Annotated in this window: 204 protein-coding genes and 4 pseudogenes (1 of these 208 running past the window's edge); 107 read left to right on the top strand and 101 right to left on the bottom strand. The window is 58.2% G+C overall.

What is annotated here, in order from left to right; all coding sequences use genetic code 11:
• Both GSQ77_RS06895 and GSQ77_RS06890 read left to right on the top strand, forming a co-directional pair.
• Nucleotides 1–358 carry the 3' portion of an HPF/RaiA family ribosome-associated protein gene (locus GSQ77_RS06895; RefSeq protein WP_216854861.1) on the top strand. 74 nt of this gene lie to the left of the window's left edge, so 358 of the gene's 432 nt are visible here — the last part of the coding sequence; its start codon lies off the left edge, out of view; its stop codon occupies nucleotides 356–358.
• A gap of 312 nt (nucleotides 359–670) precedes the next feature.
• Nucleotides 671–1,099, top strand: a complete 429-nt coding sequence (locus GSQ77_RS06890) for a DUF4148 domain-containing protein (protein ID WP_158900356.1) — start codon at nucleotides 671–673, stop codon at nucleotides 1,097–1,099.
• A gap of 287 nt (nucleotides 1,100–1,386) precedes the next feature.
• Here GSQ77_RS06890 and GSQ77_RS06885 read toward each other — a convergent pair whose 3' ends face one another.
• Complete coding sequence (locus GSQ77_RS06885) at nucleotides 1,387–2,082, bottom strand: LuxR family transcriptional regulator (RefSeq protein WP_158900354.1); 696 nt, start codon at nucleotides 2,080–2,082, stop codon at nucleotides 1,387–1,389.
• A gap of 234 nt (nucleotides 2,083–2,316) precedes the next feature.
• On the opposite strand from GSQ77_RS06885, the pseudogene GSQ77_RS06880 reads away from it, so the two are divergent.
• Both GSQ77_RS06880 and GSQ77_RS06875 read left to right on the top strand, forming a co-directional pair.
• Nucleotides 2,317–2,451, top strand: a pseudogene (locus tag GSQ77_RS06880) (IS3 family transposase); the annotation flags it as partial.
• A gap of 648 nt (nucleotides 2,452–3,099) precedes the next feature.
• On the top strand, nucleotides 3,100–3,483 hold the full coding sequence (locus GSQ77_RS06875) for a hypothetical protein (RefSeq protein WP_158900350.1): 384 nt from the start codon (nucleotides 3,100–3,102) through the stop codon (nucleotides 3,481–3,483).
• A gap of 189 nt (nucleotides 3,484–3,672) precedes the next feature.
• Here the strand turns inward: GSQ77_RS06875 and GSQ77_RS06870 are convergent, their stop codons facing one another.
• The 4 genes from GSQ77_RS06870 to GSQ77_RS06855 form a co-directional block, all read right to left on the bottom strand.
• Nucleotides 3,673–4,149 carry a copper chaperone PCu(A)C gene (locus tag GSQ77_RS06870; protein ID WP_254067487.1) on the bottom strand — a complete coding sequence of 159 codons (477 nt, stop codon included), beginning with the start codon at nucleotides 4,147–4,149 and terminating at the stop codon, nucleotides 3,673–3,675.
• 93 nt (nucleotides 4,150–4,242) lie between these two features.
• Entirely contained in the window at nucleotides 4,243–4,608 is a 366-nt protein-coding gene (locus tag GSQ77_RS06865) for a copper resistance protein CopC (RefSeq protein WP_158900346.1), read from the bottom strand.
• 93 nt (nucleotides 4,609–4,701) lie between these two features.
• Nucleotides 4,702–7,218, bottom strand: coding sequence for a TonB-dependent receptor (locus GSQ77_RS06860; RefSeq protein WP_254067486.1), 2,517 nt, complete (start codon nucleotides 7,216–7,218; stop codon nucleotides 4,702–4,704).
• An 82-nt stretch (nucleotides 7,219–7,300) separates the two neighbouring features.
• On the bottom strand, nucleotides 7,301–7,687 hold the full coding sequence (locus GSQ77_RS06855) for a DUF2946 domain-containing protein (RefSeq protein WP_158900344.1): 387 nt from the start codon (nucleotides 7,685–7,687) through the stop codon (nucleotides 7,301–7,303).
• A gap of 235 nt (nucleotides 7,688–7,922) precedes the next feature.
• Between GSQ77_RS06855 and GSQ77_RS06850 the strand changes: the two genes are divergently transcribed.
• From GSQ77_RS06850 to hutG, 8 genes are all read left to right on the top strand, one after another.
• On the top strand, nucleotides 7,923–8,636 hold the full coding sequence (locus GSQ77_RS06850) for a lytic transglycosylase domain-containing protein (protein WP_158900342.1): 714 nt from the start codon (nucleotides 7,923–7,925) through the stop codon (nucleotides 8,634–8,636).
• Between the two features lie 156 nt (nucleotides 8,637–8,792).
• Nucleotides 8,793–9,533: an IclR family transcriptional regulator gene (locus GSQ77_RS06845; protein WP_158900340.1), complete on the top strand. Its 741-nt coding sequence runs from the start codon at nucleotides 8,793–8,795 to the stop codon at nucleotides 9,531–9,533.
• A gap of 106 nt (nucleotides 9,534–9,639) precedes the next feature.
• Nucleotides 9,640–10,392: a transporter substrate-binding domain-containing protein gene (locus tag GSQ77_RS06840; RefSeq protein WP_158900338.1), complete on the top strand. Its 753-nt coding sequence runs from the start codon at nucleotides 9,640–9,642 to the stop codon at nucleotides 10,390–10,392.
• A gap of 39 nt (nucleotides 10,393–10,431) precedes the next feature.
• Nucleotides 10,432–11,097, top strand: a complete 666-nt coding sequence (locus GSQ77_RS06835) for an amino acid ABC transporter permease (protein WP_158900336.1) — start codon at nucleotides 10,432–10,434, stop codon at nucleotides 11,095–11,097.
• The gene (locus tag GSQ77_RS06830; protein WP_301951140.1) at nucleotides 11,097–11,891 is read left to right on the top strand and encodes an amino acid ABC transporter ATP-binding protein; all 795 of its coding nucleotides are present in this window, start codon (nucleotides 11,097–11,099) and stop codon (nucleotides 11,889–11,891) included. The genes GSQ77_RS06835 and GSQ77_RS06830 overlap by 1 nt, the downstream gene beginning before the upstream one ends.
• Entirely contained in the window at nucleotides 11,888–12,619 is a 732-nt protein-coding gene (locus tag GSQ77_RS06825) for a HutD family protein (RefSeq protein WP_254067485.1), read from the top strand. The genes GSQ77_RS06830 and GSQ77_RS06825 overlap by 4 nt, the downstream gene beginning before the upstream one ends.
• Nucleotides 12,612–14,021 (top strand): formimidoylglutamate deiminase, encoded by a 1,410-nt coding sequence (locus GSQ77_RS06820; RefSeq protein ID WP_158900334.1) that lies wholly within the window; start codon nucleotides 12,612–12,614, stop codon nucleotides 14,019–14,021. Before GSQ77_RS06825 ends, GSQ77_RS06820 begins: the two co-directional genes overlap by 8 nt.
• Nucleotides 14,022–14,032: 11 nt before the next feature.
• On the top strand, nucleotides 14,033–14,830 hold the full coding sequence (gene hutG, locus GSQ77_RS06815) for an N-formylglutamate deformylase (protein WP_158900332.1): 798 nt from the start codon (nucleotides 14,033–14,035) through the stop codon (nucleotides 14,828–14,830).
• 136 nt (nucleotides 14,831–14,966) lie between these two features.
• Here the strand turns inward: hutG and GSQ77_RS06810 are convergent, their stop codons facing one another.
• Both GSQ77_RS06810 and GSQ77_RS06805 read right to left on the bottom strand, forming a co-directional pair.
• Nucleotides 14,967–15,659, bottom strand: coding sequence for an aspartate/glutamate racemase family protein (locus GSQ77_RS06810; RefSeq protein ID WP_158900330.1), 693 nt, complete (start codon nucleotides 15,657–15,659; stop codon nucleotides 14,967–14,969).
• Nucleotides 15,660–15,724: 65 nt separating this feature from the next.
• Nucleotides 15,725–17,323, bottom strand: coding sequence for a diguanylate cyclase (locus GSQ77_RS06805; RefSeq protein ID WP_367889651.1), 1,599 nt, complete (start codon nucleotides 17,321–17,323; stop codon nucleotides 15,725–15,727).
• A gap of 253 nt (nucleotides 17,324–17,576) precedes the next feature.
• Here GSQ77_RS06805 and GSQ77_RS06800 point away from each other — a divergent pair, with 253 nt between their 5' ends.
• The 3 genes from GSQ77_RS06800 to opgC all read left to right on the top strand — a co-directional run bounded on the left by GSQ77_RS06800 (nucleotide 17,577) and on the right by opgC (nucleotide 20,014).
• Nucleotides 17,577–18,284 carry an MgtC/SapB family protein gene (locus GSQ77_RS06800; RefSeq protein ID WP_158900328.1) on the top strand — a complete coding sequence of 236 codons (708 nt, stop codon included), beginning with the start codon at nucleotides 17,577–17,579 and terminating at the stop codon, nucleotides 18,282–18,284.
• Between the two features lie 150 nt (nucleotides 18,285–18,434).
• Complete coding sequence (locus GSQ77_RS06795) at nucleotides 18,435–18,776, top strand: hypothetical protein (RefSeq protein ID WP_158900326.1); 342 nt, start codon at nucleotides 18,435–18,437, stop codon at nucleotides 18,774–18,776.
• Between the two features lie 80 nt (nucleotides 18,777–18,856).
• Complete coding sequence (gene opgC / locus GSQ77_RS06790) at nucleotides 18,857–20,014, top strand: OpgC domain-containing protein (protein ID WP_158900324.1); 1,158 nt, start codon at nucleotides 18,857–18,859, stop codon at nucleotides 20,012–20,014.
• Between the two features lie 117 nt (nucleotides 20,015–20,131).
• On the opposite strand, the gene GSQ77_RS06785 is transcribed toward opgC, so the two are convergent.
• Complete coding sequence (locus tag GSQ77_RS06785) at nucleotides 20,132–20,404, bottom strand: XRE family transcriptional regulator (RefSeq protein ID WP_158900322.1); 273 nt, start codon at nucleotides 20,402–20,404, stop codon at nucleotides 20,132–20,134.
• A gap of 459 nt (nucleotides 20,405–20,863) precedes the next feature.
• Here GSQ77_RS06785 and GSQ77_RS06780 point away from each other — a divergent pair, with 459 nt between their 5' ends.
• Both GSQ77_RS06780 and GSQ77_RS06775 read left to right on the top strand, forming a co-directional pair.
• Nucleotides 20,864–22,678 carry an ATP-binding protein gene (locus GSQ77_RS06780; protein ID WP_158900320.1) on the top strand — a complete coding sequence of 605 codons (1,815 nt, stop codon included), beginning with the start codon at nucleotides 20,864–20,866 and terminating at the stop codon, nucleotides 22,676–22,678.
• A 234-nt stretch (nucleotides 22,679–22,912) separates the two neighbouring features.
• Nucleotides 22,913–23,263 carry a PleD family two-component system response regulator gene (locus GSQ77_RS06775; protein WP_158900318.1) on the top strand — a complete coding sequence of 117 codons (351 nt, stop codon included), beginning with the start codon at nucleotides 22,913–22,915 and terminating at the stop codon, nucleotides 23,261–23,263.
• 27 nt (nucleotides 23,264–23,290) lie between these two features.
• On the opposite strand, the gene GSQ77_RS06770 is transcribed toward GSQ77_RS06775, so the two are convergent.
• Both GSQ77_RS06770 and GSQ77_RS06765 read right to left on the bottom strand, forming a co-directional pair.
• The gene (locus GSQ77_RS06770) at nucleotides 23,291–24,643 is read right to left on the bottom strand and encodes an MFS transporter (protein ID WP_158900316.1); all 1,353 of its coding nucleotides are present in this window, start codon (nucleotides 24,641–24,643) and stop codon (nucleotides 23,291–23,293) included.
• A gap of 150 nt (nucleotides 24,644–24,793) precedes the next feature.
• Complete coding sequence (locus GSQ77_RS06765; RefSeq protein ID WP_158900314.1) at nucleotides 24,794–25,186, bottom strand: hypothetical protein; 393 nt, start codon at nucleotides 25,184–25,186, stop codon at nucleotides 24,794–24,796.
• 205 nt (nucleotides 25,187–25,391) lie between these two features.
• Between GSQ77_RS06765 and GSQ77_RS06760 the strand changes: the two genes are divergently transcribed.
• Nucleotides 25,392–26,174: an IclR family transcriptional regulator C-terminal domain-containing protein gene (locus GSQ77_RS06760; protein WP_254067483.1), complete on the top strand. Its 783-nt coding sequence runs from the start codon at nucleotides 25,392–25,394 to the stop codon at nucleotides 26,172–26,174.
• A gap of 77 nt (nucleotides 26,175–26,251) precedes the next feature.
• Here the strand turns inward: GSQ77_RS06760 and GSQ77_RS06755 are convergent, their stop codons facing one another.
• Nucleotides 26,252–26,560, bottom strand: coding sequence for a putative quinol monooxygenase (locus tag GSQ77_RS06755; RefSeq protein ID WP_158900310.1), 309 nt, complete (start codon nucleotides 26,558–26,560; stop codon nucleotides 26,252–26,254).
• A gap of 215 nt (nucleotides 26,561–26,775) precedes the next feature.
• Here GSQ77_RS06755 and GSQ77_RS06750 point away from each other — a divergent pair, with 215 nt between their 5' ends.
• Nucleotides 26,776–27,174, top strand: coding sequence for a DUF302 domain-containing protein (locus GSQ77_RS06750; RefSeq protein ID WP_158900308.1), 399 nt, complete (start codon nucleotides 26,776–26,778; stop codon nucleotides 27,172–27,174).
• Between the two features lie 17 nt (nucleotides 27,175–27,191).
• Here the strand turns inward: GSQ77_RS06750 and GSQ77_RS06745 are convergent, their stop codons facing one another.
• Nucleotides 27,192–28,430: a dienelactone hydrolase family protein gene (locus GSQ77_RS06745; RefSeq protein WP_158900306.1), complete on the bottom strand. Its 1,239-nt coding sequence runs from the start codon at nucleotides 28,428–28,430 to the stop codon at nucleotides 27,192–27,194.
• Nucleotides 28,431–29,054: 624 nt separating this feature from the next.
• Here GSQ77_RS06745 and GSQ77_RS06740 point away from each other — a divergent pair.
• The 3 genes from GSQ77_RS06740 to GSQ77_RS06730 all read left to right on the top strand — a co-directional run bounded on the left by GSQ77_RS06740 (nucleotide 29,055) and on the right by GSQ77_RS06730 (nucleotide 32,502).
• Nucleotides 29,055–30,170, top strand: coding sequence for an LLM class flavin-dependent oxidoreductase (locus tag GSQ77_RS06740; protein ID WP_158900304.1), 1,116 nt, complete (start codon nucleotides 29,055–29,057; stop codon nucleotides 30,168–30,170).
• On the top strand, nucleotides 30,167–30,742 hold the full coding sequence (locus tag GSQ77_RS06735; RefSeq protein WP_158900302.1) for a flavin reductase family protein: 576 nt from the start codon (nucleotides 30,167–30,169) through the stop codon (nucleotides 30,740–30,742). Before GSQ77_RS06740 ends, GSQ77_RS06735 begins: the two co-directional genes overlap by 4 nt.
• A 74-nt stretch (nucleotides 30,743–30,816) precedes the next feature.
• Complete coding sequence (locus tag GSQ77_RS06730) at nucleotides 30,817–32,502, top strand: AMP-binding protein (protein WP_158900300.1); 1,686 nt, start codon at nucleotides 30,817–30,819, stop codon at nucleotides 32,500–32,502.
• Between the two features lie 10 nt (nucleotides 32,503–32,512).
• Here the strand turns inward: GSQ77_RS06730 and GSQ77_RS06725 are convergent, their stop codons facing one another.
• The 11 genes from GSQ77_RS06725 to GSQ77_RS06675 all read right to left on the bottom strand — a co-directional run bounded on the left by GSQ77_RS06725 (nucleotide 32,513) and on the right by GSQ77_RS06675 (nucleotide 46,063).
• Nucleotides 32,513–32,833 (bottom strand): Zn-ribbon domain-containing OB-fold protein, encoded by a 321-nt coding sequence (locus GSQ77_RS06725; protein ID WP_174246396.1) that lies wholly within the window; start codon nucleotides 32,831–32,833, stop codon nucleotides 32,513–32,515.
• Nucleotides 32,830–33,990, bottom strand: coding sequence for a thiolase family protein (locus GSQ77_RS06720; RefSeq protein WP_158900507.1), 1,161 nt, complete (start codon nucleotides 33,988–33,990; stop codon nucleotides 32,830–32,832). The genes GSQ77_RS06725 and GSQ77_RS06720 overlap by 4 nt, the downstream gene beginning before the upstream one ends.
• An 85-nt stretch (nucleotides 33,991–34,075) precedes the next feature.
• Entirely contained in the window at nucleotides 34,076–34,771 is a 696-nt protein-coding gene (locus tag GSQ77_RS06715) for a GntR family transcriptional regulator (RefSeq protein WP_158900298.1), read from the bottom strand.
• Nucleotides 34,772–34,978: 207 nt separating this feature from the next.
• On the bottom strand, nucleotides 34,979–36,952 hold the full coding sequence (locus GSQ77_RS06710; protein WP_254067481.1) for an ABC transporter ATP-binding protein: 1,974 nt from the start codon (nucleotides 36,950–36,952) through the stop codon (nucleotides 34,979–34,981).
• Nucleotides 36,952–37,893: an ABC transporter permease gene (locus GSQ77_RS06705; RefSeq protein ID WP_158900296.1), complete on the bottom strand. Its 942-nt coding sequence runs from the start codon at nucleotides 37,891–37,893 to the stop codon at nucleotides 36,952–36,954. Before GSQ77_RS06705 ends, GSQ77_RS06710 begins: the two co-directional genes overlap by 1 nt.
• A 20-nt stretch (nucleotides 37,894–37,913) precedes the next feature.
• Nucleotides 37,914–38,933 carry an ABC transporter permease gene (locus GSQ77_RS06700; RefSeq protein WP_158900294.1) on the bottom strand — a complete coding sequence of 340 codons (1,020 nt, stop codon included), beginning with the start codon at nucleotides 38,931–38,933 and terminating at the stop codon, nucleotides 37,914–37,916.
• Nucleotides 38,934–39,047: 114 nt separating this feature from the next.
• Complete coding sequence (locus GSQ77_RS06695; RefSeq protein WP_254067479.1) at nucleotides 39,048–40,454, bottom strand: FAD-binding oxidoreductase; 1,407 nt, start codon at nucleotides 40,452–40,454, stop codon at nucleotides 39,048–39,050.
• 16 nt (nucleotides 40,455–40,470) lie between these two features.
• Nucleotides 40,471–41,259, bottom strand: coding sequence for an HpcH/HpaI aldolase/citrate lyase family protein (locus GSQ77_RS06690; RefSeq protein ID WP_158900290.1), 789 nt, complete (start codon nucleotides 41,257–41,259; stop codon nucleotides 40,471–40,473).
• Nucleotides 41,260–41,560: 301 nt separating this feature from the next.
• The gene (locus GSQ77_RS06685; protein ID WP_174246395.1) at nucleotides 41,561–43,048 is read right to left on the bottom strand and encodes a DHA2 family efflux MFS transporter permease subunit; all 1,488 of its coding nucleotides are present in this window, start codon (nucleotides 43,046–43,048) and stop codon (nucleotides 41,561–41,563) included.
• Nucleotides 43,049–43,326: 278 nt separating this feature from the next.
• The gene (locus GSQ77_RS06680; RefSeq protein ID WP_158900286.1) at nucleotides 43,327–45,117 is read right to left on the bottom strand and encodes a methyl-accepting chemotaxis protein; all 1,791 of its coding nucleotides are present in this window, start codon (nucleotides 45,115–45,117) and stop codon (nucleotides 43,327–43,329) included.
• A 370-nt stretch (nucleotides 45,118–45,487) separates the two neighbouring features.
• Nucleotides 45,488–46,063, bottom strand: a complete 576-nt coding sequence (locus tag GSQ77_RS06675) for a TetR/AcrR family transcriptional regulator (RefSeq protein ID WP_158900284.1) — start codon at nucleotides 46,061–46,063, stop codon at nucleotides 45,488–45,490.
• Nucleotides 46,064–46,289: 226 nt separating this feature from the next.
• On the opposite strand from GSQ77_RS06675, the gene GSQ77_RS06670 reads away from it, so the two are divergent.
• Complete coding sequence (locus tag GSQ77_RS06670; RefSeq protein ID WP_158900282.1) at nucleotides 46,290–47,729, top strand: MATE family efflux transporter; 1,440 nt, start codon at nucleotides 46,290–46,292, stop codon at nucleotides 47,727–47,729.
• 90 nt (nucleotides 47,730–47,819) lie between these two features.
• Here GSQ77_RS06670 and GSQ77_RS06665 read toward each other — a convergent pair whose 3' ends face one another.
• A complete protein-coding gene (locus GSQ77_RS06665; protein WP_254067478.1) occupies nucleotides 47,820–49,055 on the bottom strand; it encodes a GAF domain-containing sensor histidine kinase in 1,236 nt (411 codons plus the stop codon).
• Nucleotides 49,056–49,296: 241 nt separating this feature from the next.
• The gene (locus GSQ77_RS06660; RefSeq protein ID WP_254067476.1) at nucleotides 49,297–49,824 is read right to left on the bottom strand and encodes a hypothetical protein; all 528 of its coding nucleotides are present in this window, start codon (nucleotides 49,822–49,824) and stop codon (nucleotides 49,297–49,299) included.
• A 325-nt stretch (nucleotides 49,825–50,149) separates the two neighbouring features.
• Between GSQ77_RS06660 and GSQ77_RS06655 the strand changes: the two genes are divergently transcribed.
• The 5 genes from GSQ77_RS06655 to GSQ77_RS06635 all read left to right on the top strand — a co-directional run bounded on the left by GSQ77_RS06655 (nucleotide 50,150) and on the right by GSQ77_RS06635 (nucleotide 55,789).
• Nucleotides 50,150–51,130 (top strand): SGNH/GDSL hydrolase family protein, encoded by a 981-nt coding sequence (locus tag GSQ77_RS06655; protein WP_254067501.1) that lies wholly within the window; start codon nucleotides 50,150–50,152, stop codon nucleotides 51,128–51,130.
• Between the two features lie 105 nt (nucleotides 51,131–51,235).
• Nucleotides 51,236–52,396, top strand: a complete 1,161-nt coding sequence (locus tag GSQ77_RS06650) for a hypothetical protein (RefSeq protein WP_158900276.1) — start codon at nucleotides 51,236–51,238, stop codon at nucleotides 52,394–52,396.
• Between the two features lie 306 nt (nucleotides 52,397–52,702).
• Nucleotides 52,703–53,668 carry an SGNH/GDSL hydrolase family protein gene (locus GSQ77_RS06645; RefSeq protein WP_158900274.1) on the top strand — a complete coding sequence of 322 codons (966 nt, stop codon included), beginning with the start codon at nucleotides 52,703–52,705 and terminating at the stop codon, nucleotides 53,666–53,668.
• On the top strand, nucleotides 53,668–55,494 hold the full coding sequence (locus GSQ77_RS06640) for a carbamoyltransferase (protein WP_158900272.1): 1,827 nt from the start codon (nucleotides 53,668–53,670) through the stop codon (nucleotides 55,492–55,494). The genes GSQ77_RS06645 and GSQ77_RS06640 overlap by 1 nt, the downstream gene beginning before the upstream one ends.
• Nucleotides 55,487–55,789 carry a hypothetical protein gene (locus GSQ77_RS06635; RefSeq protein ID WP_158900270.1) on the top strand — a complete coding sequence of 101 codons (303 nt, stop codon included), beginning with the start codon at nucleotides 55,487–55,489 and terminating at the stop codon, nucleotides 55,787–55,789. The genes GSQ77_RS06640 and GSQ77_RS06635 overlap by 8 nt, the downstream gene beginning before the upstream one ends.
• Before the next feature lie 111 nt (nucleotides 55,790–55,900).
• Here the strand turns inward: GSQ77_RS06635 and GSQ77_RS06630 are convergent, their stop codons facing one another.
• The gene (locus GSQ77_RS06630) at nucleotides 55,901–56,374 is read right to left on the bottom strand and encodes a class I SAM-dependent methyltransferase (RefSeq protein ID WP_254067475.1); all 474 of its coding nucleotides are present in this window, start codon (nucleotides 56,372–56,374) and stop codon (nucleotides 55,901–55,903) included.
• Nucleotides 56,375–56,971: 597 nt separating this feature from the next.
• On the bottom strand, nucleotides 56,972–57,199 hold the full coding sequence (locus GSQ77_RS06625; protein WP_158900266.1) for a DUF4148 domain-containing protein: 228 nt from the start codon (nucleotides 57,197–57,199) through the stop codon (nucleotides 56,972–56,974).
• Between the two features lie 293 nt (nucleotides 57,200–57,492).
• On the opposite strand from GSQ77_RS06625, the gene GSQ77_RS06620 reads away from it, so the two are divergent.
• Both GSQ77_RS06620 and GSQ77_RS06615 read left to right on the top strand, forming a co-directional pair.
• Nucleotides 57,493–58,707, top strand: coding sequence for an AGE family epimerase/isomerase (locus tag GSQ77_RS06620; protein ID WP_158900264.1), 1,215 nt, complete (start codon nucleotides 57,493–57,495; stop codon nucleotides 58,705–58,707).
• Nucleotides 58,708–58,751: 44 nt separating this feature from the next.
• Nucleotides 58,752–59,627, top strand: coding sequence for a carbohydrate kinase (locus tag GSQ77_RS06615; RefSeq protein WP_254067500.1), 876 nt, complete (start codon nucleotides 58,752–58,754; stop codon nucleotides 59,625–59,627).
• A gap of 20 nt (nucleotides 59,628–59,647) precedes the next feature.
• Here the strand turns inward: GSQ77_RS06615 and GSQ77_RS06610 are convergent, their stop codons facing one another.
• The 3 genes from GSQ77_RS06610 to GSQ77_RS06600 all read right to left on the bottom strand — a co-directional run bounded on the left by GSQ77_RS06610 (nucleotide 59,648) and on the right by GSQ77_RS06600 (nucleotide 62,903).
• Nucleotides 59,648–60,694 (bottom strand): oxidoreductase, encoded by a 1,047-nt coding sequence (locus tag GSQ77_RS06610; protein ID WP_158900260.1) that lies wholly within the window; start codon nucleotides 60,692–60,694, stop codon nucleotides 59,648–59,650.
• 65 nt (nucleotides 60,695–60,759) lie between these two features.
• Nucleotides 60,760–62,721: a bifunctional transcriptional regulator/glucokinase gene (locus tag GSQ77_RS06605; protein ID WP_158900258.1), complete on the bottom strand. Its 1,962-nt coding sequence runs from the start codon at nucleotides 62,719–62,721 to the stop codon at nucleotides 60,760–60,762.
• Nucleotides 62,703–62,903: a hypothetical protein gene (locus GSQ77_RS06600; RefSeq protein ID WP_158900256.1), complete on the bottom strand. Its 201-nt coding sequence runs from the start codon at nucleotides 62,901–62,903 to the stop codon at nucleotides 62,703–62,705. The genes GSQ77_RS06605 and GSQ77_RS06600 overlap by 19 nt, the downstream gene beginning before the upstream one ends.
• Nucleotides 62,904–63,161: 258 nt before the next feature.
• Here GSQ77_RS06600 and GSQ77_RS06595 point away from each other — a divergent pair, with 258 nt between their 5' ends.
• The 5 genes from GSQ77_RS06595 to GSQ77_RS06575 all read left to right on the top strand — a co-directional run bounded on the left by GSQ77_RS06595 (nucleotide 63,162) and on the right by GSQ77_RS06575 (nucleotide 69,153).
• Nucleotides 63,162–64,241 carry a porin gene (locus GSQ77_RS06595; protein WP_158900254.1) on the top strand — a complete coding sequence of 360 codons (1,080 nt, stop codon included), beginning with the start codon at nucleotides 63,162–63,164 and terminating at the stop codon, nucleotides 64,239–64,241.
• 563 nt (nucleotides 64,242–64,804) lie between these two features.
• Nucleotides 64,805–66,055: an ABC transporter substrate-binding protein gene (locus GSQ77_RS06590; RefSeq protein WP_158900252.1), complete on the top strand. Its 1,251-nt coding sequence runs from the start codon at nucleotides 64,805–64,807 to the stop codon at nucleotides 66,053–66,055.
• Nucleotides 66,056–66,110: 55 nt separating this feature from the next.
• On the top strand, nucleotides 66,111–67,064 hold the full coding sequence (locus tag GSQ77_RS06585; protein ID WP_158900250.1) for a carbohydrate ABC transporter permease: 954 nt from the start codon (nucleotides 66,111–66,113) through the stop codon (nucleotides 67,062–67,064).
• Between the two features lie 13 nt (nucleotides 67,065–67,077).
• Entirely contained in the window at nucleotides 67,078–67,932 is an 855-nt protein-coding gene (locus tag GSQ77_RS06580) for a carbohydrate ABC transporter permease (RefSeq protein ID WP_158900505.1), read from the top strand.
• Nucleotides 67,933–68,034: 102 nt separating this feature from the next.
• On the top strand, nucleotides 68,035–69,153 hold the full coding sequence (locus tag GSQ77_RS06575) for an ABC transporter ATP-binding protein (protein ID WP_158900248.1): 1,119 nt from the start codon (nucleotides 68,035–68,037) through the stop codon (nucleotides 69,151–69,153).
• 52 nt (nucleotides 69,154–69,205) lie between these two features.
• Here the strand turns inward: GSQ77_RS06575 and GSQ77_RS06570 are convergent, their stop codons facing one another.
• Entirely contained in the window at nucleotides 69,206–70,372 is a 1,167-nt protein-coding gene (locus GSQ77_RS06570) for an alkene reductase (protein WP_158900246.1), read from the bottom strand.
• A 78-nt stretch (nucleotides 70,373–70,450) separates the two neighbouring features.
• Between GSQ77_RS06570 and GSQ77_RS06565 the strand changes: the two genes are divergently transcribed.
• Nucleotides 70,451–70,852 (top strand): helix-turn-helix domain-containing protein, encoded by a 402-nt coding sequence (locus GSQ77_RS06565; protein WP_158900244.1) that lies wholly within the window; start codon nucleotides 70,451–70,453, stop codon nucleotides 70,850–70,852.
• Nucleotides 70,853–70,869: 17 nt separating this feature from the next.
• Here GSQ77_RS06565 and GSQ77_RS06560 read toward each other — a convergent pair whose 3' ends face one another.
• Nucleotides 70,870–71,610 carry an SDR family oxidoreductase gene (locus tag GSQ77_RS06560; protein WP_158900242.1) on the bottom strand — a complete coding sequence of 247 codons (741 nt, stop codon included), beginning with the start codon at nucleotides 71,608–71,610 and terminating at the stop codon, nucleotides 70,870–70,872.
• 239 nt (nucleotides 71,611–71,849) lie between these two features.
• Here GSQ77_RS06560 and GSQ77_RS06555 point away from each other — a divergent pair, with 239 nt between their 5' ends.
• Together GSQ77_RS06555 and GSQ77_RS06550 are read left to right on the top strand one after the other, a co-directional pair.
• Nucleotides 71,850–72,119 (top strand): FimD/PapC C-terminal domain-containing protein, encoded by a 270-nt coding sequence (locus GSQ77_RS06555; RefSeq protein ID WP_158900240.1) that lies wholly within the window; start codon nucleotides 71,850–71,852, stop codon nucleotides 72,117–72,119.
• A 131-nt stretch (nucleotides 72,120–72,250) separates the two neighbouring features.
• Nucleotides 72,251–72,763: a hypothetical protein gene (locus tag GSQ77_RS06550; protein WP_158900238.1), complete on the top strand. Its 513-nt coding sequence runs from the start codon at nucleotides 72,251–72,253 to the stop codon at nucleotides 72,761–72,763.
• Between the two features lie 86 nt (nucleotides 72,764–72,849).
• Here GSQ77_RS06550 and GSQ77_RS06545 read toward each other — a convergent pair whose 3' ends face one another.
• From GSQ77_RS06545 to GSQ77_RS06535, 3 genes are all read right to left on the bottom strand, one after another.
• Nucleotides 72,850–75,087 carry an NADP-dependent isocitrate dehydrogenase gene (locus GSQ77_RS06545; protein ID WP_158900236.1) on the bottom strand — a complete coding sequence of 746 codons (2,238 nt, stop codon included), beginning with the start codon at nucleotides 75,085–75,087 and terminating at the stop codon, nucleotides 72,850–72,852.
• Nucleotides 75,088–75,523: 436 nt separating this feature from the next.
• Nucleotides 75,524–76,840: an MFS transporter gene (locus GSQ77_RS06540; RefSeq protein WP_254067473.1), complete on the bottom strand. Its 1,317-nt coding sequence runs from the start codon at nucleotides 76,838–76,840 to the stop codon at nucleotides 75,524–75,526.
• A gap of 86 nt (nucleotides 76,841–76,926) precedes the next feature.
• Nucleotides 76,927–78,015 (bottom strand): Ldh family oxidoreductase, encoded by a 1,089-nt coding sequence (locus GSQ77_RS06535; protein WP_254067472.1) that lies wholly within the window; start codon nucleotides 78,013–78,015, stop codon nucleotides 76,927–76,929.
• Between the two features lie 149 nt (nucleotides 78,016–78,164).
• Here GSQ77_RS06535 and GSQ77_RS06530 point away from each other — a divergent pair, with 149 nt between their 5' ends.
• Nucleotides 78,165–79,070: a LysR family transcriptional regulator gene (locus tag GSQ77_RS06530; RefSeq protein WP_158900234.1), complete on the top strand. Its 906-nt coding sequence runs from the start codon at nucleotides 78,165–78,167 to the stop codon at nucleotides 79,068–79,070.
• A 97-nt stretch (nucleotides 79,071–79,167) separates the two neighbouring features.
• Here the strand turns inward: GSQ77_RS06530 and GSQ77_RS06525 are convergent, their stop codons facing one another.
• The 3 genes from GSQ77_RS06525 to GSQ77_RS06515 form a co-directional block, all read right to left on the bottom strand.
• The gene (locus tag GSQ77_RS06525) at nucleotides 79,168–79,689 is read right to left on the bottom strand and encodes a heme-binding protein (RefSeq protein ID WP_158900232.1); all 522 of its coding nucleotides are present in this window, start codon (nucleotides 79,687–79,689) and stop codon (nucleotides 79,168–79,170) included.
• 136 nt (nucleotides 79,690–79,825) lie between these two features.
• Entirely contained in the window at nucleotides 79,826–80,470 is a 645-nt protein-coding gene (locus GSQ77_RS06520; protein ID WP_158900230.1) for a DsbA family protein, read from the bottom strand.
• A gap of 337 nt (nucleotides 80,471–80,807) precedes the next feature.
• Entirely contained in the window at nucleotides 80,808–80,996 is a 189-nt protein-coding gene (locus GSQ77_RS06515) for a hypothetical protein (RefSeq protein ID WP_158900228.1), read from the bottom strand.
• A gap of 411 nt (nucleotides 80,997–81,407) precedes the next feature.
• Between GSQ77_RS06515 and GSQ77_RS06510 the strand changes: the two genes are divergently transcribed.
• The 3 genes from GSQ77_RS06510 (at nucleotide 81,408) to GSQ77_RS06500 (ending at nucleotide 84,942) form a co-directional block, all read left to right on the top strand.
• Nucleotides 81,408–82,937, top strand: a complete 1,530-nt coding sequence (locus tag GSQ77_RS06510; RefSeq protein ID WP_254067471.1) for a sensor domain-containing diguanylate cyclase — start codon at nucleotides 81,408–81,410, stop codon at nucleotides 82,935–82,937.
• 201 nt (nucleotides 82,938–83,138) lie between these two features.
• Nucleotides 83,139–84,245 (top strand): flavin reductase family protein, encoded by a 1,107-nt coding sequence (locus GSQ77_RS06505; protein ID WP_158900224.1) that lies wholly within the window; start codon nucleotides 83,139–83,141, stop codon nucleotides 84,243–84,245.
• Between the two features lie 7 nt (nucleotides 84,246–84,252).
• Nucleotides 84,253–84,942, top strand: coding sequence for a M24 family metallopeptidase (locus GSQ77_RS06500; protein ID WP_158900222.1), 690 nt, complete (start codon nucleotides 84,253–84,255; stop codon nucleotides 84,940–84,942).
• Between the two features lie 40 nt (nucleotides 84,943–84,982).
• On the opposite strand, the gene GSQ77_RS06495 is transcribed toward GSQ77_RS06500, so the two are convergent.
• Nucleotides 84,983–86,485: a PLP-dependent aminotransferase family protein gene (locus GSQ77_RS06495; RefSeq protein WP_158900220.1), complete on the bottom strand. Its 1,503-nt coding sequence runs from the start codon at nucleotides 86,483–86,485 to the stop codon at nucleotides 84,983–84,985.
• A 112-nt stretch (nucleotides 86,486–86,597) separates the two neighbouring features.
• Between GSQ77_RS06495 and GSQ77_RS06490 the strand changes: the two genes are divergently transcribed.
• From GSQ77_RS06490 to GSQ77_RS06475, 4 genes are all read left to right on the top strand, one after another.
• Nucleotides 86,598–88,022, top strand: coding sequence for an APC family permease (locus GSQ77_RS06490; protein WP_158900218.1), 1,425 nt, complete (start codon nucleotides 86,598–86,600; stop codon nucleotides 88,020–88,022).
• 18 nt (nucleotides 88,023–88,040) lie between these two features.
• Nucleotides 88,041–88,772 carry a glutamine amidotransferase gene (locus GSQ77_RS06485; protein WP_158900216.1) on the top strand — a complete coding sequence of 244 codons (732 nt, stop codon included), beginning with the start codon at nucleotides 88,041–88,043 and terminating at the stop codon, nucleotides 88,770–88,772.
• A 245-nt stretch (nucleotides 88,773–89,017) separates the two neighbouring features.
• The gene (locus GSQ77_RS29405) at nucleotides 89,018–89,641 is read left to right on the top strand and encodes an EF-hand domain-containing protein (protein WP_254067470.1); all 624 of its coding nucleotides are present in this window, start codon (nucleotides 89,018–89,020) and stop codon (nucleotides 89,639–89,641) included.
• Nucleotides 89,642–90,141: 500 nt separating this feature from the next.
• The gene (locus GSQ77_RS06475) at nucleotides 90,142–92,439 is read left to right on the top strand and encodes a fused MFS/spermidine synthase (RefSeq protein WP_158900214.1); all 2,298 of its coding nucleotides are present in this window, start codon (nucleotides 90,142–90,144) and stop codon (nucleotides 92,437–92,439) included.
• Between the two features lie 22 nt (nucleotides 92,440–92,461).
• Here GSQ77_RS06475 and GSQ77_RS06470 read toward each other — a convergent pair whose 3' ends face one another.
• Nucleotides 92,462–93,385, bottom strand: coding sequence for a ketopantoate reductase family protein (locus tag GSQ77_RS06470; RefSeq protein WP_254067469.1), 924 nt, complete (start codon nucleotides 93,383–93,385; stop codon nucleotides 92,462–92,464).
• A gap of 106 nt (nucleotides 93,386–93,491) precedes the next feature.
• Nucleotides 93,492–94,184, bottom strand: a complete 693-nt coding sequence (locus GSQ77_RS06465) for a FadR/GntR family transcriptional regulator (protein WP_158900212.1) — start codon at nucleotides 94,182–94,184, stop codon at nucleotides 93,492–93,494.
• Nucleotides 94,185–94,362: 178 nt separating this feature from the next.
• On the opposite strand from GSQ77_RS06465, the gene GSQ77_RS06460 reads away from it, so the two are divergent.
• Both GSQ77_RS06460 and GSQ77_RS06455 read left to right on the top strand, forming a co-directional pair.
• On the top strand, nucleotides 94,363–95,478 hold the full coding sequence (locus GSQ77_RS06460) for an enolase C-terminal domain-like protein (protein ID WP_254067468.1): 1,116 nt from the start codon (nucleotides 94,363–94,365) through the stop codon (nucleotides 95,476–95,478).
• 45 nt (nucleotides 95,479–95,523) lie between these two features.
• Entirely contained in the window at nucleotides 95,524–96,021 is a 498-nt protein-coding gene (locus GSQ77_RS06455; protein ID WP_158900210.1) for a CinA family protein, read from the top strand.
• 48 nt (nucleotides 96,022–96,069) lie between these two features.
• Here the strand turns inward: GSQ77_RS06455 and GSQ77_RS06450 are convergent, their stop codons facing one another.
• Genes GSQ77_RS06450 through GSQ77_RS06430 form a run of 5 tightly spaced genes read right to left on the bottom strand, consistent with a single transcriptional unit; the run spans nucleotide 96,070 to nucleotide 100,719 of the window.
• The gene (locus GSQ77_RS06450) at nucleotides 96,070–96,783 is read right to left on the bottom strand and encodes an ABC transporter ATP-binding protein (RefSeq protein ID WP_158900208.1); all 714 of its coding nucleotides are present in this window, start codon (nucleotides 96,781–96,783) and stop codon (nucleotides 96,070–96,072) included.
• Nucleotides 96,773–97,558, bottom strand: coding sequence for an ABC transporter ATP-binding protein (locus GSQ77_RS06445; RefSeq protein WP_158900206.1), 786 nt, complete (start codon nucleotides 97,556–97,558; stop codon nucleotides 96,773–96,775). Before GSQ77_RS06445 ends, GSQ77_RS06450 begins: the two co-directional genes overlap by 11 nt.
• On the bottom strand, nucleotides 97,548–98,528 hold the full coding sequence (locus GSQ77_RS06440) for a branched-chain amino acid ABC transporter permease (protein WP_254067467.1): 981 nt from the start codon (nucleotides 98,526–98,528) through the stop codon (nucleotides 97,548–97,550). The genes GSQ77_RS06445 and GSQ77_RS06440 overlap by 11 nt, the downstream gene beginning before the upstream one ends.
• Complete coding sequence (locus GSQ77_RS06435) at nucleotides 98,521–99,396, bottom strand: branched-chain amino acid ABC transporter permease (RefSeq protein WP_158900203.1); 876 nt, start codon at nucleotides 99,394–99,396, stop codon at nucleotides 98,521–98,523. The genes GSQ77_RS06440 and GSQ77_RS06435 overlap by 8 nt, the downstream gene beginning before the upstream one ends.
• A 51-nt stretch (nucleotides 99,397–99,447) precedes the next feature.
• Nucleotides 99,448–100,719, bottom strand: coding sequence for an amino acid ABC transporter substrate-binding protein (locus tag GSQ77_RS06430; protein WP_158900201.1), 1,272 nt, complete (start codon nucleotides 100,717–100,719; stop codon nucleotides 99,448–99,450).
• 280 nt (nucleotides 100,720–100,999) lie between these two features.
• Here GSQ77_RS06430 and GSQ77_RS06425 point away from each other — a divergent pair, with 280 nt between their 5' ends.
• From GSQ77_RS06425 to GSQ77_RS06405, 5 genes are all read left to right on the top strand, one after another.
• A complete protein-coding gene (locus GSQ77_RS06425) occupies nucleotides 101,000–101,998 on the top strand; it encodes an MBL fold metallo-hydrolase (RefSeq protein WP_158900199.1) in 999 nt (332 codons plus the stop codon).
• A gap of 81 nt (nucleotides 101,999–102,079) precedes the next feature.
• Nucleotides 102,080–103,951, top strand: a complete 1,872-nt coding sequence (locus GSQ77_RS06420; protein ID WP_158900197.1) for an SPFH domain-containing protein — start codon at nucleotides 102,080–102,082, stop codon at nucleotides 103,949–103,951.
• A 53-nt stretch (nucleotides 103,952–104,004) separates the two neighbouring features.
• Nucleotides 104,005–105,072, top strand: a complete 1,068-nt coding sequence (gene hflC, locus GSQ77_RS06415) for a protease modulator HflC (RefSeq protein WP_158900195.1) — start codon at nucleotides 104,005–104,007, stop codon at nucleotides 105,070–105,072.
• On the top strand, nucleotides 105,069–106,205 hold the full coding sequence (locus tag GSQ77_RS06410; protein ID WP_158900193.1) for an SPFH domain-containing protein: 1,137 nt from the start codon (nucleotides 105,069–105,071) through the stop codon (nucleotides 106,203–106,205). Before hflC ends, GSQ77_RS06410 begins: the two co-directional genes overlap by 4 nt.
• Complete coding sequence (locus GSQ77_RS06405; protein WP_158900191.1) at nucleotides 106,202–108,229, top strand: heavy metal translocating P-type ATPase; 2,028 nt, start codon at nucleotides 106,202–106,204, stop codon at nucleotides 108,227–108,229. Before GSQ77_RS06410 ends, GSQ77_RS06405 begins: the two co-directional genes overlap by 4 nt.
• A gap of 38 nt (nucleotides 108,230–108,267) precedes the next feature.
• Here the strand turns inward: GSQ77_RS06405 and GSQ77_RS06400 are convergent, their stop codons facing one another.
• Nucleotides 108,268–108,648, bottom strand: a complete 381-nt coding sequence (locus GSQ77_RS06400; RefSeq protein ID WP_158900189.1) for a hypothetical protein — start codon at nucleotides 108,646–108,648, stop codon at nucleotides 108,268–108,270.
• 162 nt (nucleotides 108,649–108,810) lie between these two features.
• Here GSQ77_RS06400 and GSQ77_RS06395 point away from each other — a divergent pair, with 162 nt between their 5' ends.
• Nucleotides 108,811–109,176, top strand: coding sequence for a hypothetical protein (locus GSQ77_RS06395; RefSeq protein ID WP_158900496.1), 366 nt, complete (start codon nucleotides 108,811–108,813; stop codon nucleotides 109,174–109,176).
• 68 nt (nucleotides 109,177–109,244) lie between these two features.
• On the opposite strand, the gene GSQ77_RS06390 is transcribed toward GSQ77_RS06395, so the two are convergent.
• Nucleotides 109,245–110,252 (bottom strand): ferritin-like domain-containing protein, encoded by a 1,008-nt coding sequence (locus GSQ77_RS06390; RefSeq protein WP_174246394.1) that lies wholly within the window; start codon nucleotides 110,250–110,252, stop codon nucleotides 109,245–109,247.
• A gap of 368 nt (nucleotides 110,253–110,620) precedes the next feature.
• Here GSQ77_RS06390 and GSQ77_RS06385 point away from each other — a divergent pair, with 368 nt between their 5' ends.
• Both GSQ77_RS06385 and GSQ77_RS06380 read left to right on the top strand, forming a co-directional pair.
• Nucleotides 110,621–111,160 carry a carboxymuconolactone decarboxylase family protein gene (locus tag GSQ77_RS06385; protein WP_158900187.1) on the top strand — a complete coding sequence of 180 codons (540 nt, stop codon included), beginning with the start codon at nucleotides 110,621–110,623 and terminating at the stop codon, nucleotides 111,158–111,160.
• A gap of 144 nt (nucleotides 111,161–111,304) precedes the next feature.
• Nucleotides 111,305–111,784 (top strand): DUF417 family protein, encoded by a 480-nt coding sequence (locus GSQ77_RS06380; RefSeq protein WP_158900185.1) that lies wholly within the window; start codon nucleotides 111,305–111,307, stop codon nucleotides 111,782–111,784.
• Nucleotides 111,785–111,866: 82 nt separating this feature from the next.
• On the opposite strand, the gene GSQ77_RS06375 is transcribed toward GSQ77_RS06380, so the two are convergent.
• Nucleotides 111,867–112,928, bottom strand: coding sequence for an isocitrate/isopropylmalate dehydrogenase family protein (locus GSQ77_RS06375; protein WP_158900183.1), 1,062 nt, complete (start codon nucleotides 112,926–112,928; stop codon nucleotides 111,867–111,869).
• Nucleotides 112,929–113,066: 138 nt separating this feature from the next.
• Here GSQ77_RS06375 and GSQ77_RS06370 point away from each other — a divergent pair, with 138 nt between their 5' ends.
• Both GSQ77_RS06370 and GSQ77_RS06365 read left to right on the top strand, forming a co-directional pair.
• Entirely contained in the window at nucleotides 113,067–113,987 is a 921-nt protein-coding gene (locus tag GSQ77_RS06370) for a LysR family transcriptional regulator (protein ID WP_158900181.1), read from the top strand.
• A 170-nt stretch (nucleotides 113,988–114,157) separates the two neighbouring features.
• Complete coding sequence (locus GSQ77_RS06365) at nucleotides 114,158–114,952, top strand: metallophosphoesterase (protein WP_158900179.1); 795 nt, start codon at nucleotides 114,158–114,160, stop codon at nucleotides 114,950–114,952.
• Between the two features lie 92 nt (nucleotides 114,953–115,044).
• Here the strand turns inward: GSQ77_RS06365 and GSQ77_RS06360 are convergent, their stop codons facing one another.
• Complete coding sequence (locus tag GSQ77_RS06360; protein ID WP_158900177.1) at nucleotides 115,045–115,371, bottom strand: hypothetical protein; 327 nt, start codon at nucleotides 115,369–115,371, stop codon at nucleotides 115,045–115,047.
• 212 nt (nucleotides 115,372–115,583) lie between these two features.
• Here GSQ77_RS06360 and GSQ77_RS29920 point away from each other — a divergent pair, with 212 nt between their 5' ends.
• The 3 genes from GSQ77_RS29920 to GSQ77_RS06345 all read left to right on the top strand — a co-directional run bounded on the left by GSQ77_RS29920 (nucleotide 115,584) and on the right by GSQ77_RS06345 (nucleotide 118,623).
• Nucleotides 115,584–116,276, top strand: coding sequence for a M23 family metallopeptidase (locus GSQ77_RS29920; RefSeq protein ID WP_158900175.1), 693 nt, complete (start codon nucleotides 115,584–115,586; stop codon nucleotides 116,274–116,276).
• A 117-nt stretch (nucleotides 116,277–116,393) separates the two neighbouring features.
• Nucleotides 116,394–117,104 (top strand): SDR family NAD(P)-dependent oxidoreductase, encoded by a 711-nt coding sequence (locus tag GSQ77_RS06350; RefSeq protein WP_158900173.1) that lies wholly within the window; start codon nucleotides 116,394–116,396, stop codon nucleotides 117,102–117,104.
• A gap of 181 nt (nucleotides 117,105–117,285) precedes the next feature.
• Nucleotides 117,286–118,623, top strand: coding sequence for a chloride channel protein (locus GSQ77_RS06345; RefSeq protein WP_158900171.1), 1,338 nt, complete (start codon nucleotides 117,286–117,288; stop codon nucleotides 118,621–118,623).
• A 7-nt stretch (nucleotides 118,624–118,630) separates the two neighbouring features.
• On the opposite strand, the gene GSQ77_RS06340 is transcribed toward GSQ77_RS06345, so the two are convergent.
• The 3 genes from GSQ77_RS06340 to GSQ77_RS06330 form a co-directional block, all read right to left on the bottom strand.
• Entirely contained in the window at nucleotides 118,631–120,253 is a 1,623-nt protein-coding gene (locus tag GSQ77_RS06340; RefSeq protein WP_158900169.1) for an ATP-binding protein, read from the bottom strand.
• 63 nt (nucleotides 120,254–120,316) lie between these two features.
• Nucleotides 120,317–120,994 (bottom strand): alpha/beta hydrolase, encoded by a 678-nt coding sequence (locus GSQ77_RS06335; RefSeq protein WP_158900167.1) that lies wholly within the window; start codon nucleotides 120,992–120,994, stop codon nucleotides 120,317–120,319.
• Nucleotides 120,995–121,208: 214 nt separating this feature from the next.
• Nucleotides 121,209–121,745, bottom strand: coding sequence for a TetR/AcrR family transcriptional regulator (locus tag GSQ77_RS06330; RefSeq protein WP_254067466.1), 537 nt, complete (start codon nucleotides 121,743–121,745; stop codon nucleotides 121,209–121,211).
• Between the two features lie 222 nt (nucleotides 121,746–121,967).
• On the opposite strand from GSQ77_RS06330, the gene GSQ77_RS06325 reads away from it, so the two are divergent.
• Nucleotides 121,968–122,624, top strand: a complete 657-nt coding sequence (locus tag GSQ77_RS06325) for a glutathione S-transferase family protein (protein WP_158900163.1) — start codon at nucleotides 121,968–121,970, stop codon at nucleotides 122,622–122,624.
• Between the two features lie 7 nt (nucleotides 122,625–122,631).
• On the opposite strand, the gene GSQ77_RS06320 is transcribed toward GSQ77_RS06325, so the two are convergent.
• The 3 genes from GSQ77_RS06320 to GSQ77_RS29915 all read right to left on the bottom strand — a co-directional run bounded on the left by GSQ77_RS06320 (nucleotide 122,632) and on the right by GSQ77_RS29915 (nucleotide 125,123).
• On the bottom strand, nucleotides 122,632–123,639 hold the full coding sequence (locus tag GSQ77_RS06320) for a hypothetical protein (RefSeq protein WP_158900161.1): 1,008 nt from the start codon (nucleotides 123,637–123,639) through the stop codon (nucleotides 122,632–122,634).
• A gap of 213 nt (nucleotides 123,640–123,852) precedes the next feature.
• A complete protein-coding gene (gene waaC, locus GSQ77_RS06315; RefSeq protein ID WP_158900159.1) occupies nucleotides 123,853–124,830 on the bottom strand; it encodes a lipopolysaccharide heptosyltransferase I in 978 nt (325 codons plus the stop codon).
• 89 nt (nucleotides 124,831–124,919) lie between these two features.
• On the bottom strand, nucleotides 124,920–125,123 hold the full coding sequence (locus GSQ77_RS29915) for a DUF2946 family protein (protein WP_158900157.1): 204 nt from the start codon (nucleotides 125,121–125,123) through the stop codon (nucleotides 124,920–124,922).
• A 379-nt stretch (nucleotides 125,124–125,502) separates the two neighbouring features.
• Between GSQ77_RS29915 and GSQ77_RS06305 the strand changes: the two genes are divergently transcribed.
• On the top strand, nucleotides 125,503–126,360 hold the full coding sequence (locus tag GSQ77_RS06305; RefSeq protein ID WP_158900155.1) for a carotenoid biosynthesis protein: 858 nt from the start codon (nucleotides 125,503–125,505) through the stop codon (nucleotides 126,358–126,360).
• Nucleotides 126,361–126,498: 138 nt separating this feature from the next.
• On the opposite strand, the gene GSQ77_RS06300 is transcribed toward GSQ77_RS06305, so the two are convergent.
• On the bottom strand, nucleotides 126,499–127,206 hold the full coding sequence (locus tag GSQ77_RS06300; protein WP_158900153.1) for a type 1 glutamine amidotransferase domain-containing protein: 708 nt from the start codon (nucleotides 127,204–127,206) through the stop codon (nucleotides 126,499–126,501).
• A 48-nt stretch (nucleotides 127,207–127,254) separates the two neighbouring features.
• Between GSQ77_RS06300 and GSQ77_RS06295 the strand changes: the two genes are divergently transcribed.
• Entirely contained in the window at nucleotides 127,255–127,962 is a 708-nt protein-coding gene (locus GSQ77_RS06295; RefSeq protein WP_254067465.1) for a substrate binding domain-containing protein, read from the top strand.
• A 6-nt stretch (nucleotides 127,963–127,968) separates the two neighbouring features.
• Here GSQ77_RS06295 and GSQ77_RS06290 read toward each other — a convergent pair whose 3' ends face one another.
• The gene (locus GSQ77_RS06290) at nucleotides 127,969–128,865 is read right to left on the bottom strand and encodes a LysR family transcriptional regulator (protein WP_158900149.1); all 897 of its coding nucleotides are present in this window, start codon (nucleotides 128,863–128,865) and stop codon (nucleotides 127,969–127,971) included.
• Between the two features lie 188 nt (nucleotides 128,866–129,053).
• Between GSQ77_RS06290 and acnA the strand changes: the two genes are divergently transcribed.
• Nucleotides 129,054–131,723, top strand: a complete 2,670-nt coding sequence (gene acnA, locus GSQ77_RS06285; RefSeq protein ID WP_158900147.1) for an aconitate hydratase AcnA — start codon at nucleotides 129,054–129,056, stop codon at nucleotides 131,721–131,723.
• A gap of 131 nt (nucleotides 131,724–131,854) precedes the next feature.
• A complete protein-coding gene (locus GSQ77_RS06280) occupies nucleotides 131,855–133,219 on the top strand; it encodes an MFS transporter (protein ID WP_158900145.1) in 1,365 nt (454 codons plus the stop codon).
• Nucleotides 133,220–133,497: 278 nt separating this feature from the next.
• Here the strand turns inward: GSQ77_RS06280 and GSQ77_RS29395 are convergent.
• Nucleotides 133,498–133,629: pseudogene (locus tag GSQ77_RS29395) on the bottom strand (epoxide hydrolase); the annotation flags it as partial.
• A 64-nt stretch (nucleotides 133,630–133,693) separates the two neighbouring features.
• Here GSQ77_RS29395 and GSQ77_RS06275 point away from each other — a divergent pair.
• A complete protein-coding gene (locus tag GSQ77_RS06275) occupies nucleotides 133,694–137,224 on the top strand; it encodes a P-loop NTPase fold protein (RefSeq protein ID WP_158900143.1) in 3,531 nt (1,176 codons plus the stop codon).
• A 76-nt stretch (nucleotides 137,225–137,300) separates the two neighbouring features.
• On the opposite strand, the gene GSQ77_RS06270 is transcribed toward GSQ77_RS06275, so the two are convergent.
• The 3 genes from GSQ77_RS06270 to GSQ77_RS06260 all read right to left on the bottom strand — a co-directional run bounded on the left by GSQ77_RS06270 (nucleotide 137,301) and on the right by GSQ77_RS06260 (nucleotide 141,478).
• On the bottom strand, nucleotides 137,301–138,374 hold the full coding sequence (locus GSQ77_RS06270; RefSeq protein WP_158900141.1) for an AbiJ-NTD4 domain-containing protein: 1,074 nt from the start codon (nucleotides 138,372–138,374) through the stop codon (nucleotides 137,301–137,303).
• A 285-nt stretch (nucleotides 138,375–138,659) separates the two neighbouring features.
• On the bottom strand, nucleotides 138,660–140,771 hold the full coding sequence (locus GSQ77_RS06265) for an AIPR family protein (protein ID WP_158900139.1): 2,112 nt from the start codon (nucleotides 140,769–140,771) through the stop codon (nucleotides 138,660–138,662).
• A 461-nt stretch (nucleotides 140,772–141,232) separates the two neighbouring features.
• Nucleotides 141,233–141,478 carry a hypothetical protein gene (locus tag GSQ77_RS06260; RefSeq protein WP_158900137.1) on the bottom strand — a complete coding sequence of 82 codons (246 nt, stop codon included), beginning with the start codon at nucleotides 141,476–141,478 and terminating at the stop codon, nucleotides 141,233–141,235.
• A 240-nt stretch (nucleotides 141,479–141,718) separates the two neighbouring features.
• Between GSQ77_RS06260 and GSQ77_RS06255 the strand changes: the two genes are divergently transcribed.
• The 5 genes from GSQ77_RS06255 (at nucleotide 141,719) to GSQ77_RS06235 (ending at nucleotide 146,132) form a co-directional block, all read left to right on the top strand.
• Complete coding sequence (locus GSQ77_RS06255; protein WP_158900135.1) at nucleotides 141,719–142,327, top strand: GIY-YIG nuclease family protein; 609 nt, start codon at nucleotides 141,719–141,721, stop codon at nucleotides 142,325–142,327.
• Between the two features lie 131 nt (nucleotides 142,328–142,458).
• On the top strand, nucleotides 142,459–142,890 hold the full coding sequence (locus GSQ77_RS06250) for a hypothetical protein (RefSeq protein ID WP_158900133.1): 432 nt from the start codon (nucleotides 142,459–142,461) through the stop codon (nucleotides 142,888–142,890).
• Nucleotides 142,887–143,324: a hypothetical protein gene (locus GSQ77_RS06245; RefSeq protein ID WP_158900131.1), complete on the top strand. Its 438-nt coding sequence runs from the start codon at nucleotides 142,887–142,889 to the stop codon at nucleotides 143,322–143,324. The genes GSQ77_RS06250 and GSQ77_RS06245 overlap by 4 nt, the downstream gene beginning before the upstream one ends.
• A gap of 277 nt (nucleotides 143,325–143,601) precedes the next feature.
• Nucleotides 143,602–143,949 carry a hypothetical protein gene (locus GSQ77_RS06240; protein WP_158900129.1) on the top strand — a complete coding sequence of 116 codons (348 nt, stop codon included), beginning with the start codon at nucleotides 143,602–143,604 and terminating at the stop codon, nucleotides 143,947–143,949.
• Nucleotides 143,946–146,132 (top strand): hypothetical protein, encoded by a 2,187-nt coding sequence (locus tag GSQ77_RS06235; RefSeq protein ID WP_158900127.1) that lies wholly within the window; start codon nucleotides 143,946–143,948, stop codon nucleotides 146,130–146,132. Before GSQ77_RS06240 ends, GSQ77_RS06235 begins: the two co-directional genes overlap by 4 nt.
• 11 nt (nucleotides 146,133–146,143) lie before the next feature.
• Here GSQ77_RS06235 and GSQ77_RS06230 read toward each other — a convergent pair whose 3' ends face one another.
• Complete coding sequence (locus GSQ77_RS06230; RefSeq protein ID WP_158900125.1) at nucleotides 146,144–146,761, bottom strand: hypothetical protein; 618 nt, start codon at nucleotides 146,759–146,761, stop codon at nucleotides 146,144–146,146.
• A gap of 1,254 nt (nucleotides 146,762–148,015) precedes the next feature.
• On the opposite strand from GSQ77_RS06230, the gene GSQ77_RS06225 reads away from it, so the two are divergent.
• A complete protein-coding gene (locus tag GSQ77_RS06225; RefSeq protein WP_158900123.1) occupies nucleotides 148,016–148,795 on the top strand; it encodes a metallophosphoesterase in 780 nt (259 codons plus the stop codon).
• Nucleotides 148,796–148,973: 178 nt separating this feature from the next.
• On the opposite strand, the gene GSQ77_RS06220 is transcribed toward GSQ77_RS06225, so the two are convergent.
• Nucleotides 148,974–149,774, bottom strand: coding sequence for a hypothetical protein (locus tag GSQ77_RS06220; protein WP_158900121.1), 801 nt, complete (start codon nucleotides 149,772–149,774; stop codon nucleotides 148,974–148,976).
• Between the two features lie 636 nt (nucleotides 149,775–150,410).
• Between GSQ77_RS06220 and GSQ77_RS06215 the strand changes: the two genes are divergently transcribed.
• Together GSQ77_RS06215 and GSQ77_RS06210 are read left to right on the top strand one after the other, a co-directional pair.
• Nucleotides 150,411–151,973 (top strand): ATP-dependent endonuclease, encoded by a 1,563-nt coding sequence (locus GSQ77_RS06215; RefSeq protein ID WP_158900119.1) that lies wholly within the window; start codon nucleotides 150,411–150,413, stop codon nucleotides 151,971–151,973.
• A complete protein-coding gene (locus tag GSQ77_RS06210) occupies nucleotides 151,958–153,019 on the top strand; it encodes an AAA family ATPase (protein WP_158900117.1) in 1,062 nt (353 codons plus the stop codon). Before GSQ77_RS06215 ends, GSQ77_RS06210 begins: the two co-directional genes overlap by 16 nt.
• A gap of 170 nt (nucleotides 153,020–153,189) precedes the next feature.
• Here GSQ77_RS06210 and GSQ77_RS06205 read toward each other — a convergent pair whose 3' ends face one another.
• Together GSQ77_RS06205 and GSQ77_RS06200 are read right to left on the bottom strand one after the other, a co-directional pair.
• Nucleotides 153,190–153,636, bottom strand: coding sequence for a hypothetical protein (locus GSQ77_RS06205; protein ID WP_158900115.1), 447 nt, complete (start codon nucleotides 153,634–153,636; stop codon nucleotides 153,190–153,192).
• Nucleotides 153,637–153,648: 12 nt separating this feature from the next.
• Complete coding sequence (locus GSQ77_RS06200; protein ID WP_158900113.1) at nucleotides 153,649–154,893, bottom strand: hypothetical protein; 1,245 nt, start codon at nucleotides 154,891–154,893, stop codon at nucleotides 153,649–153,651.
• 298 nt (nucleotides 154,894–155,191) lie between these two features.
• On the opposite strand from GSQ77_RS06200, the gene GSQ77_RS06195 reads away from it, so the two are divergent.
• Complete coding sequence (locus GSQ77_RS06195) at nucleotides 155,192–155,971, top strand: hypothetical protein (RefSeq protein ID WP_158900111.1); 780 nt, start codon at nucleotides 155,192–155,194, stop codon at nucleotides 155,969–155,971.
• Nucleotides 155,972–156,290: 319 nt separating this feature from the next.
• Here GSQ77_RS06195 and GSQ77_RS06190 read toward each other — a convergent pair whose 3' ends face one another.
• The 6 genes from GSQ77_RS06190 to GSQ77_RS06165 all read right to left on the bottom strand — a co-directional run bounded on the left by GSQ77_RS06190 (nucleotide 156,291) and on the right by GSQ77_RS06165 (nucleotide 165,193).
• The gene (locus GSQ77_RS06190; protein WP_158900109.1) at nucleotides 156,291–156,935 is read right to left on the bottom strand and encodes a hypothetical protein; all 645 of its coding nucleotides are present in this window, start codon (nucleotides 156,933–156,935) and stop codon (nucleotides 156,291–156,293) included.
• 570 nt (nucleotides 156,936–157,505) lie between these two features.
• Nucleotides 157,506–159,758 (bottom strand): hypothetical protein, encoded by a 2,253-nt coding sequence (locus GSQ77_RS06185; protein WP_158900107.1) that lies wholly within the window; start codon nucleotides 159,756–159,758, stop codon nucleotides 157,506–157,508.
• Entirely contained in the window at nucleotides 159,751–160,587 is an 837-nt protein-coding gene (locus GSQ77_RS06180; RefSeq protein ID WP_158900105.1) for a hypothetical protein, read from the bottom strand. The genes GSQ77_RS06185 and GSQ77_RS06180 overlap by 8 nt, the downstream gene beginning before the upstream one ends.
• Nucleotides 160,584–162,086: a hypothetical protein gene (locus GSQ77_RS06175; protein ID WP_158900103.1), complete on the bottom strand. Its 1,503-nt coding sequence runs from the start codon at nucleotides 162,084–162,086 to the stop codon at nucleotides 160,584–160,586. Before GSQ77_RS06175 ends, GSQ77_RS06180 begins: the two co-directional genes overlap by 4 nt.
• 37 nt (nucleotides 162,087–162,123) lie before the next feature.
• Nucleotides 162,124–162,996, bottom strand: a complete 873-nt coding sequence (locus tag GSQ77_RS06170) for a TnsD family Tn7-like transposition protein (protein WP_254067497.1) — start codon at nucleotides 162,994–162,996, stop codon at nucleotides 162,124–162,126.
• 859 nt (nucleotides 162,997–163,855) lie between these two features.
• Entirely contained in the window at nucleotides 163,856–165,193 is a 1,338-nt protein-coding gene (locus GSQ77_RS06165) for a hypothetical protein (RefSeq protein ID WP_158900099.1), read from the bottom strand.
• An 853-nt stretch (nucleotides 165,194–166,046) separates the two neighbouring features.
• On the opposite strand from GSQ77_RS06165, the gene GSQ77_RS29910 reads away from it, so the two are divergent.
• The 6 genes from GSQ77_RS29910 to GSQ77_RS06145 all read left to right on the top strand — a co-directional run bounded on the left by GSQ77_RS29910 (nucleotide 166,047) and on the right by GSQ77_RS06145 (nucleotide 169,381).
• Nucleotides 166,047–166,640, top strand: a complete 594-nt coding sequence (locus GSQ77_RS29910) for a DUF6471 domain-containing protein (RefSeq protein ID WP_367889650.1) — start codon at nucleotides 166,047–166,049, stop codon at nucleotides 166,638–166,640.
• A gap of 128 nt (nucleotides 166,641–166,768) precedes the next feature.
• Nucleotides 166,769–167,440, top strand: coding sequence for an HAD domain-containing protein (locus tag GSQ77_RS06160; protein ID WP_254067464.1), 672 nt, complete (start codon nucleotides 166,769–166,771; stop codon nucleotides 167,438–167,440).
• Between the two features lie 47 nt (nucleotides 167,441–167,487).
• The gene (locus tag GSQ77_RS29750; protein WP_367889649.1) at nucleotides 167,488–167,691 is read left to right on the top strand and encodes a BPSL0761 family protein; all 204 of its coding nucleotides are present in this window, start codon (nucleotides 167,488–167,490) and stop codon (nucleotides 167,689–167,691) included.
• Nucleotides 167,692–167,776: 85 nt separating this feature from the next.
• A complete protein-coding gene (locus GSQ77_RS06155) occupies nucleotides 167,777–168,226 on the top strand; it encodes a hypothetical protein (RefSeq protein WP_158900097.1) in 450 nt (149 codons plus the stop codon).
• A gap of 159 nt (nucleotides 168,227–168,385) precedes the next feature.
• Nucleotides 168,386–168,760 (top strand): hypothetical protein, encoded by a 375-nt coding sequence (locus GSQ77_RS06150; RefSeq protein ID WP_158900095.1) that lies wholly within the window; start codon nucleotides 168,386–168,388, stop codon nucleotides 168,758–168,760.
• 243 nt (nucleotides 168,761–169,003) lie between these two features.
• Nucleotides 169,004–169,381, top strand: coding sequence for a hypothetical protein (locus tag GSQ77_RS06145; protein ID WP_158900093.1), 378 nt, complete (start codon nucleotides 169,004–169,006; stop codon nucleotides 169,379–169,381).
• A gap of 171 nt (nucleotides 169,382–169,552) precedes the next feature.
• Here the strand turns inward: GSQ77_RS06145 and GSQ77_RS06140 are convergent, their stop codons facing one another.
• On the bottom strand, nucleotides 169,553–169,927 hold the full coding sequence (locus GSQ77_RS06140) for a hypothetical protein (protein ID WP_158900091.1): 375 nt from the start codon (nucleotides 169,925–169,927) through the stop codon (nucleotides 169,553–169,555).
• Between the two features lie 190 nt (nucleotides 169,928–170,117).
• Here GSQ77_RS06140 and GSQ77_RS06135 point away from each other — a divergent pair, with 190 nt between their 5' ends.
• The 4 genes from GSQ77_RS06135 to GSQ77_RS06120 all read left to right on the top strand — a co-directional run bounded on the left by GSQ77_RS06135 (nucleotide 170,118) and on the right by GSQ77_RS06120 (nucleotide 174,581).
• Entirely contained in the window at nucleotides 170,118–171,029 is a 912-nt protein-coding gene (locus GSQ77_RS06135; RefSeq protein ID WP_158900089.1) for a hypothetical protein, read from the top strand.
• A 112-nt stretch (nucleotides 171,030–171,141) separates the two neighbouring features.
• The gene (locus tag GSQ77_RS06130) at nucleotides 171,142–171,597 is read left to right on the top strand and encodes a hypothetical protein (RefSeq protein WP_158900087.1); all 456 of its coding nucleotides are present in this window, start codon (nucleotides 171,142–171,144) and stop codon (nucleotides 171,595–171,597) included.
• Nucleotides 171,598–171,924: 327 nt separating this feature from the next.
• Nucleotides 171,925–172,230, top strand: a complete 306-nt coding sequence (locus GSQ77_RS06125; protein WP_158900085.1) for a DUF4148 domain-containing protein — start codon at nucleotides 171,925–171,927, stop codon at nucleotides 172,228–172,230.
• Between the two features lie 578 nt (nucleotides 172,231–172,808).
• On the top strand, nucleotides 172,809–174,581 hold the full coding sequence (locus GSQ77_RS06120; RefSeq protein WP_158900083.1) for an ATP-dependent endonuclease: 1,773 nt from the start codon (nucleotides 172,809–172,811) through the stop codon (nucleotides 174,579–174,581).
• 123 nt (nucleotides 174,582–174,704) lie between these two features.
• Here the strand turns inward: GSQ77_RS06120 and GSQ77_RS06115 are convergent, their stop codons facing one another.
• Complete coding sequence (locus tag GSQ77_RS06115) at nucleotides 174,705–175,616, bottom strand: DUF72 domain-containing protein (protein ID WP_158900081.1); 912 nt, start codon at nucleotides 175,614–175,616, stop codon at nucleotides 174,705–174,707.
• 259 nt (nucleotides 175,617–175,875) lie between these two features.
• Here GSQ77_RS06115 and GSQ77_RS06110 point away from each other — a divergent pair, with 259 nt between their 5' ends.
• On the top strand, nucleotides 175,876–176,742 hold the full coding sequence (locus GSQ77_RS06110) for an SDR family oxidoreductase (RefSeq protein ID WP_158900079.1): 867 nt from the start codon (nucleotides 175,876–175,878) through the stop codon (nucleotides 176,740–176,742).
• 273 nt (nucleotides 176,743–177,015) lie between these two features.
• Here GSQ77_RS06110 and GSQ77_RS06105 read toward each other — a convergent pair whose 3' ends face one another.
• Together GSQ77_RS06105 and GSQ77_RS06100 are read right to left on the bottom strand one after the other, a co-directional pair.
• On the bottom strand, nucleotides 177,016–177,387 hold the full coding sequence (locus GSQ77_RS06105) for a chemotaxis protein (protein ID WP_158900077.1): 372 nt from the start codon (nucleotides 177,385–177,387) through the stop codon (nucleotides 177,016–177,018).
• Nucleotides 177,388–177,526: 139 nt separating this feature from the next.
• Nucleotides 177,527–179,323, bottom strand: coding sequence for a thiamine pyrophosphate-requiring protein (locus GSQ77_RS06100; protein WP_158900075.1), 1,797 nt, complete (start codon nucleotides 179,321–179,323; stop codon nucleotides 177,527–177,529).
• 510 nt (nucleotides 179,324–179,833) lie between these two features.
• Here GSQ77_RS06100 and GSQ77_RS06095 point away from each other — a divergent pair.
• Together GSQ77_RS06095 and GSQ77_RS06090 are read left to right on the top strand one after the other, a co-directional pair.
• A complete protein-coding gene (locus GSQ77_RS06095) occupies nucleotides 179,834–180,184 on the top strand; it encodes a hypothetical protein (RefSeq protein ID WP_158900073.1) in 351 nt (116 codons plus the stop codon).
• Between the two features lie 350 nt (nucleotides 180,185–180,534).
• The gene (locus GSQ77_RS06090) at nucleotides 180,535–182,904 is read left to right on the top strand and encodes a PAS domain S-box protein (RefSeq protein ID WP_158900071.1); all 2,370 of its coding nucleotides are present in this window, start codon (nucleotides 180,535–180,537) and stop codon (nucleotides 182,902–182,904) included.
• Between the two features lie 128 nt (nucleotides 182,905–183,032).
• Here the strand turns inward: GSQ77_RS06090 and GSQ77_RS06085 are convergent, their stop codons facing one another.
• The 3 genes from GSQ77_RS06085 to GSQ77_RS06075 all read right to left on the bottom strand — a co-directional run bounded on the left by GSQ77_RS06085 (nucleotide 183,033) and on the right by GSQ77_RS06075 (nucleotide 185,044).
• On the bottom strand, nucleotides 183,033–183,413 hold the full coding sequence (locus GSQ77_RS06085; RefSeq protein ID WP_158900069.1) for a hypothetical protein: 381 nt from the start codon (nucleotides 183,411–183,413) through the stop codon (nucleotides 183,033–183,035).
• A 333-nt stretch (nucleotides 183,414–183,746) separates the two neighbouring features.
• Nucleotides 183,747–184,313: a hypothetical protein gene (locus GSQ77_RS06080; protein ID WP_158900067.1), complete on the bottom strand. Its 567-nt coding sequence runs from the start codon at nucleotides 184,311–184,313 to the stop codon at nucleotides 183,747–183,749.
• Between the two features lie 158 nt (nucleotides 184,314–184,471).
• A complete protein-coding gene (locus GSQ77_RS06075; protein ID WP_158900065.1) occupies nucleotides 184,472–185,044 on the bottom strand; it encodes a PD40 domain-containing protein in 573 nt (190 codons plus the stop codon).
• A 522-nt stretch (nucleotides 185,045–185,566) separates the two neighbouring features.
• Here GSQ77_RS06075 and GSQ77_RS06070 point away from each other — a divergent pair.
• From GSQ77_RS06070 to GSQ77_RS06045, 6 genes are all read left to right on the top strand, one after another.
• Entirely contained in the window at nucleotides 185,567–186,364 is a 798-nt protein-coding gene (locus tag GSQ77_RS06070) for a PDZ domain-containing protein (protein ID WP_158900063.1), read from the top strand.
• A gap of 141 nt (nucleotides 186,365–186,505) precedes the next feature.
• A complete protein-coding gene (locus GSQ77_RS06065; RefSeq protein ID WP_158900061.1) occupies nucleotides 186,506–188,233 on the top strand; it encodes an ATP-dependent endonuclease in 1,728 nt (575 codons plus the stop codon).
• Nucleotides 188,223–189,644: a UvrD-helicase domain-containing protein gene (locus GSQ77_RS06060; protein WP_158900059.1), complete on the top strand. Its 1,422-nt coding sequence runs from the start codon at nucleotides 188,223–188,225 to the stop codon at nucleotides 189,642–189,644. Before GSQ77_RS06065 ends, GSQ77_RS06060 begins: the two co-directional genes overlap by 11 nt.
• 259 nt (nucleotides 189,645–189,903) lie before the next feature.
• Nucleotides 189,904–190,905, top strand: coding sequence for a hypothetical protein (locus tag GSQ77_RS06055; protein ID WP_158900057.1), 1,002 nt, complete (start codon nucleotides 189,904–189,906; stop codon nucleotides 190,903–190,905).
• A 345-nt stretch (nucleotides 190,906–191,250) separates the two neighbouring features.
• A complete protein-coding gene (locus GSQ77_RS06050; RefSeq protein WP_158900055.1) occupies nucleotides 191,251–195,450 on the top strand; it encodes an NACHT domain-containing NTPase in 4,200 nt (1,399 codons plus the stop codon).
• Nucleotides 195,451–195,589: 139 nt separating this feature from the next.
• On the top strand, nucleotides 195,590–196,630 hold the full coding sequence (locus GSQ77_RS06045; protein ID WP_216854859.1) for a DUF2971 domain-containing protein: 1,041 nt from the start codon (nucleotides 195,590–195,592) through the stop codon (nucleotides 196,628–196,630).
• A gap of 630 nt (nucleotides 196,631–197,260) precedes the next feature.
• Here the strand turns inward: GSQ77_RS06045 and glmS are convergent.
• From glmS to GSQ77_RS06020, 5 genes and pseudogenes are all read right to left on the bottom strand, one after another.
• A complete protein-coding gene (gene glmS / locus GSQ77_RS06040; protein ID WP_158900051.1) occupies nucleotides 197,261–199,078 on the bottom strand; it encodes a glutamine--fructose-6-phosphate transaminase (isomerizing) in 1,818 nt (605 codons plus the stop codon).
• An 86-nt stretch (nucleotides 199,079–199,164) separates the two neighbouring features.
• Nucleotides 199,165–200,529, bottom strand: a complete 1,365-nt coding sequence (gene glmU / locus GSQ77_RS06035; protein ID WP_158900049.1) for a bifunctional UDP-N-acetylglucosamine diphosphorylase/glucosamine-1-phosphate N-acetyltransferase GlmU — start codon at nucleotides 200,527–200,529, stop codon at nucleotides 199,165–199,167.
• Between the two features lie 274 nt (nucleotides 200,530–200,803).
• Nucleotides 200,804–201,697 (bottom strand): annotated as a pseudogene (ttcA, locus tag GSQ77_RS06030) (tRNA 2-thiocytidine(32) synthetase TtcA); the annotation flags it as partial.
• A gap of 2 nt (nucleotides 201,698–201,699) precedes the next feature.
• Nucleotides 201,700–202,095: a dihydroneopterin aldolase gene (locus GSQ77_RS06025; protein WP_158900045.1), complete on the bottom strand. Its 396-nt coding sequence runs from the start codon at nucleotides 202,093–202,095 to the stop codon at nucleotides 201,700–201,702.
• A gap of 37 nt (nucleotides 202,096–202,132) precedes the next feature.
• Entirely contained in the window at nucleotides 202,133–202,951 is an 819-nt protein-coding gene (locus tag GSQ77_RS06020; protein ID WP_158900043.1) for an SDR family oxidoreductase, read from the bottom strand.
• Between the two features lie 13 nt (nucleotides 202,952–202,964).
• Between GSQ77_RS06020 and GSQ77_RS06015 the strand changes: the two genes are divergently transcribed.
• On the top strand, nucleotides 202,965–204,200 hold the full coding sequence (locus GSQ77_RS06015) for a class I SAM-dependent methyltransferase (protein ID WP_158900041.1): 1,236 nt from the start codon (nucleotides 202,965–202,967) through the stop codon (nucleotides 204,198–204,200).
• Nucleotides 204,201–204,246: 46 nt separating this feature from the next.
• Here GSQ77_RS06015 and GSQ77_RS06010 read toward each other — a convergent pair whose 3' ends face one another.
• The 7 genes from GSQ77_RS06010 to GSQ77_RS05980 all read right to left on the bottom strand — a co-directional run bounded on the left by GSQ77_RS06010 (nucleotide 204,247) and on the right by GSQ77_RS05980 (nucleotide 211,362).
• On the bottom strand, nucleotides 204,247–204,726 hold the full coding sequence (locus GSQ77_RS06010; protein WP_158900039.1) for a DUF4279 domain-containing protein: 480 nt from the start codon (nucleotides 204,724–204,726) through the stop codon (nucleotides 204,247–204,249).
• Nucleotides 204,727–205,074: 348 nt separating this feature from the next.
• Nucleotides 205,075–205,524 (bottom strand): DUF4279 domain-containing protein, encoded by a 450-nt coding sequence (locus GSQ77_RS06005; protein ID WP_158900037.1) that lies wholly within the window; start codon nucleotides 205,522–205,524, stop codon nucleotides 205,075–205,077.
• Nucleotides 205,514–206,314, bottom strand: a complete 801-nt coding sequence (locus GSQ77_RS06000) for a hypothetical protein (RefSeq protein WP_158900035.1) — start codon at nucleotides 206,312–206,314, stop codon at nucleotides 205,514–205,516. Before GSQ77_RS06000 ends, GSQ77_RS06005 begins: the two co-directional genes overlap by 11 nt.
• A 197-nt stretch (nucleotides 206,315–206,511) precedes the next feature.
• Entirely contained in the window at nucleotides 206,512–207,750 is a 1,239-nt protein-coding gene (locus GSQ77_RS05995; protein WP_158900033.1) for a multifunctional CCA addition/repair protein, read from the bottom strand.
• Between the two features lie 10 nt (nucleotides 207,751–207,760).
• On the bottom strand, nucleotides 207,761–208,417 hold the full coding sequence (locus tag GSQ77_RS05990; RefSeq protein ID WP_158900031.1) for a glutathione S-transferase family protein: 657 nt from the start codon (nucleotides 208,415–208,417) through the stop codon (nucleotides 207,761–207,763).
• A 5-nt stretch (nucleotides 208,418–208,422) separates the two neighbouring features.
• Nucleotides 208,423–209,379 (bottom strand): complex I NDUFA9 subunit family protein, encoded by a 957-nt coding sequence (locus GSQ77_RS05985; RefSeq protein ID WP_158900029.1) that lies wholly within the window; start codon nucleotides 209,377–209,379, stop codon nucleotides 208,423–208,425.
• A gap of 45 nt (nucleotides 209,380–209,424) precedes the next feature.
• A complete protein-coding gene (locus GSQ77_RS05980; protein ID WP_174246401.1) occupies nucleotides 209,425–211,362 on the bottom strand; it encodes a lytic transglycosylase domain-containing protein in 1,938 nt (645 codons plus the stop codon).
• A gap of 273 nt (nucleotides 211,363–211,635) precedes the next feature.
• Here GSQ77_RS05980 and GSQ77_RS05975 point away from each other — a divergent pair, with 273 nt between their 5' ends.
• Entirely contained in the window at nucleotides 211,636–212,223 is a 588-nt protein-coding gene (locus GSQ77_RS05975) for a 5-formyltetrahydrofolate cyclo-ligase (RefSeq protein ID WP_254067463.1), read from the top strand.
• Nucleotides 212,224–212,295: 72 nt separating this feature from the next.
• On the opposite strand, the gene GSQ77_RS05970 is transcribed toward GSQ77_RS05975, so the two are convergent.
• Entirely contained in the window at nucleotides 212,296–212,820 is a 525-nt protein-coding gene (locus GSQ77_RS05970; RefSeq protein WP_158900025.1) for a winged helix DNA-binding protein, read from the bottom strand.
• 256 nt (nucleotides 212,821–213,076) lie between these two features.
• Between GSQ77_RS05970 and pxpB the strand changes: the two genes are divergently transcribed.
• The 6 genes from pxpB to pcp all read left to right on the top strand — a co-directional run bounded on the left by pxpB (nucleotide 213,077) and on the right by pcp (nucleotide 218,220).
• Nucleotides 213,077–213,736: a 5-oxoprolinase subunit PxpB gene (pxpB, locus tag GSQ77_RS05965; protein ID WP_254067496.1), complete on the top strand. Its 660-nt coding sequence runs from the start codon at nucleotides 213,077–213,079 to the stop codon at nucleotides 213,734–213,736.
• Nucleotides 213,733–214,758, top strand: coding sequence for a biotin-dependent carboxyltransferase family protein (locus GSQ77_RS05960; RefSeq protein WP_158900023.1), 1,026 nt, complete (start codon nucleotides 213,733–213,735; stop codon nucleotides 214,756–214,758). Before pxpB ends, GSQ77_RS05960 begins: the two co-directional genes overlap by 4 nt.
• Before the next feature lie 114 nt (nucleotides 214,759–214,872).
• Entirely contained in the window at nucleotides 214,873–215,661 is a 789-nt protein-coding gene (gene pxpA, locus GSQ77_RS05955) for a 5-oxoprolinase subunit PxpA (RefSeq protein WP_158900021.1), read from the top strand.
• Between the two features lie 158 nt (nucleotides 215,662–215,819).
• Nucleotides 215,820–216,566 (top strand): DUF969 domain-containing protein, encoded by a 747-nt coding sequence (locus tag GSQ77_RS05950; RefSeq protein WP_158900019.1) that lies wholly within the window; start codon nucleotides 215,820–215,822, stop codon nucleotides 216,564–216,566.
• Nucleotides 216,563–217,513 carry a DUF979 domain-containing protein gene (locus GSQ77_RS05945; RefSeq protein ID WP_158900017.1) on the top strand — a complete coding sequence of 317 codons (951 nt, stop codon included), beginning with the start codon at nucleotides 216,563–216,565 and terminating at the stop codon, nucleotides 217,511–217,513. Before GSQ77_RS05950 ends, GSQ77_RS05945 begins: the two co-directional genes overlap by 4 nt.
• A 47-nt stretch (nucleotides 217,514–217,560) precedes the next feature.
• Nucleotides 217,561–218,220 carry a pyroglutamyl-peptidase I gene (gene pcp, locus GSQ77_RS05940; protein WP_158900486.1) on the top strand — a complete coding sequence of 220 codons (660 nt, stop codon included), beginning with the start codon at nucleotides 217,561–217,563 and terminating at the stop codon, nucleotides 218,218–218,220.
• Here the strand turns inward: pcp and GSQ77_RS05935 are convergent.
• Nucleotides 218,149–218,709 carry a hypothetical protein gene (locus tag GSQ77_RS05935; RefSeq protein ID WP_158900015.1) on the bottom strand — a complete coding sequence of 187 codons (561 nt, stop codon included), beginning with the start codon at nucleotides 218,707–218,709 and terminating at the stop codon, nucleotides 218,149–218,151. The genes pcp and GSQ77_RS05935 overlap by 72 nt on opposite strands.
• Before the next feature lie 301 nt (nucleotides 218,710–219,010).
• On the opposite strand from GSQ77_RS05935, the gene GSQ77_RS05930 reads away from it, so the two are divergent.
• From GSQ77_RS05930 to GSQ77_RS05915, 4 genes are read left to right on the top strand one after another with little or no spacing between them, the layout of a single operon-like run.
• Nucleotides 219,011–219,730 carry a PAS domain-containing protein gene (locus tag GSQ77_RS05930; protein ID WP_158900013.1) on the top strand — a complete coding sequence of 240 codons (720 nt, stop codon included), beginning with the start codon at nucleotides 219,011–219,013 and terminating at the stop codon, nucleotides 219,728–219,730.
• Between the two features lie 10 nt (nucleotides 219,731–219,740).
• Nucleotides 219,741–220,679, top strand: a complete 939-nt coding sequence (locus GSQ77_RS05925) for an EamA family transporter (protein WP_158900011.1) — start codon at nucleotides 219,741–219,743, stop codon at nucleotides 220,677–220,679.
• Nucleotides 220,676–221,638 (top strand): DMT family transporter, encoded by a 963-nt coding sequence (locus GSQ77_RS05920; RefSeq protein WP_158900009.1) that lies wholly within the window; start codon nucleotides 220,676–220,678, stop codon nucleotides 221,636–221,638. The genes GSQ77_RS05925 and GSQ77_RS05920 overlap by 4 nt, the downstream gene beginning before the upstream one ends.
• A 40-nt stretch (nucleotides 221,639–221,678) precedes the next feature.
• Complete coding sequence (locus tag GSQ77_RS05915; protein WP_158900007.1) at nucleotides 221,679–222,293, top strand: LysE family translocator; 615 nt, start codon at nucleotides 221,679–221,681, stop codon at nucleotides 222,291–222,293.
• 66 nt (nucleotides 222,294–222,359) lie between these two features.
• Here the strand turns inward: GSQ77_RS05915 and GSQ77_RS05910 are convergent, their stop codons facing one another.
• From GSQ77_RS05910 to GSQ77_RS05875, 8 genes and pseudogenes are all read right to left on the bottom strand, one after another.
• On the bottom strand, nucleotides 222,360–223,367 hold the full coding sequence (locus GSQ77_RS05910) for a TraB/GumN family protein (RefSeq protein ID WP_158900005.1): 1,008 nt from the start codon (nucleotides 223,365–223,367) through the stop codon (nucleotides 222,360–222,362).
• 52 nt (nucleotides 223,368–223,419) lie between these two features.
• Complete coding sequence (locus tag GSQ77_RS29905) at nucleotides 223,420–223,647, bottom strand: oligopeptide/dipeptide ABC transporter ATP-binding protein (RefSeq protein ID WP_367889648.1); 228 nt, start codon at nucleotides 223,645–223,647, stop codon at nucleotides 223,420–223,422.
• 21 nt (nucleotides 223,648–223,668) lie between these two features.
• Nucleotides 223,669–224,442 carry a 4'-phosphopantetheinyl transferase superfamily protein gene (locus GSQ77_RS05900; RefSeq protein WP_158900001.1) on the bottom strand — a complete coding sequence of 258 codons (774 nt, stop codon included), beginning with the start codon at nucleotides 224,440–224,442 and terminating at the stop codon, nucleotides 223,669–223,671.
• Nucleotides 224,443–224,470: 28 nt separating this feature from the next.
• Nucleotides 224,471–225,238, bottom strand: a complete 768-nt coding sequence (locus GSQ77_RS05895) for a thioesterase II family protein (protein ID WP_158899999.1) — start codon at nucleotides 225,236–225,238, stop codon at nucleotides 224,471–224,473.
• 94 nt (nucleotides 225,239–225,332) lie between these two features.
• Nucleotides 225,333–228,011: an amino acid adenylation domain-containing protein gene (locus GSQ77_RS05890; protein ID WP_158899997.1), complete on the bottom strand. Its 2,679-nt coding sequence runs from the start codon at nucleotides 228,009–228,011 to the stop codon at nucleotides 225,333–225,335.
• A gap of 378 nt (nucleotides 228,012–228,389) precedes the next feature.
• Nucleotides 228,390–229,505 carry a peptide ABC transporter ATP-binding protein gene (locus tag GSQ77_RS05885; RefSeq protein WP_158899995.1) on the bottom strand — a complete coding sequence of 372 codons (1,116 nt, stop codon included), beginning with the start codon at nucleotides 229,503–229,505 and terminating at the stop codon, nucleotides 228,390–228,392.
• A complete protein-coding gene (locus GSQ77_RS05880; protein ID WP_158899993.1) occupies nucleotides 229,502–230,494 on the bottom strand; it encodes an ABC transporter ATP-binding protein in 993 nt (330 codons plus the stop codon). The genes GSQ77_RS05885 and GSQ77_RS05880 overlap by 4 nt, the downstream gene beginning before the upstream one ends.
• A pseudogene (locus tag GSQ77_RS05875) lies at nucleotides 230,495–230,686 on the bottom strand (dipeptide ABC transporter permease DppC); the annotation flags it as partial.

Here is a 230,686-nt window from a genome sequence, read left to right as displayed (position 1 = left end):
CACTGCAGCGCTGGCGCATTTTCACGGCAGGATAACGAGGGTCGAAGTTCATTTAAACGACGAGAACGGCGAGAAAGCGGGGGCCGCCGACAAGCGCTGCATGATGGAGGCTCGTGTGGCCGGCCTCAACCCCGTTACCGTGACCGATCATGCCCAAACGCTCCATCAAGCCATTCAGCACGCTTGCAGCAAACTCTCCGCCGCGGTCGATCATGCCATCGGCAAATTCAACAAACAGCGCCCCCAGGGCGTAGCCCAAGCGACCCTTGCAGCCGCGGCGCCCGCAGCCTTGGACGGAGAAGAACCGCCCACGGCCCTCGACGGCGACGAATCCATAGCCGACACCGGTCACGCCTAACTGTCACGCGTAAGTGCAGAACTCAGTTCGGGCCGAACGGCCCACTCCGTTGAACTGCACTCGCGCAATAGACTATTACTAAAACTGGCATAATCACCTTCGATACTGCTCGCACTCGGTCGTAACGCCTTACGGCAAGGGGGTAACGGGCGTTACCTCTTCCGATTGAAACGGAATCCGCAATAATTCATTCCATCGTTCCCTCTTAATCTTCGGTCATCGAATCTCTACCATGGGTTCTGTCGACGCAGCAAACGGAAACCTCCCTCGCTGACGTCCCCATCTAAAAATAACGATGACTGGAGTATTAAAATGAACACGAAACTTTTGGCTGCCCTGTTGTTCTCGAGCGCTGTAATCGCTACCCCCGCATTCGCTGGTAACGCTCACGTCGGTGACGACGTCAATGCACTGGTTGGCACGAGCACGCCGAGTACGCTTACTCGCGCTCAAGTACGTGCGGACCTGATCCAATCGAACCAAGTCGCAAGCCGCAACACGAACGAAGACACCACGTACCCGGTACTGGCTCAAAGCGGCGCAGGCGAATCGCGTGCTCAAGTGCGTGCCGAGCTGATTCAATCGGAACAAGTCGCTGGCCGCACCGGCAACGAAGATACGACCTACCCGGAATTGGGCCAGAGCAACGTCAGCGTGTCGCGCGCCGCAGTCAAGCATGGCGTGAACGTCGCTTCGAACTCGAAGAACAACATTTTCGCGTTTGGCCACGACGCCAGCTAAGCGCTGCGGTAGATGCCGGCAAGGTTGCCACGGCGAGCTTGCTCAGACATAGAGACGCCTCCGCGAAACTGAACAGCACCCCAAAAGTTGGACACCCATCCAACCTTTGGGGTGGTCTTTTTGCTTCCCGGCACGTCAAAACAGATCGTCACTGAGGCGCTGGTGAAAATAGCCGGCCTGGCTGAGAATTCTTCCATTCAACAATCCCTTCCCAGAGCGAACTAATCGCCGCGAAGCGATAAGCGATAATTCGTACCGCTCGAAACGATTAGGCATGAGCGCAATCCTCAACAGTGGATCGAATCGGAAGCGCATGGGGTGTTCCATTTGACGAGGGATAGGACGGGGGAGAGATTACCGTCGACTGCTTTGTTGCGCAGAGTGGCCAAATGGCATTCGACTGTTCGATCTGACATGCCGAGAAACTTCCCGATTTCCTTATTAGCAAAGCGCTCTGCTTTTAAAAGAAAAACCCGAAACTGCGCATCGGTGGGTGGCGTCACAAAATATTGATCGACTTCGAGACAGACCAGCACGCGCTTGATCGCGCTCTTAGCATCGTAAAAACTCCTATATAGCCGATACAGACTATTAGGAGGAAGCGTTGGCGTAATGTCATTCCAATAGGTGACGATGGCCAGAATATTTTCTCGGGAACCCAGCACCGGAAATTTAACCATTTCTCCCAATTGAGCTTCACCGCTGTCATCAAGAAATTGATGCCTGCCAAGCACATGAGATTTCTTTTCACGCGCGTGAAAATCAAGCTTTTCAATCATGGTCGCATACTGCGTGCCCCATTCCTGTTGGCGGAAAGTCAGGTCGCGTACCGTTATTCCCACGAGATCCATTGGATTTTCGACACCAAATTGCCGCGAAAAATATGCATTATTAACAACGTATTTCCCAGTGTCGGCCTCTTTGAGGCTTGCCGAAACCGGGAAATTCTCTATGAGGCTGGTGAGTTCGCTATTGGATTTCATGACCTATCACCGTAGTGGTTTTTTCTTGAGTACGATTTTTATTTTTATGGAGCGACTCTAGGCGGCGTTGTTTCATAAATCCGGCTGCTATGCATCCGACCTACGCTTGTGCGCACCAGATGAAATAGCACCGCTGCTATCGCCTGAAAAATTAACACGTGATCCGCTGCCATTCATTTGTTCCAGTATTTTCGGACCCGCCGAAAGAATGGCGTCAGACCGAGAATGAAAGGCATGAAAAAGTGGTGGTTAACGGACGAGCAGATGGCTACGATCCTGCGCGAAGCGGACAAGGCGCCAGTCGTCGAGGTCCTGAAGAAGGACGGATTCAGCAAGGAGACGATCTACGACTTTCGGCAGTATTTCGGCGATTTTGATTGCTCACTTATGCCCCCCCCAAGGCGCACATAGATTCCGCGCTTATCACGGATGCGGGTCCGCTTTGCAAATGGACAATGACTTCATCTGCTTGGTCATTTTCTTGGCCAGGTGAGTCCCGAAATTCTGCTGACGCCCGCATGGGCGCCGATGTTTTCAGCTATAGATCTGCTCGGGGCGATTGCCTACCAACCTTCCAGGTTTGCTTTTTTAAAGAGAGCTCCGCAACCTCGGTTGCGAACCCTGCGGTTGGTAGCTAATTAATTTAGTCATACTAATTATCTGATTATGTATTTATCTGAAACGGATGGACGATTTAGCGCTATTCCGATGTGCCTTCATGAGGCGCCTGAAGATTGCCTACGCGTGGGTGTGCCCTCAGATGACGACGCTCGGCTGACGATGTTCATGTTGGCCGACGCTCGAAGGAACGGGCCCAAACGAGGGAATATGAGAAGGAAGCGGTTGATACCCGTACGCAACACCGATATTAACCTGACCACGTAAAAAACGGAGAGATACGATGGCTATAGTCATTATAAGAGAACGCGACCTTATTTCGCGAGGGCAGCGTCTTTGCGCGGCGGCACCACAACCTTTCATCGCGGCACCCGCCGTACTGCTGCTCAGGAGGACTGGATGATGGCCGACAAACTGAAAAAACCGCTCCATGAACTGATTGCCGAACAGCTCATCGAGCGGTTGCGGCAAGGTAGGGTCTCTAGCGAGCGCCTAACCCCGGTGCAAGCAATACACGAGCACCGGATGCAAGACTGGACCGGCTCGATGTGCATCAAGGGGGTTGTCCAAGATGGCGATGCAACGCAGTGGGCCGATGACTTAGGCGTTGAGCCGGTTTTCTACGGTTTATACGCACAGAAAATGGACAACACCTTGCAGTGGCTGTGCAACTATCGCACCGAGCAACAAGCAGAGGATATGGCCGAACGTCTAGCAGTGGTCTTCTCCATGCTGAAGAACAGCAAGCGTCATCCGAAAGGGACACAGCTTCGTTCCGAATAAGTGCCCGCTATTGTGAGTACCCATAGTGTTTAATTGCAAATTAGCCTCTCATCAAAAGGGCTGAGTCCTGTGCAATACAAGACCCAGCCCTAGCAGCCCTTGTCATTCACTGTCCACCTTCTTGGGTTCAGTTCATAAACGGAGGCGTCTTCGCATGGCACGGCTTGTGCCGCTACGTCGCTACGCAGATTACGGCCCGGTAGCGCCGGCATTCTTGACCTCGCACACGGCTGCGATTTTTTGCCCTCCGCTGAACATGAAGGTCATCGGCAACTTTGCGCCGATCTGCACCGGTTGCGTCGGTTGCTCCAACATCAGGTGATAGTCGCCTGGCGTGAACGCGAGTTTGCCATGCGCGGGCACGGTAACTTTATCGACCATCGTCATGCGTGACGTCCCCCCTTGCGTTTGCGACTGATGCAGCATCGCCATGCCGAACGCGGGCGTCGACACAGCCACCAGATCGACAGCTTGATCGCCGGAATTCGTCGCAACGAAATAGCCGCCCGAGGGAAGATTGCCGGGCAGCGCCCGAACCCAGCAATTCGACACCGCCAGCGTGTTGCTGGCAGCCGCATTGGCCGCGCCGCCACCACCCATCAGCGCGCCCGCCAATAACAGCCCCTTGAGTGCGCAATGCGCAGTACGTCGGGTCACTTTCATCATTTTCTCCTCATCGAATTCATCGGCACGCCGCCGACGTCAAGCTCACGAGCCGCACGCGGCGGCTGCACGAAAACAGGCATGGATCGCTCTCGCCTATTTGACGGTAAAGGTGTAGTCACCGTGAGTCCGATGGCTGTCTTCGGCCACCGCGACCCAGTGCACCGTGTACACACCGGGCTGCAGTTTCGGCACGGCCACCGTCAACGTTTTTTTATCGCCCGCATCGAGCAGCGACTTCTCTGTCGTGACAGTCTGACCGGCGGCATTGGTCACGCTCAGCGAACTGAACGCGCCTTCCAGCGCATCGTCAAAGACGATCTTGACCTGCGTGATGGAGCTATCCACCACGGCCTTGGGCGCTGGCATCTCCTGTTTCGGATATGCGTGGGCCTGGGCGAATTGAGCCACGGTCAGGGTACAAGCGGCGACCAGGAGACGAAGGCGAATTAGATTTTTCATCGGAAAGCTCCATAAGTGACGAAGTGCGTCACCAAAATGATTAGCGAAAGTTAACAGTGAAACTAAGCAACAACATTGAGCGACGAAGATCGGCTACAGGTTGTATTTCAACTCCGCGTACAAGGTACGCTGGGGAAACGGGTGAAACAAAAAGTACTGCCGGTTATTCAAGTTATCGACACCTGCCGCGATGGTCCAATGTCGGTCGTATTTATAGTCGGCGCGCACATCGACCACGAAATAGCTCTGGAAACCCTGGTACGTGGCCGCGTTGATATCGGTGTTATCGACCGTTGAAAATACTCGCGTGCTAAAGCGCCCCGCCACCGTATAAGCCCATTGATAGTCGGGCCTGTAAGTGGCGGCCAGCGTGGCGCGCCAAGTCGGTACCGATGGCACATGGCTGCCCACCGCGCTCGCATTCGGCGCCGTCAGCGGTGGCACATACCCGCTATCGGCGAGAATGCGCGCGTTCACGTAGGTCACGTTGCCGGAAAGCTGCAGCCCCTTGATCAACACGTTGTCTTGCTGCCCCACCAGCTCGATGCCGGTCTCGTGCGTCTTATCGACATTCTGCGTAAATGAAACCGGCGTGGCGAAACCCGCGATCGTCGAGGTCTGCGAAATCAGCGCATTCGAGACATACTCGTCGAACACCGAGACGCGTAACTTGCCGTCTTCGGTATGACGCTCAAGCGCCAGCTCGCCTGAGAGCACACTCTCCGGTTTGAGGAACGGGTTGGCTTGCAGAAAGGTGGTGCCGGTTTGCACGGTTTGATATAACTCGCCGACTGTCGGAAAGCGCAATGCTTTGCCGAACGAGCCGGTGAGCGACCAGAGATCGGTGGCGTCCCATGTCACCGAAGCTTTCGGCGAAAAACCCGACCGGCTCAAATTGGGCTGGTTCACGGCCACGCCGACGCCGTTCGTACCCGTGGCGAAATTGAAGCCGTTATACGCATGCCACAACTCATAACGGCCGCCCAAAGTGGCATGAACCGCCGGCGATACGCGCCATACGTCCTGCAGCCAGAGCGCACTCGTTTGCGTACTGCCTAGCGAATTGCTGAACACCGACCCGTCGCCGCCGGTTGCGAAATTATCGGTGTTGAAGGTCGGGCTGCTCAGCCTGAACTGATCGAAATGCGCGCCGAAGCTGACTGTGTTGGCCGCCCAGATACCCTTGGGCCGGAACGTGCCATTCAGGTCTGCCGTCGACCAGCCGGTACCGCTCATGTCCGTGGTGTGGCCGGGGCCACCGGTAAGTGCCAAAGGATAGACACCGGTCGACAAGCGGCTTAAATCCTGCAGATACTGAAAATTGCTCAGTACCAGTTCCCAATCGAACTCGCCGTCGGTATGTGTCTTCACGCGCAGGCTCTGCATCAAATGCTCCTGCTCGACGAAATTACTGGAGAACTGTCCGGCGATCGTGTTGGCGCTGTATTGAAAGCCGCCGATATTGACGTTGCCGCTCGCGGCGCCGAAATACGGCGTGCCGTCGGCCGAGGTCAAGTACGACTGCGAGGTCGCCTTCGAATTGTTTTGCCAGTAACCCACCGTATAGGTTGCGTTGAGGGTGGGCGTAAGGTCATACGATACCTTGAGCGTAAAGTCGTCCTGGATCGTATGGGTGAAGTTGCCCGCACCGACGATCTGGATCGGGCCGCCGGTGCGGTTCGCGTTGGCGAAGCCGCCGCCGATCACCGGCAATGAAGCGCTTGCCGCAGTGGTCGATTGCACGACCGTTCCAAATGTGATCGGCTGGCTGAAGCTGTCCAAGTGCTCGGCGCTGAAAAACCACGATAACTTGCCGACCTTGTCGCCCAGTGTCGCGCTGTATTGCTGCGACGGAAAGGTCTGATTGGTGCCGTATAACTTGAAGTCCTGCCAGGCTGCCGTGACGTCGGCACTCCCCTCGAATTGTTTGGGCATGCGCGTTGTGATTTCGGTCACGGCGCCATACGAGTTGCCTGGATACGCGGCCGCGAACGGTCCGTACATCACGTCGATATGATCGATTTCCTGCGGCGAAACCATGAACCACTGCGGCGAGCCATTGCCGTTGTTGTTGTTGATCAAGGTCGAAAGCAGCACGCCGTCGGCATAGATGAGGCTCTTGGCGCTGGAGTTGATGCCCGTGGTGCGGGTCGCCATCGGCGCCTGGGTGTCACCAATGTAGCGCTTGCGCACGAGTAGGTCGGGCAGGTATTTCAGCGCGTCCGAGGAGTCCGTCATGTTGATGCTCTGCGCGGCTTGGGCGGCGCTAATGCTCTCGGTGGTCACCGGTAGTTGACGGATCTCGGCGACCGAGCGCGCTGCTGTGACGTCGACGGGCGCCAGGGTCTGGGCCGCTCCGGTGGTTACGCTGGTAGCTGTGGTGGTTTCTGCCGTAATCGCAGGAGCCGTTGAGGTGTCCCCGTCTGCAGCGTCGCCGCCGGATTGGCCGGATTGGCCGAGTCGTTCGGGTTCGGCCGGTCGGCCAATCTCACCGGTGGCCTCAGCATGGGAACTCATCAGACCCAACGCGGCAAGCATCGCGGGCGCCGCGACGGAAAAAGGCGAGGCGGTACGTAAAACCGCCGCGCTTTGGAAAAGCGGGGTGCGCATGGTGTTTCATCTCGAATTGTCGTCGCAAAGCGGCACGCAAACACGCGCCGAAGCGCGAACGCACAGGGTGCGTCGCGAATCTTTAGACCAAAACGAGAGGAGTTGGAGGGCCACGCGGTTGCGCCCAGTTGCCGAGGTCAGCCGGTCTGAACGCAAAGTTAGGCAGTGCCGGTGGCAGCACCGGCGACGCAGCAAGCGGCGCGGCGGTGACTGCCGCGGTCGTGATAGTAGGAAAATGCGCGCAAAACCCGCAATAGACGCACGCGTCGCCGTGCAGCGAATGCGTAGCGGGATCGTCTTGCGTCGGACCATTTTGGGTCAGCCCATGCGACGAGCAGAACGAAGACAGCGCGATGTCGAGCGCGTCGTGCGAGCGCAGCGACTGCGAGATGAGCGGCACGAATACCGTCAGCAGGATTGCGCACAATCCAAGAATGCTGCCGATTTTCCGTAGGTATTTTGCGCGCACAGTGCTCAGATGAACAAACTCGAGTCGCCCCATAGCGGAGCGACTTGCGATCCGGGCCGATTATGCCACAGACACTTTTAGCTTAGTTCACACGAAGCCACCGCGTGCATTTTGCGAGAGTGGCGCCGCGCTTTCCACCATCGTTAGATCTTGTTTACACGATCACGCCCCCTTTTTTAGAATTTCCTTACGTTGACCCCGATATTCTGGGACGCTGGAAATCAGGGTTATGGCGATGACTGCTCACTCTAGTTTCAGCCGTCTGCGCCGCTTGGCCTGCGGCGCAACATTACGTATAGGCGCGGCTCTGGCCAGCGCGGTATTAGCCAGTTCGTGCGCCACGATCGGCGCCGAACCCGCGCGCAACGCGCCCGATGCCGGCAACGCCAATATCGCACTGGCGGCCCCAACAGCCGGCGCCACGCGCGTCGCCTCGGCTCCTGCGGCCGCTCATGGGGTGGGCCGCGAACCTGCGTTGAGCGCGATGCTGGTCGCGCGCTTTCGCATCAGGCGGGCCAGCGCGCAGCGCATCATCAGTGCTGTCTACCAAGCCTCGGGCGACTCGCACATCCCGGCATCGCTCATTTTGGCCGTGATCGCCACGGAATCCGGGTTTAATCCGCGGGCTCGCAGCACGGTGGGCGCGTCTGGCCTGATGCAGGTTCTGCCACGCTGTCACGCCGACTTGATCGCCCGCATGAAGCCCAATCAAGATCTGTTCGATCCTGAACCGAACATCGACATCGGCACGCGCATACTCAAGCGCTACCTTGACGATGCCGGCGGCGACGTCACGCTTGCGCTGCAACGCTATAGCGGCGGCACGCACGGCTATCAAGACCGGATCGACGGTTATTGGCGCAGCTTCGCCGCATGGCCCGGGCCCGCGGACTCGCCATTGCGCGCGCCCCCGTCGATGCCCCCGCCGACGTCCCCGTTTTCCGCCTGATCGATTTTCGCGGTTCCCTCCACTTTTCCCGCATCACCTCTGACGCGCCGCATCCGGCGCGTCACGTCCCAGCGCACCCCTCACTAAATTCAGAATTTTTCTCGCACGATGAGAAAGATATTTTTTTCCGTGAGAAAAAGTCCCAGACTTGCCCTCATGAAAGCGCCCCCTGAAATCGCCACGGTCGTCGATCGTGTGCTCCATGTCCTATCGTGCGTCGCGAGCGCAGGCCGCCCCATTGCCGCCAAGCAAATCGCGGCGGAAGTGGGTGCGCCGCTCAGTACTGTCTACCGCCACCTGGCGGCTCTGCGGCACTGGGGCCTGCTACAGGAACACGCGAATACCGGCTTTTTCGAGCCCGGACCGACCGGGGTGCAACTGGCTTGGGGATTCGACCAGAACTCACACCTGATCAGCCAGAGCCGCGACGAAATCGGCGAACTCGTGAGCCGCTCAGGCGAAAGCGTCGGCTTGATGATCTATTTAAATGGACAAGTGGTGTGTCTGGCCATGGTCGAAAGCGACCAGCCGCTACGCTGCTCATTTACGCGTGGGCGCGCCCATTCGATGGTGCGCGGCGCCTCGGCCAAGGCCTTGCTGGCGTTTTTGCCCACGCCCGTGCAAAGTGGCCTGATCGCCGATCAATTGGGCGGGGATGCTCCCGCCATCGCCAGCTTGCAAACCCAGCTCGAAGACATCAGGCACAAGCGGTATGCCATTAGCGAAAACGAAGTGGACATCGGCGTATGGGGCGTGAGCGCGCCGCTCATTTCCGATGCCGGCCGCCTGGAAGGCGCCATCACCTTGATGGCGCCCACCGTGCGAGTCGCGTCACGCGCCGCCGAATGGATCCGGCTGACCCGCAGCGCCGCCGACCGTATCAGCAATAAGTTGTAGTCGCGTCCCGCCTCACATCTCAAGCTCGAAACGCTTTTAATCGTTTTTTTAAGCCTCGCTGTCGAGGCCGAAGTTACCTTAGTTGCGCCACCCTCTTGGAGCCGTCATGAAACTGTTCAAAGTGCTGTCCGCCTTCGCCCTGGTTTTCGCGATGGCCACCTCGCCGGTGGCCCACGCCGCCGCGTCGACCGATAACGTCATTCGCGTGGCCACCGACGCAACCTTCCCGCCCCTGGAATTCGTCAAGGACGGCAAACGCACGGGCTTCGATATCGATCTGATGGATGCGATCGCCAAGGTGATGGGCAAGAAAATAGAATGGGTCGATATCGATTTCAAAGGGCTGATTCCCGGATTGATCGCCAACCGCTTCGACGTTGCTGCGTCCGGCATCTACATGACCGAAGACCGCCGCAAGGTGGTCGATTTTACCGACCCGTACTACCAAGGTGGCTTGGCCGTCCTGGTACGTAAAGACAATAAAACCATCAACACGCCGGCCGACTTGGGCGGTCACTCGGTATCGGTGCAGGTCGGCACTAAATCGGTCAACTTCCTGAAGGACAACTATCCGACCGTGCAACGCGTGGAAGTCGAAAAGAACCAGGCAATGTTCGACCTGCTCAACATCGGCCGCGTCGATGCCGCAGTGACCGGCCGTCCGGCTGCCGTCGAATACGCAAAGAGCAACCCGAACGTACGCGTGCTTGATAAAGGGTTGTCGATCGAACTGTACGGCTTTGCCCTGCGCAAGGACGAACCGGCGCTGACCGCCCAAATGAACAAGGCGCTGCAGACGGTACGCGAAAACGGCACCTACAATGCGCTGGTCGCCAAATGGTTCGGCGTCACGCACTAACTCGATCTACTGCATAACGCGAGCGGCAAGGAGTAGGTCATGACCCTGGATTTCACGCCCGTTTGGCAAAGCTGGCAGTCGCTGGCGACCGGCGCCCTGATCACCATCGAAGTGACCGCTTCGGCCCTCGGCCTGGGCTGTGTGCTGGGGCTACTGGTCGGCATCGGCCGGCTCAAACCGCAGCGGCGCGTGATCTTCGGAATCTGCACGGCCTATCTGACGTTTATCCGCGGCACGCCGCTGCTGGTCCAGCTATTCCTGCTGTTTTTCGGTTTGCCGCAATTCGGCATTTTGCTGCCGGCTTTTTTATGCGGCGTACTGGGCCTGGGGATCTATAGCGGCGCCTACATTTCGGAAATCGTGCGCGGCTCGATCCAGTCGATCGACGCCGGCCAGATGGAAGCGGCGCGCTCGCTGGGCATGCCGTACCAGCTCGCGATGCGCAAAGTCATCTTGCCGCAAGCGTTCGTGCGTATGATTCCGCCGCTGGGCAACGAATTTATTGCGCTGATCAAGAACTCGGCGCTGGTCTCGCTGCTGACCATCGACGATGTGATGCACGAAGGTGAGAAAATCATCAGCGTGTCGTACCGTTCGCTGGAAACCTATCTTGTGATTGCCTTTATCTATCTGATCCTGACCAGCGCGACCAGTTTTGTTCTGCGCCGCACCGAACGCTCGCTGCGTGCCAACGGGAGAGTCTGATGAGCGAACCTATGGTCGAGGGTATCGTCGCGGGCATTGTTGAAGTGCGGGGGCTGGCCAAATCATTCGGCGCCGTGCAGGTTTTGCACGGCATCGATTTCTCGGTACAGCCTTCGCAGGTCGTCGTGATCATCGGGCCGAGCGGCTCGGGCAAGAGCACGTTCCTGCGCTGCCTGAATGGCCTGGAGACGGCCGAAGCAGGTACCATTCGGATCTGTGGCCACAGTCTGGTCGAGCACGGCCGCATGATAGGCGACACGGAGCTCAACCAGTTGCGCACCGATGTCGGCATGGTGTTCCAGTCCTTCAACCTGTTTCCGCACTTGACCGTGCTCGACAACATCACGCTGGCGCCGCGCTCGCTGCTCAAGCTCACGGCACGCCAGGCCGAAGACGAAGCGCGCGCGCTGTTGCAAAAAGTGGGCTTGGAGCATAAGGCCGATGTCTACCCCGGCACCCTATCGGGCGGACAAAAGCAACGTGTGGCGATCGCTCGTGCGCTGGCGATGCACCCGCAACTGATGTTGTTCGACGAGCCGACCTCGGCGCTCGATCCGGAGTTGGTCGGCGAAGTGCTGCAAGTGATGCAGACGCTTGCCGCCGAAGGCATGACCATGTTGATCGTCACGCACGAAATGAATTTTGCCCAGGAGGTTGCCGATACGGTCGTCGTCATGGATCATGGCCGTATTATCGAAATGGGCCCGCCGTCGCAGATTTTCTCGGCGCCGCGCGAAACCCGTACCCGTAGTTTTCTACAAGCCGTGTTATCACGGCAGAGCGTTGTTTCATGATCGAGCTACCTTCTTCTCCTACCCCGGTGCGTATCCGACGCAGCGCGGACTTGCATGCGACGCCCTGGAAAAACGGCGGCGGCGTCACTCGCGAGCTGGCTGCGTTTCCACCGCATAGCAACTTCGCCGATTTCATTTGGCGTGTCAGTGTTGCCGACGTGCATGCCGATGGCGCGTTTTCGACCTTCCCCGGGATCGACCGGCAGATCGCGCTGCTCGACGGCGCTGGCCTGACCTTGCGTTTCGATGACCGTGCCGATGGCCATCCCGACGAACGTGCTCATGAACGTACTCATGAACGGGGCGGCGAACGCACCGGTGAACATGCCGGCGTATATACCAATGCATATGCCAGCGAGCATGCCCATGAAAGGCGTGAACAAGCGCTCGTCGAAATCGGCGTGCCGTTCGCGTTCCCGGGCGAGGCCCAAGTGCATGCCAAGCTCACCGACGGCCCCACGCGCGACTTCAATCTCATGGTCAGGCGCGACGACGCGAGCGGTTCAGTCACCACTTGCCGAGGCACCGCGTCGCAATGGTTGCCGCCCGATGCGACGTTGCTCTATGTCGTACGCGGCGCTACGGCGCTCTATGCCGGCGGCGAAATGCATATATTGAACACTGGCGATAGCGCTCAGTTGACGGAACCGGGCCCGTACCTGCGTTGCATAGGGCAGCAAGACGATGCGCTGGTTCTCCTGGTACGCATCCAACTAAAGTATGAGTGATCGCCACACAGACGCCAACGCCGATTCGCATGCCCTCTTCGCTCCCCGCGCCTTGCTACCGCAAGGCTGGTGCGACGACGTGGTGCTGCGCTGGGACGCCACAGGCGAACTAACCGAAGCCGTGGGTGGCCAAAGCGCGGGCACACTACGCCGGGCGCGCGGTCCGGTCATACCGGGCATGCCCAATCTGCACTCGCATGCATTCCAACGCGCCATGGCCGGGCGCACCGAAATCCTGGAAGATCCGAGCGATTCGTTCTGGAGCTGGCGCAAGCTGATGTATGGCTTTGCCGCGCGGCTACAGCCGCACCATCTGCAGGCAATCAGCCGCCATCTCTACATCGAGATGCTCAAGGCCGGCTATACGTCCGTGTGCGAATTCCATTATTTGCACCATGCGCTCGACGCTCAACCGTATGCCAATCCGGCCGAGCATGCCGAACGCATCATCGCCGGCGCCACTGAAAGCGGCATCGGTTTAACGCTGCTGCCGGTGCTTTACCAATTCAGCGGCTTCGGTGAACAGCCGCCACTCACGCGCCAGGCTCGCTTCATCAACTCACCGGACGCGATCCTCGCGATGCTGCAGCGCTTGCGCCACAGCCATCCGCAAAACGCCAACCTGCGCTACGGGGCCGCGCCGCACTCGCTGCGCGCGGTATCGCCCGATGCGTTGGACACGTTGCGGCTCGGCCTGCACCACGACGACCCACTCGCCCCGCTGCACATCCACATCGCCGAGCAAGTTCAGGAAGTCGACGAGTGCATTGCCGCTTGGGGTGCGCGCCCGGTCGATTGGCTGCTCGATCATCAACCGGTCGACTCGCGCTGGTGCCTCGTTCACGCCACCCATATGACGCCTGCCGAATACGATAGGCTCGCGGCGAGCGGCGCGATCGTCGGCTTATGTCCCACCACGGAAGCCAACCTGGGCGATGGCTTGTTCGACGCGCGTCGCTACCTCGCGGCTCAAGGCGCATGGGGCATCGGCTCGGATAGCCATGTCAGCGTGTGTCCGCGCACCGAATTACGCTTGCTCGAATACGGTCAGCGCTTGCTGCACCGCAGCCGCAATGCGCTGGCAACGCAAGCCGCACCGGCGGTGGCTGACCGCCTTTATCAAGCGGCGCTGACAGGCGGTGCCAGCGCAAGCGGTCGGCCGGTGGACGGGCTACGGCCAGGTCATCGCGCCGATTTCCTGGTGCTCGATGCCGATCACGCCGACCTGTTCGATCGAGCCAGCGCACAATTGCTATCGGGCCTAATCTTTTGCGAACACGGCGGCAACCCGGTTCGCGACGTTTTTGTCGGCGGCCGCCAGTGGGTTTCTGACGGCGTACACGCAGGCGAAGCCGACGCGCTGCGCGACTATCGCGCAGCGCTTGGCGAATTACTTTCCTAACGAGGGCAGTCATGCAACCGAGTTTTACTTTGCAGCGCGGCACCGCGCCGCTGCTCGTATCGATGCCGCATACCGGCACCGAATTGCCGGAATCCGTGAGAGGCACCATGACGGACGTGGCCTTGCAGGTCGACGATACGGACTGGCATATCGAACGGCTTTATGAATTTGCACGGCACCTCGGCGCGTCCATTTTGCAGCCACGCTATTCACGCTACCTGGTCGACCTGAACCGGCCGCCCGACAATACCAGCCTGTATCCAGGCCAGAACACCACAGGTTTGTGCCCGGACACCACGTTCGACGGCGTGCCGCTTTACCGCGAAGGCTTGCACCCCGACGCCGCCGAAGTGGCGCGCCGCCTGGAGCTTTACTGGCGGCCTTACCATGCGGCATTACAGGAGGAGCTCGCACGCTTGCAACAGACGCACGGCGTCGTGCGCCTGTGGGATGCGCATTCGATCCGCTCGCATGTGCCGCGTTTATTCGATGGGGAGTTGCCGGTATTTAATTTCGGCACGGCGAGCGGCGCCGCTTGCGATAGCGCAATTGCCGAAGCATTGCTTGCGCAGGTTGGCCGCTCGGCGCCCGGACAACCGGCGGTATTGAACGGACGGTTCAAAGGCGGTTACATCACACGCGCCTACGGCGCCCCGCAGCGCGGTGTGCATGCGATCCAACTCGAACTGGCGCAACGCAGCTATATGATGGAAACGGCGCCCTACACCTACGATGAGCAATTGGCCCGCCCGCTGCAGGCGACACTGGAAAATCTGCTGACGCAGTTTATTGCGTGGCAGCCGCATTAAGGCGCTGCTCGCCAGGGCGGCAGTCAAGCAGCCGACCTACCTGAGCTCGCTGCTTGAGGCCACTGCATGAGCCTGCTGCTTGAGGCCGCTGCATGAGCCTGCTGCTTGAGCCTGGTCGAGCCCAGCAAAGGTCTCTTCAAGCGAGCGCCAGATCGATCGCCGCCTGCGCATGCAAGGCAGTGGTATCGAACACCGGTAACGCCGTATCCGCCTGGCCGATCAACAGCATGATCTCGGTGCAGCCCAGTATGATGCCCTCGGCGCCCTGCTCGCGCAAACCGTCGATCACCTCGATATAGGTTTGTTTCGAGCGCGGCAGGATCACGCCATGACACAGTTCTTCGTAGATGATGCGATGCACTTCGTCACGCTGTGCCGGCGGCGGGATCACGACGTCGATGCCATGCCGTTGCGTCAGCCTGTGCCGATAAAAATCCTGCTCCATCGTGAACCGCGTACCCAACAGGCCCACGCGTGCGAGCTTGCGGCGCTTGATCGCGTCGCCGGTCGGATCGGCGATATGCAGAAAAGGCACCGCAACATCGCGCTCTATCGCATCGGCAACCTTATGCATCGTGTTGGTACACAGGACGATCAGCTCGGCTCCGCCTGCAGCGAGCTGCTGCGCGGCACGCAGCATGCGCTCGGCGAGCGCATCCCATTGGGCTTCGTGCTGCAGGTGCTCGATTTCGGCAAAATTGACGGTGACCATGAGGCTTATTGCATTGTTGTGACCGCCCAAACGCGCCTTCATGCCCTGGTTCAGCAATTTATAGTATTCGGCCGAGGACTCCCAGCTCATGCCGCCGATCAGGCCTATCGTTTTCATCGTAGAAGATCCAGTTAGGTAACGTGTCGGAGGTGTACGAGTATCGCCACGTCTAATCGACATATCTAATCAACGACCAGCGCGACACCGACTTCGAGATCGGGCCAGCGATAGATCGCCACGCGGTTGCGACCGGTCGCCTTGGCCTGGTATAGCGCTTCGTCCGCCGCGTTGATCAGCGATTTACAGCCCAGCGGCGAGCCGACCGGCCAGGTGGCAATGCCGATGCTGATCGTGACGCGGCCGAATTCGCTCAGTGCATGTTCGATCGCCCGCTCGCTCACCGCGCGCCGCATCGCCTCGGCCACGACCTGGGCGGCGGCCACCGAAGTATCGGGCAGCAGCACCACGAACTCTTCTCCGCCGTAGCGGGCCGCGCGATCGCCCGGACGTACCAGCGATTCGTTGATGCAGTTCGCGACCGCGACTAACGCGTCGTCGCCGGCTTGATGCCCGTACGTGTCGTTGTAGGCCTTGAATCGATCGATGTCGACGAAGATCACCGACAGATCGCGCTTCGAACGAACCGCTTCGCGCCATTCCAGCTCCAGGATGTCATCGAGCGTGCGCCGATTGTTCAGGCCGGTCAGGCCGTCGGTCTTGGCAAGCAGCTCGAGCGTTTGCTCGGCGAATAAGCGCCGCTTCATTTGGATCGCGAAAAATATCGACAGGATCACGAACACGATCGAGAACACGATGACCGGGATGCCGATCCACAGTGCACGTTTCCACCAGCTCGCGTACATATCCGCAAGTGAGACGCCCACGTCGATGTAAAGCGGCAGGCCCGGGATTTTTCTGAATACGTACAGGCGGTCAACGCCGTCCGAGACGGCGGTCACCTCGAAAGAACCGCTGTCGCTGGCTATGATCCGAGCATAGGGGTCCGTTCCTTTGAGCGTTCGTCCTAGGTCGTTGGCCCGCGAGGGCATACGCGACACCACGGCGCCGTCGAGGTTCATCAACGTGATGGTGCCGCGCTCGCCGAACGCAAGGCCGGCGAAGAGATCCTGGAAATACCGCAAGTTCACTGCGATGAAAACGATACCGGCAAAGGAACCGTCAGGCCCTGACAAGCGCTGGCTCAACGCGATGCTCGGCTCGCTGTCACGTAACCTGGAGCGGTACGGCCGACTCACGTAGAGACCCTGCTGCGGATTGTCGCGCTGAATGGTGAAGTAATCGCGGTCGGCAAAATTGCCATGCCGCGGCACGACACTGCCCGCATCCATAATCACATTGCCCGCTTTGTCGAGCACCAGCAGCGAACCGAGGTATTTTGCCGTGGCGACCCGGTCGAACAGTATCTGGCGTTGCACCGCGAGTGGGAGCGCCCGTACATCGGGTCGGCTCAGACCGTCCTTTACCGCATCGAGTGACAGCGCATACAGTTCGAAATTACGGCTGATGTCGCGCTCGATCAACGTACCTACATTGCGGGCAGCTTCCTGCCCCCGCTCGAAACTGTCGAGTCGACTTTGGTATAGGACGAACGCGCACAAGCCCGCCATGAATAGCGCCACGCACACGCCACCTCGGATAATCGCGCGCGGCGACAGTACGCCTCGGCGCTTCAAGGTCGGCTTCACAGCCGATTCTTCAGGAATGGGTGGCGCGGGATTGACCATGCGGGCGTGGGTATAGCGCTGTGGCTGTTGCCACAAAGGTTAGCTTAATAACGAGATAACAGGAAAGCGAAAAGTCCACGGCGCCTGTCAAGTTGTCATATAAAACAACTACGCTGTTCGGCGGCGGCCGAACCCGTCGAATTTTGGCGGCGGCCGAACCCGTCGAATTTTGGCGGCGGCCGAACCCGTCGAATTTTGGCGTCGGCCGAACCCGGCGAATTTCGGCACAGCCGAACAACGCCGACCGAAACCACAACAACGACCGAAAGAACATGCAACAGTCAGCGCCATGATTCCAGATTACGTCATTCGTCTAGCCATTGCCTTTGGCTTGGGCGTGGCCATAGGCATCGAACGGCAAGTGCGACAGCGCGCCGCGGGCTTGCGCACTGTCACGCTCGTGGCGGTGGGCGCGTGCCTGTTCGTCACACTGGGCGCGTTGTCCGACAACGCGACGCAAGGCATGACGCAGATCGCGGCCTATGTGGTGTCGGGTGTCGGTTTTTTGGGCGGCGGCGTCATCATGCGCGACCAGGGTTCGTTGCAAGGCATCAATACGGCCGCCACGCTGTGGTGCTCGGCTGCGGTCGGCGTACTGTGCGGCACGGGGCATTTCGGGCCGGCCATCATGGGCACGGCTATCGTGCTGGCTGCCAATACGGTGCTTAGGGATTTGAGCCGCTATCTGAACACCACGCCTGTCTCAACCGCCGAGATCGCGGTCGACTACACGATACGCGTGGTCTGTCGCGCCGAGGACGAAGTGCACGTACGTACGCTATTGACCAATTCGACGCATGCCTTCCCGCTCTCGTTTCGCTCGCTGAAAAGCGAGGATCTCGCCGGTACACCCGGCGCGCTGGAAGTCCTGGCCGAGCTGCGCCTACACCCGAAGGATCAGGCCAAGCTCGAACAACTGACCAGCCGCATCAGCCTGGAAAAAGGCGTGAGCGCGGTGAGTTGGGTGGCAAAGCCGCTGGAACTGGTAACCGATTGAGGCTCTCGGACGCCCTCCACTGCACCGCAAAATTTACGCCCGCCGCAGGCATTTTTACGCGATTCTTACACGCCGATATCTACACTCCACAGGTCGGGTCGTGGGCTATTGTCAGCCCACACAGCCCGAATACGAGTGTGGAAATCGGCAATGAATATCAAAACCTCTATGTGGCTGCGTGGCGTGACGAAAATCATCGTCGTCGCCGTGGTGACCAATCAAATCCTTACGGCCTTGTTTGGCTGGGGTGCACGCGCTATCGATCCTGACGTCAGCACGCACATCATCACGCTCTTCAGCTTCATCACCTCGATGGCCGCCGGCATCTGGATACAGGCCGATGCGCGCCGCGCTTACGCGCACGCCAAGCAAGAGGGCTTGATCAAAGCGGACACGGGCGGCAATGCCCCTTGGGCGCTTGCCCCCGAGTGCCCAAATAAATGGCTCGTCACCCTGCATCTCGAGATGAACCCCGCGCTCGCCGATCTTTGAGGCCACCGCTGGTACGGTGCGCAGCGCGCACACCGATGACTCTCTTCGCGCGCCGTCCAGGAATTCAAGCCGAGGTCGCTATGCACGCCAATGCCGGTCGTTCGGTGGAGGTCGATTTTTTACGCGGCGTGGTGCTGATCGTGATCGCGCTCGACCACATCCCCGCCAGCGTCATTTCCCACATCACGCTTCATGTCTATGCCTACTGCGATGCGGCCGAGGTGTTTGTCTTCCTCGGCGGCTACGCCAGTGCTGCGGCTTATTGCGCCATGACGGCGCGTGGCAGCGCCGCGCAAGCGACGCGCCGCTTTTTAAGGCGCGCGTTCGAAATTTACCGCGCCTATTTACTGACCGCAGCCGCGATGCTGCTGGCCGGCCTGGGAATGTTGGCGCTGCGCATACACCCCGCCTCGTTGCCGTACACCGATGCACCGGATCTGCTCGCAGCACCCCTGCACGCCTTATTCGATATCGTCACGCTGCGTCGCCAGCCTTATCTGGCCGCCGTGCTGCCGATGTACGTGGTGTTCGCGCTATGTACGCCGGCGGTGGCTCCCTTTGTCCGCAAGCATCCCCTCGCAGCGCTATTGGCAAGCGTCGCGCTATGGCTGTACGCGCCCGCGCTTGCGCACCTGCTGCCTAGCGCCGATCCGATCGGATGGTCGTTCAACCCCTGGGCCTGGCAATTGATGTTCGTGCTCGGCATGCTGTGCCGCCAACATCCCATTCCGGCGGCCTTCCAGGCCTCACGCACGGGACGGTGCCTGAGCGCCTTGGCGCTCGCGACGGCGCTGGCTTTCGCCGCGTTCAAACTGTGGGGGCAGGGGCATCCGGAGCCGGGCGAAATGAAACAGCATTTGGCGGCGATCCGCGTTGTCAGTTTTATTTCGATTGCGTGGCTGGTCGCGCAGCTCGTGCGGATCGGCTGGATCGGCGCGCTGGCTCGGGCACTGCCCCATGTGGTTACGGTAGGACGGCACGGACTCATCTGCTTCGTCTCGGGCACGGGGCTTTCGATCGCCGCCGATGTCGCGCTGCACGCGGCTGACCCGACTTTCCTCACGCATCAGCAGGCGCTTGCCGCAGCGCTGTCGGTCGATATATTGACGATCGCGGCGGTGCTCGGTATCGCCGTCGCGGCAGCTGCGTTCAAAGCGCAACGCCCGGTAGCGACACGGGCGTCGAATGCCGACGTCATGCTCGCAACGCCTACTGGGGAAGCACAACGCGGGCGTTGAGCGCCGAGGTTGAGCGCCCACATTGAGCGCAGTCTCGACTAGGGTCGCCTACTGCGCCATTGCGGGCCCGTCGTTATTCGACGTGGCCCACGAGCGGCCAAAGGCCGCGTTCAGACCTCAAGCGCCCTGAACTTGCCCACTACAGAGCCAGAGCGCATCGAGTTGCAGAAATTCCGCGATGCGCGTGAAGTAGTGAAATTGCGGCACCGTGATGCCGCGGCGCCAGAACAGCACCTCGTGTTCGCTCACGCCAAGGCGCCGGGCAAATTTTGCCGAACTGATGCTCGCTATGTTTAGCGCCCGATTCAGTCGCGCCGCAAATGCGCGCCTCAGGCTATTGTCTTCAATGTTGCGTTCAAGATGTTTCTGTATTTCGGTATCTGGATTCATCGTAATGTCAGGTAATTTCAACTGCAAAAGACGCATGATGCGCGCTGGCCGCCGCCGAAAACAGCCCCCCGAAAGGAGAAAACCACCCGAGCGCATCTCATTTTCGGTCTCATGATCGGTGCCGCGCGCGAGCCTGTCCAATAGGGAAAATAATTCGGATTCTCGCAGGGATAAAACTCTACCTAGCCTGTGAACTTTTTGATCCGGATGCTCTCGAACGCTGCCGCGGCTTGGTCACCCGCGTCGCTACACTTGCATATGGGTTTGCACGGGTTTTGCGAATCAGGTTTTGCGACTCTGCAGCGCTGATAAATGGATACACGAATCGACCCCACCCCCCGTGAAACTCCAGCCATGGCGACGTTCGGCGGTATTACCGCAACGTATATAATGGATGGCCATTATGCCCGGGCTGGCGAACGCCTGCGCAAGTCGCCCGATTACACTCCGGAGATCATTATGGATACGGATGCCGACGCGATCTTCAGCGCCATCCTACGTGCGAAAAGCACCCTCGTCCTGAGCACCGAGCAGTTGGATCTGCGCGCCGCGCGCCAACCCGATTACGCCACGGAAAACGCAGCGCTGGTGGCGCTCGCCAACGTGCTCGCAGGTCCCGATGACATCATGTTACAAGCGCTCGCCGAAACCGCGATGCGATTGTGCCGCGCCGATAGCGCCGGCATCAGCGTGATAGAAGCACCGCTGCAGGGTGAAACCATATTTCGCTGGGTCGCGGCAGCAGGTTTGTGCGAGCCTTATGTGAACACCACCCTACCCGCCGCGCACAGCCCTTGCGATATCACACTGGCGCTGGGCAGCCCGCAGTTGTTCGCCTCTCCGCCGCAGGACCGCCCTTGCCTGCACGGTCCGACGGCCGACATCGTCGAGGCCTTGGTGATCGCCATTCCGAGCGTAGGCAAACCCAATGGGGCGATCTGGGTCATGTCGCACCGCACCGAGCGCATCTTCGAGCGCGAAGACTGCCGTGTGCTCGCGAGCCTCGCCAGTTTTGCGGGCGCGGCGCTGAACCTGCGCTACGCACGCCGCAGCGCCCTAACCGAAACGAGCGAATCGCAACGCATACGCGCGGAGCTAGGGGAATCGGAAGCTCGCAAGGACGAATTCATCGCGATGCTGGGCCACGAGTTGCGTAACCCGATGGCGCCTATCGATAGCGCCATCGCCGTGGCGCGTCGGCTCTCGGACGGCAACCAGCAGGTTCTCGACGTGCTCGGCACGGCGCAACGGCAGATTCGGCATTTGCGCCGCTTGGTCGACGACTTGCTCGATGCCTCGCGGATCAAGCACGGCAAATTGTCGATTTCGCTGGATCATGCATCGCTCAATGAAATCGTTTACGACGCCGTCAGTGCGGTCAAACACCATCTCGATTCGCGCGGACATACGCTCTCGCTGGTCGGCCTGGATGCGCCGATCAATGTGCGCGCCGACCACATCCGTTTGAGCCAGATGCTGGGCAATCTGCTGTCCAATGCGGCCAAATACACGCCGCATGGCGGCAAGATCGGTATCGAGATACGCTGCCTGCCGTGCGCAGATGTGCTCGGCGATAACGACGCGTCACCTGGCGCGCAGCCGCCCGGCGGCGATGTCATCATTGCCATTCGCGACAACGGCATAGGCATCAGCGCCGAGCTGCTGCCGCGGGTCTTCGAGCTATTCACGCAAAATGCCTCCGACAGCGCGCGGTCGCAGGGTGGCTTGGGAATCGGTTTATCGGTCGTCAAGCGCATGGTCGAACTGCATCGTGGCACGGTCGATATCGCGAGTGATGGCCTGGGTCATGGCACATTGGTGACCTTGCGCTTACCGATACTGAGCCGATCCGATCATTACGCGCCGTTGCGGCCAGCCAACCCGCCGAGCTCGATGCGTATCCTGCTGGTCGATGACAATGCCGATGCCCTACAGGCGTTGGGCATGCTGCTCGAGCTGGAAGGGCATGAAGTCCAGATGGCCAATGGCGGCGAGGCAGCCCTGCAGTTGACGCAGCACTATATTCCGCAGGTGGCCCTGATCGACATCGGCATGCCGGGCATCGACGGCTTTCAGCTCGTGCAGATGTTGCGGGCGCGACCGCAACTGGGGCAGACCAAATTGGTGGCGCTGACCGGCTATGCATCGGAATCGGAGCGTTCGCGCGCGTTATCGGCAGGCTTCGATTTCCATCTCACCAAACCGCTCTCGCTCGACAAATTGTTCGACGTGCTCACGCAATTCGCCGACAACCGCACGTCGGACGCGCTGTAGTCCCAATCGCCTTGCCCATTTTTACTGCTTCGGCGCAAACCTTGTAAGGGCTCCCCGTTGCGGGGACCTTTCCTAGCCTTGGTTTAATTGGGGGGCATGTCCAGAACCACGGCCCCAACGCCTTCATGTCGCTCGCAGCCGTCGGGGCGACGGCCGGCTGCGCATGGGAGCGTTTCGTGCTGCATGAGTGTTACCTCATGATGACCCGCGTCGAACTCGTATATGAAGACACTGATGATAGTAGACGATGACGTGGCCACCGCGACGGCGCTGCAGACAGCCTTGCGCATGGCAGGCTACCGGGTTGTGTGCGCTGCGGACGGTCAAGTCGCACTGAGTATGGCCGCGGCGATACTGCCGGACCTGATCGTCACCGACTGGATGATGCCTGGAATGGACGGCGTCGAACTCTGCACGCGTGTGCGAGAGGATGAAACGCTCTGTGACGTCCCGCTTATTTTGATGTCGGCGGACACGCCACCCGCCACCGGATGTTGGCACGAATATTTCCCCAAACCGGTGGAGGTGCCGCAGTTGCTCAGATCGATCGATGCCTTGCTGGCAGCGGCAGAAAAACTCGTCTAGCCGCAGCCCGGTCACCGCCGCGCACGCTCAAGCGCTTTCGGTCCTGCTTGCCGTCGCCAATGGGCGCCCCGCAGAAACATCGGTACGCTTACGCGGAATCGTGAAATACAGCAGTATCAGGCTAAGCAGAAAGAACCCGCCCAGCGTGCCGAGCGCGTAGTAAAAACTGCCGGACAGCTCCTTCACCCAACCGATGAAGGCGGGGCTGACCGTGCCGCCGAACGCCCCCACCGAACTGATCAGCGCAATCCCGCCCGCCGCAGCCTGATCTTTGAAGTAGGCGCTAGGGATAGTCCAGAACAGCGAAAGAAAGCCAAACACCGCCGCACTGGATACCAGTAGCAGAACCACGGTTATCTGCACGCTATGTGCGCCCAGGGGCAGCAACAGAAAACTGATCGCCGAAACCACGCCGCACCCGAGCACATGCCAGCGACGCTCCGCAAAATGATCGGAGCTAAAGCTCACGGCCAGCATGCCTAATGTGGCCATCACGGAAATGCCGCCGCTCAACCAGCCGATGTTTATCAGGCTGCCAACTCCGACACTCTTGAGCAACGTCGGGATCCACAGTAACAGTGCGTTCTCTACACAATAGAAAGCGAAATAACAAATCGCCAAGCTATATAGCGTTTTATTCCTGAGCGCCTCGCGCAGTTTGCTGGGCCCCGCGTGCGACGCAGAACTTCCGGACGCGCCCAGCGTCGATGCCACCACGCGCTTTTCCTCGGCCGATAGCCACGCCGCATCGGCCGGCCGGTTCGACAGATAAAAGTAGGCGACGACGCCCAAGATCAAGGCCGGAATGCCTTCCAGCACGAACAGGCTCTGCCAGCCGCGCAAGCCGAAGACGCGGTCGAAATCGGTCATGATCCATGCAGCCATCGGGCCGCCCACTATGCCGGAAACAGGTAAAGCCATCACGAACAGGCTCGTCACGCGAGCGCGCATGCGGTCGGGAAACCAATAGGTGAAGTAGAGCAGCACACCCGGGAAGAAGCCCGCTTCGGCCGCGCCGACCATAAAACGCAACGCGTAAAATTCATAGCGATTCGACGCAAACGCCAGCGCCATCGTGAACACCCCCCACAGGAGCATGATGCGCAATAGCGTCTGCCTCACACCTCGGCGGTGCAACAACATATTGCTTGGCACTTCGAACAAAATATAGCCAAGATACAAAAATCCTGCGGCCATGCCATAGACGGCTTCGTTAAGATGCAGATCCGCGATGAACTGCAGCTTCGCAAAGCCGACATTGAGCCTATCCATCATGGCGACGACGTAGCACAGGAACAGGAAGGGCACGATGCGCACACCGATGCGCCAGAAGACCTGCTTTTCCTGCAATGAAATATTTTTATCGTCGAGTGATCGCATGATCGCTGTCCCCTCTATGGCCTGGCTGAACGGAATGATTTAATGGTTTGACGCTAGTGCGCTGCTGACTCGCAACGGCCATCGAGAGCGGCTATCGAGAGCCGCTCTCGAATTGTGCCGCGCGGTGAACGCGGGTGACCGCATGCGCGCTCAGGGCCCGAAGCTGGAACGCATCTGGATGCCCCAGGTATCGCCGACGCGGGTCAACACATACAAGGATTCGTACACGCCTATCACTGAATCGTCGTCGCGATAGCGGGTATAGCTGAGCGCGTAATGCGCCTTCTTGTCGTTGGACTGGATTAGCTCGCGGGTTTCCCACCGGCTATATTTCCAGCGGTCCTCGGTCTGCAAGCGCGTGAACAGGTCCATCGGATTCTTACCCGGCGCGTCGTAGGTCTTGATGCTGCCGCCCGCGAACCTGACGTGCGGAAAATGCATCGTCTGGTCCATTGCCGGCGCGTCGTAGGCGTTCAATGCCGCCATGAATTTATCCAGCGTGGCCATGCAGGCACGATGAATTTCTGCTGTTTTGTCCGTCATTACGAAACTCCGATGTTGCGTGAACTCAAGATCTCAATTAGAATTTGTTCGGTTAGCGAACGATTGTTCGTTTTAATAGATGCTACTGAGATTTCACGCGCCGGTCAACCCGGGTTGACCCCTCGTCGCCCTTATGCGCCTGACATGCTCGACACGCTTGGTGCCGCGACACGCAAGGCGCATGCGACCCGCCAATGAGGCTCATATGAATGCCAACCCCGTTACCCCTGACTCCGAGACATACGTCGAAGCGTTCGCTCGTGGCCTCACGGTCATCTGTGCATTCGACGCCAGCCATCCGGAACTGACGCTTTCGGAAGTCGCTGAAATAACGAGCATCAGCCGGGCGGCGGCGCGGCGATTGCTATCGACGCTGGTGCATTTGGGATATGTCCACGCGAGCGGCAGGACCTTCAGCCTGACGGCCAAGATCATGAAACTCGGATACGCCTATTTGTCGGGACAGGCGCTGCCCGATATCGTCGAACCTTACGTGGTGAAGGTGGCCGAACAAACCGGCGAGTCATGTTCGGTCTGTGTACTGGACGACACCGAGGTGGTCTACATTGCGCGAGCGTCCGTCAAGAAGATCATGTCCATCAATCTGTCCATCGGTACTCGGTTGCCGGCCTGGGCAACGGCAACCGGCCGGGTGCTACTGAGCAGCCTCGCGCAATCCGAGCTGGCGCAGGTACTGGGGAATAGTCAAATCATCCAGCATGCGGCGGGCACGGTAACGAGCGTTGCGGCGCTTGAGGCCAACATCGCAACCGTGCACGAGCACGGCTATTCCTTGGTGTCCCAAGAGCTGGAATTTGGTCTGACGGCGGTGGCCGTCCCGTTGCGGGACAAGTCGGGGCGCGTTGTTGCGGCGATGAATGTCGCGGGACATGTGCTACGCAATACGCGTGAGCAGATGCTCGAGCACCATTTGCCGATCCTGCAAAATGCGGCAGCGGAAATCAACGCGGCGTTGGCGTCGCGCTAGTGCGATGAAGGCTCGCGTGGTGCGTACGGCGCGGCCGGCCTGACGAAGGCAGACGCACCGGCCGCATAACCCAGACGCTAAACCGCGTGAAGTACGTTGATCACCCGCTTGGCAATCATCGGGCCAGCCGCGCGGCCATATTCCGCCATGTGCGGCGCAGCCCCATGCGCTTTCAACGCCTCAGGGCTTTCCCAGCGTTCCACCACGGCGAAGGTGTCGTCGCCTAGCGGTGTTTGTATCGCACCGAATGCCGGCACATCGATTACCGCTTCATAGCTGATGCAGCCGTTCTCGGCATGCACCGCCGGCACATTTTTCTTGAACAGCGCGAGCACCGCGTCACGCTTTCCGGGCAGCGTCGTAATCGTAGCGAAAACATGAATCATCTAGAACTCTCCTTTGGCCAAAGTTGGACACTACCGCGCTATTGTGCCTCGACTACGCTGAATGGGAGAACCAAGGCGGTGCAGCCTGGCGTTAGAATGGGAATCGACGCGACCCTCGCCGACCACCGAAGCCAACCACGCACTCGACTCCCATGGCCATGAAGCGCCTTTTCCTCCCGTTCGTACTCGCATTTATCCTCATGTTCACGGAAATCATGTCAACTCAAGCCGCCGATAACGGAATCATCAGCGTTCAGAGCCACCATCCCGTGGCGGAAACCGCCGACAAGCTCGAAGCGCTGCTCAAATCAAAAAGCATCATTGTGTTCGCGCGGCTAGACTTTGCCGCCGATGCGCAAAAAGCCGGGCTCACGATGCAACCGTCGCAATTGCTGATCTTCGGCAATCCGCGCGCCGGCACGCCCCTGATGCAGGCCATTCCCACTGCGGCACTCGATTTACCGCTCAAGGTGCTGATCTGGGAAGACGCGGACAAGAAGGTCTGGCTGTCGTACAACGCCGTCGATTATCTCCAGGCCCGGCATCACGCCAGCGACGCATTGATGAAACCGCTCGCAGGCGTCGCCGCACTGGTCGAGGCGGTGGCGCAATAGCGGGCCGCCTGCGTGCCTTAGATCGGCTTACCTTCGCTACTCGCCCAGTTCGGCATCAGCGTATTCGTCGGCTGCGTTTCGTCGATCATCTTCTTCGCAGTCTGGATGCCTGCAACCGGTAGCCCGGTCGGATCCAGCACACCGATCTGCACTAGCACCGACGCCTGGTCCCAATAGATATGCTCGTTGTACAGCTTGTCGCCGCGAAAGCAGATCACGGCCAGCATCGGTATTTCAAAATACTTGCCGGTCGGCGCGAGCCCCGGCAACAGCCAGTCGATCTCACGATCATGCGTGGCGCAAAACACGAATTCGTCGACGATGCGATCGGCGCCTATCGTGCGCGAAACCGGGATCAAGCGCGTGTCGGCCGGATTCGAATCCACGAAGTGATACTTGTAGAAGCGCTTCAACTGATCGTGGCCCACCCCGCCCGTCATCGTCGGCACATGGTTCACATAGGGCTGCGCCACCATCGTCGGCATCACCGCATCTACGTCGCGCGTGCCGAACTCGTAGTAGCAGTGCTGCTCCCACAGATGGTTGAGGTCGTACACAGGGCCCAGCACCTTGCGCAGCATCGCCATGGTGCGCGAGTACGCCATCATCGCAGCGGGCTTGTCGAAATGTTCGCGCTCGGGCGTAGCAAACGCATGATCGCAACCGGGGTAGACGTACTGCTCGATTTGCGGCTGAGTCGCCAAGGCCGCCTGGATTTTGCCGCGAACCTCGGGCGGGCAATACGCGTCGGCTTCGGCGAAATGAAACACCATCGGACACTGAATAGACGGCACTTCGTCAAGAAATGCGTCCAGCGCCACGCCGTAATAGCAGACCGCGCAATCGATATCGGTACGCGCCGCGGCCAGCATGGCGAGCTTGCCGCCCAGGCAATAACCGATCGTGCCGACCTTGCCCGCCTGCATCGGTAACGCGCGTAGAGCAACAACGGTCGCTGCGATATCCTCGACGGCCAGCGACAAATCGAGGCGCTCGTTGTAGCCGAGCGCCTCGGTGAAATCCGCTGCGGTGTAACCGAGCACCACGCCCGGTTTCATGCGCCAGAACAGGTCCGGCACCAGCACCACGTAACCTTCCTGCGCATAACGATCGGCCATCGACTTCATATAGTCGTTGATGCCGAAAATTTCCTGCAGCAACACAAGCCCCGGGCCCGAGCCCTGGGGCGGTGTGGCGAGATAGGCCGAAAAATGGCCGCCGTCGCGCGCCGTGACTTCAATGAATTGTCCGCTCATAGTGTCCTTCTCCAATCAAAGATAGCTGGCGAACTGCGCCTGCAATGCCGGACGATCGGCCGCCAGACCTGCAGGGATGCCTTGCGCCTACGTACACTTCGTCCCGGCCGCCGTCTGTATCGCGTCGTCTCCAGGACTTGACTGCGCTTATTTACGTTTGTACTCGACAGGCAGGATATAGCCGTTATCGAAAATGGGCACATTGAGATTGGACAGATAGTTGATCGTCGTGACCGCCCGCAAAAGTGGAATATTGAAGGTGGAGTTGGGCCGGCGCTGCTCAGACCTGCTATCGCAATTCTGAATTCAGATTATCCGAGTAAGATCCTAGCGTCAATACTTGCCAGAATTCGGCGGCAAATTAACGCTTCGAGGCTGCCGCGATTATTTTCGCGCTGCGGCGTCCGTCACTTGGCGTCGGTAGCACTGATAGGGCACGATTGCCATTTTTCGGAATTTATCGCGATGCGCTAATCTACCGATGGCGCCTACGGATCTGCGCGCAACGGAAGATCCTTCTCAGCCCCAGGCAGCCCAGCGCACCACAATGCAGAATTGACCACTTGACATCCCAATTTATAGAATTCAGTATTCTTTATAAATAACAGACGTGACGGAGCCGCGATGACCGGACAAGTAAATAACCCCATGCGCAGTGCCCATCCCTTCAAGCTGGGGGTGTTCTCGGCCAACGCCGACCGCGGCCTGTCCTTCACAACGGTGCCTGAACAGTGGCGGGCCGGCTGGGACGACGTGCAGCGCGCGGCCGTGCTGGCCGACGAAGGCGGATTCGATTTCTTTCTGCCGATCGCCCGCTGGCGTGGCTACGGCGGCACGACGCATGTGCGCGAATGGTCGTTCGAGACCTTTACGTTCGCGGCGGCGCTCGCGGCGGTGACGCGTCGCATCGCGCTGTTTTCCACCGTGCATGTGCCGCTCGTGCATCCGATTTATGCGGCCAAGGCGCTCGCCACCATCGATCATATAAGCCATGGCCGCGCCGGACTGAATATCGTATGCGGGTGGAACCCCGATGAATTCGACATGTTCGGCGTGCAGTTGAACGCCGAGGCCTATGTGCAGGCGGCCGAATGGTCCGAGATCCTGCTGCGGCTTTATACGTCGGATGAGCCGTTCGATTTCGAAGGCAAGTTCTACAACTTGAAGGGCGCGATTTCACGACCGGTTTCCGTGCAGTCGCCCAGGCCGGTCACGATGAATGCGGCATTCGGCCCACCGGGGCGCGACTTCGCTGCGAGTCATTGCGACTACTTGTTCACCACGTTCACCGATCTCGAAGTGGGGCGCCAGCACGTCACCGATGTTCGGCAGCGTGGCAGCGCGGTCGGACGCGATATCGGCGTCTATACCGTGGCCCACGTGGTGTGTCGTGAAACCGAAGAAGAAGCCAAGCGCTACTACGATCGCTACTCGATCGAATTCACGGACGAAGCGGCGCTCGATTACCACATGAAGCAAAAGAAGGGCTTCAGCAAGAGCCACGAAGACCGGGCATTCATCGAATATCGGCAACGCTTCGCCGCCGGCACCGGGAGTTTTCCGCTGGTGGGCACGCCCACGCATATCGTCGACCAGATGCTGAAGATGCAGGAAATCGGCTTTGGCGGCGCGGCGCTCTCGTTCGTGAACTATGTCGACGAATTGCCGTTCTTCTGCGAGAAGGTCATTCCGTTGATGCGTGAAGCCGGTTTGCGTGCTGATACGGACGACGCGCCATGACGACACAACTGCGCGAGGCCGAGGCCGAGGCTGAGGTCGAGGCCGGGGTCGAGATCAAAGCAGCACTGAGGGAGCACGACTCGCTGGCTGCAGAGAATGCGTTCAAACACGGCATGCGGCGCTTGGTCGGCGGCGTCGCGGCGATCGCCGTGGTCGACGATAACGGCGTGCGGCTCGGCGCGGCGGCCTCGGCCGTGTGCTCGCTCAGCGCCACGCCGCCCACGCTGATAGTCTGTCTGAACCTGCAGGGCTCGGTCGGGCGCGTATTGCGTCCGGGTCGGGCGTTCTCGGTGAATGTGCTGGGCGAGCGCCATGTGGAACTCGCCCGCGTGTTCGGCGGTATGACGAATACGCCGAGCAGCGCACGGTTCGCGCACGGTGCCTGGAATGACGGGGCGCAAGGTGCGCCGGTGCTCTCCGACGCACTGGTTACGTTCGAATGCGTCGTGGCTCGGGAATCCGTCGCTTATGCAACCCATATGATCGCGATCGGCAATGTCGTCGCGGTTACGCTGGGCGAATCGGGCGCGGCGCTCTCGTATCGGGAAGGTGCGTTCCTGAGCGTGGGTTGATCGTTTGACCCGCTGTATTTACCGCTGACAAGATGCGGGCCACCGCGATTTCTACACACTAGCCCAAGTTTTCAATGACCCCATCTTACGATTCGAATTCCCCTTACGACGCGTTCGTGCACAGTGCGCGACGCTATGCCGAAGCGCCGTTTCTGCATGTCCCCGCTTCCGCGCGCAAGCACTATGCGAGCGAATTGAACGGCACCTGCGCCGCGCTGACGCTAAGTTACACGGACATGCTCGCGGCCATCGAGGCGCAGCGTGAGCGGTATGCGGCAGCCGGTTACCGGGCCGGCATGCGCATCGCCTTGCTGCTCGAAAATCGTCCCGACTTTTTCGTGCATTTTTTCGCGCTTAATGCACTTGGCGTCAGCATCGTACCGATGAACAGCGAATCGCGCGCTCACGAGATCGCGTTCGCAGTACAGCATAGCGAAGCGGTCATGGCCGTGGGCGTCGATACGACGTTGCCGTTGTTGCGTGCCGCGCTCGGCGAAGACTTTGCTATCGTCGATGCCAAGCAAGAGGATCTACCTCGGGCACCGGCGGCTGCGGGTGCCACGTCCACGACCGGCGCCTATGTCAAACGCATCGCTACCCGCGACGACGAGTGCGCGATCCTTTATACCTCAGGCACCACAGGAAAGCCCAAAGGCTGCATCCTCGATAACCGCTATTTCCTGTCGATCGGCGAGCTGTACATTTCCGAAGGTGGTCTGTGCGAAGTGCGCCCTGGCATGGAACGGTTGATCACCCCGCTCCCGCTGTTTCACATGAACGCGCTCGCATGTTCGACGATGGCGATGGTGCTGTCCGGCGGCTGCGTCATCCAGCTCGATCGTTTCCATCCGCGCAGTTGGTGGCAGGACGTCGCCGATAGCGGCGCAACCATCGTCCACTATCTCGGCGTCATGCCCGCCATCCTGCTTGGCCTGACCGATCCGGCCAGCGCGGCAGCAGCACAACGTCATTCGGTTCGATTCGGCTACGGGGCCAACGTCGATCCACGTCATCAGCCCATGTTCGAGACGCGCTTCGGTTTCCCGTTGATCGAAGGCTGGGCCATGACTGAAACCGGAGGGGCGATCGTAATCTCGTCAAGCCGCGAGCCGCGCCATGTCGGCACCCGTTGCTTCGGCAAACCGCGCGCAGGCATGGCCGTGCGCCTGGTGGATCAGGACGATAACGATGTCGCCGATGGCGCACCCGGGCATCTGCTGGTCAGGCGCACCGGCGACGAGCCGCGCCGCGGCTTTTTCCGTGGCTATCTGAAAGACGAAGCCACGACCGAAGCGGCGTGGCAAGGCGGCTGGTTTCATACGGGCGACGTCGTGCGCCGCGGCGAGGATGGCAGCCTGCATTTTGTCGATCGACAGAAGAACATCATCCGACGCTCGGGAGAAAACATCGCGGCGTTGGAAGTGGAAGCGTGTCTGCTCGATCACGATGCGGTCCGTCAGACTGCGGTTATCGCCGCGCCCGATGAACTGCGTGACGAAGAAGTCATGGCTTGCGTCATCGTCGCGCCTGGCCATGCCACTGACGAAGCCACGGCGCGCGCTTTACAGCAATGGTGTCTGGATCGACTTTCGTATTTCAAGGCGCCCGGCTATATCGCATTCGTGGATTCGTTGCCGACCACGTCGACTAACAAGGTGCAGAAGACTCAGCTCGCGGCATTCGGTGCGGATCCGCTGAATGCGCCATTGTGCTTCGACTTGCGCGCGTTCAAGAAGCGCACCGCGGCAACGACGAGTTGAGATAGAGGTTTCAACCGGGCGGCAGCGCCTCGGCAATGATGGCGTCGTCGGCCTGCTGCTGCAACGACACCTGCGCGCCGCGAAGCAACGCGCCACCAAGCCGCGCTATGACACGCGGGCCGGCGTGCGTGCGTACAGTCGCAAGAAGAACCGGCGCTTCGCCATGAGCGCCCGCACGATGACGCACCACAGTCGTTTCCTCGATCGTGCCTGCGCCGGCCGCGACTTCATGCTGCTGCGCCGAACCGCATTGCGGACACAGCAAGCGCCGCGGAAATTCGACCGCGCCGCATGCCCCGCATGCAAACACCATCAACGCACGCGCCGTCATACGACCTCTCCCCGTTCCAACACAACGGCGTTCGCACACATGCCATAGCGATACTGAACCATGCCATATCCGGTCACCGCGGCAAATCGTGCGTGTGGCACCTGCCGCGCACCGGCCTCGTGACGCAGTTGCGTCACCGCTTCAACCAGACCATGCATGCCGGCCGCCGCCCCCGCCTGCCCCGCCGATAATTGCCCACCCGACGTGTTGACCGGCAGTTGCCGCGTCTTGATCCGCTCATGTATCAATGCACGCAGATCACCGTCGCCGGCAAAGCCCAAATCTTCGAGTTGAGCCAGCACCATCGCAGGGTAGTCGTCGTACACGCTGACCACATCCATATCTGCGGGCGACAGGCCCGAGTCCTGCCACAACTGATCGCGCACAGAACGAATGCCGGTGACGAGCCCGTCGCCATGCTGATGATCGAAATTGTACGAAGCGCGCAGCGCGCGGATCATGACGGGCGCCGCGCCCGTCGAGCGTCGCTGCGTCAAAGTCAGCACCAGCGCATTCGCCCCCGACACCACCGGCACGCAATCGAAGCGGCAAAGTGGATCGGCGACCGGCGGCGAGTCGAGATACGCCTGCAGTGTCAGCGGCTCGCGATAAACCGCCTGCGCATTGAGCGATGCCCACTCGCGCTGCGCAATGCACAGCGCCGCGTAGTCGGCGCGTTCGAGCCGCGCCGCCGCCATCTGCCGTTGCGTCAGCATCGCGAAGAGTGGGTTCGGTCCACCCGTGCGCAACGGGCGCAACAAGGTGCGCGTGTTCACGTTGTAGTTTTCGACCAGCGTCGTGAAATCGGCCGGCTCGAAATGGTCGCCGCTGACCAGCACGATCGTCGTCGCGTCGCCCGTTTGGATTGCACGCGCCGCATGCTGCAACAGATTGATGCCACTGGCGCCGCCGTGGCAATCGTCCATGCACCAGCGCACGGTCAGCCCCGCGCGCCACGCGAAATCGATGGCGTGATCAGGCGACAAGGTGAACGAAGCCACACCGAGGCCGTCGACTTCACGCGCCTCGATGCCTGCCTGCGCCAGCGCCAACGCGGTCGCCTGTGCCAATAGTTCGGCCGTGCTGGTCCGGGCATGCCGTTGGTACGGAACCTCGACGGCGGCGGCAATCGAGACACCGGCATACGTGTGACGCATTTCCCGGTGACTCGTGTCGCTGTGATGCAGGCCCGTGCGATCCATACCCGTCTGATTCATGCCCGTGCGTTCCATTCACATTGGACTACGCTTGCGCGTCGCCGCCTTCCAGGAAGTATTGTTGCTCGGCGTCGTCGAGAAAAGCCTGGGTCGCCGTGCGCACTGCTACCGGATCGCGCTCGACAAAGCCCTTCAACAGCATCTGCATGCCATCCGCGATGATTTCCATGGTCCCGCGCTTGCTCATCGTTTCATGCCTGACCTGGCGCGTGTGATCGGCAAAGCGCAGGATGGTGCCCTTGAGCCGCGAGTTCTGCACGGTTTCAAGCCAAATGCCGCGAAACTCGACGTTCGCCTCGGCCATCAGCACGATATCGTGCTTCTCAAGAGCACGCCGGCATTTGCGATAGGCGGCGCTCAGCCCCGCCAATTGCTCGTCGCTCAGCACAGCCACAGTGGCCGCCGCCGCGCTCGGTTCAAGCAAGCGGCGCACATCGAAAATTTCACGTACGTCCTGCGCCGTCAGCGCGGGCGTGACGAAACCGCGCGTGGTGCCGACCAGATAGCCCTCGTTGACCAAACGCAGCAGCGCCTGGCGCACCGGCATGCGCGTGCACTCGAATTCGCGCGCGATCTCGTAGTCGAGCACGCGGTCCTGGTGACTGATCTGGCCGCGCTGCAAACGCCCGAGAATTTCCTGGTACACCGACTCCATCAGCGTGGTCGGGCGCAGCGCTGTACGCCGCGGCTGCTTGATAACCGTCGTTTCGGCGGTTGTCATAGTCTTCTCCATCTTGTATTTAATTGAGGTCACAGCCGAGGCGCGAGACAGCATCACCGTACGTAGAGCTACGATTGTACTAGCTGCGGGCGCACCCATCGCGCGCCCGGCGCCTGGCGACGCCATTCGCGCGCAAGCGCCACCGCTGGACTTCGAGGCTACGTTCAAGGATGCCAAGGCTACAGGCGCACCTGCGAGCATAGCGCATTATGCCGCTCGTGCTTCCCCGGCAGCCACCGGCGGCCACGGTACGCGCGCATCGTCGCTGGGCACGGCCTCGATCAAGGTGCGTGTGTAGGGATGCTTCGGATTGGAAAAAACCTCTTCGGTCGGCCCCTGCTCCACCACTTCGCCGCGGCGCATGACCAATACGCGGCTGCACAGGTAACGCACCACCGAAAGATCGTGCGAAATCAGCAGCAGTGCGATCTGGTGTTCCCGGCCCAGTTCGAGCAGCAGGTTCAAGATCTGCGCTTGCACCGATACGTCCAGGCCCGACACGATCTCGTCGGCGACAATCAACGCGGGCGCCGCGCACAGCGCTCGGCCGATGTTGACGCGCTGCTTCTGGCCGCCCGAGAGTTGGGTCGGAAAACGCGTGAGGCAGTCGGCCGGCAAACCGACGTCGCTTTGCAAGGCCAGCGCACGCTTGCGCCGCTCGGCGGCATCGACCGCGGGCAATCCCGCGGCTTCCAGCGCCTGCGTGAGCAGCCGCTCGACCGAACGACGCGGATTGAGCGCCGATTGCGGATCCTGGAAAATGATCTGCACCTGTTCGCGCGCGCGCCGCACCTGCTTCGCAGTACCGTGCGTCACATCGGCGCCGGCGATCAACACACGACCTTCGGTGGGCTGCTCGATGCCCATCAGCAGGCGAGCCACGGAGGTCTTGCCGCTGCCGCTTTCGCCGACGATGCCGACAAATTCGCCAGGGTAGACTTTCAACGAAAAGGGCTTGACCGCGTCGAAGCCGGTTTTGTGTTGGCCGAAAAGACCGGTACGCGTGTAGTAGGTCAGCGACGCCTCGCGCAGCTCGGCCACCGGGTCGGCATCGACGACCGGCGTTGGCGGCGGTAACGCAATCTGCAGTTCGGCGGTATCGGCGCCGTGCTCGCATGCAGCACTACACGACACGCGATGCCCGTTCGGCGCGACACGGTGCTGCAACGCGTGGCTGCAGGCCGCGTCGGCGCTGGGGCAACGCGGCGCAAAGCGGCATCCAGGCAGGTCCGCGAGCGCCGAGAGCCCCGGCATTTGCTGCTTGAGCACCGGCAGACGCCTGCGTGGACCGGTCAAATCGGGCGTGGCGTATTTCAGTGCACGCGTGTACGGATGCCGTGGCCTGTCGAGCACATCGCGCGCCGGTCCGTATTCGACCAGATCGCCGGCATACATGACGGCGACGTCATCACACACGTGCGCGGCGAGCCGCAAATCGTGCGTAATCAGCACCACGGCCGTGGCGTGCTGGCGTTGTTGCTCGGCAAGCATGCTCATCACGCGCGTCTGGGTGACGACATCGAGCGCGGTGGTCGGCTCGTCGGCGATCAGCAGCGCAGGCTCGCTCGCGAACGCCATGGCGATCAACACGCGCTGGCACTGCCCGCCCGAAAGCTGATGCGGGTAGCGCCGCAGCATCTGGGCTGGGGTCGCCAGTTGCACCGATTCGAGAAAGCGCAGTGCGGTGTCGAAGCGCTGCGATGCCGGCACGCCCAGACGCGTGAGGTGCTCGTTGAACGTATCGGCGATGGTCCACAGCGGGTTCAGCGCCGTCAGTGGCTCTTGTGGGATGAACGCGATCTGTCGGCCCAGCAGCTCACGGCGCTGACGCGTCGACATCGCCAAGAGATCGCGGCCGACAAAACGCATCGCGCCGCTGCTCACGTCGAAACCGGGCGGCAGCAGCCCGGAGATCAAGCGCGCCAGCATGCTTTTGCCCGCGCCCGACTCGCCAACCACGCCCAGTACACGTCCCCGGGCCAGGCTGAAATTGAGGTCGCGCAGCGCGCTGACCGGCTGGGCACCCAGATGGGCCGTCAATGTAACGCCTTGGAGCGAGAGGACGGATTCGCTATCAGGCGTCGACTGCAACCCGACCGGCTGTGCCCCGATCGACGCCAACCCGACTGGCTGCAACTCATTGGGCTGCACCGTATTTGACGCAAACTCAGTCAGCATCATCAGTTCCCCTTGGTCCGCATGCGTGGATCCAACGCGACGCGCAAGCCATCGCCGAGCAGGTTACAACCGAGCACGGTGATGACAATCGCCAGCACCGGAAACAACAGTCCGGTCATCGATTCGTGCATGGAGATGCGCGCGTCGGCGATCATCACGCCCCATGCCGTGACATTGGCGGGCACGCTCAGGCCGATAAAGCTCAAGAGCGCCTCGACCGTGATTGCGACGCCCATTTCCAGCGAAAACAGCGTAATCATGAGCGGCAGCGCAGCGGGCAGAATCTCGCGCAACATGATGCGCAGATGACTGAAATTCATCAGTTGCGCGGCCAGTACATAATCGCGCTGGCGCACCACCATCACTTCGGCGCGCACCACGCGGCAAAAGCGAGTCCAGTCCACCAGCACAATCGAAAGGATCACGTTTTCGATGCCCACGCCCAAGCTGACCATCAGCACGAGCGAGAGCACCACGGGCGGAAACGACATCCACAGATCGACCAGATAGCTGATCGCGCGATCCACCCAGCCACCGAAATACCCGGCAATGATCGCAAGCAGGCTGCCGAACACGCCGGCGCCGAAGGCCGCAATCACCGCAACGGTCAGTGCGATCCGGCTGCCGTATAAAAGCCGCGACAGCACGTCGCGCCCCAAGCTGTCGGTGCCCAGCGGAAACGCGAGGTCGCCGCCGGCCATCCACGCGGGCGGCGAAAGCATGTGCAACAGATCCTGATCAAGCGGGTCGTGAGGCGCAAGCCACGGCGCAAAGATCGCACATAGCGCCACGCCCAGCACGATTGCAGCACCGAGCCATAGGTTCACCGAACGCAAACGCCGGCCGCGCTTGGGTGCCGGCCGCACGAGAGCGCCGGCTGGCGCGTTTGCCGCACTCGCCAACGTAGGTAAAGAAGCCGGTAAAGAACTGGATTTATCGACCATATCGGGTTCCGGGGGGTGCTTCACGATGGTTTGCGTAAGCGCGGATTCAGGATGACATACAAGGTATCGACGATTGCGTTGATCAGCAGCATCAGCACGCAAAACACGATCGCAATCCCCTGGATCAAGACCAGGTCGTTATTGCGCACCGCCTGGATCATCAGGTTGCCGACACCCGGGAACGAAAAGATCATCTCGACCAACAGTGCGCCGCCCAGCAGAAAACCGAACTGCACGCCTATCATCGTCAGCGCGGGCAGTGCCGCGTTCTTCAACATATGACGCCACAGGATGCGCGACTCCGACACCCCACGCAACCGCGCCACCGCGACATAAGCCTCGCCTCGCTGGTCGAGCAGGCTGGAGCGCAGCACGCGTATCACCAATGGCGCGAAACCGAAGGCCAGCGCAAGCGAGGGCAATACCAAGTGGCGCACGGCGCCGAGCCAGTTGCCCCACTCGCCCTTTAGAAGAAAATCGATCAGCAGGAAGCCGGTCAGATGCGGCATCGGTACCCCGTCGCCAACCCGTCCCGCAAACGGCAGAATCGGCAGATACACACCGAGCACGGCAATCAGCAACAAGGCCCACAGAAACGACGGCACCGACTGCATCAGCACGACGGTCAGTCCGACCGGGAACTCGCCGCGGCGATCGGTCACGGCGTAAGCGAGCACGCCGCCCGGCACGCTGATCAGCAGCGAGACGACCAACGCGGTCAGGCACAGTTCGAGCGTGGCTGGCAAGGTCGAGGCAATGAGGGCGGTCACCGGTTGCTGGAAACCGATCGACATACCGAGGTCGCCATGCAACGCGTTAAGCAGCCAGATGCCGAATTGGGTAAGGATCGGACGGTCGAAGCCAAGCTGATGGCGCAGCACGGCGGCATCGGCCGGGGTGGCGTTCGGCGGCAACATCATCGCGAGCGGATCGGCGGGGATCAGCCGCAACACGACGAATACCACCAGCGACAACATCAGCAAAGTCGGGATCGCGGACACCAGGCGCCGCGACAGGACGGTAACGATCAGCCGCAACATCACTCACTCCTACGCGGGTTCATTGATTCGGGCTCGTTGATTCCCGCTCATTGTCCGGCTCATTGTCCGGATGCGCGGCGGCTTGAACCTTGGATTGAACGGTAGATGGCTCATTCATGCAGCACCTCTGTCCTCAAAAATCTTGCCCGGATTCAAAAGATTGTTCGGATCGAGCGCGTGCTTGATCGCGCGCATCGCACCGAGCGCACCGGCGTCGCGCGTGTGGCCAAGATAGGCGCGCTTTTTCGCGCCGATCCCGTGCTCGGCCGACACCGCGCCGTGCCACTGACGCGTGAGTTCGTAGACGGCGTCGTCGACCGCCTCGACGGTGCCCGGCGGTGCATCTTCCACATGTACGATCACGTGCAGGTTGCCATCACCCAAATGTCCGTAGACCAGCGCCACGCAAGTCGGCCAACGTTCGCGCAACATCGTTTCGCACTGGTGTGCCACCAGGCCGATGTCGGCAATCGGAAAGCTGATGTCAAAGCCGATCAGCTCGGGCATCAGCAGCGGAAACTCGGACGGCGCATCGCGCACCGCCCAGAACGCCCGCGCATCGGACTCGGAACTCGCCAGCGCCGCATTTTCGACGACACCGGCTTCCAGCATTTCGCCCAGCATCGTCTCGAACTCTTCGGCCTGCCGTTGCGCGTTCGAGCCGACGCTTTCGAGCAGCACATAGTAGCCATGCTGCGATTCGAGCGGCGCGCGCAGGCCGCCGCAATTTTGGAGCACGTAGTCGTAGTAGCTGGGCCACATCACTTCGAACGCCGACACGCCGCCGCTTAACTGCGCCTGCGCCGTATTGAGCAGCCGCGTGACCGCCGCGAAATCGGGCAGGCCGCACCACGCCGTGGAGACGGCGGCCGGCCTCGGCGCCAGGCGCAACACGGCGCGCGTGATCACGGCCAACGTGCCTTCGCTGCCGATCAGCAAGTCCTTCAAGTCGTAGCCGCTGTTGTTCTTGATCATCTTGTGCAGATCGCCGATGACCGTGCCGTTGGCCAGCACCGCTTCGATGCCCAGCACCTGTTCGCGCGCCATGCCGTACTTGATCACGCGGTTGCCGCCCGCGTTAGTCGCGAGGTTTCCGCCTATGGTGCAACTGCCGCGTGCGCCGAGATCGAGCGGGAACATCAGCCCGGCCGCATCGGCCGCTTCCTGTATCACTTGCAGCAAGGCGCCCGCCTGCACTGTGAGCGTGCCGGACACGGCGTCGATTTCCTCGATCGCGGTCATGCGCTCCAGGCTCAACGCCACTTCGCCGCCGCGCAGGTTTGCGCCGCCGGCCAGGCCAGTCAGGCCGCCCTGCGTGACGACCGGCTGGCCGTGCGCGTGGCAGAACGCCAATGCACGCGAGACTTCTTCGGTGTTGCGCGGGCGCAGTATCGCGATGGGCTGCGCGCCCGGCGTACCGCTCCAGTCACACACGCGCCGCGTGCCGATATCTTTGCCGGCAATGACGCTATCGGCGCCCAGCGCCTCGATCAACTCATCTACAAAAGTGGCAGAACTCACGTCGCGCCCCGCCGTGTCAGAGGGATTTAGGAGCCGTACGCACGCGCTCGCGCAATGCGGTGTTGGCCGCTTCGAAACCCGATCGGGCGGTCTCGATGTCGTTGGCGCAGACCACCATGTCGAACCCATTGGCCAGTTGCTGCACGGCGTCGGCTGCGCTGACAGTGAAGATACCGCACGGCAAACCCTGTGCGTGCGCGGCGGCAAGCACGCGTGCGCAGTCGAGCCCGAGTTGCTGGGCCGCAGCGTCGCCGCGAGACAAGGCCAGGTCGCCAGTGCCGATGAATAGGTAATCGAGGCCCGGGGTGGCCGCGATCGATTCGACGTGTTCCACGCCGGCCACCGTTTCGATCATGACGCCGACCGCGATGCGCTCGGCGTCGTTTTTCATCGACTCGAAACCGCCGAGCAAGGGCCGCACGCCCCCGCCCGAACGTGTACCCACCGGCGGATAGCGGCCAGACGACACCGCGTTCGACGCCTGCTCCGCGCTTTCGACCAGCGGAATCAGCACCGATGCGGCGCCCGCGTCGAGCGCCTCCGAGATCGATTGCGCGGAATTGTCCACGCAACGTACGATGACCGGCACCTGATGGCGGGCTACCCCAATCACCGATTCGAGCGTCGAGCGCTCCCACAGGCCGTGCTGACGATCGATGACGACGACGTCCGGGTGGCTATGCAACGCTATTTCAACCAGTGCAGGGCTGCCGAGCGAAAACCAGATGCAGGAAAGTTGGCCTCGCGACGCCAGCGCGTCTTTCAGGGAAGCTGACGCGTTACGGATATCCGATTTTGAGTGCATCGTATTACCTTGATCGCGCCCCTGCGGGACGCTGGTGGAAAATCTCTTGGTGCATAATAACATTCTGAATTCAGAATATTTGGCTCAAAATTACCCGTCAAGTCATTTGTTTAGCATGTGGGGAAATCAGACGCGTCGAGCACGTTAGCGGTGCTCGATCGCGCCAGGTATGCAATGTCGCCGACGATCTCGTGCACTCGCGCGTCATCTCTCGCGTTTTCCCCGCGTTTTCTTTTTTATCACGTAACGAACACTTACGGAGTCCCCGACGCGTGCGCGGCTTGAGCGTAATCAGCTCGGCTCAATCCATTGCCGCATGGGCCACCGTGTCGGTCGGCACATGCTTGGGCGGCCGGATCAGCAACACGAGCGGAATGACCAGCAGCGTCCCGACGAACATCAGTTTGAAGTCGTTCAGATAGGAGATCATCGAAGCCTGCTGCGTAATCGACTGATCCAGTACGGCGAGGGCATAGTTGGAACCATTGTCCAACAGCGGCTGCACCACCGGATTGAACACGTTCACGTTGGCCGCGAGATCGGCGTGCGCCACCTGCGTGCCGCGCGTGAAATACGTCTGCACGATCGAAATTCCCATGCTGCTGCCCAGATTGCGCAGCAGGCTATAGATAGCAGTGCCGTCTGCACGCAACGTGGGCTTGAGCGTTGAAAATGACAAGGCGCTCAGCGGCACGAACACGAGCCCTAGCCCAAAGCCCTGGATCACGCCGGGCCATACGATGTCGGCCGGCGACAGTACGATCGTGTACTGCATCATCTGCCACAGCGAGAATGCGGAAATGAGGAAGCCGGACACCAGCATCAGCCGAGCGTCGGTGTACTTGAGCATGCGCCCGGCAAACAGCATCGCGACCATGGTTCCCACCCCGCTGGGCGCGGTGACCAGGCCGGTCGTGGCGACCGGATAGCCCATCAGGTTCTGCAGCATCGGTGGCAACAGCGCGCGGGTGGCGTACATCACCGCGCCGATCACGAAAATAAAACACACGCCGGTGGCGAAATTCGGATCCTTGAGCAACTCGTATTTGAAGAACGAGCGGGCGCCCGCCGTGGCCGTATGCACCAGGAAGAAGGCAAAGCTGATGGCGGCCAGCAAGGCTTCGATGCGAATTTCGATCGAGCCGAACCAATCCAATTGCTCGCCGCGATCGAGCAGGGCCTGGAACGCCCCGATCGCCAGACCCAGCGTGACAAACCCGAACAGGTCGAACTTCGCGCCGAGTTTGGCGGCCTTCGCGGGTAGAAATGTGAACACGCCAAACAGTGCGATGGCACCGATCGGCACGTTGATGAAAAATACCCACCGCCAGTTATAGCTATCTGTCAGCCAGCCGCCCAGCGTGGGCCCGAGTATGGGACCGACCATCACGCCCATGCCCCACACGGCCATGGCTTGCCCCTGCTTCTCGCGCGGATTGATGTCGAGCAGGATCGATTGGGACAAGGGCACGAGCGACGCGCCGAAAATGCCTTGCAGCAGCCGGGAGCCCACGATCTGCGCCAATGTCTCGGAGAGTCCGCAGAACGCCGATGCCACTGTGAATCCGGCAATCGAGATCACCAGCAAGCGTTTGACGCTGAGCCGCTCGGAGAGCCATCCGGTCAGCGGCGTCGCGATGGCTGCGGCGATGATGTACGACGTCAATACCCACGTGATCTCGTCCTGCGACGCCGACAAGCTGCCTTGCATGTGCGGCAGTGCGACGTTGGCGATGGTGCTGTCGAGCGTCTGGATGACCGTCGCCAGCATGATCGCGATCGTGAGCATGGGCCGATTGATTGGAGCGGCGGCGCTTGTTGAGCTGACCTTTGAGCTAGGTTCGGAGTTAACTTCGGCAGACATGAATCGGGGGGGCTCGGAATATAATAAGCATGTTTATTATACATAGTAGACATGCTTTTTCCGCTGCAGGCGCCTCAATATATTGCTTTGAGGCTGCATCCGCTCAACGAGATCGGTTCACGCTGGATCGGTTCATGCCAGGCCACGCGATCGTCTCGTCGACATCGCGTCGCGCAGCCTCAGGCTCCGATTTGGACTCCGATTTAGAACTGCTCCCAGTCGTCGTCCCCTGCTGCGACGGCGACGGGTCGCGGCGCTACTCGTGGGGCCGACTTGGGCGGCGTCGCTACGCTGCGGGTGATGCGCTTAGCCGGGGCTGTGGCTTTGCTCCGGCTGGCGCTCGGGCTTACCGTCCGGCCAGTGTCCGAGCTTGCCCGTATTGCGGGCGCCTTTACAAGCGACGGCTCCCTGGCAACCAAGGAAGTCCTCGCCATCGAAGACGCCTGGGTTTGCCTGTCCATCTTGAACACGCTGATCGCCTGACTCAGATGGGACGTCTGATCGCGCATACTCTCCGCTGCCGCGGCCGCCTGCTCGACCAGCGCCGCATTTTGCTGCGTGATCCCGTCCATCTGCATGACGGCGCGGTTGACCTCTTCGATCCCGACACTTTGTTCGTCGCTAGCGGACACGATTTCGCTCATGATGCCGGTTACGCGCTGCACCGAGTCGACCATCTGCGTCATCGCCGCACCCGCTTGATCCACGAGCTTGCCGCCCGCTTCGACTTTTTCCACCGAATCGCCAATCAGCGTCTTGATTTCCTTGGCCGCACTGGCCGAGCGTTGCGCCAAGCTGCGGACCTCGGCCGCGACGACCGCAAAGCCACGCCCCTGTTCGCCGGCGCGAGCTGCCTCCACCGCCGCATTCAGCGCCAGGATATTGGTCTGTAACGCAATGCCGTCGATGACACCGATGATATCGACGATCTTGCTCGAGCTTGCGTTGATCGAGCCCATCATCTCCATCACCTGATTCACCACCTGCCCGCCTTGCGCCGCGCGCTGCGAGGCCGTGATCACCAGTTCGTTGGCCTGGCGTGCGTTTTCCGCATTCTGTTTGACGGTTTGGGTCAGTTCTTCCATCGAGCTCGCCGTTTCCTCCAGCGAGCCCGCCTGCGCCTCGGTGCGCGACGACAAATCGGCATTGCCGTCGGCGATTTCGCCCGACGCCGTGGTGATCGCGCCTATCCCGACGCGCACCTGCTCCAAGGTCGTCGTCAAGCTCATACGCATCTCGTCGAGCGCGCGCGACAGGTCGCCGATTTCATCCTTGGCCCGTGACGCGGCGCTGACGGTCAAATCGCCTTGGGCGATGCTGTGTGCCAGATCAACCGCTTTATGTAGAGGCCGGGTAATGCTGTTCGAGAGCAGTGCCGCGCACGCGACGCCGCACACCAATGCCGCGCCCGCCAAGGCGAGCAGCAGCATGCGGCTCGTCTCGTAAATGTCGTCTATGCCTTTTGCGGTGTCGTCGATCTGCTTTTCCTGGAAATCGAGCAGTTGCTGCACGCTATCCTGCATAGCCTTCGTGGAAGGCACGAAGCGCTGGTCGAACTGTTGGTTCGCCTCCGCCGATAGGCCGTTTTTCTTGGCGTTCAACACCGCCGTACGTGCCGCGATGAATTCCACGCGGTTGCCGTTGACCTTTTCCAGCAGCGCTTTTTCATCCGGCGACTGCAAGGTCGCGTTCAATCGATCCAGGATCTCGTTAGTACGCTTGCTGGAGAGCTTTTGTTCGTCGCCGAAATACGCTTCGACGGCCGGATCGCTGCTTTTGATGATCGCCGCGGTACGCCGCACGCCGACCGCAGTGTTGCTCGCAAACTCGGCGATCAAGCGCTCCTTGTTCAACGGCTCATGCATCATAGTGTCGGTAGCGGTCGCGACCGAATGCAGGCGCCAGAGCGCCAGGCCCGTGGTCAGCAGCGACAAGACGATCACCAGCCCGAAGCACGCTTGCAATCGCGTCCTGATTCTCAAGTTACCCAGCATTGTGAAGCCCTTTTTTCTTGATCAGTCGTGTGGCACCGTCCGCGAAACGCAAACGGCGCTTTTATGCCTATCCATCCGGCATGCGGACAGCGGCTATGAGTGGGTGCACTTCGAATGAGCCGCGTAACGAGACCCCAATCTTGTTTACGGCAAAGCGCGAACAATATTTAACGCCCGGGACGCTTTTATGATGGTTCTGAGTGAGCGTTGACTGGCGTGTACGTTATTTTTCGGGCTTTGCTAAGCCGGCCGACCCGGATGGCGGGTCGCTTTTGTTGGCGTTGGGCACGTCCTTGGGAAACAGATGTTCCGCCAAAAAATCGACGAAGACGCGCGCCTTGGGAGATAAATAGCGGCGGGCCCCGTCTTGCTAAGCATCGCGCGCGATCAAAGCAAGAGCGGCCTGGATACCACTTTCGAGAATCTCGTCGGAAAATTGCCGGTCGCTCACGGCGCGCGCGAGCTGTAGCGTTCCGATCATCATTCCATATAACGCGATCGCGTCGCTGCGCTGCGATCGCGTCGAGTTGGGCGGTAATTGCGCCGCCATCAAGTCGATAATCGCGACTATTCTGGCGGTGAAAATCTCGCGCGTAGGCTTCGGGTGGCGCGCAACCTCAGCCGCGAGTGCCGCGGTCGCACAGCCCTTGCCCGGCGTATCTCGATGACGCGCACTCAGGTAAATTCCAACGGCCCCTTCCAATCCGCCCTTATCGATCGATGCCTGCAGCAATTCGACGCGCCTTTCCAGCAAGGTCTGCAAGACGTTGCAGAACAAATCTTCCTTGGATTCGAAGTGCGTGTAGAAGGCGCCATTGGTCAGACCCGCATCGGACATGACCGCTGCCACCCCCGCAGCCGCGACACCTTGCTCGCGAAAACGCCGCGCAGCTCCCTCGATGATGCGTTGACGCGTGGTGTCGTTATGGCCCTTTTCGTAACGCATGCTCTAGTCCCTTACTTCGAAAATATTGGTCGCGCCAAACACCCTCTGGCTGTACACGATTCCAGCACGGCGCCAGCCCGGCAGCCCGCCGCTCGCCCCCCGTTAAACAGCCCACCGCAGAGGTGAATTTCATTCTACAGAACAAAATATGGCGACCGGCCGGCACGAATTAGATTATGATCATACTGCAATATAGAATTACGATCATACTTTAATGGAATCACGCATGACCGAATTGGCGACTGCCGCCCAACCTACCGCGATCGAGGAGACGCCCAGCCTCGCGACGCCCTCTTCCATCGACAAGCCATCCAGCGTCGAGCGTAAATCGGCGATGCGCCAGGCGATGCTCGAAGGCCCGATCGTGCCGACGCTGCTCAAGTTGGCCTTGCCAACGTTGACCGTATTGCTGGCGCAAACCGCGGTCAACATAGTCGAAGCGTTCTATGTCGGCTTCCTCGGTACGCAAGCGCTCGCCGGCATCGCACTGGTCTTTCCCGTGTTCATGTTGATGATGACCATGTCCGGAGGCGGCCTGGGCAGCGGGGTGGCCTCGGCCGTCGCGCGGGCTGTGGGGCGTGGTCAGAAGGACGACGCCGATGCGCTGGTCTTGCACGCTATCGTGCTCGCGGTCGTCGTCGGGGCGGTGTTCACGGTAGGCGTGATCTGGGCTGGTCCCGCGATGTATCACCTGCTCGGCGGCAGGAGCGGCGCACTTGCCGCGGCGCTCACGTATTCGGACAACCTGTTCGCGGCCTCGATTGCGGTGTGGGTGGTCAACCTGCTCGCGGCGGCAATGCGCGGATCGGGCAATGTGAAGGTGCCCGCCACGGTAACGCTGATCGGCGCGCTCGTGATGATCCCCGCATCGCCGGCGCTGATTTTCGGTTTCGGCCCGATCCCGCGTATGGGAATAGCCGGAGCCGGGTTCGCATTCGCGATCTATTACGGTTTCGCGATGCTGGCGCTACTGGCCTACATGGCTACGGGCCGCTCTGGGCTGAAGTTGAAGTGGGCCCCGCTGGAGCGCAGGCTTTTCGCGGATATTTTGAAAGTCGGCTTGCCCACCGCGCTCAATACCATCCAGACCAATCTGACCGTGATCCTGCTGACCGGTGCGGCCGGACTTTTCGGCACCAGCGCACTTGCGGCTTACGGCATCGCATCGCGCTTCGACTATGTCATGACCCCGATCCTGTTCGGCTTGTCGTCCGCGGTCCTCACCATGGTCGGCGTCAACATCGGCGCGGGACACGTGGCACGCGCCAGGCAAATCACGTGGGTGTCCACCTTGGTCGGCGTTGGCATTACGGAAACCATAGGCTTGATCGTTGCGATTTTCCCCTCGTTGTGGCTGCACCTCTTCAGCCACGATCCCTCGGTGGTGGGGCCCGCGGCCACTTACCTGCATGTGGTAGCCCCGGCCTATGGGTTCCTGGCGGTTGGCTTTGTCATCTCCTTTGCGGCGCAAGGGGCTAGCCATGTGCTGTGGCCATTCCTCGGCGTAACGGCTCGCATGGTGGTGGCGGCCGGATTGGGTTGGATCGCAGTCAAGTTTTTCGGCGTCGGTATGTTCGGCTTGGCCGCGATCGTGGCCGGCTCGCTAGCGATATACGCATTGATTTGTTCGGTCGTGATGACGTCGCGCACGGTATGGCGACGATAGTGCAGGAAGACACCACTGTCGCACCGACATTCGCGCATGCGCTGAAGATGCGCGCGTTGGTCGATCAGATCGTCGTTTCGAATCGAACGCTCAGCCCAACGGCATGCGGAACGTGAAGCGCGTAAGTTCTGCAGTAGACGTTACGTCGAGCGCGCCGCCATGCGCGCGCGCGATTTCCGCAGCGATGTAGAGTCCCAACCCAAGGCCTTGCTGGCTGCTGCGCACACCCGAGCGGAAGAACGGCTGAAACAGGCTGGCCATCGCATCGCGTGGAATGGCGGGGCCGCTGTTTTCAACCGACAGCTCAAGGAAGCGCCGATCGTCGGACACCACGACGGCAACGGCAACAGGCTGATTCTGCGCACCGTGAGTCAAGGCGTTCGACACGAGATTCGACAAGAGTTGCGCGATACGAGCGCGATCGCAGCAAACCGGCTCGGTCACCTCTATTTTCGCGTCGATCACGCGTGCCGGCCAAGCCGCGCGAAGTTCGTCGACCACATGCTCGAGCTCGGGCCCGATCGGCTGGTCTGCATTGCGTTCCAGCACTATCCCATCGCCCAGCCGCCCCCGTGCCAGATCCAGCAGATACGCTATCAAATCTGACATGCGGGCGACGCTCTTTTCCATGATCGCCAGCATTGCCGGTACTTTTGGATGCCCCGGCGCCTTGCTGATGAACGAAACGCCTGCCGCGATCGACGACAGGGGGTTGCGCAGGTCATGCCCCAGAACGGCAATGAATTGTTCGCGTAGCTCCGAACTTTGACGTTCATCGAGCAGCGCGGCTTCGCTGCTCGCCAGTTGCGCCCGCTCCCCCTTCTGGCGTTCGCGCGCGTCGTAAAGCTCGCGCCCGCTCGCCTCGACAGCTTGTGCGGCGTCGAGATGGAAAGCGATCAGGTCCGCGAAAAGCCGAAACGTTTCGATCGTTTCCGGCGTATCGACCCGATTGGGGCGAGGGTCGATCGCGCACAGGGTGCCGAAGAATGAGCCGTCGCGCCGAAAGATGGGCATCGATATATAGCTTTGAAAGCCATACATCATTGGGGTGTGATGGTTGCAGTAAACCGGATCCTCGGCGACGTTGTCGATGACCACGGGCTGGCCGAGGTCGCGGATCGCATCGCAAATGGTCGTACTGACTTCGAGTTCGCCACCGGCTGCCAAGCCAAAATTGATTTTATCCAGGACACTGCAGGCGATCCACCGATCTTCGGTCACCCGTGCGACCGCGGCGAAGCCCATGCCGGTCGTGCGGCACACAACGTCCAAAATCCTGGGCACCGCGTCGATCCGAGCGATTGCCGCGATATCGTCTTGTAACACGGGCTCGGGCATCCTGTTGTGTGGTGCGACCCTTTCTTCTGGCCACCGGTCGTGGCCAACTCGCAGGGCATGCCAAGTTGGGCCGTGCGATTGCTTTTTGGCGGAGCTCAGTCTGCCCACGGCTTCAACGCGCACGTCGAGGTGACGATTATGCGCCCCGCACTTCGACCCCGCAAAGTGTCAAATCTCAAATCTATGTGACTCAGTATTTTTTCCCGCGAGCGCAATCGTTCTGGAACCACTACTGCGGCAGCCGGGCGCCGGGGGCAACGGGGTAAGGGTTTTTCGTATCGGTGACACCGACCATGGTCTGGTCGACAACCTGATCGACATCTGCAGTCTTGGCCAGCTCGAACAAGAACGTCTTCTTGTCGAAATCCGGCGACACGCAGCCTTGCAGGTAGATAAAGCGCCGCTGCAGCACCAGCCACAGGGAGGTCTGGTCTTTCCAATGAGTGGTCGCCGCGATGCTGGTCAGCCGACGTTGCACTGCCACGGCAATCTCCGCGTCGTAGTTGTAGGAGTTCGACAAGCGACAGCGCCCCTCGACCCAGCAACTGTTACCGCGTTCGACGCGGTAGTGCGACTCGCCCAACCATTGCTGCTCGGTAATTAGCGGTCCCAGCGGTACCGGGCATTCGGCCAGTGCATTCGATATTTGAAAGAACGGATCGTTACCTCGGTTCTTTAACGTGTCGTCGGCAAACACACTGTCGACACCGACGAGGAATAGCCCGCAATAAACGATCAACCTGATTGTCGACTTCATTGTCTATCCTCGCTTTAGTCGTACGGTGCTCGAGTCGTACCACAACTGATGCGTAGTTCCCACACTCGCCTCAACTGTGCGTCTCCGCACATCCCCCCCTGCCGCAGCTCTACAGAATTAATCCACAGATAAGCGTAGCGGCGCAATGCGTGTATGCGGGGGTAACGAGGCAACCCAGGCAACCCAGGCAACCCAGGCAACCCAGGCAACCCCGGGCAAGCCCAGGCGGTGGATGCCCGCGCGTTGAGCAATGCCACCCGCGCGAGAAAGAGGGAGCGAACCAATGAATGCGCGCACGGAGATCCGGCCGGTGTACTTGCCGCTGATGCAGCACGACGAGATCCTGGGCTACAGGTTTGTGCCCGGTTTGAACGTCAGAATCGCGCATGAAGGCGGTGGGTACCGGGTGAAGACCAACCGGGAAGGCTTTCGGTGCAATCGCGAAGTGATGTCCCCGAAGTCCAGGGCACACCGCGTTCTTGTCTTTGGCGATTCCTACACTGCAGGCGACGGCGTGAGCAACGGCCACCGCTATTCGGAAATCCTCGAACAGCAGCTCGAAGACACGGAAGTCCTGAACTTCGGGCTCAGCAATAGTGGCACCGATCAGCAATATCTGATTTTCCAGCAATACGCCCATAAGCTCGACTACGACGCGGTGGTCATCAGCGTGCTCGCCGAGAATATCAAGCGCAACGTCGCGAAATATAGGGAATCGGCCGACGAGGCCGGTGAGGCAATCTACATGCCCAAACCGTGGTTCGAGATATCGCCGGGCGGCGGGTTAAACCTGATGGGCGTGCCGGTTCCGCTTCAATATACCAATGAATCAGAGGAAGAAATCCCCGACAGCAAAGGCGAACTCCTTTCCAACGCACGGAAAATAATCAACAAGTTCGGCCCGGGTTTCAAGGACACCGTCCAGAAGCTGACGCGATATCAGCCGCTTCCCGAATACGATTCGGCCGATAGCCACGGCTGGCGCCTCATGCGGGCCATTCTTGCCCAATGGGTGTCCGAGTTGCACGTCCCCGTCGTGATTGCGGTGATACCCGTGTATCAGCATGTCGAACGCACCGCGAGCTACACGAATGTACGCAAACGTTTTGACGAACTGGCCACGGCCAGCGATGTCCCGGTTTATCACCTGGTCGACGATCTCTGGCCCCACGCCGCGAAGATCAGACGATCGTTCCGTTTTCGAAGCGACTGTCATTTGACGCCATTGGGACATAAAACGGTGGGCGAGTCGCTGGCCCGAGTCCTCGCCCCCTTACTGGAGCCACTGGAGCCACGACAGCGCTAAAGAGCACGATGGACTTCGCGTTGCCCTGCGACCTCAGACGCATCGGGCGCGCGACCAGACAAATTAGCTGAAAAATCGGCTAGACGAGCGGATACGGGTGGGTAAATGCGCATTTTCGATGAACTGTCTTCCAGAGCAACGCAATGGGTCATAACCGACACCCTGTACTTCAATTCGACGACGTATAGCTTTGTACGTGGCGACCTGGAAATCGACGGCTCCCGGATAAAACATATCCTGCCGCCAAAAACATCGCGGCGCACGAATATTCTCCCCGGCCACGAGATCGTGTGCGTACCGGGCTTGGTGAATCCCGATGTCGGCCTCGGCCCATGCGACTGGAATACGCATGCGCACGAACTGGCTCGCTGCGGAATCACGACAGCCGGGGCGTTTCATCAAGGTCTGCCCGATTTCGACACGTTCGCACACAGCGAAGGCGTAAGACGGCTGATTTACGTCGAATTGGGCGAAGCTGACGCGCAGCGCTCAGGCACCGGTGTCAACCGCCAGGCCGTGGAGGCATTCGAGCGCGCCGCCAATGCCAATGCGTACTACAACTACACAGTCTTTCCGGCGCTTGTTCCTGGAGAGATCTGGTCGGCGGCGTCTCTCTTGGCGGTCGACGCAATCGCGCAGCGTCTGGGCCGCAGGCTCTGCGTTCGCTTGTCGCGAACCAAAAGCGAAGCGGACAACTACAAGGAAACACGCTTTTTTACGGAAATTGGCTTGCTCTCGTACCTGGCGATCTTGCGCAGCGATACGACGGTTTTCGAGCTTTCCCAGCTTTCCCGGCGCGACGCCATCATGTTGCGCGACTCCGCCGCGAATCTCGTCTGCGCACCGGAAGCGATGAGCACGCCGTTGATCGAGCAGCACGGCACGATGCTCTGGTTGAAGGACCGCGCGGTGGGGCTCTCCATCAATAGGGATGCCATCGCCGATTTGAATCGGTATGCGTCGCTGCTCCTCTCATCGATGTCGCTCATGCATCGATCTGAAAACGTGACGCAGACATGCAACGCACTGGTCGATTCCCTGACCCATTCCGCGGCGCTGGCGTTGGGTATCGGCGACATCGGTGCAATCGCGCCGGAGATGCGAGCCGACCTGTGTTTATTCAGCCGGCCCGCCGATTTGCACGGCGGTCGTGACAGTCTGTATTTCATCAAACTGCTGGTCAGTGGGCGGCCGCGCCACGTATTGATCGATGGGCGGCCGGTCGTCGTGGATGGGGCTGTCGTGGGGGAGTTGGCTCAGGTGTGAGGGATTTTCCGACGCGAAAGAAGGATTTTCCGACGCGAAAAGACGTCGTTGCGGCGCAACACGCAAAGCGCCGGATTCCCCAAAGAATGGGCCTCGTAAATAGTGTGCTTCCGCACATTCTCTTGCCCCGATGCCCTACAGAATTCGTAGCAAAGCGCGTGCAGTAAGGGTGTTCAGTCATTCGGCAGTCGACGGCACGCGGTAACAGGACAAACGATGGCTTGTCGCGCAAGGCAAGCCCGTAAAAAAAAGGGGGGCCGAGCAATGGATGCGCAAGCAGGGATCCCGTCTTTGCACAGACAGCTCATGCAGCACGATGACGTCCTGGGCTACAAGTTTGTGCCGGACTTGAAGGTCAGGATCCCGCACGAGGGCGGTGGATATCTCGTGAAAACCAACGCGGCAGGATTTCGTTGCAATCACGAAGCGACGCCCAAAAAATCCAAGGCGCTCCGCGTGCTCGTTTTTGGCGACTCCTACACAGCCGGCGATGGCGTCAGCAACGGCAAGCGCTATTCGGAAATCCTCGAACAACAGCTTGAAGATACCGAAGTGCTGAACTTCGGCCTAAGCGGCAGCGGTACCGATCAGCAATATCTGATTTTCCAGCAATACGCGCCCAAGCTCGAATACGACGCGGTGGTGATCAGCGTGCTCGTCGAAAACATCAAGCGCAATGTCGCCAAATATCGCGAGTGGTCCGACCGCACGGGCGAATCGATCCATGTGCCCAAACCGTGGTTCGAAATTGCACCGGGTGGTCGATTGAACCTGATGGGCGTACCGGTTCCCCTTCCGTACAAAACCGAGGTCGCGAAAGAAACGCACGATGCCATGGGGGAGCTGGTTTCCACCGCACGCAGGATGGTCAACCTGCTCGGCCCCAGTTTCACGGATAAGGTACAGAAACTCACACGTTTCCAGCCGCTACCCGAATACGACTCCCCCGACAGCCCCGGCTGGCAACTCATGCGGGCCATTCTTGCGCAATGGGTTTCCGAGTTGCAGGTGCCGGTCGTGATCGCGGTCATCCCCGTGCATCAGCACGTCGAGCAAACGGCGAGCTACACGAATGTGCGCAAACGTTTCGACGAGCTGGCTGCCGCGAGCAACGTTCCGGTCTATCACGTGGTCGATGACCTCTGGACTCACGCGGCCGAGGTTCGGCGCTCGTTCCGTTTTCAAAACGATCGTCACATGACCCCGTTGGGACATAAGACGGTTGGCGAGTCGATGGCTCGATTTCTTGCACCCTTGCTAGGACAACGATAATGACACGTTACGTACTCGGCATCTCGGCCTACTATCACGACTCTGCCGCTGCAATCCTGAAGGATGGAGCGATCGTCGCGGCCGCCCAGGAAGAACGATTCAGCCGGCGCAAGCACGACCCGAGCTTTCCGCGCGGGGCGATCAATTATTGTCTCGAGGAGGCGGAGATCGACGCGAGCGATCTGGCCGCGATCGCCTTTTATGACGACCCGGCGTTGACCGCCGACCGGATCATCCGGTCTTCGATCGCCTTCGCGCCCGAATCCGAAAAGTTCTTTACCAAGGCCGTCAAATCGTTCTTCGGCGTAAAGCCGTACTTCAAGGAACAGATCGAGGAGATGCTCAATTGCGAGGTGCCGATCTATTTCGCGCGCCATCATTATTCGCATGCGGCATCGGCGTTTTTCCCCTCGCCGTTCGATAAAGCTGCCGTACTCTGCGTCGACGGCGTCGGCGAATGGGCTACCACGAGCCTGGGTTTGGGTGACGGCCGCGAGCTGAATATTCTCAAGGAAATTCGTTATCCGCATTCCCTGGGCCTGCTTTATAGCGCCTTTACTTACTACTGCGGGTTCAAGGTCAACAGCGGCGAATACAAGTTGATGGGGCTGGCGCCGTACGGCCAACCTATCTATGCCGACAAGATCAAGGATCATTTAATCGACATCAAACCCGATGGCTCATTCAGGCTGAACCTCGATTTCTTTGCGTTCCATAACGGCTTGACGCTGACAAACGAGCGCTTCCATGCGCTGTTCTCCGGTGCTCCGCGCCAGCCGGAGTCAAGAATCACCCGACGTGAAATGGATCTTGCGGCATCCATACAAAGCGTGACGGAAGAAATCATGCTCAAGATCTCGCGGTCCTTGCGCGATATGACCGGCGCCTCGAAGTTATGCCTGGCCGGTGGTGTGGCATTGAACTGCGTGGCAAACGGCAAGATACTGCGCGCCGGGATTTTCGACGAAATCTGGATACAACCGGCCGCCGGCGATGCGGGCGGTGCGCTCGGTGCCGCGTATCTTGCGGACTTCAATATGCTGGGTGGCAAACGGCCTGCCACGCAAGAGTCGGACTCGCAAAGCGGCAGCTTCATAGGCCCCGAATACAAGGACCGCGAAATCCTCTCTTTCTTGCAGCGTGCGCAGGCGGTGTATCACCCGCTCGATGACGGCGGCGCGGGATCGGCGGCCGTGGCCGCCCTGCTCGCCGAGGAGAAGATCATCGGGATGTTTTCAGGGCGCATGGAGTTCGGCCCCAGAGCGCTGGGTGGCCGCTCCATCCTGGGCGACCCGCGCTCGGCATCGACGCAGTCGCGCATGAATCTGAAAATCAAATTCCGCGAGTCGTTCCGGCCGTTTGCACCTATCGTCCTGAAGAGCCGCGCGGCCGAGTATTTCGAACTCGATTCGCACAGTCCGTATATGTTGCTGGTCGCGCCCGTGAAAGAGGAACGGCGCGTGGTACCCGATGCCGCGGCGGACCCCGATGACATGCTTGAAATCGTGAACGCGATACGCAGCGATGTGCCCGCCATCACGCATGTGGACTACAGCGCGCGGATTCAAACCGTAACCGAGGACGTGAACCCGCGGATCTTCGCTATCCTGACGGCGTTCGAATCGTTGACCGGTTGCCCGCTGCTGGTGAACACCTCGTTCAACGTCCGTGGCGAACCCATCGTTTGCACGCCCGAAGATGCGTACCGATGCTTCATGCGAACGGAGATCGATGCGCTCGTCATGGGCAACTATATTCTGTACCGGTCCGAGCAGAAGGCGGTTGAAATGGACGAATCCTGGAAGAAGGAGTACGAACTTGACTGACGCCGACCTGAACCAATTCTTTCTCGCGAAACTTGCGCCACTGCAGGCGACGGTTTATCCCTCGATCTCCGCGAAAACAGACGCAGACCGTGCGTCGTATTTCGATGACGTGTTCGAGCCCGAGCCCATCGTCAAGCAGGACGATATGATCACGTCTCTCATTGAAATATGGGATGGACTGGGACAGGACGCACTGGTCGCCCTGGAACCGCAACTTCGCAAAATGGCAAAAGAACTGCGCGCGCCCGAAGTCGAAAACAAGACCGTTTCGGATTTTGTTTACGCAATGTATTAAGGGTGAGCACTTGAGCACCGGGTCGGTCCGTGGCGCACGCGCCGTGGACTGACTTGGCCGCCCTCGACGTTGCGAGCTTGTGCCTTTCGGTCGCTATTTCAGCTAGCTATTTTAGGATGCTGCGTCGACTCGACGCGTGAATACGTCAATGCGAGCAGGCGGGAAATTTCGCCACACGACGCGGCTGGAAATTTTCTCGCAATCGGGCGCGGCCAGCGGCGACGAACCCCAAAGCGCATAGGTAAATTGCACGACGACGCCTCCGGGCGACAGCACCGTGCGACAGTGATCGACGATGGTGCGCACCGCGTCGGCTTTCAGCGAGCGCAGCGGCAAACTCGATACGACCGAGCTGACCGGGCCATGGTTACCGAGCAGCCCCGGCAGCATTTCGGCGTTGCCACATACCACCCTGACGGCCGGAAAGCGCCGCTGCAGATGTCGGCTCAACTTCGGCGATTGCTCGATGACGATAAGCCGTTCCGGAGCGATGCCGCGGGTCAAGAGCGCGGCGGTGACGGGCCCAGTGCCCCCACCGAGTTCGACCACGTAACCCTTGCTTTCCGGGTCGACGCACTGAGCCATGCAGTGCGCCAAAATGGCCGAGCTTCGGCACGCTGCGCCGATGGTCCCAGGGCTACGGAGATTTTCGATAATGGAAAGAAGCAGGGATGAGTGCCGCGAACCCAAAGCGGCGTGCAAGCCGCTGTCGGTCTCAGTGCGTCTGCGCAGAAAAGTCTTGCGCAGGCCTCTGGACAATAAGGTGAGTTGAGAATGGATGAATTCGTGCATAGGCATCTCCAGGCACTGGGGACCCGCGTGGCATCGCGTGCACGCTGCGCCGCGTCGCTAGAGCGCGGCCGATTTCCGGCTAGTGCTCATGAAGGGACGTTAGGACGTTGAGACGTCAGCCACTACGGGAATCAAATATCTCGGTGTTCGATGTAGAGTCGATCGAGTCGAACCACATCATTCTACGCGGGTCCCGATCTTCCGTTGTCGGGGCCGCGCATGGCGATAGTCGATTGGTATTGTATGACTATATCCCGGGTCCTGTGACGGGAATTTCTGGTCAAGCGGGTATCGAGAAGCCAGCGGGGATAGGGGGGTGGGCCGGCAGCCCTCCCTCTGCGTCGATCGGATAAGTCGCCGAAGTTATCGCTGCGCGTGTAGCCACGCAGATCAGCGCCCTTGTGCTGCACGCTCGGCGGCAACACGCCGCTCAGCTGCCTGAACATTGTCCGGATAATGAAACCAGTCGCGCGGGTTATAACCTGCTTGTACGAGCTCCGCGAGTTCGGCACGCACCTCGGCACGCGTTTTAGGGGCATCGGTTTGTTGAGCAAACGCAGCGGCCGGGACCGCCAATACCAACGCCGCGATGGCGGTATAAAAAATAAACGATTTCATGATGACTCCCCATCCAGTTCTGCTTGATCAATTTGCAACCGCGCTCGTCCAACGCGTGCTTTAAATATAGGTCAGCAGAAGCTTGGGGAGAAGCCGCATATTGCAAAACGATCATCTTGAAAACGGCAGCGCTCGACCGTGCCTCTTGCGGCGCTGCGTTCCCGCGGCGCCGTGATTTTCCAAACGCCGATAGGGATTCTGGCGGACCGCGCCATCACACATCCACGCGCGGTCGATATAGTCATACAATAAACGCCTCACTATCGACCACACGCCTGGGCAAAAACACTTTGATGACTTCTCAATTTCGTTCGCGTGACATGTTGCTGGCCCACATCGACCACACCATGCATTTCTATCACCCTCGCTGCATCGATCCCAGCGGCGGCTTTTACCACTTCTTCATGGATGACGGCACCGTCTACGATCACTCGACCCGTCATCTGGTGAGTAGCACCCGCTTCGTATTCAACTATGCGATGGCCTACCGCCGCTTTGGCGAGGCCGAATATCTCGAGGCCGTGCATCACGGCGTGAGATTTCTACGTGAAGTCCATCGCGACAGCCGCACTGGCGGTTACTGCTGGGAACTGTCCTGGCAGGAGGGGCGCAAGAGCGTACTCGACGGTACCAACCACTGTTATGGCCTGGCCTTCGTGCTGCTCGCCTACGCGCATGCGTTCATGGCCGGCGTGAGCGAGGCCCGCGAATACATGGAAGAGACGTTCGCCTTGCTGGAGCGGCGCTTCTGGCAGGCCGATCACGGACTGTACGCAGATGAGGCCAGCGCCGACTGGGCTACCCTCGATCGCTACCGCGGGCAGAACGCGAACATGCATGCCTGTGAAGCCTTGTTGGCAGCGTTCGAGGCCAGCGGCGAGATCCGTTATCTGCATCGGGCGGAAGCGGTGGCGCACAACATTACGGTGCGTCAGGCGGCGCTCGCTGGCGGCATGATCTGGGAACACTACAAACCCGATTGGTCTATCGACTGGGAGTACAACCTCAGCGACAAGACGAATATCTTTCGCCCCTGGGGTTATCAGCCCGGTCACTTTACCGAATGGGCCAAGTTGCTGCTCATCATGGAGCGACACGCAGCTGCCCTGGCCGGTCCAGCCGACTGGCTTGCACCGCGGGCAGTGCAGTTGTTCGACACCGCTCTGGCGAAAACCTGGGACAGCCAGCACGGCGGCATTTTTTATGGCTTCGGTCCGCACGGCGAAATCTGTGACGACGACAAATACTTCTGGGTGCAAGCGGAAAGTCTGGCCGCCGCCGCCCTGCTTGCCGTGCGCGTCGACGAGTCGCGGTACTGGCGCTGGTACGACGTGATCTGGGACTACAGTTGGCGTCATTTCGTCGATCATCAGCATGGCGCATGGTATCGAATCCTGCGGGCCGACAATGCAAAAATCAGCGCTGAGAAAAGCCCGGCCGGCAAGGTCGACTATCACACCATGGGCGCTTGCTACGAAGTGCTGAATGTCATTGGGAGCGCGTCGTGAGCGCGCTGCCACGCTTCGTGTCGGCAGGCGAGGCGCTAACCGACATGCTAAGAACGAGCGCCGACAGTTGGACCAGCCAGGTTGGCGGCTCCACCTGGAACGTGGCGCGTGCGATGGCACGGCTAGGGGTTGCGAGCGCTTTTGCCGGCGCGGTTAGCCTTGACGTGTTCGGCGCAGCGCTGACGGCGGCTAGCGAGCAGGCCGGACTGGACCCGCGTTTCTTGCAGCAAGTGGATAAATCGCCGTTGCTGGCCATCGTGCACGAGCTGGATCCCCCTCAGTATTTTTTTGTCGGCGACGACAGCGCGGACCTCTATTTCGACGCATCTCTGCTGCCGCCACAGTGGCAAGCGCACGCGCAATGGGTCCACTTCGGCGGGATCAGCCTGGCGCGCCAGCCGCTGGCCGACAAGCTGGTTGCATTGGCAGTCGAACTGAAAACCGCGGGCGTGGCGATCAGCTACGATCCCAACTTCAGAGTCGTCATGGATCAGGCTTACAATCCGATTTTTCAACGTATGGCCCGGTTGGCCGATGTGATCAAGGTGTCGGACGAGGATTTGTGCGGCCTGTTTCGCACGGATGAAGTCGATGTCGCGTTCGCCACGTTGCGAAGCTGGAATCCGCAGGCGACGTATCTCCACACCAAAGGGGCACAGGGTGCGGCCTTGTATCGCGATGGCACAATCTGGCAGGCCTCACCGCCGCGAATCAAGGTCGTCGATTCGGTCGGCGCGGGCGATGCCAGCATCGCTGGTTTGCTATATAGCCTGATGTTCAGGCCCGCGGCGTACGGCGGCGACCACCTGCGATTCGCGGTGGCAGCGGGGGCAGGTGCTTGCCTTGCAGCGGGGGCGACCGCGCCCGACCTGGCGCTGGTTGAGCGTTTGTTTGACGACTGTGCCCTGTCTGCACTTTGAGTCGCTGGGTCCTTGGTCGCTTACAGCAATTGCTGAAACGGCAACCGACGCCCCTCTCTATCGCTTTGCAGTGCGAGATCGATGACCGTCATCACGTCGACACCATCCTGCGCGGTGACGGGAAACCGCGTGCCGTCGAGAATCGAAGCCGCGAGGGCTCGGTAATAATCGACGTACGCACCATCCCGCGTCGCGATCGGTTCATGCAGATCACGATCGCCCTCGACTTCGCGCAGGCGTCCCGGCGGATTGCAACCAAATTGCGGATCGCCCGGGCGCAGGCCGGCTTTCAACTGACCCTCCTGCACGTCCAGCCCGGTTTTTACGTAACTGCCGCGAGTGCCATGCACGAGGAAGCGAGGCGGCTCGAGCGCCGCCAATGCGCTCGCATGCAAGATGACTTGCTTGTCTGCATAGCCCAGTTGCAGGTGCATGTAGTCGGGCACGCAGGCGTGATCGCGCAGCGCCTTCACGGTCGCCGACACGGTAAGCGGCAGACCGAAGAGTGTGAGCGCCTGGTCGATCAAATGCGGTCCCAAGTCAAACAGGAGCCCCCCGCCACGCGACGCCTGTTCGCGCCAGCGCTGCGCAACCGTGGGCCGAAAGCGATCGAAGTGCGACTCGAAATGTGTCACGCGCCCAAGCCGACCGCTTTCCAGTAACGCGCACACGGTCATGAAATCGCCATCCCAACGTCGATTATGAAAAGGCGCAAACACCAAGCCACGCTCGCGAGCGAGATCCGCTAACGCGCGGGCATCGTCAGCGTGTAGGGCCACGGGCTTGTCTACGACGACATGCTTGCCGGCTTCCAGCGAGCGACGCGCGAGCGTGAAGTGGGTATCGTTGGGCGTGGCGATCACGACGCAGGCTATGTCATCGCGAGCAACCAGCGCATCGATGCCCGGCACGATTGCCGCGCGCGGCCAGTGCGCCTGCGCGCGCTCGCCCTGGCTCGTCGCGATAGCCGTCAGCGTCGCACGGCCGCAATGCTCAATCACGGGCGCGTGGAACGTGGCGCCCGCAAACCCATAGCCGATCAGGCCGACTTTCAACATAGCGGTCAAATGGATATCCGTGGGCGGGTTAACTCAGTCAACAGCGTCGGTCAGCAGCCTTGCAACAAAGCCTATCAAGCCTTGCCGCGGTACCGCTCGGGCAAAGGCGCCACCCCGTGGCTCAGCCACTCCAATATTTCCTGCGCAGAGCGATCCCGACTGTTGCTGCCAAGGTCATCCTCGGAACCGCCGTGCCCCTCACTGGCAGGCGGCATCAGCGAGCCCGCCGGCGAGGCGCGCCGCATGGCAACACCGACTGCCAGGATATCTATCATGACCAAATGCAACACGCGCGAAAGCATTGACAACTGAGTCTCGCGAGTTTCGATGTGATCGGTTTCGAGTGAAATCGTCGCTCTTTTGGAAAGCGGTGTATTGCTCGAGGTAATCGCGATCACACAAGCGCCAGCCTGCATCGCGACTTCGATGACGCGCAGCAACTCCGGCGCCTTGCCCGATTTCGAAATCACCACGATCACATCGCCCTCGCGCAGCAGGGCTGCGGATGCCATCTGCATGTACAAGTCCCCGTACGCAATCGTCGGGATTCCGAAGCGGAAGAATTTGTAATGCGCATCCTGCGCGACGATACTGGAATTACCCAGGCCATAGAATTCAATGCGGCGCGCGTTGCTCAGTGCATCGATGGCTCGTTCGACCCGCTCGAAATTCAGGTGATCGCGCAACTGCAAAAGTGCCGAAACCGTATTGTCGAGCACCTTGGCACCGAAGTCGGTTGCCGTATCGCCCATATGCACCTGGCTGTGGCTCACAGGTATGGTGCCGGTCAACTCGCTGGCCAGCTTCAGCTTGAAATCGGACAAGCCCTGACATCCCAATGAACGGCAGAAGCGGATCACGGTGGGCTGACTCACATTGGCTTTACGCGCAATGTCGACGATGGGGTCGTTAATGATGGAGCGTGGATGCTCGATCGCAAGATCCGCCACGCGCCGTTCCGCCGGGGTAAGGCCGTCGCGCATCTGGCGGATCCTGCCAGACACTGCGGAGGGCGCGCCCGAGCGCATATCGAGTTGATCGGCGAGAATGGCGGCAACACCCAGGAAAGCCGGATGCTCGATCGTGATCAGGTAAGTCGGTACGTCTTTCAGATAGCCGGCGACACGCCCTTTCGCTTCGAAGCGCTGACGAAACGACGATTGCACGAAGAATTCGCCGAGCCTGGGCACCACACCGCCGCCAATATAGATGCCGCCCAACGCGCCTAGCGTCATCGCAATATTGCCGGCAAAGGTGCCCAGCACGCCGCAGAAGCAGTCGAGCGCCTCGCGAGCCAAGGGGTCGCCTGCCAGAGCGAGCTTGACCACCGCCGGCGTTTCCAGGGTAGCCGCAGCCCCCCGTTTCTTCGCCTGTGCTGCCAGCGCGCGGTAGATCAAGCCAATACCGGGCCCAGCGGCGACGCGCTCGAACGAAACATGCGTCCATTGCTTGCGCGCGTACGACAGGATGTAATCTTCCCGTTCATCGGACGGTGCGAAACTGGCGTGGCCGCCCTCCGAACCCAAAGCGAGCCAGCGGTCGTCACTCGGAATCAGTCCCGACACGCCCAGCCCCGTGCCGGCACCGACGAGGCCGATCACCGCATTCGGGCGGCGTACCCCCGCACCGACCTGCAAATACTGCGTCCCGGACAACATCGGCAACGCCATCGCCAAGGCCGTGAAATCGTTGACCACCAGCAGCGTATCGAAGCCGACCGCGCGCCGGGTCGCTTCGATCGAGAAATTCCAATCGTGATTGGTCATGCGCACCTGGTCGCCGTCGACCGGGTTGGCGATTGCGATCGCCGCATGATTCACCCGAACGATTTTCAGATCGGCCAAATACTTTTGAATCGCCTGAACGACCCCGGGAAAATCGGCGCACGGATAAACGCGTACTTGACCGATTTCGCCCGGCGCCTTTTCCAACGCGAAGCGAGCGTTGGTACCGCCAATATCGGCGAGCAAGCGCGGGCCATCGGCGTGTGCGTTCTTGCGCGGTGACACTGCTTTATTCAGTACACCAGTGAACATCGAGATCCCCCTTGATGGCTTGCCAATTTCGAGACTGCATTATCGATCAGATTGACTGCCGGCTGTTCATCGCGCAGCACAAACAGCGCAAGCGGCTCATGGGCGGCGTCGAGCGCCGACCGTTTTTGCACCGGCTTCTTATCGAGACGAGGGCCGATCCGGTAAATCTGTTGGGCTTGCATAAACCTCCGGGTGAACTTCGAATTTTAGTAGTCTAACAAAATAAAGTTTGACACTTATCTGTAGTTTAACTACGATTGCCTTCGTCAGATAGCCTCTTAAATCAAAAAGATTGCGCTGCGGCTCGGGTTGCAACGCGGTGAAGACGGATCAATAAGGCGTTTGAGATGGAATTGAGTAATCGTAGGCGATAGCAACCAAGGGTAACTAAGTAGAACTAATTACACATCGAATAAAAAGACTAAAAAAAGGAGACGTTAATGAGGAAAACGCTACTCGCAGCCGCGCTGCTGGGTCTGGGCACGAGCGCCTACGCGCAAAGCAGCGTGACGCTGTACGGTCGGCTGGACAATGGCCTGGAGTACCAAACAGGGGTTCCCACGAGCGCAAACGCAAGCAGCTCGCGCCTTCGCGTTGAAAGCGGAGACTGGGGGACCAGCCTGTTCGGGTTTGAAGGCGTCGAGGACATCGGTGGTGGCAACAAGGTCACGTTCCACCTCGAAGACGGCCTGAATACCGTCACCGGAGCCAGCGGCGGAGTAGCAGGCACGGCTTTCAGCCGTTACGCCGATGTCGGCATCGCCAACGACCACTACGGCACCTTGCTGCTGGGCAAGCAGCAGTGGATTTCGAACATGGTGTGGGACTTCGATCCACTAGGCCAGTCGAACTGGTCGTCGGCTTCGCTGGTTGGGGGCCGCAACTGGCCGGGTTCGCAGAACGATGTGTCTTATCACACGCCGACGATAGGCGGCTTCGACGCATACGGCGTGTATTCGCTGAGCGGTTCGACCGACTTCAACGGCAACACGACAGCCGGCGCGCAAAACGGGCGACGCGATGGTTTGGCACTGACCTATTCCGCGACGCTGTTTCAAGTGCGCGGCATCTATGACGAAATCCGCAGCAGCACCGGCGGCTTCACCGACGTGTATGCCTCCTCACGCGAATACTTTGCCGGTGTGAATGTGTTCCTCGGTCCGGTCAAGGTGCAAGTCGCTTATCAAGGCTCGCATGCGCCGCAAGCTTTGTTGGGAGCGCCGTCCACGACCAACCTCGAGTGGGGCGGTGTGACCTACCTCGTCAACCCGGCAGTTTCGCTGACCGCCGCGGCCTATCACGTGAACGCCAACAACAACGGGGGTTCAGCGACGCTGTACACGTTGGCCGGCACTTACAGTTTCTCCAAGCGCACGTTGATCGCACTGGAGGCCGCGACTGTGCATAACAGCTCGACCGGCGCATTTGGCCTGAACGCGAACGAACCGGGCACGGGCGATGCGCCGCTGCAAGGGCATGGACAGTCCGGTGTGTTTATCGACCTGCAGCACGCGTTCTGATCCCTACTTTCGTAGTCTTACGTTGGCGCGAGAAGTGTGTGTGATTTCCGGTGCGCCTGAATACAGCGCACCGGTTTTTTTTGTCGCAAGCGACGTGGGTCGGTAGGTCAATTGCTTCGCGCGCGGTGCGCGACACAAGCGAGCTCACCGTAGTTCAATAAAATATTTTTTGACACTCAAGTGTAGTTTAACTACAATAAAAAACAGGAGGTACCCCAAATTCTCAAAGATCTATAGCGCAGTCCAAGGCTAAGCAAGATTGCAGGGTAAGTAGCGCATCCCCGTAAGCGTTGTATCTACGCGGCGCGCACTGACGATACGAGGCCAGCCTCTTGTCAGAAAAATAAAAGCACCGGCCAACCCAGGCGGTCCGCAAAAAAGAAGGAGACAGCGTTGCATACCATTCCACTCAGAGTCTGAGCGGTTGCAGGCCTTCGGGCGCTGTAACCCACCCATGGGCACTCGCCCAGGGGGCTCAGCCCGATTGCCCGCCACCAAGACTACCCTTCCCGCCCCACGAGCCTGGAGCAAAACGTCTTTCAAATTGGTGTCTGGAGATCTCGATGAAATTGCGTACGATGATGGGTGCACTTTGCGCGGCCGGTCTGATGGTCGCGGGTATTCAGGTAGCGAGCGCGGCTGAACAGCTTGAAGTCCTGCATTGGTGGACGTCCGGCGGCGAATCCAAAGCGGTTGGCGTGCTCAAAGCGGACATGGACAAACAAGGCTATCAGTGGCGAGACTTCGCTGTGGCCGGTGGCGCAGGTGCCGCGGCAATGACGGCACTCAAGACCCAGGTTATCTCAGGCAATGCCCCCACGGCCGCTCAAATCAAGGGGCCGCTGATCAAGGAATGGGCGGACGAAGGCGTGCTGACCAATGTCGATGCGGCAGCGAAAGACTGGAGCAAGAACCTGCCCCCGGCGATCGATGCGCTGATGAAATACAAAGGCCACTACGTGGCGGCGCCCTTCTCCGTGCACCGCGTCAACTGGCTATGGATTAACGCCGATGCGCTGAAGAAAGTCGGCGCAACCGCCCCCACAACCTGGCCGGAATTTTTCGCACTGGCTGACAAGCTGAAGGCCGCTGGCTATGTTCCGGTCGCGACTGGCGGCCAACCTTGGCAAGACCTGACCATTTGGGAAACCGTGGTGCTGTCACAAGGTGCGCCGTTCTACAAGAAAGCATTGGTCGACCTGGATCCGGCCACGCTGACCTCGCCGCAAATGGGCACCGTCTTCGATACCGTGCGCAAGATCGAAAGCTATTTCGATGCGGGTCACTCCGGTCGCGACTGGAATGTCGCGACCGCCATGGTGATCAATGGCAAGGCTGGCATGCAGTTTATGGGTGACTGGGCCAAGGGCGAATTCGTCGGCGCCGGCAAGGTGGCAGGCCGCGACTACGTTTGCTCACCGGCACCGGGCACCGCTACCTCGTTCACTTACAACGTCGACTCGTTTGCTTTCTTCACACAAAAGGGTCAGTCCGGCGCAACGCCAGGACAATTGGCGCTGGCAAGCACCATCATGAGCCCCGATTTTCAGGCGGAATTCAGCCTGAACAAAGGCTCGATCCCGGTGCGTCTAGGCGTGCCGATGGATAAATTCGATGCCTGTGCGAAACAGTCTTATGCCGATGAGCAAACGGCATTGAAGAACGGCAGCTACGTCCCTTCGTTGGCGCATGGTATGGCACAGAACGATGCCGTTGCAGGCGCCATCACCGACGCCGTGACCAAGTTCATGAACTCGAACGAAGACACGAAGACGGCTCTGTCCGACTTGGCTAAAGCGGCCAAAACCAAGTAACGAAACCCAAGTTCGTCCGGCTTGCGGCCGGCGAACTATTTCGAGGAGTGATGCCGTGCCTGCTTCCCTCAGCAGCGAGAAACCCGAGCGGCTTGCGCCCCCGCGTGAACAACGTCGCACCGCGTCACGCTGGGCGACACTGGCTGACGCATGGATTCCCCGCATCGTGTTGGCGCCCAGCGTAGTCATCAGTCTGGTATTCGTCTACGGCTTTATCCTCGTCACCGGCTATTTGTCCCTGACCAGTTCGCACCTCATGCCGAACTACACGTTCGACGGTTTCTCGCGCTATACCGAACTATTCGCCAATGACGTCTGGTGGACCTCAGCGGCCAATCTGGCGTGGTTCGGCGTTCCGTTCATCGCCATTTGTACCGCTCTGGGCCTATTCCTGGCGATCCTGCTGGATCAGAAAATCCGTGCCGAAGGGGCATTGCGCGCGGTGTTCATGTACCCGATGGCCTTGTCGTTCATCGTCACCGGCACCACTTGGCAGTGGATCTTGAATCCGACGCTGGGCGTGCAGAAAGTGCTGCATGACTGGGGCTGGACCAGTTTCAACTTCGATTGGCTGGGCGATCCGGACAAAGCGATCTTCTGCGTGGTGATCGCCGCTGTGTGGCAATCCACCGGGTTCGTCATGGCACTGTGTCTGGCCGGCCTGCGCGGCGTCGATGGCGAAATTTTCAAGGCAGCCCAACTCGACGGCGCATCGTTGCCCACCGTCTATCGCAAAATCGTGATCCCCAGCATGCGGCCGGTGTTTTTCTCCGTGATGCTGATCCTGGCCCACATTACGATCAAGACCTTCGACCTCGTGGTGTCGCTCACGGCTGGCGGCCCAGGCACATCGTCGTCGTTGCCGGCCATGTTCATGTACACCTTTTCATTCAATCGCGGCCAACTTGGCGTCGGTGCCGCTTCGTCGATGATGATGCTCGCGACCGTGATTGCGGTGCTCGTGCCGCTGATGTACCTGGAATCCAGGAGTACGCGCAATGGACTTTAAGGCCAGCTCCAACATGGGCCGTTTCACCATCAACCGCGCCATGATTTACGCGGTATTGATCCTGTTTGCACTGTATTTTCTGTTCCCGATCTATGTGATGGTGTCGACGTCGCTCAAAGATCTCGACGAACTGCGCACCGGCAATATGTTGACGCTGCCGACGCACCTCACGATCGCGCCGTGGGTCAAGGCCTGGAGCGGCGCCTGTACCGGCGTGCGCTGCGACGGCATGGAACCGTTCTTCCTGAACTCGGTGCGCATGGCTATTCCTGCCGTGCTCATTTCATCGATCATTGGCGCTTTCAACGGCTATGTGCTGACGCACTGGCGTTTCCGTGGTGCGGACCTGATTTTCACGATGTTGTTGGTCGGCTGCTTCATCCCGTTCCAAGCGATCTTGCTGCCGATGGCACGCCTGCAAGGCATGCTCGGTCTGGCCAACACCACGGGGGGTTTGGTGCTGGTGCACGTGATCTACGGGATTGCGTTCACCACCATGTTTTTTCGTAATTTCTATGTGGGCGTTCCCCACGAACTGGTCAAGGCGGCACGTGTCGATGGCGCGGGCTTTTTCATGATCTTCACACGCATCCTGCTGCCAATCTCGCTGCCGATTTTCATGGTGTGCCTGATTTGGCAATTCACGCAGATCTGGAACGACTTCTTGTTCGGAATCGTGTTCTCGGGTGTCGATTCGATGCCGATTACCGTGGCGCTGAACAATCTGGTGAACACCTCAACGGGTGTCAAGGAATACAACGTCGACATGGCGGGCGCCATTATCGCGGCCCTCCCCACCCTGCTCGTCTACATGATCGCGGGTCGTTATTTTGTGCGCGGGCTGACTGCTGGTGCGGTCAAAGGTTAAAGCGCTCGGGTTGCGCCATGCCTGCGGGCTTCGCTACTCACGGCAGCACCGAACCAAGCTCATCGTCTGGCCCGCGCCAGCTTCTGATAAAGGATACAACGCATGGCAAGCCTTTCCATCCGCGACGTCTACAAGACCTACCCGAATGGGGTGCCGGTCCTCAAAGGTATCGATATTGAAATCGAAGACGGCCAATTCCTGATACTGGTCGGCGGCTCGGGTTGCGGCAAGTCGACCTTGCTGAATATGATCGCCGGCCTGGAGACGGTCACCCGCGGCGACATCCTGATCGATAACAAGATCGTCAACAATCTCTCGCCCAAAGATCGCGACATCGCGATGGTGTTTCAGTCGTACGCGCTGTACCCGTCAATGACAGTACGGGAGAACATGGCGTTTGGCCTCAAAATCCGCAAGATGCCGAAGGCAGAACAAAAAGCCATCGTCGAACGCGTTTCAGATACCTTGCAAATTTCGCACCTGCTGGACCGCAAGCCTGGTCAGCTATCGGGCGGCCAACGGCAGCGTGTCGCGATGGGGCGCGCGCTGGCACGCGACCCGGTGATGTTTCTGTTCGACGAGCCGTTGTCGAACCTCGACGCCAAGCTGCGTATCGAAGTACGTTCCGAAATCAAGCTGATGCACCGGCGCCTGGGTACCACCATCGTCTATGTGACGCACGATCAGATCGAAGCGATGACGCTGGGCGACCGGATCGCCGTGATGAAAGATGGCGTGGTTCAGCAATTCGGCGCTCCGCAGGATGTCTATGACAGCCCATCGAATCTGTTCGTGGCGGGCTTCATCGGCTCACCGCCGATGAATTTCATCAATGGCACGCTGCTGGAAGCCGGCTCCGGGGTGGGGATGCTGCTTGAAAGCGGTGATACCCAAACCGTTCTGAACCTGCCGTTCAGCGCGCCATCGGTGCGCAGCCATATCGGGCAAAACGTGATCCTGGGATTACGTCCGGAACGCATTACGGATAAACGCCATGCGCATAGCACGGCAGAATCGCTGCTTCAGGAAATCAACGTGAAGGTCGACTTGATCGAGCCGACTGGCCCGGATACTTTGGTTTTTGCACAAATCAATAACCGCCGCACCGTGTGCCGAGTCCATCCGAGTGCGCAGCCGCGAGCACGTGAAAATATTGCACTGATGTTCGATGTCTCGAAAGCAGTATTGTTCGATCCGACAAGCGAAGACCGAATCGCTTGAACGCGCTCAGTCAGACAACAGGGTCAGGTGTCGTTGCGCCTGTCCATTCTGTTTATGCCGCCGACCCGCCGTCGAGATCGAGGGCGACGCCATCGAAATTCGGAAAGTCGACATAGCCCTTCTCGCCGTTCCGGGTGTAAAAATCGGACGGGTCGGAATCGGTCAGCGGCCAGTCGCTTTTGAAGCGCTCCACCAGATCAGGATTGGCGATGAAGGGTCTGCCGAAAGCAATCAGATCGACCCAACCCTTATCGAGCGCCAACTGAGCGGTGCGTTGCGTGAATCCGCCGCACCAGATTAGTGTTCCGTGGAACGCATCGCGCACCCTACGCACGAGATCGTCGCTGAGATTTCCGCCGGTAAACTCACTGTCCTCCACATTTCCTGCTGGCATCAACTGATAGACCATGTGCAGATAGGCGACGCCGCGCCGACTCAACTCGTCGCACAAATACAGCAAGGTTTCTTCCTCGCGAGGATCGACCGGCATGCTGTTGAAGTTCCCGAATGGGGAAACGCGGACGCCGACTTTGTCAGCACCGAGCTCCCGGATCGCGGCATCCACCACCTCAAGTAGCAGACGGGTCCGGGTTTGCGGTGTCTGGCCACCATAATTATCGGTGCGTGTGTTCAGCGTCGAATTCATAAACTGATTGAACAGATAGCCGTTTGCGGCATGGATTTCTACACCGTCGAACCCTGCGCGTCTCGCGTTTCTGAAGGCGGTTGTGAATTCGCTGACGAGATCGGCCATTTCCTCGGTCTCGATCTGTCGCGGGGTGCTAGCCCGGACAAAGGTGAGCTTGCCGTCGGCATCATGGGCGAAGACATCGGACTCGCTCGCGCGTTCGTCCGTGACTCCCCAAGGCGCCTCGCCATCGGGCATCATAGACGTGTGAGCCATTCTTCCGACATGCCAGATTTGCAAAAAAATGGCACCTTTGTTGCGATGTACTTGCTCTGTGACCAAATGCCATCCCTCGACCTGCGCCTTTGTGTAGATACCCGGTGTCCATGCGTAGCCCTTGCTACGTGCAGACACGTCGGTCGCCTCGGTTACAATCAGTCCGGCGCTGGCGCGTTGACCGTAATAGGTCGCCATCAACGTGTTCGGAACATCGCCGTCGGACGTCCGTGTTCGAGTCATGGGCGCCATCACGACGCGATTTCTCAAGGTGAGGTTCTCACCGAGTTTATGGGTGTCGAATAAAACGGGCATCGATACTTCCTCAGGTACTGAATGGTCGATTCAGATTAACCTGAGCCAAATGTTCAATCCACACACCAATTGGTGCGCATGATGAAGGTGACAAAACGACTTCCAGGCTTACCCATTGAACGGACATTGGGCGTCATTGCTGGACGGTGGAAAGCCGTTCTCATTTACATTTTATTGAGCGGCCCCAGGCGCGTATGCGAGCTTGAAAACCAGATTGCCGGCATCTCGCAGAAGGTTCTGATTCAGCAACTCAGGGCGCTTGAAGAACATGGGCTGGTCCATCGGGAGACTTTTGCCGAAGAACCGCAGCGTGTCGAATATACGCTGACGCCATTGGGGATGAGCCTCAAGCCGCTGATTTCGCAGCTCTATGAATGGGGCCTGCACCACGCGGAAGAACTGGATCAAACGAGCAAACTCCTTCCCTGCGGGTTATGCGATCAACCGGACTCGCCATCGGCAGCCGGGCGTAAAGCCTGACGGCACGTCCCTCTAGCTCACGCAAAGCCGCCATTCGCACGAAGTATCTGTGCGTTGACCCACTCGCCATCCGGACCCGCGAGAAAAGAGACCACTCTTGCCACGTCATCCGGCGTACCCAGCCGTTCAAGCGGCGCGAGCTTGCCCAGGGTAGCAATCTGTTCAGGCGTCTTGCCTTTGAGGAACAGCTCGGTACCGACCGGACCAGGCGCCACCGCATTGACGGTGATATTGCGCCCGCGCAACTCATTGGCCAGGACAGGCACGAGCCCTTCGACGCCCGCCTTGGAGGCGATATACGCACCATATGTCGGAAAGGATTTCGCGAGCACGCTGCTCGAGAACGCGATGATGCGACCACCGTTGCCCAGCAACTTTGCCGCCTGGGAAAATACCAGGAAAGTGCCGCGCAGGTTCGTTGCGATGACTTTGTCGAAGACGTCGACGTCGAGTTCGGCGATCAAGCCCATCGGCATGATGCCGGCGCTGTTGACGACGACATCGACGCGTCCCAATGTATCGAGCGTGGCGCTGAACAACTGCTCGACATCCTCCGCGCAAGCTACATCGACCTTCACCGCAAGGCCGCGTCGACCGATCTTCTTGGCTTGAGCGATCACCGCATCGGCTACGGTCGAATGCCCTGCGTAGGTGGCGACCACATCGAATCCGTCTGCCGCGAGCCGAGCGGCCACCGCGCCGCCGATTCCACCTGAAGCGCCCGTGACAATCGCGACTTTCCCGTTCGGATCGGACATTTCGTGTCTCCTGACGAATTTGGAATCTTTTTAGGATTGTCAGCGGGATCGAGAGTAGGGGTCTTTCAAGTTGGCACGGAAACTATCAAAAATGCCGCGCCCGACCACTTCTGCAAACAGGCGCAGCGGGCGGGTGCGCACGCCTTACGATCAATGAAATAGGCCTGTCGATCGTCGATGCTGGTCACGGCTCGGTCAATCATATTGATTTCGGCGTCGTCAAAACGCGCCGGATGTTGATGACCACGACACGACCCGACGGCCAAGCGTTACCCAAAGGCTCGACCGTGCTCGATGACGCTAACCAATTCGTCACCACGATAGGCGACGGCGGCACCGCGTTCGTCTCGAATCCGAGCATGAAGCCCAATCTGCATGTAACGCTAGCCGATGGCCGTAGCTGCCAGCTGCAGTACAGCTTGCCTGAAAAGGCGAGTGTGCGCTTTTACGACAAGGTCGGTGCGATATGCGTCGCTCCGGATACACAGAACGGTGCAGGCCTGAACTGAGATGCTTGAGCGTTACTCAAGCGTTGCTTGCACGTTTTTGCGCAACCTAGGAAACAAGCGAAATGATTAATATTGGAATGAGCCGGCGTGGCCTGGCCAAAAGCATAACGTCCCTGCTCTTGGTGATTGGCATGCAAGCGGTCAGCGCCGCGCCGGCGAACAACTGCCAACTTTTGCTGGGCGACAGCCAGGTTGACTACGGTACGGTGACCCGTTCCGAGCTGAGCCCACTGACAAAATATCCGCGCTACCTGTCGTTTGGCAAACGCGTGGTGACGGCGACGGCGGTGTGCACGGTACCCACGCGGATGTCACTGTTTTTTAGGGGATCGCCGAGCCCGAACAACCTGTTCCGCTTCGGCGAGCACAACGGTTTTGTGGTGCACGCGATGCGGGCTCAGTTAGACAACCACTCTGTACTGCTCGCGCAGCTCGCCGCACCGCGTCAGCCCGTCGGCGCAGGCAGCGAAAGTGTCACGCTAATGCCGGGACAGGGAGTGGCCGTTGCAGCCAGCGACGGCGGTGTCGGCCGGCAATTAACGCTGCAGTTGGAGGTGGAAGCTTATCTCTCGGACAGCGCAGCACGCGTCACAGCGGCTCAAACGTTTGAAGGGAATACCAGCATCGAATTGCATGCCGAGTAAGCTTTACGGCATGCGCATCTTGATAACAGTTCATGCCCCTTCCGGCAACAAACCGGAAGGGAGCGGACAAACAAAGCTAACTATCCTTAGGCCTGAACAGCCGCCAACACGGCATTGAGCGTCTTGCTCGGCCGCATCACCAGTTCCAGCTTCTCGAAGTCAGGCTTGTAGTAGCCGCCGATGTCTGCCGGCTGGCCTTGCACGGCCGCCAACTCAGCTACGATAGCCTGCTCATTCTCGGTCAGTTTCTTCGCCAGCGGCGCGAACAGCGCGGCCAGGGCCGCGTCCTCCGCTTGAGCCGCCAACTCCTGAGCCCAGTACAAGGCCAGATAGAACTGGCTACCGCGGTTGTCCAATTGCCCGGTCTTGGGCGACGGGTTCTTGTTGTTCTCCAACAGCTTGCCCGTGGCCGCATCCAGCGTCTTGGCCAGGATCTTGGCTTTGCCGTTGCCAGTCTTGATACCCAGCTCTTCCAGCGACACGGCCAATGCCAGGAATTCTCCCAGCGAATCCCAGCGCAGGTGGTTTTCTTCCACCAGTTGCTTGACGTGCTTAGGCGCCGAACCACCCGCACCGGTTTCGTACATGCCGCCACCCGCCATCAGCGGAACGATCGAAAGCATCTTGGCGCTGGTGCCCAGTTCCATGATTGGGAACAAGTCAGTCAGGTAATCGCGCAGAATATTGCCGGTCACCGAGATCGTGTCCAGGCCGCGGATAACGCGCTCCAGCGAATAACGCATGGCGCGCACTTGCGACATGATCTGGATGTCCAAGCCAGCGGTGTCGTGGTCCTTGAGGTAGGTCTCGACCTTCTTGATCATCTCGGCTTCGTGCGGACGATACGGGTCCAGCCAGAAAATCGCCGGCATACCGGAGTTGCGCGCACGGGTGACAGCCAGCTTGACCCAATCGCGGATCGGCGCATCCTTGACCTGGCACATGCGCCAGATATCGCCTTCTTCCACGTTCTGCGCCAGCAGCACTTCGCCGGTGGCGATGTCAACGATGCGTGCTTCGCCCGCTTCCGTCACTTCAAACGTCTTGTCGTGCGAGCCGTACTCTTCAGCCTGCTGGGCCATCAAACCAACGTTAGGCACAGTGCCCATGGTGACCGGGTCGAAGTTGCCGTTGGTTTTGCAGAAGTTGATCACTTCCTGGTAGATGCGGGCAAACGTGCTCTCCGGGATCAAGGCCTTGGTGTCCTTCGGACGGCCGTCGGCGCCCCACATCTTGCCGCCGATGCGGATCATGGCCGGCATCGAAGCGTCTACGATCACGTCGTTCGGCGCGTGCAGGTTGGAGATACCCTTGGCCGAATCCACCATTGCCAGTTCCGGACGGTGTTCGTGGCAAGCATGCATGTCGCGAATGATTTCTTCACGTTGCGTACTGGGCAGCGATTCGATCTTGTCGTACAGATTGACCAGGCCGTTGTTGACGTTCACGCCCAGCTCATCGAATAGCTTGCCGTGCTTCGCAAAGGCATCCTTGTAGAAAATCTTTACCGCGTGACCGAAGACGATCGGGTGCGAGATCTTCATCATCGTAGCCTTCACGTGCAGCGACAACATCAAGCCGGTCTCGCGCGCATCTTCCATCTGTTCTTCATAGAAGTCGCACAGCGCCTTCTTGCTCATGAACATGCTGTCGATGATCTCGCCGGCCAGCAGCGACACCTTGGGCTTGAGCACGATGGTCTTGCCACCCTTGGTGAGCAGTTCCATCTTCACGTCGCGGGCCTTGTCGATGGTCATCGACTTTTCGCCGTGATAGAAATCGCCATGCTTCATATGCGCCACGTGGGTGCGCGAAGCCATGCTCCACTTGCCCATGCTGTGCGGGTTCTTCCGCGCGTAGTTCTTCACGGCGGCGGGTGCGCGGCGATCCGAGTTGCCTTCACGCAGCACCGGATTGACGGCGCTGCCCAGACACTTGGCATAGCGCTGGCGAATCGCCTTCTCGGCGTCGGTCTTCGGTTCTTCGGGGAAATCCGGCACCTTGTAGCCCTTGCCCTGGAGTTCCTTGATCGCGCCGACCAGTTGATGCTGCGAGGCGCTGATGTTGGGCAGCTTGATGATGTTGGTTTCGGGCAGCAGGGTCAGACGACCGAGCTCGGCCAGGTCGTCCGGCACGCGTTGCGCCTCAGTCAGGAATTCGGGGAACTCGCCCAGGATGCGGCCGGCCAGCGAGATGTCGCTGGTAATTACGTTCACGCCTGCCGGCGCGGTAAAGGCGCGAATGATGGGCAGGAAGGCACCGGTGGCTAGCAGCGGAGCTTCGTCGGTCAGGGTGTAGATGATGGTGGGTTGCTGGCTGCTCATTGCGTATCTCTAGATGAAGAAATAGGTTGGGGACGCCGCCGGCTGTGTTACGCACCGGCAGTAACTATCGAATTTTGCCTGATTTTGCGTCCGGGGGTGATCGATCGCGCCAGTCCTGGTGGGGGAATTGCAGCGGGAGGGGCGTGCCGGCTTGTACTGTCAAAGCACAACCGTGAGCGGAGAAATTAGAGTCGGCAAATGACGAAACTTCGACGAAACCTAGACGAAATCCATAAACCGACTGATCTTTCATTTGAAAATGTAAGGAAACTTCCGCCGAGGGCTGCGACGGAATTATACCTTGCAAGCATTAATAACGAGATTAATAGCTTTTGTCGGTTTGGGGCGCTAGCCGGACCGAGCGTTTGCGCAGCGGTCCGATGGTCGCGGCACCATCGCTTCCATCTGTTGTTACAACCAGGCTGTTACATATGGCTTACATATGTATGCGCTCGATTTTGCCGAGGAGGACCGTGTACGCGAAAGTCCCAATCAACGCCACGATGGCGCAGAAACCTAGAGCCCATTCGAACGAACCCGTGTTCTGCACAATAAAGCCGATGGTGATCGGCGTGATAATGCCGGCGAGATTGCCGGCGAAGCTGATGACACTGCCGGTCATGCCCACGAGGTTGCGCGGGGCGATCTCCGAGATCACGACCCAGCTCGTCGACGACATGCCTTGGGCGAAGAAGGCGAACGAGAGGATGAGGATCACGATCAAGTTCGAATGAGTAAAATTGGCCAGCACGATCGAGCCTGTCAGCAGCAAGCCGATGACCATCGGCGCCTTTCGGGCAATATTGACGCTGATTCCGCGCCGGATCATCCAGTCGCCCCACCAGCCACCGAACATGACACCGGCACCAGCGGCAAGATAAGGACCGATCGAAGCGGCGCCCGCATGCAGCATGGTCATGCCGCGCGCCTGGACTAGATAGGTTGGAAACCAGGTTAGAAAGAAATAAAGGGTGGTGGTCGCTGCGAGTTTGCCGATGCATACGCCCCAGATTTGGCGATACGTAAACAGCTTCCGGAAGTGATCCCAACGGAATGGCTCACCCCGCGGCGGCTGACCGATGATTGCGCCACCCTCGCGGATGTAATCGAGCTCTGCCGCGTTTGCCATCGCGCTATCCGCGGGCTCACGGTAGGCGACGAACCAGACGACTGCCCAGACGAGGCCCAGCGCACCCGATAACAAAAAGACGGGGCGCCAGCCAAACGACGAGGCGATCCAGAATACCAGCGGCGTGAGTAAGGCCGTACCGACATAGACGCCCATCGAGCAGACGCTGCCGGCGACACCGCGTTCGCTCTGCGGAAACCACGAAGTTGCGAGTTTGTTATTGGCGGGAAAGGCGGGCGCTTCCGCGCCGCCTACCCCGAAGCGCAGACTGAAGAATGACGTGACGCCTCCTGCGAACGCCTGCAGCACGGTCAAGAACGACCAACTCGCCAAGCACAGCCCGTAAGTGATCTTCGTGCCGAAGCGGTCGAGAAAGTAGCCGCCCGGAAGCGTCGCTGCAGCAAATGCCCAGGAAAAGGCAGAGAACAAAAAACCCATGGTCACGGGGCCGACCGCGAACTCCTTCGAAATCAGCGGCGCCACGATCGCCATGTTGGTCCGATCGAGATAGTTGACGATGGTCCCGACGAAGACCAGCCCCAGCATGAACCACCTCGCATTCGTGCGTCGCGTCACGGCGGCGAGGTCACCGGCTCTCACGTTTACCGCCAGGTTTTGCTTCATGTTGTGTCTCCTTGGGATTGTTCGGCATCTGTTTTTGTTTTTTGCCGTGCACGATTTGGGTGTTGCCCGTTGTCAGCTACATCAGGTCACGTCAGGACGGCGTCATCGATTCGCAGCCTCTGCGCCCACGTCCGCAGCGCCGCAATCGTTTCGGGCGAAACCGGCACGCCATCGCGACGGTGCGCTTCTACATTGCGCGTGGCCTGTTCGCCCGGCAGACGTACCGGCCGGCTCGGGTCGATCGGTGAATTTGCATGGCACTGCTCGACCAGGAAATCCATTTGATCAATCGAGGCCGCGCTGCCGGCAAACGCGGCAGGATCGATCAGTTGCAGATAGACGCTTGCGCCCCAGCGCGACGGCACATCGCGTCGACCGAAGCCCGACAAACCTTGAGTCAGCGCTTCGACCATCAAGGCCAGACCGAAACCTTTATGGCCAGACTCCATACCGCCGAGCAACATCAGGCTGCCGCGGTCCTGAGGCCGCTCGACAACGGCGGGATCCCGGCTCGGCCGACCATGCGAATCGATCAGCCAGGCGTGTTCGAACTGCTCACCCGCAGCCGTCTTCTCCCGCGTCATCGACACGGTGGTAAGCGATGCGCAGGTATCGACCAGCACGGGGAACTCGGTGGTGGGGAACGCAAAGGCAAACGGATTCGGACTGAAGAGGCCCTGCTTACCGCCAAACGGCGCCACCGCCTTGGTATGCGGGCCGGATGAGGCGATCATCGCGTAGTAGCCGCGATCGGTCGCTTGCTTGGCCAACGCGGCAAGACAGCCTATGTGATGACTGCGGCGCATCGACAGGGTGAAGACCCCATGCACGGCCAGGCGCTCAAAACCCAGCAACAGCGCGCGCTGCATCAACCACAGTCCGGGTAGATAGTTACCATCCCAGACCGCCGTCGATCCGGTGTCGCGTATCGTTTCCGGCACTCCGGTCGCGGTCATTCGCCCGCCGACCAACTCGTCGAGGTACGCCCCACATTGCGCGAGGCCATGGGTGTGACGACCCATCATGTCCGTTAGCAGCAGCAGGTCTGACACGCATCGCGCCTTGTCGGCATCCATGCCGGCGGCAATAAACAAATCGGTTGCCAGCTTGGAGAGCGCGTCGTGGGGCCGGCGGATCGACTTCGGAAAGGGTGTTATCAAGCAGGGTGTTGTCAAGCGTCCTCCTGTTGTGGTGCGTTCGATGTCGACCGGTGCGCCGATGTGCGCTGCCGGCTCGGACGATGGAACGGTTCAGGAGAGCGTATGCCAAGTGTCTGATACCATCTAGGATAATCCGTGAATCAGTTGATACCTATTAAGCATCGATGATCACTTTCGCGCAGCTTCGTTGCTTCCTCGCCGTCGTGGACGAGATGAACTACCGTCGAGCAGCCCGGCGCCTGAACATGACGCAGCCACCGCTGACGCGACAGATCCAGGCGCTTGAGCACGCGGTCGGCGCGCAGTTGATCGACCGCGATGCGCGGGCGATTCGCCTGACGCCGGCCGGCCACGATTTCGCCCGTTCGGCACGGCGGATCGTTGCGCAATCGGTCGATGCCGCGCGCGATGCACGCCGTATCGCCGGCGGTGATTCCGGCTCGCTGACCATCGCGTTCACTGCCGCCTCGAGCTACGTCTTTTTGCCTAGATTTGTCGCACTACTGCGCGCTGGTATGCCAGAGGTCTCGCTGACGTTGCGCGAGATGACGTCGGAGCAGCAGCTCGCGGCGCTCAGAGAAGAACAGATCGATATGGGCCTGACCCGGCCGCCGATGCAACAACCTGGGGTGGAATGGATACGCGTCTATCGCGAGCGGCTATGCGCGGCTGTGCCCGTCGGTCACGCGTTAGCGGCTCACCCCGCGATTGCGCTGCAAGACCTGTCCGGGCAGAACTTCATTACTTACCCGCCGGTGGAGGGTGCCTACTTTCATAACCTAATCACCGGACTCCTGCATGTGAAGGGCGTAGCTGTCGCGCAGGTTCAGCACGTTACGCAAACGCACTCGATACTGGCTTTGGTGGGCGCGGGGCTAGGCGTTGGGCTGGTGCCGCAATCGGCTGAGCGTGTGATGCCCGCCGACGTTGCCTTGAAGCCGCTGCTTGACGCGGATGAAACCACAGCGGATCTCATCCTCGCCTGGCGAGGCAATACCGATAACCCGGCATGCGACGTTGCGATGAAGCGTGTGACCGAGGCGTTGAAAGACCCCGCCTGGCTCACTTAAGGTACGCGGGCTCGGCCTCTGAGTCGGCGCTCATCTAACGCTCGATCGACGCTCACGCCGCGCCGACTGTGCGATCCGGCCGCGCGTACCACCCGGTCTAATGCGGCAAACGGCCCGAAACTTTGTCTACGCCGGCATGTGCACAAACTTCATCTTTATCGCCTCCCGGCGCTCCGCCGACACCGAGCGCGCCGACCATCTCGTTGTTGACCTTGAAGGCCACGGCACCAGGCAAGGCCATCACGTTATGGACCGTCGCCAACTGCGGCGCATAAGGACTCGTCTTCACAAGCTCGAAGAACCCACTCGACGCGTCGAAGCCGAATTCCGGTCCGAGCGTAACGACCGTGAACGCCTTCCGAAAGCTCGACTCCCCTGTGTGAACCGTGGCGTGATCACCGCGCAGCACCACCTGCGGCACGCCGTCCATATCAACGACAGTTGCCGTAACCCAGTAACCCTTCGCCGCGCAAGTCAAAACCGCTTCATTCGCGGCTTCCTCGGCCAAATTCATCGGTAGCACATACGCATAATTTTTCGGAGGGGTAACTTCCGCATGCGCTGAAACGGAAACGGATAGTGCGGCGAGAATCGCGGCGGCCGTGGCACTGAATTTCATAAATCCTCCCTGAGACATCTATAGGTAAGCGCGCATTCACGACGCAATTCACATTGACGCGCTCGGGTCAAAAATAGGCTCACGTGACGACGACATGCACGCCGCGCCGACCTGAGCTGATCTGATCGATCAGGCCCTATCGGACACCCGCACGCTCGATGGCGTCGAATTTTTCCTCGAGCATATCCACGGTCGTGTAGCCTGCGGCGATTCGATGAAGCTTGCCGTCCACTTCATAAAACAGCGCGGGAAACCCGGAAACGTTAAGCGTGCCTACCATCTTGAAATCGGCCTGCGTGGCGGCTATCGCCCGTTGAGATGCCCAGACATCATGGAACTGTTTCGCATCGACCGCAAATCCAACCCGACCGAGCGCCGCGGATCCGATCTCGGCAAGTACCTCGCCATCGGTTGTATTGCGACCCTCCGCATAAAATGCGTGCTGCAGCGCCCGGAATACGGGAAGAAGATCCGCGTCCGGCGCCAGTATGCGAGCGGCGACGACCGCCCGGCACACCGGCTCCGTGTCATAGACGAAGTTCTCGAGAGCGCCGAATGCATCCCGATCGAACGGGAGACCGCTGGCCTGCGCCACCCGTGTCCAATGTTGCAGCCTGAAACGCTTGCCCGCTTCGTCAAGCACGTCGGTCGCGCCCGCTCGAACGCCACCCACCACGATTTCCAACGGCAGGTCCGGCACCCGTTTCACGAACGCCGAGAGTTCCTTCCCGAAGCCGTAGCACCAGGAACACATAGGGTCACCGACATAAATCAATTTCATTGCTTCAACTCCGAACGAAGGCCAAATAAGAGGGACATCGGCCCCGTGCGTTCGGTGGCAGGCGCGGATGCTTACCGCTTTTTGTACGGTCGATCCGCCATCCATCCGAACGACATCACAGGGCTCGCGTGTCTTCGATGGGGTGGACTATAGAATCTTCCCTCAGGCGGATAAATCTCTTATCTGGAAATCACTTGTTACACCGGGTAAGGTGTTCCGGAATTGGCTCGGGAACGCAGGAGGGCGAAAGACCTCCGCGAATCGAGCAATGACCTATAACGAAACCGACTGGGCGGACCGAGTGGCCGCGCGCGTAGCAATGCGTTTGCTGCTCGAACTATAAACAACACTGCGCCAACTTCTCTTCTTCCCAAAATTGCATTATCCCGGCACGTAACCGATCCGCCTCGGCCTTGCCGCGGCTTTTCTCGACCTCATTGAGGTACATGCGGCGTTGCTCGAAGGGCCGCTGCGCGATATCCCAAACTTCGCGGGAAAGGCACTGCAGATTGCGCTCGGTTGTCATACGTACTCCGGATTCAGGCGGGTCATTGCTAGTGGGTTGACTCACGGGTTGACCGATTGTCAGAGGCGATCATTCGCCCCCTGCACTAACAATGTACCTACGCCAATATAGTCTCGCAATCTGGCACTAAGTTTCATACAAAGTGTTGCGAAATATATCCATTGAACCGGCGTGCGCTCGGCGTTTGCCCGGCGTTTGCCCTCCTCTTCGGCCATCGCCGTTCCCGGCTATCCCATTCTTCGGTCAGGCCACGGCAACCCAAAAATTGAAATAGAGGAAACTACCTGTCTGTGCCATGAATCCGACCCTGGATCCGATGCGTATCAACTACTCACCGAAATATGGCACCGTATGGAAAACGCCGGTGCACCTCAGAAATCCGGACAGAGAAATTCACCGAGAACAAATCTAGTGCTCAAGCAACTACCCATCGTCTTCCGCGCCATTGCGTTCGTTGCCATCGTCTGCACCGCCCTCATCGCAATCGATAGCTGGCGCAGTTGGAACGCCCGTTCGATTCAATTGCAGGAGATGGACGTCGCCACGTCGAATCTGGCGAACGCGATGGCGCAGCAAGCCGACGACACGATCAAGGAAGCCGACACCACGCTGGTCGGCATCGTGGAGCGCGTCGAATATGAGGGCATCAATCCGGCTAGCATAGCGCGGTTGCACAGGTTGTTGGCGACACGAACAGCGGAGCTACCGCAACTCAACGGGTTATACGTCTACGACGAGAATGGCCGGTGGATTGCAGATTCCCAGCCCGCCTTGGCAACGAATTTCAACAACTCCGATCGAGAGTATTTCGCCTTCCATCGCACTCATGTTGACTTGGGCCCACACATTGGCGTCCCGGTGATAAGCCGGTCGAGTGGCAAGTGGATCATTCCGGTATCCCGGCGCATCAATCATGCGGATGGCAGCTTTGGCGGGGTAGCGCTGGCGACGATCGACGTCGATTTTTTCAAGGCCTTCTACGATAGCCTGCACATCGGTCACGCAGGCGCGGTTGCCCTAATTTCGGATAGCGGGATCATGATGGTCCGCCGCCCCTTCAACGACAGTTTGGTCGGGAAAAGTGTGGCGAATACCGAGCTCTTCCGAATTTATGCTTCGCAAGGCGCCGTTGGTGCGGCCGTCATCACGTCGGCCCAAGATGGCGTGACCCGATTGAATAGCTACCGTCGACTCAAGAACTACCCCCTGTTCGTCGCGGCCGCGCTTTCCAAGAACGAGATCCTGGCTGAGTGGTGGCGCGATACGCTCTGGCATACCGGCGGGGTTATTTTTCTCGCGCTGGCGGTGGCGCTGTTTGGATGGCGCCTGGTCAAACAGATCGAGTTGCGCAATAAAGCCGAGGCGGAGATGGTTCGTGCTCGGGATGCGTTGCAGAGCCTCAACCAAACGCTCAAGAAGCTCGCCATGCAAGACGGCCTCACGGGGCTGGCAAACCGGCGGCAATTTGATGTAACGCTGGGCAACGAGTTCGGCCGGGCGATACGAACTGCCAGTACGCTGGCCTTGATCATGTTGGATGTGGACTGTTTCAAGCAATACAACGACATTTACGGCCATGCTGCGGGCGATGAGTGCTTGCGAACGATCAGCCGTACGATCAAGGATTTGACACCGCATCGCCCCGGTGATCTTGTCGCCCGCTACGGCGGTGAGGAAATCGCGATATTGCTGCCGAATACGGATGTGGCCGGTGCACTCGTCGTCGCGGAAAAAATCCGTAACGCCATCCGTAATCTGGAAATCGAGCATATTGGCAACTCAGCCGGTTTTGTCACGTTGAGCGCAGGCGTGGATGCGCTGGTCCCGATTCGAGGATCGGACGAGCCGACGGAGTTGATTCGGGCGGCGGACAAGGCTCTGTACTCGGCAAAAGCGGCGGGACGCAATCGCGTATGCACGAGTGTTGAATATGAGGTTTAACCGTAGGCACAGCCCTCGGATATAGGCGTCTCCTTGTACCGCAAGGCGGCACCCTTGGCGAGCCGAGCGGATGTTCGCCGTGACAGTCATCGCGCGGACTGGCCGACCAAGCTGGTCCATTCAACTTATAAAAACTGGCTCACTCAACTGGTCCAGGTATGGCGATAGCATTCGGAAAACCTAATTTTCCGACCGATCGCGATGAATGCCTCACCACTCCCGTCGTTTGCTCGTCCTTTCGATACGGCGCTGCTCGCGGTCGAGCCATTGGGCGAGACGGTAGTGCGCGTGCGACTCACGTCAGAATCAGGCCGTTCGATGAGCTATCGGGAAGGCCAGTTCCTCACAGTCGAATTGCCCGATGGCGACCTGCGCTCTTATTCCATGGCGGCGCCGGTCCGCGATGACGGCACGCTGGAGTTGCATATCCGCTTGTACCCCAACGGCAAATTTTCGTCGCTGCTTCGCGACCGACTTGGCGCTGGCGATAAGCTCAAAGTACATGGACCATACGGCGACTGCACCTGGCAGGCGCCCCCTTCGACTCAAACTCCCGTGCTGATGCTGGCTACCGGCACCGGCATCGCACCACTCAATGCACTCCTCGAAGCAGCGCTGCGCGCGGGCTGTGCAAATCCCATCTGGGTGTACTGGGGCGGCCTTAAAGCCGAGGACTTTTATCTGGCGGCACACTTTAATACGCTGACAAGATGGCACCGTAACCTGCGGTTTATCCCTGTCGTCGCGCCCGACGGCGACCCTTGCTGGACAGGCGAGCGGGGATACGTCCAGGACGTCGCTGCACGCCGACATCCCGATCTCGACGGCGCCTGTGTCTACGTGTGCGGTGCGCCGGCGATGGTATCCGCCGCCCGCACGCGCTTGATCGACGACTGCCGCCTTTGTGCACAAAATTTCCACGCCGATGCGTTTGTATCGTCTACCGCGCCGCCCGCAGACCCGTTCAAAGCCGTGACAGCGATATCGGTTTTGCTGTCCAGCGTGCACGACGGTCGACGCGAAATGAACTTGCCATCGGGCCAGTCGCTCATGGTGTCGCTGCGCGATGCAGGATTGATCAAAGGCGTGTGCGGCGGCAATCAATCGTGCGGCACTTGCAGAGTGACGCTGGACCCGGCTTCCTTCTCGCGGCTAAAACCGATCGAGCGCACCGAACGGCGTTTGCTGCAGTCACTGGAAGAGTGCGGCCCGTACGATCGCTTGTCGTGCCAGATACGCGTCGAAGCGGATCTGGACGGAATCAGCCTCGAGCTTCCCGACCCCCAACCCCTACCCATGAAGAGGTAAAAGCAACATGAGCACAGTCGTTAGCCAAAATGCGCTTGAAGCCGTCGGTGAAAAATACAACGCCGACAAAATGATGATCGTGCGCAAGATGACACGTGACGTCATCCACGAGATCGCAAACGCCGTGAAGCCCGGCATGATCGAAGAAGACGCCGTGGAGATGGCGAAAGATCTGCTCGCCGAAAAGGGCATGCTACGCGGCTGGCACGACGTGTACGTCCGCTTCGGCACCAACACGACCAAGACGTTCGGCGCCTTGTCGGACCCCGGCATCGTGCTGGGTGCCGATGACCTGTTTCTGATCGACATCGGCCCGACCTGGAAAGACTGGGAGGGCGACGGCGGCGACACCTTCGTCACCGGCACAAACGCCGACAAGGCGCGCTGCATGCGCGACGCGCGCGAAATTTTCCATGCGACGCGCAAGCATTGGCTGGCATCGGGCGCGACCGGTAAAGAGTTGTACGACTTCGCGACCGCGCAGGCCGAGCAACGCGGCTGGGCACTGAATATGGACCTCTCCGGCCATAGGCTGGCCGATTTCCCACATGCGGCGATTTATGAAGGTCCAATGGCGGAAGTGGATTTCAAACCGTCACGCCAATTATGGGTGCTTGAGATTCACATACGGCATCCGCAACACGCTTATGGCGCGTTCTTCGAAGACATGTTGCTCGAGGATCAATACTTCCAATAACGATAGCTGCAGGCCTGGACGCCCCCCCCGGCCAGCCAGCTTATCGAGTTGCCTGGCCCGCACCGGATTGCTGTGCGATTGCTCGATGCAAGCGCTCGACCGCTTGCGCCAGCTCGCTATCGTCCAGACTTGCAAAACCGAGCCGGGCACCGCTGACATTCCCGCCATCCATCGCAAAGCAACTGCCCGGCAGGAACCGGACATGATGACGATTCGCATCGGCGACCAATTTCATTTCGTCGATACCCGCACTAAAGCGTATCCAGAACGCCAAGCCGCCATCGGGCACATCGAATTCGATCGCGTTCCCTAACCGGTCCCTCAGTAAGTCGGCGAATAGATCGCGTCGTTGTTCGTACACCTTGACGACCTTACGCGCGTGGCGCTTGATCTCACCCGATTCGATCAGGTCGGCTACGGCAAGTTCGGTCGTCGAGTCCCCTTGTCGGTCTATGGTCAAAACCTCCTCTGCTGCCCGCTGGATGAAATGCGCCGGTGCGGCGATATATCCGGAACGCATGCTGGGCGCGAGCAACTTCGACAACGAACCGATGTACACCACCTTGCCCCAGCGATCGGCACTCGCCAGCGGCAATAGCGGACGCCCGTTGAAATGAAATTCATGGTCGTAATCGTCCTCCACGATGGCGAAACCGAATTGGTCTGCCAGCGCCAACAGCCGCAGTCGCCGCTCGGGCTTGAGTGAAACGGTAGTGGGAAATTGATGATGGGGCGTGACATAAAGGCAGCGCACCTTGCGCGTTCTACACACCTTCTCCAGCTCATCCAGGCGTAGACCACCACTGTCCAGACCAATGCCGATGACCTCGGCACCGGCGGCACGAAAGGCTTCGCGCGCAGGCGGGTAGCTCAGCGCTTCCATCACCACGGTGTCGCCTCGTCCCGACAAAATACGAGCGGCGAGGTAAATGGCCATCTGGCTGCCGCGGGTCAAGCAGATATTGTCGGCGACCGTGGTCAAGCCCCGTTCGATGTTCAACATCGATGACACCGCCGTACGTAGCGCAAGGGTGCCACGCGGATCCCCATAGCTAAGCCGGTTGCGGTGCCCGGCTCCAACCAGCGCACGGCGATACGCTCGCGCCAACGCCTCTACGGGCACCAAGCGCGTGTCGGGTGCGCCGTCATCGAAGGTCAACGACCCTGCCTCAGGCAGCAGTACCGGAATCTGGGTCCGGCTCCCGGGGAGGAAATAGTCAGGCTGGTCGGGCATCGGCGTCGGGTCGACGGGCCGGTAGGCAAACGACGCCGGCGTGACCATGGGCAAATGTGGCGAAATGAAGGTGCCCCGCGTGCCCTCCGACATCAACCATCCCTGCGCAATCAATTCGTCGAACGCCAACACCACGGTTTTTCGGTTCACCGCCAGTGTTTTGGCCAATTCCCGGCTGCCAGGAAGGGCGTCGCCCGAGGCCAACCGCCCGCGGCGTATGCCGTCGATGATCGCGTGCACGATCTGAAGATAGGGGGCGATCGGCGATTCGCGCCGTATCTCGAGAACGAAGTCCCACGGTCGCAACATGCTGGTCCACCTATATTTATTAATCTGGAGGGTTCACCTGGTCCATTCGAATCGTAGCATTTGTACAGAAATTGATGTTCCGCCTTTTACATTTTCTTTCTGGAGAGCTTCGATGGAACACACTCGACTACGTCCCAACTGCCTCAGTTTTTCCGAATTGCTCGCCCAAGCCATCGCGCTGATTTCACCGACGATGACCGCGGCATTGATCATCCCCGTGATGTTCTCGAATACCGCTAATCTCAGTTGGCTGGCCTATGCGCTTGGCACTGTCATGCTGATCTTCGTCGCCATCAACCTGAACCAGTTTGCCCGGCGCACCGCGGGCGTCGGGTCCATGTATGCATACGTGTGCCGCGGTCTGGGCTTAACCGCCGGGGGCATCGCAGGCTGGTCGCTGATCTGGGCTTATGCGGGAATCGCAATGGCCGGCGTCACCGGCTTTGCCGTGTTTGCAGACAAGCTGCTCAGCGCCGTCGGCATCGGCGTATCGCCGATCGTGCTGTTCGCGGTCTGCGTCCTCGCGGCAGGCTATTGCGCATGGAAGAATGTGCAGCTCTCCGCGTTGATGATGCTGTTTCTGGAAGGCCTTTCGATGCTGCTGATCCTGGCGCTGTGCGTCGTGGTCCTGGCCCAGCACCACTTTGCGCTGGACCTGGCTCAATTCGATATCGGCGCGTCGTCGCTATCGAACATGGGGTTAGGCGTCGTGGTCGCCATCTTCAGCTTGGTCGGATTCGAGTGCGCCACGGCCTTCGGCGATGAAGCGAAAAATCCCTTGAAATCGATTCCTCGCGCGGTGATCTGGAGCCTGCTTATTTCGGGCATCTTTTTCGTGTTTGTCACCTACGCGATGGTGTACGGCGTACGCGGCTACAAGACACCTCTGGACCAGATCGATGCGCCGCTGAATGTGTTGGCGGAAGTGGTGCACATGCAATTCCTGCAGATTCCGCTGTCGCTGGCGGCGATGCTCTCGTTCTTCTCTTTGTGCATGTCGTGTATCAATGCCGGTGCGCGGGTCGTGTTCGCAATGAGCCAGCACGGCCTGTTCCACGCCTCGGCGGCCAACACCCATGCTCGGAACGAAACGCCGCATGTCGCCGTGGCGGCGATGAGCATCGGGGCATTTCTTGTCCCTACGTTGCTGGTATTTGCGCATCAAGCACCGCTCGATATCTTCAACTACGTGGGTACATTAGCGGCGTTCGGCTTTCTCGTGCCTTACTTTTTGATCACGATCGCGGCGCCCGTCTACCTGAAGCGCCTCGGCCAGTTACGAGGACGCGATATCTTCGCCTGCGTAGCGGCGCTGGTACTGCTGCTGTTGCCTACCGTCGGCAGCGTGTATCCGGTGCCGGCCGCCCCGGTCAAATATTTCCCCTATCTGTTTGCCGTGTATGTCGCGATCGGCGCACTCTGGATTGCATCGTTCTATCGACGCGTACCTACCGCCTCGGGCCGTGTGAAACTGGATCTCGAATTGAGTCACGAGCGCTATCAAACCGTCCCGTCAACGGGCATTGAAGGACTATAAGGGAATCTGAGGCCCTAGATGAAGAAGCAGACGAAGAAACTACTGGCATTGCGCCACGTGCAGTTCGAGAATCTAGGCACGCTGACGGAATTTTTTCTGCGCGCCGGATTTTCAATCCAGTACGTTGACGTGGCAACCGCCGCACTCAACGATATCGATCCACTCGAAGCCGATCTCATGGTTGTATTGGGCGGCCCCATGGGGGTGTACGAGACTGAACGGTATCCATTTCTGCGCGAAGAAATCGAGCTTCTCGTGCGACGCATCGGCAAACAGCTGCCGACCCTGGGGATTTGTCTAGGTTCGCAATTGATTGCCGCCGCGATGGGTGCGAAGGTCTATCCCGGTGGCCTCAAGGAAATTGGCTGGGCCCCCTTGGAATTGACCCATGCCGGGCGGCATGGGGTGCTGGCGTCTTTGGGCCGTACACACGCGAGTGCGGCGCCAGCCGTACTTCATTGGCATGGCGACACGTTCGATCTTCCGCCGGGGGCGACCTTGCTTGCCTCCACGCAGGCCTACGCGCATCAGGCATTTTCGATCGACAATTATTTGCTTGCCTTGCAGTTTCATATCGAAGTTGTGCCTGGCGTAATCGAACCATGGATCGATGCGAATGCGCACGAACTCCTTACGGCGGGAATCAGCGCGGCTACGCTGCATGATTGCGTTAATCCGGTGAGCCCGGCGATCGCCCATCAGGTGATAGGCGATTGGCTCGCGGGTTTAGCCGGGGCCCAGGCGGCGTAATAGCACGTAGGGGTGGGGCAACAAGCGCGCCTTCGTGTGATCAAAAAGCATACGCCGCGATGCAGGAAGATAAAAACCGTTGCTCACAAGGGAACGCAATGTGACCTTAGTTGCTCTTGCTCGATGGGTTTCTCTCGACGAGCATGTCGATGTCTGAGGATTCGTTGATACCGACTGTACGTCCACCGTACGGCATTTCCCTGAACCCCGGATGTGCGAAATCCGGATTCCTATTGGAGTAGAACGTGTCTGTTTCCGCTATTGCGAATAACAACGGGGCGAGTCTGTTGCAAGCCGATGCGCAATCCACATCGCCCACGGCATCCACAACGGATAGCGCAGCCAACACCGCGGCCGCCGCGTCGAAGACAAGCGCAGAAACCTCCGTGCCCGAGTCGTCAACGCAAGTAACGCTCAGCCCCGATGCGCAGGCCATTGCAAACCTCAATCGAGCGGGCATCAGCATGTTCGAGACGAGTCTTGCTGGACTGAACCTGCCGCCACAATCGTCCCCTGGTTTCGCGCAGGCGCTGGCGCAAGCAGTCGACGCCAGCCGCCCGCCGACGCACAGCCCGGGAAAAAACGACGGCTTGATTTCGCAGTCGGCCTTCGAAGCCGCGGCCGCGCAGTTCGGCGCGACGAAAACGCAAGCCGATCAACTGTTTGCGTCGCTCGACACTGACGACCGAGGCTCAGTATCGAATGCACAATTGCTTAAGGCGCTGGCCAACACCGGCAGCGACCCGCACAGCGCAACGTCGCAGGCATTGCTCAAGCTGATGAATACCAACGGCGACAACACCGTCAGCAGCAGCGAATTTCTCAAATTCGAAAGCGCGATGATTACGGCGGAAAAGGCCCCGAACTAAGCCCACTGCGCAACCTAGCTTGTCGGAGACGACGACCGCCGACAAGCTATCGCCCCCCCGCTACCGCATACGTTCGATCAGCTCTTACTTCATTGCGACGCCTACGCAACGTAGGTACGAAATTTTTGCAGATCGCCCCTCCCCATCTTCGCTTCAGTCAATCAAATTCTATGCGCGTATAAAAGCGTACTGGATTATCGCTCTGCGAAATAGTATCGACTATACGACAGGACCTTTAATCAATCCCATCCATTATTATTCTGCAAGCGACTCTTCAAGCCAAGGGCGGAAGCCCTTCCAACGAATTTGCGAATCAGGCAAGATGAAGGGAGATTATCTTTAAAGATGGAATTTCAATTTCCAGATCTCAATGCTGATCATGTTTCCGGCGATCTGCTTTTCTAAGTTCTCCGGCATTCATTGTAAAGCGGCCCGAGAATTGTCCAACTATGGCCCATTGGTTACCGAGCGATCCACGTGCAAAATAAAAAGGTAAAAATATGAAGTTAGGGGAATCCGAGGGGCAAGTGGGGGTCGGGTTTATCGCTGTACAGCCTTCTGGACGGCAAAAGCAGGGCGAGCAGATTAATCAATGGACTCGTACTCTGTGTGTGCTTTTTTTCTTTTCCGGCTTTCCGGCACTGATCTATCAGCTTGTGTGGCAGCACGCGCTGTTTCGCATTTTCGGCGTCAACATCGAGTCCGTCACCATAGTCGTCACCGCGTTCATGCTAGGCCTTGGAGTCGGCAGTCTCGCGGGTGGATGGCTGTCGAGGCGACATGGCATGCCGCTAATGCCTGTTCTCGCGGCCATCGAATTGCTGACCGGACTTTTCGGCACCGTATCGCTGAGCGTATTCGATAAAGTCGGCTCGCTGGTGCTTGGCATGCCGCTTTCTGTTACTGCACTTGTCGCCCTGGCGCTCGTGGCAGTGCCCACGCTGCTGATGGGCGCCACCTTGCCCATGCTGGTCGGACATCTGGTCAAACGATCCGGCAACGTGGGCAATTCAGTCGGCCTTCTTTACTACGTCAACACCATGGGCGCCGGTGCGGCTTGCCTGATCTCGACGGTGCTGCTCTTTCCCTTCCTGGGTATGCAGATATCCGTGTACGTGGCGGTCGCAATCAACACGCTCGTAGCACTGGGTGCGCTGGGCGCGTACTGGCGAGACTATCGGACTCCCGCCGCTGCCATGGTCAAACTAGAGAGTTCCGGCCCGCGAATCGCGAGCCTGCATTTCGCACCGGTAGCGGCATTGGCTTTTTTGGGCGGCTTCATCTCGCTGTCGTATGAGATCTTCTTTGTGCGCACGATATCTTACGCAATGGGTGGCCTTTCAGTCGCTTTTACGCTGACACTGGCTGCTTTTCTCATTGGGTTGGCGTCGGGCTCACGGCAAGCGGCTGACTGGTGCTCGGCCACAGGGGAAGAAGGCCCCAAGCACATCGTCGGCAGCATACTCAAAGCCAACCTGATCGGCCTGCTATTTTTGCCGGTGCTCGCGCATCTTGCCTGGGCGAACTTGGGGATCGTCGCGGTAGCGCTGGTCATGGTGTATTTGCTCGCTCGCTATTGGGGAGCGCTGTTGCCGAGCCTGGCTCATTTTGGCATCGCCCCCGACAGCCGGGCAGGCACCCGGACCGCGTTGCTTTATTTCGCCAATATCGTCGGCGCTGCAATCGGCAGCATTCTCACCGGCTTCGTGTTGATGGATCACTTGGGCTTGGTCAGCATTGCCGCGGTACTCGTTGCGGCTGGATGCCTCTGTGCGGTGCTGCTGTCCGCGTCGTTGCCGCTGCCCGGTCGTGCGAAGTGGCGGCACGCAAGCTGGGCCGCGGGAGGATTTATTCTGGCCATAACATTGCTCCCGGCATCCGCCTCTGGAACCCTCGAGGCCTTGCAAGGGGGAGATTTTCCTGAAGCTCATCCACGGCTTACGCGCGCGGTAGAGAATCGTAGCGGCGTCATCACCGTTGATCACGCGGGAGTCGTGTATGGAAATGGAATGTATGACGGCCGCTTTAATGTCGATCTGGTGAACGACACGAACGGCATCGTGCGGCCGTTTGCGCTGAGTCTGTTTCATGATCATCCGCAAGATGTGCTGATGATCGGCCTCTCATCGGGCTCGTGGGCGCAGGTCATAGCGAACAATCCCCAGGTGGCATCGCTGACCGTTATCGAGATCAACCCGGGTTATCTGAAGCTCATTGCTCAAACACCCGAGGTGGCCTCTGTCCTGAAAAACCCCAAGGTGCGGATTATTACCGACGATGGACGCCGCTGGCTGCGTCTGAATGCCGATCGCAAGTTCGATGCGGTTGTTGCCAATACCACTTGGTACTTCAGAGCCAATGCTGCGAACCTTCTTTCGTCCGAATATTTGGCGTTGGTCAAAGCGCATCTGAAACCAGACGGCATTTATTTTTACAACGCCACCGAGTCTGACCGTGTTGAACGGACCGCATGCCTTAGCTTTCCCTATGGAGCGCGATTCGCAAATCATATGCTGGTCTCGCTTTCTCCTCTTGTATGGGATTTCACAAACTGGCGTAACACCCTTGAGGCTTACAAGATCGATGGTCGACCAGTGCTAAACCTTGCCAATGAAGCCGACCGCAAGCGCATGGATGAGTTGATGTCACTGCAAGCCAGTCTTGCCTTGAGGGGCGGGACCGGGCAAACGCAACCGATCGAATCGTGCACGCAAATTCTTGCGCGCACAGCCGACAGAATGCCGGTCACCGATGACAACATGGGAAGTGAGTATCGACGTACTCTCGGAATGGAATGAACGCGCTGTTCGACGGTCCGCTTCAGTGGATGCGACCGTTGACGTAGGGTGAAAGCGCGTTCGCGACAAACGTGTTGGCGGGCACCGGTACGTTGAACTCGCGGGCCAGCGATACCACGCCGCCGCTCAACCAGGGCAACTCGAGGCGATTGCCCTTTTCCAAATCGTGAAACATCGACGACGTCATCGTGTACGGCAGATTGTCGACCAGTTCCATGCATAGTTCGGCATAGTTTTCCGGCAAGGAAGCCCCATGCGCACGCCCCACCAACACGCCTTCCGCGATGATCGATCGAAGAAGCGCGCGGCTACCTTCGCTTTCGCGGATAGGTCCGATCGTCAGGTGGGTAACGCATGTCATAGCCGATAAACCGACCAGGAACACATACTTCTCCCACAGTACTTTCTGAATGTCGTCGCTGAGCGTCGCGTCGATGCCCCCGGCCGAAAAGCTCCGCACCAACTCCTGCGTGCGTTCAGACGCGCGGCCATCGTATTCGCCTATTTTGATGCGCTGTAAGGCGCCGACTTGCTTGATCACCCCGGGGCGACCTATGGACGTCGCCACGTAGCCCACGCCGCCGATCACGGCATCGTCGCCGAATACCCGTTTCAATACGTAGTCTTTGATAACGCCATTTTGCAACGACAGCACCGCGGTCTGCGGGCCCGCGATCTTTTTCAAGGTGTGCGCAATGTCCTCCAGATCCCACATTTTGACGGCAATGATGATTACGTCGGGTTTGTCCAGGGACAGGATGTCGTCCGTGGCCTTCACGGTGGCAGAAGCGTTGTTACCCAAGTCGTTTTCAATGTGGAGGCCGGTTTCCTGCATGGCTTTCAAGTGCGCGCCGCGCGCCACGAACGTCACGTCATGTCCGGCTTGCACCAACTTCAGTCCGTAAAACCCGCCCACGCCACCGGAACCTATCACCGCTATTTTCATTTGATCGCGCTCCATTTTGGTTAACCAATTTGCATATTGGTTTATTGTCGTTAAACCAATCGTCGCTGTCAAACAAAGGGGGAAGAGTCGGCGTGGCAGCCCGCCCTTACGGCCGCAACAGGGCAGAAGCGATGTACTGCAGATGCTCGCGCGCCGCGTCGACAGCGGCCGCCGAGTCGCGACTGCGGATGGCGGCCAGGATCTTGTCGTGTTCGTTGCGTGACGCGATGCGGCGCTCCGCCGTCAGAAAACGCTGGCGAATACTGCCCCATTCCGCCGCGGCGTTCGCGGCCGAAAACGACTGGTACGCGCTGATCAGCACGGGGTTGTGAGTTGCCAGGGCAATCGCGACGTGGAAATTCTCGTCGGCTACCTCGTAGGCCGCGAAATTGTCAGCGCGGTGGTATTGACGAGCGCATTCAGCCAGGCGCTCCAAATCGAGCGAGGTGCAATTCATGGCCGCGATACCGGCGATGTTGGGCTCGAACGCGCACCGCGCCTCGACGATCTGTTTCGGATTCATGTCCAGGGCTTGCGCGCGCACGCTCTTTGCACCGTGACTTGCACCGTCATTTTGGGCCGCCCGTTGCGTGGTCGGCGTGACGAAATAAGTGCCACTTCCGACCTTACGGTCGACGCGTCCCTCTACCTCCAACACGGCCAAAGCCTTACGGATCACGTTGCGCGATACGCCAAGCTGCTCCGCGAGTGCTCGCTCGGTCGGCAATTTCGAACCGTGCGCGACGCTGGAGCCCAGCAGATAGCTACGTACCCTCTCTACGTTGACATCATTCATCATACGGCATGCTCTCCAGAGCTCTCATTAGTTGCTGCCCTCTTCTCTGCGGGACCGACGTGACACGAACTAAAAATTGGGTAACCAATCCAATTATATGCGCAAAAAACTGCGCATAGGTTGACCATTGTCCGAAATTTGGTTTATAACTTTACCAGTACCACCATCCCTGGAGAGTGACGTGCCTGCCCATGCTTCCCCCGACGTTCGGCCCGTTTTGCATATCTCGGCCATACGCACCCGCTATGTGAAAGTCCCTATGCGTTTCCCGCTGGGCACCAGCGCCGCTACCATGACCGCCGCCCCGCTGCTGCTCGTTGATCTGGAAACCAGCGAAGGCGTAATTGGCCACAGCTATCTTTTCTGCTATCGCGAGAGCGGCGCCAAGGCCATCGCGGAAGTCATGCAGGAAGCGGCGGGCCTGATCGTCGGCATGCCAGTGGCGCCGGCGAGAATCGCCGAATTTCTTGGCCGGCGATATGCCTTGCTTGGCGTCACGGGCGTAGTGCGGATGGCATTGGCTGCGATCGACATTGCATTGTGGGATGCGGCAGCTATCGCTGCCAATATGCCCCTCGCGACGTTTTTGGGCGCAGACCTCACACCCGTGCGGGCTTATAACAGCGATGGCTTGGGATTAATGCCCGCGGCAAAGGCCGCGGAAGAAGCGGTCAAATTGCTCGAGCCAGGGTTCCATGCGGTGAAACTGCGGCTCGGCAATGCGGACCCCGAACTGGACCTGCAGGTTGCGACGGCGGTTCGTGCCGCTATCGGCGAGTCCACTGAGCTGATGGTGGATTACAACCAGGGGCTGACCGTGCCCGATGCGATCCGCCGTGGGCTGGCACTGAAGGATCTGAACATCTACTGGCTGGAAGAGCAGATTCGTCACAGCGATCTGCAAGGTTATGCGGCCATCGCCAATGAGCTGATCACCCCGGTTCAAATCGGCGAAAATCTGGATGGCCCGGAAGCCGTTTATGATGCCGTGGCCGCGAAGGCCGCAGACTACCTCATGCTCGACGCCGCCCGCATCGGTGGCGTAAGTGGATGGCTGCGCGGTGCCGCCATCGCAGCAGCGCGCGGCATCCCCGTCTCATCGCATTTGTTCCCCGAGATCAGCGTGCATTTGCTCGCCGCAACGCCAACCGCGCATTGGCTTGAATACGTAAGTTGGGCCGATGCGATTCTTAAGGAGCCGTTGCAGGTATCGAACGGCTACATCACTCCGCCCAACAAGCCCGGCCTGGGGCTCGAATGGTCGGAGGAAGGCGTGCAGCGCTGTCGTGCGGACTAAGTCCGGCCTCGCTGATCGGGTCAAATTGACAACCTGGAACTCAGAATGACTAGCACGGCAACAATCGATATTCCCTTAGTCAAACGTGTCGCCGACATACTGATCGAGCGGCGGCAGACGCTCGCCGTCTCGGAATCCTCGACTGGAGGCCTGATTTCCGCCGCGTTGTTGTCGGTGCCCGGCGCCTCCGCGTTTTTCCTCGGTGGCGGAGTCATCTACACAGCCAAAGCACGCGAGGCGCTGTTGGGTATATCCCCTTTGATGGTGCGCGAGATGCGGTCTGCAACACTGGAGATGGCACATCTGCTGGCTGCGACGGTGCAAACACGTCTTGGCGCCGATTGGGGACTGGCAGAGACGGGCGCTGCGGGGCCGACCGGCAATCGCTATGGCGACGCAGCCGGACATTGCTGCCTCGCGATCGCGGGCTCGCACAAGGTCGCCCGCGTGCTCGAAACCGGCGGCACCGACCGGATGGAGAACATGGTGGCGTTCGCCAATGCTGCTCTGGCTTTACTCGAGCAAGCTCTGGCCGGCCGGTAACGCGAAGCGGTTACGGCCCGTTCCTGCTGTGCACGCGCAGATTCACGCTTACCCTTTGAGCCCGAAATACGCACGCCGCAACGCATCGTCGGCGTGCATCGCCTCGACAGTCCCGCTAAAGCCGACCCGGCCACCCGAGAGCGTCACCACGTGGTCGGCCAGTTCGAGGAATTTGACGTTTTGCTCCGCGATCAGCAGTGACAAGCCGGTCTGGCGAAACTTGGCCAGCACCTGCATCACTTCCTGGACGAAAAGCGGAGACAGTCCCGCCGACGGCTCGTCCATCACCAGCAGCTTCGGGTCGCCTGCCAGCGCCTTGGCAATCCCGACCATCTTGCGTTGCCCACCGGACAAACTGCTAGCCAAGGCTTTCTTGCGGCTCGCCATCGCCGGAAATACTTCATAGAGTTCAGCCATGCGCTGACGCAGACGCTCGGGCGACGTGAACTGGCCGCCGATACGGATGTTTTCCTCGACGCTCAGGCCTGGGAAGCAGCCGATTTCCGACATGTACGACATGCCGGCACGCACGCGCTTGTCAGTGCGCGCGCGCGTCAGATCGCGCCCATCGAAGACAATCTTGCCCTGCCACGATGGGATCAGTCCCATGATGGTCTTGATCAGGGTGGTCTTGCCCGCCCCATTTGCGCCCAGCAGTACGACCGTCTGAGCCTGGCCCACAGTCAGTCCCGCCCCCCACAGCACTTGCACCTTGCCATACCCCGCATGCAGGTTCGTCGCGCTAAAAATATCAGCTGGCATGGGAGGTCCCTAGAAAGACTTCGACCACCTTGGGGTCCCGTACCGCTTGCGACAATGCGCCCTCGAAAATCTCGTGGCCGGCGTTCAGGACAATCACGCGGTCGGTGACCTCCTCGAGAAACCCCATCAGATGCTCCACCACGATCACCGACACACCCGAACGCGCGATGGCGCGCAAGTTTGCCGCGACGCGCGTCAGCTCAGTCGGGTTGAGCCCTGCCGCCAGTTCATCGACACACAGCAGCTTCGGTTTGGTCGCGAGTGCACGTGCCAGGTCGAGCATCTTTTGTTGCACGCTATTGAGTTCATCCGCGCGCCTGTGGGCATGAGCACTCAGATCGAGCATGTCGAGCAATTGCGCAACGTCGGCGCGACTGGCGCCGCCCTGCCCGTAAGTCGCGGCAATCTCGATGTTTTCAATGACACGCAGGCTCAGGAACGGCTTCGGAATCTGGAACGTGCGGTTGATGCCGGCATGCACCAGCCGGTGGGACGCCAGACCACCGATCGAGCGCCCCTGGAAGCGGATCGCACCGCCATCCGGCGCGTAAAGCCCGGTGATCACATTGATGCATGTGGTTTTGCCTGAACCGTTGGGGCCCACCAGACCCACCACTTCGCCAGGATGTACCGCAAAACTGACCTGGTCGAGCGCAATGAAGCCACCGAAACGCTTGAGCAACTTGTCGACCGTGAGCAACGGCAGCGGCAGCGGTTCGGCCAAGTTGCCCGGCGCGTTTGACGCGGGTTCCGGCGGTACGGTTTCAAGGGACATCAACACCTCGCCGCTGCAATAGCGAAACCAGTCCGTTAGGCAGGAACAGCACCAGCATCACGATCAACGCGCCGTATATCAACTGAAAGTATTGAGGGGTCGAGATACCGATCGCGTTGTACAGGCCGTATAGCAGCAGCACGCCGAGCACCGGTCCGGTAACCGTTGCGACACCCCCGAAAAGCGCGAATACGAGAGCGAAAATACTAAACTCGGAGCTGAACACCGTCTCGGGATAAAACACCGATACATACCAGGCGAAGTCGCTGCCTATCAGGCCGGCGATCAAAGCCGACAGCATCCATGCGATGGTACGGCTGCGCACCACCGCGACACCCGACATGGCAGCACTGACCGGATCGTCCTTGATCGCCTGCAATGCCAAGCCGAAACGCGAGTTGCGCAGATAGATGACGGTCAGCAGCGTGGCAGCCAAGATGACGACGGCCACGCCATAGCTCAGGTGCGGATTGAACACACCGGTGAGACTGATGCCGTAGGGTCCGCGGGTAATCGATTCGAGATCGGGATTGGACACGACCTGGTACGCAGCCAAGGCCGCTGCCAGATTGGCAATCGCAAAGTACGCACCGGACAGCCGCAGCAACGGCGTGAGCAACGCCGCCAGGGCCAGCGACGCTCCCGCACCTACCAGCATGGCGGCCAGGGGGGCCGCATGCAGATGCATTACCGCGAGCGAAAATCCATAAGCGCCTGCGCCAAAGAAGCCCACGAAGCCAAAGGGCAAATAGCCGGTAAAGCCATAGATCACGTTGACACCCTGGGCCAGCACCAGGAAGACGATGAAGTTGAACAGCAGCAATTCATTGCTATAAAAATAAGGCAGCACGATGGCCGCCCCGACCAACGGCACCAGTATGAGCAGGATATGTCGCAGCATTCTGGGCAAGGTGCTAGGCCGGGTTTCAGGCGCGGTGTCAGGCCGGGTTTCAGGCTGGGTTTTATGCATTCCGTACCTTCTTGCCGAGCAATCCACTAGGACGTATCAGCAGAATCAGAATCAGCAATACATAGGGCAGCAAGCCAGCCCACGAGCTGAAATAAGTTTGCATCAGCATTTGCGAAACGCCGTAGATCAGCCCGCCTAGCACCGTGCCCATGGGCCGGCCGAGAGACCCGATTACGATCACAGCGAACGACTGGATGTTCATCTCGACACCCATCGACGGGCTGAAGCTGCCCAGCATGAAAGGCGCAAATACGCCGGCGACGGCGGCCAGGGCCAAGCCGACGCCGAACGCGATGGCCGACACCTGATTGACATTGATGCCCGTCGCAAGCGCCTCGTCGCGATGCACCATCACGGCGCGGGTCAGGCGGCCCAGCCGCGTGCGATACAGATATAAGTAAAGACAGATCACCGCAAACGCGCTGACCGCGCCGCTCACAATCCAGGCCGCGGGCAGGCTTTGGCCCAGCACATGTATAGGCGCGGTGCCCAGCACCCGTCCCGGGATCGCGCGCTCGCTCGGCCCGAAACTGATGGTCGCGACCGCTTCTATCACCTGACTCAAGCCGAAGAACAGGATGATGGAGAGCATCTCCGGATCCTTCGCCTTGAGCAACTGCGGCACCAGCAAGTAATAGATCGGGATACCGATCAGGATGAAGCCTACCGTCGCGATCACCGCAGTGACCAGCGGATGCACATGCAACGCGCCATACAACCAGAATGCAGTGAACGCCCCGAGCATGAGGAAATCGCCATGCGCGAGGTTGACGATGCGCATCACCCCGAACACGAGGTTCAGTCCCAGCCCGACCAAGCAGAAATACAAGCCGAACACCAGGCCGGCAATAATCGAGTAGACGAGCATCCGATCAATCCGGCCTAGCGAAAATCATACGGTGTGTCAGGCTAGCCGTCGTCATTGAGGTGTGGGATAAACGGGTTTGCCTGTCGCCATTTCCGGCGGGTAGACCACCGTGAATTTGACGCTGCCGTGACCGTCGGGCAACAACTGGCCCAGCGGCGTAATTTCGCCCACTTGCGCACCGGCTTCGTCAAGTTGGAACGTGCCGTCCAGCGTCTTCAGCTTGCCGGACAAATCGCCGATAGCCTTGCGCATCGCCAACTGATCGAGGCTGTCGGTATTGGCCAAACCACTTTCCAGCACCAAACCGGTTAGATAGCCAGCCACCGCGTTGAAGCCGAATTCGACCTTGCCGTCACTGTTTTTCTTCGTCCAAGCCGCGTGGTAATCGTCGAGTGTCATGCCGAACTCGGGCTTGTAGTGCAGGTTGGAAGCCGTGACATAGGTATAGCTGTATTCCATTGCCTTAGGGCCCGCGGTAGCCAGCAAGTGCTCGGTCTCGAGGCCCGCGTAAATATTGAAAACGAAATTGAATTTGACACCCGAATCCTGCAGGTTGCGCAGAAACGAAATGTCGTTGTTGGTGTAGCCCAGTTCAACCACCGCATCGGGGTTGGTCGCCTTGATGTTGTTGATCAACACCGAATAATTGGTAGTGGTCGTGGGTACACCTTGGTCATACACGATCTCGATCGGCGCGCCCGAGTTCTTGATGAATCCACGCACCGCACTTGCCTGGGTTCCGGTGAAATCGTTGGTGGCATACAAGATAGCCACGCGCTTGATTCCCAGGGCCGGTCCCTGTTTCGTTATGAAATCGGCGGCGTATTTCGGCCAAATGCTGGAGACGGGGTTGGCCGTCAGCACGATGTAGGGGTTGTCTTTGGTAAAGAACGACGCGCCGGTACCGGTCTGATCGACCAGCAACATCTTGTGTTCGCGCGCAATCGGCACGCCCACGGATGTCAGCACCGAGCCTGAATCGGCCACCAGCAGATCGACCTTGTCCTGCGTGATCAATTGGTTGTAGAGGGTGGCCGCCGTGGCCGTATTGCTTTGGTCGTCATAGGCGATCAGCTTGATCGGGATTTTTTTGTTGAACGGTTTGACGAATACCCCACCTTCCGCATTTTTCTGGTCGACCCAGAACTTAAGCCCGGAATAGGTGGGCATCGAGATCGCGGCGAAGTTGCCTGACGAAGCGTACAGCGTGCCGATTTTGATTTCTGCAGGCGCCGTGGCCGCCTGGGCATCAAGCGCATTGACCGAGAACGCCGCTACAGTGAAAACGCTGATAAGCCCGTGGATAAGACCTTTTGTTAGCATTGCTTTCGTCCCCTCGATGACCGGTTCTCCGGATTCTTCCGAGACTGTGCCATGCGCGGACACAACTTCATACCGGTACTGACCCTAGACGCCGGGGTGAGGCGCTACACCACACCGACTCGCGACTGAAATCGTGCAGATTCGAAAAAATACGTGCTCGTGCGAGAGACGATGCCGTCGCGCCTGCCCATACTACGTCCCTAGACGGCCGCGCTGGAGCAGGCTCTGCGCACCGGCTTGATTTGGAATCTTGACCATTTCTGCGGAATAGGTGAATTTCATGATTACGAAAAATATCGCTAAATTATCTAAAGAAATCATTCTTTCTACTGCTATCGCAACCGGTGCACTGCTGCCCTCTGTCGCAGCATCCGCCGATACTGCCGACCCAACGGCGCAGACCACCGGCATTACGCCAAACGACTATTTTCATACGGGTGCGGGAGCGCGATATCTGGTCCGAGCCAAGGCCGATCTCGACGTAGAACCCCAGCGCGGAAATATCACTGTTTTGTTGGGATCGGGAGGCAATATCACGGTCCTGTCCGGCGCAGACGGCAAGTTTCTCGTCGATGCCGGCATCAGCCCATCGAAAGAAAAATTGCAGGTGGCGCTCAACAAGCTTGGACCCACCCCCCTGAAATATGTGGTCAATACCCACTGGCATTGGGACCATACCGATGGCAACGCGTGGATGCATGCAGCCGGCGCGCAAATCATTGCGCAGAAAAATACCTTGAAGCATTTGTCCGAAACCACTCACGTCGATGACTGGAATTGGACATTTCAACCTGTGTCGGCAGGGGCGCGTCCAACCATACTGGTCGATCAGGAAAAGACTTTCGACTTTGACGGAACCAAGATAGCAATCGAACATTTTGGTCCTGGCCATACCGATGGCGATCTGTGGGTTTACTTTGAAAAAGCGGATGTGTTGGCGATGGGAGATACCTTCTGGAATGGGTACTACCCATTTATCGACAACCAAGATGGCGGCAATATCAACGACGCAATAAAGTGGACCGATAAGGCAATCGAACGTACTACTGACAGGACGATTTTGGTTCCTGGTCATGGTCCAGTCGGAACGCGTGCCGATTTGATCGCTTTTCGCGACATGCTAGTCACGGTACGTAACAACGTACTCTCGCTCAAACAGCAAGGTAAATCACTGGATGAAATTATCGCCGCCAAGCCGACTGCCGCTTTCGACGACAAATGGGGACATTTTGTAATCGGTCCCGCCCATTTCGTCGCATTGGTTTACGCCGGTTTATAAGACATCGTTATCAACAAACACGGATTGTCCCGGACCGGCGTAACCGTGGCAGCAACATATCAGGCAAGCAACTTGGAGAAGATGTTGTCAGGCAACACCGCTTTCGCGTCCCGGCTGGCGTACGTGAGTTTCGCGCTTGCCGCGTTGCTCGGCGGTTTGCCGTCGGTCATAGGTGGCGGGTTCTATCTGCAATGGTGCGCAGTGTTGGCTAGCGCATGGATCAATGTGCTGACCGTGGCCGTCGCGGCGCAACGCCCAGCCTTCGGGTCGCCACGCGAGCGAGTACAGCCGTCCTGGCCAGAGGACCTCCGTGTGTGGCGAGTCAATTGGTGGTGTACCTCGGGTACCGCCGCGCGCAAACGCGTGCAGGCGGTGAGCTGGCAACCGTGGGCTGTGCTCTTGTGTGCGACGCTGTCGTCGTTGGCCGCCGCCGCCGGATGGCATGTACCGGTATCCGTGCCGGCGCCGACGCCAGCCGGCATGCCGGCCGTGGCCGCAGCGGGGGCGTTGATTCTGGCGTTCGGAACGCTCGTGGCCGAACGCTATTACTCGATGCACAGCGGGCGAGGTCGGGTCTGGGCGTCGCTGGCGAGCGTGCTGCGCGCCGCGCTCGCGATCTCGTTGATCGCGGCCCTATGTGCCGGCCTGCTCGCGTATTCCGGAGTCTCGACAGGCTGGCCGGTCCGCGCAATGGCGTTGTTCAGTGCTGCGATTGCGCTTGAACTTGCATTGCGCGCCGTGTTCTCGTGGTTTAGGCCATCGCCTATACGTACCGGCGATGCGTACGTGGTGGATGCTCGCATGGCGCATAGTTCGATCGCAAGCCTGCTGCGCTGGCGCTCATCTGCGTTCACGCATCTTGCGATCGAATTGCGCAGCCATTACGGCGTCGACCTGCGGCAGAACTGGGTATTGCTGAGCGTGGTGCGCCTGTTGCCCGCTGCGATAGCCACGATCGGCGTGTGCGCGTGGCTGCTCACAGGCGTTGTCATGCTGGGACCGGAGCAGCGTGCCGTCTACGAGCGCTTCGGTGCACCGGTCGCCGTTTGGCAGCCGGGTCCCCATGTGGCACTACCCTGGCCGTTTGGCCAGGCACGTGTGATCGACAACGGCGCGGTCCATCAACTGGTCGTATCCGGTTCCCAAGCCGACAGCCGTGTCGTCTCCGCGCTGATCCCCGCCGACGCCGCAACGCCCGAACCGTTGAACCGGCTGTGGGACGTCGTGCATGAGGGCGAGACAAGCCAGGTGATTGCCGGCGCGAGCGGCGACCGGCAGAACTTCCAGATTGTCAGTGCGGACGTGCGGCTCGATTACCGGATCGGCCTGTCGGATGCGGCGGCACGCGCCTCGCTGTATCACGCGGATGACGTGCCCGGCACCCTACGGGCGATTGCGAACCGCGAAGTGGTGCGCTATCTCGCGTCGCATACGCTGGATTCGCTGTTGGAAACACGTCAGACCGCGATGGCCGACAGCATCAGGTTGGCGGTGCAGACGCAGCTTGATCAGGTAGCGAGCGGCATCGACGTGGTGGCGGTGGTGATCGAGAGCGTGCATCCGCCGGCCGGGGCATCGTCGGCCTGGCACAGCGTGCAGGCGGCGCAGATCCGCGCGCAGGCGAGCGTAGCGCAGGCGCGCGGGCAGGCAGCCGCGTCGCTTGGCGACGCACAGCAGCAGGCGCAGACGGCGGTCGCGCAAGCGGATGCCCAAGCCGCCGATATCACCTCGGCCGCCCGCATACAGCAAACCGATTTCGGCGCCGAGATGGTTGCCGCCCAGACAAGCGGCCCTGCGTTCGTGCTCGAGTACTACCTGCACAACCTGCAGAACGGTTTGCAGAATGCGCATGTGACATTGATTGACGACCGGCTTGTCGAGGGCAATCGCGCCACCATCGATCTGCGCTCATATGGCTCAGACGATGCGGCGGGTGCGCGGCGTATCTATTGAAGCCAAGTGCCGCGTGACGGTACAGGTGCATGACAACAGCTTTGGGAGTTATCGTGAGTTTGAATCATTCGCACGCGCACGGTCACGCACATCATCACCCTCATGGCGGCGCAGACGCGCACGGCCATCGCGGTGCCGCGGCCGGTGGCGGCGGGTTCTACTGGCGCGTGGCGCTTGCAGCGCTGTGTGTCGTGATCGCGTTCGCGGTGGCCAGCTTCATCCAAGTGCAGGCAGGTGAGGCAATGGTAGTCACGCGCTTTGGCGAGCCGGTGCGGGTGCTGCTAGAGCCGGGCCTCGCGTGGCGCTTGCCGGCGCCCATCGAAGCCGCCGTGCCCGTGGACCTGCGTCTGCATACCACTTCGAGCGGCCTGCAGGACGTCGGCACGCGCGACGGCTTGCGCATCATCGTGCAGGCCTATGTGGCATGGCGCGTCCCGGCTAATGCGAACGACGTCGGACGCTTCGTGCGCGCGGTGCGCAACGAGCCGGACGAAGCGGCGCGGCAGATCCGCTCGCTGCTCGGCTCCGCGCTACAGACAACATCGGCCGACTTTAACCTGGCTTCGCTGGTGAATACGGACGCCAACCAGGTGCGCATCGGCAAGTTCGAGGACGAACTGCGCCGCCAAGTCGACTCGCAACTCTATGCGGCCTACGGCGTGCATGTCGTGCAAGTGGGCCTCGAGCGTTTGACGCTGCCGGCCGTGACGCTCTCGGCCACCGTCGAGCGCATGCGGGCCGAGCGCGAGACCGTGGCGGCGCAGCGCACCGCGGATGGCAAACGGCAGGCCGCGCAGATCCGCTCGGACGCGGATCGCGACGCGCGCGTGAGCGTCGCAGATGCGAGCGTCAAGGCCGCGCAGATCGAAGCACAGTCGCGCAAGGATGCGGCGGCCGTCTACGGCAAGAGTTATGCGGGCAACCCGCATCTGTACACGATGCTGCGGTCGCTCGACACGCTGAACACGGTCGTCAACAGCAATACGAACCTGATTCTGCGCACCGACGCGGCGCCGTTCAACGTACTCGTGCAAGGACCGGCCGGGCTAGGCGTGACCCAGCCGCCTGGAGGCGACGGTCAGGCAAATGCCCCGACGAAGAAGAGCGGGCGCACTCCATGAGCACGGCCGTGGACGCGCCTACCCTCGGACCCGGCGCGCAGGCCGTGCGCCTCGCCTTTTGGTTCATCGTGGCGATTGCGCTGCTCGCAGCGGGAGCGTGGGCGACAGCGAACATCCGCCGTATCCCGGCGGACAGCCGAGCAGTGGTCACGCGTTTTGGTGCATTCGTGCGGACCCAGGATGCGGGCCTGCTGCTCGCGTGGCCGCGGCCGTTCGAAACGGTGCTGCTCATCCCGGGCAGCGCCCGCCTGCTGGAACAGCGCATCAGCGCGCTCGACCGCGACCCGCGCGCGCGCGCCGCCGACCCGGCTGTCGCCACCGAGTCGAGCCAGACCGCGCAATTCCTGCTCGGCGATAACGGCGCCGGAATCTTCCAGACGGACGAGCCGACACTTGAGCCGTCCGGCCCCGGGCTGTCCGATGCGCTGGCCGGCTCGGGCTACGTCCTCACCGGCGACAGCGGCGTCGTGCAATTGAGCGCCACGCTGTATTACCGCGTGGTCGAGCCGTATGCGTACGTGCTACAGCAGGCTCGCCTCGACTCGGCACTGCAGCGCATCGTCGCGGCGGCGGTGGTCGAGGTGACCGCCGCGCGCGATCTCGATTCGATACTGGTGGCGCGCCCGGAACTGCTGTCGACCGATCAGCAGATGGCTATCAAGCGCGAACAGTTGCGTGGCGAGATGGCGCAGGCGGTGCGGCGCCATCTCGACGCGCTGGATGCGGCACATGCAGGACTGGGCATCGAAGTGGCACGCATGGACGTGCAAACGCAATTTCCGGCGGCCGCCGTGGATGCGTTCAACGCCGTGCTGAGCTCGCTGCAAACGGCCGACCGCAACATTGCTGAAGCCCGCACCGCGGCCGAGAACGCTCGCCAGGGCGCACAGCAGTTCGCCGATCAGCTCCTGCAAAGTGCTCAGGCGAAGTCCACCGAACGCGTGGCGCTCGCGCAGGCTGAGACCACGACGATCCTGCAGCTTGAGGCGCCGCTCGACGCCAATAGCGATCCGGGGCTGCTCGCGCGCGCGTATCGCGACCGGATCTCGCAGATTCTGTCGAAGGCGGGACGCGTGACGACCATCGATCCACTCGACGCATCGAGTCTGGTGCTACCGGGGCAGACTCAATGAACGCGCACATCGAAGCGGTCGAAGGTGCCACGCTCGACGGCGCGACTCGAGGCGTGCATGGCGCCGGGCACGATGCTGATCCTCATGCAGAGCACGTCGGCGGCCAGCCGCACCACGACGATGGAGCGCTCATCGTCTTGTCGGCGGCGCAGCGGCGCATCGTCACGCGGCAGATTGCGCTCGCACTGCTGGCGGGCGGCTTGCTGGCGCTGTCGCTTGCATGGCGGTATTTTGCAGCGGGAGGTGCGCAGCTCGCGGAGGTGCTGGCCGGCTGCGCGTCGCTGCTGGTGGCGGGGCCCGTTTTTTCCGGCGCATGGCACAGCCTGAAGGCCCCGAGCCTGCACGGCGTAACCGACCGCTTGATCGCACTGGCCATGCTGGCCGCGTGGGCGATTGGCGACATGACAACGGCCGCCTTGCTGCCCATCGTGATGACTTTCGGCCACGCGCTCGAAGAACGCAGCGTGCTTGGCTCGCAGGAGGCGATTCGTGCGCTGGGCCGGCTCACTTCGGGCCACGTGCGGCGCGTCAAGGACGATGGCTCGCTCGAAGAGATCCCCTATGAAGCGGTGCGCGCGGGCGACACCGTCGAAGTGGCCGCGGGCGCGCGCATCCCCGCCGACGGCATTGTGCGGCGCGGTCGTTCCAGCGTCGACAATGGGCCCATTACGGGCGAATCACTGCCGCTCGACGTCGAAGAGGGCCGTGCGGTGTTCGGCGCAGCGATGAATCTCGACGGGCCGCTGCGCATCGAAATCACGCACGCAGGCGAGCACTCTACGCTAGGCAAGATCATCGCATTGCTGCAGCGCGCCGAGCAGGTCAAGCCGCCGATCACCCAAGTGCTCGAGCGCTACATGGGCGGTTATCTGGCGCTGGTGCTGCTGATTGCGGCGATCGTCTGGTTCGCGTCGGCCGATGCATCGGCGATGTTGGCCGTGATCGTCGCGGCCTGTCCATGCGCGCTGGTGCTCGCAGCACCGTCCACGGCCATTGCCGGGATTGCGGTCGGTGCACGGCACGGCGTGTTGTTCAGGAACGCCGCGTTTCTCGACCGGATCGCCGAGATCGATACACTGGTGATCGACAAGACCGGCACGCTCACGCACGGCGAATTGCGCGTATCGGACGTCTTCGCGCAGCCGGGCGTTGATTCGGGCGTGGCCGCGACGCTTGCCGCGCGGCTAGGTGCGGGAAGCGTCCACCCGGTCAGCCGTGCGCTCGCGCACTACGCGGCCATGACCGAGCACGAGGCCGCGCCGTTCGAGCGCACTCGCGAATTGCGTGGCCTGGGTGTGGTGGCTCAAACGCCCGAAGGCACCGCGGTACTCGGCCGCGCCGAACTGCTGCGCGAACATGTGCATGCGCTACCGCCGCCGCCCGAGGCGATCGACGGACCGTGCGTCGGCCTCGCGCTCAACGGCCGATTGCTGGCATGGTTCGGTTTCGCCGACACCTTACGTGCGGAGGCCGTCGCTGCACTCGCCGAGCTCCGTGAGCTGGGGCTCGTACGGCAGACCCTGCTGACCGGCGACCGCGATGTTGTAGCGCACAAAGTGGCTGCGGCAGTCGGCATCGCCACGGTTGTGGCGCACGCGTTGCCGCATGACAAGCTCGACTACGTGATGCACGAACTCGAAGCGGGACACCATCCGCTCGTGGTCGGCGATGGCCTCAACGACGTACTGGCGATCAAGGCCGGTGCGACCAGCATTGCGATGGGCGAGCGCGGCATCGATATCGCGGTGGCGTCTGCGGACATCGTGCTGCTCGGCGACGATCTGCGGCGTATTCCGACTTGCATCCGGCTGGGGCGGCGCTGCCGCCGCACTGCAACCGTCAACGCGGCGATCGGCCTTCTCTGGACCGTCACGATCATCGCCCTGGCTGCACTGGGTCTGCTAGGGGCCGTGTGGGTCGCAATCCTGCATAACGTGGGCACGTTCATCGTGATTGCGAACGCGGGACGCTTGCTACGTTTTGACGAGAGCGCTGGCGTCGAGATTAGTGATATCGCGGCATGAACGCTCGCGCCTGATACGTTTTCGCCCGCATGGCGGCTTCACCCGCGCAAGGACTCAACTTTGCGCGCTCTACGCGGCTTCGGCTCGACACCCACGCGTGGATCGCGTGCGAGCACGAGCGCCGTCATCCTTTGCGCGATGATTTCAAACGTCGGATCGTCTTGCGAGACATAAAGCCATTTACCCAGCACCTGATGGGGCTGCAAAGCGGGCATTTCATCGATGAGCGCGGCATGGCGTTCCTGCGATGTGCACACCAGCAAGCCATTCCACGGTTCGTCGCGATCGGCGGCGACCAGACACAACAGGCCGTCGATATAAGCGGCATCGCAGCCGAACATCCGCTTGGCAATGTAGGTTGAATCGCGCTCGAATGCCTCGAAGATCCAGAGGAGCGAGTTTCGGATGGAAGAAGGCATACGCGTGAAGTCCTTGGGGACAGGGGCGAAGGTCGGTGCACGTATTATGTGCGCTACCGCTTACGCCATCTCGCTTCGGGCGTGTTATCTTTTGATATCGAGCTCGCCAAGCCTGCACGCCGCGGCTTTGCACGCAACGCATTCATCTTCGTGAGCACCGCCATGAACGATGCCAGTCACCCGCTCAGCCCTCAAGACCGTATCGAGCTGCTCTGTTGGCTCACCTGCGGCATCCTCGGCGCGTTTTATCTGAACGAAACTTGGCCGACCGCGGATTTCCATGTGCAGGCGGCGCACAAGTGGTTGAACCGGCACAGCCGCCACGCCGATTGGTTGGCGATTTCCAAGCTCGCGGTGGTGGCACGAGAGATCGCCGAGCGGCATGCGGGGTTTGTCAGCGCCGAATGGGCGCGCGATGCGGTGGAAGAAATACTGGATACCGACGACCTGAATCACCAAGCCAGGCTGGTGGTGAAGATCATTCACGATTGCCAACTGGCGCTGGCGGACAAGCGCATGCGGGACTAAAGATCGCCCGCCGGCTTTGCCCGATCGGACCTTTCCCAAAGCTGTCGAGGACGAGCCCGAGACCAGGCTCACTTGGTAACATTGTTTTTCTTCGGCCGGCGCATGAATCGCAACGCGAACCGCACGATCCCAGGCATCATCGTGGGACGTAGAAGACGCGCATCGTAGCCCGCAAAGCGGCGATCGTTCTCCTGCAAACACACGGTCATAATCTCGTGCACGCTAACCTCTCCCGCCGAGACGGACTTTGCGCCACTCACCGTGAAGTTGTAGTCCTGCTTGTGCTCGTGGCCATCAACGTCGATGGTGCGCACCAGTCCGATGCGCTGCCACCCGAGAATGCACCACGCAGCCAGAACCCTGAACTCGAAGCGTATCCGTCGCCACCGCGAAAGGCCGCAGCGATGCCACGCGACCCAGTTCGCGAACAGCAGGATGTGGCGGCACTCCTCCTGCATCACGGGTTCAAACGTATCGATTAGCTCGGGCGGGAAGAATGTCGAACGGCGCGCGAGTTCGAACAACCCGAACGCAAAGAAGCTATCGATACATTCACTGTAGCCGGTGACCAGATACGCCCATTCGGCGTCCCTCGGATATTTATACGGTGCCGCGCGCGCAAGTGGAATCCCATAAGCTGCGACCATCTTCGAAAGAACTTCCTTGTGGCGGCTTTCCTCCCAGGCATTCAATGCCAGCGCATCGCGCATGTCGGGGTTGGTCATCGTTTTCGCGTATGCCGATATGCGCAACCGGGCCCGGCCTTCTGTCTGCACAGCAATGTCCCAGATCGGCAGCGAGACGATGCGCTGGAGCGTCTCAGGGTCCAGTCCGGGCCAGTCAAGCACGGACGGACGATAGGGGTTGAACGTATCCCGGAACATCCTGCATATTTCCCGCAGGTGTGTGCTGGAACCAGGCTCTAGCGAGCCGGGGACCCGGCTGTGCCAGTGGCGCGTGTTCTCGTTGGCAGCTTCGATCGTGGCTCGGTCGGCATTTTGCGGCGACACCGTCGGCACAGTGAAGCCAGGGACGATCTTCTCGATGTCGAATTCATCAATGACCGACTGATTCATGGCGATTGCCTCAGGGTCGGAGCTATCGCCTAGAAACCTGCCAAGCTTTAGCGCAGCCGTACTACAGGGCCAGGACATAGGACGGGGAGTGCGGTCCTGATATCAGCTCCCATTCAAATGGATGACAGAAGTATGGCTAGCATGCGAAGTGGCCAATTCATTGGCGTTAGGGGGATGACGTCGCGGGCACTATCTCATATTACCGTCCCATCGGTCGGTGGCCGGCCGAACTGAGAGCGGCGTGGTGCGTTATGTCAGATTCCGGGAATGATACTTATGAGCATTTTATAGATCATTTAAGGCCTTATACGGATCACCCTTTCCACTTAAAGTGAAGGCTCCTAACCACCTGATCCAGGAGCCACACCATGAGCCGTATCACTGTACCCAATGTCACCTCGGCCACCGGCGCCACCGCCGAAGTCTATGCCCAAGTCCGCAAGATCGCCGGCGGCAGCGTGCCCAACCTGTTCGCAGCCGTTGGCCATGTCGCGCCCGCCGCGCTGAGCGCCGTGCTGAACGCCGAAGGCGCATTGGCCTCGGGCAGCCTGAGCAAGCAAGACCTCGAAACCATCAAGCTGTTGGTCAGCGAACAGACCGGCTGTGACTACTGCGTCGCGGCCCACGTGATGCTGGGCAAGATGACCGGTCTGTCGGCCGACGCCTTGCGCGCCATCCGCGCTGGCCAGCCCACAGGTGACGCCAAGCGCGATGCGTTGGTGCGCTTCGTGCTGAACCTGCACACGACCAGCGGCACGATCAGCGAGAACGAGGTCGCCGCGATTCGCACGGCCGGCTACACCGACACGCAACTGGCCGAGATCTCGCTGGCCATCGCCATGACCATCTTCACCAACACCTTCAATCGCATCAACGATACCGACGTGGACTTCCCGCCGGTCAAGTAAAGCGCAACTGGGCAGGCGCTCCTTTGCGGCGCCTACCCAGTTGACCAGAGCGATTCGGCAAGCGCGATGTCCCGAAGAATTGCATGTGCCACGAGCCGCTTGAACGGATACATCGCCGTATCTACAGACGCAGGATGAGAGATCATGAACGTTCATTTCCGAGTGGCAGAAAAGGGCAACGGCTCTTATTTGCATCTGGCATTGTTGAGGTGGTCCATGGTGGCTATCTTCATCTGGTTCGGCATACAAAAATTCACGCCCTACGCGGCCGACGCCATCGCGCCGTTGATCTCGCACAGCCCGTTTATGAGTTGGTTGGGCATATTCGGCGTGAGAGGCGAAGCGCGGGTTGTGGGGACGGTCGAACTGACGACGGCGGCGGCGCTCATTATCGGATCGGCGATCCCGGCCGTTTCAGCATTAGGAGCGGCGATGGCGAGTGCCACCTTTCTGTTGACGACGTCGTTCGTTCTGAGCACGCCGGGTATCACCGTGATCAGCCCGACCGGTTTCCCGATCATCTCTACGTTGTTGGAGCAGTTCCTGCTAAAGGACGTGGCCTTGTTGGCCGCATGCTTGACGCTGCTTGTAGCCTCTTTGTCGTCACGTTCTACGGCCTCGTGACGGGTTTGCAACTGTTACGCGACAAGCCACTTGCATCGGCCAGTCGAGTTTCCTCGAAGCTGGCCGTACGAATCCCTGAAGCTTAACCCTGCCGGATCGCGTGCACGATGGCGTCGCCCATCTCGCTGGTATTGCTCGTGCCACCAAGGTCGGCGGTAAGCGAGCGCTTCTCGCGCATGACCGTGCCGACCGCCTTCTCAATCAACGCAGCAGCCTCGCGCGCTTGCTCGTTATCAAGCTTGCGGCCCAGCCACTCGATCAGCATCTGGCCCGACATCACCATCGCATACGGATTGGCGATATTGCGGCCGGCGATGTCCGGCGCCGAACCGTGCGTAGCTTGTGCCATGGCATGGCGCGGGCCCGCCGAAAGACCGGGCGCTAGCCCCAGCCCGCCAACCAGCCCAGCCGCTTCGTCGCTGAGAATATCGCCGAACATATTGGTGGTAACGACCACGTCGTACTTCTGCGGCGTCATGACCAGGCGCATGGCAAAGGTGTCGACGATCGCTTCATTCATCGTCACATCCGGATATTCAGCGGCGATGCGTTTGGCTTCCTCGACAAACATCCCGCAACCTAGCTTGAACACGGTGTCCTTGTGCACGATGGTGAGCTGCTTGCGGCGCGAACGGGCCAGCTTGAACGCCTCATGGAGGACCTTCGACGAGCCGACACGCGTGATCACCCGCACCGAAATCGTCACGTCGGTAGTCGGCCGAAACTCGCCAGAACCCGCCACGACATTGCGGTCAGGCTGGAAGCCCTCATTGTTTTCGCGCACGATCACGAGGTCGACGTTCTGGTGCAAGGACGGAATGCCCTCGTACGACAAAGCCGGGCGGATGTTGGCGAACAGATCGAAGTGCTTGCGCAGGATCGGATGCGGGTTGATCGCTTCGGGCACTTTCGGATATGCCATATGGCCGATCGGACCCAGGATCCATCCATCGAGCGCTTCGAGGCGTTGCAATGTGTCGGGCGGCAACGTGTGGCCCAGCTTGTCATAAGCGGCCCGGCCGATCGGTATCGGATGCCAGTCGATCGCCAACCCGGTCACCTCGGCGGCCGCTTTGATGACCTTGACCGTCTCAGGCACCACTTCGTGGCCGATATCGTCGCCTTCCAGAATACCTATTTTCATGCGTGCTTCTCCGTTACGGGTTAAATAATTCAGTCAATCAGGAGCACAAGCGCGCTCGCGCAACCCTTAATTCTTGCCGCGCAATTGCATTCCCGCAATACTATAATCTGTCACTTCTTTATTAACTGTAGGTTAGCAATGCAGGATCGAACCGATCTTCTCCTGGTACTCGCAGTGAAGGAAACGGGCAGCCTGGTGGGCGCGGCGAAGCGTCTCCAGGTAAGCGGCGCAGCCATTACCAAGCGGCTTGCGCAGATCGAGGGGCGTCTGTCGGTTCGCTTGTTCCGGCGCACCACGCGTAGCGTGATGCCGACCCCCGAGGGGGAGCTGTACTGCGAGCTGGCCAGGCGATTGGTCGACGATTTCGAGAGTCTGGAAGCGCGCGTCGCGGATCTGAGCACGACGCCGCAGGGGTCCATCAAGCTGGCCTGCAACGTGGGTTTCGGTCGGCAATGGGCTGCGCCCGCCATCGAGCAGTTCTCGCGGCTCCATCCTGGCGTCGACGTCGAGCTTCATCTGCGTAACCGGTTGCCGGATCTGCAAGCGGAAGGATTCGACGGTGCAATCTGGTTGTGGCACCCGCAGTCGACGCAATGGATCGTTCAGACGCTGGCCAAGAACAACCGCGCGATGGTGGCATCGCCGGCGTACCTGCAACGCGCCGGTACACCGCGTACGCCCGAGGATCTTTCAGGACATACGTGTCTGCTCATGCTCGAGCGCGATATGCCCGTGCACATCTGGCGCTTGAGCCACCTGGGACCGCACGCGGATCCCAGCGTTGCAACCGATATTCGTGTGTCCGGTCCGCTGCGCAGCAACAACGGCGAGGTACTCCGGGACTGGGCCGTCAACGGCGCGGGCATCGCGCTACGGCCGTTCTGGGACGTCCATGCGTATATCCAGAGCGGGCGTCTGATCCACGTTCTTCCGCAATACGCCAAGCTCGATTCCGACGTCCAATGGATCGCACCGTATCGCGCGCATTTGCCGGAACGGGTGCGCCTGCTGAAGGAATTTTTCGTGGCGCGCCTGCGCGATGCTCCCTGGATTCAGTAGCCGCCGTACCCCAGCCGGCTCCAGCTATAACTGTTCGATCTTCCGCCCGAATTCGCGGGCGTTTACCCCGGTACAATTCTTTTTACAGTTCGCGTACAAGACTCGATTGGAAACGAGACTTCGTAGCCTCGGAACGAGCACGCGCGAAACGAACCCGACAGGAAGTGCCCATGCGTATACAGATAGCCTCGGATTTGCATCTCGAGTACCTGGAAAAAAGATTCCCCGATTACCGCGCGGTTGAACACAGCGATGCCGATGTATTAGTTCTGGCGGGCGACATTTCGGCCCGCACACGCGCGCTCGATCTTTTCTCAGACTGGCCCTGTCCGGTAATCTATGTCCCCGGCAACCATGAGTTCTACGACTCGAGCATCGACGACGTCGCGACAGAATTCGCATTGCGAGCGGCGGACTATCCCAACATCCATGTGCTCGCGCCGGGTGGCGTTGAAATAGCGGGCGTGCGGTTTGTCGGTTGTACCCTGTGGACCGATTTTGAAGTATTCGGAATCGATCAACGATCAAGTGCCATGCAAGAGTGCGACGACAAGATTCCGGACCACCGCGTGATCACAAGAAAAGAGGGCAAGCCTTTCAGTCCGGAGGCCGCGCGGCAACTTCACTGGGAACATCGTGAGTGGCTTAAAGAAGCCCTCTCCATACCGTTTTCAGGCAAGACTATCGCGGTTACCCATCACGCCCCGCATCCAAACAGTATGGATCCACGCTATGCGACCGATTTGACGAGCGCGGGCTTTGCCTCGGACTTGACGGACCTTCTCGGCATGGCCGATTTATTCATTCACGGGCATACCCATTGCTCGTCCGATTATGTCGCCGGTAGGACGCGGATCATAGCGAACCCGATGGGGTACTGTCATGGCATTAAGGTCGCGAAAACGCCCGCTGACCTGACGCGAGAAAATGAAAATTTCGACAGCCGTTTTGTCGTCGAGATTTAAGTCCGCATCAAGCAAGCCAATTCAAATCTGACGCTCACCGAGAAACGGCTCCGTGAGCGGCGCGGCAGTTACGCCTATGCTCCCGCCACGAGCTAGACACTGACGTTGATCGTGTGCCCCTTCTCCGCTGATTCTTCTTTTGCCTTCTGCATTTGGGCCTTCAGTAATTCCTTGATCTTTTCCTCGACCTGCAGACGCTCCTGCGGAGTCATTTTTTGCAGGTCGGCGGGGGTAAGTCCCAGTTGAGCCAAGACCATCGCTTCCATCCACTGCCCCGGTGAATCTTGCGCAAAACCGTTCAATTCGGCCAACAGCGCCTGAAAAGAAGGGGCGCCACTACTCGCGTTTCCGTTCACGCTCGAACCACCAGCAGCCGAATTCGTAGTGGGAAAAGATCCGATTGGTTTTGAAATTTGCATGATGGTCGCCCTCAGATATGAAACCTTTATAACAATCTTATACCAGTTTCATATTTCACCCGTGTTGCTATGAGCGCAGTCGCCGATTAGCCAGGTCGATCGACAAAGCGCTGCGATCCTTGGAATGATACTTTCGAGCACATCATCGAGAACTTAAGGCCTTATGCGAATCGCGTGCTCGGCCTACAGTAGAGCTTTAGATGCAGCAATAGATGAACATCGGACCTCTTACCCGCCCTGTCGGCTCGGTTATCTTTTTCGCAGTTGCAATCGCGTTGGCTGGTCTCGTTGCGACAGGAAATGTGTTTGCACTCGCCATGGCTCCCCACAACGCGTCTCATCCCGTATTGCAACAACCAGCAAGCGACGATCTGTCGTCTCCGAATGCGACGGGTATCAACTCCGACACGCCTTTCGCGATGCCGGTCGACGGCGCACGCGTGAGCTCGCCGTTCGGCATGCGCATTCGTACAGGCACCGGCCAGCTCCGGGAACACACCGGCGTGGATCTTGCCGCGCCGGTCGGGACACCCGTGAAGGCCGCGGCACCGGGCACGGTCGAGTTCACCGGGTTCGACAAAGGCGGCTACGGACGCTATGTCGTTGTGCAACACGACGGCGGATACTCGACGTGGTACGCACACCTATCTGCGATTGCGGCGCACCTGCGTGCGGGCGTCCAACTGCGGCTCGGACAACGACTTGGAGCGGTAGGTCGCACAGGTGACGCCACCGGTCCGCATCTTCACTTCGAGGTGCGCTACAACCACGAGCCGACAGACCCACTTCCTCTGATTCGCAATCGTATCGCACCGGCGCTCGGGGGCCGCGACCTCGTTGAATTCCGACGGAAAATTGGCGCCGTGCACGAGGCATTCAACGTAGGCCTCTCGCAAACCCATTAGCTCCTCAGCAATCAAGGGACACTGCGTTACGCAGTAACACGGGCGCTCCCAATACGCATTTGACTGCGCCGCAGGTGCGATCATCCGACAAAGCCGCTTCCCACCTGAGGTTCCATCATGAGAGATTTGCAAAAGGTCGTCGTTGTTACTGGCGCGTCGCGAGGCATCGGCAGCGAGTTAGTCAACGCATTCCGTGATTTCGGCTATCGCGTTGTCGCCACCGCCCGATCCATCGAGCCGTCAACAGATCCGAATATCCTCACCATCGCTGGCGACATTGGCGACCGTAAAGTAGCAAAACGGGTGATCACCGAAGGCGTTGCCCGCTTCGGCCGTATCGATACGCTGATCAATAACGCCGGCATCTTTATTGCCAAGCCCTTTACTCAGTACACAGCAGAAGACTATGCCGCGTTGCTCAGCGTCAATCTCAACGGCTTCTTCAACATCACGCAGCTTGCTATCGCCGAGATGGAAAAGAACTCAAGCGGTCATGTCGTACAGGTCACGACTAGCTTGGTCGATCATGCGATTTCCGGCGTTCCCTCTGTTCTGGCGTCACTGACCAAGGGCGGTCTTAACGCAGCCACAAAGTCGTTGGCCATCGAGTACGCAAAGGCAGGCATTCGTGCCAATGCCGTTTCTCCCGGCATGATCAAGTCACCTATGCATGCGCCTGAGAGTCACGACGCACTCGGCGCGCTTCAGCCTATGGGCCGCATGGGCGAAATGAAAGACATCGTGGACGCCGTCCTCTACCTCGAATTCGCTCTGTTCGTGACAGGCGAAATCCTGCATGTCGACGGCGGCCATAGTGCCGGCCACTAGGAAGCCGCGACTCGCCCACACCCCGCCCCCATATATTCACTGTGCTCCTGTATTTAATACAAAAGTGATTCTTTAACATCAGCGCGCACTGCGATAGAATGCCAGAACTAGGTATTTACCCTTAGCTTGCGCGCTGAAAAGCCATGCTGCTCGGCGTTCGCATACTGAACGATGAAAACTCATGACTTCAAGACCACTCGACGATAGACGCCCTGAGCGCCGAAGCCCGCTCGTTCTTTTGGCCGCCGTGACACTACTCACCGGAATTGGCGCTGGAGTGGCGGGCATGTTGCTCGCCTTGTTGCTGCATGCGGTTCAACACCTCGCTTATGGTTACAGTCTCCACCAATTGATCGGCGACGAAAGCTTCCTGCAGGGTGTGATGGCTACTGCGCCGTCCCGGCGCCTGCTGGTCATGCTCGCTTGCGGCCTCGCAGCGGGTATCGGTTGGTGGGCGACATACCGTTTTGGGCGTCCACTGGTCAGCATTTCTAAAGCCGTGGGTTCATCCGATCCACGCATGCCGATGGGGAGCACGCTATCGCACGCTCTTTTGCAAATTGTCACGGTCGCATTGGGATCGCCGCTCGGGCGCGAGGTGGCGCCACGCGAAATGGGCGCGGCTCTCGCCGGTTGGCTAGCGCATCGCGTGGGCCTCAGTGTTTCCGAGAGCCAAATCATGGTGGCATGTGGCGCGGGAGCCGGGCTAGCCGCAGTTTATAACGTCCCCCTCGGTGGGGCCGTATTCGTCCTCGAAGTTTTGCTCGGCACTTTCGGTTGGACTGCCTTGGTCCCCGCGGTAGCAACCTCCGTCATCGCGACGCTGGTCGCCCGCATCGGCCTGGGCGATTCATCGCAGTACACCATTCCGGCTTTTGATTCGCATACCGCTCTCGTTATATGGGCGGTTGTTTGTGGTCCGATCTTTGGAATAGCAGCTTATGTATTCACACGAATCATGAACGCGGCGAAGGCAAAGGCACCCACGAATGCGATGTTGCCTGTCTTGTCCGTCATTAACTTCTTACTGATCGGATGTTTGGCTTTGTATTTCCCTCAGTTGCTCGGGAATGGAAAGACGCCGGCCGCCATGAGCTTTGACAATAATCTGACGATCGAGCTGGCGGCTGTGTTGCTTGCACTCAGGGTCGTGATTACGGCGAGCAGCTTGCGTGCCGGTGCGCAGGGCGGTTTGCTTACGCCCGCACTGGCCAATGGCGCCTTGTTGGCCGTAGTGCTGGGTGGCGTGTGGAATCACTTTTGGCCGGTGGCTACCCCGGCGGGCGCCTTTGCCGTTATAGGGGCCGCGGCATTTCTGGCTGCATCGATGAAGATGCCCATCACCGCCACCGTGCTGATTTTCGAATTTACCGGGGTGAATCAGGAGTTCCTGATTCCTATCCTGGCTGCGGTCGCCGGCTCTGTTGCGGCCTTCTCGTTTTGCGATCGATTAAAACTCGCCCAGGCTACGCAGCGGCGCGCATCGCCGATCACGCAATTAACCGGGTCGACGAACTGACGCCGTATCACGCATGGCCGCGAAACGAGGCACACATCCTGAAGGCATCCTCCGAAAGCGGGATTTTTTTCGCGCAGCAGTAGCGTGTCGTCAGCTTTAGGAGTTCCTTGACGTCTCGTCCACTCGCTTTCGGATAGGCACTCGTCAGCGATTCGATCAGGTCATCAGTGAGGTCCGCACCTGACTGCTCGGCCAGCAGCTTCCACAGTCTGATTGCGTCGGGCTTAGGCGGCGTCTCGTACTGGATCTTGGCGATGCAACGTGACAGGATCGCGTCGTCGACATCGTCGATGCGATTGGTCGTCATAAACAGCAGGCCGTTGAAATACTCGAGCGTGCGCAGGAATTCCGCCACGATGGCGTTGTGCTCGAGATCGTTATCGCGGCGACGGATGTAGACGTCAGCCTCGTCCAGCAGCAGGATCGCGTCCCAACGCGCCGCACGCCGCAGGATGCCGGACAGCGTCGCGCCGACCGACGCCGCCGTCGTCCCGAGTTGCCCCGAATGCACGCGGTACAGCGGTTTGCCCACCACCTCCGCGTAGATCTCCGCGGTCAGCGTTTTGCCCAGTCCTGGCGCCCCCTGGCAAAGGATAGTCGTGCCGCCCGACTTGCCCGGCACGAAGTCCTGCGCGAACACACTCAATTTCGACGTCAGAATGTCGATCAGATCGCGATGATGATTGGGGAGGACCAGCTTGTCGCGCAGTTCGGGCCGGTATCGATACTCGGTCATGTGCTGTACATGCACCCAGATATTGCGGTGCCACTCCAGATGAAACAGGCAAACGTAGCAATGCAGCGGGACCTTTTCGAAATCGGTGCCTACGTTCGCGCCGCGCCAGAAATCGGCATCGATCGTCATTTGGAAGCGGCGTTCCAGTGTCTCTTCGTCGTTGACGCACTTCGCGCTCACGCCATCGACGATGCGCGTTAGCTCGGGGACACCCTTCGCATCGACAGTGAACGCCGCCTTCGAGACGACGAACTGCGCGCCAAAGCCCGGTTGAAACTTAAGGAAGCGCTGCGCGTGCTGCTCGTATTCACGCTTGAATTCCGCGCACTCCTTGTAAAACCCGGACTCCGCTAGCAGTTCCGGGATCGTGCGGTTGGCAATGTCGTGTCGATTGAACACGAGCGAGGTCGTCATACCCGAGTGGCGCATCTGCTGGTCGGTGCGCTCAGAGTTGGCCGACTGCATCGTATTGGCCAGCATGTCGATGACGACGTACGGCGTGCCCTGATCGGGCTCGACGTAACGCATCCGGCGCACGAGCCACGGCAGCAGCATGCCATCCTTGGCACGGTGGTAAAGCCAGCCATCGATCGCGTCGCGCGACAGGTACGCGATCAGGCCTGGCACCATCTGATCCAGTGCCGGAATCGTGCGAGCCTGCGGCGCGTTGTAGATGTTATCGAGCGCAAGCATCTGGAACATCAGCGCGCGCTCGTTATTTGCCTTGCTCAGTGAATAGAGTGCACTCAGCGACTTGGCATCGAACAGCTTGCTCGACACCAGCATTTTGCCGTGGCACAAACCGTGCTCATTCAGTTGTCTTGCGAGCGTCGATTCGGATTCGATCATCGCGAGCAGCGGATGAACCAGGGATTCCGGTATTTCAAAGTCCATAAACACACTCCAATCTGATCGTCATTCGGCAAGCCGGCCAGTCGACCGGCGGCGACCCACACGTTATTTGAGGAAGAATTGGATTGCCATGTCGACAATGACCGGCTGGATCGCATGCAAACCGCTGAATTCGATGTATTGCACGTCATAGCCGGCGGCCTTCAGCTTTGTGACGTTCGCGCGGCCGCTGGTCTCGATGGGGAGTTGTTCGTCGTTTAAGCCGTGCGCAATGAAGACCTTAGGCGCGCCTTCCTGCGTAAAAATCGACATGAAGCCGCCAGAAAATGCGATCACGTGGCTCGCGATGTCGCCGTTCGTAATGCCGATCGACAACGCGTAGCTCGCGCCGTCCGAAAACCCGGCAAATGCCAGATGGTCGCGATCGATCCGGTAGCGGGAAGTGACCGCTACGAGCGCCTGATGCAGCCGCTCAAGGTCTGGGCCGCTGCCGCCAATCACGATGTCCCAGGTCGGATACATCGAATGCGGCGCAAGCACCAGGAACTTGTCGCGCTCGGCGTGTTCTTCGATGAAAGGCAGAATCTTCTCAGGGAAGCCGCCTGCGCCATGGAACATCACGAATAGCGGTACCGGCCCACGTGCGTCGAGCCCGGTCGGCACGAACAGTATCGCGTCGCGCTCGGTGGCGACGCCAAGACGGTTGCGGCCTGGTCGCAACGGGTCTTGGCTAGGCTCAGCGGGCGTGAACGAAAGGCGGCCCAACAGCGAAGGATCGAACATTGCAGAACCTGGGATGAAGGTGCGAATGAAGAACACGATCCGGCTATTACCCTGTAGCGCGAAAATCCGCGATCGGGAAAGTCGGTTTCAGGCATGCCCCGATTTGGGTTACTTCGCCTGATATGTAATATATCACACGAAGAGTATGAGGCACACCCTACTCGGCAGGTCCCTCCCGCGGGAGCCAAGCCAAGATCTGCGCATCAGCAAGCCATCAAGGGAACAGACCCGCCGCCCGGTACGCCGTAACCGCCCGGTCGAACATTGTGATGTCATCGCGCCCTCTTGCCACGAGCTGAGCGCCTTCTAGCGCAGCGAAGATCGCAAGCGCCTGGTGTTGAATCCCATCTTTTCCTGCTTTGGTTTTTCGCAGCGCAAGGACTTCAGTCAACCATTTGACATTCACGGTGGTGAATCGGTCGACCTCCACTCGTACCTCCGCGGGCAAGTCGGCATATTCGGCGGACATGAGTCCAGCCAAGCACATCCGATTGTCGTTGAGCAGCGCCGCCCGAAATATGGCGGTGTACCCCGTCATGCATTTGTGAGCATCCTTGGAGGTGGCAAGCAATTTTTCGAGCCACGCGCTTCCGTCGTCGGTGTAGCGTTGCGCGAGGGCCGCGCCTAGATCGCCTTTGGTGGGAAAGTGGTGATGGATGCTTGCGCTGGATACGCCCACCTCTTTTCCGATTTCACGGAAGCTTAATGCGTTGTAGCCGTGCGCCTGCACCATGAGCTTGGCTACGCTCATGATTCGTTCTCTCGTGTCTGTGGTGGTCATCAAGTGCCTTCATCTACCGATCGACAAATATCCAAAAGGTAAGCAGTAGTTTCGAGTGGGTATCTATCGATAGCTAAGCATCAGCGCATTACTTAGCTATCGATAGATAGATACTTGTTGACATCATAACATTTCCACGACACACTTCGCTTCCCAACCTATCTACCGATAGATAACACCAAGGACTTGACCGTGAAAATTTATGACACTCCTGGCTTCCCTAATCCGGCCCGCATCCGCATCGTCCTCGCCGAGAAAGGGCTGGATTCTCAAATCGAATTTGTGAAAGTGGATCTGTTTGCGGCCGAACATAAGCAGAGCGCGTTTCTCGCCATCAATCCGACGGGAACTGTCCCCGTCCTGGAACTCGACGATGGCACATTCATCTCCGAAAGCGTCGCGATCACTGAATATCTGGACAACCTGGGTGGGAACCCCACGCTCACTGGCAAGACACCGAAGGAAAAGGCGGTCATCCACATGATGCAGAAACGCGCTGATGATCAACTCATCGATGCTATCGGCATTTACTTCCACCATGCGACGCCTGGGTTAGGCGCTCGCCTCGACGCCTACAAAAGCCCCGAATGGGCGCACAGGAAGGAGTGGGGTGACCGGCATCATCAGAAATTCGTAGCGGGCATGAAGTACTTCGACAGCGTTCTCAAAGCACGTCCCTATGTGGCGGGCGATAATTTCTCGATGGCCGACATCACGGCGTTCGCCGCGCTCTTGCACGCGGGCTTTGCGGGCATTGCGATTCCGGACGATTGTTCGGCGTTGTCAGCTTGGCAGGCAAAGGTCTCGGATCGGCCAAGCGTGAAGAACCGAAGTGGGCAAGCGATGTAAATGCCAACTAGATGAAATGTATGTTCTCTTGCAACAAGGCTGTAAACAGCGGCCGGTCGTCCCAGGGGGCATCGTGAAACGTTTCGTGCAGCATGGAGCTCAGCGGATCCCGTTGCCACTCGTCTGGGAAAAGCGCCACATGGCATTCCCCGCCAGCGCTCGGTCTTGGGTGGCCGATGGTCACGCCACACGCGGTAGCCAGGGCTGCGCATAGATCGTCACCCAGCAGGTACCCCAGATGGGAGACGGAAATGGGTCGGGGATTGTGCTCGATCATCACGGCGTTCCCGGTTTCTTCCAGTTGGAAATCCCAGCCATGGAATCCCGAGGCCCCGGTGGCCGCCACGAACGCGGCGCAGCTGGCTGCCATCGCGTCATGCTGAAGCAACTTGACCACGCTGCTTGGTGCTGTCTGCCTGTTGCTACGCGTTCTAATCTGGACCGCACTAACTTTCGCCAATATACGGCCCTGCTCGGCAAATACGGCGTGCATGCCCAGCACCCCGGGAATGAAGCCTTGAATTACCCACGGCGGGCCAGCCCGGCCAAATTGGCCGCTGGAGGTGAAGTCACCCAAGGCCGCTTCGCTGTCCAGGATGAACGCCGCGATGCCCCCGCTGGAGGCCTCCTGTTTTAGAACCACGGGATACCCCTGCTCTCGGGCAAATTGAAGGCACGCTTCAAACGTGTCCACGTCTGCCTGAACTGCCACCGGGATGCCTGCCGCATGGGCGGTTTCGAATGCGCGACGGCGCACGGCGAAAAGAGGATACCCAGTCGGATTTCCGAGGGAGCGTCGCACCAGTTCCACGACATCGGCCGGCAGCGGGAACTCACCGCCCTGAAGTTGTCCGCTGCCTATTTGCTGTAGAACCTGGGCGGATACTTCGTCCAGGGGGATGACCCACTGAGGCTGAGCCTGCCTGACGCAGTCTATGAACGGCTCAACGGTTAGGCCACCACCGTCGGACGGCCAGGGGTAAGACGTCCGGACATGGCCGGAACGAGATGCCATGCAACTCCCGACGCCGGCGAAGACGACTTCAAGACCAGCACGCGCCAAATGTCGAGGGAGATGCATATTGCCGATGCCTGGCATCAGGCCAACCAGTAAGATTCGTGAGGAGATCTGCGTCTTAGGCGACGGGCGTGCAGTCATAGAGAAATCAAAAGAGCGATGAACAATGTGGTGAAGTGGAAGTCGTCGATCCCAGCAAGCGGATCGGTGCTACAGCAGCTCGCGCTTGCGCATGACAATCTGGACTGCGTTGAGTACCTCGTCGATTGATGGCGGTTGGCCGCTATCCCCAACCGAGAGCGAAACCCCGGGCACATTCACGCCGAATTGACGGCGGGCCGTGGCTGTAAAAACCATTACAGTAGGGACGCCCAGCGCACTGGCGAGATGGGCGAAACCGGTGTCGGTCCCAATGACCACCGCCGATCTCTTGATATAGTGCGCGACTTCCTCGATCGATAGCCTGGGCAGTATCACTACGCCTTCCACCTCTTGAGCAATAGCGCGTGCTTCCCCTTTTTCCGATTCATTGCCCCAAGGCAACAGAGGTGTCATGCCCCACACGCTTAGCGACTGTGCTATCTCTCGCCAGTGGCCAGCGGGCCATTTTTTTTCGCTTTTCGAGGTCGCGTGAAACAACAGGGCCAGTTGAGCTTGACCGGCTGCCAGCGGCACGAAGGCAGGTTCGGGAATATGCAAGTTGAACTCGGGGCGTTCGTTCAGCGCGTATCCCAGTGCCTCGCTCACGGTTCGCCGCAGCCGGTCGACGACGCTGATGTCTTCGCGCGGCGCAAATCGGCGGTTATAGGCGAACGCTGCACCAGGCTCTCCAAGTTCATCGGTCCGATAGCCGTAACGCAGGCGCGCACGGGCCAGAGAGGAGATGATGGCGCTTTTATATACGCCGTGAAGATCAAGCACGGCATCGTATTTCACCCGCCGCAACCAGATGATAGTGGAAACAATCGCCTTTAAATCGGCCGGATCACGCGTTTTTTTGAATCGACGCAACGGCGCGCATATCACTCGGTCGATCAGGGGGTTCCAGCGCAAGATATCGACGAAAGCGGCATCGGCCGCCCAGTCGATCTTGATCCCGGGAAAGGCGCGATGCAAATCGGATACGATGGGCTGGGCGTGCACGATGTCGCCCATCGAGGTAACCATCACAACAAGAATTCGGTTCATGAGGAGTGGCTACATAGTCGCGCGCGAACGTTAGTTTTTACCGGAATTCATCTAGTCGCCGTGCTTCCCGCTTCGCTCTACAGTTGGAATCAGCTTAACTTGGACGACGCGGTATTGGCAAGCAGCGCAGGCGAATGGTGCGCCAGGAGATCGCAATAGCCGCATGCGTTTAGCGTGCTGGTAACCGGAGCATGATGCTGCGCATCCGCCGGTATAGAAGCCGAGCATATCGGTGCCCACGGCTCATCCGCATAGGCGCACTGGACGAGCTGACTGGCCAATGGAGCGAACACTGTGGCCGCCAGTTTCGTTCACGTACCACCTGCGCCCGCAGCGAGCGGGGCACTCGCTAGTGGAATAAATTCGCCTCAAAAGTGTTTCTCACCATACCGGTCATGCGGACAATCTAATTTTTAGGAACATATGTCATTCGCTAAAAAGGTTGTTTGGATAACAGGGGCATCATCGGGCATTGGTGAGGCGTTGATTTCGTCAAGATTCTTAGTAAGCGATTTCATGAGGGTTCTAATAATGCTTCTCAACGACCAGTGAATGCCGGAGTAACGCTGAGGGTCAGCGGCCGGCCACTGCGAACCGTCATGAAGTAGTGTCATGCTGCAAACAGCCGCGCGTCATTGCTCGATGAACCCAATCTCGTGAAATACGGATCTTATGAAATTGCAAACCATCAACAAGTCAGAAAATCTCTTATCAAGACCCGATATCGGAACATCCATTGCGACGCGGCTAGCGATACTACTGTTCATCGCCTTCGCGCTTCGACTTGTTGCAAAGTGGCTTCGGTTCGCCACCGGATGGCCGATCCCCTCGCTTGGAGACGTCGGATACACCTTGATATTCAGTGGATTCGCCCTGTCACATTGCTGCGCATCGCTCGGTAAGCGCCGCACGCTTGCGTTCTTTATGGTCTCCGCTATCGTTTCATGGATACTCGAGGAAATTGGCGTTTCGACAGGCTGGGTATACGGCCACTATCACTACAGCGACATGCTGGGCCCGAAGCTAGGGCTAGTTCCCGCGATCATCCCTCTCGCCTGGTTCATGATGATCTATTCGTCGTGGGTCATCGCCTCGGCGTTGGTGGGTTCGACAACTCAGGACGCTTCTGAACGCGTCCTGAGCCGCTCAATCGTCGCATCCATGGTGATGACCTCGTGGGACACTGTGATGGATCCGGGGATGAGCCGTGCAGGAAACTGGGTGTGGGAAGCGGGCGGTAGCTATTTCGGCGTCCCTGTTCATAACTACGCGGGCTGGCTTGCAACAACATTCGTCGTATACCTGCTCTTCGGCATTGCTTCTCGATACATTCGCCCCCCTTCAGTAACCGGGGGAGCGCCATGCTATTTCCGCGCATTACCAGTGGTGTGCTACGCCATGGTCGCGATAGATCACCTCATCGTGCAAAGCGTGCCCGAACTACGGGTCGTTGATATCTTCACGATGGGATTCGCCGTGCTTCTGGCATTCATCGGGCTCGGCCGCGAACGCGCTACGAAGCCTGGATGAAACGACCTGGCGGCCATCGGCTGTAGCGAGCTTAAGGCTGTGCGCCCCCAGCATCCCAAGATATTTGCGGTGCCCGCTTGCAAGTGCCACAGATTGACCGTTTCTCGAGGATCGAGCGGAGGGCGCGGTCGTGGCTGCCTAGACGGCCGCCAGCAAATCGAGAAAGGCTCTCGCTGCAGCATCCGCCGATGCTGGGTTTTGCCCGGTGACGAGATTGCCATCCACCACAACATGTGCGCCCCAAGGCGCCCCGGCTTCGAATAACGCCCCTGCTGCGCGGAGCCGGTCCTCGAGCAGCCAAGGTGCGTTCGCGGCAAGCCCCGTCATCGATTCTTCACTGTTGGAAAATGCCGTAATTCGACGACCTTTGAATGCCCAACCAGCGGAGTCCCCTGCGGCCAGGAAACTTGCCTGCCCGTGACACACTGCGCCAACCACCTTTACCGGATCGGCCAGTGCAGTAGCCAACACTTTGCCTACACTTTCGTTCACGGCGAGATCCTGCATCGGGCCATGGCCGCCTGGAACAAAAACGGCATCGAAAGCGGATAGATCCACGTCTTCGATGTGTTTCGGAGACTGCAAGATATCGGCGTGCTGCTCGATATAAATCGAGAGAGCGCGAACTTTGGCAGCATCGCCATTGTTCACTTCCGGAGTGAGGCTCATCGCATCGATCTTGGCTGGTTTGCCGCCCGGGGTGGCGATTGTTATCTTGACGCCGGCCGAAGACAGAATTTCGTGTGGCACAGCGAATTCTTCAGCCCAAAACCCAGTCGGGCGCTGGGTACCATCCATTTGCGTCCATGAGCTGGCGCTGGTGAGTATCATTAAAACCGAATGCATATTGCTTGCCTTGAGTTGTGTTCGGCGCCTTCCAGGAGCGTTTTGACGATGCGCTTGGACGACGCATTTGTGAGCGCATGCGAAGGATGCTTCCCTCTGCGATACTTCATGGCGTTCGAAGTGCGGGCTCGAACGGACTGTCGAATTGACGAGCCCAGTGTGCTGGGACGTAGCCTCATCATTCGAGGGTTGGCGCCGATACTCGCTGCACATCCGGGTCTTACTGTCGATCTCCGCCTGTCAGAGGTGCTGGCTGACGTTGTCGATGAACAAATCGATATCGGCGTTCGCATCGGGCCCATGCGGGATAGTCGCTTTGTCGCGCGTGCGGTCTCGACGGCTTCGCTTCATTTTGTTGGCGCACCCGGTTTGGTGCGGCGTTTGGGGCGCCCAACAAGCAAGGACACCCTGTTGAGGGGGCCGTTGACGATATTGATCGATCGCAATACCGGCAGACCATGGCCGTGGATGTTCAAGGATGGAGAGCAGATCGTGCCTGCCAGGCCTGCCTTTATCACCGATGATCCGCAAGCCGAATGCGAGGCTGTCGTAGCAGGAATTGGATATGCGCAGTTGCCAGGGCACCTCGCAATGCCATTGCTGCGTGACGGTCTTCTGACGTCGTTGCTTGATCGCTTGCGTCCTGCTGCGTCGACGCTGTATGTGTATCGGCCTCATCGGACGCCGGTCCCGGCGCGCGTCCGATTGCTCTTTGATGCGCTTTGCGGGATTCTGGCGGTTTGTGAAGACGTGTGATGTTCATTATCGGATCGTTGTGGCATCGCCTGGTACCAGATCAATCAGATTCTGTACGACCGGCGACAATCCATTGGCACGATGGGCAAGTCCTAGGCTTGCAACCATGCGCGAGCCGTTCACGGAGATGTAGCGAACATCATCCGCACGACTGCCTCTCATACAGGAAGGCACGATCGAAATACCGAGTCCGCTCGCGACCAGATTTATGGTGGACGAAATTTGCGGCGCGTACTGCACGACTTTTGGACTGAAACCTTTGTCCTCGCACGCGGAGAGCACCATCTCCGGCAGGCCAGAGCGCGTCGTGCGCGAATAAAGAACGAAAAGCTCGTCACGAAGATCTTCCAGACGCACCGTCCTGCGACCGTCCAACCGGTGGCCCTTGGGTACCACCACAACCATGGGTTCCGTTGACATCAGCACAAACCTGATCTCGTCGTCGTCGCCAATGGGTGGACGCACGAAGGCGACGTCGATGCGCCCTTGCCGCAACGAATCCATCAAGGGCCCCGTGCGGCTCTCTTCCAACGACATCTCCACCTGCGGATACAGGCTCCGGTAGCGATGCAAAGCAGTCGTCACCTCTTCTCGAAAGGATGCCGACTCGGTAAAACCAACCCGCAGCCGCCCCACCATCCCCTGCGCACTCAGTTGGCAGCGAAGCGTCGCTTTCTTGACATGCTCGAGTATCGCGCGCGCTTCCTCAAGGTAGACCTTGCCGGGCTCTGTCAGGGTTACCCGCCCTGGTTGGCGGTCGAACAAGCGCACGCCCAACTCGGTCTCCAGCGCCTTGATCTGGAACGTCAACGGAGGCTGAGCGATTCCGATGCGTAGTGCTGCTCTCGTGAAATGCAATTCCTCGGCGAGGACTACAAAGTATTTGAGGTGTCGGAGGTCCATACATAAAAAGTATCAAGTGTGCAATCACAATATATTAGACGATGCCTCCGACTTTGCCTAGACTAAGGTTCATTGCAACGTGACACATGCAAATTCCTCCACAGCAGCGAACGAGTGAAGTGGATCCTTTGGCCATTAGCGATACGGCCCCTCCGTCGACCTTGGACTCGCCTTTTTCCGACTGAATCATGACATTTAAGCCTGCCGACGCATTGCGCCCTCTTCCCATCGATGGATACACCGAGAGTCAGTTCTATTCTCTTGGCGTGCTCGAGGAGCTGGGATTTGGCAATATTTCTCGCCTCCCGCACTCAATCCGGATCATTCTCGAATCCGTTCTGCGAAATCTCGACGGGGTAAGTGTTCAGGAACACCATCTTCGCCAGTTGGCTGGGTGGAAGCCGAATGCCGAACGCACCGACGAAGTACCGTTCGTGGTCTCGCGCATCGTGGCGCCGGACTCCTCCGGAGTGCCGCTGCTCGCCGACCTTGCCGCCATGCGTGAGGCCGCTGCCAGATTAGGTATGGAGGCTGCAGACATCGAACCGACGGTGCTCGTCGATCTCGTCGTGGACCATTCCATCTCGGTTGAATACGCTGGAACCGCCGGTGCGCTCAGAGCAAACATGGAAGTGGAATATCAACGCAATGCGGAAAGGTATTCGTTCCTGAAATGGGCGGCCAATGCATTCAAATCTTTCCGCATATTCGCGCCAGGGACGGGCATCATCCATCAGGTGAATCTCGAATGGTTGGCTCGCGGCGTGCATCAGAAGCACGGCGTAACCTACTTCGATTCCCTTGTCGGAACCGACAGTCATACACCGATGATCAACGGAATCGGAGTTGTGGGCTGGGGAGTAGGCGGCATTGAAGCAGAGGCCGCGATGCTCGGGCAACCCATTTATCTTGTCATACCGGATGTGATCGGTGTGGAACTCACCGGTACGCCTGCTCCCGGCATCATGGCAACTGACATCGTGCTGACCGTGGTCGAGGCATTGCGCGCCAAGAAAGTCGTCGGGAAATTCGTTGAGTTTTTTGGCGATGGCGCCGCTCAATTACAGGCACCCGATCGCGCCACGATTGCCAATATGGCACCCGAATATGGCGCGACAGTCGCATTCTTTGGAGTCGACGACCATACCCTCGACTATCTGAAGTCCGTCGGTAGAACGAACGCCGAAATCGCCGCCCTCAAAAGTTACTTCCAGGCGCAAAACATGTTTGGTGTTCCCGAGCGTGGGCAGATCGACTACACCGAAACGATCAGCCTCGACCTCGGCGCCGTGGTGCCGAGCGTAGCTGGCCCTTCGAGGCCGCAGGACCGGATCGCGCTGTCGAAGCTCAAAGAAAAAGTCAGAGAGCTGCTACCTGAAGCAGATTCCGATACGCCCCGGCATCTCGGACTGCATCACGGAGATGTGGTACTCGCCGCCATCACGTCCTGTACCAATACCTCCAATTCCCGTTTGATGCTGGCAGCTGGGTTAATCGCGAAAAAGGCCGTGCAGAAAGGATTGAAGTCCGCGCCGCACGTCAAGACGTCTTTTACGCCCGGCTCGCGCGTCGTGAGCGCGTACCTGAGGGCAGCCGGTCTCGAACAGTATCTGGACGCGCTGGGCTTCAATGCCGCTGGCTATGGTTGCGCCACATGCATGGGCAACTCGGGTCCTCTCGCACCAGAAATCCTCGACCAGATCAAAGACGGGAATTTAACCGTTGCCGCTGTGCTCTCGGGTAACCGGAATTTCGAAGCCCGCATCCACCAGGCCATTAAAGCTAACTTCTTGATGAGCCCTGCGCTGGTCGTGGCGTTCGCCATTGCGGGACGCAGTGACTTCGATCCTGCATCCGAACCGCTGGGTAAAGGCGCGCATGGCGAGGACGTCTATCTGAGCGACATCTGGCCGACCGCTGCCGAGATGGCGGAAGTCACGCCATTTGCGCAGGACCCGCACAACGTAATCAGCCTTTATGCGAGGACTGCGGAAGAGCATTTGTGGGACGCTCTCCCGGCTCCGCAAGGCGATGTGTTCACGTGGACCGAGGGCTCAACGTATCTGAAGCGACCGCCCTTCTTCGACGGCGTGACGCTCGATATACCGCAAGCAGGCGAGATTCGCGGGGCCCGTGCACTCGCGATCCTGGGGGACTCCGTCACGACCGACCACATCAATCCAGGCGGTGCCATTCCTCCAGATTCCGAATCCGGAAAGTTCCTGATATCGCTCGGCGTCGAACCCCGCGATTTCAATAGCTACATATCCCGGCGTGCCAACGACAGGGTCATGGTACGTAGCAGTTTTGCACACGTTCGACTGCGCAATCAGATGGTTGCCGGCGCAGAAGGAAGCCTCACCTTGCACCAGCCGGATGGTCAACGCATGAGCATCTTCGAGGCCGCGACGAAATACACCGCTGAAAACGTACCGATGATCGTATTTGCAGGAGAGGAGTACGGCAATGGTTCCAGCCGCGACTGGGCAGCGAAGGGGCCGAAACTGCTGGGTGTGCGTGCCGTGATTGCGCGGAGCTTCGAGCGCATTCATCGCAGCAATCTGGTCGGGATGGGCATCTTGCCCCTGGAGTTTCCCGAGGGTGAAAGCGCGCAGTCTTTAAATCTTGTCGGTGACGAACTGTTCGATCTGCTTGGCAGTCTTGAGACGGTCAGCGTGGGCCAGACTTTCGATCTCGTGGTTCATCGGCGCAATGGAGAAACGCTCATTGCTCGCCTTCGCGCGCGAATCGATTCCGCCATCGAAGAAACGTATTTCAAGCATGGCGGAGTCTTGCCTTACGTATTGCGCGATCGCTACACCCGTCATTTGGAAAGCACTAATCTGCGTGCTTCCTGATTCACCGGCTCACGCGTTGCGTAACGGAAGGTTCGTGCCATGTCGGCTCGGGCCGCCGCCAAGGCGATGATCAGCGTTTAGAGCCGCTCGTTCAATTAAAAAAATAATCTAATCCACATGCAGGAGACATCATGGCGACCGCGCCTGACACTCGTATCAACTCCAACTCGATCGACGAACCAGACACATCCGATGCGACAACGCGGCCGCATATCCGCTCGATTGTAGGTGGGCTGGGAGGAAACCTGATCGAGTGGTATGACTTCCTGACCTACAGCATTTTCTCGATCTACTTTGCGAAGTCCTTTTTCCCTAGCGACAAGCCCACTGTGCAACTGATGAACACCGCAGCAATCGCTGCGGTGGGCTATCTGGCGCGCCCGCTGGGCAGCTGGCTCGTCGGCCTTTGGGCAGACAAGCGCGGGCGCAAGTCCGCCCTCACATGGTCGGTCTCGACGATGTGTATCGGCTCGCTGATGATTGCGGTCACGCCGGGCTATCGCACCATTGGCGTTTTTGCACCGATTCTCCTTGTCGTTGCGCGGTTGCTGCAGGGCTTGAGCATGGGTGGCGAGTACGGAACGAGCGCAACCTATTTGACTGAAATCGCCCCGGTCAACCGCCGCGGATTTTATCTGGGGTTTCTACAAGTCAGCGTCATTTCGGGTCAGTTGGTGGCACTCGGGCTCATGCTCGTCATGCAGAAGCTCATGACAGCAAGCCAGATCGAAGCTTGGGGCTGGCGGATACCTTTCGTCATCGGCAGCGTGCTGGCGTTGTTTGCCTGGTATATGCGCCGCAACATTGCCGAGACAGCAGCGTTTAAGGCCAGTCAGCTGGAAATGGGACCGACTGTCAGCGTGCAACTGCTCCAGCACTGGAAGCAGATTTTGCTTGCCATCGGTATCACAGTCGGCGGAACGGTCGGCTTCTACACCTATACCGTGTATATGCAGAAATACCTGGTCAATACGGTCGGTCTTTCAAAGGAAGCGTCGACCCTCATGTCCATCGGCGCACTGCTGCTCTACATGCTCTTGCAACCGGTATTCGGATATGCATCGGACATCTTTGGACGCCGTCCAGTGCTCATCAGCTTCGGACTCTCCACCACGCTGTTTTCTGTCCCGCTATTCAATGCATTGAGCGTCACGCGCGATCCGTGGGTGGCTTTCGCACTCTCGTTCGCCGGACTCGTGATGTTGGCAGGATTCACGTCGGTGCACATGCTGGCGAAAGCCGAACTGTTTCCAGTGCGCATTCGTGCGCTAGCCGTTGGCTTGCCTTATGCGCTGACCACCGCGCTCCTCGGCGGAACAACGGAGTTCGTAGCCCTGAAGCTCAAGGCCATAGGACATGAGCAATACTTCTACTGGTATGTGTCCGCATGGGCCGCTATCTCCCTGATTGTCTACATCTGCATGCCGGAGACGCATGGGCGCAGCGTGCGGCAAAGCCAGCCTTTCTTTGCTAGTGAGCGCAAGACCCGCCGATAACATCAATCTGTCGGTTTCCCCAAGAAACGTCACTGAAAGACTTGGTGGTTCTTCACAATAAAGTTGCGAACAGTGCGTACCGCAGCACAACGCTACGCTGCATTGGCAAGTCTTTAAAACGATCAATAAAGTTGAGAACAGGGCTGCAAAGGACCGTACTTTTAACAGCCTTAGAACAATAAACTTGCGAATCGGCTCCGTGCCGTCTCGAACCACTCAGACGATAAACCGAATAAGGCTATTACGTCGCGAGATAGAATATATTGAGAGACTCGTCCGGCTTTTTCCTTCGGCGGCAGGGTGCTCGCTGCGGGCGCTCCCAGGGTGAGCATTTTGGCTCTGTCGGGAAGCACCGTTCCCGGCATGTTGACGTGAATGCCGATCGAGCCCTTCACCGTTTGCATGGCCAAGGTTACTGTCGTTTATCCGTGCTAGTCTCGACGTCAACAAAATTCGACGCAATAGGAGACTCCGTTGGCAGCAACAGAACTTAGTTCCTTCGAACAACATAGGGTCTTCCTTCTTTACAACGAGCGCGAAGACGGGATCGACAAGATTGCTGACCTCTTACATTCCTTCGAAATTTCGACCTACTTCTTTCGACGTGACGGTAAACCAGGGGACGAATTCGAGAAAATTGAAGACACGGAACTTCGCCAATCCTCAACCGTGGTCATCATATTGGGGGAGCGAGGGTGGGGGCCAACGCAGCGAAAGTTGGCGGAGCGCGCAGTTATTCTGCAAAAGCAAATCATCCCCGTTCTCATCGGAAATCCACCGGAAGAAGCACTGGATGACATCGATGGACTTTTTCGGCGAAGGCTTCGCGTTGACCTCACTGGTGGAAGCGGCAGTTTCGACCAGCTGCTGAACGCAATTCGTTCGCCAACGCCGAAGTTATCTAGTACTCCGCCGAGCCAACAACGCGAAGTGAAATCGCGATTTGACGAAATCCTTTGGGTCATAGTAAATGGAACTGATGTCGACCGTTCGGTCTTACTTGACCGGGTTATCCGAGGTGATATCGCAAACCGCGAAGAACTAGCCATCCGGATTCGCACAGCCCTTAGCGACGAGTACAGCGTATCTCGAGCGAGGCAGTTCGTCGGTTCGCCGAGAGACCAAGCTCGAGGTGCCTCCATCCGCGGGTGGCTTTTGAGCATTCTCATTGGGCTCGAAGCGGATAGCGATGCGAGTTATGCGTTGATATTGCGCCATATTGATGCCAAGCACGAGCCGGACCGAACGGTCCGGTTCTGGACCTTGGCAGGCGTCATCGGTCGAAATCCCTCTTATCGGCAGCAAGCTCAAGACAAGGCTTTAGGAGACAACGCACCTGAGGTGGCTCTGCTTGCCTCGGTCTCCGTTAATCCGAATGACGAATCGCTGCTCCTGCAACTGCGAACATCGTTGCAGTCGGACGACATCGACGTCGCGTGGCCCGTTCTCCGATTGCTGCGAGCGTTTCCTGTACCAGAATTGGCGTCAGTCGTCGTGGACCAACTTGCGCGCAACGCAGATTGGCGGCGACTGAGGTATGACGCCCTTTTCGCTTTGTCGTCGCCGAAGATGGCCCACGCAGCTAGGGCTTCCGTGCTTGAAATTATAGGCTTAGAGCCATTTAGCGCGCTTGTGCTAGATGAGGCGCGCTCTGCAGAGCATCTCTCTCAGCGAGCGTTCGGTCGTTTGCTTTCGGTATTCGACTTCAACGACGTTCGTGATGCGCTTCGTGCTTCGTCGGGAGAAGCGGACAGAACTTTAGTGTATCAATTGCTTTCTGACATGTCAGACGTACAACAGAAAGAGTCGCCTTCAGGACCGGTTATAGCCGGCTATGCATCCGATACCATCGACATCTCGAAGGACGACATTGGTATCAGCCGAGACGTAGAGACTCTTGCGTCGGTGATGCTCGCTCGCGAAGTTGTTCCTCCTCTTGCGATTGGTTTGTTCGGGGAATGGGGCGCAGGAAAGAGTTTCTTCATGCGCTCAATTGATTCCACTGTGAAGCGCATTGCTCAAAAGGCCGAGGCCCAGAACAACGGCCCGTTCTGTTCAGACGTAGTGCAAATCCACTTCAATGCTTGGCACTACGTAGACACAAACCTCCTCGCAAGTCTGGTGAGTCACATTCTGGGCGAACTGTCGAGCCATCTAACGCCAGCGGTCGATGGCTCTGAAACGTATAGCAAGTTGACGCGCGAACTTGAAAGCGTTCGTGCCGAAGTCAAAGCAACCGAAGCCGAACGAAAGCTCGCGGCGGAGCAGTTGAATAAGGCATCACAGGCTCTGCAGGAAAGTATTTTTCAGCGCGAACGACGAGAGCTAAGGTTGCGTGACCTTCGCTATAGCGACCTTGTCAACCTGCTTGCTGAGGATAAGGACCTGAAGAAAGAGGTCGAAGAGGCCTTGTATCAAGTGGGTGCACCGGCCGCGCTCGACAGCTTCAAAGAATTAAGTCGGGTCGTGGAGCAGAGCTATTCAATTGGCGGGCGCGCAGCGTCTCTTATAGCGTCGATATTCAACGGCCGAAGCGTGCCATGGGCTGTCGGCGGAATTATTTTACTCTTCGTCGCACCGCCTGTAGTTGGGTGGGTTATAGCGAAGCTAATTGACCCAAACGCAGCGGCGATGTCAGCGTTGGCGGCGCAAGTCACGGTCGTAGTTGGGTCTATATCGACGGTAATTAGTAAGGCCCTCGGACACGCGAAAAACGCGCTCAAGGCTCTGTCGGAGGCAAAGCGTAAAGTTGATGCGGGGCTGGCCGCGAAGCGTTCCGAACCGACTGCGGACGAAACCAGACTAGAGAGTGAGCTTGCCCAAGCCAAGGCCGAGGAGCAGACCGCAGCTGAGCAGGTGGCAGTGGTCAGCGCGCGGGCCAAAGAGTTGGAAGACCGTGTGACGGCGATGCAGCAGGGACGTTCGCTAAGCTACTTCGTGGCCGAGCGCGCGAAGTCAGAGGACTATCGCCAACATTTGGGCTTGATTTCCGTGATACGCAGGGATTTCGACGGTCTTGTACAGCGTTTGCGCACGGGGCAAGACGGCCTGCGCCGCGTTGACCGCATCGTCTTATACATCGACGACGTGGACCGCTGTCCACCGAACGTTGTAGTCGAAATTCTCCAGGCGGTACATCTTCTCCTGGCCTATGAATTGTTTGTTGTAGTGGTAAGCGTCGACCCTCGCTGGCTGTTGCGTTCGCTCGAAACAAAGTTTAGTCACCTGAAAAGAGAGGGACCGGTCGCGGGAAGCGTTGCAACCGCGCAGGACTATCTGGACAAGATTTTTCAAATCCCGTTTAGCGTCCGCCCAATGAATGACCTAGCCTTTTCGCGGATGATGCAAAGACTACTGGCACCGACGTCGCCGCAATCAGCGACGGTCGACGACATGCGGAACGAAGACGGCCCTGCGGGTCTGGGCAGCATCCCGGCACATACCGCAACAGAGGATCCAATGGATGCAACGCCGGTAACCGAATACCCGACTTCGGAAGGCGAGGCCGCAGCCAAAGTGGCGACGCCGCGGGACCTGACAGAATTAGCGCAAGCGCTTTCAATCAACAAAGCTGAGGCAGCTTTCGCAGGACGATTGCATGGGCTGCTGCCAACTCCTCGAAGTGCGAAAAGATTTGCGAATGTATATCGGCTTTTGAAAGCGTCGGTGCCGCCTCGCAAGCTTGTCGAGTTCGAGGGCACTCTTGATGTGCCTGGTACCTTCCAAGTGCCAATGCTTTTGCTTGCCGCGCTGATTGGTGACCCGACGCTGGCGTCTTCCACTTTCCCCATATATCTGACGCAGGCTACAGAAGGAGACACACGATGGTGGGTGAAGAAGGCCAAGGTAGAGGAAAGCGAGGACGCTGCCCGTGCACTGCAAGCCTTTGAATCGGTTGTCGCCGGCGAGCTTTTCCCGCATAACCCTAAATTGATCTGCGAATGGTTGCCGCTTGTCGCGCGATATTCGTTTTTGACCGCTCGAATGTTTCTTGAGACTCGCTAGACCTTCAAAAGAGTTTCCCAGACCGGAGATCCCCGCTCCGATACGTCGCCCTTGCGCGTGAGCATATTCGAATGTATCAGCCCCGCCGGACTAACGTACGGACCCATGTCATGGCAAACTCGACGGCCCAATCAGTCTGCGCCGCTGTGAAAGCCGGCATGGGATCGCTACCGGGACCGTGGCCGAATCTGTTTCGCACATGGCTGAAATAAGGCTTCAAAACCTCCATTTCGAAGGTGTCGATATATCGCACCCCAGCCCTTTCGGCGACAAGATTATCGATATAGTTGTGTGCGCCCTTTTCGGTACCTCTCGTCCAGCCCTTCTGATCAGAGATAATCTTAATCGCACTTTCTAGTGCTTTACAGGCGTACCAAGCTGCGTCGCCTGCGCCTCGATCACGTCGGTCGAGCGCTTCGTGCATGTCAGTCGCCACATTCTGCCATTTAGCGTCGGCGATCACAGTCCAGAACGGTTTGCTGATCCGCTTTTCAATTTGCTCATCTGTCGCCACTTGGATGAACCCATTGTGATAGCTGAGCGGAACCCCTGATTGCTGAAACCTGACGTTTAGCTCCTCTACGGACGCATTAAAAGCGGCATTCATAGTCGCGTTCGTGGTCCTGAGCGCTGTCTCAGGACTGCCCGGAATTCGGATCACACCGCGCCGGGTCGGTTGCTGCGCTAGCAGCACCGCTTCTCGGACTTGTTGTTCGAGAATACGGTTCATTTCCTTGATCTCGTTTTGACGCTCTCGCATCGCCAGCTCTATCAAACTGATCCGGTCCTTCATGTAACGGTCGATGTTGCTGTGAATTTGCTGCTGATATGTGAATGTCGCAAACATCTCGCACATAGCGACCCACTCGTTGGCGTGAGTCGCTGGGACATCAACGCCTTGCCAATTCTTAGTTGTGTACTGAAAGTACCGTGGCCACAACTCTCCTACACCCAGCTCGCGCGCAAGCCGGTCGTGGATAAGTTTCCATTTCAACTTACGGCTATCAATAACCTGGCCATCGGCGGAATAGTATGGCAATACATCCTTGGCAACCTCAAGGCATTGAACCAGTAATCCGGACTCGCTTGCTGTGTAGTCGGACCAGATCGGATAATCGCGGTAACGGCGACCAAAGATGTCTGTGAGCATGTGGATTACTCGGCGGGAGTGGCGAATATGAGTGGCATAGTACCAGTCGCGATCGGCGGTTCCGTGAGACGACCTCGCCTCCCGTTCCGTGAGAATCTTACGACTGCTTTGAGCTCGAATGCTGCCATTCTCCAGAAGCACGCGCCAATGACAGAGACGCGTCGCGTGCTGCTGATCGCTGGCTCGCGCGTTTCGGGCTTCCAATCCGAACGGGCCGAATAGAGACGTACCTCTCCACACGACTAGGACACTCATAGCAAATTTGGTTCGGTAAAACCGCCAGTTTCAGCCAACATTACCCGTATCGTTCGTAAGAGTGCGGACGAAGATTTCGCCAATCACGTGACGAGGGTCCGCTCTGTCGCGATCCAAAGCTGTGATGATGCCATTCAGGTTAACGACGACCCCATCGTACTGATTCTCAAACCGGCCGGTCCCAATAAGCTGCTTGATGGCACGTTTGACAATCGAGAGTGGTAGGCCTGTGTCTTCCGCGACCGTGTGCTGAACGCCTTTCGGCCAGGGCTGCGCAGGCAGCCTTGAAAAGACTTTCTCGACGTCAATGGTCTGCATCGCGGGAAGCTGAGCAGCGGCAGGCGAGGTCTGTCTAACCGCTTTCGGTTGTCTTTGCGGAGACGTGGGGACATGAACCGATGCGCTTGGCATTTGCCATCTACCAATCACGTCGGTACCAGCAATGGAATTTGCGCGTCCAAAAGAAATGGCGTGGATATCAATGCGACCTGGCTGAAAAGCAACATGATCCCTGCTCTGTTGCGTCCCAACTGGGCCTAAATAAAGCATCTCGAATATGTGTGCCGCGCGCTCACGACTCAATAAGGCTTCGTCCAGGTCCAGCAAAGCCTGGACTGAGTAGTCAAAGCTACCCAGGATTTCGGCAACGCAGGCGAGAGCTACCGCACCTCGCCACCCAGCTCTCAACCGATTTTCCCGCTTATTTCGAGGTAATATCTCGGCGATTGCGACGTCCACGAACTTCATGATTGTTGCCAATTTTGGCCAAATGAGGATCGGCAACCTGTCCGAAAAAACTGACTGATAGCTTTCAGGGTCACGCATAAACCGCGACTTCAGACGCGCGGCGGAATGAGGAGCCTTTCTGATCAAGGCCACTACGCCGACAGCTAGAAATAGGGGGGCAACGAATCGTTCAACTGGCTTACCGATGTTTTTGTAGTAGTTGCGGCGGCGCTCATAATACCAATCGTAGCGCACAAGAATTTCTTCGATATCTCGTTGTATTTTGTCAGTGGCCGTGAGCGCGGCAAGCTCTACACTGCTCTGGTTATTTGTCGCGCGGATGATCTTGTCTCGTACTGCAAGATCCTCAGACACGATTATTTTGATGAGGACGCAAGCGGCGTTCGTAGTGTCAGGACTGTCGACGAAGCGATTGTGGATACTCTGGGTTGTCTGTAAGCCATTGACGATCTGCACATCATGCAGCTGGATTGCGTTCCCTACTGCCGTTTTTCCTAGAGGGATAGCCCGCGTTGCCAGAATCGTTACGCCGTTGTTTAGCCACCAGAATTCTGGTGCATCTTCGTCAGTCAACGTTTGCGCGATATCTTGATTTACAGCATTCGCGCCCAAAAAATCTCGGACGTTGGAATCGAACAAGTAGCGGCGCAGATGACCTTGCCCATCGCTGACGAACTTTGCGTATCCATTCAACGGCACGAGAAGCACATACGCACCGCTGTCTGTCGATAGTTGCTCCGCATAAGGTAACTCTAGGACAAAACGGGACTTCCGATGCAACGCAATGAGCTCGGTAGCGCCGACGTAATCAAGTTGTACGTCGGCTTCACTAAAATAGTCCGAGACCAACCTCTTTAATTGATTCCCTCGACCTTCGATGTTTACCGCCAGATCCGCGATATCGCCCCGCGAAACATAGACAAACTTGAACTGCAACTTAGGGGATCCGCTGGCGGTCGATCGGAATGCGGCAACAAGGTTCTCACGTGCCCTCAGAAGTTGAGACGAGTACTTCCCGTCAAAATCTGACGGGCCTTTCTCGAAATCCAGTAACTCTTCAATTGTTGGTAGAAGAGCATTTAGCGGATCCTGCTTGAAGGAGTCCTGATGCTTGCAACTTATGATCCAAACTTCGATGCTTGCGCCTTTCTTTGGCCAAGGGAACTTGGTGGGGTCGACGACCAGCGAACCGTTCACGAAAGAATAAAACCCGTCAATGCCTCCATCGTCCTTCCCGTCCACCCAGCCTGCATCTATCTCCTGCCGCGACGGGTCATAGCTTTTCAGAAGCTGCTCAAACGCGAATAGCTCAAAAGCTTCCCCCAAGTCTAGATTTTCGGTCGTTGTTCGTTCGGAAACTATGCCATCCAGCAGTACCGCGTCGTTCTTCGCCATCTTTCTTCACTTTTTGTGTGTACGGGCTGAGACAGCCAATGCCGACCAGATTTAGCCGTTTTTGGCGATTAGACTAACCACTTGCTGCATTTAGGGAAGGCAGCCCCCCAGAAAACCTTAAATACCCCGCAGAAATTCGGGATAGGGAATTGGCAGCATGGATGCGTTCAGCTCCCTGTCGTGAGCGAGGCGCTTAGCGCGACCACATCCAGCAGCGGTCAGTGAGCCATCGCCGTCAGATCTCTTATATACCGCTGCTTGTTGAATTCAAAAAAATCCTCGATCTGCTTACTAACAACGCCGAGCCACCCTTCCGTCCACGTTTCGAAAGCCGGCAAACCGTCTAGCTTGTATACAAGTTGCGGCAAGTTGCGAATCGTGAAGACTGAATTCTGAACACAGTACTCGTCACCCAAGGTTTTGAAGAAATCGCCCCTCAATCGAAACTTGGGAACGCCGGACTACGACAAAATAACGTCCGAAAACTCCTCTTCCTTCACTGCCGCCGCGAACTGCAGCAACACGCGAATGACGTCCATCGGCGAATTGGTCGAAGATCCGTCACGCAGATCGAACACGGCGGATGAAGAGTCGATGTAGTAGGCATAATGAGCGTCGACTGAAACGCCGGTGGCTCGGCTATCTATCGTGATTACCTTGTCGAGTAGCGCCGAAAGACAGACGCAATTGAATGCAGTTATGAGCACAGCACTCCAACCAGAATCACCGTCGCCCCAATTATCTTTCTTTTCATATGTTGTTCTGGTTATATTTGGTTTTAACAACAGTATATCTATATCAAGTCGCGCATTTCAAAAATAAAAAGCTACACTCTCGTTAATAATAATTAATTATATTGGGACAACGCCGTGCACTTATCGTTCGAAGCTTCAGGCTCATTTTGTTACCATTTCGCACGGTACACAGCGATTCCAGAGTTGTTGCTAATGCCTGAGGTAGCAGGCGGTGAGCGATTTCACTTGATCGAATTCGTGAGAAAAATTATCGATAAGCATTTCTCGATTGAGCAGCAGAGTCAGACTTACAAGAAAAAGCAGTCGGAAGGATACGAGACTGTTGGCAAAGCGCTTCGGTTCTATATTCCGTTCATTGCTCACAACACGGGGCAGCTGACGAGATTAGGCAATGGGTGGTTCCAAGTGCCTTCGGAGGGAGATGACGAGCTGGAGGATGCCGCTGAAGACAGTTTGGAGGCGCTGCCAAATGGCGAAGCGGCCTTAGACTATAACGGTTCAGTGTATGCCTTCAGTTTTCCTGAACTGATCAAGGCCGGAGAGCCATTTCCTATTAAGGTTGGTCGGACGCAGCTAAACGTCGAGGCGCGCGTTGTTGACCAGTGCAAAAAGTCCGCCTCCTTCAGTAACCCGGTGATCTTAGGACAGTGGCAAACCGCACGTGTTGAGGCGTTTGAGCATGCGATACACAACGTCCTTACATCGCGCGGCAAGTGGCGAAAAGACGTGCCAGGCACAGAGTGGTTCGACACGACGCTCGAAGAAGTTGAGTCAATTGTCGCATTCATACGAGACAATTGACCAGTCCACGGTACTACCGTCGACCGATGCAGCAGCGGCGCCTCATCTAGTGTTGGTCGACGAAGTGGATTCGCGAGAAATACAAATGTGAGTTAAACAACAGTACATTTTCAGAAATGTGTGAAGATAAAATGAGTGCAAAAGACTATCTTTCGACATTCCATGGCACATCAGAGTCCATCGCTCATGACTTGCGGGATGCCAAAGTGGACGTCACTGTCGGCGGAGGAGAACTCGGCCAGGGATTTTATCTGGGAACCGCGTTACACGTCGCCAAGGCTTGGGCCAAACAGCGTCACGACTGCGAAACGGTAGTCGAATTTCGATTCAGCGAGGACCATTTTTGGACGTTCGACATTCATACATTGGATCGAGCTGCGGCCATAGAGGCTCGGTCCGACATCCGAGCTTTCGAGAGACAGCGTACGTTCAATTTTGGAAAAGATATGGTGTGGTCTCCTATCGTCGGAGGCCCCTTGCTTTATTGCGACCAGCACAAGTGGGAATCGGCAGGAGGCGAAAATTTCCTTAACAGTAGCGATGTGCTGAGGGTCAAAAGATGAGGTTCGAGGTCTACTACTTAAGCTTCTACCCCCCATATGACGGATTTCTGTTCCCGGACGAGCTGCCCCCCACGTACTATGCGCCCGGTCTTTTCTTAGTCGAGGAAACAGGAGACGGGTTGTTGCCGTATTCATACGAGTTTGAGGCGATGGATAACGGCCAGCGTGTCACGCTTACAATGGTGAGAAACAACGAGGGTGATGTTAACTCCAATCTCTATGTTGTTAAGACGAAGTACTACGGAAGCTTCTGGTTTTCTATTGAACGGCTTAATCCACGGCTGAAATATCTAGGCAAGCGTCTTGCACTATCTGCGCACCGCGCCCTAAGCGTCGCCGTCACACGTGACGCCAACAAACTCGAACGAACCTGCGAACGATTCGACTTCTATTTCATCGGCACGACGCTACGTGAGCCTATCGAACAGACATGATTTATAAATCGCCCCCTCTTGACAGCGTTCGGAGTCGTTACGAAGGCAGCCAAGGGTAATTTCGTTAAGATAAACAACGACGGGAAAATAGCCAAAAACCTTTCGTTACCCAAAGCAACCGTCGTTCTCCCGCATGCGCACGATGGTGCGCGCGCTCAATCGAGAGAGGCTCGCGATCATCGCTAGCATGTCAACCCATCGGCACCGAACAGCTATCAAGGCACCGCATGAGCTTAATGTGTCATCCCCAGAAACACACGCCAGGCAGGAAAACTCGATGAAGCTTTTGCACAAATGGAAGGTCCCGCTTCGTCTACTCGTTGATGCAAGAACGGGCGTGTTCGTGGGCGTGATCACGGTCGCTATTGTGATTTGGGATCATATCCCTAAACCGGATATCCACAACGAAAAGTCGACTACAACAGAGAGTCACCCGCTCGCGACCCGAATCGTGCCTGCTAATGGCCTAGGAAACGCGTTGCCCTCAGAAAACATCGTTGGCAACGATTTGCGGCAACAGAGCGCGAATCTGGAGACGCACGGCAACAACTCCCCGATATCAGTGAACTTCGGCGCCGGTTCGATTGTTAGTCCAGCAGATAGTCCAGGTAAGGCAAGACAATGAACCGATTGTGGTCTATCGCATTACTTATCGCTATCGCATTTCAAAATGGCGCTGCGGACGCCGCAGACGTGACGATCGGCAAGATGGAGACCCATGGTAACCACAGCCCGATCAAGGTTTTCGTCACAGGTACCGCGGACCCGAGGACCATGGCGATCGCAGTTCTACCGGAGCTACTGGTTGAACTCTCGCATAGCAACGACCGGCTTCTAAAGAAAGTCTCATCTGAAGCAGGGATAGGCAATATGCCGTCCGCGTTAAGAGCAGCGGCGACAGCGGAAAGTGGCTTTGCGAACAACACTATGCAGCTTGCCCAACTGTACTACGTGGAAAGCCAGCTTATGTTGTTGGTGAACGAGACAGCCTCTGCGGCGGAACGCGGCCGCCTCGCCAGCGCGATGGAACCGTCGGTATGCAGATATCGGTCGTCCAGCGCTTATCTGTTCATGGCCGTCGGTAAGAATGCTGACGCCTACGATGCGGTTCAATCAGGTCTGCCGTCTGTCCAGAATTGCCTCAGCATGGGAGACACAATTGACTCCGCCCTGATCCATTTTGTGCGGGCAGCACTGGCAGGCAACGAGCGGAACGAGATTCTTGCTCGAAGTGAAATGGATGCGTTGAATCCTGTGCTCGACGGGCCAGTGAAACGATCACTGCGCGAAGGACCATACTACTCTGTCTTACTCACCTGCCTTTTCTCCCGCGCTGCATTTGACTGGTGGCACGACGACGCGAAAAAATACTGGCCTGGTGCCGAAGAGCGCTGCGTCCGAGCCGGAAAAAACGCGGAGAAAACCACTAGCGGAGCGTCCGTCTTTGCATCCTACCTGGGGACCAGTTGGGACCCGATGGAGGTCGGGCAAGATCGGCAGGACCGCGCGGACCGTCTAACGGAACAAATCTATCGTTGGTCTAGCGCGCCAACGATCCCGGCATTGGGCGTCGACGGCCTGCAGCGTCAGTCGGTACTCGGTGCACTTTATCTCCAACGAGGATATGAGCGCCTTTGGACCAAGCATGACTCAGTCGAAGCAGGAGAAGACTACCTTACCGCGTTTCGGCTGCTACTCCCTCCCGCCGACGCCGCGCGGCCTCAGGCAATGATCTCGTTTGCGGACCTCGCGTTCAAAGTTTCAAATCTGGAGGAATTGTCGAAAGTATCCGTGGTGCCTGACGCGTCTTCATTGGAGGCCGCGTGGATCGCGCGTGTAGCCAACTCTGACTTCAATGGGACGGATCCTGAGCATTGCGATGCGTTGAGTAGTGTCGCCGCCTTGGCGTACGCAACAAAGAGCACAGCGGTGCTCCCGTTAGATGAAAAACTTACATCATGCAAACGAGTCTTCGAGCACGACTCAGTGCAAGATTTATCGTTCCGTGCTTTGCTTTCTGATCGTCGCACAGACTATTATCAGTCGATTGGAGATATGAAACAGAGTCTGCAAGCGCAAGACGCCGCCATTGAAGCGAGGACCCTGATGGTCGGCTTCCCGTTTCCGAACGCTCTTACTACTATGTTAGCTGGGGATCTGCTGAGACGCGCTCATCTGCGCGCTGCGACGGGCGACTTGTCGCCGGCCATTCGCGACACCGAACTCGCTATCGATTCCGCGTCACCGGTGAGTGACGTCGACGTGATTGGTCAGAGTCTAGCGTTCAACGCACTCCTCGTTGCAGTGACGGGGGGCGACGCCACGCAAGCACAGCAAACAATGAATCATGCCAAGCAACTGCTGCAAAGCTCATATGAAAATCCAAAGCACCGGGACGCGAGCTGCGCATATCTCCACCAATATGTTGACGCGCTACAGACTGACGTGCGACTGAGCGTACTGCAAAAGGACTGGCGAGGGGCTAGCCAAAAGGACGACAGCCTAATGCAGACTCTTCAACTTGGATTGAAGACGTGCGGTGATTTGCGTTTCGACAACGCTGCGTCCGGCATAAGTCCGGTGAAGGGCGTGCTCTTCTTCCAGCTCACTGATGTAGCCGTGACCCGACCGGTTCTAATGGCGTGGGCCGATCACAGTTCTGATGCCCAGGCCAAAACGCGGGATTTGCTCGCAAAAATGAAAACTGCATGGGGAAGCTCCGAAGCTCTCGAACTGTTTGCCCCGGTGACCAGGCAAATCGACCTTACGTTAGGAAACGAGTCCATTAGCGGTCGAGCGACGCAGTGATACAGCACATGTTAGCGTGCAGAAGACCAGCAGGTATGCTCACCGAGAACTGACCGATCGACAATCTTGTAATGTGCGCACAATTCGATCAAATAGAGGTCTTCTAATTTCAAGCGCTCCAAGATGCGGTCACTCGGTTCTGCCGCGAGAATTTCATCGTGGGGTTTTAGCGATATACCTGCGAAGCGAGGACCATCGTCGCTTCGCAGTGTTACGCCGAGATCCAAGGTTGCAACGTAGGGAACCCCACCGCTACCAACTTCAAATCCGTGAGGAATATTCGCCTCGCTGGCTATATCCAGAAGACCGCGCACCAACGACGAATAGCCGCATCCAGTTCCTCCCGGAACGCCCGCCAGAGGATGAAGATGTGGCATTGGCCACATTGGAAACTGTTCCCGCACGTCCTGCGCGCCAAGGAATAGGCACAAGAGTGCTGTGTGGCGTTCAATTACGGCCAGAAAGTGCGACGTCCGTCGGTATCCTGGCAGCGGCGCGGCAACCTGATTTCCGCGCTTCGATGGATTTTTTCGGTGTATCCAGAGCCACGGCTGATATGCGTCACCATGGCCACTGCCGCGGCCCTCTTCAATACGCCGGAGGAGTTTTTCCCATGTCATTACAGGCATCGTTGCTTCTCCTTTGCAATAGGGCGACGAAATACTTTTCGGCGAATAGGCTCTTTGAGTACGGACGTGCTGAAAGACGCCGCCGGATTTCGAAGGCAGCGAGATTGGCCAGCAGGGTCGAACGGGATTGTTGGCAGTGCCGTGTGCTCGCGCACAAATACCCGAACCAACAGATACTCGCGATCGATACTGCTCGACGGGGAGCTGGACCGGTGCACGTAGCCGGGTGGATTTTTGTAAGTCATAAGATCTGTCCAAATCACTGTGGCGTTGCTCCACGCAGCGGAGCAGATCGCCTAAACTTCCAGGTAAATCCCGAGATCGATGATTCGGGACGAGCGCGGGCCTAGCTGAAAATGAAGGCATGAATTTTTGGACGAGCGGGCTTGACTTCGGGGAAACCACAGACGCACACTTGAAGTGCGAGCAACAAGTTTCGATCCACGGTCCGTCCCGAAGTAAAGAGCCAGTCATCCGAGATTGGCTTTTTTCTTTTCTACATGTCGGTTCTCCTTCCGCCCGTACGTTAAAAGAAATGAGGCGAGGTCGCGCCAGGCTGACGTGCGATATCCCGCCAGGGTTTCAGTGTAGCTAGATAGTTATTGGCGACAAAAAATGCTTGCTCCGGCGAGGAGGAAAGAACCCTTCCCGCAGCGTCGTTTTGCGTTGCAATGCTTCCGTATCCCCTACGAATATCTTCAAAATGTTAATCTTGCAGTCAACGTTCAACAAGCAAATTTCCTGAAAAAATTCGTAGTACAAAATAATATATTTATTTCGTTCCGAGATAGATATATTTGATATTTGTTTTTGTATCGAGCATCGCTTGGAAAACTAACAAGTATGTCGAATACGGGGGGATTTCTTGTCTAGACAACGGCATTCGATTCGTGACAGAAGATAGGAAGTTCGTCTCTTCTTTTTTTGAAATCGGGCGGTCACGAAAACGATCTTTTAAGATATCGTTAGCACGCTACATCTATCCGTACCTGGGAGCTCGATATGATCTGTAAGAACCGACAGCGATCGGACGGTCGAGTTAGCCGAAGGAGTCTACTGTCGTTCCAGAGCCATTATCATGGCTTCCTACCTGTCGTCTGGCACGCTGACTGGCGCACTCCTACGTCATCTGGAAAATGGCAGCGGCTTGGTCTAGGTTTCCGAGCGCACATGGAGCAGAACGGCGTGGGTCGAATGCGGTTCACACAGAATCTTCTCTCGCATCAACAATGCAAAGATTGCTGAGGTACCGGTATGAAAATACTAATTTGGTCTGATTTACACAACGAGTTTGAACCTTTCACACCGGACGTTGAGATCTTAAGCCAGGTCGATGTAGTCGTTTTGGCGGGCGATATCGGGCTCAAGGATCGCGGGGTCCTTTGGGCAAAAACCTGGGCCGTGGATATTCCGAAGACGCCTGTGCTCGTCGTGGCCGGAAATCATGAATTTTATACGGGCCACTTCGATACAGTCATCGGGAAGATGCGCGAAGCGGCGACGGACTCAAACATCCATATTCTCGAAAATGATGAGCTCGTATTCGATGGCGTGCGCTTTCTCGGTTGCTCATTGTGGACTGACTTTAAGCTCCTGGGAGCAAGCAGTGCCGGGACTGCGGTAATCGAGAGTATCCGCGGCAGCATGACAGACTATAAAAAAATTCGAACGGGTGGGAATTACCGAAAACTGCATCCGGCGGACACTATGCGCCGCCACGAAATATCGCGCTCTTGGCTAAAGGGTAAGTTGGCGGAGCCATTCGCCGGCCCAACTGCCGTCATCACCCATCACGCACCGTCCGCCCGTTCCATTCCCGAGGAGTTCGCGGGAGATTATGCAAGTGCGGCATACGCGAGCGATTTGGAATCTCTAATGGGAGAGCACGCCCCGCTTTGGGTTCACGGGCACGTCCACGAATCGTTTGACTATCAACTCAATGGCACGCGTGTTGTGTGCAACCCGCGCGGCTATGCGCCCAAGTACCTGAACGAGAATTTCAAACCCACACTGATAGTTACGCTAAAAGATTGATGTCCAGCCGCTTTAAATGAACTGCGGTCCGTCGATCTCGGTTTGCGGGTCTTCGACGCGACCGCACCGAGACCGCTCGAAGGAAGATGCGATGACTGGTCTCTAGCAAGCATAACAACCGACGAAGGACTTGCGGCGGACGGTGTACTTGCGTTTCGGGATACATCATTGGGGAATCTCAGGGAGCGGGACCCTGCGATCTACTAAGCCGAACAAAGTGCAGATAGGCTCCGAACAGCATCCTTCCTTGGCCAGATTTCGTGCTGTATTCCACGGAGATTCCGAAGGGAACATTTTGTACACTGTAGATATCGCCATTGCCACGTTCAAACGCATCGAAGGTGGGGCTTTTGGTAACGTCGGCAAGCCGATACCCGCGCTTCTCGGACGTCGGACCCAGGCAGCTAACAATGGAATCAGTGGACGTCAACCGGATAGAGTGTGGCTGATTGGAAAAGACTGCCGAATTGATTGGATCGATAAGGATGTTTATTTTGCATGGCGGAATTAGATCATCGGGGCCGAGGATCGTAGCGGACGTGATGGTAATTGGGTCGGATGTTGGATTGCTGACCGTTAAGTAAAGGTTACCAGCGCCTCCGTCCGAGAAGTCTTGCCGAGTCACGTCGAAGGAAATTGGACTGCCCAGGAGTGATCCATCTTGCAGCTGCTTGATACCTTCTTCTGTGAAAGGCACCTCGGAATACTTGTTTACCGTCGTCGCTGCCCACTTACGAATTTCACTATTCGAAGGGTCGGGCTTGTTTTTTAGGATTTCAACGGCAAGGCTCGTATATTTCTCTGCTATATCATCTTTACTGGTGGCGCTGCTTGTCGTGTATCCATAGTATGCGATCGCTGACGCCAGTATCGGAGCGAGCAAGGCCTGTCCGACTACCTCGACCACATCCAGCCATCTGGGCCGGCCGTTGCGGCCTGAATCATCTGCGGCTGGGCTACCCTGGGGTTCTTTACGCACACTCGTACCTTGTCCATTATCTGATGGTAATAACTATCGGCAGCCAACGACATCTCTTTAGCGCTGCGATCGCGAGATGCCATCAAACAGCGTCTTGATCATCTACCGTGCCCGGGTCGAGCGGCGATAAGTGACAAGGTCGCGCCCGACATCGGATTTGTGAGAACGGATAAAAGCTGGCCGGAGGTACGCATTGGGCTTTTTTAGTGGTAACCGTGCGGTGGCGCCCCTTCTGTGCGCCGTGACGTAGGGGTGACACAGTCTCGTCTAACGGTCGGATTCGTCAACGTGAGCGGGGAGCCGCGCTGACCAAACATTGAGCCAGCGAACAGCTTTCAGGTTACGATGCCCGTGCTACTTACAATTCACTTCTTTATAGTGAGGGCGCGTCTTTCCCGGACGAGTCTTTATCGCCCACATGAAGCCTTCTAGGCGTGTCCATTGACAGCTGTAACTGGTTCCTTCGGGCAGGTTTTGCGAAACGCGGGTATGGATTATTGCGGTCATGAAATGGAAGCGCCTCCGTAGCTGTTTGAAAGGATTTTGGCTAACTGGGGCGCGGCGCCCATTAATGTGTGGACGATATATATTCTGGGTGGATCAAGATACGGCCGCATATCGCCATTTGGAGAGCAAGTGCCTACAGTCGAGAGAATCATCCTTTCGAACTTCAAAAAGTTCGGCTACCTGGAGCTTGAGTTCAATGGGGCACTCAATGTGCTCATTGGGGACAATGAAGCAGGCAAGAGCTCGGTGCTGCTTGCGCTGGATCTTGTGATTAGCGCAAGCCGCAGCAAAATCGATACGATCGGCCTGGAGACGTTGTTGCATCGCGGCGCCATCGACAGGTTCGGCGGCGGTGCTAGGACGGTGGACCGCTTACCCGAACTCTTCGTCGAGGTCTATCTTTCGACCGGCGAAAACCCCGGTCTGAACGGCAAGGTCAATTCCAAGAGCATTGAATGCGATGGTCTCCGGATGACGTTCACGCCACTTGATGATTTTAGCAAGGACATTGCCGAGGCACTCGCGGAAGACCCCTCCAATTTTCCTTACGAGTATTATGGAATCCAGTTCTCCACGTTCGCTGGGGAAGCATATTCAAGTCTCAAAAAGCATGTTCGCCACCTGTCCATCGACAGCTCGCGCATCGACAATGACTACGCGGCACGCGAATACACGCGCTCAGTGTTCTCACTAAATACCGATGTGCGTCATCGAAGCAAGCTTGAGAATGCTTATCGGCAGAGCAAGGGAGCGTTCCGAAATATCCATCTGATCGACTTGAATGGTAAGTTGCAGACTTACCAGTTTGCTGTTCGCACCAGTTCAAAATCCAACCTTGAAACAGACCTCGTCATTACAGAGGGTGATATCTCGATTGAGAGTAAGGGAAAGGGTCGCCAGTGTTTCATTAAGACCGAGTTTGCGCTTAGCAAAAGGGGGGGCGAGAACCAGCTAGACGTGCTGCTCCTCGAAGAGCCCGAGAATCACCTGAGCCACTCTACCATGAAGCAATTAATCGAGAGAATCGCGCAGTCATCGAACAAACAACTTTTCATCGCAACCCATAGCAGCCTTATTTCATCGAGACTAGATCTGCGTAAGACGTTATTGCTCGGGGTAACGGAGACGCCAGCGGCGCTGAAAAATCTGCCAGAGGACACGGCCAAGTTCTTCATGAAGGCGCCGGACAATAATGTTTTGGAGTTCGCGCTATCGCGCAAGGTGATTCTGGTCGAGGGAGATGCCGAGTTCATTCTTCTGGACGCCCTCTACCGCAAGCATTCCGACTCGACACTCGAGCGCGACAAAGTTCACGTCATCTCAGTGGGCGGCACAAGCTTCAAGCGCTACCTCGACCTAGCAAAGTTGATTGGCGTTAAGACGGCAATTCTTCGTGACAACGACGGGGACTACCAAAAAAACTGCGTTGACAACTACTTAGACCATGTTATGCCGCACGCGAAGGTGTTTGCGGACGAGAATCCCGAGCGAAGCACATTTGAAATCTGCTTTTACCAAGACAACCAAGCCACCTGCGAAAGTCTCTTCCAAACCGCTCGCCGAAGACTGCTGACCCTAGACTACATGTTGGCTAACAAAGCCGATGCTGCTTTCGAGTTGCTGCAGAAAAAAGAGACGGAACTGGTCGCGCCTTCTTACATTCAGGATGCGATCAAATGGATAAGAGCGTAATTTTCGCCGTCGCGGGGTCCGGTAAAACAACGCGGCTCGTCAGCGAACTCGACATCCAGCAGCGTGCACTGTTGCTTACATATACCGATAACAACAAAGCCGAGCTCCGCCGGCGCATCGTAGCTAAGTTCGGGTACTTGCCTCCGAACCTCACTGTCAGCACGTACTTCACTTTCCTTAACTCGTTCTGCTATCGCCCCTTGTTGCTCATGCAAATGAAGACCAAGGGTATCTCATTCAAAATGCCATCACCTTACTCATCTCGCCAAACATTGAAAAATCGCGGCAGATACGTCGATGCATCGGGCCGAATTTTCCACGCGCGCTTGGCCAAAATAATGGATGTGATGGGTTGCATACCTGAATTACAACGACGGCTTGAGCGGTATTTCGATCGGATCTACGTGGACGAGGTGCAAGATTTGGGCGGTCACGACTTTGACCTGCTGATGCATATTGTTCGCGCAAACGTGAAGGTACTGCTCGTGGGTGATTTTTATCAGCACACGTACTCTACAAGCCTAGATGGCAACGTGAATAAGAGCCTGCATGACGACTATGACCGCTACAAAAGCCGATTCGAGAAGGCCGGACTGTTTGTGGACGTAACATCGCTGGTTGCCAGCCACCGATGCAGTACGACGGTTTGTTCGTTTATCCGCGAGCATATCGGGGTAGACATCTATCCCGCAGTCGACCGTACGAGCAAAGTATCGATCGTGCGAGATGCAGCAGAGGCTGCTGAGCTTTATGCCTCGCCAACCACGGTCAAACTTTTTCTACAGGAGCACGATCGGTATGGGTGCTATTCGCAGAATTGGGGGGCGTCGAAAGGACTGGATCATTACGAGAACGTCTGCGTCGTATTAAATCCCAAGACCTGGAAGCACTTCGTCGCCGGCGATCTGGCGAGCGCAAGTCCAAGCACGAGAAACAAGCTGTACGTGGCTTGCTCACGCACGCGAGGAGATATGCATGTCATGCCTGATTCGCTTCTCAAGAATTTTAAATCCCCTCGGCCGGCACGCCATGCGATGATAGCTTGAGGTTCAACGAGGACGGTAGAACGAGGTATCGACCCAATCGTAGTGAAACTAAATACTTCCGAACTATGCTCAAACGAATCTTCACGTACCGGTGAACGTCGGTTCCAACCTACCGTTTTCAACGAGCGCCATTCTACGAACTTCATCAACCGAGCATCTCCAGATGCGGGTTAAGTTACTGTCGCAGCGCCCGGAATAGCGACGGGCAATTGTGGCGCCGCCGGGATGACTGCGGGAACGGTTGCGGGAGGTATCGCCACCGCCTGAGCAACCAACTGTGGAAGCGGCGGCGGCGGTGGATTCTCCTGAGGTAGAACGATCTTAGTTTTGAATCTCGCATTAAACCATTCAACCAACGCCCTCTTAAACCCCCACTCGGTCATTGCTTGCTGGATGAATGGTTGCTGGAGCAGGTCCTGTAGCGGAGATCCAGGATGGGAAGCATCGAGCAGCCTTACCGGATTGGCGTCTAACTGAGTCACGGCGGCGGCAAATAACCGCTGTTCAAAGATGGGATCCCCCAGATGTTTCGCCTCTTCCCTGAACCCCACATACGCCTTCGATAGCGCTGCCTTGTAGGCATAATCCTCTGTTAGAGCAAAGCTCTTCGAAACCATCCGCGTTGCGACTCAAGCCCCCCAGACCAGTGGTCCGACACCGAGAAACGCCAGAACAACTTCCGCTGCCATCGCCAGCGGTTCGGGTTTTGTGATAATGAATGCGGTGAGACTTTGAAACCTAAATATTCCGATGCCCGCCGCAACCACTAGCGACAAGCCCAAGGCCAACGCCCAAAGGCCGCCGCGTTTTTTACTTTCTTGAGCCTTCTGATTGAATGCGCCCGCTAGACCAGCCGTGGTGCTGAGATGGTGCGCTTCCTGAGCCCTCTTGGCTTCTGCATCCGCTACCGCAGAAGACTCTGCCGCACATTTAGCGGCTTCGTCGGCCTTAGTCTGAGCAGCCTTTACTTGCCCCCCCAACTGCGACACCTGGTCGCGCTCGATTTCCACTTGCTGCTTCAGGGAGTTGGCCTCATGTGCCGCCGTTTGCACGGCAGCGCAAATGCTTTTCGCTCCCTCCAGTTCAACATTCATCGCTGAAGCTATTGTTTGCGCCTCAGCCTTCAACTCTTCTATTTTTAATGAGACCAACTGGATTGCCTCGCTAGCCGTGCTTACTGCCACTCGGGCTCTCTCAGCTTCCAACCGCTCCTGCTTAGCAGACTTCGCATCAGCTTCGACGCCATTCTTTGCGGTTTCGATAGTCGCAACAGCGGCGGCGGCCTTCGCTTGCTCTGACGCGACAGTCTCTAGAACAGTTGCTATCGCAACCATGGCCTGAGCCGCTTTAACCTGGTTTGCGTCGACTGCAGCTGTTGTCACGCTGAGCATAGCTGCAGTATCGGAAATATTCTTCGCATCCGCGATAGCCTGCCCCTTCGCGGTCGCAACAGCAGTATTAATATCGGCTATGGATGCCGCATTGGCATCGACACCCACTTTTACTGTAGTGACTGCCGTGCTGGCATCAGCTATAACTTTGGCATCTAAGTCGGCTTTCGCTTTGGTCGCGGTAATCAAGAGCAATTCGCCGGCAATACCGGCTGCATTAGCTTCAGCAGCCTCCTTCAGTTTTTCAAGTGCGTTTTTTTCAACAACGAGTTGATCTTTAAGCTCGATAACCTCAGTACGGATCTTCAGCGCCTCATCTCTCGCAGTTTCGATAGCCGCCCGCTCTATCTTGCACGCGGCCAATATTGCCTGAATTTCCTTGAGACTTTCCAGATGGCTGTTGGCGGGTTCTACGGCTTTCGGAGCAACGGAGGACGGAATCGTTGGAGACAGCCCGTTAGACGAATTTTCAGCGGATGTCACGAGCAATCTCCAATTAGTCGGCGTATGGAATCCAAACCCTCAAACCAAAATTTAAGGGGTCTGAATTAAATTCATAGTAACCTAGAATTATCTAGACTTGAATAAGTTCCATACGTCTGCGGATAATCTTCATATCAAATTCATCGTCAAACTAAACCTGTTTTAGACCATATTCCTGCGAAGCATTATATTCACCACGGACTGCGCACGATCGTCATACGATAGAGGCTGGGTGATCGGACAGTCGATCTTCGTCATTCAAGTATCATCTAAATCCCGCCATCCATGACGATCAAGAATGTCTCCCAGAGATAATTTCTCCCCAGCAACAAAGCGAACGCTAGCTATACGAGCTGCGCATTTCTGTTCCAACCCCGGTTGCCTGAAACTGACTGCGGGACCGCACTCCGATGAAAGGCAATGTCTGACAACGGGACACGCTGCCCATATCCACGCAGCAGCCATAAAAGGGCCAAGGTTCAACCCCGACCAAACTGTTGCCCAACGAAAGGCGATCACGAACGGCCTATGGTTATGCCGCGAATGCGGTGACATCGTCGATAAAGACGATTCACCTCACTCTGCTGATTTGCTGCGCCAGTGGAAGCGAGATCATGAGGCCATGATCAAGGAAGTTCGCACGCAGGGATACTCTAGAAGCCTGGAATTGATCCAATCTCGCCGAATGCAACCGGCCATGGCCAGGAAGGTCATAGCGGCGCTTGAGGACCGCCGTTCATTATGGGTGACATTCGATGCGGAGTTTCCGGACAGGGTGCGCACATCACTCGACCAGGTTAGGACGCGACTTGTTGATCTTCGGTCTGAATTGCCTGAAGGCGAACCCTTGGAAAAGATACTTCTTGTGCTGACGAAGACCATTCATGTCTTCTTCAATGCCGTCGAAGACACAAACCTTGCAACGTTGCGGTGCGATTCCAATGACCCTGGGTGGTGCCAATTCAGAGACGCACTTGCGACGCTGAGAAAGTCTGTAGGTTTGCAGATTAGCAACCTGGCGATCGCACATAACATTGCCCTCAGCTCGGATCTACAAAGAATCTCGCCGCGGTATTAACAGCTTCCAAGTAGGTTACCTCCGAAAGCGATCAGTTCCCGCTTAACTATGTCTTCGACGATGGCGAACTACCCTCCCAACGAAGCTGGAGATGTACCCTTTGCCTCGGTAGATGGGAAGAGCTAAAGTTTGCGCCGCGACAGAAATTTAGCGAATTCGCACCGCAATCTTGCGAAAAATAATTCACCGCTTATGATGTGGCGTCACATAATTGCGATTTCATACACTACTCTGCTCTCCGCTGGTGAACCGCCCGTCCTCGAAATATCTTCTCGACGCTGAGGCCTGGACCATTTTGTAACCCAAATGTTCGGCTACGTTACTTGGTTTTTGTCGATGGTTTATTCGCAGTCGACGCTACAGGCGTGGGCGCGGCGGTGCGTGACGAAGAAATAGGAATGTCGCCGGATTTAATCTTTGCCTCAATCGACGCAGCCTGCTGCGTACGTTGCTTCAAAACGTCAGGCCGCAGATTCTGAATGCCTTCTGCGCTGTCGCCAACGGCTACCCAGCCTGAGCGGTTAGTAATTTTTTTGTCTGCCATTTCACTGTCCTTGGGCTGGTGGTACGAATAGAGTGCGGCGGACACGCCGACAAGGGCTGAGCACATTGCGCCGAGCCCAAAAAAGAGCATAGCCGACTTGTCGAGGCGTTGGAGCGTTCTGTTCTCGATATCGTATGTGTTCGAGACAACCTCGATTATGTGTTTCTTGCTCTTTGCAAAAACAACGAGGATGAGTAGTACCGCGACTGCGAAGCAGCTAATACCGGATAGGTAGCCCGCCAACTGAAAGAGCGAAGTAACACCAACGGTCGTCAGCAGGGTAATCAGTAACCCGATGCCGCCGGCAGACAGCGCCAAGATGCTTTTGTCTTGTTCAAGCCCCGTTGCGTAGAAAGCGTCCAGTCCAGAGGCGTAGAACGCTACCGCCTGGTCGTCCGGCCGTTGTGCTTCGTCTCGCATCACCTTCTTGCTTCGATGCAGACGCCGCGTGCCGGGACTGCTGGGAGGTAGTGCCGAGTGCCACACTGGCTTTATCACATTATTTCCTGTCGCAAGCGAGCAGTGTGAAAACTATCGGCCCCGAATTATCGGTGCTCGGAGCGGCTAGCAGCGCGTAGCGTCTGTGGGTGAGATCAACTGGCTGGACGGCCATTTCGTCACGTTAGTCGTAAGAGCGTTGGCAACTTTATTGGCCAATTCGCATCTTTATTGTGAAGAACCACTTGGTGACCCCGATCAGTTTCCGTTAATGCTGACGCTGATTTCGATTAACGCTGGCAATCCATACTAATTTTTCAATAAAATCAAAAACCTGCTGCCACACGACCAACATGGCACCCTGTGACGATTCCTCCGTCGACCCTATCGACGCAAACGCCGTCTGCTTTTTGGTAGCTAACCTATCAGTTTCCATTAACGCCAGGGCTCACAACGCCCTAAGCGAGTCAACCTAAGGAAGCATCGCCAGTTCTTCCGCAAAGAATCGCCACGGATGAGATATTCCGTGGCGTTCGGTTAGTCGATCAGAGCCTAAGCGTCCCCAACGAATCGTCGGTCTTCGTCAGGGTTATAAAATTCAGGGAGCTTCTTGTTCCACGATGAGCCACTGACAGGCGCCGCGTCGTCACCGCCAACACCGAACAAAGCTTGGGCGGTCGCGTTGTCCGCGCGCTTTTCGGCGTCGACCGCATCTTTTCGCGTAGCTGCCTTCGCTCCTGGGACTTTCTTCTTAGTTGGCTTTAGGCCTGCCGCCATAGCCATGGCTTCTCGACGGCGCTTTGGCAGTTGCTGCTTATGCGGAACATTCACCTCGGTCTCGTACTTGCTTGCGCTCCCCCGCAGCTTAATCCGGTCATGTATGAGCCACGGATTTTTGCCGTAATGCTCGCGGGACTCGCGCATCATCCGCAGAATCTTCATCCCACCGTCGTCAAGTTCCCAAATCAGGAACTGGTTTGTGTCGGGGTGTGGCTTAACTCTGATTTCCAGCTTCTCGCCTCGCCCAGAAGGTGTCGAGTTGGTCATTTGCCAAAGCGCACCAAGCGCATCTGATCGAAAGGTAGCGCCTTTATATGTGACCGTGCCTTCCGATACCGGGAGCACAACTGTTTCGAGAAGCCGTCTATAGATATCTTTTGGAATCCATTCGATTGCGGCATCAGCCATACGCTCCTTCCGAAGCTCTTGAAAATAGGCCCGTGGCGTCGTCCCCACTCCTGCCCTCACCATATGCTCGGGTAACCGCTCGAAAATATTTCTGGTTGTATTCCAATCATGTACAAAGGTGAGCACAAGCCTAACGAATTCCTCGAATTGAATGCACGCCCACCGTTCGCTGTTGGACTTGGCATCCTTGTCATTGGACGTCTTCGACCTCTGATAAAAGCCTGGTAATCTTGAGAGCGCCTTCTGAATAAATTTGTTGATAGCTTCAATCAGGGGTTTATCTCGACCTTTCCTTGGCCGCGCGATTCGAACCCCGACCTTCATCTCCTCACTGAGCGGTTTCCGGATCGATCTGGCGATGCCAGAGCCTCGGTCAAAGACCGCCTCGTCGCATGGCCCATACACAAAGCCTTCTTCGAGGTCGCTCAATCCAAGTCGTCGCAGCATTTCCTTTTTCGGCGTGAACGCGTTGAACAGACATTTTCGGTAGGCATTCGCTGACTCGCTCTGAATCGAAATATTGATGCCCACGATGGCCGTGCTCCTTTGGCAGGCGGCGAAAACGACTGTCGCCTTCCCCACACGGTTTAGCACCAGGTCTGGCCCCCATAGCAATTGAGCGTTGAAATTGACGCCGTCCAGTTCATAGACGTCGATGCGCCCTCGAGTACCGTCAGTGCCGTGGCCAATTTTCGCTCGAGCGGCATCCCAATCATATTCGCCGTCGAAATATTGCTTCAAAACGAACTGCCGAAAAATGTCAGTGCCGGTCTCGATGTAGCGTCGCCGTCGCGGCAGCTTCCGAGCGGCGATAGGATAGCTCTGCAACACGCCCTTAACCTTCGTTTTCTGTACCAACTCAGTCTCTCTGAATTCCTCCCATAAATCGGTGATTGTGAACTGACCTGCCAGTCCCACTTTGCCTTTTGATTTGTGAATCTCTTCGGCACGGCGAAGAAGGAAATTTTTCCACTGATCGTACCTTCTTCGCGTCATCTTGACACCGCGCAGCTTGGTATCAGGGTCCTCAATTAGGGTGGACAGTTTTGCGCCTGGCTTCGCAGTATTGATATCAATCCGCATAGCGCCGGGCCCTCCCTGCCTTGGGCGCAGAGGAAGCATTGCTTTCTTTTTGTCACCGCCGAACCACCAATAGACAGTCAGAAGACGCAAAATCCTTTGCTTACTGACGGCTGCCACTTTTGCAGCCTGTTCGACCAGTTCCATCCTATATTTGGAGTCGAAGAGCAGTCTGTCTTTTCCCACTACTACCATTGCGCCGATTTTCTGCCAACGAGCATCACGCTCTAGCTTCCGCAGATCATTTTTTTTGCTATGTACCGTGTCGTCCCACCGCTGCATCCAAACCGGCATGACGACCTCGCTGACAATTTCCCACTTGTCTTTCCAATTTTCCATCGTCCGCTGCCGATCCCAAACGACGGGCACTCGCGAAGAGGGAAGGACAGCATCACTCTCCACCCTCATAACTGCAATCTTGTCACTATCCTGGTTCCAGCCAAGATAGCGCCAGAAATGCCCCGGTGGATCGTCGAGCGCACGGAACAAAGAGAATCTTTTGAACGGCTCATACGTGTCGTTTGCGCAGTCACTCATCTTCGAAACCCCATGGCAGCGACTCGGGCTCATTCGCGAACAAATACACGTTGCCTGAGGCTAACTGAAAAGGGGAATCCATTTCGAAGGAATAGCGATGGTCAATCCGAAGATGACCCAAATAAATGGCGACGCAAATAAGACGGAATGCATGATCTGGTGATATCGCGCTCCGACGAGCGACTCGATTTACTTTGTCTCGCAAAGTACCGCGCGCCTTACTTTTTTTTAGCGTCTCGGCCACAGAAAACGCAGCGCCTTGCACTTCGTGGATGTCCGTGTGCAAGATGTTTCGTTTTATGAACATGTAATTGCCTAACTCCGTCTCCGGGAAATACGCTTTGACGACGCTTTCCCAGGTCCCTCGAATACGGGTATAGAACGCCAACTCGCGACCAGCACGCGCTTTAGCATCTTTTTTCTCGAAATCAGATTCCGTTTCTTTGCACGAAACGCCATGCTGATGGAGGTCCCTCCGACCCGGTAAAACCACGCCAACATCGATGTCAATCGTTGGGGCGAAATTTGGGGGAATGCTCGCTCGAGACGTGTAACGTCGTGCGAACTCGGCCTCGTCATAAAATGGATACTGGGTTCGTATGACTGCGACATTCGAGTTGAAATCGAGGAAGTGCAGCGCGATGTACTCGGTCTGCGAGTGATAGACAAAATTCCCTTTCAGGCCAGAATACACGCCGGATTGGCCTTGCTTGCTGTCGGTTGGTTCTTTAGGACACTCCATATCGTATCGAATGTTGCGAGAGTCGGCTGCTGGAATTTCTAGCGTCGGGTCCAGCGGTGCCCATCGTGGCATCTCGAAAATCTTCATGACTTTTCCTCTCGGCCTGATGACAAATCCTTCCGCCGTCGTCCAATTCGCTGCGCGTATTCCTCCGTAGTTTCCGTGCACTCGTCAAGCGCCTGTACAGTCAGAGGCAACCGCTTTTTGATGGCATTAAAAATGGAGGCATTTCTGACTCCCTCAGTGAGTCTTTGCCGCGAAAGCCGATAAGGAGGGAGTTTGTCGCCGAACGCCGCACGACGACCACGCACTTCGCTCGCAAATTCGGCGTCGTATGCTAGCTGACGCTCCGTGATTCGCTTGGGCTCGTGAGGACCGCGGCTTGGTGGTGGAAAGTGAGCCTCGACGAATTTACGACTATGTTTATAGAGGACTCCGTAACCGTACTTGCCCAACTCAAATTTAATTTCGCGCCTGGAAGCGCACGGGCTTTCCCCCAAACATTTGAGTGCCTTTTGACGATACAACTCCACCGAGACAGGGGGGCAACGATTTGATGCACCGCGACGGCTAACCTGGTGTCGCTGGGGCAGCGAATCCAGTTCCTCATCTGACAGCATTCGAGCAGCCGCCACCTCGTGCACGTACGTTTCGGGCCTGCCAAAGAGCACCGCGACCAACAGCGAGTGGTGGAGCGGATTTCGAAGATAATTCCCCCGCCGCCCGAGCATCCGCACAACCGCGCCACCGGCACCCCAATGCAGCTTATGCCGAGCGATTGATGCGTCTCCGAGAACTTCTTTAGCAAAGTTTTCGAGGTCCCTCGTCTTTACTCCTCGGTTTCCGATAAGGCTTAACTCTTTGGCTCTCTTCCTGAGTACGTGGTACGTGTGCCGTGAATCAATTTCATGGTTGCTACCCATGCCGGTCAGCATGTTCAGCGACCGAGCAATTCGCACCTCGCCGTCTATGTCGCGAGAATCAACGAACCGAAACCGTTCTTTCAAATTCGAACCGCAAAGACACCTGTTTTGAAGCAGACCAAGATTTCTGGTGACTCTGATACCGTGCCGACATTCGTTGCACAGCTTCCATAGTGTACTTTTGTGTTTTGTGCATACGGCCAGTGTTGCCAATGCCCACTCCCTTCGGAGGAATGACCGACCTATGTCACGAAGATCTTCGTTAAAGCAATCGCGGCAAATTCCGACGTCCCATCCGCGGCGAAGGGTCCGATATGCTATTCCGGTAATCGTCCCGATGCCTGGAACAGGCGCATCGCAGAAATGGCTTTTCAGCACGCCGACGTCATCTACCGAAAGTGAAAGACGCATGGCCGGAAACATTGTGTTTTGATCGAGCAGCGAAGTGATGTCCGTTAATCCACCCGCGAGGGAATCGGCCAGCCCTCGCAAACGCGATGGTAAGAGATGCGAAGTACGTCCGGCCTGATGGTGATTTTTCCCAGTGGCATAAGAGTTCTGAGCGTTGTCACCGGCAAATACGAGCGCGTGGCTCAGATAACTGGCAATTGATTCTGTCGGAAAAATAGGGGATGCAAAGGCACTGAAGGCTAAACCGCTCATCTCGTGTATGTTTCTCTCGTAATGTAAATTTCTCAACTCAATCGACCAAAGCAATCCATCGGAGACCGGAACGCTTCGACACCTTCCAAAACGGGGCATCGTCACCCTCAAGCATGAGGATTTTCTCCGCTTCTAAGTGACGTCGCGTAACGAAGCTCGACCTGGTCTCGGTGACTGTACGCAGCACGTGCGCCGTTTTCCCGTCGCAGTTATTGAGGTAATACGGTGACAATCCTGTCTTTTCCGAGACGCCATTGGCGGTAAAGCGAGAAGCTTTCGGCACCGGCGATATCGTCGCGGTTTCGATTATTGCTCTGCGCGCGCGAGCTTTCAGTTCCGGAATATGCGCTCTAGGCCGGCGTTGAGCACCGGTCCTCGTTGACCTTACTCCGTGGCTGATCAACCACGTCCTGTCCGAGCGATAGAGTCTCGCGTACAGTTTGGGCGCCATGGTCCGAAGTTTGGACAAAGACGCTGCCGGATTAACGTCCTCCATCGCGAGCCAACGCTTACGGGCATCATCAGCGCGCTCTGCCTGTATGGTTTGTTGGTGCAACGCTAGTTGCCCACTGCCTCGAATGATTCGATAGATGCTCGGAACGGAAATGCCGGTTTTGGTCGCTATTTCTTCGATGCGCTCGCCTTTGGCAAACCTTCGCTTTACTTCGTCCACTACTTCGTCTGTGAGGCGGCTCGGCTTTCGGCGGACAGTGCACCCAAGTTCAGTTGCTCGAGTTAGAAAGGTCGTTGCCCCAACGCCCAGCGCACGAGCGGCTTTCGATGCGGTTGAGTGCTGGGCAAGCGCCGCATATACTTGGTCTTTATCGAGAGGACGCCTGCTCGCCGCTCTCACAGGTTGCTCGTGAGGCGCTACAACTTCAGATAACGTCCAGCAAAGGAGGCATAGCATCACTGGATGCGCGCTCCCTTTTCCCGTTATCAGTTTTCTAATTGCCGAGGTCAGAAGTGCGTCGTGATGGCATAGGTGATTGAGTCTGATATCGCAGAAGGGCTGGGAGTGGAAAGCATGATGCGCAGTGAGCAAGGATCTCACTCGTACGTGACGCGTTTCGGTCAAGAAACCTTTCTGACGAAGCAACTCTCGGAACTGTTCCGCCGGTCCTTGGCCATCGAGATTTCGGTTGACCAAATCCATAGTCCGCCTCGCATACTCCATCGAACGATGGTGCGGATCCGCACTCGTGAATGTCCTACAGAGCGAACTGAATACGGCTTTCTGATGGGCGTCAAACAACACGGCCCCATGGACAGGACATACCGCCACGAATGGCGCGATATGCGTCCGCATTGTCGGCGCGAAGCCATGCTGTCGCAAATGCAAGAGTTCGCACTCCGGGCAGTGCAGTCTTTCAAACGGGCTTTGCCCCAAGAGCAAAGGCAGTTGTGTCGGTCGTATTGGACCGTGACCACCGCTCATCATGTAACGCAATATACGATTCGCGGCATCTGCCGGCGTACCGCCGGTCCAATAAGCAAAATGTGTATTCTCGCGCAGCACTTTTTGCGGAGTCCCCAAACTATCAGGCAGCGCATCGCAAAGCGGTATCAGTGGTGTAGGCATTCCCTCAAGGGGCGCCCGCCACCGCCCCATATCTTCAATCAAAACCGCACGCAGCGACCTGTATCCCGCCATGAGTCCAGCGTGCTCGAGAAAACTGGGTATTGTTTGCCCAGGGATGATTGGCTCTATCCGCAAGGCTCGGGACGCTCCGCGCTGAGCAGTGAGCAATTCCCTATCGTGGATCCGCTTACTCATCAAGAGCCCTCGCGGCGCGGTAGCTATCGAGTGGCATGAAGTCGCCCCATAGGTTGGCAGAGTTAACTTTCCCCTTTTTTAGTATTCCAGACGCGATTTCGTCCGCGGCGAATTGCATCTGTCTTGATTGTCTTTTTACCGTCTCCTTGACATCGCTAAGGAGTTCTTCCGAAGGTTCCCGTGCATCACGGCGCACAGCTGCTACATGCAGCTGGCGGTAAAATATTCCGAGAATGTCTCGACTTCCACGCGAACACGCGGCCGCAGCTTGGGCTACATCTTCAGCAACACGCGTCACCGGCTTCCACATCAAACTTTGGTTGTAGTAACGAAGGCTTATATCTGACCAAAACTCGCTCTTGATTTCCAACCAATTGAGCTCTTCGATACCGCCTGACATCAGAGCCGCGCCAATTCCTCCCGTGTATAGCAGTTGGTCGCATACGGGCGCCGTGCATACAAAGACAACAGAGATTCCTGAGCTCGCCATGAACTCATTTAAGAAACTCAGCAGTTTTATGGACTTTTTGTAGTCGAAATTAGCTGCACACGCCCCCGTAACAAAGAGAACTCCAACGTTGGCCAACGCTGCGAGTCCCACCACGTATACAGAACGGCGCTGGGCCTTCGCGTTTTGTCGAAAGTTTGTGAGAAAATATTGACCATCGACATGTGCGTCGAATGCAGCAAGGAAGTTCGCGTGAAACTGTTCAAGAGTTCCGCATAGGGGCCATTGCACAACCATCGCTGGCCAAAACGGGATTTTCCTATCTGCCTCGACCGGCAACCACTCCAACTTGTTGCCTAGCAGATGGGACGACCGCAGCGCCAACCGATTTCCACTAGATCCGGTCACAGAGCACAGAGTTAGACCTCTTCCTGCCTCGCAGGCCCGTGGCATGAGGCTGAGTTTCCCAGCCTCTATCGCTTTACCGAATTGGTGATATCGCGCGACGGCCGCAGCGCTAAGTGGGTTCACCTTTGACCAAGTGGTTAATACCGCGTCGTGAATATCCGCGTGTAGCGCTGATTCGAGCCTCGTCGGATAGAAGCTCGTGTCGACCAACTTAAGGGCGCTGATCTTTTCGGTCTTGGACAGGTTACGCGCTTGGTTGGTCGCGACGACGCCGTCCACACGAAGCCCGTGATCCGCTTCAATGGAAGTAGGCCGGATAGGATACGAACGCACCAACGGGTTATCGTCAATAACGGAAGAGACCTCCCAGGTCTCGACGTGTGAAAACTGCGATGACTCGTCAGTCGCGCGCACAATCACACGAGCCTGAGACGGGACGGTTGCCTCTTTTAGGTTATCGGCCTTGTTTTGCATGGTCCGTCCTACCTGCAATAGTCGACTTTTTGTCGGACACGATCAGCAACGGCGAACCGTATCCGATACGGCCAACCGATACAGCAGTCCGGCAGAGAGTCGAGGACGCTAGGTCCCGGATTTCAAATTCAGCACTGAGATTCGGACAGAGTCCAGCAGCGACGTTATTGATGGTCGTCGACATAAATTGCTCGCGTAGGCCCATGCTTTAAAAAGCAATCGGGCAGGGGTTGACACGGCGTGCCCGTTGTGAGACCCTGCGCGCGCGTAAGCACTGGGGTGTCTCGCTCGAGGCGCACCATACGGAAGCCAAGGTTGCCACCTTGGCTTTTGTTTTTTGTAGCAGAGGAATTAGTTTGTCTGTTTGCTCGTGAACGCTTTCTCCGGTATCGTTTGGGCAGAGACCCGAGTTTGCTCGGGCTCGCCACCGCCAGTTGGCACATTGCTTATTTCTTGGTATATTTCGCTATCAGTTTCTAGTTTCTACTGGTATGATGCTGTTTTTGCGTCCAACTCAACTTCGATTCAAGTTGAGCGACGGCGATATTAACCGATGCAGCGGTAAGCTGCAAGCGCGCGCTCGATTTGCAGCAGCGCCTCGTTATCGCAACACCATCACCATCGAATCTCCGCCGCAAAAAACCACAAGTTCTGTGTCGTGACTCAACAGACACGAAATTCACCCTCCAGCGTCAGCGTCCCATCCACTTGACCATCACGAATTCATTTCGGTTAAATGGACAGCGGGCAAAAAAATTTCCAACAAAATCTATCTAGGCAGTTCACGCCGCGCTCATTAGAATCCCGTGATACTCCGCAATCCAGAGAGTCATCGCGAGAGGCTTGACACGGCGTGCAGCCAACTCTTATTCGGCGATCTTTACTGTCTTCTACACTAGTCGATTTTTTTCCAAAAACAAGGAAATTTGTGAGCGAAGCAGATACGCCCTGGGCTAACCTAGCTTCCCGCGTTGTTCGCGTTGTGCTCGCGCGAAAGGACATTAGTTACGCAGTACTATCCGATGCGCTCTCCATGTTGGGGGTGATAGAGAGCGAGCGATCACTTGCTTCGCGAGTCTCCCGCGGGCGAATTAAGTTGGCGTTGCTATTGCAAATCATCTCCGCAACTGACGCCGACGTACCGCACTTGTGGGAATCGGCTTTTTTGGTAACCGGAACCTGGGAAGACCGTGCCGCAGCGGTTGTTTCCGCAGAGCTATCACGTCACCCAACTGTAACCCTCGCCGAATTAGCACACAGACTGGTCCTACTCGGCGACGACCTAACCGAAAAAACTCTCGTCTCCCACCTATCGAGCGGAATACTCTCCCTCCCGTCATTTCTCGAGTGTCTCGTCGCACTTGGCAGTTCAAGCTTGGATAACTACGTGGAGTATAAGGACCTCGTTTCGGCTGCAATCACACGGGCCAATACCGCGGCTGAGTAGCTCCGGTTGAAGATGTCCTTGCCATTTCTCCAACGCAAACTAGAATTCTAATTGAGCAATTTTTATTGCCGATTTTTAATCGCATGTGATGCTCTCGTCGGGTTCCGAGAGAACGTCTGGTATGTGTGGTGGGCACCGCCACGGCACTCAACAACCGCGTATCGGCGGCGCTCCATGCGAGGAGTTTCCTGTCGAAGCTCACCGAGATGCAGGACAACACCGTTCCGAAAAGCTGGGATGGACCAATGGAACTTCAAACGCTCGCACCGCACCGGGATGCCCCGACACTTTTCATCGATTTCGATGGGACGCTGCACGATGGCCGCGCTGTTATCGACACGGATGGTCACGTGAGTCTCGATACTGGCAGGCCGCTATTCGAATACGCGCCGCTGCTTATCGCACTGCTCGAGCCGTACCCGTCCGTGGAAATCATCCTCACGACCTCATGGCTGCAAAAACTGCCTACGGAGAAGGTCATTTCGTATCTACCCGCAGGCCTGGCTCGGCGAGTCGTCGGCACGACGCAAGATATCAAGCCGCGCTTGAGCTATGTGCTAAATGGCTCCGAGCGAACGTATGTCATCGCCAGCTATGCCTATGGGCACCGCCTGAAGAAATGGCTCGCAATCGACGACTCCGCATATGGTGCCTACCATTTCGGCCGCGAGCCCGGCGAGCTGGCGCAAAACTTCATTCTCCTCGACTCGGCGCGCGGCATCAGCGATGCAGACGTCCAGCAGCGCATTCGGCAGTGGTTGTTCGATGTACGCGAGGACGGCAGCCCCAGTCATGCCTGACGTGTCGGATGGGGTGCAGCACATGTTGAGAACATGGGAGCACAGAAATGACAATGCCCGATCAGCGTACGAAGGCAGTCGTAGAGACTCGCAATCTCCTGCGCATACTCGCGACTGCTGAGGAGATCACTATCCCAGGTCTCGTTCAAACAGTAGCGGCCGGCCTTCTCAGACACTATCCGCTGGACGCAGATCTGGCCGTGTCCGCGTGCGCGCTGCCGGGCATTTGGGCTACTCCGAAGCAGCGCTGAGCGCGATGGAAGATTCCGAACCTCCAAAGTCTGATATTGAAGGCTCGCTAATTGCTCGATCATCATCAGTGACGAGGCGCACCATATGCTCAAGGTAATCGTTGAATTTTGGCCTGGTGGGCGTGACAACGGTCGCCGAGTGCTGGCAACAGCAAAGATTGGTCGAGTGAAGAACGGCGCACTCGCGGACTATAAGGTCGAACTACACGAAGACGTGCTGGGCGACCTCGGTGCAGCAACCCTCCACGGGTACCCACGCTTCGCAACGACCATTTGGGATTTGGTTGCCCGAGCGATTGCCATCGGGCTGACCGGGAAAGAGGGACTGCCTCCGCGCCCGCAACCACTCGACGTTCCCATCCGCAACGCCGGTAATCTCGCGTACGTGCGCCTCCGGGAAATACCTGAGCCCGCGCATAGCCTGTTCAGAAAACGACTCGCATATTCGACGCAACCAGTAATTGAAGAAGACGCGGAGCCCATGGATTGTGCCTACGCGTGGGATTGGCTCGATTTTTTGGCTGGAACCAGATAGTGCCCTGGCCTAGTCCATGTCTCGTTTGATAGCCGGTCGTCATCTTCATCACCGCATTGAAATGACGCTACCGCTAACCAAGAATGCGTCGACCGTCGGTTGCACCTGAGTAGCCTTGACGATTGATTTGTAGACGCATTTGATTTGAGAGGTGCAGATATGTCACTTTACGCAGCAATAGGCGGTAGCGACGTCGTACTCGGGCGCTGGTCTATTCGGGAGACTAGCTCGGGAGCACGCCACTTCCTCGGTTTCAATCTGGTCGACGGCGATGGCCGCGTGAGCACACCAATTCAATCGTTTGATCCGGTCACGCGCACCGGCGTGACGACCAGCGGCAGCACGTATCGCCTGGTCGGACCAGCGGGTCAGGACAAAGACGCTGAATACGTTTGGTTCTATGCCGCGAAGGCTTGGAAAATTGAGCAGTGGACAGATATCACCACGGCACTCGTTCCCGACTGCCGGCGAGACCTGCCGCTGAGCGAGCAGCACAACATCGGGTCGCGGGACGCCGGTGGTGACGAGACCTGATCGAGGTTGGTGATGCGGAAGCCTCCTCTCACATCACCGTGATTCCCATCATAGCCGTCAATACGGCCTTGATGCGACGCGCACGCTCCTCGGAAAAATCATCCATCAGAGCGTCATCATTTATGGCCACGCTCTGAAGAAATGGCTCTCAGACCTCGGCCCGCTGGCGATACTCGGGGCGTGGGCCGGGCACGACCTATTTGTCCCGGCCGCGTAATTTCACTGTTCAGCAGGAGAACTGCCATGACAGACGAACATGTTGTGCCGGAAGATTTTCCTCGGGAAATGCTGGCGGGCTCACTCGCAGGTTCGAACCCGAAGCTCTTGCTGCGCAAGGTCGGCGACCGATACTTTTCTGGTTTGACGCCTGATGAGCTGTACGAGAGGTATGACGCGTGCGAAGACGTGGCGCAACAGCTTGCGGTCTACACACAGCGGAAAATCGACACCAAAGGATGGGGCTTTGATGAAGCCCTGCATCGGGTCGAGATGGGTGTCGAAAACAAAGTCCGCGCCGGCGCGTGGGATTTCTCATCCGCGGAAATCGCGTGGCTCATGTCGCGAACCCGGCAAATCATGTCGGAGGCCGACTCCCGTGCCGTCGACCTACCGTCCCGGTAAATCTGGGAGCCTTGTCAGAAAAGCACGAAGCCCTTTGCGGCGGGGCCGGGATTCATAATAACCGCCGTAACGCCCTACCCGCTTGAGTTATAACAAAATCATCTCATTAGTTACCACGATTTTGTATAAACAAAAAAGGGCCAGAGCATCCGCAATTGATTGCGGGCTTTGTCATAGCAGAGCCGCCTCAAGAATTTTGACATCCGGCCATGACGGGCGGCCCAATACTAAAAGTAACTCGCTTTCGAAATCGCCCTCATAGCCCGCCAACTCGCGCCGGAGTTGATCCCTATCGACAGTCAGCGCACGGACCGATTGACGGTCTACCGGGATTTGCGCCCTCACCTGTACTAGAAGGACATCAATGCTCTTATATGCCGACCATGCGCGGTCCCAAGACCCGCTTATCGTTACCAGCGTTGCCCATACTTCAATAGGCCCCACCATGTGCCCAGCCCGGTTAAACATCGCGGCCAGCGCTCGTTGACGCAGGATGCCGAAAGAGCCGTTCAAAGTCTTATTCGTGACAATCTCGTTATCGGTCATGCGTCACCCATTGGACGCTCTATGCACCCTGTCAATGTCTGACCCGCAAATGGGCTGAGCGTTGCAATTGATTTCACTCCCGCCGCTGCCAATGCACGCAACTTACTATCGCGCCTAACGCGGCATCGAGTACGATATGTCACCAATAACGCCCGTTTCGTGGCGACCGAAGTCCTCAAGGCAGTGAAAAATGAAATTACTCGACGCCATTGTGGAGCTACTCAGTAGCGAGAACGGCTCGCTCACTGATGCGATGCTGAAAACGAAAGTGGTCATGAACAAGATGGGCCATAAAGAGCTTGGCGATTGGCTAAATAACGAAATGAAAGGCTACGACGCCGGGACCGACCTACCATCCTATCGCGTGGTTCCTGTGCGTGTTGTCGGCAATCTTCGAAACAGTTCTTGGTCTCACGCGGCTCAGATATTGCCAATTGGACACCTCGCAGAAACGACCCGCAAGGCGCTCTCGACGAGTGAATTGCGTGAGTCGGTTCACGTACTCGAAGAATGGATTTCGAAGCGTGACGCTCACATAGTCCATCCCATTACGCCATCGCTGTATCCAGAGCTAAGCAAAGGCTGGAGCAATGCCCATGTTGAATACGCGTGGGTACAGATGGAACCAACGCAAATCATGGGCGCGACCATCGAAGTTCGCACCCGGCTGTTGGATTTCGTGCTCAGTCTTCAAAATGAGCTTGGCGACGCAAAGGAAGACGATATGAAGGAAGCCGCAAAGGGCATAGACATGCCGCACCTGTTCGCATCATCAATGTTTGGTGACAACACAACAATTATCGTGGGCGACAGCAATACGGCGACCATAGTCAATACCGTGACGAAAGGCAACTTCAAATCGCTCGCCTCGACATTGAAAACAGCCGGTGTACACGATACGGATATCGCGGAGCTTGAGACAGCCGTGGGCGAGGACGACGCCGCTACGGTGGTTGCCGAAAAGCGCTTCGGACCAAAGGTCCGGTCGTGGATGGCAAAGATGGCAGGGAAAGCCGTCGACGGCGTCTGGGCCATCGGACTCTCGACTGGCGGCAAGTTACTTACTGAGGCACTCGCCGCTCACTATGGCATCAAGTTATAACCTTTCGCTTAGGCGCTGATTGGATTGCCGTTGCAAAGGCCCGACGTTCAACGACGACCCCGACCAAAAAATCGAGATTGACCAGCAATAAGCCTAAATCGAAGGGGGCGAAATGAACGGATGGACTCGTATTTGGGTGGTCTTGACCGTAGTAGTTGGCGCGTCGTCCGGATGGACTTATGTGGAAAACGCGCACTATGCACAGCAGCAAGCCGACGACGCCTACAAGAATGCACTCGACAACTACGATTCTTGTCATCAAGCGACACCACAACCACAGACGGGTGTGTCGTCTAGCCAGCCGCTGTCTGGCGATACCGGGCCGAAATCCGACCTGTTTTCGACGCTGCTGAGTGCGCGGTCTCAAGCATGTGACGGCACAGAGCAGCCCCGCGACCAGTATGCCAAGCTGCAAGCTCAGAAGCGCGACGCCGCAATCACGGCGGCAAATACCGAAGCCGCTGATAGCGCAATTTCGACGGTGGGCTGGATAAGCGGGACGGTCGGCGCGCTATTCATTGCAGTCGGATGGGTGCGGCGAGGGTTCCGCAGAAAGAAGCGAAGCTGAGCCTCGCGCGCGCATACTGCTTCGAGAAATCGCGTCGCCTGTTTTCGACCTGCTACTGCCCACCACTGAGTGGGCTTTTTTACGTCCGTCCGCAATCAATTGCGGCGCGAAGAACACTAGCCAATTTTGAGATAGTGGCAAAACCGCACGAAAATGCCCAAAAATCACAGTTTTGTGTAGGTTTTACACAGAAGCGAGTTTATCTGGCCGCGTTAGTCGCAACGCTGCGCGGCGGCGTCAGGTGGTACGCCGTCACTTCCGACAGCCCACTGGGCACGATGGATGCTGTTCTGCTCCTCAGTTATCTACCGGAAAAGGAGAGTATCCATGTCGAACTTCATCAAGGCACTCGGTGCCACAAGTGTGCTTAGCGTTGCGCTGGCCGTGAATGTAGCAAACGCGCAGACCACCACGCCGTCGCAGGGCAGCACGACCACGCGCACCCAGCAAAAGCAGCAACTCAAAACGCTGGAACAAAACGGCTATCGGCCCGGAGCGGGAGACGACCCACAATACCCGAACGACATCCAGGCCGCCGAAAAGCGTTCTCAGGGACAGGCCGGTGGTACGGGAGCCGGAGTAAGTCCGAACGGCACGGGACCACAGGCCCAACCCGGGACCGGCACGCACTAATCGCGATGCAGCAAGGGGATGGGAGGCCCTGAGTACGCCCGTATAACCAGCAACATCTCACAGGCCCGCTCAATGCGGGCTTTTTATCGCTGTCCGGCGTCACATTCCAATTCTGCCCATGCACGTAGCCACTCAAGAGCATTCTCTATTGCTTCGTGTTCGGTATCGAACGGGCCGCCAATGTCATCAAACTTATGAGCCACCGGCTCACCGCCATTGACACGGACTGCCGCACCTACCGAGACGAAGCCCCGCGTAAGTCCGCCTGTGACATGCTCTGCCGTCGCGGTAATTCCCCAGCCGTTACAGACATCCGACATGTGCATATTGGCTCCCTACAATGAGAGCTAGTGTACTCGACCTAAAGCGTGTTCAGCGATACTGACTATCCCCCTGAAGCCGCACGCAAGTACCACCTCTGACCCGAGCCTACGCAAACACGTGGGCAGACTTGATGCGACGGGATAGATAAGAGAATCGACAAATACGCCATTTGATTTGAGACAGAAAATGCAACAGAAGTCGCGGCTGTAGAATGGACGCGACACCACAGCTCAAAATGCGAAGGGAGCAAACTCGTGTACGTATACCGTTTGGAAGAGTTTGAAAGCAACGATGGGACCAAGGTCAACCTTGGAGATCTGACGGTGATCATCGGCCCCAACAACGCCGGGAAGAGTCGCGCATTGAAAGACCTATCCGAGATCACTACTACGCCATCGTATGGCCTGAATGCTAAGGTCATCAAGAACGCCACCACTTCGGTTCCGACCGATCTCAACGCCGCTTTTGAAGCGTATGCGGCGCTTCGAGGCACCGATAGTGCGGCCGGAATCAGTGTCAATTCCCTCAACCCGTCGCTACAAGGTACGGCGAGTATGAATTGGGGGGGGCCACCTAAGGTAGTCCTAGAAAGTTGGCGTCAAGGGATTGCACAGCGGGACAAAGCAACCATTGCTCAGGTGATTGGATCGAGGCTGACAACGCATCTGCTAACCGAAAATCGGCTACACCTTCTCGTTACCGGCCCCAACGTCTCAAATGACAATCCAGCGACGCTGCTCCAGCAGTTGTATCTCAAAGGCACGCAGAAAGAACTTGAACTGCGCCAGATCGTTAAAGCGACGTTTGGCGTTGAACTCGCTCTTGACTTCACGCTTCCGACTGAGCTCTGCCTGAGAGTGAAAGATACGCTCGGCCCTATCCCCCCGGATCCGCGCGACGCTCACTCGGTCCTCAAAGAGTTAGAAAAGCTCGATAATCAAGGCGACGGATTGCGAAGCTTCGTTGGGATAGTGGCGGCCCTGCTGGTCATGGACCGGCCAGTTTGCCTGATTGACGAACCCGAAGCCTTTCTGCATCCTCCGCAGGCACACGCGTTGGGAAGGCTTATCGCGAGCCGCAGCGGCCCGAGCAAGCAGCTAGTGATCGCTACGCATAGTGCAGACGTACTCAGAGGCGTGCTATCGGTGAAGAACGATATATCCGTAGTTAGGATCGACCGCATTGGAGATGCGAATGCCTTCCGACAGCTCGCACCGAGTCGCCTATCAGAGATCACAAAGGATCCCCTCTTGGCGTCACATCGCGTCATCGACGGGCTATTCTCCTCTGCGGCTATTGTAGTAGAGGCGGATTCCGACGCTCGGTTCTACGAGACGATTTTTAGCAAGATACACCCGAATGCGGACATTCACTTCGTCAGCGCGGACAATAAGCAAACCGTGCCGCGAATAGCCTCGCTTTATCGGGACCTTGGTGTACGCACCGCAGGAATCGTCGACATTGATGTCCTCAACAACGCAGATGAATTCTCCAAGCAGATTGGTGCACTGAATATCGACGAAGCCCAAACCGCACAACTCACCCAAGCGCAAAGCACGCTTGCAAAGTCAGTCACTGGGAAGACCGTTAACGAGAGAGCTGACGCGCTATTGAAGGCAATTGAGGCAGCCGCTAGCGATCTCGCCAGGGTGAGCACGAACGGTGACGACAGTGCGACGGACAAGGCGCTGAAACGGGTTGATGGAACGATTCGCAAAGCTATCGACGACGGCAAGCCTTGGGCCGATGCCAAAGCACGTGGCGTTGAAGCGTTCAACGACGACGGGAAGGCGGCGTTCGAGACGATCTTCGAGATCTGCGCCAATGCAGGGCTGTTCATCAATCGCTATGGCGAGTTGGAGTCAATGCTGTCGGACGTTGGGCTTGAGTACACGTCAGACAAGCGCAACTGGATCCAATCGGCTATACCGCTGGCAACCAATCTCAGCTACCCCAGCGAAAAGCGAGCATTCAGCTTCATGAAGATAGTCGACAGACATCTTTTCCCTGTGAATAAGACGCAGTAGTGGCCGAACGGATCAACTGCTTCTCCTGCATTCCATTTCAGCACCACTAACGGCGACGACGGGTCAACGGCCGCCCGATGCGGGCGCCAGGATGCGGCCTTTGCCCACCGCCATCGAAACGGATCATGACGAGATCGTGCCCGCCCCGAGGATGCTCATTAGAGTCTGCGCGTTACGTTGTCCTTGATCCTCGAAGTTATTATTGAAGACGACATGCGTCTGTGCGACGGCCCGCGATATCTCGTAAATCTGAGTCGCGAGACCATCCAACTCGTCATCGTCGTAGTCGTAATTGAACCGAGCAGAAGACGCCGTGGCACCTTGAATATTCCACGTCGCATGATTGCGTCCGTGGAGCCGCAACAGCGCTAAATCATCGTTCGTCACTTCCCATACTGCTGGAATGCTGTTGGCCGGCCCCTGCGGCTCGTCGACGATGACATTCACCAATCCTCGCTCTCGCTCAAACGCCAGCGTGCGGGCCGTGCGCTCGGCATCGGCGAACCACGACTCATGTCGAAATTCGACCGCCATGGTGTAGCCGGCCATCACATCGGCGCAATGCTCAACGTGCTTCCTGCCTTCTATATTGTTGAGCATCCACGGCGCGAACTGGAAATGGACTGCGCCGAGCTTGCCTGCCTCACGCAGCGGCTCGATGGCTTCCAGGTATCGACGCCACAATTCCTGAAGGACGTCGCCGGGCACCTGGCGGTAGTACAAATTCTTCTTCCCGTTCTGCGGCAGTGCTGCCTGCATGTCCTTCGGAAACATCGCGCGGTCGGTTTGGTGACCGGTGAATAACCGAAACGCCTTAATGTTGAACGTGAAGTCGCCTGGCGTGCGCTCGGCCCATAACACCGAATTGGTCGCGCTGGGCATTGCGTAATAGCTGCTGTCGACTTCGACGAGTGGGAATTGCGTGGCGTAAAAGCGTAAGCGTCCCTCGGCCGAGGAGCAACCCGGCGGGTAGAATCGCTTGGATTTGATGAGGGTGGGATCGGTCCAACTAGCGGTCCCAACTTTGATCGTCATGGGAGCTTCCTTGGCGCGTTCCCCGCCACTTTATCCCCTCACCCTGGCCGTTTTTGGGGGGAGGTAATGATTGAGACGTTTGAGACGCAGCAATCGGTGTTCCCACGCGTGGTAAAGACCTCACATCGGCGCGAGCCAGGAATACAGTTTGCTAACGATGCAGGTACTTGTCCATGCACGACGCGCGGACGAATCAGTGTACCGGTGATTTTTACGTAGTTTGAAATCCGGTTCACACCCTGACATCAAGGAGCCGTTCATGAGCGAGAAGATCTATCCCAGCCCGCCGTTTCCAGCTCAACAGCAGGACCAAGTACCAGGGCGCTTGGCACCGATGAATCCTCCGCCGGATCATGGAGAAAATAGCTACCGAGGCTCGGGTCGTCTGAGTGGAAAAACTGCGCTGATTACCGGTGGCGACAGCGGCATCGGGCGCGCTGTCGCAATCGCGTACGCGCGCGAGGGCGCGGATGTGGTGATCTCCTATCTGAACGAGCACGATGAGGCGCGCGAGACCGAAGCATGGATCAGGAAAGCCGGCTGCGGAGCGCTACTGATCCCGGGCGACATTGCCGATCCGGCGCACTGTCGTGAGGTTGTTCGCTTGGCCGTCGACGCGTTCGGCAAGATCGACATTCTCGTCAACAACGCTGCCTTCCAGATGACCTACAAGGCACTCGATGAAATCAGCGATGAGGACTGGGATCGGACGTTCGATACCAACATCGGCGCGATGTTTCGTTTGTCCAAGGCAGCAGTGGCGCATATGCCTAGGGGCAGCGCGATTGTCAACACCACCTCCGTAAACGCTGACAAGCCGAATCCGACCTTGTTGGCGTACGCTGCAACGAAAGCGGCGATCCAGAACTTCACCGGTGGCCTTGCCCAGTTACTGGCAGAAAAAGGCATACGTGCCAACTGCGTGGCGCCCGGTCCGATTTGGACGCCACTGATTCCGGCCACCATGCCCGCCGACGCGGTGAAGAACTTTGGCAGCCAGGTGCCGATGAAACGCCCCGGTCAACCTGCGGAATTGGCGCCCGTCTATGTGTTGCTCGCGTCGGACGAAGCGAGCTACGTATCGGGTGCCACTATTGCGATCACCGGTGGCACACCGATTATTTGATCGCGCATCTGTCTAGTAAGTGCCGATAGCGCGTCGCGCTACGGCCTGCGCCCTCCAAGAAACAGGCGGTCAGGTTGTGCGCGTCACGGCGGTCAGCTATATAGCTGATTGCGCGGATACGACGCGCGGCGGTACGCGCCCGGCTGACCCACGCATAGGCGGGACGGTGCATCAGCGGACCGTCCACGACGCGTGTACGCTGCAGAGACCAATCGCATGTAACCTATGTGAAAGCTGCAATCTTCGCAGCGCAGCTATGGGGATCATCGAGGGCTAGATGTCACCTGTAGCGTCGCCGTCATCGGATTCACTGGTCTCGTCCGACTCAAAGTCCAATTCACGCACGCCCACTTCACCGTCCATAGTGTCCGGCAGCACATCGCTGTCAGGACGTAGGTTCGAGTCACCATCAGCGCTGGCGCGCTCGCCGGTGCCGTGGCGGTCAGTGTCACTGTCGAGTTCGTCTGCACCCTGTTCGAGTGCGTGGCGATCCACGTCGTCGAGCGGGCCCAGCGCCTGCTGCCGCGCATGCACGGTGTCGCTGCCGCTGTCGGACGAATCGCTCGGGCCCAGCGCACGTGTGTCGTGTCCGGGCACGGGTTGCTCTGATGGGGTGTTGTCGGGGTCCAATGTGCTATTACCCATAATCGTCTCCTGTGTGGATAAAGAGTTTGATGCGAATTGGAACGGGCATGGATCACCGTGCTCCCACTGCGTCGTAAGGTTCGCGGCATCTCCATGCCGAGCGTCAGCTGCCGCGCCCTAGCACTGCATGCTTGTTCCCTTAACGGTCCTTGTGCCCGGGCAACACCGCGGAGAGTACTTGCTTGGCCGTGTCGATCAGCACATTGCCCTGGTCGGGATCTCCCTTCATCAGCGTCGAGGCGAATGCCTTTGCTTGAGCCAGCGTGATGTGAGGTGGCAAAGGTGCAACGTTGGGATCAGTTTTAACTTCCAAAACCACCGGCCGGTTCGACGACAAGGCCTCCTCCCATGCGGCGCCCATGGCCTCGGCGCTATCCACGTAGATCCCTTTTAGCCCGATCAATTCTGCGAATTTATGATACGGAACCGACGGTATCGTCTGCGAGGCCTCGAACTTGGGATCGCCCTCCATCACCCGTTGTTCCCAGGTCACCTGACTCAGGTCGCCGTTGTTGAGCACCATGCAGATCCAGCGTGGATCGGCCCATTGCTCCCAATACTTCGCCACCGTAATCAGTTCCGCCATGTTGTTCATCTGCATGGCGCCGTCGCCGACAATCGCGATCACGGGTCGCGCGGGGAATGCGAACTTTGCGGCAATCGCATAAGGCACCGCCGCGCCCATCGAAGCCAATCCGCCCGAGAGCGAACACATCATGCCGCGTTTGACTTTGAGGTCGCGCGCATACCAGTTGGCACATGAACCGGAGTCACTCGTGACGATGGCATCGGCGGGGATACGCGATGACAGTTCCCAGACGGTACGTTGCGGATTGACGCCGCCCTCGGCAGGTTCAAGCGCGCGCTTTTCGAGGGTCTTCCACCATTTTTCGGTCCACCCTTCGATGGTCTTGCGCCAGCTATCGTCTGTTTTTGCGGTCAGCAACGGTAGCAGCGCTCGCAGCGTTTCGGTGCTGTCGCCGACGAGGTTGACCTCCATCGGATAGCGCAAGCTCAGCATGTCCGCCTTGATGTCGATCTGCACGCCCCGAGCGGCGCCTTCCTTGGGAAGGAACTCCGCGTACGGAAATCCCGAGCCGATCATCAAGAGCGTGTCGCATTCCATCATCATGTCGTAGCTGGGCTTGGTTCCCAGTAAGCCAATCGAGCCGGTCACCCAGGGAAGGTCATCAGGTAACGCCGCTTTACCCAGTAACGCTTTTGCGACGCCTGCGCCGAGCTTGTCGGCAATGGCGATCACTTCGTCAGTCGCGCCGAGAGCGCCGGCGCCGACCAGTATGGCGACCTTCTTTCCCGCATTCAGCACCTCCGCAGCACGCTGGAGATCGGATAGATAGGGAACGATCTTCGGCTCGGTATAGCCGACGCCGGAATGCAGCGTGCCGTGTTTGCGGCCGGGCGCTGCGTAAGGGAGATCTTGCAGGTCGTTGGGTAAAACGATGGCGGTGACCTGACGGTCAGCGATGGCAGTGCGGATCGCCCGATCCATCAGATGGCGAGCCTGCTCCGGCACGCTCGCTTGCTGCACAAACGCACCGGCAACATCTTTCAACATCGAAACCAGATCGAGTTCCTGCTGGTAGTGGCCGCCGAGCGAAGCGCGGGCTTGCTGACCGGTAATCGCGAGTACCGGCATGTGATCCATGCGCGCGTCATAGAGACCGGTCACGAGGTGTGACGCTCCGGGGCCTGAGGTGGCGATGCACACACCCAGCTCGCCCGTAAATTTTGCATGAGCGCAGGCCATGAAGGCCGCCATTTCTTCATGGCGAACCTGGACGAATTCGATAGAGCCATGGGCCCGCTGCAAGGCGCCGAACATGCCGTTGATGCCATCGCCCGGATAACCGTAGATGCGGCGCACGCCCCAGGCATGCAAACGTTCCACCAAGAAATCGGCAACGGTCTGACTCATATCTAGCTCCATTTTTTTGAATGACAAAGCACCTACGGCACGAGTCGTCTTAGACGAACCAGCAAACTGTGTTCCCGCTTGCAGGGGAACACCGTTTCTGCCGTCGCGCGGTCGGTGCTTCTATGGCGGACGTATCTTACGCAGCGGGTTTGACCGGCCGGTCGCCGGCGCAGCGAGCACGTAAATGTAAAAAGCTCTCTTTTGTGTGCATGCTTGGGTATTCCGCAGCAAGGCAGACGAGCCGCCACAATCCGTCCGGGCGGCGCCCCGAGTTACGCAACCGGCGGCAGGTCGAGGCGGGCAAACATGCCATCGAACGTACGAGCATTGCGCCGCCCTTGATTCGAGTGATTCAAGCGCCGCTCGGGTCACCGGTAATTACGATCCTTTCACGGATATGGGATCGCTTTTTTTGCTTTTTGATAATCGAGTATCCTACGGACTAACCCATCTTCTTCGAGAGTCGCCGTGTCTAGCGTTACCGAGTCAGAGCCACCGACTGAAGTGTCTTTGAAAATCTTAGTGGTCGATGGACACACGGAAGCGGCCGAAGCGCTGGCGATCATGCTGGAACTGCTGGGCCACGAAGCGAAGAGCGCTACCGGAAAAGGAGAGGCGCTTCGGGCTACGCTGACGCTGAATCCCGACGTTATTTTTTTCGATCTTGATGCGAATGACTACAGGCTAGCGCAAGTCATCCGCGCTGGGTGTATCGGCAAGCATCCGCGCCTTATCGGCATGGCAACGCGGGCATCAGTCCACGAAGCGGCGCTGCAAAGCGGTTTTGAGATCGTGTTGGAAAAGCCGCTAATCGCCGATGTCATCAGCGAAGCGCTTCTTCGCGGTCGAGCGACGCTATAACTTGATCCCCGCGCGTAGGGTCCTTCCACCGCTATAGAAACCGAGTACCGCAGGAAAACCGCGGAGCACCAGCGCGACGCGCAATTCGCGTGCTGCTTCCGCATTCTTGTGCGCTTGCGTTCGGTAACGCAATTCGGTAAAAGTATTTTCCCGAAGCGATGTTTGGTTCACGAAGCCTATTGTTCCTCGGGATTGGAAAGTCGCTGCGGTCACCCGAAAGGTTATCGCTATCTGGCCTAGGCGACTTGGCCGGGCAGTTGACTCTCTTTCTGACGCGCTAAAATCCAGGTAAATCTCTCCCTCTCCGATGGAGATCGTCGATAGATTGCGGCACGATAAGGGTTAGTACCATGACAGAGAGAACATTGCCGCAGGACCTCTCCGGCTACAGGCATTATCGATGGCTTGAGCATGTGACTGATTACGCGATCATAGTGCTTACACCGGACGGCATGATTGAGAGTTGGAATAGCGGCGCCGAGCGGATCAAAGGTTATCGCGCCGATGAAATCATCGGCAGGCACTTTTCGGTGTTTTACGTCGAGGATGACCAACGCCAGGGTCTACCGGGACAGGTACTGAAAGCTGCGCTGCAAAACGGGCGACACGATACGGAGGGCTGGCGAGTCCGCAAAGACGGCACGCTGTTCTGGGCCAGCGTGGTGATCACCGCGATCTACGACGCGCAGGGCAAGCTTGCCGGCTTTGGCAAGATCGTGCGCGACATCAGCGATAAGAGGGCCGCGCATGAGGCCGTGAAAGAGAGCGAACGCCGATTTCGCTTGCTAGTTCAAGGCGTAATTGATTACGCGATCTATATGCTGTCGCCGGAAGGTTACGTCACGAATTGGAACGTAGGCGCGGCGCGGATCAAAGGGTATAACGCCGAGGAGGTGATCGGCACCCATTTTTCGCGATTCTATACGCAAGAAGATGCTGATGCGGGCCTGCCGATGCGTGGCCTTGCCATCGCCAAACGCGAAGGTAAGCACGAGACTGAAGGATGGCGCGTGCGTGGCGACGGGACCCAATTTTTCGCCCATGTCGTGATCGACGCCATTTACGACGACGATGGCTCGCTGGTCGGTTTTGCCAAGATCACTCGCGATATGTCCGAGCAGCGGCTTGCCAACGAGCGGCTGAAGAAGGCCGAGAGCGCGTTGTTTCAGTCGCAGAAAATGGAAGCTATCGGTAAGCTCACCGGCGGCGTTGCGCACGACTTCAACAACGTGCTCCAAGTTCTACGCGGCAATCTCGAACTATTAGAATCGCGGCACGCGCGCGACGAGTGGAGCCGGGAGCGGCTCGACAAAGCCATCGAGGCGGTCGAGCGTGGCGCCACGCTGTCGGCGCAGTTGTTGGCTTTTGGAAGGCGACAGGCATTACAGCCGCTGGTGGTCAATTTGGCGGGCCTGCTTCGGAGCATGGACGATTTACTGCGCCGTGCGCTGGGCGAAACCATTGCGGTCGAAACCGTGGTGAGCGGTGGCCTCTGGAATACACAGGTGGACCCGCATCAACTGGAGAACGTCGTTCTCAATCTCGCGATCAACGCGCGTGATGCCATGAAAAACGGCGGCCAGCTGACGCTGGAGCTGGCCAACGCGATGCTCGACGATCAATACGTAGCGACCCAGACCGATGTCCCGTCGGGCCAGTACGTGATGCTGGCCGTCACAGACACGGGCACTGGAATGCCGGCCAATGTTGCAGCACAGGCCTTTGAACCGTTTTTCACAACGAAGCCCGAGGGCGAAGGTACCGGCCTGGGCCTGAGCATGGCCTACGGTTTTATCAAGCAAAGCGGCGGCCACATCAAACTGTACAGTGAGATCGGACATGGTACGACCGTCAAGATCTATCTGCCCCGCTCGATGGAGGCCGCCGTGGAACCGGCAGCGCGGCAGGGTGCCGTTTTGGTCGGCGGCAGCGAGGCGATTCTGGTCGTGGAGGACGACCCCAAGGTCCAGTCGACGGTCGTGGATACGTTGTCCCAGCTTGGCTATGCGGTGCTCAAGGCTGACGATGCCCAGGGCGCGCTGACGATAATTCGCAGCGGCGTCCATATCGACTTGTTGTTCACTGACGTGGTGATGCCCGGCCCGGTGCGCAGCCCGGAAATGGCCAAGCAGGCCCTAGCACTGCTGCCGCACCTTCGGGTGCTGTTCACTTCGGGATATACGCAAAATGCGATTGTGCACGGCGGTCGGCTCGATCCTGGTGTGGAGCTGTTGAGCAAACCTTATAGTCGTGAACAGCTCGCATACAAAGTTCGCCAGATGCTGAGGGGCGCAACTAGCCCAGCGAACGTCCGTCGCCAGGATAAGGTCGCAGAAGCGCAGCCGACGACGGTGTCGAGCGCGACCAGCCTACGCATTTTGGTGGTAGAGGACCATGACGATTCGCGTGAAGCGATTTGCGAGGTACTTACGATGCTTGGCCATCGACCCCATGGCGTGGGCTCGGGCGAGGAGGCGCTGGCGAATTTAGGTGCTCAGACTTTTGAGGTTCTGTTGACCGATATTTCACTGCCAGGCATGTCGGGCATAGAGTTGGCTCACAAAGCGACCGACGTTACGCCTGCGCTCAGGTGCGTGTTTGCCTCGGGCCGCGACTTGCCCCACGATGCAAATTTCCCGTTCGAGTGGCTCGCGCTAAGGAAGCCCTACACGGGTGAACAGATCCAGGCAATTTTATCCAAGCTCTGCTCAGGGGAATAAACAAGCATCGCGCATGCTCCCACGGTGCGGAAAGTCGGGTTTTTGATGCGGTTATCGGCGGGAAAGACCGACAGCTTGTGGCGGCCGCCGCCGGCTGAATTAAACCGACACAACTGCGACAGACGAAGTTAGTTTAATGGCCGAGCCCGAGAGATTTTGGCTTGCTCGATCTGCGTGCCGAGCGCTTGATTAAGCGCCACCAGCTTGTCGAACGGAATGATGACGCCGAGCCACCCAAATCCAGAGTGCCGAAAATAGAGCGAAGAGCCGTTAACCATCTCGTTGGCCGCGGTGGAAAAATTCGGATCGAGTTGCGTTGGGACCGACCTTCCGCCCGGAACATCAAGGCACACTGGCGGCAGTAGATTGGCTCGTACTGCAGCCAGCGCCTCAATGTATTCGGACAAACCCTCTGCGGTGAAGCGCGTCGTCTGGCCGTTGTGCGTCAGCTCCACTTCCTGCGAGCCATCGGGCAACTGGTACGTAGTAGCTGCGATTTCGACTGGCATGTGTGCCCCGCTATCGAGGAATAAGCGGCTGTCAGTATCGCACGCTGACTGTCCGCTGAGCAGTGGCACTTACGTCGGACCGCCCAAGAACGACCGGTCAGAGACGACAGGAAAAATGGCGTTGTCAACAGTTGCTGCCAGAAAACTGAATCCCCGGAGTCCACTCGCGGGGGTGTCGAGGCTGCGCGAAAACGTGACGGTTACCGAGCAAGGCCGGCCGTCATGCGAGCGGTCTGAGATATGGCCAACCGCGCGTCCGCGTTTTTATCGACGCCCACGTCCTGAGCATGCTCGACAACGACAAACGGCGTCCGAAGACGCTTTTATTTGGGCCTATACGTCCGGCGGTCCCGGATGTTCCCTATGAAAGCGGATATGCTCAGCGCCACTCATCTTCGGATTGCCATTCTTAAAAAAATTCCATAACGACTCGCACCTATGGGCCGGCCAGAGAAAATTTATTAGGTGAATATGGGGGCCCCCGGCCTTGAAATGATTTTCATAAGGCGTGAGGTCTCGGTTGTCAAAATAGAAGAAATGCCAGTTCGAATGGTCCACCGTATAAAACATATGGCCTACGAGATAGCGTCGATCTTTTAAAAATTGGTTCCACTTTCGCCATGCCTTCGTTGCTAATTGTGTAAGTGGCCCAACAATTGAGTGCCCAAGCGCCTGACTGTCTTCGTCAGTGTATTTGAGGTGCTGTGGAAGAAAATCGCGGTGAGAAATTTGATGACGCCACGGCAGCTGACCGGCGTCGCATGCCGAGATCAGTGCGCCAAATGCGTCCTCTGTGATGATCGTGCCTTTGCACAGTTTGCGCAAATCACTTCTCTTATTGGCAAGCAGTACCGCTACGAGCGGCTGAATTTCCAACATCGCTTGATCGGATAGGTCCACGATCCGCATCCCGAAAATGCAATGGTTGCATTCTCTCACGAGCACATCTCGTTTCACTCAGATTCCCGGGAAACATGCGATTACATGCACGGGCCAGGTGTGCGTCAATGGCGCTATTGCGCCATTGACGCGCCCGCCTTGGCGCGCAACTGCAGATGCTATTGCTCAGCCTCGACGCTTTGTAGAGCGTGCCGACCTTCACCAACGACTTTGATTTTTTTTCCGGACGATGACACAAGGACCGCTGGATTCCACGACCCGTGTCCGTCCATATAGCGGTGCTGCTCTACCAGTAGCGCGCCCTTGTATTTGCCCACAGACACAACCGCAAGCGAATTGCCGCTCGTCACGAACCGTTGAGCGCCCCCCGTTGCGGATACTGCGTGAATTGCAGACGAGGTCGCCCACGCAGCTGTCATGAAGTACACCGTATCGTCGCCCGGTGAAAAGACGGGGTGGTCAATGGCAGCAAGCACCTGTTCCGGCTGTTCTTTCCCTTCCGGCGCTCCCGTGACAAGGCGACGCGCTTTATGATCCTTCAATCGAATCACCCAGAGGTCGCGAATGGCAGGATTGAAGTTTGCCTCGTCTGCGTCCCGCGTTAGCCGAGTGAACGCCACCAGAGTGCCGTCCGGGGAAAGCCTCGGCGCGCCGTCTGCGCCAGTTTCCGTCAGTACCTCAGTCGCTCCCGACGGATCAGTATAAACAATGTTCCCTTCTTGAACGGACACAGCCCCGAGCGGACTAGCAGCAAGTGACGCTCTGCAGGCGAACGCGACGCAGCAAAACGAAACGAGGTAGGTAAGCCGTGTCTTCATTGGTCCGGATTTGAAGTTATTGAACGGAACGCGGTCCGTAAAAGCATACCGCAGCGCGAGGCAATTTGGCGGTTCCGCGCGTTGCGCTGATTGCGCATTGTCCCTGAAGCGCAACACGCCGCGTATGCTCAGCGCCAGCGTACTCGCTCACCGGTTATCGGGCGCTGATGCGCACCCGCTATCGTCGGCTTATAAAGACAAGACTATCCGCTGAGCCACTGCTCATCCGCTAGCCAGTCCCAGCCATCGTCTGCTGTTTTGACCGAGCCACGATACTTCTCACGTAAACCATGAGATTGTTGAACGAATTGACCGACATGGCCGACCCTACGTGCTAGGATCCAAGAACAAACAATTGGGGCGCAATCCAGCATGCCTTTTCTGCCAGCGCCGTCCGGCCGGTTTTCTGCGGCGTAGGCAAATAAGGACATAAAAATGAGAATAGCGCTGGCTTTCGTGACCATCTTGTTACTGGCAGGATGTGCAAACGATTTTTCGAAGTTCTACAACGGGATGACAAAGGACGAGGTCGTCTCTCACACCGGCCCGCGCGCGGACGTTGAGCCTAGGGTGATCGTTACCGATAACATTGATGCTCAGAACGAGCGTCTCGCGCAAAACAACTATGCGCGGGTAGGCGAGTCATCGTTCCAAAGCAACGCAACCAGCCGTGCGGAGGCGAACGCCGTCGCACAAGCAAAGGCCATCGGGGCCGAGATGATAGTTCTCTCGTCACGCGATGCCGGGACCAGGACGGCAGTTATGCCACTGGTCACGCCGACTACAGCGACAGCGACCTCCAATTTCAACGGGACAGCGTTCAATCCGGCGTACGGAACAACGAATGTGAACGGCTCAGCGACGACCACATCCTACGGCACCACGACTACCTATGTGCCGATCACGGTCCACCGCGCGGACTACTACGCTGGATACTGGGTTAAGGCGAAACCACCTGCAGTTGGAATCCATGTAATGCCGCTCTCCCCCGAAGAGCACCGACGCATCGGGACCAATTCTGGTTTGTTGATCAATGTTGTCGTCATAGGCTCGCCCGCCTATAGGGCCGACATCTTCAAGGGTGACATCTTGATGTCCATTGGAGACATCCGCGTCGATACCGCCGACGATGTGCAGCAGGCTATAAAAAAATATCTTGGCGCCACCGTTGAAATCCAAGTGTTGCGAGATGGCCAAGTGCTGAAGAAGAGTGTCGCGCTGGCAACGCCGTGATAAATAACCCTGACCATGGGTCGCGCAGACGCCCCAACAACAGGGGAACACCTCATGGAATGGCAAAATAAGTATGCTTGCATTTTCAACAAATAAAAAGCTTAGCCATTCGGAAGTGTTGACTAGCGCACAGGGGGGGTCGTGACACGTATTCGCAGAGTCGAGATTAGGAACTTCCGCTCCGTCCAATCGCTGGACTGGACGCCTTCAGCTGGCATCAACTGCCTCATCGGTCCGGGAGACGGTGGTAAGTCCAGCATCCTGGATGCGATTGACCTCTGCCTTGGAGCACGCAGAAGTGCCCCCTTCGGAGACGCCGACTTCTCTAGCCTGGATGTCAGCCAGCCCATCGCAATCTCTCTGACGCTTGGTGCATTACCTGACGAGCTAAAGAATCTGGACACATACGGCGAGTTCTTGCGCGGGTTCGACGCTGCTACGAGGATGGTCGAGGACGAACCAGGCGCAGGTATCGAGACCGTGTTGACGCTGCGACTGACGGTCGCGAGCGACCTTGAGCCGTCTTGGACGCTGTTCTCAGAGCGTGCCGAGCAGCAAGGCCTAGAGCGAGGCCTTGCGTGGAAAGATCGAACCGCGCTCGCGCCTGCTCGGATTGGAAGCTTTGCAAACACGAACCTCTCATGGACGCGTGGCTCAGTCTTGAACAGGCTTACCGACGAGCGAGCCAATTTGGGCATTGAGCTTGCGCGGGCAGCGCGCGAGGCCAGAGCCAACTTCGGCAACCAAGCGGGAGCTCAGTTCGCAGAGTCACTGCGAGTTGTCAACGCGACTGCGACCTCTCTCGGAGTCCCTGTAGGGGCGTCAGCTCAAGCCTTACTGGATGCCCACTCGGTCTCCATCGGGGATGGGGCAATTGCCCTGCATAACGAGGCCGGAGTGCCTCTTCGGTCGCTAGGCACAGGCTCGGCCCGCCTGCTCATCGCAGGGCTTCAACGTGCCGCGGCGGAAGCGGCGACCATCGCCTTGATCGACGAAGTGGAGCACGGCCTTGAGCCACACCGCTTGGCTCGTCTTCTTGATTCCTTAGGCGCGAAAGACCCTGCGTTGCCGCTGCAGGTGTTCATGACCACCCATTCGCCGGTCGCGATTCGCGAGCTTTCAGGCAATCAAGTCTTCGTTGTTAGAACGCAGGGCACCCAGCATCAAGTGCACCAGGTAGGCGTTGCCGACGATGTCCAGAGTACCATTCGGGCCGATCCAGAAGCCTTTCTGGCGAAGGCCGTCATTGTCTGTGAAGGGGCGAGTGAAGTCGGATTTGCGCGTGGGCTTGACCAGTATTGGATTAGTCAAGGGTTCCCCTCGTTCCTCGCCAATGGCGGCTCATACGTCAACGTCGGCGGCGGCGACCCAGACAAGTGCTACTCGCGAGGAGCGGCTCTCCTTGGGCTTGGTTATCGGGTGCTCGTCCTAGTCGATGCCGACAGGGCGCCCGCGCAGGAATCAGTTGCTGCCTTCGTTGCCGCCGGCGGGATGGCCCTTACATGGCGACCAGGCCGGGCACTGGAGGACGAGCTGTTTTTGAGCCTAGACGACGGTGCCATCCGCGGGCTGCTGCAGCGCGCGGTCGACCTTGTCGAAGAGTCGTTGGTGAACGCGCATATCCAGTCCCAGTCGCAGGGACATATGACGCTCGATGCGGTTTGGACCGAGGGCCTCCTCGACGGCCATTCGGCTGCAACACGGACACTTCTTGGCCTGGCCTCCCGAAAGGGGAAGAACAGTTGGTTCAAGTCCGTGACCAAATTCGAGGGAGTGGCGAAAGACATCGTCGGACCGAACCTCGCGACCGCTGAGGCGGGCTTTCGATCAGTCGTCGAGCAACTTCGCAGGTGGACTCATGCCGCCTGAGATTGATCTGCTCGCGGTCAACCGAGGCTCGGTAACGGCCCCTGCCGGCTGTGGGAAAACACAGCTTATCGCAGACACGCTCAGCCTCCACGGAGGTCCCAAGCCTGTCCTCGTCCTTACGCACACGAATGCCGGCGTTAGTGCGCTGCGTGCTCGCCTTCAAAGAGCGCGAGTGCCAAATTCTGCCTACAGGCTGTCGACCATTGACGGATTTGCAATCCGTCTCATTAGTAAGTTCCCGCGTCGAAGCGGCCATGACCCGCGCATCCTGGACCTCGACAACCCCGCTCAGGACTACCCGGCGATCCGAAACGCGGCCTGGCAACTGCTCCAGGCTGGCCACGTGAATGATGCGCTGCGTGCTACCTATTCCCGCTTGTTTGTCGACGAGTACCAGGACTGTAACCTCAGCCAACACGTCATCGTCGACTGGGCGGCTGTTGTGCTACCGACGTGCGTGCTCGGCGACCCAATGCAGGCCATCTTTGGGTTCGCCGGAAACCGGCTCGTAGATTGGCAGGCGAACGTGCAAACACAGTTCCCCGCAATTGGCCAGTTGCAGACCCCGTGGCGCTGGCGCAGGGCAGGAACAGAAAACTTGGGCAACTGGCTGCTAGCAGCAAGGGGGCATCTCCAGGCAGGTCAGTCGATAGACCTTCGAGGCGCGCCCGTTGAAGTCCAGTGGGTGCAACTGAACCCGGCCACCGCCATCCAACAACGGCTCGGCGCCGCTCGTGCAAATGCCCCGGATCGGCATGGAAATGTCCTGATCATCGGTGACGCTCGAAACGCACAAGGCCGGTTTCAGGTGGCAAGCCAGACTCCAGGCGCAACGGCAGTCGAGCGAGTGGACCTCGACGATCTGACAAACTTTGGTCGCCGTTTTGACGTGGCAGCAGGCAACGCCCTCGAACAATTGGTCAACTTTGCCGCAAGCGTGATGACAGGTGTCGGAGCGACGAACCTGCTTAGGCGCGTTCAGACCATTCGCCAGGGTCGGGCTCGCAATGCTCCGACGCCAGCAGAGGAAGCCGCTGTGGCCTTCACCGACGTGCCCAGCCTCTCGGCAGCTTTGCACGTTCTAAACAGCTTGGAAGAGCAAGATGGGATACGCGTATACCGACCAGAACTACTGCGATGCTGCGTGTCGGCGGTACGAACCGCTGCCGGAGGTGCCTGCACCCTGCACGCCGCCGCGATTCAGACCCGCGAGCGGAACCGGCACATGAGCCGTCCCCTCGCACGTCGTTCCGTCGGAAGCACGCTGCTGCTCAAGGGGCTTGAAGCGGACGTTGCAGTCATTCTGCACCCGGAGCTTATGACGGCCCCCAATCTCTATGTGGCACTCACGCGCGGGGCCCAGCGGGTCGTCGTCTGTTCGGTAACGCCCGTGCTCACGCCGGCTCGATGACCGTGAGAAGAGAAGAAAGGTAGGTTCGTCTCAAGGCTGGCCTCGGGGCATCGACGATTCTCTTTAGCGCTTGCAGTGCGATTTGTGCTGGTCGCGACGGGCAGTAGCCGGCCATGAACTGCCCTTCGGCACCGCTGACTGCTTCACCGACACGGACTGAAGTGGCCATTGCCTACGTAAGCGCCGCACGGCTCAACCGCATCCGCAGACCAATCACAAAACTAGATTTTCATCGAGAACAGACCTTAGAGGAACCGTCATGAACTCAAGTGTCGTCCAACAGCGGCGTTTCTTTCACAGCTTGCCGCGGCCACGTGCGGATGAGTCGGAAAATGAAACTTTCGAACGTGGTCTCAAGATTCTTGCCTTTATGATGGATGTCGGACTTGTGCTCGCACCCGAAATAGTTGAGTGGGACGTGAGCGCGGTTAGTGGCCGTCCCGAGCAACATCGCGTTCTTCAGCGACGAGCATGCTTCACGGAGTTGGACGCATCGGAGTTGGGCATGCACAGTTCCATCTTCGGTCCCATCGCGCTGTCACTCTCCCTTTCGGGGCTTCGAGGAGCTGGGGCGATGCCGGTCATCTATGTGCCGCAGGGGACAGACGGGAGCGCGCTTAGTCAATTGAGCACGTTTTGCATGCGTGGGGTCCATCATACAAAGGAGGTACTTCGCACTTTGGAGAATTTGAAGGAGACGAGCGACCCAGCTAAGCTCGCCGAATTCGCTGCGCTGTCTGGGGCTATCGTGGCTCCGGATCTGAAACTAGCTTTGAGAAATCAAAGGGCAAGCGGCGAGGTCGTTGCAGAGTATAGCGTTTCTGCGACTGACGTCCATAATGTCCTTCAGTACGTCGGCTTTGAAAGTATCCCATTCAACCAAAGTATCGGCATCCTGAACGCGTTTCAAAACATGTTTTATCCGACGGATAATGCACATTCAGGGGATGTACTTGGCTACTATCGGCAACGGGAGTGGCGTCTGATCGCTGGCGATGTCAACTTCAGTGGTCGACCTATGGGACGGGCACTGTCGAGTAACGAGGTAACACGACTGAATCAAATCGACTCTCGTTTTTGGAGTCAGAAACTCATGATTAAAGGTGTACTACAACAGCGGTCGGCGCTAGCGCTTGTTTATGACCCGCTTCCGGGCTGGAACTTCTTCGACCTAGTGGAAAAGATATTCGGCCCTAAAGGGCGCATTGCGGAGGTTTGCGCGATTGTCGGAGACAAAATTGAGGTGACGGAGCACGATTGAGCAGATCTCAGAGCCGTCATGGACAGAGGTCCCGGCAACTAACGTACGAGAGTGAGGCACTTCGTCGGCTCAGTCCTTTTAACGATTCTACGTCGAGAGGCCGGGGCGTCGCAAAATGCAAATATCGGCCTAGTCTTCACGTAGATCAACGCGACAACGCTCGAGAATTTTCGACATCGAAGACCGTCGGCAGCAAAAGTGAAGAGAGCCTAGCAGGGAATTGTGCGTATTTCGTACGGGCATTAGACTTAGCCCGACAATTGCTCGCATCACGCTTCAGTAAAAAGATCGTCGCGCAGCTGTTCAACAACGGCGCCCTCCGGGTTCTAGGCCATATACAAAAAGATGAACGATAACTCCATCGAATCGGGTCGGTATTGGATGCCTCGCGGCAAAGGGGTGCAGGTCGACGAGTATGGCTATACCGCCCTCGCAACTAAGAAATGGCGCGCAGATTACAACCCAGGCCTGAAAACGACCGCCGAACTCTCCGAGTGTGGTGAAGTTATCGTCTTGCTCGGCGAGCCCGGCTCAGGTAAGTCGTTCGAACTCGATACTCTCAGGAAGGCGGCAGAAGCCGCCGATGAGCGCGTAGTGCGTTACATCGACCTCGGGAGACACGCCGACGCCTCGTATCTTGCTGGCGCGCTGCGCCTTCTACTGCATGATTGCCTCACTCAGGGTACGCCCACAATCATCTTTCTCGATGCTCTCGACGAGTGCCGGGTGAATATGAAACGGGCCGAAACCGTTATAGAAGACGTCATCTGCGAAGTCTCACCTAACGCACTGCGCGTAGTCATAGCTTGCCGAACGCCCGCGTGGCCACTTTCTCTTCAGGACACGCTGGGCAATCACTGGAAAGCCTTTGGTGACCAAGCAGTCGCGGTCTTCGAAATCGCTCCCTATTCGCGTGAACAGATTAAGGTGCGGTTACAAGAACAGGGGATCGACGAGGCCGCTTTCTTCGATGGCTTGGACCATGCAGGGGCTCATTACCTGTCGCTACAACCGTTGGGACTTGGCTTCCTAATGTCACAGTTCACGCAAGGAGCGACTTTCTCCACCAGTCGATGGGCGCTCTACGAGAATGGCTGCCTAGCGGCACTAACGGAAAGCGAGCGACGACGACAAGATAACAATCTTGCCATACCAGACCCCCGGTCTCGTCTGCAGCTCGCGGGGCTAATCGCTGCTTTTTCGCTTTTGACCAATAAGGCCGACATAAATTGGGATGGAACTGCGGCGTCTGTAGCAAGCAATTTATTGTTAGGTACTGACCAACTGACAAGTATTCCACTCGTTTTGGGCGCGAGAAAATGGCAACCAAGCAGAGAGCAATTCCGTGAGGTTTTGCAGACCGGGCTTTTCGTACCACGAGGCGATGATCTGTACACATTCGCACACCGGACGTACGCCGAATTTCTCGCGGCCCACTTCATCGCATCTCTCACGCTCCCTGTCGCAAAGGTCATGGATCTATTGTCCTTACCGGACGGATCCCAGCGACTTGTGCCTCAACTCCGGGAATTGGCCGCCTGGCTGGGGCAAAAAAGCCAGCAGGTTCTGGAGACGGTTCTCGCAAAAGAGCCATTGCTGGTGTTTGATAGCAGCGTGTCTCTATCGGACTCTTCGCAGGTCGGGAGGATCTATAACTCGTTGGAGCAGTTAATTGAGCAACGTCGGTATCCGATTCACGACTACAAGCTTGTTCGCTCATACGGAAAGCTGGCCCACCCCGAGCTACTCGGGCAACTCGAAAAGGTTCTAAGCGGCGTAAGCCGTGACAATGCAGTGAGGGAATTTGCCGCTGACGCGGCGTCTGCCTGCAAACTAGTGCATCAACTTCATGCACTAACTGCCATTGCTCTCGACGTCACTGATGACTGCATCGTGCGACAGCGCGCCGGGCATGCTATTCAAGAAGCTGGATCAGAGTCCCAAAAACAGGCTCTCGTTCCGCTATTCTTTAACGATCAGCCTGAAGACGTTGATGACGAACTGAAAGGGATCGCTCTCCAATGTGCCATCGACCTGGGAATCGCAACCGGCAACTTGATGGCATCGGTTCGCCCGAGGAAGAAATGGAATCTGACCGGCTCATACGCGCTCGCCCTCCGCACGCTAGAGAATAGAGAGTTAGCGCCAAGCGACATAGTGGGGCTTCTGGCATGGCTCGACTTACAGCTTCGCACCGAGCATCTTGAGCATACGTGGGACGATTTCGTTTTCCACATGTTCAGCAAGACCGCACTTGCAGTCATGTCGACCGACGAGCACTGGGATGAGCTCGGTAAAGTTGCTTGGCGGGCGCTATCGAATCACCATCGATTGTCCACCTCGCGCAGCAACCGAGGATTTGACGAGGGGCTACAACTTCTTAATGCTCCAGAGCGTCGATTACGCCTGTTTGATTCAATCGTACGTGCTGCGGATGGAGAGCCTCATGTCGTTGCTGGAACGTTGCTGTACGGAACGGGTTTTCTCATTGAATCGGACGTAACGCATTTAATTGAGTCGTACAGCCGGGAAGACCGGTCACCGCTCGTACAAAAAATCCTCGCCAATATGATCGTGTGGTATCTCCCTAGCAACCCGATTGCTCGAGAGTGGGTGCTTGAATCAGCCGGCGTCGACGTGGCCGCACGAGATGAACTACTTGTAGAGCTAGCCGCCCGTTACGTCGAGCCGGTTGTGCTCGACTCGGATTACGCCAGCAGTCAGCGAGAGATGTTCGCGCTTCAGCGTAAATCGGAAAGGCCGCTACCGGAAACTTCGGCACGCCAACAATCGCTGGACTTAATGCTCACAGCGTTGACAAACGCGGAAGCGGGCAACACATGGGAATGGCTCAACATACTGTCCTATCTTCGTCACGACGGCGACTTCCACGGGTACTATCCAATTTCCGGCCAAGTGACCCGAGCGGCGCTTTGGGCAAAACTCGACGAAACAACTCGTAATCGACTGATCTATCTTGCCACCTCATATCTTCGCGAGAATAAACCGGCGCGGCACGATCTCGCACCCAATCAATCGAATAGCGTTGAGGATGCCGGCGTCGCAGCGCTGGTACTGCTTCACGAGTCCAGTTTGCGCGCGTCCCCAGAATTTCAGGCGCTGCTGCTTAAGTGGACCCGCGCGGTCGCGCGGTACGCGCCCGACGAACAACCGCGCGCAGTCCTCGACGAGATGTTGGCCATCGCTCTTGTTCTTGACCAGAACAATGTTCTAACGGTGCTGATCGAGGTCTGCCAACGTTACATCGAGCACGAGCTGCCGCATCTCCCCGACTTTACCAAAACTGTGATGCCGGACGCTCTACGGGCGAGGCTGGAAGCCCTTCTTCCCACAGTGGGCGGCGAGACTGCGTTCTCGGCACTAGCGGATTTTTTGTTGACCCTGGGCAGTCAGTCAGCAGTACGTTTCGTGCTCGACCGCATCCAGTCACTGCCAAACCTTGCGACTCAGTTTGCCGTTAAATGCACGGCCCTACTAGCACAGCAAGAGCCGCGTAAATTTCTCGACGCTGTTTGGCCGCGCCTGCAAGCAGATCCAGCTTCATTGGCAGCACTGGCTGCTCAGATGCAAGTTTCGTTTTCTGGCCAATCCGTGCCTTTATTGCTCGTGAATGAAAGAATCACGGAGGAAATTTTTGAAACTTTGGAGACCGCCTATCCGTCTGGGCAAGATGTTCCGCTCGCCGGCATTCTCAACTGGCGGCACTACGTACAAGACTTCAGAAACGCGTGCCTCTATGCCTTGCGAGAAGAAGCGACGCCAGAGAGCATTTTGGCCCTCGAACGCATTGCAGAGCGGCATCCAGAGAAGCGCTGGATAGGATCTCTGATGCATGACGCACACATGAAAGCCGCCCGCGATTCCTGGATCCCGTATGACGAAGCCGAGACCATCTCGGCCCTAGGAATTGGCGGCGGAAGGATAGTTCGAAGTGAGGCGGAGCTGCGTGTTGCCGTGCTTGACGAGCTAGGTCATATCGCCAAAAAGATTTCAGCGAAATCGTCGCATCCAGATGTCTACTTTTTATGGGACGAGAAGCCAAATTGCCCGAAGCACGAACCGAGGCTATGTGACTGGCTAGCGACCCAGTTAAATGATCGCCTCTCGCCTCGAGGCGCGATTGTCAATCGCGAAGTTCAGGTTAGAGCGCACAATCCGACTGGCGTTGGGGAGAGAACTGACATTCTTGTCGAGGTGTCAGTCAGTACAGTAAGTGAGTCCAGGCAGACCGTGCGACTGGTGATTGAAGTCAAGGGATGCTGGAACGATGATCTTTATTCGTCCCCGACCACGCAGTTGCGAGACAACTATATGCGTGCGCTCGGATCGAACGAAGGCGTATATGTCGTCATGTGGTTCCTGTGCGATAGGTGGGCGGATAAGGATGGGCGGAAACAAAAGACGCGAAGGTTGGTACCTGGCGGAACGCTTGACGAGTGCTACGAACTTGTTGCTAGTGCTTGCGAGCAGGCGTCGTCTAAAACAACACTGCTGAGCCCGGTCATCATTGACTGTACATATTAGTCGGCCGCGGCAGGATTCACGTTCGTGTTGATATGCGTAATCTCGGGCTCCTAGGACGGCGACGACGTACATGCCAGACATTCGCATCACGTCGCCGGTCTCACATCCGAATGTTTGATCCCACTGCGCGGATGGCAAGTTGCTGGTCACGATCCGCGTTCGTATCGTTTCGCCACGATCTACAAAAAGTGGCTGGCATTGCCACCTCTGGCGGCCGTCCGCATATTTACTAATTACTCAACCTAGTCAAATGAACCCGAAACGCCTGCCTCGCAGCCTCTTCAAATATCGATCATTTGGAACCTATACGCTACGAATGGTCAGTGAAGCCGAAGTCTTTTTCGCAAAGCCGTCAACGTTCAACGACCCCTTCGACTGCAACCCGACCGTGTTTGTCGACGTTGAGTGGAAAGATGTCGAACGCCTTTGGAAGAGCATTGCTCTCAAGCAAATGGGAAAGGAAAAAGCCATCGATGCGATAAACCACTATCGATACGGCGCGACCGAGGATGGCGGTACGCATGACGACGGAGGGAATGGATCACAGATTTACACGAGATTTCTGGTTCGTGACATAGAGGCTTTCGTTAAGACAAGATTTAAGGAGCACGGTGTCTTGTCTCTGGCGTCGCATTGGGACAATCCCCTGATGTGGAGCCATTATGCGAACGAACACAGAGGGATCTGCATCGAGTACAGGACTGAGGATCATAGATGCGACATGCTCGGCCCGGTGAACTACCAATCGAGCCGATACTTAAAAGTAAGCGACTTGATTGAATGGCTGCTTCGGCGCTCGTCCTCTATCAAGGCGAAGATTTTCGATCAATATTTTTTTGCAAAGGCGCCACAGTGGAAGTACGAAAAGGAGTGGCGCGTGGTGTCTAAGACAAACGGCCCGCAGGACAGACCCTTTCGAATCGACTCCGTGCATTTCGGCCTGCGGTGCGACGTTTCGATCATCACGACGATTGTGAAGTTATTGGCCGATTTGGCGGAAGGGCCCAAGTTTTATCAAATTGGTTCACGCGACGATGGTTTCAAATTGGTTCGATACCAAATCGACTCTTCTGAAATTTCGGCGTTTGGTCTTCGTGAGTCGTCGCATTTCTCGATGGACGATTTCCAGTTCGACCCGCTGATGGCAATAGGAAAGATCTCGGGGCGTCAATTGGAGTAAAGGCTGCCGTTACGCCGTTCCTTAAGGCTGGCCGACAAACGGGCTAGCGGCGGGGCGGACGACGAGCCCCTCCACGGGCCACCGAAATTTGAGACACTTCGACGGAACGGTCCACCCAAAGCAAACTCGAGTCCAAGTGTAGCCGTTGGTATAAAGTTTTTTGTGTAGGTACAGACTTTTTTGTGCAGGTACAGGCTTTTTTGTACGGGTACAAACTTTTTTGTGCGCCGTTAAAGAGCGGAAGAAGGCACCCGCCGACTCCACCGTCACAGACTTCGCCAGATTCCGTGCAACAACCACTTCGCAATCGGCAGTCGAGTATCTATAAAGCCGTGGTCGACGGGTAGCCTACAGCACTCTCGCTATACATACAGACTGCGGCATAGGTCTTCGGGCTGCCGCCTGGCAGGCTAGCGGAGAGACAAACAACTAGCCCGTCGAAAATACCCGGAATTTGAGGGTACTTCGGCGGGACGATGCACCCCAAAGCAAATGCACCAACTTTCCGTTAACACCTTGGTCAGCAAACGTCTTGGGAACAATCGGCCCATGCCGTTAACGGATAACTCCGAAATCAGTAACCGATACTAATAGGGCTCTCCACCACTTGGCCGTACGCCCTCCGCCCCCTCACTCCACCGTAACCGACTTAGCCAAATTCCGCGGCTTATCCACATCCGTCCCACGCGCCACTGCCGTGTGATACGCCAGCATCTGCAGCGGCACAGTATGCAGAATCGGCGACAACATACCGTAATGCTCCGGCATCCGAATCACATGGATACCCTCTTCATTAACGATACGCGTATCCGAATCCGCAAACACATACAACTCACCACCACGTGCCCGCACTTCCTGCATATTCGACTTGAGCTTCTCCAACAGCGTATCGTTCGGCGCCACCGTCACCACCGGCATCGCCTCAGTCACCAACGCCAGCGGCCCATGCTTAAGCTCCCCGGCAGGGTAAGCCTCAGCGTGAATATACGAAATTTCCTTAAGCTTGAGCGCACCCTCAAGCGCGATCGGGTAATGCAACCCGCGGCCCAAGAACAACGCATTTTCCTTCTTCGAGAAATCCTCCGCCCAAGCGATGATCTGCGGCTCCAGCGCCAGCACGCTATTGAGCGCCGCCGGCAAATGCCGCAATTGCTTGAGGTAATTAGCCTCAGCCGAATCAGTCACACGCCCGCGCAACTTGCCCAAAGTCACCGCGAGGATAAACAACGCGGTCAACTGCGTCGTAAATGCTTTCGTCGACGCCACACCAATTTCCGTACCGGCATGCGTCAGGAACGTCAGCGCGGTGAGCCGAACCATAGCGCTCGTAGCCACATTGCAAATCGCAAGCGTATGTTGATGCCCCAAGCTTTGCGCATGCTTGAGCGCAGCCATGGTATCGGCGGTCTCACCCGATTGCGAGATTACAACCACTAACGCTTTCGGGTTAGGCACCGAATCGCGATACCGATATTCACTGGCAATTTCGACCTGCGTCGGAATACCCGCGATCGACTCAAGCCAGTACTTGGCCGTCATACCCGAGTAATAACTGGTTCCGCAGGCAAGTATCAGCAGACTATCGATCTTCGGGAAAATCTCATCAGCCTTCTCACCAAACAAGCTAGGCGTGAGCGAATCAACAGCCGGAATCGTGTCGGTAATCGCACGCGGCTGCTCGAAGATTTCCTTCTGCATGAAGTGACGATACGGGCCTAGCTCCACCGCGCCGCCATAAGAAGCCACCTGACGAATTTCGCGGTGCGCCACGTTGCCCTCGCGATCGACAACCCGAACCTGTTCCAACGACAACTCCACCACGTCGCCCTCTTCGAGGAAGATGAAACGGTCCGTGGTGCCGGCCAGCGCCAACGCATCGGAGGCCAGGAAGTTTTCGCCCTCGCCCACGCCAACCACCAACGGCGAACCCTGGCGAGCACCGACCACACGCTGCGGCTCGTCTTTGCAGTAAACCGCAATCGCATAAGCCCCATGTAGTTGCTTGACCGTCTCGCGCACAGCATCGAACAGATTGCCGCGGTACACACTGTGAACCAAGTGAGCGATAACTTCCGTATCGGTCTGGCTGACGAACTCATATCCCTTGCCACGCAGCACTTCGCGCAGGCTCTCGTAATTCTCGATGATGCCGTTATGCACCAGCCCGATCGAGTCACGCGAGAAGATCGGATGCGCATTGTGCGTAACCGGCGCGCCGTGCGTCGCCCAGCGCGTGTGGGCGATGCCGGTCGTACCTTCGAGCCCCGTCTCGCGCACCTGGGCGTCCAGGTCGGCGACGCGCGCAACGCTGCGTGCACGCTGCAACTCGCCGTTAGCCAGCACGGCCACGCCGCATGAGTCGTAGCCGCGATATTCGAGGCGACGCAGACCTTCAACGAGGATCGGAACGATATTGCGTTGCGCTACTGCGCCAACAATGCCACACATGGTTTGATTCCTCTAAATTGACTGCTTGCCAGGCGCGTGTCCACGCGCGGGGTGTATTGCGGGAACTCGATACTCGGCTTGCTTCTTTAACCTGCTTTCTTCTTCACCGGTCGGACGTAACCAGACTTGGCGATCTGCGTTTTTTCGTTCAACACCAGCGTGTCGGCCGGTACATCCTTCCACACCGTTGTGCCTGCAGCGATCGTCACGCCGCGGCCGACGCGTACCGGCGCGACCAATTGCGTGTCGGAGCCGATGAACACGTCGTCTTCGATGATCGTACGGTGCTTGTTCGCACCGTCGTAATTACAGGTGATGGTGCCAGCGCCAATATTCACGCGCGCACCCACATCCGAATCCCCGACATAGGCCAGATGGTTGGCCTTGGAGCCCGCGCCCAACGTGGCATTCTTGACCTCGACGAAATTGCCGATATGCACGCCGTCGCTCAATTTCGCGCCCGGGCGCAACCGCGCATAGGGCCCGATCACAGCGGACGCGCCGATGCTGGCCTGTTCCAGATGAGAAAACGCGTCGATGCGGGTGCCCGCGCCCACGGTCACATCCCGCAGCACGCAGTTCGGTCCAACCGTAACCTCGTCGCCGAGCACCACTCGCCCCTCGAACACACAGTTGACGTCGATCGTGACGTCGCGCCCGCATTCCAGCGTGCCGCGCACGTCGATACGTGCCGGGTCGGCAAGCGTCACGCCTGCAACCAGCAGTTCCTGCGCGATATTGCCCTGATGGATGCGTTCCAGCTCGGCCAACTGGCTCTTGCTGTTCACGCCCAGCGTTTCCCAAACCGCATCGGGCGCGCTCGTGACGATTTCTACGCCGTCGGCCAGCGCGCGTTCGACCACGTCGGTCAGGTAAAACTCGCCCTGGGCATTGTCGTTTTTAAGCGAAGCCAGCCAGCCGGTCAACTTGCCGGTCGGCGTCACGATGATGCCCGTGTTGACCTCGTCGATCTCGAGTTCGCTCGGGCTGGCATCTTTTTGCTCGACGATGCGTGTCACATGTCCATTGGTGTCACGCACGATCCGGCCATAGCCGGTTGGGTCGCCGAGTGCGACGGTAAGGATTGCGTAACGGGAACCGCCGGCAGCTTCCGCCAGGCGCTGCAAGGTGCTGGCGCGCGTCAGCGGTACATCGCCGTAGAGCACCATGGTCGGAACCTTCGGGTCCAGCAAAGGCAGCGCCTGCTGCACCGCATGGCCCGTTCCCAGTTGCCGGTCCTGCGTCGCGAATTGGATGTCGTGCGCCGCGACCCGCTCGCGTACTGCTTGCGCGCCGTGCCCGATCACAACGACGATGCGCGCCGGTTTCAGGCTGCGCGCCGTTTCGATCACATGCGAAAGCAGCGGCAAACCGGCCACCGGGTGAAGCACTTTGGGCAAGGCGGAGCGCATGCGTTTGCCTGCGCCCGCGGCCAGAATCACAATGTTCACGGGGTCGCTCGAGGGAATTGGACGGGCAATTCTAGCATGGGGCCGCGCTGTCGCCCACCGCACTGTGCACTGCGATAAACCCTGCTACGCCGGGCCTTTTAGTCGAATTTCAGTCGTTGAACCGATTAAAACTCCGATCGAAGCGAATCACGGATTCACCCGCCGAGGCGGCTGTCGACCGGGCCGCTGAGCCGGGCCCCGACGCGGCCGATACCGCTGCCGATGAGTCGTCCCATGCCGCGGCCGCCGACGCGCCCATTTCCGTGCTGGCGCATGCGCTGTCGTCGCTGGCTTCGTCGAACGCCAGATCGCCGTTCGCGTCGGTCACGCCCGTTGCCCGCAATTCGGTGAAAGGATGCAGCGAGCGGTCCATCAAATGCGAGGGCACCACATGGGACATCGCATTGAAAAGGCTTTCGATGCGGCCCGGGTAGCGCTTTTCCCAATCCCGAATCATCGCTTTCATCTCGGCGCGCTTCAAGTTGGGCTGGCTGCCGCACAAAGTGCAGGGAATGATCGGGTATTCGCGCAGTTCCGCATACCTCTCCAGATCGACCTCTTTCACATACGCCAGCGGGCGTATCACGATGTGGCGGCCGTCGTCGGACTGCAACTTGGCCGGCATGCCTTTCATCTTCGCCGCGTAGAACAGGTTCAGGAACAAGGTCTCGAGTATGTCGTCACGGTGATGCCCCAGTGCAATCTTGGTCGCCCCCAGCTCGTCGGCGACCCGGTACAGAATGCCGCGCCGCAGCCGCGAACACAGGGAACACGTGGTTTTGCCTTCCGGGACCAGGCGCTTGACGATGCTATAGGTATCCTGGTTTTCGATGTGATACGGAATGCCCAGCCCGCTCAAGTACTGCGGCAGCACATGCTCGGGGAATCCGGGCTGCTTCTGGTCGAGGTTGACGGCGATGATGTCGAAATTAATCGGCGCACGTTCGCGCAGGCGCATCAGAATTTCCAGCAAGGCGTAGCTATCCTTGCCGCCCGACACGCACACCATGACCCGGTCGCCCTCTTCGATCATGTTGAAATCGCCGATCGCCTGGCCGACCAGGCGCGCAAGCCGCTTGTGCAGCTTGTTGTTTTCGTAGTCGGCTTTTTGCTGGTGACGCGTGGGCGTAGCCGCGGGGGCCTGCGCGTGTATCTCTTCCGGAAGCATTTTCATTCCTCCTTGATCCGGAACACTTCGACGCCCACGGCTTCGCAATCCGTGTACACGTCGGGTTTCTCGGTCGACACCCGCACGCCGCGCACCTGCGGGTGAGCCAGCATGATGCGCGCCACGTCGTCGCACAGCGTTTCCTGCAGATGCACGTGGCCTTGCGCGACGCGTTGCGCGATGGTTTCGCGGATGAAATCGTAATCGACCACTTCGGCCAGCTTGTCCTCGACCGGAGTCGAGAGCGCGAGCGGAATAAACAGATCGACGTTGACCACCACGCGCTGCTCGCCGCGCTTTTCGAATTCGTGCACGCCGATGTTGATATTGATTTCGTAATTACGCAAAAACAGGCGGCGACAATTGGCCAGTTGCGGGTAGGACAGGGCGCTCAGCATGATGAAAGTCCAGTGTAATTGAGGCGGCAAGCGCCCTTCAGGTGGATGACGTACCGGTCATGAACATCACGTCACGCGGCAAAGGAAGTAGATGCTGGCCACCGTCGACCACCAGCGTGGCGCCGGTCACAGCGGGGGCTTCGGCCAGATAACAGACGGCCGCCGCGACGTCTTGCGGGTGCGAGGCGCGCCGCAGCGGCGTGCGCTGATGCGCCCGGGCAAAGTCCGCCGGCGTCTGGTCGCCCGACGGCATGGTCAGCCCGGGCGCGACGCCGACTACGCGCACACGCGGCGCGAGCGCCTGCGCCAGCGTGGTGGTGGCCGTATGCAGCGCCGCCTTGGTCAGCGTATAGGACAGAAAATCGGGGTTCTGGTTGAACAGCTTCTGGTCTAGCAGGTTGATCACCACGCCGCGCAGGCTCTCGTCTTCGTCGGCTTCCGGCGGCAAGCTCTGATACAGTGCGCGGGCTAGCGCCAGGGGCGCCGCGACGTTCACCGCGGTCAAACGCTGTAAGGTCTGGTAATTGAAGTCCGTGGCGCTGTCTTCTTCGAACAGCGACGCATTGTTGACGATGCAAGTCACGGGACCGAGCAGTTCGGCAATCTGCGGCAGCAAGGTCGCCACCTGCGCTTCGTCGGCCAGATCGGCTTTGAGCGCGACGGCGCGGCGGCCCATGGCATCGATTTCAGCGGCGACCGTCGCCGCGGCGTCGCCTGAATTGCCATAATGGACGGCAACATCCCAGCCGCGCGCAGCCAGCGCCAGCGCGATGACGCGACCGATGCGCTGGCCTGCGCCGGTGACGAGCGCCACGCGCGGCGCGGCATCCGGAAGACGTATCGATGATGGGAACATTTACAATACCAAGATGATCGTGAATTTACACAAGCCCGACAGTTTACCTGTTCCCGATGCCGCCGCGTTGGCGCATTCCGAAACCTTGCTCGCCCAAGTCTGCACGGAAATCCGCGCTAATGGGGGCTGGTTGCCGTTCGATACCTATATGGAACGGGCACTTTACACGCCCGGCCTCGGTTATTACAGCGGCGGCGCGGCCAAATTCGGCTGGCGCGCCGACGACGGTAGCGATTTCATTACTGCGCCGGAGTTGACGCCCTTGTTCGCTCAGACGCTCGCGCGAGTGGTGGGCGAGGCGCTGCAAGCGAGCCAGACCCGTCAGGTGATGGAATTCGGCGCCGGCACCGGCAAGCTCGCCGCCGGCATTCTGACCGGACTCGACGCGCTGGGTATTCCCTGCGAACGTTATACCATCGTCGAGCTGTCCGGCGAATTACGCGAACGCCAGCGCGCTACGTTGGCGGCTGCGGGCGCAGGTGATGGGTCGCTGCTTGCGCGGGTGGAGTGGTTGGATGCGTTGCCGGAGCAGTTTGACGGCGTGATGCTGGGCAATGAGGTGCTCGACGCGATGCCGGTGAAGCTGTACCGCCGCAGCGGTGGGGTTTGGCATGAACGCGGCGTGGCGCTTGATACGGACAGCGACCCTGACGGTGGCGCCCGCCTCGCTTGGGCTGACCGATTGCTCGAAACATCCGGTCCTGACGCTGATGCGACGCTGGCCGACCTGCTCGCGCTGGTCGAAGGCGACGAGGAATACCTGACCGAGACCAGCCCGGCGGCGGCGGCGTTTACCGCCACCCTCGCCCGGATGTTGGGGCGCGGCGCGTTGCTCCTGATTGATTACGGCTTTCCGCGGCACGAATATCTGCATCCGCAGCGTACCGGCGGCACGCTGATGTGCCATTACCGGCATCGCGCGCATGGCGACCCGTTTCTTTATCCGGGTTTGCAGGATATTACGGCGCACGTTGATTTCACCGCTATCGCCGAGGCCGGTTTGCAGGGTGGTGCGGAGTTGCTGGGCTATACGTCGCAGGCGCGGTTTCTGATCAATTCCGGCATCACCGAAGCATTGAGCGTGCTAGATCCGACACAGATCAGGACCTTCATGCCGGCGGCCAACGCGGTTCAGAAGCTGTTGAGTGAAGCGGAGATGGGCGAGCTGTTCAAGGTGATCGGGTTTTCGCGCGGCATCGACGGCACGCTAGCCGGTTTCGAGCGTGGCGACAGGTCGCATACGCTTTAGGGGATAGCGGTTTCGCAATTTGCGGCGGCTGCGGCAGTTGCTGTGCCTACCGATATTCGTCAATGTCGATGATCCCGCCCATGGATTCCATCATTGCGCGGATATCGTCTGGGACGTCGGGCACTCGGTCGCCCGTGTAATTGGCCCAGTAGCAAAAGAAGCGCATCCCCCCACCCTGCTTATTGACTAGATCGCGGAGGTCGGGGCGAGGCAACCGAAGATATTCGATGAGATACCGCAAATGAGGCTCAAGGTGGTCGCTTTGGACCCCGAACTTGCTGCTCACGCCCCATACGCCGGTCCGTCCAGGCTTGTAGCTCTTTCTGCCAGATGGGGTCATGAACGACACGCCCTTGATAACCGCCGTATCCGGCTTGACGCCGAAATAACGAGTCCAGAATTCAGGTATTACCTCATCTCCCCCAATTGAGAGCGACGCATGGGCAAGTCGATTTGGGTTCGAATCGACTTCTCTTTTGTAATCGTGGATGTTGCCGATAATATTTCCGGTGTGTGCGCGTTGCATATCAGTCTTTCGGTGGTGGTTCAGAATTTCGCGTTACGTTGATGTATGGGGCTAGTTTTGGCTGCGTTTGCGCCAGCAATAGCAGGGCGACTCCGCCGATTTGGCGGGCGAACTCATCACCAAGAATAAAGTTTTGGCTCTCCAACGGCCAAGGTACAGTCAGCGCAGCTTGTATTAGCTTGTCTACCAATGAGCGGTCTATCGCACAAGTCTGGATCGCTTGCTCATCTTCGTCATACGAGATCAGCACGCATCGGGGAGGGCGTCTATTCATAAATTCTCGTGCAGTGCACTTGGACATTGTGCGTACGCCGCACGGCCTTTTCTTTGCGCACGCCCTACGTTTAGCTACAGATACTCATCGATGTCGATAGTGCCGCCGATCGCCTCTGTCATTTCTTTGATGTCCCTCGCCACGTCCGGAATTCGTTTACCAGAAGGGTTAAACCAGAAACACGAGAATCGCATTTTCGCGCCTGCCTCTTGAAGGGTCTGCCGAAGATTGTCACGGGGCAGACCCAAGCGATTTATAAGGTAGCGGAAATGCGGATCGAGCAAAAAATCACTTTGCACCGCAAGTTCGCTACTTACACCCCAGAGACCTTGTTTCCCCATGCCCTTACTGGTCTTGCCAGACGGCAAGATAAACGGCCGCCCTTTAATAATCGTTATGTCTGGCGACACCTGAAAATATTCAGTCCAGAATTCCGGAGGTACCGCATCTCCTGTTATCAGGAACGACGCATAGGCTCCTGCATCCGCGTTCGCATCTGTTGTTGAAGGCTGGTTATGGTGCATAGTCGTGAATGTTATCCTCGAATATTGTTCCGTTAAATTCAACCGCGCCACTGTCGTGAAAAATGCTGTTATCCGCAGGTCCTAGACCATTGCGATCCTTGAACCTATGAATCATGCCCCTGAACGTTTTGGAATCGTAGCCCAGCATTTTTGCTGCGTAACCCGGATTTGTCGTGCTGGCCGCTAGCTCTTCTGTATCGCCGCTCACCTCGTCTGGTGTGTACTCAAACGGCTGGGCATCGCCTAGCGACGTAGCGGTTTGCGAGCGATCACTTGCAGCGTCGCCCGATGACGAAGCGGCCCTGTTCGCGCTGCGGGCCTCCATCTCGTGGATCTTCTCCACTATCTCGTTATAGCGGATCATGTAGGCCGTCGCAGCGTCGTACGACATGCCCAAGTTCGTCATCAACTCCTCACGGAAGCTGGGAAGTTTTTTGAGTTTAGGCGCTGGATCGTTCGACACGCCGCCTGTCCGCGATTGCTCAGCGATGAGTACGACACTCTCACCGCGAATCATGGCCTGCAACGTCTGTATGACCTCAAGATCAGCGCCGCTCTTTGCCAGCCGCTGATGCCAATAAAAATTCGTCCCGAGGAACGAACGGACGCGCCGCACTAGCGCGGCATCCTTCGCCCATATATCTGCGTATGCACCTTGCGAGAATTTCTTGCCTTCTGCAACCGCCTTTTTCTGTTCGGTGGTAAGAAATATTCGCCCATTTTCATAGGTATCCTTACTGTACATCATCCACCGTTGCAACGAATCTGTTTTCAGTTCAGCGCTGCTCATCGCCAAGTCCTGTTTCTTGTGACGGCGTAATTTAGCAGATTGCCGAGAGCCTATGTTTTTGGGAATTGGCCGCTTTTTCGGGACGAAAATTTGTTGACTGAAAAAACAAAATCCCCGTAAGCCATTAAAACTTACAGGGATTTTGTACCACTGCTGATGGGGGTGCTCAAAAGCTTATCCGCAGCAAGACGCCTAAGTCACACCTTGTCTTTAAGCGCTCGCTCCACCGCCTCGACCCGAGCACGATGCACTAATTCCTTGATCTGCCCTGGAGAAGGCGCCTGCCCCGCAACCGCCCCCGCATCAACTGCACGCGCAGCCACCAACGCTATCCGCAAACGCTCCGCCTGCGGATACGGCTGCTTCTCCAACCCCAAACGCCCGCGCGCATCGCTTTCACACGCCTGCAACGCTTCGGCAAACCGTGCCGGCTTGCGCATCGCATCGCATCGCTCGAATAACTTCACCAGCGCCGCCGCCCCGAACTCCATAACCCGATGTAAATTGCCATGTTCACGCGCCACCAGGATCGCCAGGTCGCGGCAATCGTTAGGCACACGCAAACGCTCGCACAAAGGCTTGAGCAACTCCACACTGCGGCCTTCATGTCCGATATGACGCGGCAAAATCTCCGCAGGGGTAGTCCCCTTGCCAAGATCATGCGTGAGCGCCGCAAACCGCACCGGCAACGCATAACCGCGCATCGCCGCGTAGTCGAGCACCATCATCACGTGCACGCCCGTATCGATTTCCGGATGGTATTCAGCCCGCTGCGGCACACCCCACAGCAAATCAAGCTCAGGAAGAATCCGCGCCAACGCGCCACATTCACGCAACACCGCGAACATGCGTGACGGCTTGTGCTCCATCAAGCCACGCGCGAGCTCCTGCCAAACGCGCTCGGGCACCAGCGCATCGGCTTCGCCCGCCGCAACCATGCGCGCGAGCAAGGCGCTCGTCTCCGGCGCAACCGTAAAATCATCGAACCGCGCCGCAAACCGCGCCAGCCGCAAAATCCGCACCGGATCTTCGACGAAAGCCTCGCCGACATGGCGAAACACCCGCGCGGCCAAGTCATCCCGGCCACCGTACGGATCGATGATCGGTCCCACTAGCTCGCCGTCCGGCGCAACTTCTCGCGCCATCGCATTAACGCTCAGGTCGCGACGCGCCAGATCTTCTTCGAGCGTGACATCGGGCGCATAGTAAAACTTGAAGCCGTGATAACCGGCCGCGGTCTTACGCTCGGTGCGCGCCAGCGCGTATTCCTCTTGCGTCTTCGGATGAAGAAATACCGGGAAGTCTTTGCCGACCGGCCGAAAGCCTTGCGCGACCATCTGCTCAGGCGTGGCGCCGACCACCACATAGTCGCGATCCTGCACAGGCAAGCCCAACAGAGCATCGCGAATCGCGCCGCCGACGGTGTAGATTTTCATGCGCAGCACTTCATGGCGTAGCAGCCAGCCCTTCGTAACGGGCGATCATGCGCGGGTCCGCATGCGCGTCGGCGATCCACCGCGCGACCGCCGGCAACGCCGTCACGCGCCCCATATAACCGCGCGCAACATCCGACACAGCAGGCTGGTAGGTATTGAAACGCATCACCACCGGCGCAAACATCGCATCGGCAATCGTGAATTCGCCGAACAGGAAAGGTCCGCCGTATTGCGCGAGGCACTCGCTCCACAGCGCGTCGATGCGTGCCACCTCGGCGAGCGCTTCGGGCACCGCGCCTTGGCCCGGCAAATGGGCGCGTATCTTCATCGGCATATGGTTGCGCACCGCGCCAAACCCCGAATGCATCTCAGCGCTAACGCTGCGCGCATGGCCGCGCGCCGCCGCATCGCGCGGCCATAAAGCGAATTGGGGATGGCGTTCGGCCAGCGTCTCGGCAATCGCGAGCGAATCCCACACCGCCCGACCCTGCTCGTCCAGCAGTGCCGGCACCCTGCCGGAGGGCGAAAATTGGCGTATCTTCGCGTCTGTGTCGGTCTCGGCCAGCCGGACCAGGATCTCTTCGAATTCGATACCGAAGTGCTTCATCAGCACCCACGGACGCATCGACCAGGACGAGTAGTTTTTATCTGCGATGACAAGTTTCATGATGATCAGCGGTGTGCGTTGGATCGATAGATGTTCATGCGTTCTCGCAGCGTCAGGCCTGATAGATATTCAGGCGCAACGGCTTCGAGACTGGTCGGCGTAATGCCCAGTTCAGGCGCAATGGGCCCGCTCATGACGTTATCGGTTTTCATCGAATCGAGATTGTCGCGCGTGAGCATTGGCGGCCCAGGCAGCATTTCAAACAGCCGCGCCTGCAAGCGTCCCACGAACCCAGGCAACGCATAGATCCTGCGATCTCGCCCCACCGCTTGCCCGGCAAAACGCACCAGTTCCGAGAGCGTGTAGACGCGCGGCCCGGCCAGCGCGTAAGTCTTGCCATAGGTTTCAGCGTTGTCGAGCGCATTGACAATCGCCTGGACGACATCGCCGACATACACGGGCTGGAAGCGCGCTTTGGCACAAGCCAACGGAATGACCGGAAACGCGCGCTGCAAAGACGCGAACGTGTTGAGAAACGCGTCGCCTGGCCCAAATACCACCGATGGCCGGAAGATCGTCGTGTCCAGACCGCGCGCCGCCTGTAGCGCGCGCTCGCCATCGCCTTTGGAGCGCAGATACATGCTGGAGCCCTGCGGATCGGCGCCCAGCGCGCTGATATGGATCACGCGGCGTATATTCTCGGCCGCGCATGCGGAAGCGATTTTCTTGGGCAATTCCACATGCATGCGCGCGAAATCCGTCCCGTACGGCTCACCACGCCGGCTGTGCAAAATGCCGACGAGGTTGATGACGGCATCCGCGCCACGCAGGAATACATCGAGCTGGGCCGGATCGAACAGATTCACTTCAAGCACATCGACCGGATAAATCGTCAGGCGCTTCGCGCTTTCCCGGCGACGTGTCGCCACCCGCACGTTCCGCCCGTCGGCTACGAGCCGGTTGATCAGCTCGCTGCCGATAAAACCGGAACCACCAATTACTGCAATCGTCTGATGTCGCATGTTCACTCCGTTACAGGTTCCGCCTTCACCGGGAAGCATAACGCCTCAGGGCGTGATGATTCCCAGCCGGGCCTTGAGCGATTGCGGACGGCCCTCGAACAAAGCCGCGTAGTACGTGGTGTTAGACAAGACGTTCTTCACGTAGTCGCGCGTCTCGTTGAACGGGATTGTTTCAGCGTATATCGCGCCTTCCACCGGATGCGTCAAGGTATCGCGCCATTGCCGCGCGCGGCCCGGGCCCGCGTTGTAGCCGGCCGAGGCCAGCACCGGCGAATCGTCGAGCTGTGAATAAATGTCCGACAGGTAGTTGGTACCCAGCAGGATGTTGGTATCGAGGTTGGCCATCTGGTCGGGCGTGAGCGCGCCCAGCCCGATCTTCTTCGCCACCAGTTTGGCCGTGCCCGGCATCAACTGCATCAAGCCGGTCGCACCCACGCCGGACTGCGCATTGATGATAAAGCGCGACTCCTGACGTATCAACCCATACGCCCACTCGACATCGAGCCCGGTGTTGGCGGCATCGCGCTGCACGATATCGCGGAACGGCGCGAGATAGCGCAAGGAAAAATCATGCTCGGTCTGCGTGCGGTCGGCCGTATTGACGGTGCGGTCATAGAGCTGGATGCGGCGTGCATATTCTGCGCTGGCCAGCAATTGGCGGTCGGTCATGTTGCGCAGCGTCCAGTTCCATTCGCGATTGCCCTCGAAGCGCAGGTTCATCGCGTAGAAGCGCTGCGACAACTGAAAACCCGGCAACGTGGAAACGGCGTCCACTTCCGCGTCAGTCACGACGGTCTTCGGCGGCACGGAAATTTTCTGGCCCTGCTCCTCCAGCGCCAGTTGGCCGTAGAAATTGAACTGCGACGAGATCTGAGCGAATTCCTGCTGCGCTTCCTGCTCGTGTCCGGTTTCGCGCAGTGCGCGCGCATGCCAGTAAGTCCAGGCGGGTAAGCTGCGCAGTGCCGTCGGCATATCGTCCACGGCGCTCTTCACCATTTTCCAGTCGCCGGCCAGCAATGCTGTGCGCACCCGCCATTCGTAGGCGGGCGTGGATAGCTTGGCGTGCTTGGCGTTGCGGTACCAGTCGAGCGCATCGGGCATGCGCTTGAGCGCCGCCAGATACGCGATGGAACCCCATGCTTCCTCGCGATGTTCATTGCTCAGCGAGGGCGAGACGCGGGCAAACGTGGCCGCGGCCAGCGCCGGATCGTTGCGTGCCATACGGATCACCGCCAGCACACCCAATTGCTGCACCCATTTGCCGGACCCGGGCCCTCGCGCGAGGTAGATCGGCGGCGCCGACGCCACTTGGTCGAAAACGGTGGGATCGGGCCGATCCGCGCCCAACGCATCGGCAATCCGGTTGCCGGTGTTGACGTTGTTTTGCTCGTAAGCGATGCGGATCTGCTGCCAAACGTCGTCGCTGCTCAGTTGCTGCTTTTGCGCCAGGAAATTGATCAGGTCGACACAACCGTCGCCATAGTTTTTGGGGTCGACAAGCAAGGCGCGCGCCGCATCGCCAACATTCTCGCCACGGGCCGCGCGCGATTCCAGCGCGTAGCATTTGACCTGAGTGTCATCGTTGAGCGCAAAGCGGCTATATTGCGCATCGAAATTGCTCCAGTCGTGACGCGCGCCGAGCACCAGCAGGTAGTCGTTGCGCATACGATCCGCAATCGCCAGGCCATCGTAGCGCTGCAGGAATGCCAGCACCGGGCCATCGGGCGCATCCGCGAGCGCGTGATTGGAACCGTCGAACAACTGCGGCTTGAGCATGAAGTAATCGACGTACGAAGGCACCGGATAGTCGGTGAGTTGCGCACCGAGAATGGCCGCGTTCGCCGCATCGTTATTGCGGGAAGCGTCGCGCAGCGCAAGAAAGATCTGATCGGCGCTTTGAAACGACGTGCGTCCCATGGGCGGCTGAGCTCCCGCCGCGCAGGCGCTAAGCACGAGGCTGCCCGCCAGCACCAGGCTGGCCATACGGGGCACAACGCTCGAGAGCGCGCGAGGCACGGCGCGTGCCAGTGTCAAACCAAGCGCACGATATACTTGATCCGCACGTTGTTCGAAGCGATGTGGAAGGCGAAATGAGGAGCGGTGTTCAGGGCGTTTGGGCAATTTGGGCATCGTTGAAAATCAGGCTGCGATGGCGTGAAGGATAGCATGCAACATTGGCCGAAAGAGGCCGAAACTGCGCGATCTCACGGGTGTCGTGATGTCTTTTTGCGGTGTCTTTGACAGAGGTGAAAAACAGTGACTCAGGAAGGACCCGAGGACGCCGGCGCCGTGCTAAAAGCCGCCAAGAGCGTAATGCGCAAACAGCTGCTCGAGATTCGCAACGCGCTAGTGCCAAACGCGTCGCGCGATCTCGCGCTGGCGCAGCGCGTGGCCCTTTTGCTGAGCGAACGTTCACCGCAATGTGTGGCGTTCTATTGGCCCATGGCGGGCGAATTCGATTTACGTGACGTCGTGGCACGCTGGCTCGAGGCCGCCGGCGGTCGTACCGCCGCGTTGCCCGTGGTCAGCGCGCCGAACGCGCCGCTGGCATTTCATGCGTGGCAGCCCGACGCGCCCATGCAAGCAGGACGGTATCAAATCCCGATACCCTCCCGGGCGCTCGCCGTGCAGCCTGATCTGTTACTGATTCCTTGCCTGGGATTTGACGCGACCCGCCGCCGGTTGGGTTACGGCGGCGGCTTTTACGACCGCACGCTGGCAACGCTTGCGCCACGCCCCTACACCGCAGGCGTCGCTTTCGAAGCGAGCCGGGTGGCCGCGCTGCCGCTCGAAGCCCACGACGTGCCGCTGGACACCATCGTGAGCGAAGTGGGCCGGTATTAGCAGCGAGCCGGTATTAGTATAGGTATTATTAAGATAGATACCGACTGGCGGCCACCGCGACGCGGTTAATCTTTATAGCGACGCGGCGGCCCGCGCCGCGGTATCGTATAAGCCGGAGGCACTGCGCATCAGTTGCGCCGCCTCGCCGATCGACTCGTTGCTCATGCCGGCGTCGGCCAGCGCCTCGATCAGGCAGCTTTCCCGCACTTCGCGATATTTCATGCACAGCTCGCGGCCCGCAGGGCTTGCGACAAAGAATACTTCCTTGCCGATTTTTTCGCTTTCGACATAGCCGCGCGCAACCAGCTTCTTCAAGGCATAGGTGGCCACATGCGTATCTTCGATATTGAGGACAAAGCAGATATCAGCCAGCTTCTTCTTGCGGTCGCGATGGTTGATGTGGTGCAGCAGCGAGACCTCGACAGCGGTCATGTCCTTGGCCCCGGCCGCCGACATGCAACGCATCATCCAGCGATTGAATGCATTGCCGGCCATGATCAGCGCGTATTCGAACTCGGACAGCTCCGCACTTTTTTCCGACACAAGGTGATCGGACGAAACGATTTTCCTAGGGCTTTTAGAGACAGATGTCGTCATTTTCCAGTCATGCCTGTTGCTAAATGGGGTGGCCGGGCGCCTAGTAGCGCCCAAATGCGCCGAATGATCGCGATAAGCCAATATACACGTGGCGACACTTCCGTAGCGATTTCGACCTACTGGGGAAAACTATTATTGATAAATTATCGATATTTTATTGATAATGTATTATTGCCGACGTGCTTCAGTCCAAAATGTACAGCGGCGTTTTCTTCTTCTTTGCTCGCAGGCGGCCCCCATTAATACGCTCAACGACATTCATTGCCAGCCCACTATCGTCCCGCTCGGAGATAGCGCGTTGCTGTGCGAATTCGCGCCGCCGGCGACGCTGGCAACCCAGCGTCGCGTGTGGGAGGTCGCTCGGCTCGCCCGCTCCTGGGGGCCCGAGATCATCGAAGTCGTCCCTGGCATGAACAATTTGACGCTGGTGTTCGACCCCTTGTCGGCCGACCGCGACGCGCTGTGCAACCAACTCGAAGCGGCTTGGCTCGCGCCTGGTGTGGAGCAGGAACAAGGGCGCCTGGTGGAAATTCCCGTGCATTACGGCGGTGAGGCGGGCCCCGACCTGGAGGCGCTGGCCCGTCATGCCGGCCTGCCCGCGCACGAAGTGATAGAGCGCCATACGGCGGCGCAATACGTGGTGTTCTTCCTTGGGTTCCAACCCGGTTTTGCCTACCTGGGCGGCCTCGATCCGGCGCTGGAAATGCCGCGCCGCGCCGAACCCCGCTTGGCGGTACCGGCTGGCTCGGTGGGCATCGGCGGCGAACAGACTGGCATTTACCCGGCCGTATCGCCGGGAGGCTGGCAATTGATCGGGCGCACGGATTTGGCGCTCTTCGACTCCACGCGCAATCCGCCGACCTTGTTCGCACCGGGCGACCGCGTGAAATTCACCGTTGCCGGGGTACTCGCATGATCGAAGTTCTGCGGGCAGGCACGCTCACCTCGGTGCAGGATCTGGGGCGTCGCGGTTTTCGTCATCTCGGCGTGTGCCAAAGCGGCGCGCTCGACACCTTGGCCATGGGTGTGGCGAACCGGCTGGCCGGTAACCCGCGCGAGGCGGCCGGCATCGAGATCACCATCGGTCCGACCGTATTGCGTTTTACCCGTGACACCCGCATCGCGCTGACCGGTGCCGATTTCGCGGCGACGCTCGACGACGCCCCCGTGCATGCCTGGTGGAGCGTGCCTGTGCAGGCCGGGCAGGTGCTCACGCTGCGCGCGCCGCGCCGTGGCATGCGCGCCTACCTCGCCATCGCCGGTGGCATCGATGTACTGCCCACGCTCGGTTCGCGCAGCACCGATCTGAAGGCCGGCTTCGGCGGGCTTGGTGGCCGGTCGCTGCGCGACGGCGATCGCTTGCCGGTCGGCACCATCAAACATTGCGACAGCGCGACGCTTGGGACCCAAAGCGCAGCCTTCGGCGTCAAGCCACCAAGCTGGTGCGATTTCGCGCAGCTCGACGCCGGCAAAGACACCCTTGCGCAGGGCACACCCGATACGCTCGTGCGCGTGTTGGCCGGCCCCGAATACCACACCTTCAAGACCGAATCGCAAAAGGCGTTCTGGGGCATGCACTGGTCGATCACGCCGAACAGCAACCGCATGGGTTACCGCTTGTCAGGCCCGGCGTTGGCGCGTACGACCGACGCCGGCCTGCTGTCGCACGCGGTATTGCCCGGCACCATCCAGGTCCCGCCGAACGGCCAGCCCATCGTGTTGATGGGCGATGCGCAGACCTCCGGCGGCTATCCGAAGATCGGCTCGGTGTTCAGCGCCGACTTGTGGCGGCTCGCGCAAGCACGCTTGAATTCGACGATGCGTTTCATCCCGAGCACGCAGGAGCACGCCGACCAGGCCTTGCGCGACATCGGGCATTACTTCAAACAGATCGAGTTGGCGCTGCAAATGCGCCGGGAACGTTTAGCCAGAACATAGAGCCCGCGAGGCACGCAAAAGAATTGCATAAGAGCATTACGTAAAAGAATTACGTAGACCGAGCGCGAGGGCTGACGCCGGCTACGGGTAACCCTGTTGATAAAGGATATTGCAATGCAAATAGATCTGAATGCCGATCTCGGCGAAGACTGTGGCAACGACGAAGCGCTGCTTGATTTGGTCAGTTCCGCCAATATCGCCTGCGGCTGGCACGCGGGTGGACCGACGCAGATGCGCGATTGCGTACGTTGGGCGCTGCAAAAAGGCGTGGCGATCGGCGCACATCCGAGCTTTAACGACCGCGCCAACTTCGGCCGTTCGGAGATGACGTTGCCGTTCGCCGAAGTCTACGCGGGCGTGTTGTATCAACTCGGCGCGCTCGACGCGATCGCGCGTGCCGAGGGCGGGCGCATCGTGCACGTCAAGCCGCACGGCGCGCTCTATAACCAGGCAGCGCGCGACTTGCCGCTGGCCGAGGCGATCGTCGCCGCCGTCCACGCGTTCGATCCCAGTGTGGTGATTTTCGCGCTGGCCAACAGCCAGCTCGTCGAAGCGGCGCGCCGCGCGGGCGTGCCGTACGCCGAGGAAGTGTTTGCCGATCGCGGCTATATGCCCGATGGCGCACTGGTGCCGCGTAGCCAGCCCGGCGCGTTGCTCGACGATGAAGACGCCGTGATGACGCGCACCTTGGGCATGATCCGCGAGAAGCGCGTGCAGGCGATCGACGGCAGCATCGTGCCGCTGAATGCGCAAACCATCTGCCTGCATGGCGACGGCGCCCACGCGCTCGCGTTTGCGCGCAAGATCCGCGAGCGGCTTGCCGCCGAATCGATCGCTGTGCGCCCAACCGCGGCAGCTGCCGCCACGGCAGCTAGCGCAGCCCGAGCCGCGCAAATGCATTAACCCCCGATTCAGAGCCTGGCCCGCAGTCGGCTGGATTCGTTGAATTTGCAAAGCGTGGTTGGCATCGAGTGCCACGTTTTGCAAGCAGTGCCCGAAGGAAGACTCACCTCGCAGATATATCTAAAACACAACGACCAGAGAAGTTGGAGGTAATCCCGATGCAAACCACGGTAAGTCTATGGCCGCTGATTGGCGTAGCCGTCATCATTGCGGGCTTTTTGTTGCGCTTCAATCCCATGCTGGTGGTGGCGGCAGCCGCGGTCGTGACCAGCTACGCGGCCCATTTCCCGATCGAAAAAGTACTGGCTTCGATCGGCACGGGCTTTGTCAAAACCCGTAACCTGCCGTTGATTCTGCTGCTGCCGCTGGCGGTGATCGGCTTACTCGAACGGCACGGTTTGCGCGAGCATGCCCAGGCGTGGATCAGCAAGATCCAGTCCGCGACGGTCGGGCGTTTGCTGATTGTCTATCTGTTGCTGCGCGAGCTCACGGCGGCGGTCGGACTGACCGGGCTGGGCGGTCATCCGCAAATGGTGCGTCCGCTGTTGGCACCGATGGCCGAGGGTGCCGCTGAGAAACGCTACGGCAAGATCAGCGACGCAGTCCGCTACAAGCTGCGCGCTTTTTCGGCCGCTACCGATAACGTTGGGCTGTTCTTCGGCGAAGATATTTTCGTCGCCTTCGGCGCCATTGTGCTGATGACGACCTTCCTGCACGAAGCCGGCATCGATGTGGCACCGCTGCACGTGGCGGTCTGGGGCATCCCGACAGCGATCTGCGCGTTCGTGATCCACTCGGTGCGCCTGTACCTGCTCGACAAAAAGCTCGACCGCGAACTCGGTCATCCCGTGAAGACCAACGCTGCAAGTGCTGAAAGCGCTACGACCACCGGAGAGCAGGCATGATCTTGTCCATCACTTATCTTTACTGGCTGGTCGGCATCATCCTGCTGATTACGTCGGGCATGATCCTGACGGATTCGAGTCATCCGAAACGTTTGTTATCCGGCGGCTTCTGGTTTATTTACGCGATCATCTTTTTGATCGGGGATATCCTGCCGCCGGCGTTGGTCGGTGCGCTCGTGATCGTGATGGCGGTGATCGCCGGTTTCGGTGGGGTGTTGGCGGCCAAGGCCAAGACGCTTTCCGATGAAACCCGCAAGGCCAGTGCCGCTCGGCTGGGCAATCGCTTGTTTGTTCCAGCGCTGACGATTCCGGTTGTGACCGTGATCGGCACCTTGTTGGCCAGTCACCTGATCATCGGTGGTACGCCGCTGCTCGATCCGAAAAACGTGACCTTGGTTGCGTTCGGTGTTGGCTGCGTGGTGGCGGTGGTACTGGCTTGCTTGATCACGCGCGACTCGCCCGTTCAAGCGACGAAGGAATCGCGCCGCCTGATCGAAGCGCTCGGCTGGGCCGTGGTATTGCCGCAAATGCTGGGGATGCTCGGCCTGGTGTTTTCCGATGCGGGTGTGGGCAAGGCTGTGGCGCAAATCGTGACGACGACGATCAACATGGACACGCGTTTGGTAGCCGTGATCGTGTATTGCGTGGGTATGGCGCTCTTCACCGTGATCATGGGCAACGGCTTTGCCGCGTTCCCGGTGATGACGGGCGGTGTCGGCGTACCTATCTTGGTGGGTGTGCATCATGCCAACCCGGCCATCATGGTGGCGATCGGCATGTTCTCCGGTTATTGCGGCACGCTGCTCACGCCGATGGCGGCCAACTTCAATATCATTCCGGCGGCGCTGCTTGAACTGCCGGATAAGAACGCGGTGATCAAGGTGCAGGTGCCTACCGCGTTGGGTATCTTGGTTGCCAATATCGTTTTGTTGTACGCATTCATGTAAGGAACGACACCATGTCGAACGTATCGCCCGCCCACGCCTCGAATCGCATGACCACGGTTTTGTTGACCGGCTTCGAGCCGTTCGACAAGGAAGCGGTCAATCCTTCGTGGGAGGCGGTGCGTGCGCTCGATGGGGTGGAACTTGATACACCTAACGGGCCGGCGCGATTGCTGGCCCGGCAGTTGCCCTGTGTGTTTGGGGCGGCTAACGAGGTACTGGGTGAGCTGGTGGGCAGTCTTAAACCGCAGTTGGTGATCGCTGTTGGGCAAGCGGGTGGTCGGGCCGATTTATCGATCGAGCGGATCGCGATCAATGTCGACGATGCACGTATTCCTGATAACGCGCAGCGTCAGCCTATCGATGCGCCGGTTGTCGACGCGGGACCAGCGGCGTACTTTTCGACGTTGCCGATCAAGTCCATCGTGCAGGCGTTGCGCGCGGCGGGCGTACCGGCATCGGTGTCGCAAACGGCTGGCACCTTTGTTTGCAATCATGTGTTCTATGGCTTGCAGCATTATCTGGCTTCGCATGCGCCGCGAGTGCGGGGCGGCTTTATTCATATTCCTTATTTGCCGGAACAGGCTGCGGCGCACCCGGGGCAACCGAGCCTTGCACTGGCTAGCGTGATTCAAGGGTTACGGATCGCGGTGCAGACGGCGCTGGCGGTCGAACATGACGTGAAGGAAACGGGCGGCACTATTAGCTGACGTATCTGAGCTCATCGGGGTTCCTTTGCGAGCCCCGCTCGTAAACAACCGGCGAGTATCCTCGCTGTTCATCATCGAAAAGATCCCGGCCAGACGGGCGGCCATGTTCTTGGCCAGTTGCTCGGTTGGGTAGTCGCAGAGCCACTCAAAGGTGTTGTCCTTTGTCTGTGCGTACATGCGATAAAAGTCTGGCTCGACGCCCATATCCTCTGCCCATCGGACTACCCCGTCGCGTTTGACGGCGCCCTTGATTTTCATCAAGCCGGTCCAGCCGTGCACGCGCTGCTCGTGTATCTGTTCCTCTGCCGAGCGCTGCCCTTCGGCAGCGCTCCCAAATCGTTTGTCCGCGGCGGAATCCATCGAAATGAACGCGCCAAGATCGCTCGATTGCCGCGTCCTCCGCCAAGGGGTGACGCCTTGGCGCAAACGCTCAATGAGTTCTTCCGTAAGGCGTTCATGAACCGGCTTATTCCCTTCGTCGTTCATCATCTCTCCCCTCTGCTGTTCCTGCATGGTTGGTTGATAGCGGTCGCGTCCACCGAGACGTCAGCAGCGACTTCTTGGTCCAGTTTATTAATTGCGCAACGCGCCTATAAGTGTCGTTTTTGGCATGATTTTCGACACCTATACCGGAGATGCGACCTGTCTCAATATATGCGGCATCTCTGTGTCAAGATCTCGCGATCTCCCGGCCGCGCTAAAACCCGTTGAGAACTTCGTTCTTGCCGAGATCATTTGCATAAAGGAGATTGAATTCTCAATTTCATCAGTTCAATAATCGGTGGAAAAAATGATAGATGCGTTGATACTCAAAAATTTGATTGATAATTTACCTTGCTCTTCTGCATATAAAGACGTTAATTCGATATTTACCTACGCGAATGCCGAGTACGCAAAAATAGTTGAATTGAAACATCCGTTTGATGTCATAGGTCGAACCGCTTATGACATGCCGGCGCGATCCTCCGAATGCGCGGCCCTGGTTCATGAGCAAGATAACAAGGTCATAAAATCCAGAAAACCCCTTAGTCTGCTTGGAATCCATCCCGATGCACAGGGGAAATTTAAAGCCTATAAGTTTCGCAAAACTCCTCTTCAGAATCAGCGTGGCGATATTGACGGAATACTCGTTACTGGCGAGGACGTGACTTCCGAGGCCACTTTCAAATTGGGAAGTTTTCTACAAAAGATCCCTATTGCCACGAACGGTAAACTACTGCTCGATAATGGTACCTACCTCATAGGAACGGACCACATTGGAGTTGATATTAGTAAGCGTGAGCATGAAGTATTGTTTTATTCGTTGAGAGTCAAACGAACGAAGATTATCGCAAACCTGCTTGATATCACTCCTCGTACCGTGTTCAAACATATGACAGCCCTACGTGAGAAATTTGAGGTCAGCACAACCGCTGAGCTGAGGGATAAAGCAACCGAGATGGGATTGATCCACGTGCTCCCGCAAGGCATATTTGATCCAAAGTTGGTAGCTTCGTTGAACGTTGAATAGTTAGGACTGCATGAGAATTAGTCACGTACTAGTTGCACTCTTAATTACCGGCATATTTGGCCTTAATTACTCCGCGATCAAGATGGGCCTGAGCTCTTTTGACCCTCTCCTTTTGGCGGGATTACGATTTTCCCTCTGCGCTTTTCCCGCGATTTTTTTTGCGAAGAAGCCCGTTTGCTCGTTCAAATACGTTGCGCTCTATGGCGTTTCCATGAGCCTGGGTTTGTGGTCTGTTTTACTTGGAATGCACGCAGGTCTGTCGGCGGGCGTTTCTGCGCTTGTTTTGCAGTTGGGCGCATTTATGACTGTTATTGTCGGGCTTTTTCTGTTCAAAGAAAGGATCACCATATTCAACGCATCAGGTTTTTTGCTGGCGCTGGTCGGATTAGGACTGATCGCTGCTGTCACGGATGGAAGTGTCACGCCGCGCGGGATGGCTTTCGCGCTGTTAGGCACCGCGCTTTGGGTGGTTGCTAACACTGCGATCAAAAAGTCGGGAACCGATCAGCCTTTCTTGTTCATTATCTGGTCTGCCCCCGCCTCGGCATTGACCATGTTCGCGATTCGCTTCGTTATTTTTGACAAGAGTCCCCTCGAAGGAATCGCTGAAAATCTGCATCCGTTGTCCATCGCCACGCTGCTATTTATAGCCTACGTCGCGACGCTCTTTGCGTATGGCATTTGGACCATGCTTCTAAGCAAGTATGCCCTCTCCGTATCTGCGCCGACTTATCTTTTGGTTCCAGTTTTCAGCATTCTATTTTCACATTTAATATTTAACGAACCAGTAGGATTACTAAAAATTTTTGCCGCAATTTTCATCATATTGGGCGTTCTCGTCAATGCCTGTGGACGCAACATCTTTAATGCGTTTCGACCGGGTCACGATAATACAAGCCGGCTAAGCTCGTCCGATCCTATCGCTAATCTTCCTGCGGGCTCAAAATGAGTGTATTTGAAAGTAGTTCAACCAATCGGACGCTCGTCGGCCCATCGCCCAGTTCAGGAACTGCGTACGTCGTCGCCTTTATTCTCATGGCGAATGCGAACGCAGTGTTCTCCGGCAGATTGTTGCAAAGTCTGCACCCATACACCTTTCTTTTCTGGGGTTTCCTCGCGACCAGTATTGTGTTCATGGCTCGCCTGATTTTCACGATGGGTACTGGCGCTTTGACCATCAAGCGTGCCGATGCTGGTGCGCTCTTTACAATGAACGCGATGACCGCATTGAGCTGGATCGGCTATTTCATTGCCCTGCGATACATTGAACCCGCGATTGTCACGGCAATTGTGTGCGGCTTCGGACCGCTAAGCGTCATCGTATTGGAGCGCGTGGTCCGACAACAAAAGTTGCCCAGCCATGCCTACGTAGCAGCCGCGGGAACTCTTCTCGGTACCGCCGTGTTGGTCTGGGCATCAATGGCCGGTTTATCGGGCATCAAGACGACGAACCCGTACGAGTCCCTTGTCGGACTGATCGCAGCAATAGTTGGCGGCATCTCTCAAGCCATGACCGTCATTGCGACTAAGCAGCTTGGAGACAAAGGCTGGAACGCGACACGCATCATGTCGCATCGCTTTCACCTTCTGATACCGATCGCAGCGATTCTCGCGATGAGCGGGCCTGGTCTGTCTTTGGCGTCGCTTGACCAAGCGAATCACATGGCCATTGCCATGATCTTTGGTGTCGCGCTGCCTCTCTGGCTTCTGCAGCGCGGAATTTTGCTTTCTACTCCCTTTGCCGTCTCAGTGCTTCTTTCGTTAGGACCGGTGCTTACCTACCTTGTTCAAGGTTTCGATGATCGCATCGCATGGTCCGTTCCTTCAGCGCTTGGCTGCCTTGTAGTCGTTCTATTCACGATCTACGGTACTGTATTCAAGTCAATTAGCGTTCGCGTTTGCGCGTAATACGTTGGTGCCCCACGGCTTCCAACCTCAGGAGAAAAGGGTGACCTTTGAACATTGGACCGCATTTTCCGCCGTCGCGGCGTTGAATATCGTAACGCCCGGGCCAACAAACCTACTCATTATGAATACCGGTGCTCGGTTGGGGCGGGGTCCGATCGTTTCGTTTGCTGTCGGTAACGTCCTGGCGCTGGGTATCATCGGGTTACTTGTAACCGCCGGGCTCAGCCAATTCATCGTCAAATCCGCGATGGCCATGCAGGTTTTGCGTTTGGTCGGCGGCGGCTACTTGATATGGCTGGGTATAAAACTTTGGGTTGATGACAAAAGCGAGGAGAAGGGTTACCGCGAGATTGTTCCCACTCACGCATTTCGTCTTGCATTCACCAACGCGATAACAAATCCCAAACCGCTTTTGTTCTTCGGAACAGTACTCCCGCTGTTTGTTCCAAAAATGGATCCTTCTTTGGCCGATATATCCGTGCTCGTTTTCACATTTATGTCGATATCGTTTGTTTCTTTAAACATCTATGGTTCTATCGCAGCACGTATGGGGCAGTTGCTCAAGCAAGCGAGAGCAAGAAAGGTGTTCAACCGTCTGAGTGGGACTGCATTGATCGGCTATGGCGGCGCTCTTGTGCTTCGCCGCTCACGTTAGCGGGCTGGTTTTGTTGCGGACGAACTGGATTTCACTGAGCAATGACGGAGTTGCCGAGCAAACCGTTCAGCCAGGCCGCACCGCAAACCCATCCTGCCGCAAAATCGCCAACACCCCATGCGGCCCACCCAAATGCAACGCACCGATCGCAACAAATATCGGATGCTGCGCCGGCGTAATCGCGATCATTCGCGCCACGAAGTGCCGGTTACGCCGATACAGAATTTTCTTATCGATCGCATCGGATAGCGGCTGGGAAAACGCCAACTGCGCTTCCTTGTTCGCCTGCCACTCCGCGATCTTGTCCGCGTCACCCGCCAGCCAAAGCGCATGCAGCGTGCGCACATCAGCCACATCCTGCTCAGGCGTCTGGCGCAGATCCTGCGCCAGCATCTCCCATTGCTCGGCGCGCGTCAGCGTGGTGAACGCGCGCATCTCCTGATCGAGCGTCTCCAAACCCACCAACGGCGCCCGCAGATAGATATTTTCCAGTTGCGCCTCGGTGCCGTACTCTGTCTGCAGGCCAGCCGAAAGCGAACTGAAAGTTTCAATCAACAACGCCGCCAACCAAGGCCGCATCTTCTTGATCTCATCCAACGCAACCGGATTGCCGCGCAAGCGATACGCCAGCTTGTCCCAAAGCGCCGGCGGCAACATCTTGGGCAGGCAATCGCTACGGCACACCCCGTATTGATTAACACGCCCCTGGGAAGCCACGATATCGTCCGGCGAAAGTTCGAGCGCAAGTATCGACGACGCCGTCAAAGCATCGAGGATAGGCGTGCGAAACGGCTGGTACGGCGGGTAATCAGCAGGATCCCCAACATGCAAGGTACCGAGCAAATAAATGGTTTGCGTGCCGCGCGTAGCGACATAAAACGGCAGATGAGGCAACGGCGGATGCGCCGGAGCCGCGGCATACGCGCCCTGAATCGAGAGGCAAAGCGCCAACCAAAGCGGCGCGCACCAGCGCCTGATCCGCGCGGACGCACGCGGCGCACGTCGCCCGTGCTCTCGCGCAACGCGGCCGGCCGCCAACCCTTGGCAGGCAAGCGCGCGTTGAAGTTTAGGCATCGATTTCCTCTATCCGGTGACAGGCCACCAGACGTCCGTCCAGCGATCTCAGCTAAGGCACGCTTTCGCTACACAGCGCTTTCGCGTAAGGGCAGCGTTCATGAAAGGTGCAGCCCGAAGGCAAATTCAGCGGCGAGGGCAATTCGCCCTGCAACTGGATTTTGACTTGTCGGCGCGGCACGTCAAGTGACGGCGCTGCCAACGTCAACGAACGTGTGTAAGGATGCAACGGTTTCTCAAAAATCGTGCAAATTCTGCGTTCAGTGCCCAATTTTTCCACGCTGCCCGGGTAGATGGCCTCTCAATACCTCAAGCATTCATGCGCTAGCCCGACCATCCTGCGTGCGCATAGTGTCGGCACCGTGTCGGTGTCGGCCGCCACGGCCGTGCAGACCGCTGCAAAGTGACCGGGGGACGGCTGCAAGCGCCAGAATACCCACCGCAACCCGGTTGCGTCGACATCAATACCAACATCGAGTGTCACGCCCTGCGCGGCGTCCCATTCAAAGCTGAACTGGTCCGGCGCAATCGACAGCCCCATCCCCCGGGCCTTGATATAACTTTCCTTCAAAGTCCATAACTCAAAAGACCGCCGGGGCTGCTGCGCGGGCGACAAGCGATGCAAGGCCGTAATTTCCTTCGATGAAAAACAATGCTCTGCGATTTCTATGGGCGCCGGGCATTTCATGTATTCCACATCGACGCCTAGGGCGCGGTCGCCAACCACACCCAACATAATCACCCCGTCCGTGTGGGACACGTTAAATGAAATGCGCCGTGCGATGTCGTGCGTGTTCACGATCAATGGACGTCCGTAGCGATTGTGCTCGAACCGCCAGTCCTGCGGGCGTATCGGCGCGTAGCGTGACAGCACGACGCGCACCAAAGCACGCGCAAGCAAATAGCGGTGACCCGCTTGGACAAGCTTGAAGCGCCCCATCAGCGCAAGCTCCTGCGGCGCCAGCAGCGCCCGATAGGAGTCCAATGACGATGTGTCGTGCACGTCGTCAACCTCGAGCAGCCAGATATCGATACGCTCGCTCGACAGCACCAAGCGCTGATCAGGGTTCGCCACGATGCGGCTCGATCGGACCGGCAACGCGCTAGCGCTTAACCGCGCTTGACGCAGCGAGGGCGCCAGTCAGCTCCGCGTGGATACATGCGATCACCGCGTGAAAATGCGCCTTGATAAAAAAATGATCGCCTTCGAACGCGTAAGTACGGCACTCGACACATGTTTGCTCATGCCATGCGTCCACAGGTTCCAGCTGAGTATGCAGATCGAGTGTGCCTGACAGCACGGTGATCGGCACCGGCAAACTGGGGCCGGGACGATACGCATAGGTTTCCGCCAAGGTAAGGTCGGCACGCAGCGCCGGTAGTATCAGCTCCATTAGTTCGCGGTGTTCTAGCAATTCAGCCGGCGTGCCGTTAAGACGCCTCAGCGCATCGACTAGCCCATCGTCGCTGAGGCGATGCAATTGCTCGAGCGAGTGGTAACGCTGCGGCGCCGCGCATCCCGACACAAGCAAGCGCGAAGGCTGCGGCAGCGAACGATGCATGGCATAGCGTGCCACCTCGAACGCGACCAGTGCACCCAGGCTGTGACCGAAGAACGCGAACGGCTGCTCGCCATCGCGCGCAATCACAGGCGCCAGGGTCTCGAGCAGTTGCGCCATCGATGCGACCGTTGGCTCGTCCAGACGCGCACCTCGTCCAGGCAACTGAATCGCGCAGACTTCAATGTCGGGGGCCAACGCCGACTGCCATGGCATGAAATCGGCGGCACTACCGCCGGCGTAAGAAAAGCAATACAGCCGCAGGCGAGGCGCCGGGCAATCGCTGCGTACCAACCACGGGGTTGAGTTCATAAGGCCGTTCCTATTCAGTCTATTGAGTGCGTCTGCTCGCAGCCGCGTATAACCGATTTGTGTCTGCAGCGTGTGGTCGACACGCTCGGCGGGTTCAAACAAGTGGTGTCGCCTGCGGCTCGCAGGCGGCAATCAGCCGTTCAAGGTGATAAATCGTGGGCTGACGATAGAAATCCCTTAACCGCACCTTACGGCCAAAGCACTGCTCGACTCGCGCCAGCATTTCGATCACTTTCAACGAGTGTCCGCCGAGCAGGAAAAAATCGTCGTCTATGCCGATCCCGCTCTGCTGCAAGGTCTTCTCCCAGATATCGACCAATTGCATTTGTGCCGGATCGCATGCCTTCGCACCGCACGCCACGTCAGCGAGTGCGCGGCGCCCGAGTTGCGCAAAGTCGACCTTGCCGTTTTCGTTGAGCGGTAGCGCTGAAACGATAGCCAATTCGTCCGGCAACATATAGGCCGGCAAGCAAGCGCTCAAATGTTCGCGCAGATCGTCGACTCCGTAGTGGCGGTCGATGCCGCAGCTCGCGTCGAGCAATCCGTAGTGACCAACCCAGATCGACGGATCGTAATAGCGCGCGCAATCACCCGCCAGGTCGACCTCGACCGGTTGCAGCATGCCGGGCAGCGCATACGATCCCGATGCAGCAAAGCTGACACCGGTCCAGCGCCGCCATTGCTTCAGCGTTCCTTGCACCAATTGCGAGTGGTCCGCCACGCCGAGGATCCTGGCGCCTAGCCGTTGATTCACGCGCAGCCAGAAATCCAGCGGTTCGCCACGCTCATCGCGTGCCTGGGCCCAAGCATGCACGTCCATGTCGGATTGTTCGGACATGCCCACGGGCCGTACCGGCCCGAGGAACTGATCGAATCCATGCATCTTGGCCAGCGCCCTGAAACTTTCGACGAGCGTGTTGCTCAGCCCACTCCCCTGGTAAGGGCCGGCGACGATCCCCGCGAGAGCCAAAACGGTATTCGGTGCGATCCCGGCAGCGAGCTGGCGGAACGCCAGCTCGACACCCGCATCCCAGCCCGCGGGCACGGTCGCGCTTCGGCCGTCCCAGAACAAGGGCACGCCATTGCCCACGCACGCAACGTTGTCCGTCGAGTCGAGCAGGCAATACTGATAGGCAGGAAATTGCGCATACACTTTTTCCCAGTATCGGGCTGCGGCGACACCACCCTCGAAACAGCTGGGCCACGTGTCGTGGTGAATCAAGTTCATGTGCTGGCGCAGCCAGGGCTGCTGCGCCAAAGTCCACTGTCGATAGACCTTGTCGCGCACCTCGAAGCGATTGACCGCGCGATCGCGCAATTCGACCACCGCTTTGAGGCTGCCTTCGCCGCCCGCTTGCGGCTGCAGCAGCACCGCGGCTTGCGCCACGGCCGGGTGCCGCAATAGCGCACTTTCGATATCGCCCAGCTCGATGCGATTGCCGTGCAACTTCACCTGATTGTCCTCACGGCCCGCAAAATGCATTACGCCATCCGCGTCGAGCTTACCGAAGTCGCCCGTGCGGTATAAGCGCAGCGGCGCGCAGTCCGGTGCAAAAACCTTGCGGAAGAAGGCTGCCTCGGTGAGCTCGGGCGCACCCCAATAACCCGGACTGAGACCGGGTGAGGCGATGCAGATACTGCCGGTTACGCCGATCGGCAGGGGCTCGTCATCCGGGTCGAGCACAAATACATGGACGTTGGATAAGGGCTTGCCGATCGGCACCATTTCGCCCTCAAACGACTCAGCACAGTCGAACCACAGCGCATCGACTGCCACTTCGGTGGGGCCGTAGTGGTTGGCCAGCCGGCATCCGAAGGCGGCGAGCGCACGGTCCCGCACGGCGCGGCGCAACACAGCCGCGCCGCAAATGATCAACCTGAGCAGGCTCCGGTCCAGGGGCTTGCGCCGGCGCGCGTCGCACATCGCGTCGAGCATGACCGGGACGGTCTGAAAAACGGTCACGCCGTAGGCGTCGATCACGTCGATCGCCGTATCGGGCTGTTTTGCCGCGGCAGGCGGCCACAACACAACGTGCGCGCCGCAGGCCAGCGGCCAACATATATCGAGCAGCGATACATCGAACGAGCTGGCGGTCCAGAACAGGACCCGGTCCTGTGCCGACAAGCGATAGCGCTCTTGTGTCGAAGCGATCAAATTGAGCAGGCCGCGATGCTGGATCGGTATGCCCTTGGGCTGGCCCGTTGTGCCCGACGTGAACAAGATGTAGGCGATGTCATCCGGGCGCGCGCGGCTGTCGATCGCGTCATGCACAGGAGGCGAAACCCCGCCGATGTGCTCAAGCACCAGGAACTGCGGGCACAACGCAGCAGCGGGGGCGGCCAGCTCAGTGCTCGTAAGTACCGTCTTGAAGCCGACCTGCGCGGCGATGTCAGATAGCCGGCTGCGCGGCCATTCCAGATGCAGGGGCACATAGATCGCACCGATGCGCATGATGGCGAGCAGACTCGCCACCAAATCTGCGCCGGGCTCGAGCAGCACGCCGACACGGTCTTGCCGAGCGACACCGGCGGCCAGTAGTGTCGCCGCCAGTTGCGTCGTGCGCGCTGCCAGCGCTGCATAGCTCAACGAGTCCCCTGCGCCGATCAGCGCCGCCTCCTCCGGTTGACGCCTACCTTGCTCGTCGATCCAATCGATCAGCGTGCTATCGGGGTCACGTGCTAGGTCAATGGAGTTGGCCCGGTGGGTACGTCGTTCGGCAGATTGGCTTGGCCCTAGATTGCACGGTTGTCGCTCGCTTGACTGTTTTCGCATCTTCGCTCCTATTTGCAGGTGTGCCACAGCATCGGCAGAGGAACAGCCAAGCTGCGGCACCATCCAAGAAATATCGCGTACCTCGATGCCACCGACCGTCACGCCGGACCCGCCGTACCTATCGATCGCCAGCGGAGTTCTTCGCCTGGCACACGAGAGGAGCCGGCCCAATTGCGCGCAACAAGCCTTGCATGCGAAACGACGCATGAGACAACGACGCATGGGACGACGACAACAGACAGGGGATAGGGAAAAGCAAAACGATTAGCGATCGGTGCCAGGGAGCGTAGCGACTAAGCACTGCCTAGCCGTCGCTTGGGCAGTGCCGCATTGAAGAGTGATAGGTGATCGAGAGATCACACAGAAGTGATACGATTATCAGACCAAAAGCGAATCGATTTCCTCTATCCGGTGACAGGCCACCAGACGTCCGTCCAGCGATCTCAACTGAGGCACGCTCTCGCTGCATAGCGCTTTCGCGTAAGGGCAGCGTTGATGAAAGGTGCAGCCCGAAGGCAGATTCAGCGGCGAGGGCAATTCGCCCTGCAACTGGACTTTGACTTGTCGGCGCGTTGCGTCAAGTGATGGCGTTGCCGACATCAACGAACGTGTGTACGGATGCAACGGTTTATCAAAAATCGTGCGTTTCGGGCCCAATTCGACCACGCCGCCCAGGTACATCACCATAACGTCATGTGCGACGTGTTCGACCACCGACAAGTTATGCGAAATGAACACATAGCTGGTCCCGAACTGTTCCTGCAAATCCATGAACAGGTTCAGGATCTGCGCCTGGATCGACACGTCCAGCGCCGAGACCGGCTCGTCCGCGACCACGATGCGCGGCTCCAGGATCATCGCGCGCGCAATCGCGACGCGTTGCCGCTGGCCGCCCGAGAACATGTGCGGATAGCGTTTGATATGCTCGGGCCGCAAGCCCACCGTGCGTAGCATGTCGGCCACCCGTGCGCTGCGCGCAGCCGCGTCCAGCGTGGTGTTGATCACCAGCGGCTCGGCCAGCGTCTGTTCCACAGTCTTGCGCGGGTTGAGCGACGCGAACGGATTCTGGAACACCATTTGCACCTGCCTGCGCAACGCGGCGGCCTGCGCGCGATCGTCGAGCGCGACATCGCGGCCATCGATCGAGAGCGTGCCGGAGGTGGGCGCTTCTATCATCGTCAACTGGCGCGCAAGCGTCGATTTTCCGCAACCCGACTCGCCCACCACGGCCAGCGTGCGCCCGCGCGCAAGCGTAAATGACACGCCGTTGAGCGCTTTGACCAACCCGTGACGGAACCAGCCACGGCTGACCGGATAGTGCTTGGTCAGTCGATCGGCCACCAGCACGATTTCGTGCGTGCTCGTAACACCGTGGGCGGTTCCGCCCTGGGTGTCTGCGCCGACATGAGCGGCACTATCACCCGTTGCGCCAGCCGCCACATCGGCGGTCGTCGCGATAGGCGTGCCGTCGGCATGAGCCTGCAGCGTAGTCATGGCTTCCCTCCCGAGCTGGCACCGCGTACGGGTTCGCCACCGCGCGGCTTGATGCAGCGGACGTCGACGCCGGAATTCAAGGTCCTGAGCAGCGGATGCTGCGCGTTGCACGCGTCCTCGACATAACGACAGCGCGGCGCAAACAGGCAGCCTGGCGGTCGGTCGTCGCGCCCGGGCACCATGCCGCGCAGCGCGCTAAGCCGGGCCGCGCCCCGGTTATGTTCGGGAATGGCTGCGAGCAGCGCTTCGGTGTAAGGGTGGCGAGGCTCGGTGAAGATCTCGGGCACGGTGTTGGTTTCGATCACCTCTCCGGCATACATGACCGACACGCGCTGAGCCACCTCGGAAACCACCGCGAGGTCGTGTGAGATCAGCACCAGCCCCATGCCGCGCTCGCATTGCAGCGACACCAGCAGCGTCATGATCTGCGCCTGGATGGTGACGTCGAGCGCGGTAGTCGGCTCGTCGGCGATCAGCAGCTTGGGGTTGCAGGCCACGGCCATCGCGATCATCACGCGCTGGTTCATGCCGCCCGAAAGCTGATGCGGATAGGCTTTGCTGCGCGTCGCGGCGTCCGGGATGCCCACTTGTTCGAGCAGCTCGATTGCGCGGCGATGCAAGACCGCGCCGCGCAGCTTTTCGTGTTCGCGCAGCACTTCCTCGATCTGGTAGCCCACCGTATAGCTGGGGTTCAGGCTGCTGAGCGCATCCTGAAACACCATCGCGATGTCCTTGCCTATGATGCGGCGACGCTCGCGCGGCGAGGCACGCAGGATGTCGACACCATTGAAGTCGACATGGTCGGCGCGCACCACACCGGGCGCATCGATCAGGCCCATCAGTGCGAGCATCGTGACGCTTTTGCCGGAACCGGACTCCCCCACCACGCCGACGATTTCGCCCTGCCCCACCTCGAGGTCGACGCCGCTCACGGCCGGCATGCCGTCGAATTCGACGGATAGATTGCTGATGCTTAACAGTGCGCTCATTTACGTCATCCGTTTGAGTTTGGGATCGAGCGCATCGCGCAAGCCGTCCCCCAGCAGGTTGATCGCCAACACGGTCACCAAGATCGCAACGCCCGGCATGGTCACGATCCACCACGCGTTGTCGATGTAGTCGCGCGCCGAGGCCAGCATCGCACCCCATTCGGCGCTGGGCGGCTGCACGCCGAGACCGAG

Origin of the sequence: Burkholderia sp. L27(2015) (assembly GCF_009765705.1) — a bacterium.
GTDB lineage: Bacteria > Pseudomonadota > Gammaproteobacteria > Burkholderiales > Burkholderiaceae > LMUX01.
This window is presented reverse-complemented; position numbering and strand designations above follow the sequence as displayed.

Coding starts and splice junctions, on each gene's coding strand:
- GSQ77_RS06890 (WP_158900356.1), top strand. CDS start 671: ATGAACACGAAACTTTTGGCTGCCCTGTTGTTCTCGAGCGCTGTAATC.
- GSQ77_RS06885 (WP_158900354.1), bottom strand. CDS start 2,082: ATGAAATCCAATAGCGAACTCACCAGCCTCATAGAGAATTTCCCGGTT.
- GSQ77_RS06875 (WP_158900350.1), top strand. CDS start 3,100: ATGATGGCCGACAAACTGAAAAAACCGCTCCATGAACTGATTGCCGAA.
- GSQ77_RS06870 (WP_254067487.1), bottom strand. CDS start 4,149: ATGATGAAAGTGACCCGACGTACTGCGCATTGCGCACTCAAGGGGCTG.
- GSQ77_RS06865 (WP_158900346.1), bottom strand. CDS start 4,608: ATGAAAAATCTAATTCGCCTTCGTCTCCTGGTCGCCGCTTGTACCCTG.
- GSQ77_RS06860 (WP_254067486.1), bottom strand. CDS start 7,218: ATGCGCACCCCGCTTTTCCAAAGCGCGGCGGTTTTACGTACCGCCTCG.
- GSQ77_RS06850 (WP_158900342.1), top strand. CDS start 7,923: ATGACTGCTCACTCTAGTTTCAGCCGTCTGCGCCGCTTGGCCTGCGGC.
- GSQ77_RS06845 (WP_158900340.1), top strand. CDS start 8,793: ATGAAAGCGCCCCCTGAAATCGCCACGGTCGTCGATCGTGTGCTCCAT.
- GSQ77_RS06840 (WP_158900338.1), top strand. CDS start 9,640: ATGAAACTGTTCAAAGTGCTGTCCGCCTTCGCCCTGGTTTTCGCGATG.
- GSQ77_RS06835 (WP_158900336.1), top strand. CDS start 10,432: ATGACCCTGGATTTCACGCCCGTTTGGCAAAGCTGGCAGTCGCTGGCG.
- GSQ77_RS06830 (WP_301951140.1), top strand. CDS start 11,097: ATGAGCGAACCTATGGTCGAGGGTATCGTCGCGGGCATTGTTGAAGTG.
- GSQ77_RS06825 (WP_254067485.1), top strand. CDS start 11,888: ATGATCGAGCTACCTTCTTCTCCTACCCCGGTGCGTATCCGACGCAGC.
- GSQ77_RS06820 (WP_158900334.1), top strand. CDS start 12,612: ATGAGTGATCGCCACACAGACGCCAACGCCGATTCGCATGCCCTCTTC.
- hutG (WP_158900332.1), top strand. CDS start 14,033: ATGCAACCGAGTTTTACTTTGCAGCGCGGCACCGCGCCGCTGCTCGTA.
- GSQ77_RS06810 (WP_158900330.1), bottom strand. CDS start 15,659: ATGAAAACGATAGGCCTGATCGGCGGCATGAGCTGGGAGTCCTCGGCC.
- GSQ77_RS06800 (WP_158900328.1), top strand. CDS start 17,577: ATGATTCCAGATTACGTCATTCGTCTAGCCATTGCCTTTGGCTTGGGC.
- GSQ77_RS06795 (WP_158900326.1), top strand. CDS start 18,435: ATGAATATCAAAACCTCTATGTGGCTGCGTGGCGTGACGAAAATCATC.
- opgC (WP_158900324.1), top strand. CDS start 18,857: ATGCACGCCAATGCCGGTCGTTCGGTGGAGGTCGATTTTTTACGCGGC.
- GSQ77_RS06785 (WP_158900322.1), bottom strand. CDS start 20,404: ATGAATCCAGATACCGAAATACAGAAACATCTTGAACGCAACATTGAA.
- GSQ77_RS06780 (WP_158900320.1), top strand. CDS start 20,864: ATGGATACGGATGCCGACGCGATCTTCAGCGCCATCCTACGTGCGAAA.
- GSQ77_RS06775 (WP_158900318.1), top strand. CDS start 22,913: ATGATAGTAGACGATGACGTGGCCACCGCGACGGCGCTGCAGACAGCC.
- GSQ77_RS06770 (WP_158900316.1), bottom strand. CDS start 24,643: ATGCGATCACTCGACGATAAAAATATTTCATTGCAGGAAAAGCAGGTC.
- GSQ77_RS06765 (WP_158900314.1), bottom strand. CDS start 25,186: ATGACGGACAAAACAGCAGAAATTCATCGTGCCTGCATGGCCACGCTG.
- GSQ77_RS06760 (WP_254067483.1), top strand. CDS start 25,392: ATGAATGCCAACCCCGTTACCCCTGACTCCGAGACATACGTCGAAGCG.
- GSQ77_RS06755 (WP_158900310.1), bottom strand. CDS start 26,560: ATGATTCATGTTTTCGCTACGATTACGACGCTGCCCGGAAAGCGTGAC.
- GSQ77_RS06750 (WP_158900308.1), top strand. CDS start 26,776: ATGTCAACTCAAGCCGCCGATAACGGAATCATCAGCGTTCAGAGCCAC.
- GSQ77_RS06745 (WP_158900306.1), bottom strand. CDS start 28,430: ATGAGCGGACAATTCATTGAAGTCACGGCGCGCGACGGCGGCCATTTT.
- GSQ77_RS06740 (WP_158900304.1), top strand. CDS start 29,055: ATGACCGGACAAGTAAATAACCCCATGCGCAGTGCCCATCCCTTCAAG.
- GSQ77_RS06735 (WP_158900302.1), top strand. CDS start 30,167: ATGACGACACAACTGCGCGAGGCCGAGGCCGAGGCTGAGGTCGAGGCC.
- GSQ77_RS06730 (WP_158900300.1), top strand. CDS start 30,817: ATGACCCCATCTTACGATTCGAATTCCCCTTACGACGCGTTCGTGCAC.
- GSQ77_RS06725 (WP_174246396.1), bottom strand. CDS start 32,833: ATGACGGCGCGTGCGTTGATGGTGTTTGCATGCGGGGCATGCGGCGCG.
- GSQ77_RS06720 (WP_158900507.1), bottom strand. CDS start 33,990: ATGCGTCACACGTATGCCGGTGTCTCGATTGCCGCCGCCGTCGAGGTT.
- GSQ77_RS06715 (WP_158900298.1), bottom strand. CDS start 34,771: ATGACAACCGCCGAAACGACGGTTATCAAGCAGCCGCGGCGTACAGCG.
- GSQ77_RS06710 (WP_254067481.1), bottom strand. CDS start 36,952: ATGATGCTGACTGAGTTTGCGTCAAATACGGTGCAGCCCAATGAGTTG.
- GSQ77_RS06705 (WP_158900296.1), bottom strand. CDS start 37,893: ATGGTCGATAAATCCAGTTCTTTACCGGCTTCTTTACCTACGTTGGCG.
- GSQ77_RS06700 (WP_158900294.1), bottom strand. CDS start 38,933: ATGTTGCGGCTGATCGTTACCGTCCTGTCGCGGCGCCTGGTGTCCGCG.
- GSQ77_RS06690 (WP_158900290.1), bottom strand. CDS start 41,259: ATGCACTCAAAATCGGATATCCGTAACGCGTCAGCTTCCCTGAAAGAC.
- GSQ77_RS06685 (WP_174246395.1), bottom strand. CDS start 43,048: ATGCTCACGATCGCGATCATGCTGGCGACGGTCATCCAGACGCTCGAC.
- GSQ77_RS06680 (WP_158900286.1), bottom strand. CDS start 45,117: ATGCTGGGTAACTTGAGAATCAGGACGCGATTGCAAGCGTGCTTCGGG.
- GSQ77_RS06675 (WP_158900284.1), bottom strand. CDS start 46,063: ATGCGTTACGAAAAGGGCCATAACGACACCACGCGTCAACGCATCATC.
- GSQ77_RS06670 (WP_158900282.1), top strand. CDS start 46,290: ATGACCGAATTGGCGACTGCCGCCCAACCTACCGCGATCGAGGAGACG.
- GSQ77_RS06660 (WP_254067476.1), bottom strand. CDS start 49,824: ATGAAGTCGACAATCAGGTTGATCGTTTATTGCGGGCTATTCCTCGTC.
- GSQ77_RS06655 (WP_254067501.1), top strand. CDS start 50,150: ATGCAGCACGACGAGATCCTGGGCTACAGGTTTGTGCCCGGTTTGAAC.
- GSQ77_RS06650 (WP_158900276.1), top strand. CDS start 51,236: ATGCGCATTTTCGATGAACTGTCTTCCAGAGCAACGCAATGGGTCATA.
- GSQ77_RS06645 (WP_158900274.1), top strand. CDS start 52,703: ATGCAGCACGATGACGTCCTGGGCTACAAGTTTGTGCCGGACTTGAAG.
- GSQ77_RS06640 (WP_158900272.1), top strand. CDS start 53,668: ATGACACGTTACGTACTCGGCATCTCGGCCTACTATCACGACTCTGCC.
- GSQ77_RS06630 (WP_254067475.1), bottom strand. CDS start 56,374: ATGGCTCAGTGCGTCGACCCGGAAAGCAAGGGTTACGTGGTCGAACTC.
- GSQ77_RS06625 (WP_158900266.1), bottom strand. CDS start 57,199: ATGAAATCGTTTATTTTTTATACCGCCATCGCGGCGTTGGTATTGGCG.
- GSQ77_RS06620 (WP_158900264.1), top strand. CDS start 57,493: ATGACTTCTCAATTTCGTTCGCGTGACATGTTGCTGGCCCACATCGAC.
- GSQ77_RS06615 (WP_254067500.1), top strand. CDS start 58,752: ATGCTAAGAACGAGCGCCGACAGTTGGACCAGCCAGGTTGGCGGCTCC.
- GSQ77_RS06605 (WP_158900258.1), bottom strand. CDS start 62,721: ATGTTCACTGGTGTACTGAATAAAGCAGTGTCACCGCGCAAGAACGCA.
- GSQ77_RS06600 (WP_158900256.1), bottom strand. CDS start 62,903: ATGCAAGCCCAACAGATTTACCGGATCGGCCCTCGTCTCGATAAGAAG.
- GSQ77_RS06595 (WP_158900254.1), top strand. CDS start 63,162: ATGAGGAAAACGCTACTCGCAGCCGCGCTGCTGGGTCTGGGCACGAGC.
- GSQ77_RS06590 (WP_158900252.1), top strand. CDS start 64,805: ATGAAATTGCGTACGATGATGGGTGCACTTTGCGCGGCCGGTCTGATG.
- GSQ77_RS06580 (WP_158900505.1), top strand. CDS start 67,078: ATGGGCCGTTTCACCATCAACCGCGCCATGATTTACGCGGTATTGATC.
- GSQ77_RS06575 (WP_158900248.1), top strand. CDS start 68,035: ATGGCAAGCCTTTCCATCCGCGACGTCTACAAGACCTACCCGAATGGG.
- GSQ77_RS06570 (WP_158900246.1), bottom strand. CDS start 70,372: ATGCCCGTTTTATTCGACACCCATAAACTCGGTGAGAACCTCACCTTG.
- GSQ77_RS06565 (WP_158900244.1), top strand. CDS start 70,451: ATGATGAAGGTGACAAAACGACTTCCAGGCTTACCCATTGAACGGACA.
- GSQ77_RS06560 (WP_158900242.1), bottom strand. CDS start 71,610: ATGTCCGATCCGAACGGGAAAGTCGCGATTGTCACGGGCGCTTCAGGT.
- GSQ77_RS06555 (WP_158900240.1), top strand. CDS start 71,850: ATGACCACGACACGACCCGACGGCCAAGCGTTACCCAAAGGCTCGACC.
- GSQ77_RS06550 (WP_158900238.1), top strand. CDS start 72,251: ATGCAAGCGGTCAGCGCCGCGCCGGCGAACAACTGCCAACTTTTGCTG.
- GSQ77_RS06545 (WP_158900236.1), bottom strand. CDS start 75,087: ATGAGCAGCCAGCAACCCACCATCATCTACACCCTGACCGACGAAGCT.
- GSQ77_RS06540 (WP_254067473.1), bottom strand. CDS start 76,840: ATGAAGCAAAACCTGGCGGTAAACGTGAGAGCCGGTGACCTCGCCGCC.
- GSQ77_RS06530 (WP_158900234.1), top strand. CDS start 78,165: ATGATCACTTTCGCGCAGCTTCGTTGCTTCCTCGCCGTCGTGGACGAG.
- GSQ77_RS06525 (WP_158900232.1), bottom strand. CDS start 79,689: ATGAAATTCAGTGCCACGGCCGCCGCGATTCTCGCCGCACTATCCGTT.
- GSQ77_RS06520 (WP_158900230.1), bottom strand. CDS start 80,470: ATGAAATTGATTTATGTCGGTGACCCTATGTGTTCCTGGTGCTACGGC.
- GSQ77_RS06515 (WP_158900228.1), bottom strand. CDS start 80,996: ATGACAACCGAGCGCAATCTGCAGTGCCTTTCCCGCGAAGTTTGGGAT.
- GSQ77_RS06505 (WP_158900224.1), top strand. CDS start 83,139: ATGAATGCCTCACCACTCCCGTCGTTTGCTCGTCCTTTCGATACGGCG.
- GSQ77_RS06500 (WP_158900222.1), top strand. CDS start 84,253: ATGAGCACAGTCGTTAGCCAAAATGCGCTTGAAGCCGTCGGTGAAAAA.
- GSQ77_RS06495 (WP_158900220.1), bottom strand. CDS start 86,485: ATGTTGCGACCGTGGGACTTCGTTCTCGAGATACGGCGCGAATCGCCG.
- GSQ77_RS06490 (WP_158900218.1), top strand. CDS start 86,598: ATGGAACACACTCGACTACGTCCCAACTGCCTCAGTTTTTCCGAATTG.
- GSQ77_RS06485 (WP_158900216.1), top strand. CDS start 88,041: ATGAAGAAGCAGACGAAGAAACTACTGGCATTGCGCCACGTGCAGTTC.
- GSQ77_RS06475 (WP_158900214.1), top strand. CDS start 90,142: ATGAAGTTAGGGGAATCCGAGGGGCAAGTGGGGGTCGGGTTTATCGCT.
- GSQ77_RS06470 (WP_254067469.1), bottom strand. CDS start 93,385: ATGAAAATAGCGGTGATAGGTTCCGGTGGCGTGGGCGGGTTTTACGGA.
- GSQ77_RS06465 (WP_158900212.1), bottom strand. CDS start 94,184: ATGATGAATGATGTCAACGTAGAGAGGGTACGTAGCTATCTGCTGGGC.
- GSQ77_RS06455 (WP_158900210.1), top strand. CDS start 95,524: ATGACTAGCACGGCAACAATCGATATTCCCTTAGTCAAACGTGTCGCC.
- GSQ77_RS06450 (WP_158900208.1), bottom strand. CDS start 96,783: ATGCCAGCTGATATTTTTAGCGCGACGAACCTGCATGCGGGGTATGGC.
- GSQ77_RS06445 (WP_158900206.1), bottom strand. CDS start 97,558: ATGTCCCTTGAAACCGTACCGCCGGAACCCGCGTCAAACGCGCCGGGC.
- GSQ77_RS06440 (WP_254067467.1), bottom strand. CDS start 98,528: ATGCATAAAACCCAGCCTGAAACCCGGCCTGACACCGCGCCTGAAACC.
- GSQ77_RS06435 (WP_158900203.1), bottom strand. CDS start 99,396: ATGCTCGTCTACTCGATTATTGCCGGCCTGGTGTTCGGCTTGTATTTC.
- GSQ77_RS06430 (WP_158900201.1), bottom strand. CDS start 100,719: ATGCTAACAAAAGGTCTTATCCACGGGCTTATCAGCGTTTTCACTGTA.
- GSQ77_RS06425 (WP_158900199.1), top strand. CDS start 101,000: ATGATTACGAAAAATATCGCTAAATTATCTAAAGAAATCATTCTTTCT.
- GSQ77_RS06420 (WP_158900197.1), top strand. CDS start 102,080: ATGTTGTCAGGCAACACCGCTTTCGCGTCCCGGCTGGCGTACGTGAGT.
- GSQ77_RS06410 (WP_158900193.1), top strand. CDS start 105,069: ATGAGCACGGCCGTGGACGCGCCTACCCTCGGACCCGGCGCGCAGGCC.
- GSQ77_RS06405 (WP_158900191.1), top strand. CDS start 106,202: ATGAACGCGCACATCGAAGCGGTCGAAGGTGCCACGCTCGACGGCGCG.
- GSQ77_RS06400 (WP_158900189.1), bottom strand. CDS start 108,648: ATGCCTTCTTCCATCCGAAACTCGCTCCTCTGGATCTTCGAGGCATTC.
- GSQ77_RS06395 (WP_158900496.1), top strand. CDS start 108,811: ATGAACGATGCCAGTCACCCGCTCAGCCCTCAAGACCGTATCGAGCTG.
- GSQ77_RS06390 (WP_174246394.1), bottom strand. CDS start 110,252: ATGAATCAGTCGGTCATTGATGAATTCGACATCGAGAAGATCGTCCCT.
- GSQ77_RS06385 (WP_158900187.1), top strand. CDS start 110,621: ATGAGCCGTATCACTGTACCCAATGTCACCTCGGCCACCGGCGCCACC.
- GSQ77_RS06380 (WP_158900185.1), top strand. CDS start 111,305: ATGAACGTTCATTTCCGAGTGGCAGAAAAGGGCAACGGCTCTTATTTG.
- GSQ77_RS06375 (WP_158900183.1), bottom strand. CDS start 112,928: ATGAAAATAGGTATTCTGGAAGGCGACGATATCGGCCACGAAGTGGTG.
- GSQ77_RS06370 (WP_158900181.1), top strand. CDS start 113,067: ATGCAGGATCGAACCGATCTTCTCCTGGTACTCGCAGTGAAGGAAACG.
- GSQ77_RS06365 (WP_158900179.1), top strand. CDS start 114,158: ATGCGTATACAGATAGCCTCGGATTTGCATCTCGAGTACCTGGAAAAA.
- GSQ77_RS06360 (WP_158900177.1), bottom strand. CDS start 115,371: ATGCAAATTTCAAAACCAATCGGATCTTTTCCCACTACGAATTCGGCT.
- GSQ77_RS29920 (WP_158900175.1), top strand. CDS start 115,584: ATGAACATCGGACCTCTTACCCGCCCTGTCGGCTCGGTTATCTTTTTC.
- GSQ77_RS06350 (WP_158900173.1), top strand. CDS start 116,394: ATGAGAGATTTGCAAAAGGTCGTCGTTGTTACTGGCGCGTCGCGAGGC.
- GSQ77_RS06345 (WP_158900171.1), top strand. CDS start 117,286: ATGACTTCAAGACCACTCGACGATAGACGCCCTGAGCGCCGAAGCCCG.
- GSQ77_RS06340 (WP_158900169.1), bottom strand. CDS start 120,253: ATGGACTTTGAAATACCGGAATCCCTGGTTCATCCGCTGCTCGCGATG.
- GSQ77_RS06335 (WP_158900167.1), bottom strand. CDS start 120,994: ATGTTCGATCCTTCGCTGTTGGGCCGCCTTTCGTTCACGCCCGCTGAG.
- GSQ77_RS06330 (WP_254067466.1), bottom strand. CDS start 121,745: ATGAGCGTAGCCAAGCTCATGGTGCAGGCGCACGGCTACAACGCATTA.
- GSQ77_RS06320 (WP_158900161.1), bottom strand. CDS start 123,639: ATGGCATCTCGTTCCGGCCATGTCCGGACGTCTTACCCCTGGCCGTCC.
- waaC (WP_158900159.1), bottom strand. CDS start 124,830: ATGAACCGAATTCTTGTTGTGATGGTTACCTCGATGGGCGACATCGTG.
- GSQ77_RS06305 (WP_158900155.1), top strand. CDS start 125,503: ATGAAATTGCAAACCATCAACAAGTCAGAAAATCTCTTATCAAGACCC.
- GSQ77_RS06300 (WP_158900153.1), bottom strand. CDS start 127,206: ATGCATTCGGTTTTAATGATACTCACCAGCGCCAGCTCATGGACGCAA.
- GSQ77_RS06295 (WP_254067465.1), top strand. CDS start 127,255: ATGCGCTTGGACGACGCATTTGTGAGCGCATGCGAAGGATGCTTCCCT.
- GSQ77_RS06290 (WP_158900149.1), bottom strand. CDS start 128,865: ATGGACCTCCGACACCTCAAATACTTTGTAGTCCTCGCCGAGGAATTG.
- acnA (WP_158900147.1), top strand. CDS start 129,054: ATGACATTTAAGCCTGCCGACGCATTGCGCCCTCTTCCCATCGATGGA.
- GSQ77_RS06280 (WP_158900145.1), top strand. CDS start 131,855: ATGGCGACCGCGCCTGACACTCGTATCAACTCCAACTCGATCGACGAA.
- GSQ77_RS06270 (WP_158900141.1), bottom strand. CDS start 138,374: ATGCTCACAGACATCTTTGGTCGCCGTTACCGCGATTATCCGATCTGG.
- GSQ77_RS06265 (WP_158900139.1), bottom strand. CDS start 140,771: ATGGCGAAGAACGACGCGGTACTGCTGGATGGCATAGTTTCCGAACGA.
- GSQ77_RS06255 (WP_158900135.1), top strand. CDS start 141,719: ATGCCTGAGGTAGCAGGCGGTGAGCGATTTCACTTGATCGAATTCGTG.
- GSQ77_RS06250 (WP_158900133.1), top strand. CDS start 142,459: ATGAGTGCAAAAGACTATCTTTCGACATTCCATGGCACATCAGAGTCC.
- GSQ77_RS06245 (WP_158900131.1), top strand. CDS start 142,887: ATGAGGTTCGAGGTCTACTACTTAAGCTTCTACCCCCCATATGACGGA.
- GSQ77_RS06240 (WP_158900129.1), top strand. CDS start 143,602: ATGAAGCTTTTGCACAAATGGAAGGTCCCGCTTCGTCTACTCGTTGAT.
- GSQ77_RS06235 (WP_158900127.1), top strand. CDS start 143,946: ATGAACCGATTGTGGTCTATCGCATTACTTATCGCTATCGCATTTCAA.
- GSQ77_RS06230 (WP_158900125.1), bottom strand. CDS start 146,761: ATGCCTGTAATGACATGGGAAAAACTCCTCCGGCGTATTGAAGAGGGC.
- GSQ77_RS06225 (WP_158900123.1), top strand. CDS start 148,016: ATGAAAATACTAATTTGGTCTGATTTACACAACGAGTTTGAACCTTTC.
- GSQ77_RS06210 (WP_158900117.1), top strand. CDS start 151,958: ATGGATAAGAGCGTAATTTTCGCCGTCGCGGGGTCCGGTAAAACAACG.
- GSQ77_RS06205 (WP_158900115.1), bottom strand. CDS start 153,636: ATGGTTTCGAAGAGCTTTGCTCTAACAGAGGATTATGCCTACAAGGCA.
- GSQ77_RS06195 (WP_158900111.1), top strand. CDS start 155,192: ATGTCTCCCAGAGATAATTTCTCCCCAGCAACAAAGCGAACGCTAGCT.
- GSQ77_RS06190 (WP_158900109.1), bottom strand. CDS start 156,935: ATGCGAGACGAAGCACAACGGCCGGACGACCAGGCGGTAGCGTTCTAC.
- GSQ77_RS06185 (WP_158900107.1), bottom strand. CDS start 159,758: ATGAGTGACTGCGCAAACGACACGTATGAGCCGTTCAAAAGATTCTCT.
- GSQ77_RS06180 (WP_158900105.1), bottom strand. CDS start 160,587: ATGAAGATTTTCGAGATGCCACGATGGGCACCGCTGGACCCGACGCTA.
- GSQ77_RS06175 (WP_158900103.1), bottom strand. CDS start 162,086: ATGAGCGGTTTAGCCTTCAGTGCCTTTGCATCCCCTATTTTTCCGACA.
- GSQ77_RS06170 (WP_254067497.1), bottom strand. CDS start 162,996: ATGCTATGCCTCCTTTGCTGGACGTTATCTGAAGTTGTAGCGCCTCAC.
- GSQ77_RS06165 (WP_158900099.1), bottom strand. CDS start 165,193: ATGCAAAACAAGGCCGATAACCTAAAAGAGGCAACCGTCCCGTCTCAG.
- GSQ77_RS29750 (WP_367889649.1), top strand. CDS start 167,488: ATGACAATGCCCGATCAGCGTACGAAGGCAGTCGTAGAGACTCGCAAT.
- GSQ77_RS06155 (WP_158900097.1), top strand. CDS start 167,777: ATGCTCAAGGTAATCGTTGAATTTTGGCCTGGTGGGCGTGACAACGGT.
- GSQ77_RS06150 (WP_158900095.1), top strand. CDS start 168,386: ATGTCACTTTACGCAGCAATAGGCGGTAGCGACGTCGTACTCGGGCGC.
- GSQ77_RS06145 (WP_158900093.1), top strand. CDS start 169,004: ATGACAGACGAACATGTTGTGCCGGAAGATTTTCCTCGGGAAATGCTG.
- GSQ77_RS06140 (WP_158900091.1), bottom strand. CDS start 169,927: ATGACCGATAACGAGATTGTCACGAATAAGACTTTGAACGGCTCTTTC.
- GSQ77_RS06135 (WP_158900089.1), top strand. CDS start 170,118: ATGAAATTACTCGACGCCATTGTGGAGCTACTCAGTAGCGAGAACGGC.
- GSQ77_RS06130 (WP_158900087.1), top strand. CDS start 171,142: ATGAACGGATGGACTCGTATTTGGGTGGTCTTGACCGTAGTAGTTGGC.
- GSQ77_RS06125 (WP_158900085.1), top strand. CDS start 171,925: ATGTCGAACTTCATCAAGGCACTCGGTGCCACAAGTGTGCTTAGCGTT.
- GSQ77_RS06115 (WP_158900081.1), bottom strand. CDS start 175,616: ATGACGATCAAAGTTGGGACCGCTAGTTGGACCGATCCCACCCTCATC.
- GSQ77_RS06110 (WP_158900079.1), top strand. CDS start 175,876: ATGAGCGAGAAGATCTATCCCAGCCCGCCGTTTCCAGCTCAACAGCAG.
- GSQ77_RS06105 (WP_158900077.1), bottom strand. CDS start 177,387: ATGGGTAATAGCACATTGGACCCCGACAACACCCCATCAGAGCAACCC.
- GSQ77_RS06100 (WP_158900075.1), bottom strand. CDS start 179,323: ATGAGTCAGACCGTTGCCGATTTCTTGGTGGAACGTTTGCATGCCTGG.
- GSQ77_RS06090 (WP_158900071.1), top strand. CDS start 180,535: ATGACAGAGAGAACATTGCCGCAGGACCTCTCCGGCTACAGGCATTAT.
- GSQ77_RS06085 (WP_158900069.1), bottom strand. CDS start 183,413: ATGCCAGTCGAAATCGCAGCTACTACGTACCAGTTGCCCGATGGCTCG.
- GSQ77_RS06070 (WP_158900063.1), top strand. CDS start 185,567: ATGAGAATAGCGCTGGCTTTCGTGACCATCTTGTTACTGGCAGGATGT.
- GSQ77_RS06060 (WP_158900059.1), top strand. CDS start 188,223: ATGCCGCCTGAGATTGATCTGCTCGCGGTCAACCGAGGCTCGGTAACG.
- GSQ77_RS06055 (WP_158900057.1), top strand. CDS start 189,904: ATGAACTCAAGTGTCGTCCAACAGCGGCGTTTCTTTCACAGCTTGCCG.
- GSQ77_RS06050 (WP_158900055.1), top strand. CDS start 191,251: ATGAACGATAACTCCATCGAATCGGGTCGGTATTGGATGCCTCGCGGC.
- glmS (WP_158900051.1), bottom strand. CDS start 199,078: ATGTGTGGCATTGTTGGCGCAGTAGCGCAACGCAATATCGTTCCGATC.
- GSQ77_RS06025 (WP_158900045.1), bottom strand. CDS start 202,095: ATGCTGAGCGCCCTGTCCTACCCGCAACTGGCCAATTGTCGCCGCCTG.
- GSQ77_RS06020 (WP_158900043.1), bottom strand. CDS start 202,951: ATGTTCCCATCATCGATACGTCTTCCGGATGCCGCGCCGCGCGTGGCG.
- GSQ77_RS06015 (WP_158900041.1), top strand. CDS start 202,965: ATGATCGTGAATTTACACAAGCCCGACAGTTTACCTGTTCCCGATGCC.
- GSQ77_RS06010 (WP_158900039.1), bottom strand. CDS start 204,726: ATGCAACGCGCACACACCGGAAATATTATCGGCAACATCCACGATTAC.
- GSQ77_RS06005 (WP_158900037.1), bottom strand. CDS start 205,524: ATGCACCATAACCAGCCTTCAACAACAGATGCGAACGCGGATGCAGGA.
- GSQ77_RS06000 (WP_158900035.1), bottom strand. CDS start 206,314: ATGAGCAGCGCTGAACTGAAAACAGATTCGTTGCAACGGTGGATGATG.
- GSQ77_RS05995 (WP_158900033.1), bottom strand. CDS start 207,750: ATGAAAATCTACACCGTCGGCGGCGCGATTCGCGATGCTCTGTTGGGC.
- GSQ77_RS05990 (WP_158900031.1), bottom strand. CDS start 208,417: ATGAAACTTGTCATCGCAGATAAAAACTACTCGTCCTGGTCGATGCGT.
- GSQ77_RS05985 (WP_158900029.1), bottom strand. CDS start 209,379: ATGCGACATCAGACGATTGCAGTAATTGGTGGTTCCGGTTTTATCGGC.
- GSQ77_RS05980 (WP_174246401.1), bottom strand. CDS start 211,362: ATGGCCAGCCTGGTGCTGGCGGGCAGCCTCGTGCTTAGCGCCTGCGCG.
- GSQ77_RS05970 (WP_158900025.1), bottom strand. CDS start 212,820: ATGACGACATCTGTCTCTAAAAGCCCTAGGAAAATCGTTTCGTCCGAT.
- GSQ77_RS05960 (WP_158900023.1), top strand. CDS start 213,733: ATGATCGAAGTTCTGCGGGCAGGCACGCTCACCTCGGTGCAGGATCTG.
- pxpA (WP_158900021.1), top strand. CDS start 214,873: ATGCAAATAGATCTGAATGCCGATCTCGGCGAAGACTGTGGCAACGAC.
- GSQ77_RS05950 (WP_158900019.1), top strand. CDS start 215,820: ATGCAAACCACGGTAAGTCTATGGCCGCTGATTGGCGTAGCCGTCATC.
- GSQ77_RS05945 (WP_158900017.1), top strand. CDS start 216,563: ATGATCTTGTCCATCACTTATCTTTACTGGCTGGTCGGCATCATCCTG.
- pcp (WP_158900486.1), top strand. CDS start 217,561: ATGACCACGGTTTTGTTGACCGGCTTCGAGCCGTTCGACAAGGAAGCG.
- GSQ77_RS05935 (WP_158900015.1), bottom strand. CDS start 218,709: ATGATGAACGACGAAGGGAATAAGCCGGTTCATGAACGCCTTACGGAA.
- GSQ77_RS05930 (WP_158900013.1), top strand. CDS start 219,011: ATGATAGATGCGTTGATACTCAAAAATTTGATTGATAATTTACCTTGC.
- GSQ77_RS05925 (WP_158900011.1), top strand. CDS start 219,741: ATGAGAATTAGTCACGTACTAGTTGCACTCTTAATTACCGGCATATTT.
- GSQ77_RS05920 (WP_158900009.1), top strand. CDS start 220,676: ATGAGTGTATTTGAAAGTAGTTCAACCAATCGGACGCTCGTCGGCCCA.
- GSQ77_RS05910 (WP_158900005.1), bottom strand. CDS start 223,367: ATGCCTAAACTTCAACGCGCGCTTGCCTGCCAAGGGTTGGCGGCCGGC.
- GSQ77_RS05895 (WP_158899999.1), bottom strand. CDS start 225,238: ATGAACTCAACCCCGTGGTTGGTACGCAGCGATTGCCCGGCGCCTCGC.
- GSQ77_RS05890 (WP_158899997.1), bottom strand. CDS start 228,011: ATGCGAAAACAGTCAAGCGAGCGACAACCGTGCAATCTAGGGCCAAGC.
- GSQ77_RS05885 (WP_158899995.1), bottom strand. CDS start 229,505: ATGACTACGCTGCAGGCTCATGCCGACGGCACGCCTATCGCGACGACC.
- GSQ77_RS05880 (WP_158899993.1), bottom strand. CDS start 230,494: ATGAGCGCACTGTTAAGCATCAGCAATCTATCCGTCGAATTCGACGGC.